196 protein-coding genes and 2 pseudogenes (2 of these 198 only partly in view) are annotated in these 230,686 nt (G+C 65.7%); 108 read left to right on the top strand and 90 right to left on the bottom strand.

The genetic code is table 11. The features are described 5' to 3' along the window. The 5 genes from radA to BLQ58_RS16530 all read left to right on the top strand — a co-directional run. Positions 1-998: the 3' portion of a DNA repair protein RadA gene (gene radA, locus BLQ58_RS16550; RefSeq protein WP_092600194.1), read on the top strand. 370 nt of this gene lie to the left of the window's left edge; 998 of the gene's 1,368 nt are visible here — the last part of the coding sequence; its start codon lies off the left edge, out of view; its stop codon occupies positions 996-998. Between the two features lie 4 nt (positions 999-1,002). Beyond that, on the top strand, positions 1,003-1,773 hold the full coding sequence (locus BLQ58_RS16545) for a GntR family transcriptional regulator (protein WP_092600191.1): 771 nt from the start codon (positions 1,003-1,005) through the stop codon (positions 1,771-1,773). 242 nt (positions 1,774-2,015) lie between these two features. Next, positions 2,016-3,584 (top strand): gamma-glutamyltransferase family protein, encoded by a 1,569-nt coding sequence (locus tag BLQ58_RS16540; RefSeq protein ID WP_092600282.1) that lies wholly within the window; start codon positions 2,016-2,018, stop codon positions 3,582-3,584. A 144-nt stretch (positions 3,585-3,728) separates the two neighbouring features. Continuing rightward, the gene (gene oxlT / locus BLQ58_RS16535; protein WP_092600188.1) at positions 3,729-5,015 is read left to right on the top strand and encodes an oxalate/formate MFS antiporter; all 1,287 of its coding nucleotides are present in this window, start codon (positions 3,729-3,731) and stop codon (positions 5,013-5,015) included. A 213-nt stretch (positions 5,016-5,228) separates the two neighbouring features. Then, a complete protein-coding gene (locus BLQ58_RS16530; RefSeq protein ID WP_092600185.1) occupies positions 5,229-5,714 on the top strand; it encodes a disulfide bond formation protein B in 486 nt (161 codons plus the stop codon). Positions 5,715-5,790: 76 nt separating this feature from the next. On the opposite strand, the gene BLQ58_RS16525 is transcribed toward BLQ58_RS16530, so the two are convergent. Further along, the gene (locus BLQ58_RS16525) at positions 5,791-7,713 is read right to left on the bottom strand and encodes an ATP-binding cassette domain-containing protein (protein WP_092600280.1); all 1,923 of its coding nucleotides are present in this window, start codon (positions 7,711-7,713) and stop codon (positions 5,791-5,793) included. A 310-nt stretch (positions 7,714-8,023) separates the two neighbouring features. Here BLQ58_RS16525 and BLQ58_RS16520 point away from each other — a divergent pair, with 310 nt between their 5' ends. The 8 genes from BLQ58_RS16520 to BLQ58_RS16485 all read left to right on the top strand — a co-directional run bounded on the left by BLQ58_RS16520 (position 8,024) and on the right by BLQ58_RS16485 (position 17,436). After that, complete coding sequence (locus BLQ58_RS16520; RefSeq protein ID WP_092600182.1) at positions 8,024-8,926, top strand: MurR/RpiR family transcriptional regulator; 903 nt, start codon at positions 8,024-8,026, stop codon at positions 8,924-8,926. Between the two features lie 26 nt (positions 8,927-8,952). Beyond that, the gene (locus tag BLQ58_RS16515; RefSeq protein WP_092600179.1) at positions 8,953-9,930 is read left to right on the top strand and encodes an isoaspartyl peptidase/L-asparaginase family protein; all 978 of its coding nucleotides are present in this window, start codon (positions 8,953-8,955) and stop codon (positions 9,928-9,930) included. Position 9,931: 1 nt separating this feature from the next. Further along, positions 9,932-11,824: a dipeptide ABC transporter ATP-binding protein gene (locus BLQ58_RS16510; protein WP_092600176.1), complete on the top strand. Its 1,893-nt coding sequence runs from the start codon at positions 9,932-9,934 to the stop codon at positions 11,822-11,824. A gap of 65 nt (positions 11,825-11,889) precedes the next feature. After that, on the top strand, positions 11,890-13,440 hold the full coding sequence (gsiB, locus tag BLQ58_RS16505; RefSeq protein ID WP_066733379.1) for a glutathione ABC transporter substrate-binding protein GsiB: 1,551 nt from the start codon (positions 11,890-11,892) through the stop codon (positions 13,438-13,440). Between the two features lie 302 nt (positions 13,441-13,742). Then, entirely contained in the window at positions 13,743-14,663 is a 921-nt protein-coding gene (gsiC, locus tag BLQ58_RS16500) for a glutathione ABC transporter permease GsiC (RefSeq protein WP_092600173.1), read from the top strand. A gap of 10 nt (positions 14,664-14,673) precedes the next feature. Next, complete coding sequence (gsiD, locus tag BLQ58_RS16495) at positions 14,674-15,576, top strand: glutathione ABC transporter permease GsiD (protein WP_092600170.1); 903 nt, start codon at positions 14,674-14,676, stop codon at positions 15,574-15,576. Positions 15,577-15,580: 4 nt separating this feature from the next. Then, positions 15,581-16,597, top strand: a complete 1,017-nt coding sequence (locus tag BLQ58_RS16490) for a DmpA family aminopeptidase (protein ID WP_175459933.1) — start codon at positions 15,581-15,583, stop codon at positions 16,595-16,597. An 11-nt stretch (positions 16,598-16,608) separates the two neighbouring features. After that, positions 16,609-17,436 (top strand): M55 family metallopeptidase, encoded by an 828-nt coding sequence (locus tag BLQ58_RS16485; protein WP_092600163.1) that lies wholly within the window; start codon positions 16,609-16,611, stop codon positions 17,434-17,436. 173 nt (positions 17,437-17,609) lie between these two features. Here the strand turns inward: BLQ58_RS16485 and tssE are convergent, their stop codons facing one another. From tssE to tssB, 8 genes are all read right to left on the bottom strand, one after another. Beyond that, on the bottom strand, positions 17,610-18,038 hold the full coding sequence (tssE, locus tag BLQ58_RS16480) for a type VI secretion system baseplate subunit TssE (RefSeq protein ID WP_092600160.1): 429 nt from the start codon (positions 18,036-18,038) through the stop codon (positions 17,610-17,612). Further along, complete coding sequence (gene tssH / locus BLQ58_RS16475; RefSeq protein WP_092600156.1) at positions 18,035-20,686, bottom strand: type VI secretion system ATPase TssH; 2,652 nt, start codon at positions 20,684-20,686, stop codon at positions 18,035-18,037. Before tssH ends, tssE begins: the two co-directional genes overlap by 4 nt. 76 nt (positions 20,687-20,762) lie before the next feature. Further along, positions 20,763-21,248, bottom strand: coding sequence for an Hcp family type VI secretion system effector (locus BLQ58_RS16470; RefSeq protein ID WP_092600153.1), 486 nt, complete (start codon positions 21,246-21,248; stop codon positions 20,763-20,765). 2 nt (positions 21,249-21,250) lie between these two features. Beyond that, positions 21,251-22,975: an OmpA family protein gene (locus BLQ58_RS16465; RefSeq protein ID WP_175459932.1), complete on the bottom strand. Its 1,725-nt coding sequence runs from the start codon at positions 22,973-22,975 to the stop codon at positions 21,251-21,253. 1 nt (position 22,976) lies between these two features. Then, complete coding sequence (locus tag BLQ58_RS16460) at positions 22,977-23,627, bottom strand: DotU family type IV/VI secretion system protein (RefSeq protein ID WP_092600150.1); 651 nt, start codon at positions 23,625-23,627, stop codon at positions 22,977-22,979. Continuing rightward, positions 23,624-24,970, bottom strand: a complete 1,347-nt coding sequence (gene tssK / locus BLQ58_RS16455; protein ID WP_092600147.1) for a type VI secretion system baseplate subunit TssK — start codon at positions 24,968-24,970, stop codon at positions 23,624-23,626. Before tssK ends, BLQ58_RS16460 begins: the two co-directional genes overlap by 4 nt. A gap of 134 nt (positions 24,971-25,104) precedes the next feature. Then, positions 25,105-26,652: a type VI secretion system contractile sheath large subunit gene (gene tssC, locus BLQ58_RS16450; RefSeq protein ID WP_217636020.1), complete on the bottom strand. Its 1,548-nt coding sequence runs from the start codon at positions 26,650-26,652 to the stop codon at positions 25,105-25,107. Between the two features lie 22 nt (positions 26,653-26,674). Beyond that, positions 26,675-27,181: a type VI secretion system contractile sheath small subunit gene (gene tssB / locus BLQ58_RS16445; protein WP_092600144.1), complete on the bottom strand. Its 507-nt coding sequence runs from the start codon at positions 27,179-27,181 to the stop codon at positions 26,675-26,677. Between the two features lie 299 nt (positions 27,182-27,480). On the opposite strand from tssB, the gene BLQ58_RS16440 reads away from it, so the two are divergent. The 9 genes and pseudogenes from BLQ58_RS16440 to BLQ58_RS16400 all read left to right on the top strand — a co-directional run bounded on the left by BLQ58_RS16440 (position 27,481) and on the right by BLQ58_RS16400 (position 41,720). Further along, entirely contained in the window at positions 27,481-29,805 is a 2,325-nt protein-coding gene (locus BLQ58_RS16440; RefSeq protein ID WP_254775989.1) for a type VI secretion system Vgr family protein, read from the top strand. A gap of 94 nt (positions 29,806-29,899) precedes the next feature. Then, positions 29,900-31,135, top strand: a complete 1,236-nt coding sequence (locus BLQ58_RS28835; protein WP_139186122.1) for an MFS transporter — start codon at positions 29,900-29,902, stop codon at positions 31,133-31,135. Next, on the top strand, positions 31,132-34,638 hold the full coding sequence (locus BLQ58_RS16430; RefSeq protein ID WP_175459931.1) for an ImcF-related family protein: 3,507 nt from the start codon (positions 31,132-31,134) through the stop codon (positions 34,636-34,638). Before BLQ58_RS28835 ends, BLQ58_RS16430 begins: the two co-directional genes overlap by 4 nt. A 17-nt stretch (positions 34,639-34,655) precedes the next feature. Further along, positions 34,656-36,235, top strand: a pseudogene (gene tssA / locus BLQ58_RS16425) (type VI secretion system protein TssA). A gap of 4 nt (positions 36,236-36,239) precedes the next feature. Continuing rightward, entirely contained in the window at positions 36,240-38,063 is a 1,824-nt protein-coding gene (tssF, locus tag BLQ58_RS16420) for a type VI secretion system baseplate subunit TssF (RefSeq protein ID WP_092600135.1), read from the top strand. Positions 38,064-38,131: 68 nt separating this feature from the next. After that, complete coding sequence (gene tssG / locus BLQ58_RS16415) at positions 38,132-39,121, top strand: type VI secretion system baseplate subunit TssG (protein ID WP_092600272.1); 990 nt, start codon at positions 38,132-38,134, stop codon at positions 39,119-39,121. A 76-nt stretch (positions 39,122-39,197) separates the two neighbouring features. Further along, positions 39,198-39,680 carry a type VI secretion system lipoprotein TssJ gene (gene tssJ, locus BLQ58_RS16410; RefSeq protein ID WP_302847649.1) on the top strand — a complete coding sequence of 161 codons (483 nt, stop codon included), beginning with the start codon at positions 39,198-39,200 and terminating at the stop codon, positions 39,678-39,680. Positions 39,681-39,734: 54 nt separating this feature from the next. Continuing rightward, entirely contained in the window at positions 39,735-40,481 is a 747-nt protein-coding gene (locus BLQ58_RS16405; protein WP_092600129.1) for a hypothetical protein, read from the top strand. Between the two features lie 138 nt (positions 40,482-40,619). After that, positions 40,620-41,720 (top strand): M14 family metallopeptidase, encoded by a 1,101-nt coding sequence (locus tag BLQ58_RS16400; protein ID WP_254775985.1) that lies wholly within the window; start codon positions 40,620-40,622, stop codon positions 41,718-41,720. 58 nt (positions 41,721-41,778) lie between these two features. On the opposite strand, the gene BLQ58_RS16395 is transcribed toward BLQ58_RS16400, so the two are convergent. From BLQ58_RS16395 to BLQ58_RS16335, 13 genes are all read right to left on the bottom strand, one after another. Continuing rightward, on the bottom strand, positions 41,779-42,681 hold the full coding sequence (locus BLQ58_RS16395; RefSeq protein WP_092600123.1) for a LysR substrate-binding domain-containing protein: 903 nt from the start codon (positions 42,679-42,681) through the stop codon (positions 41,779-41,781). Positions 42,682-42,928: 247 nt separating this feature from the next. Further along, on the bottom strand, positions 42,929-44,155 hold the full coding sequence (locus BLQ58_RS16390; RefSeq protein WP_092600270.1) for a metal-dependent hydrolase family protein: 1,227 nt from the start codon (positions 44,153-44,155) through the stop codon (positions 42,929-42,931). A 6-nt stretch (positions 44,156-44,161) separates the two neighbouring features. Next, a complete protein-coding gene (locus BLQ58_RS16385) occupies positions 44,162-45,466 on the bottom strand; it encodes an MFS transporter (RefSeq protein WP_092600120.1) in 1,305 nt (434 codons plus the stop codon). 148 nt (positions 45,467-45,614) lie between these two features. Next, on the bottom strand, positions 45,615-47,150 hold the full coding sequence (locus tag BLQ58_RS16380; RefSeq protein ID WP_092600117.1) for a mannitol dehydrogenase family protein: 1,536 nt from the start codon (positions 47,148-47,150) through the stop codon (positions 45,615-45,617). 54 nt (positions 47,151-47,204) lie between these two features. Next, positions 47,205-48,416, bottom strand: coding sequence for a D-mannonate dehydratase ManD (gene manD / locus BLQ58_RS16375; RefSeq protein ID WP_092600114.1), 1,212 nt, complete (start codon positions 48,414-48,416; stop codon positions 47,205-47,207). A gap of 25 nt (positions 48,417-48,441) precedes the next feature. After that, positions 48,442-49,980, bottom strand: coding sequence for a UxaA family hydrolase (locus tag BLQ58_RS16370; protein WP_092600111.1), 1,539 nt, complete (start codon positions 49,978-49,980; stop codon positions 48,442-48,444). Positions 49,981-49,998: 18 nt separating this feature from the next. Further along, on the bottom strand, positions 49,999-50,754 hold the full coding sequence (locus BLQ58_RS16365; protein WP_092600109.1) for an SDR family oxidoreductase: 756 nt from the start codon (positions 50,752-50,754) through the stop codon (positions 49,999-50,001). Positions 50,755-50,799: 45 nt separating this feature from the next. Beyond that, complete coding sequence (locus BLQ58_RS16360) at positions 50,800-51,903, bottom strand: mandelate racemase/muconate lactonizing enzyme family protein (RefSeq protein ID WP_092600106.1); 1,104 nt, start codon at positions 51,901-51,903, stop codon at positions 50,800-50,802. Continuing rightward, positions 51,900-53,303 carry a TRAP transporter large permease gene (locus tag BLQ58_RS16355; protein ID WP_092600103.1) on the bottom strand — a complete coding sequence of 468 codons (1,404 nt, stop codon included), beginning with the start codon at positions 53,301-53,303 and terminating at the stop codon, positions 51,900-51,902. Before BLQ58_RS16355 ends, BLQ58_RS16360 begins: the two co-directional genes overlap by 4 nt. An 11-nt stretch (positions 53,304-53,314) precedes the next feature. Next, entirely contained in the window at positions 53,315-53,932 is a 618-nt protein-coding gene (locus BLQ58_RS16350) for a TRAP transporter small permease (protein ID WP_175459936.1), read from the bottom strand. Between the two features lie 188 nt (positions 53,933-54,120). Next, on the bottom strand, positions 54,121-55,116 hold the full coding sequence (locus BLQ58_RS16345; RefSeq protein ID WP_217636023.1) for a sialic acid TRAP transporter substrate-binding protein SiaP: 996 nt from the start codon (positions 55,114-55,116) through the stop codon (positions 54,121-54,123). Positions 55,117-55,191: 75 nt separating this feature from the next. After that, the gene (locus BLQ58_RS16340; protein WP_092600097.1) at positions 55,192-56,217 is read right to left on the bottom strand and encodes an L-idonate 5-dehydrogenase; all 1,026 of its coding nucleotides are present in this window, start codon (positions 56,215-56,217) and stop codon (positions 55,192-55,194) included. Then, on the bottom strand, positions 56,217-56,954 hold the full coding sequence (locus tag BLQ58_RS16335; protein ID WP_092600094.1) for a FadR/GntR family transcriptional regulator: 738 nt from the start codon (positions 56,952-56,954) through the stop codon (positions 56,217-56,219). The genes BLQ58_RS16340 and BLQ58_RS16335 overlap by 1 nt, the downstream gene beginning before the upstream one ends. 389 nt (positions 56,955-57,343) lie before the next feature. On the opposite strand from BLQ58_RS16335, the gene BLQ58_RS29495 reads away from it, so the two are divergent. Then, positions 57,344-57,877 carry an RcnB family protein gene (locus tag BLQ58_RS29495; protein WP_254775984.1) on the top strand — a complete coding sequence of 178 codons (534 nt, stop codon included), beginning with the start codon at positions 57,344-57,346 and terminating at the stop codon, positions 57,875-57,877. Positions 57,878-58,094: 217 nt separating this feature from the next. On the opposite strand, the gene prmB is transcribed toward BLQ58_RS29495, so the two are convergent. From prmB to dapC, 6 genes are all read right to left on the bottom strand, one after another. Further along, positions 58,095-58,988 (bottom strand): 50S ribosomal protein L3 N(5)-glutamine methyltransferase, encoded by an 894-nt coding sequence (prmB, locus tag BLQ58_RS16325; RefSeq protein WP_092600091.1) that lies wholly within the window; start codon positions 58,986-58,988, stop codon positions 58,095-58,097. Positions 58,989-59,025: 37 nt separating this feature from the next. Next, complete coding sequence (dapE, locus tag BLQ58_RS16320) at positions 59,026-60,177, bottom strand: succinyl-diaminopimelate desuccinylase (RefSeq protein WP_092600088.1); 1,152 nt, start codon at positions 60,175-60,177, stop codon at positions 59,026-59,028. A gap of 39 nt (positions 60,178-60,216) precedes the next feature. Continuing rightward, complete coding sequence (locus tag BLQ58_RS16315; RefSeq protein ID WP_092600085.1) at positions 60,217-60,564, bottom strand: arsenate reductase; 348 nt, start codon at positions 60,562-60,564, stop codon at positions 60,217-60,219. A 22-nt stretch (positions 60,565-60,586) separates the two neighbouring features. Further along, positions 60,587-60,976, bottom strand: a complete 390-nt coding sequence (locus tag BLQ58_RS16310; RefSeq protein ID WP_092600082.1) for a hypothetical protein — start codon at positions 60,974-60,976, stop codon at positions 60,587-60,589. Positions 60,977-61,043: 67 nt separating this feature from the next. Beyond that, positions 61,044-61,868, bottom strand: coding sequence for a 2,3,4,5-tetrahydropyridine-2,6-dicarboxylate N-succinyltransferase (dapD, locus tag BLQ58_RS16305; RefSeq protein WP_092600079.1), 825 nt, complete (start codon positions 61,866-61,868; stop codon positions 61,044-61,046). Between the two features lie 107 nt (positions 61,869-61,975). Next, on the bottom strand, positions 61,976-63,175 hold the full coding sequence (gene dapC / locus BLQ58_RS16300) for a succinyldiaminopimelate transaminase (protein ID WP_092600076.1): 1,200 nt from the start codon (positions 63,173-63,175) through the stop codon (positions 61,976-61,978). 273 nt (positions 63,176-63,448) lie between these two features. On the opposite strand from dapC, the gene BLQ58_RS16295 reads away from it, so the two are divergent. Together BLQ58_RS16295 and BLQ58_RS16290 are read left to right on the top strand one after the other, a co-directional pair. Then, on the top strand, positions 63,449-64,051 hold the full coding sequence (locus BLQ58_RS16295; RefSeq protein WP_092600073.1) for a hypothetical protein: 603 nt from the start codon (positions 63,449-63,451) through the stop codon (positions 64,049-64,051). 10 nt (positions 64,052-64,061) lie between these two features. Then, positions 64,062-64,355: a hypothetical protein gene (locus BLQ58_RS16290; protein WP_092600070.1), complete on the top strand. Its 294-nt coding sequence runs from the start codon at positions 64,062-64,064 to the stop codon at positions 64,353-64,355. A gap of 78 nt (positions 64,356-64,433) precedes the next feature. Here BLQ58_RS16290 and BLQ58_RS16285 read toward each other — a convergent pair whose 3' ends face one another. After that, positions 64,434-65,273 (bottom strand): ferritin family protein, encoded by an 840-nt coding sequence (locus BLQ58_RS16285; RefSeq protein ID WP_092600261.1) that lies wholly within the window; start codon positions 65,271-65,273, stop codon positions 64,434-64,436. A gap of 459 nt (positions 65,274-65,732) precedes the next feature. On the opposite strand from BLQ58_RS16285, the gene smc reads away from it, so the two are divergent. Genes smc through def form a run of 4 tightly spaced genes read left to right on the top strand, consistent with a single transcriptional unit; the run spans position 65,733 to position 73,356 of the window. Next, complete coding sequence (gene smc, locus BLQ58_RS16280; RefSeq protein ID WP_092600067.1) at positions 65,733-69,248, top strand: chromosome segregation protein SMC; 3,516 nt, start codon at positions 65,733-65,735, stop codon at positions 69,246-69,248. Position 69,249: 1 nt separating this feature from the next. Further along, positions 69,250-70,656 (top strand): cell division protein ZipA C-terminal FtsZ-binding domain-containing protein, encoded by a 1,407-nt coding sequence (locus BLQ58_RS16275; RefSeq protein ID WP_092600064.1) that lies wholly within the window; start codon positions 69,250-69,252, stop codon positions 70,654-70,656. A gap of 13 nt (positions 70,657-70,669) precedes the next feature. Continuing rightward, on the top strand, positions 70,670-72,826 hold the full coding sequence (gene ligA / locus BLQ58_RS16270; RefSeq protein WP_092600060.1) for an NAD-dependent DNA ligase LigA: 2,157 nt from the start codon (positions 70,670-70,672) through the stop codon (positions 72,824-72,826). Further along, positions 72,823-73,356 carry a peptide deformylase gene (gene def, locus BLQ58_RS16265; protein WP_092600057.1) on the top strand — a complete coding sequence of 178 codons (534 nt, stop codon included), beginning with the start codon at positions 72,823-72,825 and terminating at the stop codon, positions 73,354-73,356. Before ligA ends, def begins: the two co-directional genes overlap by 4 nt. A gap of 36 nt (positions 73,357-73,392) precedes the next feature. On the opposite strand, the gene BLQ58_RS16260 is transcribed toward def, so the two are convergent. After that, on the bottom strand, positions 73,393-74,853 hold the full coding sequence (locus BLQ58_RS16260) for an MFS transporter (protein ID WP_092600054.1): 1,461 nt from the start codon (positions 74,851-74,853) through the stop codon (positions 73,393-73,395). A gap of 115 nt (positions 74,854-74,968) precedes the next feature. On the opposite strand from BLQ58_RS16260, the gene BLQ58_RS16255 reads away from it, so the two are divergent. Then, positions 74,969-75,895: a helix-turn-helix transcriptional regulator gene (locus tag BLQ58_RS16255; protein WP_092600051.1), complete on the top strand. Its 927-nt coding sequence runs from the start codon at positions 74,969-74,971 to the stop codon at positions 75,893-75,895. A 62-nt stretch (positions 75,896-75,957) separates the two neighbouring features. Here the strand turns inward: BLQ58_RS16255 and BLQ58_RS29740 are convergent, their stop codons facing one another. Next, a complete protein-coding gene (locus BLQ58_RS29740) occupies positions 75,958-76,701 on the bottom strand; it encodes a pseudouridine synthase (RefSeq protein ID WP_368086171.1) in 744 nt (247 codons plus the stop codon). Between BLQ58_RS29740 and BLQ58_RS29735 the strand changes: the two genes are divergently transcribed. Next, complete coding sequence (locus BLQ58_RS29735) at positions 76,598-78,043, top strand: hypothetical protein (RefSeq protein ID WP_368086170.1); 1,446 nt, start codon at positions 76,598-76,600, stop codon at positions 78,041-78,043. The two genes, BLQ58_RS29740 and BLQ58_RS29735, sit on opposite strands and share 104 nt — an antisense overlap. Here the strand turns inward: BLQ58_RS29735 and BLQ58_RS16245 are convergent. Then, positions 77,925-80,498 (bottom strand): [protein-PII] uridylyltransferase, encoded by a 2,574-nt coding sequence (locus BLQ58_RS16245; RefSeq protein ID WP_092600045.1) that lies wholly within the window; start codon positions 80,496-80,498, stop codon positions 77,925-77,927. The two genes, BLQ58_RS29735 and BLQ58_RS16245, sit on opposite strands and share 119 nt — an antisense overlap. Before the next feature lie 82 nt (positions 80,499-80,580). After that, positions 80,581-81,399: a type I methionyl aminopeptidase gene (gene map, locus BLQ58_RS16240; RefSeq protein ID WP_092600042.1), complete on the bottom strand. Its 819-nt coding sequence runs from the start codon at positions 81,397-81,399 to the stop codon at positions 80,581-80,583. A 338-nt stretch (positions 81,400-81,737) separates the two neighbouring features. Between map and rpsB the strand changes: the two genes are divergently transcribed. From rpsB to BLQ58_RS16160, 16 genes are all read left to right on the top strand, one after another. Continuing rightward, positions 81,738-82,481 (top strand): 30S ribosomal protein S2, encoded by a 744-nt coding sequence (rpsB, locus tag BLQ58_RS16235; RefSeq protein ID WP_092600039.1) that lies wholly within the window; start codon positions 81,738-81,740, stop codon positions 82,479-82,481. Between the two features lie 166 nt (positions 82,482-82,647). Next, on the top strand, positions 82,648-83,526 hold the full coding sequence (gene tsf, locus BLQ58_RS16230; RefSeq protein ID WP_092600036.1) for a translation elongation factor Ts: 879 nt from the start codon (positions 82,648-82,650) through the stop codon (positions 83,524-83,526). A gap of 304 nt (positions 83,527-83,830) precedes the next feature. Further along, positions 83,831-84,541, top strand: a complete 711-nt coding sequence (gene pyrH, locus BLQ58_RS16225) for a UMP kinase (RefSeq protein ID WP_066735314.1) — start codon at positions 83,831-83,833, stop codon at positions 84,539-84,541. Positions 84,542-84,649: 108 nt separating this feature from the next. Continuing rightward, positions 84,650-85,210: a ribosome recycling factor gene (gene frr / locus BLQ58_RS16220; protein WP_066735216.1), complete on the top strand. Its 561-nt coding sequence runs from the start codon at positions 84,650-84,652 to the stop codon at positions 85,208-85,210. A gap of 52 nt (positions 85,211-85,262) precedes the next feature. Further along, entirely contained in the window at positions 85,263-86,033 is a 771-nt protein-coding gene (locus BLQ58_RS16215; RefSeq protein WP_092600033.1) for an isoprenyl transferase, read from the top strand. A 39-nt stretch (positions 86,034-86,072) separates the two neighbouring features. Continuing rightward, positions 86,073-86,894 (top strand): phosphatidate cytidylyltransferase, encoded by an 822-nt coding sequence (locus tag BLQ58_RS16210; protein WP_092600030.1) that lies wholly within the window; start codon positions 86,073-86,075, stop codon positions 86,892-86,894. Between the two features lie 24 nt (positions 86,895-86,918). After that, the gene (ispC, locus tag BLQ58_RS16205) at positions 86,919-88,097 is read left to right on the top strand and encodes a 1-deoxy-D-xylulose-5-phosphate reductoisomerase (protein WP_092600027.1); all 1,179 of its coding nucleotides are present in this window, start codon (positions 86,919-86,921) and stop codon (positions 88,095-88,097) included. A 49-nt stretch (positions 88,098-88,146) separates the two neighbouring features. Next, the gene (rseP, locus tag BLQ58_RS16200; RefSeq protein ID WP_092600024.1) at positions 88,147-89,544 is read left to right on the top strand and encodes an RIP metalloprotease RseP; all 1,398 of its coding nucleotides are present in this window, start codon (positions 88,147-88,149) and stop codon (positions 89,542-89,544) included. 139 nt (positions 89,545-89,683) lie between these two features. After that, positions 89,684-92,014 carry an outer membrane protein assembly factor BamA gene (gene bamA, locus BLQ58_RS16195; protein ID WP_368086169.1) on the top strand — a complete coding sequence of 777 codons (2,331 nt, stop codon included), beginning with the start codon at positions 89,684-89,686 and terminating at the stop codon, positions 92,012-92,014. 20 nt (positions 92,015-92,034) lie between these two features. Then, positions 92,035-92,565, top strand: a complete 531-nt coding sequence (locus BLQ58_RS16190; protein ID WP_092600018.1) for an OmpH/Skp family outer membrane protein — start codon at positions 92,035-92,037, stop codon at positions 92,563-92,565. A 50-nt stretch (positions 92,566-92,615) separates the two neighbouring features. After that, positions 92,616-93,722 (top strand): UDP-3-O-(3-hydroxymyristoyl)glucosamine N-acyltransferase, encoded by a 1,107-nt coding sequence (lpxD, locus tag BLQ58_RS16185; protein WP_092600015.1) that lies wholly within the window; start codon positions 92,616-92,618, stop codon positions 93,720-93,722. Further along, positions 93,719-94,171, top strand: a complete 453-nt coding sequence (gene fabZ / locus BLQ58_RS16180) for a 3-hydroxyacyl-ACP dehydratase FabZ (RefSeq protein ID WP_061958372.1) — start codon at positions 93,719-93,721, stop codon at positions 94,169-94,171. The genes lpxD and fabZ overlap by 4 nt, the downstream gene beginning before the upstream one ends. 43 nt (positions 94,172-94,214) lie before the next feature. Beyond that, positions 94,215-95,018 (top strand): acyl-ACP--UDP-N-acetylglucosamine O-acyltransferase, encoded by an 804-nt coding sequence (gene lpxA / locus BLQ58_RS16175; protein ID WP_092600012.1) that lies wholly within the window; start codon positions 94,215-94,217, stop codon positions 95,016-95,018. A gap of 13 nt (positions 95,019-95,031) precedes the next feature. Beyond that, positions 95,032-96,240: a lipid-A-disaccharide synthase gene (gene lpxB, locus BLQ58_RS16170; RefSeq protein WP_092600009.1), complete on the top strand. Its 1,209-nt coding sequence runs from the start codon at positions 95,032-95,034 to the stop codon at positions 96,238-96,240. After that, a complete protein-coding gene (rnhB, locus tag BLQ58_RS16165; RefSeq protein WP_092600006.1) occupies positions 96,240-96,920 on the top strand; it encodes a ribonuclease HII in 681 nt (226 codons plus the stop codon). The genes lpxB and rnhB overlap by 1 nt, the downstream gene beginning before the upstream one ends. Positions 96,921-96,931: 11 nt before the next feature. Then, positions 96,932-97,714, top strand: coding sequence for a TrmH family RNA methyltransferase (locus BLQ58_RS16160; protein WP_092600004.1), 783 nt, complete (start codon positions 96,932-96,934; stop codon positions 97,712-97,714). Between the two features lie 10 nt (positions 97,715-97,724). On the opposite strand, the gene BLQ58_RS16155 is transcribed toward BLQ58_RS16160, so the two are convergent. Continuing rightward, complete coding sequence (locus BLQ58_RS16155) at positions 97,725-98,312, bottom strand: AAA family ATPase (RefSeq protein ID WP_139186121.1); 588 nt, start codon at positions 98,310-98,312, stop codon at positions 97,725-97,727. An 86-nt stretch (positions 98,313-98,398) separates the two neighbouring features. Next, positions 98,399-99,211 (bottom strand): posphoenolpyruvate synthetase regulatory kinase/phosphorylase PpsR, encoded by an 813-nt coding sequence (locus BLQ58_RS16150; protein ID WP_092600258.1) that lies wholly within the window; start codon positions 99,209-99,211, stop codon positions 98,399-98,401. A 378-nt stretch (positions 99,212-99,589) separates the two neighbouring features. Between BLQ58_RS16150 and ppsA the strand changes: the two genes are divergently transcribed. The 3 genes from ppsA (at position 99,590) to BLQ58_RS16135 (ending at position 103,569) form a co-directional block, all read left to right on the top strand. After that, on the top strand, positions 99,590-101,974 hold the full coding sequence (ppsA, locus tag BLQ58_RS16145) for a phosphoenolpyruvate synthase (protein ID WP_092599999.1): 2,385 nt from the start codon (positions 99,590-99,592) through the stop codon (positions 101,972-101,974). A gap of 179 nt (positions 101,975-102,153) precedes the next feature. Further along, on the top strand, positions 102,154-102,579 hold the full coding sequence (locus BLQ58_RS16140; protein ID WP_092599996.1) for an NfeD family protein: 426 nt from the start codon (positions 102,154-102,156) through the stop codon (positions 102,577-102,579). Between the two features lie 51 nt (positions 102,580-102,630). Then, a complete protein-coding gene (locus tag BLQ58_RS16135) occupies positions 102,631-103,569 on the top strand; it encodes an SPFH domain-containing protein (RefSeq protein ID WP_092599993.1) in 939 nt (312 codons plus the stop codon). A 50-nt stretch (positions 103,570-103,619) separates the two neighbouring features. Here BLQ58_RS16135 and smpB read toward each other — a convergent pair whose 3' ends face one another. Next, complete coding sequence (smpB, locus tag BLQ58_RS16130) at positions 103,620-104,069, bottom strand: SsrA-binding protein SmpB (protein WP_092599990.1); 450 nt, start codon at positions 104,067-104,069, stop codon at positions 103,620-103,622. Between the two features lie 185 nt (positions 104,070-104,254). Here smpB and BLQ58_RS16125 point away from each other — a divergent pair, with 185 nt between their 5' ends. Continuing rightward, the gene (locus BLQ58_RS16125) at positions 104,255-104,695 is read left to right on the top strand and encodes a type II toxin-antitoxin system RatA family toxin (protein ID WP_066735285.1); all 441 of its coding nucleotides are present in this window, start codon (positions 104,255-104,257) and stop codon (positions 104,693-104,695) included. After that, positions 104,679-105,038, top strand: coding sequence for an RnfH family protein (locus BLQ58_RS16120; RefSeq protein WP_092599987.1), 360 nt, complete (start codon positions 104,679-104,681; stop codon positions 105,036-105,038). Before BLQ58_RS16125 ends, BLQ58_RS16120 begins: the two co-directional genes overlap by 17 nt. A gap of 32 nt (positions 105,039-105,070) precedes the next feature. On the opposite strand, the gene BLQ58_RS16115 is transcribed toward BLQ58_RS16120, so the two are convergent. Together BLQ58_RS16115 and BLQ58_RS16110 are read right to left on the bottom strand one after the other, a co-directional pair. Beyond that, on the bottom strand, positions 105,071-105,613 hold the full coding sequence (locus BLQ58_RS16115) for a DUF4124 domain-containing protein (protein WP_092599984.1): 543 nt from the start codon (positions 105,611-105,613) through the stop codon (positions 105,071-105,073). Between the two features lie 91 nt (positions 105,614-105,704). Further along, a complete protein-coding gene (locus tag BLQ58_RS16110; RefSeq protein WP_092599981.1) occupies positions 105,705-106,670 on the bottom strand; it encodes a DMT family transporter in 966 nt (321 codons plus the stop codon). Positions 106,671-106,785: 115 nt separating this feature from the next. On the opposite strand from BLQ58_RS16110, the gene guaB reads away from it, so the two are divergent. The 3 genes from guaB (at position 106,786) to guaA (ending at position 110,603) form a co-directional block, all read left to right on the top strand. Beyond that, positions 106,786-108,249, top strand: a complete 1,464-nt coding sequence (gene guaB / locus BLQ58_RS16105) for an IMP dehydrogenase (RefSeq protein WP_092599978.1) — start codon at positions 106,786-106,788, stop codon at positions 108,247-108,249. Between the two features lie 94 nt (positions 108,250-108,343). Then, the gene (locus tag BLQ58_RS16100; RefSeq protein ID WP_092599975.1) at positions 108,344-109,009 is read left to right on the top strand and encodes a hypothetical protein; all 666 of its coding nucleotides are present in this window, start codon (positions 108,344-108,346) and stop codon (positions 109,007-109,009) included. Further along, complete coding sequence (guaA, locus tag BLQ58_RS16095; RefSeq protein WP_092599972.1) at positions 108,984-110,603, top strand: glutamine-hydrolyzing GMP synthase; 1,620 nt, start codon at positions 108,984-108,986, stop codon at positions 110,601-110,603. The genes BLQ58_RS16100 and guaA overlap by 26 nt, the downstream gene beginning before the upstream one ends. A 126-nt stretch (positions 110,604-110,729) precedes the next feature. Here guaA and BLQ58_RS16090 read toward each other — a convergent pair whose 3' ends face one another. The 3 genes from BLQ58_RS16090 to BLQ58_RS16080 all read right to left on the bottom strand — a co-directional run bounded on the left by BLQ58_RS16090 (position 110,730) and on the right by BLQ58_RS16080 (position 114,878). Beyond that, a complete protein-coding gene (locus BLQ58_RS16090) occupies positions 110,730-111,905 on the bottom strand; it encodes a GGDEF domain-containing protein (RefSeq protein ID WP_092599969.1) in 1,176 nt (391 codons plus the stop codon). A 131-nt stretch (positions 111,906-112,036) separates the two neighbouring features. Continuing rightward, a complete protein-coding gene (locus BLQ58_RS16085; protein WP_092599966.1) occupies positions 112,037-113,269 on the bottom strand; it encodes an amidohydrolase family protein in 1,233 nt (410 codons plus the stop codon). Between the two features lie 85 nt (positions 113,270-113,354). Next, positions 113,355-114,878 carry an MFS transporter gene (locus BLQ58_RS16080; RefSeq protein ID WP_092599963.1) on the bottom strand — a complete coding sequence of 508 codons (1,524 nt, stop codon included), beginning with the start codon at positions 114,876-114,878 and terminating at the stop codon, positions 113,355-113,357. Between the two features lie 210 nt (positions 114,879-115,088). On the opposite strand from BLQ58_RS16080, the gene BLQ58_RS16075 reads away from it, so the two are divergent. After that, positions 115,089-116,132, top strand: a complete 1,044-nt coding sequence (locus BLQ58_RS16075) for an endonuclease/exonuclease/phosphatase family protein (protein WP_092600255.1) — start codon at positions 115,089-115,091, stop codon at positions 116,130-116,132. A gap of 145 nt (positions 116,133-116,277) precedes the next feature. Beyond that, positions 116,278-116,787: a DUF1993 domain-containing protein gene (locus tag BLQ58_RS16070; RefSeq protein WP_092599960.1), complete on the top strand. Its 510-nt coding sequence runs from the start codon at positions 116,278-116,280 to the stop codon at positions 116,785-116,787. Between the two features lie 80 nt (positions 116,788-116,867). Here the strand turns inward: BLQ58_RS16070 and BLQ58_RS16065 are convergent, their stop codons facing one another. Continuing rightward, the gene (locus BLQ58_RS16065; RefSeq protein WP_092599957.1) at positions 116,868-118,076 is read right to left on the bottom strand and encodes an MFS transporter; all 1,209 of its coding nucleotides are present in this window, start codon (positions 118,074-118,076) and stop codon (positions 116,868-116,870) included. Between the two features lie 257 nt (positions 118,077-118,333). On the opposite strand from BLQ58_RS16065, the gene queE reads away from it, so the two are divergent. The 9 genes from queE (at position 118,334) to creD (ending at position 127,606) form a co-directional block, all read left to right on the top strand. After that, positions 118,334-118,969 carry a 7-carboxy-7-deazaguanine synthase gene (gene queE / locus BLQ58_RS16060; RefSeq protein WP_092599954.1) on the top strand — a complete coding sequence of 212 codons (636 nt, stop codon included), beginning with the start codon at positions 118,334-118,336 and terminating at the stop codon, positions 118,967-118,969. A 3-nt stretch (positions 118,970-118,972) separates the two neighbouring features. Beyond that, positions 118,973-119,449, top strand: coding sequence for a 6-pyruvoyl trahydropterin synthase family protein (locus BLQ58_RS16055; RefSeq protein WP_092599951.1), 477 nt, complete (start codon positions 118,973-118,975; stop codon positions 119,447-119,449). Positions 119,450-119,456: 7 nt separating this feature from the next. Next, the gene (gene tadA, locus BLQ58_RS16050) at positions 119,457-120,041 is read left to right on the top strand and encodes a tRNA adenosine(34) deaminase TadA (protein ID WP_254775982.1); all 585 of its coding nucleotides are present in this window, start codon (positions 119,457-119,459) and stop codon (positions 120,039-120,041) included. 45 nt (positions 120,042-120,086) lie between these two features. Further along, positions 120,087-121,007 carry a muramoyltetrapeptide carboxypeptidase gene (gene ldcA, locus BLQ58_RS16045; protein WP_092599948.1) on the top strand — a complete coding sequence of 307 codons (921 nt, stop codon included), beginning with the start codon at positions 120,087-120,089 and terminating at the stop codon, positions 121,005-121,007. Positions 121,008-121,203: 196 nt separating this feature from the next. Then, entirely contained in the window at positions 121,204-122,826 is a 1,623-nt protein-coding gene (locus BLQ58_RS16040; RefSeq protein ID WP_092599944.1) for an ABC-F family ATPase, read from the top strand. A gap of 276 nt (positions 122,827-123,102) precedes the next feature. Continuing rightward, positions 123,103-123,531, top strand: coding sequence for a hypothetical protein (locus BLQ58_RS16035; RefSeq protein ID WP_092599941.1), 429 nt, complete (start codon positions 123,103-123,105; stop codon positions 123,529-123,531). Between the two features lie 324 nt (positions 123,532-123,855). Beyond that, positions 123,856-124,596, top strand: coding sequence for a two-component system response regulator CreB (gene creB, locus BLQ58_RS16030; RefSeq protein ID WP_092599938.1), 741 nt, complete (start codon positions 123,856-123,858; stop codon positions 124,594-124,596). A 15-nt stretch (positions 124,597-124,611) separates the two neighbouring features. Next, the gene (gene creC / locus BLQ58_RS16025) at positions 124,612-126,051 is read left to right on the top strand and encodes a two-component system sensor histidine kinase CreC (RefSeq protein ID WP_092599934.1); all 1,440 of its coding nucleotides are present in this window, start codon (positions 124,612-124,614) and stop codon (positions 126,049-126,051) included. A gap of 184 nt (positions 126,052-126,235) precedes the next feature. Beyond that, entirely contained in the window at positions 126,236-127,606 is a 1,371-nt protein-coding gene (gene creD / locus BLQ58_RS16020; RefSeq protein ID WP_092599931.1) for a cell envelope integrity protein CreD, read from the top strand. A gap of 237 nt (positions 127,607-127,843) precedes the next feature. On the opposite strand, the gene BLQ58_RS16015 is transcribed toward creD, so the two are convergent. Then, positions 127,844-128,536, bottom strand: a complete 693-nt coding sequence (locus tag BLQ58_RS16015; RefSeq protein ID WP_092599928.1) for a hypothetical protein — start codon at positions 128,534-128,536, stop codon at positions 127,844-127,846. Positions 128,537-128,738: 202 nt separating this feature from the next. Between BLQ58_RS16015 and BLQ58_RS16010 the strand changes: the two genes are divergently transcribed. The 4 genes from BLQ58_RS16010 (at position 128,739) to BLQ58_RS15995 (ending at position 134,240) form a co-directional block, all read left to right on the top strand. After that, positions 128,739-130,169, top strand: a complete 1,431-nt coding sequence (locus BLQ58_RS16010) for an aldehyde dehydrogenase family protein (protein WP_092599925.1) — start codon at positions 128,739-128,741, stop codon at positions 130,167-130,169. Positions 130,170-130,271: 102 nt separating this feature from the next. Then, positions 130,272-132,737 carry a penicillin acylase family protein gene (locus BLQ58_RS16005; RefSeq protein WP_092599921.1) on the top strand — a complete coding sequence of 822 codons (2,466 nt, stop codon included), beginning with the start codon at positions 130,272-130,274 and terminating at the stop codon, positions 132,735-132,737. A 67-nt stretch (positions 132,738-132,804) separates the two neighbouring features. Beyond that, positions 132,805-133,524, top strand: a complete 720-nt coding sequence (locus BLQ58_RS16000; protein ID WP_092599918.1) for a glutamine amidotransferase — start codon at positions 132,805-132,807, stop codon at positions 133,522-133,524. Continuing rightward, positions 133,521-134,240 carry an MOSC domain-containing protein gene (locus BLQ58_RS15995; protein ID WP_254775981.1) on the top strand — a complete coding sequence of 240 codons (720 nt, stop codon included), beginning with the start codon at positions 133,521-133,523 and terminating at the stop codon, positions 134,238-134,240. Before BLQ58_RS16000 ends, BLQ58_RS15995 begins: the two co-directional genes overlap by 4 nt. 12 nt (positions 134,241-134,252) lie before the next feature. On the opposite strand, the gene BLQ58_RS15990 is transcribed toward BLQ58_RS15995, so the two are convergent. Beyond that, positions 134,253-134,507 (bottom strand): DUF1289 domain-containing protein, encoded by a 255-nt coding sequence (locus tag BLQ58_RS15990; protein ID WP_092599912.1) that lies wholly within the window; start codon positions 134,505-134,507, stop codon positions 134,253-134,255. A 173-nt stretch (positions 134,508-134,680) separates the two neighbouring features. Here BLQ58_RS15990 and BLQ58_RS15985 point away from each other — a divergent pair, with 173 nt between their 5' ends. Further along, a complete protein-coding gene (locus BLQ58_RS15985; RefSeq protein ID WP_092599909.1) occupies positions 134,681-135,115 on the top strand; it encodes a PaaI family thioesterase in 435 nt (144 codons plus the stop codon). A gap of 54 nt (positions 135,116-135,169) precedes the next feature. On the opposite strand, the gene BLQ58_RS15980 is transcribed toward BLQ58_RS15985, so the two are convergent. From BLQ58_RS15980 to prpB, 5 genes are all read right to left on the bottom strand, one after another. After that, positions 135,170-136,291 carry an asparaginase gene (locus tag BLQ58_RS15980; protein WP_092599906.1) on the bottom strand — a complete coding sequence of 374 codons (1,122 nt, stop codon included), beginning with the start codon at positions 136,289-136,291 and terminating at the stop codon, positions 135,170-135,172. Positions 136,292-136,578: 287 nt separating this feature from the next. Then, complete coding sequence (prpF, locus tag BLQ58_RS15975; RefSeq protein WP_092599903.1) at positions 136,579-137,772, bottom strand: 2-methylaconitate cis-trans isomerase PrpF; 1,194 nt, start codon at positions 137,770-137,772, stop codon at positions 136,579-136,581. A 21-nt stretch (positions 137,773-137,793) separates the two neighbouring features. Next, complete coding sequence (gene acnD, locus BLQ58_RS15970) at positions 137,794-140,391, bottom strand: Fe/S-dependent 2-methylisocitrate dehydratase AcnD (RefSeq protein WP_092599900.1); 2,598 nt, start codon at positions 140,389-140,391, stop codon at positions 137,794-137,796. Positions 140,392-140,472: 81 nt separating this feature from the next. Next, complete coding sequence (gene prpC, locus BLQ58_RS15965) at positions 140,473-141,630, bottom strand: bifunctional 2-methylcitrate synthase/citrate synthase (RefSeq protein ID WP_092599897.1); 1,158 nt, start codon at positions 141,628-141,630, stop codon at positions 140,473-140,475. Positions 141,631-141,744: 114 nt separating this feature from the next. Beyond that, a complete protein-coding gene (gene prpB / locus BLQ58_RS15960; RefSeq protein WP_092599894.1) occupies positions 141,745-142,653 on the bottom strand; it encodes a methylisocitrate lyase in 909 nt (302 codons plus the stop codon). 302 nt (positions 142,654-142,955) lie between these two features. Here prpB and prpR point away from each other — a divergent pair, with 302 nt between their 5' ends. Together prpR and BLQ58_RS15950 are read left to right on the top strand one after the other, a co-directional pair. Further along, entirely contained in the window at positions 142,956-144,974 is a 2,019-nt protein-coding gene (gene prpR, locus BLQ58_RS15955; RefSeq protein ID WP_092599891.1) for a propionate catabolism operon regulatory protein PrpR, read from the top strand. Between the two features lie 235 nt (positions 144,975-145,209). After that, positions 145,210-145,842: pseudogene (locus BLQ58_RS15950) on the top strand (Fic family protein); the annotation flags it as partial. A 17-nt stretch (positions 145,843-145,859) separates the two neighbouring features. On the opposite strand, the gene egtB reads toward BLQ58_RS15950, so the two are convergent. Both egtB and BLQ58_RS15940 read right to left on the bottom strand, forming a co-directional pair. Beyond that, positions 145,860-147,158: an ergothioneine biosynthesis protein EgtB gene (egtB, locus tag BLQ58_RS15945; protein ID WP_092599889.1), complete on the bottom strand. Its 1,299-nt coding sequence runs from the start codon at positions 147,156-147,158 to the stop codon at positions 145,860-145,862. A 285-nt stretch (positions 147,159-147,443) separates the two neighbouring features. Next, positions 147,444-148,064, bottom strand: coding sequence for an FMN-dependent NADH-azoreductase (locus BLQ58_RS15940; RefSeq protein WP_092599886.1), 621 nt, complete (start codon positions 148,062-148,064; stop codon positions 147,444-147,446). Positions 148,065-148,178: 114 nt separating this feature from the next. Between BLQ58_RS15940 and BLQ58_RS15935 the strand changes: the two genes are divergently transcribed. From BLQ58_RS15935 to BLQ58_RS15900, 8 genes are all read left to right on the top strand, one after another. Further along, positions 148,179-149,177 carry a LysR substrate-binding domain-containing protein gene (locus BLQ58_RS15935; RefSeq protein ID WP_092599883.1) on the top strand — a complete coding sequence of 333 codons (999 nt, stop codon included), beginning with the start codon at positions 148,179-148,181 and terminating at the stop codon, positions 149,175-149,177. A gap of 108 nt (positions 149,178-149,285) precedes the next feature. After that, complete coding sequence (locus tag BLQ58_RS15930; RefSeq protein WP_092599880.1) at positions 149,286-149,699, top strand: DoxX family protein; 414 nt, start codon at positions 149,286-149,288, stop codon at positions 149,697-149,699. Positions 149,700-149,737: 38 nt separating this feature from the next. After that, complete coding sequence (locus BLQ58_RS15925) at positions 149,738-150,340, top strand: DUF4136 domain-containing protein (RefSeq protein WP_092599877.1); 603 nt, start codon at positions 149,738-149,740, stop codon at positions 150,338-150,340. 98 nt (positions 150,341-150,438) lie between these two features. After that, positions 150,439-154,047 carry a DNA translocase FtsK gene (locus BLQ58_RS15920; protein ID WP_092599874.1) on the top strand — a complete coding sequence of 1,203 codons (3,609 nt, stop codon included), beginning with the start codon at positions 150,439-150,441 and terminating at the stop codon, positions 154,045-154,047. Between the two features lie 29 nt (positions 154,048-154,076). Continuing rightward, positions 154,077-154,424, top strand: coding sequence for a cupin domain-containing protein (locus tag BLQ58_RS15915; RefSeq protein ID WP_092599871.1), 348 nt, complete (start codon positions 154,077-154,079; stop codon positions 154,422-154,424). 109 nt (positions 154,425-154,533) lie between these two features. After that, complete coding sequence (locus BLQ58_RS15910) at positions 154,534-156,045, top strand: glycine betaine ABC transporter substrate-binding protein (RefSeq protein ID WP_092599868.1); 1,512 nt, start codon at positions 154,534-154,536, stop codon at positions 156,043-156,045. A 61-nt stretch (positions 156,046-156,106) separates the two neighbouring features. Beyond that, on the top strand, positions 156,107-157,363 hold the full coding sequence (locus BLQ58_RS15905) for a cytochrome c (protein WP_254775987.1): 1,257 nt from the start codon (positions 156,107-156,109) through the stop codon (positions 157,361-157,363). Between the two features lie 4 nt (positions 157,364-157,367). Then, positions 157,368-159,224, top strand: coding sequence for an NAD(P)-binding protein (locus BLQ58_RS15900; protein WP_092599862.1), 1,857 nt, complete (start codon positions 157,368-157,370; stop codon positions 159,222-159,224). Positions 159,225-159,334: 110 nt separating this feature from the next. On the opposite strand, the gene BLQ58_RS15895 is transcribed toward BLQ58_RS15900, so the two are convergent. Next, complete coding sequence (locus tag BLQ58_RS15895; RefSeq protein WP_092600252.1) at positions 159,335-159,775, bottom strand: MarR family winged helix-turn-helix transcriptional regulator; 441 nt, start codon at positions 159,773-159,775, stop codon at positions 159,335-159,337. Between the two features lie 445 nt (positions 159,776-160,220). Here BLQ58_RS15895 and BLQ58_RS15890 point away from each other — a divergent pair, with 445 nt between their 5' ends. Together BLQ58_RS15890 and BLQ58_RS15885 are read left to right on the top strand one after the other, a co-directional pair. After that, positions 160,221-161,057, top strand: coding sequence for a hypothetical protein (locus tag BLQ58_RS15890; RefSeq protein WP_254775980.1), 837 nt, complete (start codon positions 160,221-160,223; stop codon positions 161,055-161,057). Continuing rightward, complete coding sequence (locus BLQ58_RS15885) at positions 161,054-162,289, top strand: BamA/TamA family outer membrane protein (RefSeq protein WP_092599859.1); 1,236 nt, start codon at positions 161,054-161,056, stop codon at positions 162,287-162,289. The genes BLQ58_RS15890 and BLQ58_RS15885 overlap by 4 nt, the downstream gene beginning before the upstream one ends. A gap of 30 nt (positions 162,290-162,319) precedes the next feature. Here the strand turns inward: BLQ58_RS15885 and BLQ58_RS15880 are convergent, their stop codons facing one another. Further along, positions 162,320-162,862 (bottom strand): carboxymuconolactone decarboxylase family protein, encoded by a 543-nt coding sequence (locus tag BLQ58_RS15880; RefSeq protein ID WP_092599856.1) that lies wholly within the window; start codon positions 162,860-162,862, stop codon positions 162,320-162,322. 172 nt (positions 162,863-163,034) lie between these two features. Between BLQ58_RS15880 and BLQ58_RS15875 the strand changes: the two genes are divergently transcribed. The 7 genes from BLQ58_RS15875 (at position 163,035) to BLQ58_RS15845 (ending at position 169,865) form a co-directional block, all read left to right on the top strand. After that, on the top strand, positions 163,035-164,015 hold the full coding sequence (locus BLQ58_RS15875) for a cupin domain-containing protein (protein ID WP_092599853.1): 981 nt from the start codon (positions 163,035-163,037) through the stop codon (positions 164,013-164,015). Further along, positions 164,012-164,950 carry a LysR family transcriptional regulator gene (locus BLQ58_RS15870; RefSeq protein WP_092599850.1) on the top strand — a complete coding sequence of 313 codons (939 nt, stop codon included), beginning with the start codon at positions 164,012-164,014 and terminating at the stop codon, positions 164,948-164,950. The genes BLQ58_RS15875 and BLQ58_RS15870 overlap by 4 nt, the downstream gene beginning before the upstream one ends. Positions 164,951-165,176: 226 nt before the next feature. Beyond that, positions 165,177-165,542, top strand: a complete 366-nt coding sequence (locus BLQ58_RS15865; protein WP_254775979.1) for a CidA/LrgA family protein — start codon at positions 165,177-165,179, stop codon at positions 165,540-165,542. A gap of 4 nt (positions 165,543-165,546) precedes the next feature. After that, complete coding sequence (locus BLQ58_RS15860; protein ID WP_092599847.1) at positions 165,547-166,236, top strand: LrgB family protein; 690 nt, start codon at positions 165,547-165,549, stop codon at positions 166,234-166,236. Between the two features lie 138 nt (positions 166,237-166,374). Continuing rightward, on the top strand, positions 166,375-167,289 hold the full coding sequence (locus BLQ58_RS15855; protein WP_092599844.1) for a non-homologous end joining protein Ku: 915 nt from the start codon (positions 166,375-166,377) through the stop codon (positions 167,287-167,289). A 16-nt stretch (positions 167,290-167,305) separates the two neighbouring features. Next, positions 167,306-168,151, top strand: coding sequence for a tetratricopeptide repeat protein (locus tag BLQ58_RS15850; protein ID WP_092599841.1), 846 nt, complete (start codon positions 167,306-167,308; stop codon positions 168,149-168,151). Positions 168,152-168,263: 112 nt separating this feature from the next. Beyond that, positions 168,264-169,865 carry an EAL domain-containing protein gene (locus BLQ58_RS15845; protein ID WP_092599838.1) on the top strand — a complete coding sequence of 534 codons (1,602 nt, stop codon included), beginning with the start codon at positions 168,264-168,266 and terminating at the stop codon, positions 169,863-169,865. Positions 169,866-169,965: 100 nt separating this feature from the next. On the opposite strand, the gene BLQ58_RS15840 is transcribed toward BLQ58_RS15845, so the two are convergent. Continuing rightward, positions 169,966-171,261: an Nramp family divalent metal transporter gene (locus tag BLQ58_RS15840; protein WP_092599835.1), complete on the bottom strand. Its 1,296-nt coding sequence runs from the start codon at positions 171,259-171,261 to the stop codon at positions 169,966-169,968. Between the two features lie 248 nt (positions 171,262-171,509). On the opposite strand from BLQ58_RS15840, the gene BLQ58_RS15835 reads away from it, so the two are divergent. Continuing rightward, entirely contained in the window at positions 171,510-171,860 is a 351-nt protein-coding gene (locus BLQ58_RS15835) for a toxin (protein WP_092599832.1), read from the top strand. Continuing rightward, complete coding sequence (locus tag BLQ58_RS15830) at positions 171,850-172,164, top strand: helix-turn-helix domain-containing protein (protein WP_092599829.1); 315 nt, start codon at positions 171,850-171,852, stop codon at positions 172,162-172,164. The genes BLQ58_RS15835 and BLQ58_RS15830 overlap by 11 nt, the downstream gene beginning before the upstream one ends. A 35-nt stretch (positions 172,165-172,199) precedes the next feature. On the opposite strand, the gene BLQ58_RS15825 is transcribed toward BLQ58_RS15830, so the two are convergent. Further along, positions 172,200-172,445: an FmdB family zinc ribbon protein gene (locus BLQ58_RS15825; protein WP_092599826.1), complete on the bottom strand. Its 246-nt coding sequence runs from the start codon at positions 172,443-172,445 to the stop codon at positions 172,200-172,202. 220 nt (positions 172,446-172,665) lie between these two features. Here BLQ58_RS15825 and BLQ58_RS15820 point away from each other — a divergent pair, with 220 nt between their 5' ends. After that, positions 172,666-173,109: a MarR family winged helix-turn-helix transcriptional regulator gene (locus tag BLQ58_RS15820; protein ID WP_092599823.1), complete on the top strand. Its 444-nt coding sequence runs from the start codon at positions 172,666-172,668 to the stop codon at positions 173,107-173,109. 12 nt (positions 173,110-173,121) lie between these two features. Here BLQ58_RS15820 and BLQ58_RS15815 read toward each other — a convergent pair whose 3' ends face one another. Together BLQ58_RS15815 and BLQ58_RS15810 are read right to left on the bottom strand one after the other, a co-directional pair. Further along, the gene (locus BLQ58_RS15815) at positions 173,122-174,498 is read right to left on the bottom strand and encodes a sensor histidine kinase (protein WP_092599820.1); all 1,377 of its coding nucleotides are present in this window, start codon (positions 174,496-174,498) and stop codon (positions 173,122-173,124) included. After that, positions 174,495-175,196 carry a response regulator gene (locus tag BLQ58_RS15810; protein ID WP_092599816.1) on the bottom strand — a complete coding sequence of 234 codons (702 nt, stop codon included), beginning with the start codon at positions 175,194-175,196 and terminating at the stop codon, positions 174,495-174,497. The genes BLQ58_RS15815 and BLQ58_RS15810 overlap by 4 nt, the downstream gene beginning before the upstream one ends. A 202-nt stretch (positions 175,197-175,398) precedes the next feature. Between BLQ58_RS15810 and BLQ58_RS15805 the strand changes: the two genes are divergently transcribed. The 6 genes from BLQ58_RS15805 (at position 175,399) to BLQ58_RS15780 (ending at position 180,881) form a co-directional block, all read left to right on the top strand. Then, complete coding sequence (locus tag BLQ58_RS15805; protein ID WP_092599813.1) at positions 175,399-176,463, top strand: porin; 1,065 nt, start codon at positions 175,399-175,401, stop codon at positions 176,461-176,463. Positions 176,464-176,668: 205 nt separating this feature from the next. Continuing rightward, on the top strand, positions 176,669-177,715 hold the full coding sequence (locus BLQ58_RS15800) for a porin (protein ID WP_092599810.1): 1,047 nt from the start codon (positions 176,669-176,671) through the stop codon (positions 177,713-177,715). Between the two features lie 257 nt (positions 177,716-177,972). Next, positions 177,973-178,800: a methyltransferase domain-containing protein gene (locus BLQ58_RS15795; RefSeq protein ID WP_092599807.1), complete on the top strand. Its 828-nt coding sequence runs from the start codon at positions 177,973-177,975 to the stop codon at positions 178,798-178,800. Beyond that, positions 178,800-179,177, top strand: coding sequence for an OsmC family protein (locus BLQ58_RS15790; RefSeq protein ID WP_092599804.1), 378 nt, complete (start codon positions 178,800-178,802; stop codon positions 179,175-179,177). The genes BLQ58_RS15795 and BLQ58_RS15790 overlap by 1 nt, the downstream gene beginning before the upstream one ends. Before the next feature lie 39 nt (positions 179,178-179,216). Then, entirely contained in the window at positions 179,217-180,407 is a 1,191-nt protein-coding gene (locus tag BLQ58_RS15785) for an NAD(P)/FAD-dependent oxidoreductase (protein WP_092599801.1), read from the top strand. A gap of 45 nt (positions 180,408-180,452) precedes the next feature. Beyond that, the gene (locus tag BLQ58_RS15780; RefSeq protein ID WP_092599798.1) at positions 180,453-180,881 is read left to right on the top strand and encodes a DUF1641 domain-containing protein; all 429 of its coding nucleotides are present in this window, start codon (positions 180,453-180,455) and stop codon (positions 180,879-180,881) included. Between the two features lie 103 nt (positions 180,882-180,984). On the opposite strand, the gene BLQ58_RS15775 is transcribed toward BLQ58_RS15780, so the two are convergent. Both BLQ58_RS15775 and BLQ58_RS15770 read right to left on the bottom strand, forming a co-directional pair. Further along, positions 180,985-182,289, bottom strand: coding sequence for a PQQ-dependent sugar dehydrogenase (locus BLQ58_RS15775; protein WP_092600243.1), 1,305 nt, complete (start codon positions 182,287-182,289; stop codon positions 180,985-180,987). Positions 182,290-182,472: 183 nt separating this feature from the next. Further along, positions 182,473-182,958, bottom strand: coding sequence for a GFA family protein (locus BLQ58_RS15770; RefSeq protein WP_092599795.1), 486 nt, complete (start codon positions 182,956-182,958; stop codon positions 182,473-182,475). A 256-nt stretch (positions 182,959-183,214) separates the two neighbouring features. Between BLQ58_RS15770 and BLQ58_RS15765 the strand changes: the two genes are divergently transcribed. Next, complete coding sequence (locus BLQ58_RS15765) at positions 183,215-183,562, top strand: hypothetical protein (protein WP_092599792.1); 348 nt, start codon at positions 183,215-183,217, stop codon at positions 183,560-183,562. Between the two features lie 100 nt (positions 183,563-183,662). Here BLQ58_RS15765 and BLQ58_RS15760 read toward each other — a convergent pair whose 3' ends face one another. Genes BLQ58_RS15760 through BLQ58_RS15740 form a run of 5 tightly spaced genes read right to left on the bottom strand, consistent with a single transcriptional unit; the run spans position 183,663 to position 188,433 of the window. Then, positions 183,663-184,601 carry a LysR family transcriptional regulator gene (locus BLQ58_RS15760; protein ID WP_092600240.1) on the bottom strand — a complete coding sequence of 313 codons (939 nt, stop codon included), beginning with the start codon at positions 184,599-184,601 and terminating at the stop codon, positions 183,663-183,665. 8 nt (positions 184,602-184,609) lie between these two features. Further along, positions 184,610-185,509 (bottom strand): 2-hydroxy-3-oxopropionate reductase, encoded by a 900-nt coding sequence (locus BLQ58_RS15755; RefSeq protein ID WP_092599789.1) that lies wholly within the window; start codon positions 185,507-185,509, stop codon positions 184,610-184,612. 24 nt (positions 185,510-185,533) lie between these two features. Next, positions 185,534-186,325, bottom strand: coding sequence for a 2-dehydro-3-deoxyglucarate aldolase (gene garL / locus BLQ58_RS15750; protein WP_092599786.1), 792 nt, complete (start codon positions 186,323-186,325; stop codon positions 185,534-185,536). Positions 186,326-186,340: 15 nt separating this feature from the next. Further along, positions 186,341-187,435, bottom strand: coding sequence for a malate/lactate/ureidoglycolate dehydrogenase (locus BLQ58_RS15745; RefSeq protein ID WP_092599783.1), 1,095 nt, complete (start codon positions 187,433-187,435; stop codon positions 186,341-186,343). Between the two features lie 2 nt (positions 187,436-187,437). Beyond that, on the bottom strand, positions 187,438-188,433 hold the full coding sequence (locus BLQ58_RS15740) for a Bug family tripartite tricarboxylate transporter substrate binding protein (RefSeq protein WP_092599780.1): 996 nt from the start codon (positions 188,431-188,433) through the stop codon (positions 187,438-187,440). Between the two features lie 308 nt (positions 188,434-188,741). Between BLQ58_RS15740 and BLQ58_RS15735 the strand changes: the two genes are divergently transcribed. Beyond that, entirely contained in the window at positions 188,742-190,418 is a 1,677-nt protein-coding gene (locus BLQ58_RS15735) for a thiamine pyrophosphate-binding protein (protein ID WP_092599777.1), read from the top strand. 100 nt (positions 190,419-190,518) lie between these two features. Here the strand turns inward: BLQ58_RS15735 and BLQ58_RS15730 are convergent, their stop codons facing one another. Beyond that, positions 190,519-190,845 carry a CppA family protein gene (locus tag BLQ58_RS15730; protein WP_092599774.1) on the bottom strand — a complete coding sequence of 109 codons (327 nt, stop codon included), beginning with the start codon at positions 190,843-190,845 and terminating at the stop codon, positions 190,519-190,521. A 185-nt stretch (positions 190,846-191,030) separates the two neighbouring features. Between BLQ58_RS15730 and BLQ58_RS15725 the strand changes: the two genes are divergently transcribed. The 3 genes from BLQ58_RS15725 to BLQ58_RS15715 all read left to right on the top strand — a co-directional run bounded on the left by BLQ58_RS15725 (position 191,031) and on the right by BLQ58_RS15715 (position 194,371). Continuing rightward, positions 191,031-191,921 carry an RNA polymerase sigma-70 factor gene (locus tag BLQ58_RS15725; RefSeq protein WP_092599771.1) on the top strand — a complete coding sequence of 297 codons (891 nt, stop codon included), beginning with the start codon at positions 191,031-191,033 and terminating at the stop codon, positions 191,919-191,921. 43 nt (positions 191,922-191,964) lie between these two features. Beyond that, positions 191,965-192,933 (top strand): LysR substrate-binding domain-containing protein, encoded by a 969-nt coding sequence (locus BLQ58_RS15720; RefSeq protein ID WP_092599767.1) that lies wholly within the window; start codon positions 191,965-191,967, stop codon positions 192,931-192,933. A 73-nt stretch (positions 192,934-193,006) separates the two neighbouring features. Further along, positions 193,007-194,371 carry a 2-oxoadipate dioxygenase/decarboxylase HglS gene (locus BLQ58_RS15715; RefSeq protein ID WP_092599764.1) on the top strand — a complete coding sequence of 455 codons (1,365 nt, stop codon included), beginning with the start codon at positions 193,007-193,009 and terminating at the stop codon, positions 194,369-194,371. 189 nt (positions 194,372-194,560) lie between these two features. Here BLQ58_RS15715 and BLQ58_RS15710 read toward each other — a convergent pair whose 3' ends face one another. Then, entirely contained in the window at positions 194,561-195,667 is a 1,107-nt protein-coding gene (locus BLQ58_RS15710; protein WP_092599761.1) for a porin, read from the bottom strand. 237 nt (positions 195,668-195,904) lie between these two features. Between BLQ58_RS15710 and BLQ58_RS28825 the strand changes: the two genes are divergently transcribed. Next, a complete protein-coding gene (locus BLQ58_RS28825) occupies positions 195,905-196,108 on the top strand; it encodes a PAAR domain-containing protein (protein WP_139186120.1) in 204 nt (67 codons plus the stop codon). Between the two features lie 102 nt (positions 196,109-196,210). Here BLQ58_RS28825 and BLQ58_RS15705 read toward each other — a convergent pair whose 3' ends face one another. The 6 genes from BLQ58_RS15705 to BLQ58_RS15680 all read right to left on the bottom strand — a co-directional run bounded on the left by BLQ58_RS15705 (position 196,211) and on the right by BLQ58_RS15680 (position 203,097). Then, complete coding sequence (locus BLQ58_RS15705; protein WP_092599759.1) at positions 196,211-198,289, bottom strand: acetate--CoA ligase family protein; 2,079 nt, start codon at positions 198,287-198,289, stop codon at positions 196,211-196,213. A 31-nt stretch (positions 198,290-198,320) separates the two neighbouring features. Further along, entirely contained in the window at positions 198,321-198,689 is a 369-nt protein-coding gene (locus BLQ58_RS15700; protein WP_092599757.1) for a Zn-ribbon domain-containing OB-fold protein, read from the bottom strand. Further along, positions 198,686-199,843, bottom strand: a complete 1,158-nt coding sequence (locus BLQ58_RS15695; RefSeq protein ID WP_254775978.1) for a thiolase family protein — start codon at positions 199,841-199,843, stop codon at positions 198,686-198,688. Before BLQ58_RS15695 ends, BLQ58_RS15700 begins: the two co-directional genes overlap by 4 nt. Before the next feature lie 8 nt (positions 199,844-199,851). Then, positions 199,852-201,075 carry an ABC transporter substrate-binding protein gene (locus BLQ58_RS15690; RefSeq protein WP_092599751.1) on the bottom strand — a complete coding sequence of 408 codons (1,224 nt, stop codon included), beginning with the start codon at positions 201,073-201,075 and terminating at the stop codon, positions 199,852-199,854. A 174-nt stretch (positions 201,076-201,249) separates the two neighbouring features. After that, entirely contained in the window at positions 201,250-202,308 is a 1,059-nt protein-coding gene (locus tag BLQ58_RS15685; RefSeq protein WP_092599748.1) for a cyclase family protein, read from the bottom strand. Between the two features lie 3 nt (positions 202,309-202,311). Then, positions 202,312-203,097: an IclR family transcriptional regulator gene (locus BLQ58_RS15680; protein ID WP_092599745.1), complete on the bottom strand. Its 786-nt coding sequence runs from the start codon at positions 203,095-203,097 to the stop codon at positions 202,312-202,314. Positions 203,098-203,399: 302 nt separating this feature from the next. On the opposite strand from BLQ58_RS15680, the gene BLQ58_RS15675 reads away from it, so the two are divergent. Next, entirely contained in the window at positions 203,400-203,930 is a 531-nt protein-coding gene (locus BLQ58_RS15675) for a riboflavin biosynthesis protein RibA (RefSeq protein ID WP_092599742.1), read from the top strand. A 48-nt stretch (positions 203,931-203,978) separates the two neighbouring features. Here BLQ58_RS15675 and BLQ58_RS15670 read toward each other — a convergent pair whose 3' ends face one another. The 9 genes from BLQ58_RS15670 to BLQ58_RS15635 all read right to left on the bottom strand — a co-directional run bounded on the left by BLQ58_RS15670 (position 203,979) and on the right by BLQ58_RS15635 (position 217,547). Continuing rightward, complete coding sequence (locus BLQ58_RS15670) at positions 203,979-205,238, bottom strand: AI-2E family transporter (protein WP_092599739.1); 1,260 nt, start codon at positions 205,236-205,238, stop codon at positions 203,979-203,981. 261 nt (positions 205,239-205,499) lie between these two features. Next, positions 205,500-205,652, bottom strand: coding sequence for a hypothetical protein (locus BLQ58_RS29180; RefSeq protein ID WP_175459929.1), 153 nt, complete (start codon positions 205,650-205,652; stop codon positions 205,500-205,502). 215 nt (positions 205,653-205,867) lie between these two features. Further along, positions 205,868-206,305 carry a hypothetical protein gene (locus tag BLQ58_RS15665; RefSeq protein WP_092599736.1) on the bottom strand — a complete coding sequence of 146 codons (438 nt, stop codon included), beginning with the start codon at positions 206,303-206,305 and terminating at the stop codon, positions 205,868-205,870. A gap of 241 nt (positions 206,306-206,546) precedes the next feature. After that, positions 206,547-208,184 (bottom strand): MBL fold metallo-hydrolase, encoded by a 1,638-nt coding sequence (locus tag BLQ58_RS15660; protein WP_092599729.1) that lies wholly within the window; start codon positions 208,182-208,184, stop codon positions 206,547-206,549. 177 nt (positions 208,185-208,361) lie between these two features. Continuing rightward, positions 208,362-210,731 carry a DNA polymerase II gene (locus BLQ58_RS15655; protein WP_092599726.1) on the bottom strand — a complete coding sequence of 790 codons (2,370 nt, stop codon included), beginning with the start codon at positions 210,729-210,731 and terminating at the stop codon, positions 208,362-208,364. Positions 210,732-210,913: 182 nt separating this feature from the next. Next, positions 210,914-212,782: an efflux transporter outer membrane subunit gene (locus BLQ58_RS15650; RefSeq protein WP_254775977.1), complete on the bottom strand. Its 1,869-nt coding sequence runs from the start codon at positions 212,780-212,782 to the stop codon at positions 210,914-210,916. Between the two features lie 22 nt (positions 212,783-212,804). After that, positions 212,805-214,793, bottom strand: coding sequence for a glycosyltransferase (locus BLQ58_RS15645; protein WP_092599721.1), 1,989 nt, complete (start codon positions 214,791-214,793; stop codon positions 212,805-212,807). Positions 214,794-214,795: 2 nt separating this feature from the next. Then, positions 214,796-216,019 carry a hypothetical protein gene (locus BLQ58_RS15640; RefSeq protein ID WP_254775986.1) on the bottom strand — a complete coding sequence of 408 codons (1,224 nt, stop codon included), beginning with the start codon at positions 216,017-216,019 and terminating at the stop codon, positions 214,796-214,798. 187 nt (positions 216,020-216,206) lie between these two features. Next, positions 216,207-217,547, bottom strand: a complete 1,341-nt coding sequence (locus BLQ58_RS15635) for an HlyD family secretion protein (RefSeq protein WP_092599718.1) — start codon at positions 217,545-217,547, stop codon at positions 216,207-216,209. A 1,148-nt stretch (positions 217,548-218,695) separates the two neighbouring features. Here BLQ58_RS15635 and BLQ58_RS15630 point away from each other — a divergent pair. Both BLQ58_RS15630 and BLQ58_RS28820 read left to right on the top strand, forming a co-directional pair. After that, positions 218,696-219,928 carry an MFS transporter gene (locus BLQ58_RS15630; RefSeq protein ID WP_092599715.1) on the top strand — a complete coding sequence of 411 codons (1,233 nt, stop codon included), beginning with the start codon at positions 218,696-218,698 and terminating at the stop codon, positions 219,926-219,928. A gap of 196 nt (positions 219,929-220,124) precedes the next feature. Next, a complete protein-coding gene (locus BLQ58_RS28820) occupies positions 220,125-220,433 on the top strand; it encodes a hypothetical protein (RefSeq protein ID WP_139186119.1) in 309 nt (102 codons plus the stop codon). Here the strand turns inward: BLQ58_RS28820 and BLQ58_RS15625 are convergent. The 9 genes from BLQ58_RS15625 to BLQ58_RS15585 all read right to left on the bottom strand — a co-directional run. Continuing rightward, the gene (locus tag BLQ58_RS15625) at positions 220,397-221,275 is read right to left on the bottom strand and encodes a carbohydrate ABC transporter permease (RefSeq protein ID WP_092599712.1); all 879 of its coding nucleotides are present in this window, start codon (positions 221,273-221,275) and stop codon (positions 220,397-220,399) included. The genes BLQ58_RS28820 and BLQ58_RS15625 overlap by 37 nt on opposite strands. Further along, positions 221,272-222,171 carry a carbohydrate ABC transporter permease gene (locus tag BLQ58_RS15620; protein WP_092599709.1) on the bottom strand — a complete coding sequence of 300 codons (900 nt, stop codon included), beginning with the start codon at positions 222,169-222,171 and terminating at the stop codon, positions 221,272-221,274. The genes BLQ58_RS15625 and BLQ58_RS15620 overlap by 4 nt, the downstream gene beginning before the upstream one ends. Positions 222,172-222,239: 68 nt before the next feature. Further along, entirely contained in the window at positions 222,240-223,562 is a 1,323-nt protein-coding gene (locus tag BLQ58_RS15615; RefSeq protein ID WP_092599706.1) for an ABC transporter substrate-binding protein, read from the bottom strand. A gap of 34 nt (positions 223,563-223,596) precedes the next feature. Continuing rightward, positions 223,597-224,697, bottom strand: a complete 1,101-nt coding sequence (locus BLQ58_RS15610) for an ABC transporter ATP-binding protein (RefSeq protein ID WP_092599703.1) — start codon at positions 224,695-224,697, stop codon at positions 223,597-223,599. A 64-nt stretch (positions 224,698-224,761) separates the two neighbouring features. Next, complete coding sequence (locus BLQ58_RS15605) at positions 224,762-226,498, bottom strand: IlvD/Edd family dehydratase (protein ID WP_254775976.1); 1,737 nt, start codon at positions 226,496-226,498, stop codon at positions 224,762-224,764. Between the two features lie 220 nt (positions 226,499-226,718). Further along, on the bottom strand, positions 226,719-228,026 hold the full coding sequence (locus tag BLQ58_RS15600) for a DUF445 domain-containing protein (protein ID WP_254775975.1): 1,308 nt from the start codon (positions 228,024-228,026) through the stop codon (positions 226,719-226,721). Between the two features lie 7 nt (positions 228,027-228,033). After that, on the bottom strand, positions 228,034-228,876 hold the full coding sequence (gene phaZ, locus BLQ58_RS15595) for a poly(3-hydroxyalkanoate) depolymerase (protein ID WP_092600234.1): 843 nt from the start codon (positions 228,874-228,876) through the stop codon (positions 228,034-228,036). 62 nt (positions 228,877-228,938) lie between these two features. Next, the gene (phaP, locus tag BLQ58_RS15590; RefSeq protein WP_092599697.1) at positions 228,939-229,388 is read right to left on the bottom strand and encodes a TIGR01841 family phasin; all 450 of its coding nucleotides are present in this window, start codon (positions 229,386-229,388) and stop codon (positions 228,939-228,941) included. A 60-nt stretch (positions 229,389-229,448) separates the two neighbouring features. Further along, positions 229,449-230,686 carry the 3' portion of an alpha/beta fold hydrolase gene (locus BLQ58_RS15585; protein WP_092599694.1) on the bottom strand. Its footprint extends 484 nt past the window's final position, so only the last 1,238 of its 1,722 coding nucleotides appear in the window; the start codon falls outside the window, past its right edge; its stop codon occupies positions 229,449-229,451.

Genomic DNA, 230,686 nt, shown 5'->3' with positions numbered 1-230,686 from the left:
GCGAAGAATCGGGCGCCCAGATCGCGCTGCGCGCGCAGCGGCTGGGGGTGGAAGCCGCCACGGTGGGCCTGCTGCCCGAGATCCAGCTCGAAAAGATCCAGGCCGCGCTGGAGGCCGACAAGCCCGAAGTGGCCGTGATCGACTCGATTCAGACGCTGTATTCCGAGGCGCTGACCTCGGCGCCCGGGTCGGTGGCCCAGGTGCGCGAGTGCGCGGCGCAGCTGACGCGCATCGCCAAGAGCAGCGACATCACGATCATCCTGGTGGGCCACGTCACCAAGGAAGGCAGCCTGGCCGGGCCGCGCGTGCTGGAACACATTGTCGATACGGTGCTGTATTTCGAGGGCGATACCCATTCGTCGCACCGGCTGATCCGCGCCTTCAAGAACCGCTTCGGCGCGGTCAATGAACTTGGCGTTTTTGCGATGACCGAGCGCGGCCTGCGCGGCATCAGCAATCCATCGGCGCTGTTCCTGTCGCAGCATGAGGAGCAGGTGGCCGGGTCGTGCGTGCTGGTGACGCAGGAGGGCACGCGCCCGCTGCTGGTGGAAGTGCAGGCGCTGGTCGATACGGCCAACGTGCCCAACCCGCGCCGGCTGGCGGTGGGCCTGGAACAGAACCGGCTGGCGATGCTGCTGGCTGTGCTGCACCGGCACGCTGGCATCGCGTGCTTCGACCAGGACGTGTTCCTGAATGCGGTTGGCGGGGTCAAGATCACCGAGCCGGCCGCCGATCTGGCGGTTTTGCTATCGATTCATTCGTCGATGCGCAACAAGCCGCTGCCGCGCGGGCTGGTGGTGTTTGGCGAAGTGGGGTTGGCCGGCGAGATCCGCCCGAGCCCACGCGGGCAGGAACGGCTCAAGGAAGCCGCCAAGCTCGGCTTCACGATGGCCGTGATTCCCAAGGCCAACGCGCCGAAGCAGCCCATCGACGGGCTGGAAGTCATTGCGGTGGACCGCCTGGAGCAGGCGATCGACCGCGTGCGGCACCTGGACTGACGCGATGACCGATGCTGCCGTGGATACCGAAGACGCAGCGTCGCGGTCCGCGGTGCGTGGCAAGCGGTCGCAGGCCGCCTACCAGGCACTGCGCGACGACATTTTCGCGTTCCGGCTGCTGCCGGGCGACCGCTTTACCGAAAACGACGTGGCCGAGCGGCTGGGCATCTCGCGCACGCCCGTGCGCGAGGCGCTGCAGCGGCTGCAGGGCGATGGCCTGGTGCGCGGCTACTACCGCAACGGCTGGGAAGTGGTGCCGCTGGACCTGGGCCGCTTCGAGGCGCTGTATGAACTGCGCACGCTGCTGGAAACCCATGCCGTGACGCGCCTGTGCCAGCCGTCGCACGCGACGCGCCGGGCCGCGCTGATCGCCATGCTCGATGCCATCTGGCGCGTGCCTCAAGCGCGGCGCCTGGCCGACGGCAACGCCGTGGCGCAGCTTGACGAGGCATTTCACCTGGCCATCGTCGATGCGGCGGGCAACCCCGAAGCGGCGGCCGTGCATCAGCAGGTGACCGACCGCATCCGCATCATCCGCCGGCTCGACTTCGCATTCGGCGAGCGCATCTCGCTGACCTACGACGAACACGGCGCGATCCTGGCCGCGCTGGCCGATGCCGATGCCGGTCGCGCGGTGGCGCTGCTGTCGACGCATATCGAGGATGGCCGTGCGGAAGTCAGCCGCCTGACCATGGCGCGACTCGAGGAAGCCCGCACCAGCTTCGTGCCGTCGACCGAATCCGGTGCACCGGCGCGCCGCCGCCGGTTCGGCTGATCGCAACGGTTTCTTCACCGGTGACTTCGCACGCGGCATCCCGCCGCGACGCTTTATCTCCCGCTATCCCCCACGCCACGCGGCATAGGCCGCTTCACGCCCGTCCCGCGCCCGTCCCCCCTCGCCAGTAGGGCTGCCCATGGCACGCCTATTGCAACCGTTCCACGCAGGAAATTTATGTATACATAAATCGCGGAACTGTCGTGACCTTTCATCTCAATCCGATCCGGGGCAGCCGGGGCATGGCCGTGGCGCCGCACGCGCTGGCATCGCAGAGCGCACTGGCCGTACTGCGCGACGGCGGCAATGCCGTCGAGGCGATGGTTGCGGCGGCGGCCACCATCGCCGTGGTCTATCCGCATATGAACAGTATTGGCGGCGACAGCTTCTGGCTGATCGCCCGCCCGGGCGAGGCGCCGCTGGCGCTCGATGCCTGCGGCGCGGCGGCGGGGGCGGCGACCATCGCGCGCTATCGCGAGGCGGCCTTTGCCGCCATTCCCACGCGCGGCGGCATGGCGGCAAATACGGTGGCCGGCACGGTGTCGGGCTGGCAGGCGGCGCTGGACTGGCAGCGCGACGCGCTGGGCGGACGGCTGCCACTGGCGCGGCTGCTGGCCGATGCGATCGACCATGCGCGCGACGGCGTGCCGGTGACCGACAGCCAGTCGGCCTGCGTCGCGGCCAAGGCTGGTGAACTGCTGGATGTGCCCGGGTTTGCGCAGACCTTCCTCGTGGACGGTGCCGCGCCCGCGCCCGGCAGCCGTTTTCGCCATCCGCGCCTGGCCGCCACGCTCGCACAACTGGCGCGCGCGGGGCTCGGCGATTTCTACCATGGCGACCTGGCCCGGATGCTGGCGCATGAACTGCAGCAGGCGGGCAGCCCGCTGACGGCAGCCGACCTGCACGCCCATCGCGCCACCTGGAAGGCGCCGCTGGCGCTGGCCCATTCGCAAGGCACGGTCTACAACATGCCGCCGCCTACGCAGGGGCTGGTATCGCTGCTGATCCTGGGCCAGCTCGACCGGATTCTCACGCCCGACATGGACCCGCTTGGCGCGGCGTTCGTGCATGCGTGCGTGGAATCGACCAAACAGGCATTCCACGTGCGCGACCGGCATATCACCGATCCCGCCTATATGGAGGTCGATCCGCGCGACCTGCTGGCGCCGCCCTGGCTGGACGCGGCCGCCGCGCGCATCCGGGCCGATGGCGTGCTGCCTTGGGGGCAGGGCATGGGGCCGGCCGATACGGTGTGGATGGGCGTGATCGATGGCAATGGCGTGGCCGTCAGCTTTATCCAGAGCATCTATCACGAGTTCGGCAGCGGCATCGTGCTGCCGCAGTCCGGTGTGAACTGGCAGAACCGCGGATGCAGCTTTGCGCTGGACCCCGCCGCGCGCAATCCGCTGATGCCGGGCCGCAAGCCGTTCCACACGCTGAACCCGGCGATGGCCCGCCTGAACGATGGCCGCACGCTGGTCTACGGAAACATGGGCGGCGACGGCCAGCCGCAATCGCAGGCGGCCGTGTTCTCGCGGATCGTCCATTTCGGCATGAACCCGCAGTCGGCCATCGACGCGCCGCGCTGGCTGCTGGGGCGGACCTGGGGCCAGACCAGCGACACGCTGAAGCTTGAAGCGCGCTTTCCGTCCACGGTGCAGCACGCGTTGCGCACGCTGGGCCACGACGTGGAGGTGCTGCGCCCCTCTGACGAAGCGATGGGCCATGCCGGCGCCATCGTGCTGCAGCCGAATGGCCTGTACCAGGTTGGCAGCGACCCGCGCAGCGATGGCGCGGTGGCCGCGTGGTGAACGCATGGTGAGCGCATGGTGAACGCGTGGTTAACGCGCGGCGGCCGAGTGACGAGCCGGGCGCCGCCCCGCAATGGATTCCAACAAGGCGTGGCGCCGCATGGCCACGCGTCTCTCTCGAAGTCTGTCTGAAGGAGTGGTTCGATGCGTACCGTTGCTGATAACGCGGCCCTGGGTGTGCCGCACGCCGTGCCGCTGGCGCGCACGCGCTGGCTGCAGCTGCTGCTGGGGCTCGTGTGCATGATGGCGATTTCCAGTCCGCAGTATGTCTGGACGCTGTTCACCAAGCCGCTGTCGGCCAAGCTGGGCGTGCCGCTGTCGGAGCTGCAGGTCACGTTCTCGCTGTTGATCGTGCTGCAAACGTTTTTCTCGCCGTTCCAGGGCGCGATGATCGAACGGTTCGGGCCGCGCCGCCTGATCGCGCTGGGCACGGTGCTGTCGGGCCTGTCGTGGGTGCTGGCCGCGTCGGCGCAGAGCGTGAGCATGCTGTATCTGACCTACGGCGTGGTGGGCGGGCTCGGCACGGGCATCGTCTACGTGGGCGTGGTGGGTCAGATGGTGCGCTGGTTCCCTGACCGGCGCGGCTTTGCGGTGGGCATGGTCGCGGCTGGCTATGGCATGGGCGCCATCCTGACCACCTTCCCGATTGCCGCCGCGCTGGCGGGCAAGGGGCTGGAATCGACGCTCTGGCAGTTCGGCCTGATCTTCGCGGTGATTGGCTTCCTGGCGTCGCAGGGGCTGCGCGCGCCGGCCGCCGGCGAGCAACTGGCGGTGCGGCCGGCCTACACGCCGTCGAACGTGGCCGACGTGCCGACCCGCAAGATGCTCAAGACGCCGCTGTTCTGGCTGCTGTTCGCGATGATGACGATGATGTCGACCTCGGGCCTGATGGTCACATCGCAGATGGCAGCGTTCGCCAAGGATTTCGGGGTGTCAAACGCCGTGGTGTTCGGCATGGCCGCGCTGCCGCTGGCGCTGACCATCGACCGCCTGACCAACGGGCTGACGCGACCGATGTTCGGTTGGATCTCGGATCGCTGGGGTCGTGAAAATACGATGTGCTTCGCCTTTGCGCTGGAAGCGGTGGCCATGACGCTGTGGCTGCTGACGCGCGAGAACGCAGTGCTGTTCGTGCTGCTGTCCGGCGTGGTGTTTCTGGGCTGGGGCGAGATCTTCTCGCTGTTCCCCTCGACGCTGACCGACACGTTCGGGACGAAATTCGCCACGACCAACTACGGCTGGCTCTATATCTCGCAAGGGATTGGCTCGATCTTCGGCGGCCCGCTGGCAGCGCTGATGCACGAGCGCATGGGTAGCTGGATGCCGGTCTTCGGCGTGGCCATCACGCTCGACATCGTCACGGCGGTGCTGGCCATTGCCGTGCTGAAGCCCTGGCGCAAGCGATACCTGGGCGCGCCGGCGGCAGGCTGACGGATCGGGCGCGGGCGGGCAAGTTGACCGGCCGGGCGCGGGTGAGGGCGGGTGAGGGCGGCTGAGGGCGGCTGAGGGCGGCTTAGGGCGGGTGAGGGCGGGTGCGTCAATCCGCCACACTGCAGGTTGTGGCGGATTGCGCGGGCACCCCGGTGCCGCAACGGAAAATGGGTAATAATTCGCGTCGAAGCCATTCCTGCCCTCGACACACCCATGCAAGCCAATTCTCGCGCCTATTTCCTGCTGATCGCCGTGGTCTCGTTCGCGTTGCTCGGTGCCGCGCTGTACATGCAGTACGTGGAGGGCTATCAGCCGTGCCCGCTCTGCATCATGCAGCGATTTGCGTTCGTGGGCATCGGCCTGTTCTCGCTGCTGGCCGCGATCGCGCAGAACACGCGCACGCTGTGGCAGGGGCTGGGCATGCTGTCCGGCGTGGCCGGTATCGCGGTGGCCGGTTACCACGTGTCGCTGCTGCTGAACCCCAAGGCATCGTGCGGCATCGATCCGCTGGAAAACTGGGTCAACGCGCTGCCCACGGCCAAGCTGCTGCCGCAGGTGTTCTATTCGGACGGCCTGTGCACGGCACCGCTGCCGCCGCTGTTCGGCCTGTCGATTCCGGCCTGGTCGCTGATCTGGCTCGTGATTCTCACGCTGACGCTGGCGGTGGGGCTGATCCGCCGCGAGAAGAACTACCGCTGACCCTCGTTTCCTCCCCGGTTTTTTCTTCCCTCGCCCGCACGCGGGAGAGGGGAGCACATCCAGGGCGCGACAGGTATTACGCGATCTGCTCGATCTGCTCCTGCAGTTCCAGCCAGCGTTCCTCCAACTGATCCAGCTCGCCAGTGACCTCGGCCTGGCGCTTGAGCATCTCCATCAGCTTCGCCTTGTTGGCGTCTTCGTAGCTTGAAGATTCGGCCATGAAGGCGTCGATCACGGTCTTGTCGGCCTGCAGCACCGACATCCGCTTCTCCACCTTTTCCAGTTCCTTGGCCAGCGGCTTGCGCAGCACCGACAGCCGCTGCCGTTCGTCGGCCTCGGCGCGGCGCTGATCGCGTCGATTGACCGCCGGCGTGGCCTCGGCGGCGTGCGCGGCCGTGGCGGCATTGCGCTTGGCGGCGGCCTGTTGCAGCAGCCAGTCGCGATAGTCGTCCAGGTCGCCGTCGAATGGCTTGATGGTGCCGTCGGCCACCAGCATGAACTGGTCGGACGTGGCGCGCAGCAGGTGCCGGTCGTGCGAGACCAGGATCAGCGTGCCCTCGAACTGGGCCAGCGCCATGGTCAGCGCCTCGCGCGTGTCCAGGTCCAGGTGGTTGGTCGGTTCGTCGAGCAGCAGCAGGTTGGGCTTTTGCCAGACGATCAGCGACAGGGCCAGCCGGGCCTTCTCGCCGCCCGAGAACGGCTCGATTGGCGAAGTGGCCATGTCGCCGCGGAAATTGAAGCTGCCCAGGAAGTCGCGCAGTTCCTGCTCGCGCACGTCGGGGGCCAGCCGCGCCAGGTGCTGCAGCGGCGAATCGTGGTCGCGCAGGGTTTCCAGCTGATGCTGGGCGAAATAGCCGATGACCAGGCCCTTGCCGAGCCGCACCGTGCCGTTGAGCGCGGGCTGCGTGCCGGCCAGCGTCTTGACCAGCGTCGACTTGCCCTGGCCATTGGCGCCCAGCAGGCCGATGCGCTGGCCGTTCTGGATCGACAGCATCAACTTGTGCAGGATGGTCACGGGCGGGTCGGCTTCGGCGTAGCCGCAGTCGACGTGGTCGAGCACCATCATCGGGTTGGGCGCCGAATCGGGCTCGCGGAATTCGAATGCGAAGCCGGCTGCGACGTGTACCGGGGCCAGCCGTTCCATCTTCTCCAGTGCCTTGACTCGGCTCTGTGCCTGGCGCGCCTTAGTGGCCTTGGCCTTGAAGCGCGTGATGAACGATTCCAGGTGCGCGATTTCCTTTTGCTGGCGCGTGTAGGCGGCCTGCTGCTGGGCCATCTGCTGCAGCCGCATTGTCTCGAACAGCGTGTAGTTGCCGCCGTACCGCTTGAGCTGCTGGTTCTCGATATGCACTGTGACGGTGCAGATCGCATCGAGAAATTCGCGGTCGTGCGAAATCATCACCAGTGTGCCCGGGTAGCGGGCCAGCCAGTCTTCGAGCCAGACGATGGCGTCCAGATCCAGGTGGTTGGTCGGTTCGTCGAGCAGCAGCAGGTCGGACGGACACATCAGCGCCTGCGCCAGGTTCAGGCGCATGCGCCAGCCGCCCGAAAACGATGCGACCGGCTGCGTCACCTGCGGCAGCGTGAAACCCAGGCCAAGCAACAGCGCCTCGGCGCGCGCGGCGGCGGTATAGCCATCGGCATCGGCATAGGCGCCGTGGGCCTCGGCTTCGGCCGAGCCGTCGCCGCTGGCCTGCGCGGCGGCGATGCGCGATTCGATCTCGCGCAGCCGCGTGTCGCCATCGATCACGTAATCCACGGCCGTACGATCCACTGCCGGTGTCTCTTGCGCCACATATGCGATACGCCATTGGGTGGGCACGGTCACATCGCCGCCATCGGCGTGCAGTTCGCCGCGCAGCATCGCGAACAGGGTGGACTTGCCGCTGCCGTTGGCGCCGACAAGGCCCACGCGCTCTCCGGGGTTGAGCGTCACGCTGGTGTGGTCGAACAGCACCTTGGTGCCGCGCTGGAGGACAAGCTGGTCGATTCGTATCACGTGAAAGGGTTCGAGCTGGGTGGTGCAGGGCAGCCGATCGTTCGGCAGGCCGGCATTGTAGCGCGCCGGGGGCCATTGGCCCGTCACCGCCGGCGGTCGGCCGCCGGCTTTCAGTCGGCTTGCATGTCCGCTTCCATGTATTGAGGGATTTCCCGTATTCCGCCACTTAGGTCATTGCGGGCACGCCATTTGCGTGTAAATTTATTTACATTGCTTGCTGCACTGCGAAAGTGCCTTTTCATTGCCGGAGCGTCGCCAGTGCTGTTGGCGATGCTTCAAGGCGGTGCCAACCCATACCCGACGTCCTGACATGTCCAGCGGCCAGACGATTTCCGAACGCATCGCACGCGCCTTGCCCACGCTGACGCCCGCGCACCAGCGCATGGCGAACTACGTGCTGGACAACCTGTTTCGCGCGGCCACGATGCGGATCGACGAATTCGCCGCGGCCGTGGAGGTGTCGGTAGCCACCGCCAACCGTTTCGCCAAGGCGCTGGGCTTCGAGGGCTATCCGCAGTTTCGCGCCGAACTGGTGCGCGGATTCGAGGCCACGCTCGCGCCGGTGGAACGGCTGCGCGACGAACTGGCGCGTCCGAGCACCGTGGCCGACGTGTTTGCCGCCTCGCTGGAGGATGGTGCCCGCAACCTGGAATCCACGCGCCGCAACCTCGATCCGGAGTCGATCGAGCGGGCCGTCGATGCCATCCTGCAAGCCGAGCGCGTCTACGTGATGGGCTTTGGCGCCAGCGGTTACCTGGCCGGCCTGATGCAGCACGGACTGGAAATGCACTGCCGGATGGTGACATCGGTGTCGACGGTGGGCGGGGCGTCGCACGCGGCGCGGCAGCTGTTCAAGCTGACGCCGAAGGACCTGGTGGTCTGCATCGCCTTTCCGCGTTATGTGACCGATTCGATGAAGCTGGCGCAGCGGGTGAAGGCGCATGGCGGCCGGCTGCTGGCGCTGACCGATGGCCCGACCTCGCCGCTGGCGCCGCTGGCCGATATTTCGCTCTACGCCAACGCCGGCAACCGCCTGTCGGCCAATTCGGAAGCCACGGTGCTGGCGCTGATCGAGGCGCTGTGCGGGGCGGTGTCCTACCGGTCGGTGCGCGCGGTGAAGGCGGCGGCCGAGATGACCGAATTCCTGCTGCCGTGGCTGTACGGCGCGCACGGTGCGCGCGACGACCGCGGCGCGCAGAAATCCTCAGACTGAAGTCAAGAAGGGAAGTAGAAGGACCTATGCCTCAAGCTGTTATCGCCATCCACGGCGGCGCCGGCACGATCACCCGTGCGGCCATGGACGCCAACCGCGAACGCGAATACACCACCGCGCTGGAACAGGTGCTGCTGGCCGGCCAGCGCGTGCTTGCCGAAGGCGGCAGCGCGCTGGACGCCGTGACCGAAGCCGTGCGCCTGCTCGAAGAATGCCCGCTGTTCAACGCCGGCAAGGGCGCCGTGCTGACGCACGCCGGTACTTACGAGCTCGATGCATCGGTCATGGATGGCGCCACGCTGAACGCCGGCGCCGTGGCCTGCGTCAAGCGCCTGCGCAATCCGGTGCTGGCCGCGCGCGCCGTGCTGGAAAAGAGCGAGCATGTGCTGTTTGCCGGCGAAGGGGCCGAGGCTTTTGCCGAAGCGCAAGGACTGGAGCTGGTGGCGCCGGAATACTACTTCACGCAGGCCCGCTACGATCAGTGGCAGCGCGCCCAGGGCACCACCGGCATGGCGCTGCTGGATCACGATGCCGCCGCGCTGGCCGCCAGGGCCGCGCAGGAAGGCAAGGGCGATCCGCTCGATGCGGACAAGAAGTTCGGCACGGTCGGCGCCGTGGCCTGCGATGCCAACGGCAACCTGGCCGCGGCAACGTCTACCGGCGGCGTGACCAACAAGCAGGTAGGCCGCGTGGGCGATACGCCGGTGCTGGGCGCCGGCTGCTATGCGGATGACGTGGCGGCCGTATCGGCCACCGGCACCGGCGAGATGTTCATCCGCACGGCGGCTGCGTTCGACGTGTCGGCGCAGATGCGCTACGCGGGTTTGTCGCTGGAGGAGTCGGCGCGCCGCGTGGTCATGGAGAAGCTGCCGGCCATCCATGGCCGCGGCGGCCTGATCGCGGTCGATCGCGCGGGCAACGTGACGCTGCCGTTCAACACCGAAGGCATGTATCGCGGCCTGGCCCGCGTCGGCGAACCGGTCAACGTCTGGATTTACGGCTGATATGCAGAATACTGTTTCCAAGCACGGCATCGTGCTGCCGCCCGAACGCGCGGTGGTGGTGGACAACCTGACGGTGCGCTTTTCCACGTCGGAACGCACGGTCGAGGCGGTGCGCAACCTGTCCTTCCACGTCGATCGCGGCGAAACGCTGGCCGTGGTGGGCGAATCGGGCTCGGGCAAGTCGGTGACGTCTCTGGCGCTGATGCGTCTGGTGGAGCACGGTGGCGGCAAGATCGCCAACGGCAGCATGCTGCTGCGCCGCCGTTCGGGCGAGGTGCTGGATCTGGTCAACTCCACGGAATCAAGGCTGCGCAGCGTGCGCGGCGCCGATGTGGCGATGATCTTCCAGGAGCCGATGACGTCGCTGAATCCGGTGTTCCCGGTGGGCGAGCAGATTGCCGAATCGATCCGCCTGCACCAGGGCCGTGGCAAGGCCGCGGCGCGCGCCGAGGCGCTGCGCATGCTGGAACTGGTTCGCATTCCCGAGGCACGCCGCGTGCTGGACCGCTTTCCGCACCAGCTGTCGGGCGGCATGCGCCAGCGCGTGATGATCGCCATGGCGCTGTCGTGCAAGCCGGCGCTGCTGATTGCCGACGAGCCGACCACGGCGCTGGACGTGACGATCCAGGCCGAAATCCTGCAACTGATCCGCAACCTGCAGGCCGAAATGGACATGGGCGTGGTCTTTATCACCCACGACATGGGCGTGGTGGCCGAGGTGGCCGACCGCGTGCTCGTGATGTATCGCGGCGAAAAGGTGGAAGAGGGTACGTCCGACGACGTGTTCCATGCGCCGGCCCATCCGTACACGCGCGCGCTGCTGTCGGCCGTGCCCAAGCTGGGCGCGATGTCGGGCACGGACCTGCCGGCCCGCTTTCCGCTGGTGCAGGTGAGCGACGGCGCCGCTCCGGTCAGGGAAGTGCCGCAGGATACGGTGCCGGCCGGCGCCGAGCCGATCCTGCGCGTGCGCGACCTGGTCACGCGGTTCGACGTGCCGGGCGGCCTGTTCGGCAAGGTCACGCGCCGCGTGCATGCGGTGGAGCAGGTCAGCTTTGACCTCTATCCCGGCGAAACGCTGGCGCTGGTGGGCGAATCGGGCTGCGGCAAGTCCACCACGGGCCGGTCGCTGCTGCGGCTGGTCGATGCCCAGAGCGGCACGATCGAATTCGCGGGCCAGAACATCAGCAGGATGCAGGGTCCGGCCCTGCAGGCGCTGCGCCGCAATATCCAGTTCATCTTCCAGGACCCGTTTGCGTCGCTGGACCCGCGCGTGCCGGTGGGCTACTCGATCATGGAGCCGCTGCTGGTGCACAAGGTGGCCAGCGGCAAGGAAGCCGAGGCGCGCGTGGCGTGGTTGCTGGAAAAGGTGGGCCTGACGGCGGCGCACGCTTCGCGTTATCCGCACGAGTTCTCGGGCGGCCAGCGGCAGCGTATCTGCATCGCGCGCGCACTGGCGCTGAACCCCAAGGTGGTGGTGGCCGACGAGTCGGTGTCTGCGCTCGACGTGTCGATTCAGGCACAGATCGTCAACCTGATGCTGGATCTGCAGCGCGAACTGGGCGTGGCCTTCCTGTTTATTTCGCACGACATGGCTGTGGTGGAACGCGTGAGCCACCGCGTGGCGGTGATGTACCTGGGCCAGATCGTCGAGATCGGCCCGCGCCGCGCCATCTTCGAGAACCCGCAGCATCCTTATACGAAGAAGCTGATGTCCGCGGTGCCAATTGCGGACCCCGCGCGACGCCATCTGAAGCGCGAACCGTTGAACGACGAGATTCCGAGCCCGATCCGCATGGTCGGCGACGAACCCGTGGTGCAGCCGCTGGTGGCCGTGGCCGGCAGCGGCGCGCATGGCCACTTCGTGGCACGGCACGCCATTGGCGGCGCCTATTGACCGATTCCGTAGTACCGAAGTCGCTGTATCCCCTGTATTCCTGCTTTCCCGATAGAGGAGAAGAGATGTCCAAGGTTTCTTTCCGGCTGATGGCCGGTGCTGCCGCAGTCGGCGCCATGGGTATGCTGGCCGCCGCCCCGGCCTTTGCCGCCAAGGATGCGGTGATGGCCGTGTATTCGACGTTCACCACGCTCGACCCGTACGACGCCAACGACACGCTGTCGCAGGCCGCCACCAAATCGTTCTACCAGGGCCTGTTCGGCTTCGACAAGGACCTGAAGCTGGTCAACGTGCTGGCCGAAAGCTATGACGTCAGCAAGGACGGCCTGGTCTACACGTTCAAGCTGAAGAAGAACATCAAGTTCCACGACGGCACCACGTTCGATGCCACGGCCGTCAAGGCCAACCTGGATCGCGTGACCGATCCGGCCAACAAGCTCAAGCGCTACACGCTGTTCAACCGCGTGGCCAAGACCGAGGTGGTTGACCCGTACACCGCGCGCGTGACGCTCAAGGAGCCGTTCTCGCCGTTCATCAACGTGCTGGCCCACCCGTCGGCCGTGATGATCAGCCCGACCGCGCTGAAGAAGTACGGCAAGGAAATTGCCTTCCACCCGGTGGGCACCGGCCCGTTCGAGTTCGTGGAGTGGAAGCAGACCGACTACCTGAAGGGCAAGAAGTTTGCCGGCTACTGGAAGACGGGCTATCCGAAGATCGACACGATCACGTGGAAGCCCGTGGTGGACAACAACACGCGTTCGGCCGTGATGCAGACGGGCGAGGCTGACTTCGCGTTCAGCATTCCGTTCGAGCAGGCCGCCGTGCTCAAGGCCAGCCCGAAGGTGGACCTGATCGATTCGCCGTCGATCATCCAGCGTTATCTGTCGCTGAACACGACGGTGAAGCCGTTCAACGACCCGAAGGTGCGCCAGGCCATCAACTACGCCATCAACAAGGAAGCACTGGCCAAGGTGGCCTTCGCCGGCCACGCCGTGCCGGCCGATGGCGTGGTGCCGCATGGCGTGGACTACGCCGAGAAGCTGGGCCCGTGGCCGTACAACCCGGCCAAGGCACGCGAACTGCTGAAGGAGGCTGGCTACCCGAACGGTTTCGAGACCACGCTGTGGTCGGCCTATAACCACACCACCGCGCAGAAGGTGATCCAGTTCGTGCAGCAGCAGCTGCAGCAGGTGGGCATCAAGGCCCAGGTGCTGGCCCTGGAAGCCGGCCAGCGCGTGGAGCGCGTGGAATCGGTGCAGAAGCCCGAAGAAGCCGGGGTGCGCATGTACTACGTGGGCTGGTCGTCGTCGACCGGTGAGTCGGACTGGGCGCTGCGTCCGCTGCTGGCGTCGGAATCGATGCCGCCGAAGCTGCTGAACACGGCGTACTACAAGAACGATCAGGTGGATGCCGACATCGCCGGCGCACTGCGTACGACCGATCGTGCCGAGAAGGCCAAGCTGTACAAGGATGCCCAGCAACGCATCTGGAACGACGCGCCGTGGGCCTTCCTGGTCACCGAGAAGATCCTGTACGCCCGCGCCAAGCGCCTGACCGGCGCCTACGTGATGCCTGACGGCTCGTTCAACTTCGACGAGATCGACATCAAGCAGTAAGCGTTGCGCAGACTGGCTGTTTTTCGCCCCTCTCCCGCTTGGGCGGGAGGGGGGGCGGGGGAAAGGGGAGGGCGGTTCAAATTGCGGCATGTCGGCAAGCAGAGCCTCCAGGCCCTCTTCCCCAACCCCTCTGCCGCGTGCGGACGAGGGGAGCTGGTGCAGTAGAAGTGGTAGCAGTCGCGGTAAGCAGTGCATAACAAGCTGTTTATAAATGCGGTAAGCCGAGAGGCCGCCTGCCCGTGTATGCGGGGTGAAAGGGCGGGCGGCCATCGGTCTCAAATTTCTGGTTTTCTGGTGTCAGGATGCTGAATTACTTCCTCAAACGATTTCTGGGCGTCATACCGACGATGCTGCTGGTGGCAGTGCTGGTATTCCTGTTCGTCCACCTGCTGCCCGGCGATCCGGCGCGGCTGGCCGCAGGCCCGGAAGCCGATCAGGCCACTGTCGAACTGGTCCGCAAGGACCTGGGGCTGGACCGCCCGATGCACGAGCAGTTCGTGCGCTTCTTCACGAATGCCCTGCAGGGAGAGTTCGGTACATCGCTGCGCTCCAAGCGCCCGGTTTCGCAGGAAATCGGTGAGCGCTTCCTGCCGACGCTGTACCTGACCGTCACGTCGATGGTCTGGGCGGTGATTTTCGGCATGGCCATCGGCATCAGTTCGGCCGTATGGCGCAACAAGTGGCCCGACCGCCTGGGCATGACGCTGGCCGTATCGGGTATTTCGTTCCCGGCGTTTGCGCTGGGCATGCTGCTGATGGAAATCTTCTCGGTGCAGCTGGGCTGGCTGCCGTCGATCGGCGCCGACAGCTGGAAGCACTACATCCTGCCGTCGCTGACGCTGGGCGCCGCCGTGGCCGCCGTGATGGCGCGGTTCACGCGCGCGTCGTTCATCGAGGTGCTGCAGGAAGACTTCGTGCGCACCGCGCGCGCCAAGGGCGTGCGGGAGACCGTGGTGGTCATCAAGCACGCGCTGCGTAACGCCATGATTCCGGTGGTGACGATGATGGGCCTGCAGTTCGGCTTCCTGCTGGGCGGCTCGATCCTGGTGGAGATGGTGTTCAACTGGCCGGGCCTGGGCCGTCTGCTGGTGGATGCCGTGGAAATGCGCGACTACCCCGTGATCCAGGCAGAAGTGCTGCTGTTCTCGCTGGAATTCATCCTGATCAATCTGGTGGTGGACCTGCTGTACACCGTGATCAACCCCACCATTCGCTACAAGTAAGGAGGCTGACATGACCGAGCTTTCCACGTCTGCCACCGCCACGCCGGCTTCGGCCACCGAATCCGTCCGTACGCCCTGGACCGAGTTCTGGCGCAAATTCCGCAAGCAGCATCTGGCGCTGGTCGCCGGCGTCTTTGTGCTGCTGCTGGTGGTGGTCGCCATCCTGGCGCCCCACATCGTGCCGTACGACCCCGAGAACTACTTCGACTACGACGCGCTGAACGCGGGGCCGTCGGCTGCCCACTGGATGGGGGTCGATTCGCTGGGACGCGACATCTTCAGCCGGATCCTGGCCGGCACGCGCATTTCGCTGGCCGCCGGCGTGTTCTCGGTGGTGATCGGCGCCATCATCGGCACGCTGCTGGGCCTGCTGGCCGGCTATTACGAAGGCTGGTGGGACCGCATCGTCACGCGCATCTGCGACGTGCTGTTCGCCTTCCCCGGCATCCTGCTGGCCATCGCCATCGTGGCCATCCTGGGCAACGGCATGGTCAACGTGATCATGGCCGTGGCCGTGTTCAGCGTGCCGGCATTTGCCCGCCTGGTGCGCGGCAACACGCTGATGCTCAAGCGCCTGACCTATGTGGAGGCGGCGCGCAGTATCGGGGCGTCCGACTGGACCATCCTGATGCGCCATATCCTGCCGGGTACCGTGTCGTCGATCGTGGTCTATTTTTCGATGCGGATCGGTACGTCTATCATCACGGCCGCGGGCCTGTCGTTCATCGGCCTCGGCGCACAGCCGCCCACGCCGGAATGGGGCGCGATGCTGAGCCAGGCGCGCGCCGACATGGTAACCGCGCCGCACGTGGCCATCTTCCCGAGCCTGGCGATCTTCCTGACCGTGCTGGCTTTCAACCTGCTTGGCGACGGCCTGCGCGATGCGCTGGACCCGAAGATCGACCGTCGCTGATTCCATGGCCAACGCTCCCATCGTCGGCAGCCTGCCGGCCGGCCCGCGCAATGCCATTACCGATGTGGCCGGCGTCTCGGTCGGCCACTGCACGTTGGCCGACGGCGCCTGCCAGACCGGCGCGACCGTGATCCGCCCGCACGCGGGGAATGTCTACACCGACAAGGTGCCCGCTGCCGCCACCGTCTTCAATGGCTTCGGCAAGAGCATCGGACTGGTACAGGTGGACGAACTCGGCGTGCTGGAGACGCCCATCGCGTTGACCAACACGTTCTCGGTTGGCACTTTGGCGCAGGCGCAGATCCGGCAAGCGATTGCGTCAAATCCGGAGATCGGGCGCAAGTGGCCCACCGTCAATCCGCTGGTATTCGAGTGCAATGACGGCTATCTGAACGACATCCAGGCGATGGCCGTGCAGGGCCAGCACTACGACGCGGCGCTGGCCGCGGCGGGCGCGGACGTCGCACAAGGCGCTGTCGGCGCCGGGCGCGGCATGTCGTCGTTCGGTGCGAAGGGCGGCATCGGCACGGCATCGCGCGTGGCTGGCGGCTATACGGTCGGAGCGCTGGTACTGTCGAACTTCGGCACTCCCGAATCGCTGATCCTGGCCGGCCGCGCGCTGGGCGCCGAACTCAACGCCCGCCTGAAGCCGCTGGCGGAACCGGAGAAGGGCTCGATCATCATGATCGTGGCGACAGACGCCCCGCTGGACGCGCGCCAGCTGCGCCGCCTGTCGATGCGCGCCGGCACGGGTCTGGCGCGGACGGGTTCGATCTACGGCCATGGCTCGGGCGATATCGCACTGGCCTTCTCGACGGCCTATACGGTGCCGCACCTGGCCGATGCGCCGATGCCGGCCGTGACGATGATCCACGAATCGAAACTGGACCCGCTGTTCCGCGCCGCGGCCGACAGCGTTGAACAGGCCATCGTCCACGCGCTGTGGCACGCCGAATCCGTTCAAGGCCGTAACGGCCACATCCGCCGCGCGCTGCGTGAGCTGCTGCAAGACCTGCTGTAAAGCCCGAACTCATGAAGATCCTGATTTCCGCTGATATCGAAGGCGTGGCCGGTGTTTTCCACGCCGAACAGACGCGTGCCGGCAATGGCGAATACGAGCGCGCCCGCGCCTGGATGACCGCCGAAGCCAATGCCGCCGTGCAGGGCGCGTTCGCCGGCGGCGCCACCGAAGTCCTGGTCAACGATTCGCACGGCGGCTTCCGGAATCTGCTGCCCGATCAGATCGACCCGCGCGCGCAACTGGTGCTGGGCAAGCCGCGCTACCTGAGCATGATGGCCGGCGTCGAGCAGGACTGCGACGGCGTGTTCATGATCGGCTACCACGGCCGCGCCCAGAGCCGTGGCGTACTGGCCCACACGATCAATAGCGGCGCGTTCGCGCGCGTCTGGTTCAACGGGCTGGAACTCGGCGAGGCGGGCATCTACGCCGCATTGGCCGGCGAATTCGACGTCCCCGTGCTGATGGCCAGCGGCGACGACGTCTTCATCGCCGAAACCCAACCGCTGATGCCCTGGGTGCGCTACGTGCAGACCAAGACGGCCGGCGGGCAGGGCAGCGGCACGACGCTGTCCCCCGCCGCCGCCCGCGAAGCTATCGCCCAGGCCTCCGAAGCCGTCACCCGCCAGGCCATTGGCCACCCCGAAGCCCGCTGCTTCGAACTATCCGGCCCGGTGACATGCCGCCTGCAGACCCAGACCGCCGCGCACGCGGACCTCTTCTGCCAATGGCCCACTTTCGAACGCGTGGACGGCGTAACACTCTCGTTCACGGCACCGACGGTACAGGCGGCAGTGCGGATGCTGAATTGCTGTTCGGCGATGGCGTTTATGTTGAAGTAGACGGTAATTGAGGAGATTCGGACATCGAACCCGGTGTCGCGGGTTGCCTACGGATCTGCGAATCCATAGTACGGTCCAATGCCGACTAAGAGTTCGTCATCGATATCGGCCGGCGTGTCAATCGGGCTCTTTTTTTTCCATGGCCATGCGCAGGAGCCGCCGTCCACGGCCCTTCAATCCGGGGAAGCCTTTAGAAGCGTGAGTCGAGTTTTACCATCAGGCATGAAATGCGTCCCATAGCGCACCAACCCCGTCTTCTGCAGTTGGCACGTCATCACAAAACTCAGCAACATGCCGGATTCGGGTACTTCGAGGGCAATGTCGATGGACTTCAGCCGTGGCTCATAGCGCAGCAGCGTTGTCTCGATCTCCCGCTTGAGAATGTGTGCCGAGGCGGGCAGGTGGCGGTAGATCAGCGATAGATCGCCCAGACCGTAGTCCGGCAGGTGGGCCAGGCAGCCGCGCCGGCTATTGAGAATGCGCTGGATGTTGTCCTGTACCGACAGAAAAGTCTGGGTGGCCGGATCAAGTTCCTCAATGGCGACGCCATTCGCGAAGAAGCCGGTGATGGCCTCGAAGAGGCCAGGTCCGCCGTGGGTCATGCGGGGGTGCCAGTCGTGGAAGGGGCGGTTTCTGATGTGTCGAAGGCGATGCCAATGCCATCTTCCTCGGAAAACGACAGTCGAACCGCTCGCACACTCTGGCACGTATCCCCGTGCATCAACAACTCGCGCGCGAGGACGGGCAGAATCTGCTGATCCAGCAGGCTGTCGATGTTGCGCGCCCCCGAATCGGGCAGCAGGCACGCCCGCACCAGTTCCTTTGCCACCCCTTCGTCGCAGTGCAGCGGCACGCCAAACCGCTGCTCGACGCGCCGCGCTACCTTGTCGAGCTTCATTCGAACAATCGATGCCATGGCTTCTGCGGAAAGCGGCCGAAATACGATGGTCTGAAATCGCGCCAGCAACGCTGGCTGGAAATGCCGGACCAGCACCGGACGTAGAAGTGCCAACAGCGCGGCGCCGTCGGGCTCGCTGCCCGTTTCGCTGCAGGTTTGCGTGGCGGCGAGGATATCGTCGCTGCCCAGGTTCGAGGTCATGATGATGACGGTGTTGCGGAAGTCGATTTCCCGACCCTCGCCGTCGCGCATGCATCCGCGATCAAAGACCTGATAGAACAGGGTCAACACATCTCGGTGGGCCTTTTCGACTTCGTCGAGCAGGATCACGCTATAGGGCCGCTGACGGACGGCCTCCGTCAGCACGCCGCCTTCACCGTAGCCAACATAGCCGGGCGGCGACCCTTTCAATTGCGAAACGGTGTGGGCCTCCTGATATTCAGACAGGTTGATGGTGATCAACGATCGCTCGCCGGCGAACATCAGGTCGGCCAGGGCCCGCGCGGTCTCGGTCTTGCCGACGCCGGAAGGCCCGACCAGCAGGAATACGCCAAGGGGCGACGTTTCCGAGCGCAGGCCCGCCTTGGCGGCTCGCAGGCTCTTGCCCAGCGCGGCGAGCGCCTCGTGCTGGCCGACCACGATGGCGCCCAGGCGGGCTTCGATATCGAGCAAGGTTGCCCCTTCTCCGGATAGCAAGGTATCCATCGGCACTCCAGTCCAGTCGGCGATGACCTGGGCGATGGCGTGTTCGTCGACTTCAGCGTGAATCAAGGGCTTGTTTTTGTCCTGTACGAGCGTAGCGCGCGCCGCCTGCATGGCCGACGTCAGCTGGCTGCGTGCCGACGTACCGCGGGCGACGCGCCACTGCTCGCGGAGGGTCGTCAAGGCATCCGCTGCAAGCCGTTGCCCGGTGTAGGCGTCGTCGAGCTTCGCCTTCAGGCTGTCCAGTTCTGCCAGGCGGGCGTCGATCGATGCCAGCCGCGCCACGTCTCGGCTGCCAGTCATGGCGTGATCGTCGTGCAGCGCGGCAAGTTCGACCTCAAGAGACGACCGTTCGGCGCCGCACGCCAGAAGTGCGGCTGGCGTGGATTGCTGGCTCATGCGTACCCGAGCCGCGGCCGTATCGATCAGGTCGACAGCCTTGTCCGGCAGTTGCCGCCCGCTTAGATAACGGCGCGACAGCCGAACCGCCGCGCCTACGGCGGCGTCGGTGATATGTACGCCGTGGTGGCGCGCATATCGGTCCTTGAGACCGCGCAGCATCACGCAGGCATTGTCGTCATCGGGCTCGTCGACCTTGACCATCTGGAAGCGCCGCTCCAGTGCCGCATCGCGTTCGAAGTACTGCTTGTACTCGGACCACGTGGTGGCGGCGATGGTCCGGAGTTCGCCGCGCGCCAGGGCGGGCTTGAGAAGATTGGCGGCATCGGCGGCACCGGCGTTGTTGCCCGCACCGATTAGCGTGTGCGCCTCATCGATAAACAGCAGGATCGGTGTGGCGGACTGCTGCACGGCGTCGATGACACTCCTGAGCCGCTGTTCGAACTCGCCTTTGACGCCTGCGCCGGCCTGCAACAGGCCCAGATCCAGGGCAAGCACGGCGACATCGCGGATCGCGGCGGGCACATCGCCGTTGGCGATCCTGAGCGCCAGACCTTCGACAAGGGCTGTCTTGCCGACACCTGGTTCGCCCACCAGAATCGGATTGTTCTTACGGCGGCGCGCCAGGATTTCAATCATCAGGCGGATTTCCGCATCGCGGCCGAACACAGGGTCGATTTGCCCGTCACGCGCTTTGCGGGTCAGGTCCATGGTGAAGCGGGCCAGCGCTTCTTGCTGCCCAGGATGGTCCACGGCCGACGCGCCCTGCGTGACATCCTCGGTGCTGGCGGCGGACGCGGGCGGCTTGGGCAGGCAGTTGTCGATATGCGCGATCGGGGCGGTCAGCAAGGGCCAGGCGTCGGGCGCGCGCAACAGGCTGGGATGCTCCGAAAGGGCGGACAGGAGATGAATTGTCCCGAGCAATGACGATCCGTCCAGCGATGCCCGAAGCCAGGCTGCTTCCATCCATCGACCAAGACGCGCTGACACGCCAGGCTTGCCACGGAGGTCGCACGGCAGGCGTTCTATATAGTCCAGCAGACCGTTTCGGATGGCGTCTACATTGACATCGTGGCGACGCAGCACCCTCGGCAGATCGTTGTCGCCGGGTTCGAGCAGTGCGATCAGCCAGTGTTCGACTTCGATATTGCGATGTGATCGTGTTTCACACAGGCAGGCGGCTTCTGTCAGCGCCTGGGCGCTGGGTTCGTCAAGGCGGCGCAAGAACGGTGAGTAGTCGCGGGAGGTCATGTCGCGTATCGTGGTGTGTCAGGTCGAGGCGGAAAATGGCCGGTGCGCGGCACCGGCCAACCGTCACGCGCAGGCGTCAGGCACGTTCATTCCAGCTGTCGGCGTGGATGATGTTGCCGTCCTTGTACGACCAGGTGATCTTCTCGTAGCGCAGTTCGATCTCCTCGAGGTGGTTGTGCTTTTCGAATGCGGGGTTTTTGATGTCGAGCATCTTCGGCGTGACGCCGACCACCTTCACGCTTTCGAGCGTCGTGTTGAAGTACTCCTTTTCCTTGCCGGCGTCGTCGATGCGGTACCACTTGATTTCGATCGACTTCAGCGTCTGCCCACTCGTGACGGCCTTGTAAAGATAGGGCGTGGCCGCGTCGGTCTCCTTGGTGAACTGAATGGGGCGGTGGACGCGCGTGCCGGTCAGCTTTCCCGTATTCGAGTCGGTCGGGATATGGACGCCATGCTCGAAGGCGACGATTTCGACGCTGCCTTCCCGGCCAGATACCGTCACGGAGCCTTTGATGTCGGCGCCGCCGTCGTCCTTGATCCACATATATGCGGGAATTGCCATTGCTACTCCTTTTGTTGGAATGAACAGGCCGGAAGGCCAGGGATTGCAGAACTGCCGCGCGCTATTTCGCGACAGTCTGTGACAAGTGTGATTTCTACGCGACGGTTCGCCGCCCGTCCGGCGGCGGAGTCGTTGGAAGCCTTGGGCCGGCTATCACCGTAGCCTTGGATGGCAAAGTGGGTCACGGGCAGTCCCGCGGCATCGGACAGCCAGTCACGAACCGATGCCGCCCGGGCTTCCGATAGCCGCAGGTTCGATCCGGCGTTGCCGATGGAATCTGTGTGGCCCGCGACGAGCACGCGTTTGTCGGGATGTGCCTGGATTATTGCCACTGCCGCGACCAGCGCGCGATTGGCACCAGGACTCAACGTGGCGGAGCCGCTTTGAAACAGCGACAGGCTATCGAGTTCGATTGTTGATGGCGCCGCCGCCGGCGGACTGTAGGCGGCAATCAACGCGTGGATCGGCGACAGCAAAGGCGTACCACGGTAAAAGCCGAACCCGAGTCGGGGTGGCACGCCATGGACCTGGTAGCCTTCAAGTACGTCGCGGTGGCGCTTGAGCGTCTGCAAGGCGTCGACCCGGGTGGCGTCATGTTTCGGGTCCAACTGGCGATATCGGGACATGTCCTCGGTCACGCGCGCCACCAGCGCCCGATTCTGCCAAGCCGAAGCGGCTGCGGCCGCGCAGAAGGCAAGCATCAGCCAAACAAAGGCGTGCGCCACGGCGCGAGGCAGGACAGGTTGAGGCCGCTGGATCGGGATGCCGGCCAGCAGCGGCGCCGGCAGAGGGTAGGCCGCCTGTGGCGCGGTGCGAGCGGTGGATACCAGTCCGGTCCGTTGTGAAGTGAATTTGCCGAAATGCGAGGCCACTCCCTGGGATCCCGATACCGCCGTAACGCCGAAAGCCGTCATCCTCAATGGACTGAAGTGCGAGCCGGAATCGGCGCCTTCGCGCACGACTGGCAACATCACGTCGGCGGCCCATTGGGCGACGGCGCCGAGGCGCGCGGCGCGATGCATGCGCTGCTCGCGGTCCAACGCCGTCGCGACCTGGGCGTATGCCGTCAGCCCCGTGGACAGGATTTCGCACAGCGTGTCGCCGTCCTCAATGTCACGCCCCGACACCCCAAACCATGGACACTCGTCGGGTGGTCCGCCGGCTTCCGCTGCATAGATGGCAAGGCAGACCGGCAACGGGTAGCCTAGCGCGCGTCCGGCCTCGGCAATGACGGCATGCCAGCGTCGCAGATAGCCGGACAACTCCGGGTAGTCGGGATGATGGTCGGCGGCCACCAGGCATGCGACGGCATCCGGCCCTTGGCCGTCACGCCAATGCCGGAGCGCGACAGCCGACTCGGCCAGGCCGGTTGCATTTTCGACGCGCACCCAGACGGCATTGCCGGTGATCCGGATCGGATCGTCTCCGAAGGTCGACGCCAATGCGGAGTCGCCTAGCGTCAGAACCAGCGGAACAGTGCGACGGATATGGCTGGGCAAGCCATCAAGGGATGCCGCGATGGATTGCAATGTGTCCCGTGATGGTGCCTCTCGGGTGCGCAGATGGCGGGACCACCAGCACATAGCCACCGCGGCCAGGACTGCGGCGAGACCGAGAAACACGTTCCAGGTATCAGACCATGGAGACCAGAACGCCAGCCATGCCAGCGCAAGCAGCATCACCCAACTGGCAACAGCGCGATAGGGATAGCCTTTCACAATCGGCATCTCAAGCAGACAGCCTGGCGATGGAGGAATCCAGCCAGCGATCCAGCGCGATGTAGATCAGTCCTGCCGCCGCCAGTGCAACGGCTACCCAGGCGAGTGGCGGCATGTTCCATCGGCGGTGTTCCTTGCCCGCAGTGATGACTATGGGGCCGACATGCTTTCGCCATCCCGCTCGCTCCAACTGCGCATCGATCGCGCCGATCAGCTGCTCACGGGACGGGCTGTCGTCCAGGGCGAATCGCCCGCGGAAGCCAAGCCCCATGACCGTATAGAAAACCAGCAGCAAGGGTACGACGGGTTGCGGCTCCGCAAGTCTCTGTTCGATGCGCGCGATCAAGGCGTCGCCTGCGTCGTAGCTCTGGAACTCACGGACTTGAAGTGGTTCACGCTCCCAAGCCTCACGCGCCGCGTCCGAAAGATGACGCAGGGCGATCTCGTCGAACAGCGCGCACAGCGCGTAGGCGGCATCCGCAATGACTGGCGACGGCTGTCCCGCTGCCTCGAACTCTGCCTTCAGGTCGGCAATGTGGCCCAGACAGGTGGCACGAAACGATTCGAACGTGTCCGCGGGTCTTGCGCCCTGCGCGAGTTCGGTCACCGTCAGCGCGGTATCGCGCAAGGCCAATGGAAGAACAGTGGGCAATGTTGTCATGCCGGCAGCACCGCAAAAAGCTCAAGGGAGACATCCGGCAACGAGGCCGGGACGTAGAACTGGCATGCACGCGCGTCGAGCATCCGGGAGAAGGCAGGGTGCGAACTGTCCAGCGCAAAGTACTGGTTCTCGATTCGCACGGGGATGGCAGGCGGCAGTCTTGCCGACGGCTGCAACGGGATGCCCTGGAGGGCGGAATTGATAATCTGTTCGACTTCGTCAGGCGCACCGGCCTTGCATAGGCGGGGCATCTGCTCGAGCAGCGTATGGGCAGGGACGTTTGCTTGTACGGAAAGAAAGTAATCGGCACCCTCAACAAGACGCTGGTCGTGGAGGCGGCCGATCCAGATCGTCGGACGCGCTCGTTCCAGAGCAATCGGCACTACACGCGTCGGAATGACCGAGTCAAGCAACCGTCGAATCAACACTTCCAGCGTAGCGAATGCCGCTTCAGGCGCGCGGTGATTGTAGGCGGGTATGGCGGCAAGCGTTTCTGTCGTAGAGAAGGTCAGCAGCGAACCGGCCAGCCTGGCCAGTACACGATAGAGATGCTCCGGGTGCTGCTGTGGGGCCGCGGAAAGGCGCGCCAGTTCTGGCCAACTGCCATTGACACTGTGCAAAAGCCAGAACAACGCCACGTCCGCCACGGCGAAGTCGGCAATCTGGTCCGAGCGTTCCCGTCGACGTACGGCCAGGCTCGCACTCTTTGCCGCGAGAATCTCCGATAGCCGGTGAATACGATCCGTCAGTTGCTTGCTGGCGGACAGGAACAGACACGGCGGCACAAAGGTGTGATCGACCTCGAAATGCCCTCGCGTCGTACGGACCAGACGTGCGACCGGGCAGGTAACGAAATCCGTAGCCAGCTCGAAATCAAAGAGCAGGGAAAGCGCGTGCCTCTCGATGCTGACCTCTTCCTGGCCGTCGCCGAGCAGGTCTGGAAGGGCTCGGTACTCTCGCAGGAAACGACGCGGGCGCGTGGGGGCGGCGCCTTCCTCGACGCAGTTACTGCCTTGCGCATCAAACAAAGGCAGGCCGATTGTGACGACTACGCTATCGGCGCTGTCAGGCACCACACCGAGGTCGCGCGGCAAAGGCAGGAGATCTGCCGTATCGGTATCCAGAAGCGTGCCATCGGGCATCCGCACCGTCAGCGTGTTAAGACTGAGCCGGTCGATGCCCAGGGCCTGGTCGTCGAGCTCGACACGGATAACGCCCCAGGGTTCAGGACTGGAAATTCGTGCAACCTGTTCGTCAACATGACGCTCCCACAAGGTCTGTTGTTGAAAATGTTGGGGAGTCATGAAAATCCCCTGCGTCCACAACGGTCTGCAAATCTTCATGTCGATCGGTAATTGCCATGGGCCCACCTGGCCGGGCGCCGCCCAACCAGGAATCGCTGTCGTGCGAGGCAACGAGAACCGCGGCACGACAGCTTCGATGCTTTGCGGGGCGTGGTGCCCCCCGCTTCAACGGTTCAGTTCTTTGCCTTCGGCATTTGGGAGACCAATGACAGATTGATGTCCATCCCTTCAATCTGGAAATGCGGCACGATGAAGAGCTTGACGCGGAAGAATCCCGGGTTGTCCTCGATATCCTCGACGACAACCTTGGCCTCGCGCAGCGGATGCGATGCCTGGAGCTCGTCGCCCGGATCGGTCATTTCCGTCACCAGGGTCTTGATCCATGTATTGAGTTCAAGCTCCAGAACGCGGCGGTCCTTTGTCGTGCCGATGTTCTCGCGCTGGATCAGCTTCAAATAATGAGCGATGCGCGAAAGCAGGAAGATGTACGGCAAACGCGCGTTGACCCGGCTGTTTGCCGTCGCTTCACGCGTCTCGTAGAGCGCCGGCTTCTGCGCGGAGTGCGCGGAGAAAAAGCACGCGAAATCATGATTCTTGTAATAGGAAAGCGGGATAAAGCCGAGATTGGCGAACTCGAATTCGCGTGTTTCCGGAATCAGCACCTCGGTCGGAATCTTGGCCTGGTTGCCGGTGCCCAGGTCATAGAGATGGATTGGCAGGTTTTCCACGAGACCACCGGCCTGGGGTCCGCGGATTTGCACACACCAGCCATTTCGGACAAAGCTGCGCACCATATTTGCGGCAAAGGCGAACGACGCGTTGGCCCAAAGGTAGCGGCGATGGTCTGGGCCTTTGACGGCTTCGGTATAGTTGAACGCGCGCACGGGCACGGTTTCCGGTCCATATGGCAGGCGTGCCAGAAAGCGCGGTAACGTCAGGCCGATATAGCGAGCGTCGTCCGAGTCGCGAAAGCTCTTCCATTTCAGGTACTCGGCCCGATCGAAGTAGTTGCCGATATCCCGGATGCTGGCAACTTCCTCCATCGAATCCTTACCGAAGAACTGCGGAGACACCGTGCCGATGAATGGCATGTGCGCGGCCGCAGAAACCTTCGCGATATTGCGGAGCAGTGCGATATCCTGCGCGCCGCGATCGAACGCATAGTTCGAGATGATCGATCCTATCGGCTCGCCGCCGGGGGTGTCGTACTCGCGAATATAGGTATGCAGGTAAAGGCCGCTCTGGATAACTTCTGGCGTATCTTCAAAGTCTTGCCGTAGCGCATCCTTCGAAACATCAAGTACCTCGATCTTGACGTTCTTGCGGAAATCGGTGCGATCGACCAGAAACTTCAGGCCGCGCCACGCCGACTCGATTTCCTGAAACGCCTCGTGGTGCATGATCGCATCAAGCTGGCGGCTGATTTGCGCATCGAGCTTGGCAATATGGAAGTCGAGCAGGCTCTTGTCGAGCCGATCCACTTGCTGGGCCGATTCCTGAATCATTTTCAGGAAAACGCTCATGGCTTGCGTGACGCGTTCGTCAAGCGAGGAGTCCGAAAGGGCGTCGGCGCATTCGAATGATTCCACCGGACGTGTACTTGTTACAGGCGTCAGATTGATCTTCTCGCACAGGGATTCGTAGACGCTCCTGGTCGCGCCATCGAGCACGGCTGGCGCTTGGGGCTGGCCTTGCGTGGCCCCGATTTGTTGCTTCGACATGAAATATCTCCTCGAGGACCGTTCAGCGGGTGGCGGGTTTGTCCTGCGTAATTCCCTGCAGGTCGGCTCTTAGCCGTTCGGAAAGGGCAGGGTCCTTGAGAATTTTTTCCAGTTCCCGGCGGAACGTTGCGTTGTCGAGCAAATTGGATTTCAGGTCGCGCAGCAGGTTGCGCGCCGCCATCAGCGCGCGTAGTTCCGGCACGCGGCTCGCGACGGCTTCGGGCTTGAAATCGTCCATCGAGCGGAAATCGATATCGACGTCAAGTTCCGACCCGTCGTCTGATAGGGTGTTTTCGACTGCTATGCGCGCCTTGGGATTGAAATCGGCGAGCACAGCATCGAAGTTGTTTTTGTTGATGGAGACCTTTTCGCGTTCGGCGAGCGGTCGGATGTCTCGTCCGTTTCCGTAGTCGCCCAGGACCAACAGTTTTAGCGGCAACTCGACCTTCTTCTGCGCCCCGCCGGTGTGCAGGTCGAGCTTGATGTTGACCCGCGCCTTCGGCACTTCGTTCTGGAAGCTTTCAGCCATTGTCTGATTTCCTGTTGCACTGCAATCGATTGATGTTCGTTTGGCCGGGATGGAGCCCCCATCCGGTGCGCGAACCCGTGGCGTTTTAGCACTGCGCTATCGGTGTCGTACATCGCAGAGTTGCGAAAAATGAGAGGCGGAGGAAGGCGATTTGCAGTGCGTCAGAAAAGACGATCTCAGTGGTTTCTCCAATCATCAATTCCCGGTAGCGTGCGGCATCTTGCGTGCGGCGCTGCGACGCGAACGATCATGCGGCGACCACGCTGCAACGGGAGTGGAGGACCATGGCGGATGAATGGATGCAGGTCGGGCAAGCGGCGATGGGGCTGGTCGGAAGGCTGATGCGAGATCAGTCCTACCGCCTCGAAGTCCCCGCCGCCCCCACCGCGATCGCACTGTCGGTGGTGTCTTTCAAGGCCGTCGAGACACTCGGCAAGCCTTACCGGGTGACCGTCCAGCTGACCCATCCGCTGGAGCTGGACCGCGCCGACTACCTGAATCGTCCGGCGACCTTCGTCATCGACCCCGGCGATGGCAGCGAGCCGCGCCGCTTTGCGGGATGGATTCCGGTGTTCTCGAAGACTCGCCAGACGCGCGACTTCCATGGCTACGAGATGGTCGTGGAACCGCTGGTGACGCGCCTGCGGTTGACACCGCGCAGCCGCGTCTATCAGCACAAGACCGCGCCGCAGATCATCGAGGCAATCCTGCGCAGCCACGAACTCGAAGGCCATCAGTTCGCTTTTCGGCTACGGCGCGAGTATCCCGAGCACAAGTTCCGCCTGCAGTACCAGATGTCCGACTGGGATTACGTGCGCCTGCTGATGGAGCAGGAAGGCATGTATTGCTACTTCGCGCCGGGGAAATTTGGCGAAATTGTGGTGTTCGGTGACGACATCGACCATTACATCTATCAGCCCGAACTGCGGGTGCCCTATCGCGAGACGGCAGGGCTGGAGTCAGGCACTGAAGCCGTCTTTTCGATTCGTACCAATACGAAGACCGTCGCCAGATCGGTCCTGGCATCGGACTACAACCCGGCCCACGCCTACGAGCGGCTCATGGCCGACGCCAACATTGCATACAAGGATCGGACGACTTATGGCGAGCCATACATTCATGGCACGCATCATCTGGATATGGCCGGCGCGAAGTGGGAGGCGTTGCTGCGCCACGAGGCGGCCATCGCCGGGCAGGTCGTCTATCAGGGCGAAAGCAACGTGCTGGCGTTGCGCCCGGCGCGCATCCTTCGCATGGATACGACGCTGCCGGATGCGCCGAACGGCCAGGTCATCACCGAAGTCATCCACACGGGCGCCCGCGATCAGGCTTATCGGAATACCTATCAGGCGATTCCTTCGGACCGGCGCTTCCGTCTGCCGGTCGACGAAGCCAAATGGCCGCGCATCGCCGGCACGCTGAGCGGTCGCGTCACCACGCCGGGCCAATACAAATATGCCTACCTGACGCAGGACGGGCACTACACCGTCCGCTTCGATCTCGACTTCGATGCATGGCCGAATGGCCAGGAAAGCGTACCGCTGCGGCTGGCCAAGCCGTTCGCCGGCGCGGTGCAGACCGGCTTTCACTTCCCGCTGCTGGAAGGCACCGAGGTCGCCATCGCCTTTCACGACGGCAACCCCAATCGCCCCTATATCGCCCACGCGCTGCACAACAGCCACAATCCCGATCTGATCATCGGCCGGGACGGCTGGCAATCGCGCAACGTGATCCGGACGCAGCGCAACAACAAGCTGCGCTTCGAGGACTGGGAGGGGCACGAGGGGATCAAGCTGTCGACGGAGTACGGATGGCGGACGCAGCTGAATCTTGGACATTTGGTCGACCGAGAAAGACAGAAGCGAGGATCCGGCTTCGAACTAAGGACGTCCGAGTTCGGTGCGCTCCGTGGTGGAAAGGGTCTATACCTGACCGCTGCAGACCAGCCAAACGCGGAAGGCAAGCAACTCGACATGGACGATGTGGCGGAAACCTTCAAGCAGGCTACGGAGATCCTGCAATCGCTTTCGAAATCTGCAAGCGCTGCGAAGGCGTGGGCGGCTGAAGTTGACAGGCAGCGTGCGCTTGTCGAAAAACGGCTGCTGGGCCTGCAGAAGGCCTGTCTGGTTGCGACTGCTCCATATGGAGTGGGCCTAGCTACCGGTAGCGATCTGCAAATTGCTGCGCGTAAACACGTTTTCTTGACAGCAGGTTGCGGTTTCGATGTGGGTGTCCTAAAGCGGATATCTGTCGCCGCAGGCGAAGCGATATCTCTATTTGCTGCAAAGCTTGGTATTCGAATTTTTGCATCGAAAGGAAAGGTGGAAATACAAGCCCAAGGCGATGGCTTGGATCTGATGGCGTTGAAGGATATTGCTATCACTTCGTCTGAGGGAAAGCTGACCCTTGTCGCGTCGCAGGGCATCCGGCTATCGGATGGCGCTGGTGCGTACATGGAGGTTCGCAATGGCAGAGTCCTCTTGGCCAGTCCCGCTGGAGCGGTTGAAGTAAAAGGACAGTTGCGTATCGAAGGGCCGGCAGGGAGCGCCGTTTCGTTCCCGAGTTGGTCAAGCACTCAGCCGGAAGGCGTCAAGCACAACGGGCGGTTCGGATTTTCGGAATAGGAACGGATGCCACGCGAGCTTTTGGTCCTCGGCCTTTCTTCCCATGCGTGTCGTCTGAACATTAATGAGAGTTTTTGAGGCTGTTGGTGAGTTGATGTCTATTGATTTCGATAGGGTACAGCCACGCGTCGTTGTTCCAAAGTCACCCCGAATACGTGCTTGGCGGTGGGGAGCCCTGTTTGTCATATTTGCCGCTGCGGGTATTGGTGTTGCAGGGCTTCTTTGGTGGCAAGCTGAGTACGAACAGTGGATGCTATGGGTAGGGGGCTTCGGTTACTCGGTGGCATGCTGGCTGTTTGCCCTGGCCCTGCGTCTCGGTCTAGGGCATCTTGACTGCAGCCAAGCTGTTGCGGAAAACGAAGTGCGAGACGAAATTGAGGAGGATTGCCATGATCGAGCCAGCAGACCTCTCATGGCGATCAGTTATGCCCAGCGCACCGCCACGGCGGAGATGGCGCGCGTCGTTAGCATCGATCTCGGTGCCGATTCACATGATCATGCACCCTGTTCAGAACTTACGGATCGAGCCGTTCCTGCGCCACGCGCACTGAGGATACCAAATCGTCCGTTCTACCCTAGCAATGTACTGGGTGAACACGTACGCCATCGGGAAATCTGCTCTTGGCTCTTTGCAGATCTGGTCGGTGAAATCGTATGTGGTCTGTGCGCATTGCCTCCGGGATGCGTACTGGATGTTCGGCTTCGGGTCACTGCACGTGTTGATCCTGACGAGACTTGCCAAGAGCTGGAGGCGCTATTGTCGTCAAAAGCCCGTGGCTTGATAGTGCGTGTGACACCCGGGGCAGGCAGTCTTGACATATCGGAGCTGGAGCAATGGCACGACAGCATGGTAATGAATGAAGCGAAACTTGTTGTTGTGATTCAACTTCGAGACGCTATCAGCGACGGCATGGAATTTGGGCATTCAGAAGGCGCCGCAGCGATGCTGGTTCGCCGCATAGGCGCATCGGGCCCATCAGCGGACCTTACATCAGCCTTGCACATTCATCGACCAGGACGTGGAACGGTGGATTCGATTCCTCGGACGGTTGAGCTGGCCTCGAAGTGGGGACGCACTGCCGTGGATCAAATCGAGACGATATGGATGCAAGGAATTTCGACAGAAGCATACCATCAGCTGAATAGGATGCTTGGCGGCAGCGTATGGAAGAGGGATCTCGACGAGATGCTTGGGGATTGCGGTGATGCAAGTCCCTGGCTTGCCGTCATTCATGCATTGGAAAACGCTGCGCGCCTGGCGCTACCGCAACTTATCGTTGTTCAGCATGGGAACAGCATTATATCCCTCGTTTGCAGGAATCAAAAATGAAGGAGAGACCGCATGTAAATTCGGCGATGCTATACCTCGGCATTGCACTATTCATTCTGTATATCGTTGTAGCGTTCACCACTTGGGTGGCCTTGATTCGTTATGAAAAAACATCTGAACAAGTAGCGATCATCGAGCTATGCCTATTTATTGGTTTCTTGATCGGACTGATTTTCTTGAAATATTTGCAGGCGGTCGTCCTTCTGATCGCCAGATTGAAGTCATCGGTGTTCTCGTCCCGGCTAGAAGATCGGACGTCGTCTAAAATGGAAGTAGGCGAAGCGTCGGGGCCGACACCGTGGACGGACCTTCGATCCGTGCAACGGGCCTTGCGCGGGAGGCACGGAAGAGGTTGGCGACGTCGCGTGCCGTGGTTACTCGTGTGTGGCGATGGCAGGACCATCAACACAATTGCGCGGGGACTTGATGCAGTCGGCATTGTCGATGCAAAAGATTCGGTTCTAGTCCATGCAACGCCAATCGGTGTTGACGCGAACCTGTGGTGGAAAGAGCTCGTAAGGGCGCGCCCGCGTCGACCGATCGATGCGCTGGTATATGTGGTCGCCGAGGACGACTGTCTCGCGAACGAAAGTGATGTGCTACGCAAGTTGGCTGCGATGGAGGAAGAGTTTCGTTGGAGCCTCCCGGTTGTTCTGCTATGTCCGGCTGTAGGGCCGGGTCAGTCAGCGCGACACGAGTTTGCTGGCGTCTTCATTTCGGGGGGCGTGCACGAAAGTACCGAGGAGGCTGGCCATCTGGTGGCCGGTGCGCTGGATTCGCTGGAACGTCGGCAGGCGCTCGACGCCATCTATGCGCGGAACATCACCGACCGAGCAGGCGTTGTCAAGCTTTCCGCTGTCGTTGGCTCGATGTGCGGCAGATTTGTGCGCTTTTCGAGAACATGGCAAGCGTCCGACTGGATGAAGGGGCGTTTGAGCGGTGCGGTGTTCGCCCTAGCAGGGCAGCCTGGGTCTAGTCATGCAGAACCCGATAACGGCTGGAAGTGTTCGTCTTCATTGTCACAGGTTTGGCACGAAATTGGTGCGCAGTCAAGGGCGTTTTGTGTCCGCCCAATAGGTGCACGTCGAGCAGGCGCTTTTATTGCGATCGCCATCGCATGTATTTGTGCCTGGACGTCGGTGATGATGGTCTCAGGCATGCAAAGCTCCAGAAGTGTAAGTACGGCCTTAGGTGCGATTCAAGGCATTCATCGCTCCACAAGTCCTGAAGACAAGCTCAGTTCTCTGGTTTCGCTCCAACACCAAATCGATGTTTATAAGCAGCGCATATCGAACCACTCGAGTTGGTGGGCGCGCGCCACCCTCAACCGCGACGCCGAAATCCTCGCCGCGTTGCGGAAACCCTACGGTCACGCCGCCCGCCAGCTTCTGATCACCCCTGTGCAGCACGACCTCGAAGCCTCTCTCGCAGACCTTTCCCAACTTCGAACGACACAACTTGACGACCAGACTACTCGGTGGGCGATGGCCGGTCGCGACACGCTCAAGGCGTACCTGATGCTGGCGAATCCCGCTCGCGTCGAGCCCGATTTCCTTGCGGCGCAGATGGCGGCACACTGGACAACCGGTGCGCGGCTGACGCCGGGTGAAAGGATGGACATGGCCGAGCGCCTGGCCAACTTCTATGCGCGGCACCTGAAAACGAATGAAGCCTGGAAGATTGACGCGCGAGGGGATCTGATCGCAGGCGCCCGCAGGACCTTGCTGGCCGTCATCGGGCAGACCAATGCACAGGACACGCTCTACCGGGGCATCCTGGACGGTGTTGGCAGCAAGTACCCGGACCTGACCTTGGCGCAGCTTGCCGGCGGCACCGATACGCGCGGTCTGTTGCGATCCTCGGCGGTGGTGCCGGGCGTCTTTACGCGACAGGCGTATGAAGGTTATGTCGCGGACGCGATCGATGCTGCCGCCAAGCGGCGGGATATTGCCGCGGACTGGGTGTTGTCCGACGATGGGGCAGACGGTCAGGCTGGCTTTGGCATGACGGAGGGGAGTGACTCCGCCGATTCGATGCGTGTCGCGCTGACTGCGCAATACTTCGCCGACTATGCCGAGCACTGGCAGGCCTTCATGAACGCGTTGCAATGGGAGCCGGCCCCAACGTTGCCGGCATCGATTGACCAACTCAAGCAGATGGCGGATGTGCGTCAGTCGCCCGTTGTTGCGTTGATGAAGTCGCTTGCGTACCAGGGCGGGGCCGGGCTGCAGAAAGCTTCGTTGGCCGAGGCGCTGGTCGACAAGACGAAGTCCATCCTTGGCGGCAAGGGTGAAGGGGCGAGCGCCGCGAGAGCGAACGGGCCGCTTGATGCAGCGTTTGGGCCGGTGTTGCGACTTGCCGGTCAGCCGGGGCCGGGTGGGCCGGTTGGCACTGGCGATCTGAGCCTGCAGCGATACTTCGATCGCGCGACGGCGCTTCGCCTGCGTTTGCAGCAGATCACGCAAAGCGGCGATGGCGACGGCCAGGCGCGGCAGCTGGCGCAGGCGCTGTTTCAGGGCAGGGGGTCGGAACTGGCTGACACGCAGGCCTATGCCCAGTTGATGGCCGCCAGCCTTGGCGCCGAATGGGCCGGCATGGGCGAGGCGCTGTTCGTACGGCCGGTTGTGCAGGCCGCGCAGGCTGTCCTGCGGCCGGCTCAGGCCAGTTTGAACGAGGCATGGCTGAAACACATCGCGATGGCGTGGGGGAGGGCGTTTGCAGGGCGCTATCCATTTGCGTCGACCGCCAATGACGCTTCGCTGCCTGAACTGGCGCGCTTCCTGCGGCCGCGGGACGGGCTGATCCATGCCTTCCTGGGCAGTCAGCTTGCCGGCGTGCTGGAACTGCAGGGCGACCAATGGGTGCCCGTTGCGGCAGGTGCGGAAGGGCTGGATTTCGATCCGAATTTTCTCAAGGGTATCAATGCCTTGCAGCGGATTGGTGCCCGAATGCTGGTGCAAGGCGAACCGCAGTTCCAGTTCGCGCTAAAGCCGATCCCGACGCCGGGCCTGACTGACACGCTGATGACCGTGGACGGTCAGACGCTTCACTATTTCAACCAGCGCGAAGGCTGGCATGCCACACGGTGGCCGGCCGACAATCTCCAGGCACCGGGCACGCGCCTGCAGTGGCAGACGGAGACAGCCGGGACGAACAAGCACTATGAATTCGACGGGCGCTGGGGATGGATCCGGATGCTCGAGCGCGCCGATGTCGAACCCATCGACAGCGCAACGTTCCAGCTGACATGGCAGGGTGCGCCAGATACGGGCATCGCGGACAAGCAGGCAGTTGCTGCCGACCCGGATAGTCTGACCGCGCGCGAAAGCCATACGCCGGTGTCGGCCGCGATGGCGTATCCCATCCGCTACCAGATGCGGACCGAGGCGGGTCATGGGCCTCTTGAATTGCTGGCCTTGCGAGGCTTTGTGCTGCCGTCGCGGATCTTTGCCGATTCCGGCCGGCATTCGCTGGCGCAGGCCAGTGCGACGGCATCCCACTGACAAATTCGACTCGCCGCATGTTCAATCAACTACTCAAGGCGCTGTTTGGCGCCGACACGCCCTTGGCGCCCGTACCGTCCACGCAGGTGCAATGGGCGCCATGGCTGCAGGACATTCGCCCGGAGATGCCGGTAGGCGACGATCCAGGCTATGAGGACGAATTCCTTGCCATCAAGGACGAGGTGGCCAAGCTGTCTGGCGTCAACGACGCCCTGATCGTGGAAGTGTCCGAGCGGCTGCTGAAAACTATGCCAAGGATGTACGGCTGGCGGTCTACTACCTGTACGGTCGCATGCGTCGAGATGGCGCGGAGGGGGTCGCGGCAGGATTCGAGTTGTTGTCGGCGCTGATCGATCGCTTTGGCAACCAGCTGCTGCCCGCCCGTGCGGAATCCCGCAAGGCGGCGCTGGAATGGCTGGCCGGCGCCACGTTTGCCGACCGGCTGGACCGTGTACACGGACTGGCCGGAGACACCCTGGCGCGTACGCTTTCGGCGCTGGCGTTGATCCAGGCGCGGACCGCGCAATGGTCCGATGCCGGCCGTCCGGCGCTGGAAGGTCTGTGCCGCCGTTTCGAGAGTCGGATTGAGAACCCGTTACCGGAGACGAGCGACGACCGTGCGGTCATGCCGGTCGAGGCACCCGAGTCGCTGACATACGGCGCGGTGGCATCGGCACGGGAACTGTTGGACCGTGCCCGCCAGATGGCGCGGTTCCTGCGCGAGCAGCCTGATGGATACCTGGCCGCTTATCGGCTGATACGGTGTGTGCGCTGGGATGTCCTGGTCGAGGTGCCGCCTCACGATGCCAGTGGTCGCACCCGACTGGCAGCGCCGCGCGCGGAGTTGCGCGCGCATCTGAAGCGGCTGTCGCTGCAAAAGCAATGGCCGGAATTGCTGGAGCGTGTGGAACAGGCCTTCGCGGAAGGCGCAAACCATTGCTGGCTGGATCTGCAATGCTACGCGTTTGTTGCCCAGGAGCAGGCCGGCGCGCCATACGCGGCTGTTCGAGACCTGCTGGCCACGGACTGTGCGTTGTTGCTGGAGCGCCTGCCGGGGCTGGACCAACTGTCTTTCTCCGACGGCACGCCGTTCGCGGACGATGCCACGCTGGAATGGATCGGTCGCCATGCCACGGTACGTGACCTGGAGCGCGGAGGCCCGATCGCCCCCGCGGTGATGTCCGAGGCGAGGACCGACTGGACGGAAATGGAGGCGCAGGCCATCGACATGGCTGCGGAGCGGGGCATCGAAGCGGCCTTGTCGTGGTTGCAGGGCTTGCCGGCGCGCGGCGGCGAGCGTGAGCGCTTTGTCCGGCAACTGGTCATGGCAAGGGTTGCCGAACGGGCCGACCGCGCGGATATCGCCGCGCACCTGCTAACCGTACTGGACCAGGACGCGCAGCGGTTCCAGTTGTCGGCCTGGGAGCCAGCGCTGGCATTCGACGTCAAGCAACAGCGGCTACGGCTGCTGAAGTCCCGCATGCTGCGCAAGGACGCGAACAAGCCCGTGCTGGCGCATCGCATCGATGTGCTGCTGGGCGAGTTGACCGCCATCGATCCGGCACGGACCCTGACCCTGGCACGACCACTACGATGAAACGATGAGCCATTCCGCCCAAGACAATGACATCCTGCGCTACTACGAAGCGGAGATGCGCTATCTGCGTGACGCGGGCAAGGAGTTCGCGCAGGCGTTTCCGGACCGCGCCCGCATGCTCAACATCGATCGCGTCGGGGAGCGCGATCCTCATGTCGAGCGCCTGTTCGAGGGGTTTGCGTTCCTGATGGGGCGCCTGCGGCAAAAGCTCGACGACGAATTGCCCGAGATGACGGAGGGTCTGGTCAGCATGCTGTGGCCGCATTATCTGCGGATGATCCCGTCGCTTTCGATTCTGGAACTGGCGCCGGAGCCGGCCGGGCTGCAACGGCACGAAGTGCTGCCTGCCGGCCTGGAGGTACTGTCCGACCCGATTGCCGTCGAGGGCGGCGGCCGCGACGGCGGGGGCCAGGTCGAGTGCACCTACCGGACGACGCAGGCCGTCGATCTGTATCCGCTGCGGCTGACTGATGCGGATATCCAAACGCGCGAGGATGGACGCTCGGTCGTCCGGTTGCGGCTGGCGTTTCAGGGGCCGGCCACCCGCGAGCCATTCGAAGTGCCCCGTCTGCGGATATACCTGCATGCCGACCGGCCACTGGCGTTGACGATGCGGGCCGCGCTGACGGCGCCGCCGGTAGCGGTCCAGGTGCGCGTCCCCGGCGTCCCTGCGGACCTGCCGGGTGCCGCGCAGCCCATGGCGGGGCTGCGCATCGAACCGGCGGGATTCGGTGCGGGCGAACGGCTCTGGCCCAAGCCGGACAATGCGTTCGGCGGCTACCAGTTGCTGCTGGAGTACTTCACGTTTCCGGAGAAGTTCATGTTCGTGGAACTGATCGGCCTGGACATGAAGGCGATCCCGCCCAGCGCCGACCACTTCGATGTGGAGGTCGTTCTGGAAAGGGCGTTACCTGCCGACCTGCGGGTATCGGCAGACAACTTCCGGCTGTACTGCACGCCGGTTATCAACCTGTTCGAACTGGAGGCGGACCCCGTTTCCGTGACGCACCGGGAATCCGAATATCGTGTGCGGGCCACCGAACGGCACGGCTGGCATGTCGAAGTCTATTCGGTGGACACCGTGCGGGGCTTCGAGGCGGCGACTGGCGAGCGATTCGAGTATGCGCCGTTCGCAGCGTTCCGTCATCGCGGCGGCATGTTGCGCCACGAGATGCCGGAACGGTACTTCCACACCCGCGTGCGACGCGGGCCATCGGGCCGCTTCGATACGTGGCTCGTGCTGGGCGGTCATGCGTGGGAGCAGCACGACAGCCTGCCCGAGGAGACGCTGTCGCTGTCGGTGACGGGCACCAATGGCATGTTGCCGCGCAAGGCGCTTGGGCAGGCCGGCATCCGGCGCATGCGCAGCGGCTTCGCGCACGTAAGCGCCGTCCGGAACCTGACCGCCCCCACCTTGCCAGTCTATCCGCCGACGCGCGACAGGTTCCACTGGCGCGTGCTGTCGCATCTGGCGCCGAACTACCTGTCGCTGCTCGATGCCGAGATGCTGCGCGGGTCGCTGGCGCTCTATGACTGGACGGATGGCGAAATGAACCGGCGCCGGATCGGCGCGATCACCGCGGTGCATCACCGGCCGCTGCGCAAGCTGGTCAAGGGCGGATTGCTGCGTGGCGTCGAAATCGCCGTCACAGTTGACCGGACCCGCTTTGCAGGCGATGGCGATCTGGCGCTGTTTGGCGACATGCTGAATGCGTTCCTGTCGCTCTATGCCACGCTAAACCTGTATACGCGCCTGGTCATCGTCGCCCAGCCGGATGGTGCACGCCTGGTTTGGCCAGATGGCAAGGCCGAAGGAGCGCCATTTTGAGGCAAGTCGAATACCGCGCGAAGGCGGGTGGAAAGCTGCTGGCCGCGTTGCTGGCCAATGCGCCCCGGATGAATTTTCTACGCTTTTGCGAGCTGATCGACCTGGCGGCTCCCGATCATCCGCCTTTGGGCTCCACGAACCGGCTTGCCGACGACCCGGTGCGGTTCCGGTCTGCGGCACAGCTTGGCTTTCCTGGGCGCGAGATGGCGGCGGTCGAGCAGGATGCCGGCGGCCTGGGTGACGTACCCACCGTGCGAACGACATTTATCGGGCTATATGGCGTGGATGCGTTCATGCCCTCGTATTTCGTCGATGAGATCGCGCAGCGTCGGGATGGAGCCGAGCCGCTGGCCGCGTTTCTGGACCTGTTCCATCACCGGATGGTCACGCAGTTCTACCGTGTGGCAAGCAAGTATCGGTATCCGGTTGGCTTCCGGCGCGAGGGGCGCGACAAGATTTCGCAGTGTCTGTTGAGCCTGGTGGGCCTGGGCATCGGCGAACCGGAGGTGCGACGAATCGTAGAAACGCCAAAGCTGCTGTCGATGCTGGGCCTCGCCAGCCAGCGGACCCGCACGGCCGAGGGGCTGGCCGGCGTATTGCGGCACGCCGTGCCGGACGCCTCTATCACGGTGGAGGAGTTTCACCCGGTGTGGGTCCGCCTCGATGACCAGCGCGACCAGGCCATGCAGGGCGTCCAGCCGTTGGGCGACCACTGCGTGCTGGGGCGTGGCTTCGTGGATCGGACCAATACCGTCCGCGTCGTGCTGGTGCCGTTGACCAGCGAGGCGGTGCTCGGGCTGCTGCCGGGCCGTTCGATGCATCGCGCCGTGCTGGCGCTGCTGGGCTTCTATCTTGGATATGAGGTCCAGGCGTGCCTGGAGATGCACGTGCGGCCCGCCCTGATGCCCGCGCCCCGGCTCAATGCCGGGGATGCGAGGCTGGGCTACTCGCTGCAGATCCAGCCCGTCGAAGACGCGCAGCGGTTCGCTACGGCTGCACGCGGACTGACTCGCGTGCAGCTTGGAACGTGGACGGGCCACCGAACGCCGCGCCACTGAATGCGCCCCGCGCAAGCAGTTTCTTAACGTATGGGATAGGAGGCAGGGCACGATGCGATGTCTGAAGCGCAGTGCAATGGTCGCGCTGGCCAGCGCCGGGCTGGTGGGATGCGGAGTGGGGCAGGCGGTCAAGGACGGTACCGTCGACGCCGCGAAATGGGCGTTTACGAGCCAGGTGAAGACCATGAACATCGACTTCGCCGGCCGGTCATCCTTGAATCCCGATGCCGCCGGCAAGTCGCTGTCGACGGTCGTGCGGTTCTATCAGCTCAAGGACGCGCAGCGGTTCGAGCAATCGAGCTACGAGCAATTGCAGGCCAATGACGTGGAATGGCTGAAGCCGGATGTGCTGGCCACGGGCGATGTCGTGCTGCGGCCGGGCGCCGCCGCCAGCATCAGCGAGCCGATGAAGGACGGCAGCGAATACGTTGGCGTGGTGGCGTTCTTCCGGGACCCCGGCGGCGATGCGGTGTGGAAACTCGTCATCCCGAGAAAACAATGGAAGAAAAGCGATCCGGTCAGGATCGAGGTGCGTGGCAATACGCTCGAAATGACTTAGCAGCCGCCGAAACAGTGGGACAATGGCGGCCGATTTCCCCACCTGCACTGTCTCATGACCCCACCTCTGCCCGGGAGCTGGATTCCCGTTCGCAAGGATTTTGTCGATCCGTCCGCCACCCGCTGCCACGCGCGCAGTGCCCTGGGTGGCCGGCACCATGGCTTTCCGGAAGGCCATGCCTGGATCCTGCGCGGCCCCGATGGCCATGAATACCCGTTTGGTCTGGAGTGCGCGCGCGCCGCGCTGGCCGTGCCCGGCATGCTCGACCAGGTGCCCGACTACACCGAACGCGACGCCGTCAAGCGCGTGGACGCCGGGTTTGCCGATCTGCCGCACCGCAAGCCTACGGCTGCCGAACTGGAACTGCAGCGCCGCAATTTCGCCACGCGGTATGTGGTGCTACGGATGGAAAAGGTGGCCGGCGTGCCGCGCGTGCAGCCGACCGTGCGGTTTCCCGCGCTGGAAGACCTGTACCAGCAGATCCTGGTCGGCCGGCCGCTGTCGCATGCCCAGGTACAGCGCGTGCTGGCGATCGAGCGCAGCGCCGCCACGCCGCCCAAGCTCAAGGCGCTGAACCTGCTCGATGTCTACACCGCGCACACCAAGCTGGAATGGCTGACGGCCAGCGCCAATCGCGAGGACCGCATACGTTTTCTGCGCAGCCTGCATGACTGGCTGGCCAGACATCTGGTGCTGTCGGCCGCGCAGATCGAGGCGGCCGGCATCGTCATGCATCCGCATGCGTTCCGTTCCGCCTGGCCGAAGGAAGGCGAACCCGGCGGGCCCGGCGAACTGTTCTGAAGCGGCCCCGAAGTCGTTCCGAGCCGTCGTCATACCGCAGCGATGCCGTTCCGGATCCAGCGTGCAAGACACTGGCATCGGACGGCCGATTGGCGTTACATTGGGCGTACCTTCACCCGGCCCAGGCCAACTCCCGCCATGCCTGCCAGTCCGATGTCGCCCGTTGCGCGCCAGTTCGCGCGCAGCTATGCCGAAGCCCGCCAGAAGTTCATCGATGCCGCGCGTGGATGCGGCGCCACGCTGACCGAGTTTCCCCATCCGACCGAAGTCGGCCGTGACGGCGAGACGTTGGCCATGGACGTCGCCTGGCTCGGCGCATCCGACGCGACCCGCGTGCTGATGGTGACATCGGGCACGCACGGCGCCGAAGGCTTCTGCGGATCGGGTGCCCAGGTGGCCATGCTGCACGATACCGACCTGCATGCCGATTGCCGCCGTGCCGGCTGGGCGCTGATGTTCGTGCATGCGGTGAACCCCTACGGGTTCTCGCACCTGCGCCGCGTCAACGAGGACAACGTCGACCTGAATCGCAATTTCATGGATTTCGACCGGCCGCTGCCGCTGAACCCGGCCTATGCCGAAGTGGCGCCGCTGCTACTGCCGGCACAATGGCCGCCGTCCTGCGACGAGCACACCGCGCTGATGAAGACGGTAGCCGAAAAGGGGATGGGTTGGTATCAGGCTGCCGTCAGCGCGGGCCAGTACCAGGACGCCGCCGGCATGTTCTTCGGCGGTCAGAAGGCCACGTGGAGCAACTACACGCTGCGGCGCATCCTGGCCCGGTTTGGCACGGGCCGCACGGTGCTGCGCTGGATCGACGTGCATACGGGACTGGGCCCCTGGGGCTATGGCGAACCGATCTACATGGGGCCGGACGCGCCGGAGCCATTGGCCAGGACGCGGGCCATCTGGGGCCGCAGCGTCACATCGATCTACGACGGGTCCTCGACCTCGGCCAACCTGACGGGCCTGGCATGGCAGGCGGTGCCCCAGACCCTGCCGTCCATCGACTATGCCGGCATTGCGCTCGAATTCGGCACGCTGCCGCTGGCCGAAGTGCTGGACGCGCTGCGCGGCGATCACTGGCTGCACGTGCATCCGGAGGCTGACGAGAACCAGCGCGCCCTGATCAAGCAGACGGTGTGGAACGCGTTCTACGGCGATACCGACGACTGGCGCGAGAGCGTGGTGGCACAGGTGACCGACGCCGTGCGCAAGGCTCTCGTTTCCGCCCCGTAGCCACCACCGCCGGGCGCGGCGTGCGTCCGTCCCCGGAAATGCCGATGCTCGACCTGACCTAGGCGTCGGCGTCGCTTTCGTCGATCAGCCATTGACGGAACGCACGCGCCGCGGCCGGTTCGGCGCGGTCGCGCGGCCAGACCACGTAGTACCCGCCGCCCAGCGACGCACTGGCGTCGCAGGCGCGCACCAGCAGGCCCGCCGCCAGGCATCGGTCGATCATATGGCGCCAAGCCAGCACGATGCCCTGGCCTTCGATGGCCATCTGCACCAGCACAGGGTAGGTATTGGCCACCAGCTCGCGCTCGAAGCGGGTTTCGCGCAAGCCATTGCGCGCGAACCAGGCCGGCCACGACATCCAGATGCGCTGGGCATCCTCCAGCACCAGCAGCGATTCCCTCGGCAGATCCGACACCTTCAGCGGCCGGCCGCCCAGGTACGACGGCGCGCAGACCGGAAAGACTTCCTCGTCATAGAGCCGCTGCGCCGCAATGCCGCTGGGCGCGCCTTCGCGCAGGTAATACAGGCCGACATCGAAATCGGTGCCTGACAGCGACGCCAGGCTGTCGTTGACCACCAGCCGCACATGAAAGTCCGGATGGCGCGCCCGGAAGGCGGCCAGGCGCGGCGTGAGCCAGAGCACGGCCACGCCGGACGAGCAGGCCACGGTCAACTCGACCTGGCCCTTGCGCTTCATCACGTCCTCGGTGGCTTCGGCGCAGCGCACCAGCAGCCGCTGCACCTGCTCGGCGTACTGCTGGCCACTGACGGTCAGCCGCAACGCGCGCGGCTCGCGCACGAACAGCTTCTTGCCGAGGAATCGCTCAAGCTGGGCCACCTGGCGGCTGATCGCGCTTTGCGTGAGATGGAGTTCGGCCGCGGCCTTGGTGAAACTGCCATGTCGCATCGCGGATTCGAACGCAACCAGGCAGGGCAATGGGGGAAGGGGGGTGATGCGCATCGGGGGCTTGTCATGGGCAGGTGACGATGCCAATGATAGTCGCAAGCCTTGTGCCAGAGGGGTGTGAGGACGGGGGCGTCTCGAGACGCGGTGGGCTTCGACTGGAACTGCCGTGCCCTCTCTCCCGGACCCTCTCCCGCACGCGGGAGAGGGTAGCAAACCGTTTGGGCCATCGATGCCTGCGGGTTGTCTCCCCTCTCCCATGGATGGCAGGGGGGCGGAGGAGAGAGGCAGGCCTGTCGTGGCCTCAAGCGTTGTGGATCTTGCCCGCCTGCATCACCAGTTCGATGCGCGACGCCGGGCCGGCCAGTACCTCGATGTCCTGCAGCGGGTCGCCATCGACCACCAGCACATCGGCCAGCGCGCCGGCCCGGATCGCGCCAAGCTCGCCGTCGCGCTGCAGGATCTCGGCGGCGATCGACGTGGCCGAGCGCACCGCCTCGGCATTGCCCAGCAACTCGGCACGGATGCGGAATTCCTCGGACTGGTACTGGTGCATCTCGCCCAGCAGGTCGGAGCCGAAGCCCATCGGCACGCCGGCTTCGGCGTAGATGGCCAGCGAATCGCGGCCGGCCTGGCGCACGGTCTCGATCTTGGCCACGGAGTCGGCGGGCAGGCCCAGGCGCGCGCCGTCGCGGGCCAGCGCGTCGTAGGTGATCAGCGTCGGCACCACATAGGCGCCGTGCTCGCGCATCACGCGGGCGGCCGCCGCATCCACGAGGTTGCCGTGCTCGATGGTGCGCACGCCGCAGCGAATCGCGCGGGTGATTGCCCGGCCCGTGTAGGCGTGGGCCATCACGTAGGTCTGCGCGGCCTCGGCCTCGGCGACGATGGCGCGGATCTCGTCCTCGCTGTACTGGGTGTTGCCGATGGGGTCGGTCGGCGACGCCACGCCGCCCGACGCCATGATCTTGATCTGCGTGGCGCCTTTCTGGATTTCCTCGCGCACGGCCAGCCGCACCGCGTCCACGCCGTCGGCCACGCGGGCGATGGCGCCGGCGCGGAACGCGCAGGAGCACGGCTCCAGCGTGTCCGAGCGCGGGCGGAAGTCGCCATGGCCGCCGGTCTGCGACAGCGCCTTGCCCGACGGGAAGATGCGCGGGCCGGGGATCAGGCCCGTGGCCACGGCCTGCGACAGGCCCCAGTCGGCGCCGCCGGCATCGCGCACGGTGGTGAAGCCGCGTTCCAGCATGCCGCGCATGATCGGCATCGCGCGGAACGCCACCAGCACGTTCGGCTGCACCGCGTTCAGGCCCAGGTTGGCCAGCGACGCCAGCACGTGCACGTGCAGGTCGATCAGGCCCGGCATCACGGTCTTGCCGGTGACGTCGATCACGCGGGCCTGGGGCGCGTGGATCTGTGTGGCGCTGACGTCGACGATGCGCTCGCCGTCGATCAGCACATCATGGCGCGGCAGCAGCACGCCGCGAACGGGGTCGAGGACGTTGCCGCCCTGAAGCAGAATCTGGGTCATCTTCAATTACTTCGATTGCAGGTAGGCCGGCTCGCGCACCAGGCGCGTGCCGCAGAAGCTGATGGCCGCCGCGATCATCACGTAGATGGCCGGGGCCATGGTGCTGCCCGTGCTGGCGATCAGCCACGTGATGAAGAACGAGGCGAAGCCGCCGAAGATCGTCACGGCCAGGTTGTAGGCCACCGACAGCCCGGTGGACAGCACCTTGGCCGGGAACAGTTCGGCAAACGCGGCCAGGATCGGGCCCGTGTAGGCGGCGATCAGCACGCCGAAGACGATCTGGAACACCAGCAGCGAACCCAGTCCCGGCGCGTGGTTGATGTAGGCGAACATCGGCCAGGCCAGCACAAAGATCAGCGCGGCGGCGCCCGACAGCAGGCCGCGGCGGCCCAGCCGGTCGGCCATCATGCCGACGATGGGCGCGAACACCATGATCGCCATGCCACCGGCCATGCCGGCGATAAAGCCGGTTGATTGCGGCACCTTGAGCACCTTGACGGCGTAGGTCGGCATGTAGAACAGCAGCACGTAGGTGCACACCGTCCACAGGATCACCATCGAGAAGCTGGCGGCGGTCTGGCGCGGATAGTCGCGCAGCACTTCCTTCAGCGGCGAGTCGGTCTTGTCGGTGGTTGCCTGGAAGGTGGGCGTCTCTTCAAGGTTGTGACGAATGTAGAAGCCGACCGGGCCGATGATCATGCCGATCAGGAACGGCAGGCGCCAGCCCCAGCTGTTGAGCGCCTCGGGGCTCAGCGAGGCGGTGACGAAGGTGCCCACGGCGGCACCCAGCAGCACCGCCACGCCGATGCTGGCCTGGATCCAGCTCGAATAGTAGGCACGCTGGCGCTCGGGCGCGTACTCGGTCAGGAAGGCGGTGGCACCGCCCATTTCGCCGCCGGCCGAGAAACCCTGCATCAGGCGCGCGATGACGATCAGCAGCGGGGCGAACACGCCGATCTGGTCGTAGGTCGGCGCGATGCCGATCAGCGTGGTGCCGGCGGCCATCAGCAGGATGGTCAGCGACAGCGCCGCCTTGCGGCCCACACGGTCGGCGTAGACACCCAGGATGATGCCTCCTACGGGCCGCATGAAGAAGCCCACGCCGAACGTGGCCACGGCCAGCAGCAGCGACGACAGGTCGTTCCCGGTGGGGAAGAACAGTTTGGCGATGATCACGGCGAAGAAGCTGTACACCGTGAAGTCGAACCATTCGAGGCCGTTGCCGATCACCGTGGCGATGATGGCGCGGCGGCGTTGACTGGCCCCGATCTGGGGCACGGTCTCCGCGAAGGCGGGGGCGCTGGCTTGCATGTCTCTCTCTCGCTGTTTGGCAGAACGCTGGGAAGCCCTTTTATGACGGGCTCTGGCCGATGGTAGGTGCGTCGCGGCAAGAGAGAGAAACGATATCTGCGCATGCAGGCATGACGCCAGCGCATGGGTGGCCTGCGCTGGCGTCGGGCTAGGCGGTGCCGTTGACGCGCGTCAGCGCCCCCGTCACGCCGTGCGCGCACAGCAGTTCCAGCTGCGTGGCCACGCTGTCGACAAACACCGCCGACTGCGCCAGGTCGCCAAACACGGGCACGAAGCCGGCGATGGTCCGCACGCGCGTCTGCTCGCGTGTGCGGGCATCGAACAGTTTTTCGGTCTGGCGCGCGGCGTCGGCCATCACGGCGGCCAGCGGCTGCGCCAGCGGGTCTTCGATCGGGAAGGCGTTGCCGGCTTCGTCGTAGCCGCGCAGGAAGTGCAGCCATGCGGCCACGCCCAGCGCCAGGCGCGGAAACGGCTGTCCGGCGGCAATCCGGTCGCGGATCGGCGCCAGCAGCCGCTGCGGGATCTTCTGCGACCCGTCCATGGCGATCTGGCGCGTGCGATGTCCCAGCTTCGGGTTGGTGAAGCGCGGCAGCAGGCTTGCGCGATAGGCGTCCACGTCGAGCCCCGGCAGCGGCGGCAGCGTGGGCTGGGTTTCGCGTTCCATGGTGTCCGAAATGAACGCATGCACGGCGGGCTGGGCGATCACGCGGTCGGTGGTGGCCCAGCCGGCCAGCACGCCCATGTACGCCATCATCGACTGGCTCCCGTTGACCAGCCGGTGCTTGAGCACCTCGAACGGCCGGGCCTCGGCCACGAACTGCGCGCCGCCGGCTTCCCATCTGGGGCGGCCCGCCGCGAAGCGGTCCTCGATCACCCACTGGAAGAACGGCTCGCCCACCACGGGCCACGCGTCGTACAGGCCCAGCGCCGACGACACGTGCGCCACGTCGTCGATGGTGGTCTTGGGCACGATGCGGTCCACCATCGTGTTGGGGAACGTGCAGCGCGCCGCCACCCAGTCGTGCAGCGCCGGGTCGATCTCGGCGCAGAACGCCAGCAGCACGCGGCGCAGCGTATCGCCATTGCTGGCCAGGTTGTCACACGACAGCAGCGTGACCGGCCCCAGGCCGCGCTGCATGCGCCGCTGCAGGCCCAGCGCCAGATAGCCGATGGCGGTCACGGGGTGCGATACGGCGGACAGATCCTCGACGATGTCGCGGTCGGCGCGGTTCAGCTCGCCCGTGGCCGGATCGTGGCAGTACCCCTTCTCGGTGACGGTCAGGCTGACGATGCGGGTGTCGCGATGGGCGATGCGGTCCAGCACGATCTCGGGATCTTCCTCGGCCACCAGGACGCCCAGGACGGCACCAATGACCTGCAGCGTCTCGGCGGTGGCGCTGCGCAGGGCCAGCGTGTACAGGCCTTCCTGCGGCTTGAGCGCGTCGCGCGTGTCGGGCCGGCGCAGCGACACGCCGATGATGCCCCAGTGCAGGCCGTCTTCGCCCATGTCCTCGATGGCCGCTTCGGTGATCTCGGCCTGGTGGCCGCGATGGAAGGCGCCGATCCCCAGGTGAACGATGCCCGCCCGCAGGGCGTCGCGCGCATAGCCGGGACGCCGCACGTCGGGCGGCAGCACGCCGAGCCGGGCAGGATGCAGACGCGGCAGCTGTTCGATATCGCTCATCGTGGTCTCCTTGTCAGGCCTTGCGGTCAACATCCTCAATTGCCACCTGCCACGCTACCAGTGCCACAGTGTGCCGTCGTGCGCCAGCCGGTTCACCGGCAGGTAGGCGCGCTGGTACGGGTACTTCGCGGCCAGCGTCTCGTCGATGTCCACGCCGTGGCCCGGCGCGTCGCCGGGATACATCATGCCGTCCTGAAATGTGTACGCGTGCGGGAACACGGCGTCGGTCTCCTCGGTATGGCGCATGTATTCCTGGATGCCGAAGTTGGGCACCCAGATATCGAAATGCAGCGCCGCCCCCATGCAGGCGGGCGACAGGTCCGTCGCGCCATGGCAGCCCGTGCGCACCTGATGCAGCGCGGCGAAGTCGGCAATACGGCGCAAATGGGTAATGCCGCCCGCATGCACGACCGTGGCTCGAATATAGTCGATCAGCTGTTCCTCCAGCAGGGCCTTGCAGTCCCAGATGCTGTTGAAAATCTCGCCCACCGCCAGCGGCGTGACCGTGTGCTGCCGGATCAGGCGGAACGCGCGCTGGTCTTCGGCGGGCGTGGCGTCTTCCATCCAGAACAGCCGGAACGGCTCCAGCGACTTGCCCAGCCGGCCCGCTTCGATCGGCGTCAGCCGGTGGTGCACGTCGTGCAGCAGGTGGATGTCCGGGCCCACCGCTTCGCGCACCTTGTCGAACAGCTTCGGCGTGTGGTCCAGGTAGCGTTCGGTGCTCCAGTCGTGTTCGGAGGGCAGGTTGGCGTCGGCAGGCTCGTAGAACAGCCGGTCGCGCGACACGCCATACACCTTGTTCAGCCCCGGCACGCCGGATTGCGCGCGAATCGCCTTGTAGCCCATTTCCTTGTAGCGCAGCACCTCTTCCACGGTGTGGCCGATGTCGCTGCCGTTGGCGTGGCCATAGACCATCACCCCGGTACGGCTCTTGCCGCCCAGCAGCTGGTACAGCGGCAGGTTGGCGGCCTTGGCCTTGATGTCCCATAGGGCCGTGTCCACGGCGGCAATCGCACTCATCGTCACCGGGCCGCGCCGCCAGTAGGCGCCACGGTACAGGTATTGCCAGATGTCCTCGATCTGGTGCGCGTCGCGCCCGATCAGGCACGGGACGACGTGGTCTTCCAGGTAGCTGACCACGGCCAGTTCGCGCCCGTTCAGCGTGGCGTCGCCGATGCCGGTCAGCCCCTGGTCGGTTTCGATCTTGAGCGTGACGAAGTTGCGTCCCGGGCAGCAGACGATAACGCGTGCGTTGGTGATCTTCATGCGGGTCTCCGGCAATGCAGGGGGGTTACATCACGGCGCCAAGCGCCCAGGGCACGAATTCGTTCTGGCCGTAGCCATGCTGCTCGCTCCGGGTGCGGCGGCCAGAGGCGGTTTCCAGCATCAGCCGGAAGATGGCCGCGCCCTTGTCGGCGATGGTCGATTCGCCGTCCAGGATGTCGCCGCAGTTGATGTCGATGTCCTCGGACTGGCGCTGCCACAGCGCGTTGTTGGTCGACAGCTTCAGGGACGGCGACGGCGCGCAGCCATAGGCCGAGCCCCGGCCCGTGGTGAAGCAGATCAGGTTGGCGCCGCCCGCCACCTGGCCCGTGGCCGACACAGGGTCGTAGCCCGGGGTGTCCATGAAGACCAGCCCGTGCGCGCGCACCGGTTCGGCAAATTCGTAGACCTCCACCAGATTGGTGGTGCCGCTCTTGGCCACGGCACCCAGCGATTTTTCGAGGATGGTGGTCAGCCCGCCGGCCTTGTTGCCAGCGGACGGGTTGTTGTCCATGCTGCCCGCGTTGCGCGCGGTGTAGGCTTCCCACCAGCGGATGCGGGCGATCAGCCGGTCGGCCACCGCGGCGGAGACGGCCCGGCGGGTCAGCAGGTGCTCCGCACCGTAGATCTCGGGCGTTTCCGACAGGATGGCCGTGCCCCCCTGCGCCACGAGCAGGTCCACGGCGGCGCCCAGCGCCGGATTGGCGGTGATGCCCGAGTAGCCGTCGGAGCCGCCGCACTGCAGCCCCACCACCAGGTGGCTGGCCGGCACCGGCTGGCGCGTGACGCGGTTGGCGTCTTCGAGCAGCGCCTGCACCACGCCCACGCCGCGCGCCACGGTCTTGGCCGTGCCGCCGGTGTCCTGGATGTTGAAGCTGTGAAAGCGCGGCCCGTCGGCCAGCGCCGCCAGGCCCGGCTCGGCCAGTAGCGCGTCGATCTGGTTGGTCTCGCAGCCCAGGCCCACCACCAGCACCGCCGCGAAGTTCGGATGCCGGGCGTAGCCGGCCAGGGTGCGGCGCAGCACGCGCAGGTTTTCGCCGCCGCTGTCGGTGGCGCAGCCCGCGCCGTGCGTCAGCGCCACCACGCCATCCACGTTGGGATAGGGCGCCAGCGCCTCGGGGTGGATCTCGCGCCGGAAATGGTCGGCAATGGCTCGCGCCACGGTGGCCGAGCAGTTCACCGAGGTCAGGATGCCGATGTAGTTGCGCGTGGCGATGCGGCCATCGGCCCGCACGATGCCATCGAACGTGGCCGGGGCGGTGGCCTTCGCCGTGTCGTGGACGTCGCTGCCGGCCGCGTAGTCGCGTGCGAAGTCACCCATGGCCAGGTTGTGGGTGTGTACGTGCTGACCCGGCGCGATGGCCTGCCGGGCGAAACCGATGATCTGGTTGTAGCGCCGCACCGGCGCGCCTTCGGCAATGGCGCGTACGGCCACCTTGTGGCCCGGCGGCACCAGGCTGGCCACGGTGACGCCTTCCTGGGGCAGTACCGTGCCGGGCAGCAGCTGGCGGCAGGCAATGACGATATCGTCGGCGGGATGGATACGGATGACAGCCGGTGCGGACATGCGTGCCCCTCCAGTGGATCAGTTGGACCAGCCGCCGTCGATAACCTGGGCGGTGCCGGTAGTGAAGCCCGATTCGTCCGACGCCAGATACACGGCCAGCGCGGCGATCTCGGCAGCCGTGCCGATGCGGCCCATCGGCTGGCGGGCGATGAATTCGGCTTCCACCTGCGCCAGCGTGCGGCCGCTGGCGGTGGCCTGGTTGCCGATGCGCTGGCGTAGCGACGGCGATTCCACCGTGCCGGGACAGATCGCATTGCAGCGAATGCCGCGCGTGATGTAGTCGGCGGCCACGGCCTTGGTCATGCCGATCACGGCGGCCTTGGAGGCGCCATAGACGAAGCGGTTCGGCGCCCCCTTGATGCTGCCGGCCACCGAGGCCATGTTGATGATCGACCCGCCGCCCGCGTCGAGCATGGCCGGCAGGAACGCGCGCATCATCCGATACATGGCGCGGACGTTCAGGTTCATCGAAAAATCGAAGGCGGCCTCGTCGCAGTCGAGGATGGTGCCATGGTGGACAAAGCCCGCGCCATTGAACAGCACGTGGATGCGGCCGATCTCGCGTGCGGCGGCGTCCACGGCCGCGCCATCGGTGACGTCGAGCCGCAGCGTCCGGCAGCCGGGCAGGGCAGACAGCGCCTCCAGGCCTTCGGGACGGATGTCGGCGGCGATGACCCGGGCGCCTTCGCGCAGGAACGCTTCGGCCGTGGCCCGGCCGATACCCTGGCCGGCGGCCGTTACCAGCGCGATCTTGCCGGTGAGTCGTTGCGACATGGATGGCTCCTTATCGATTCAAGCGGGTTTGTTTTGTCAGCCTGGTCAGGAAACGGTCGCGCGCGCCGTGGCGCGGCGGTCGATGGCGGCCCAGTCCCAGTCGATGCCAAGCCCCGGCGACGCCGGCGGCACGGCGTGGCCATCGGCAAACGCCACGCGGCTGTGCGTGATGGCATCGAGCTGCGGGATGTACTCGACCCACGGGGCATTCGGTACCGCCGCGCAGAGCGACACGTGCAGCTCCATCAGGAAGTGCGGGCAGATCGGGACGTTGCAGGCCTCGGCCAGGTGCGCCACCTTCAGCCACGGCGTGATGCCGCCCACGCGCGCCACATCGGCCTGCACGATCGAACAGGCGCCCTGGCGCAGGTAGTCGGCAAACTGGCCGGCGGAGTAGAGCGATTCGCCCACGGCAATCGGCAGCGGGGTGGCGGCGGCAAGCCGGACGTGGCCGGACAGGTCGTCGGCGGGCAGGGGTTCCTCGAACCACGACAGGCCCAGGCCTTCATAGTGGGACGCGCGCCGGATGGCCTCGGCCGACGTGAAGCACTGGTTGGCATCGATCATCAGCGCGAAATGGCTGCCCACCGCTTCGTGCACGGCGTGGAGCCGGTCGATATCCTCGGCCAGATGCGGCTTGCCGACCTTGACCTTGGCCCCGTGGAAGCCGGCCTGTTTTGCCGCGACCGTGGCCTGGACCAGTTCCGTGCGCGACAGGTGCAGCCAGCCGCCTTCGGTGGAGTACATCGGTACGCGCTGCTGCGCGCCGCCGGCGGCGAGCCACAGCGGCTGGCCGTCGCGGCGGCAGCGCCAGTCCCACAGGGCCGTGTCGATCGCCGCCAGCGCCAGGCTGGTGATGGCGCCCACCGACGTGGCGTGGGTGCCGAACATCAGGTCGCGCCAGATCTGCTCGATACGGGCCGGGTCGCGGCCGATCAGTTGCGGCGCCAGGTGGTCGCGCAGCAGCGCCATGACCGACGAGCCGCCTGTGCCGATCGTATAGCTGTAGCCCGTGCCCTCGCCGCCGTCGCTGCAGCGGATGCGGACCATCGGCGTTTCCTGGGTGACGAACGACTGGATCGCATCGGAGCGCGCAACGGGGGGTGGCAGATCGACCTGCAGCAGTTCAACGTGCGTGATCGTCGTCATTTGCTGCCTACCAGGTTGGGCAGCCACAGCGTGATCGCGGGCACGTAGGTGATGGCGATCAGCGTCAGGAACAGCGGGATCAGCCACGGCAGGATGGCCACCGTGGTGCGCTCCACCGACAGCCTGGCCACGCGCGCCAGCACGAACAGCACCATGCCCAGCGGCGGGTGCAGCAGCCCGATCATCAGGTTCAGCGTCATGATCAGGCCGAAGTGGATCGGGTCGATGCCGAGCTTGAGCACGATGGGCAACAGGATCGGCACCAGGATCGTGATGGCCGCCGTGGTGTCGATGAAGCAGCCGACGATCAGGATCAGCACGTTGGCCAGCAGCAGGAACACCCACTTGTTGTGCGTGAAGCCCAGGATGGCATCGGTCAGCGCCTGCGCGGCCTGGCTCGTGGTCAGCAGCCAGGCGAAGATCGACGCGGCCGTGACGATGAACAGCACCGACGCGGTGGTCTCCACCGTGTCGAGCGTGGCCTTTGCAAGCGCCCGCAGCGTCATCGACCGGTAGCGCACCAGGCCCAGGAACAGGGCCCAGATCACGGCGGCCACGGCGGCCTCGGTAGGGGTGAACCAGCCAAGCGTCATGCCGCCGATCAGGATCACGGGCGCCATCAGTGCCATCACGGCCGAGAAGTCGAAGTACCAGTCCAGCGCCAGCAGCACTACCAGGGCGATCATCGCCGCCATGTTGGTCGACATGCCGGCCGACACGGCCAGCCAGATCGCCATCGGGAAAGCCAGCACCACGATGATCTCCACGGTGGCCGAGCCGAGCAGCTTCCACGAGAACGCCGTGTCGCCGCCCCAGCCGCGCCGGTGCGCGATCCACGCCACGGTGGCCATCATGAACAGCGTCAGCACCAGCCCCGGCACGATGCCGGCCAGGAACAGCGAGCCGATCGACACGTTGGCCATCATCCCGTAGATCACGAACGGCAGCGACGGCGGGATGATCGGGCCCAGCGTGGCCGATGCCGCCGTCACGCCCACGGCGAACTCGGTCTCGTAGCCGTGGTCCTTCATCGCCTTGATCTCGATGGTGCCCAGGCCGGCCGCGTCGGCAATGGCCGTGCCGCTCATGCCCGAGAAGATCACCGAGCCGATGATGTTGACGTGGCCCAGGCCGCCCCGCATCCAGCCCACCAGCGCCACCGCGAAGTTGTAGATGCGTCCGGTGATGCCGGCCACGTTCATCAGGTTGCCGGCCAGGATGAAGAACGGCACGGCCAGCAGCGGAAAGCTCTCCACGCCGGCAATCATGCGCTGGGCCAGGATCACGTCGGGCACGGTGCCGCTGGCCCAGATATAGAACAGCGAGGCCAGCGCCATCGAAACGGCCACCGGCATGCCCACCAGCATCAGCAGCAGGAACGAAGCAATCAGGATCCACATGCCCGGGCTCCTTAGTCGTCAAACGATTCGAAGGCTTCCGGGCGTTCCAGAATCGAATAGCCGTTTCGCCAGTTTTGCCAGGTCACCTGGATCGAGCGTCCCAGCATCAGCACGAAGCCGAGCAGCGCCCCCCAGTACACATAGTTCTTGTTCCATTCGATGGTGGTCATCGGCTCGTCCCCCACGATGCCGATGTACTTCCAGACCAGCCACGCGGCGTAGCCCAGGAACGCCGTGCGCAGCACGTCGACCAGCGTGGACAGCACGCGCGCCGGGCCATGCGGCAGGTAGCGATAGATCAGGTCCACCTGGATATGGCGGCTCTTGCGCACGCACATCGACGCGCCGATGAAGACCACGCCGATCAGGCAGTAGGTGGCCAGTTCCTCGGTCCAGGCCAGCGAATCGTTCATCACGTAGCGCGTGAAGAACTGCATGAAGACCAGCAGCGTCATGACCCAGAACAGGCCCAGGGTGAACCAGTCCTCGGCGGCGTAGCCGGAAAGGTCCACCGGCTGCGCATCGGCGGCCTCGAAGGTGTGGACGATCTCCTCGACCGAAGTCATGTGCGGGGCGCCTTCGGCGGGCGGGGTGTCCGTGGGCCGGTCGGGCAAGGCCTGGGAACGCATTTCCATTGGATGTCTCCGTTCCTGTGGTGGGTTTTCTGCCCCCTCCCGCTGGCGGGAGAGGGGCGGGGGAGAGGGCGTTGACGATCTGCTTGCCGGCAAATCGGGGATTTGAACCGCCGGGCCCTATCCCCCAGTCCCTCTCCCACGTTGTGGGAGAGGGGAGGCAACCGGCAGGCAAGCAAAGTTCGTTACTTCACCGCCTGGATCTTTTCCCAGTCCGCCTTGCGATAGCCCTGCGACTCGATGCTGACGTTCTTCAGCACGGCGTCGCGATACTCGGGAATGCTGACCTCCGTCACCGTGATGCCCTTCTGCTTGAACACGGCCACGAGTTCCTTCTCGCGCGCCACCACGTCGGCCGTTGCCTTGGTGGCGGCTTCCTGCGCCACGTCGAGGAACATCTTGCGCTCGGGCTCGGACAGCTTCTTCCAGAGCGCGCCCGAGACAATCGTGTTCAGGTGATCGACGATATGGCCAGTCAGCACGATGTACTTCTGCACCTCGTAGAACTTTTTCGCCTCGATGGTGGTCAGCGGGTTTTCCTGGGCTTCCACGGTACCGTTCTGCAGCGCCAGGTAGACCTCGGCGAACGCAATCGGCGACGTGTTCACGCCGCAGGCCCGTGGCATGGCCAGGTAGGCGGGCACGTCAGGCACGCGCATCTTGAGACCCTTCATCTCGGCGCAGTGCGAGAACGGCTTGTTCGAGGTGGACTGGCGCGTGCCGTAGTACGTGGTGGCCACGATATGGTTGCCGGTCTTCTGCTCGTAGCCCGCCGTCAGTTCCTTGTAGATGTCGCTCTTCGTGTAGGCCAGCAGGTGGTCGGGGCCCCGGAAGATGTACGGGTAGTACGTCACGCCGATGCGCGGGAACGACTTGGCCGCGAAGCTGGAGCCCGAGATGATGATGTCCACCGTGCCCATCGCCAGGCCCTGGTTGATATCGTTTTCCTTGCCCAGTTGTGACGCCGGGAACACGTCGATCTGGTACTTGCCGTTGCTGCGCTTCCTGATCTCGTCTGCGGCCCAGACCGACCACTTGTGGAACGGCTCCGAGGTTTCATAGACGTGCGCCCACTTGAGCTTGATCGGGGCGGCCTGCTGGGCCAGGGCCGGGGTGGTCAGGGTGGCGGCGAACAGCAGGGCCGCACCAAGCATGGACGAGAACTGCCGGCGACGTAGCATCATGGGTGTCTCCTTTTTCGGTGAAAGATCCGCCGGTCTTATTGGGGTGACCAGTCGGCATGCGAGGGCAAAACCTCACCCGGTCAACTGCACCTTGGTACTGCGTGATTTGTCGGCTGCCAGCTGGAAGGCCTCGACGGCCTGTGCCAGCGGCAACTGCGCGGACAGCAGCGGCCGCACGTCGAGCCGCCGGCTGGTCAGGTACTGCACCGCCCAGTCGAACTCCCGGCCAAAGCGGAACGCGCCCACGTAGTCGATTTCGCGCGCCATGATGCTGTTGGCGGGGAAGTGCAGCCCTTCGGCTGGCAGGGTGCCGACCTGCACGATGCGGCCGCCCCGGCGCGTGGCCGTCAGGCACGTGCCCAGCGCGGCGGCGCTGCCGGCGGCCTCCAGGCTCACGTCGGCAATGTCCTGCAGTTCGCTGGCGGGCACCTGCGGGGTCAGGATGGTGCGGTCGGCGCCCACCGTCGCAGCCACGTCGAGCGGTCGCTGGGCGATGTCGCACACGATGATTTGCGCCGCGCCGGCCAGCCGCGCGGCCATCACCGTCAGGCTCCCGATGGTGCCGCCGCCGGTGACCAGCACGGTCTTGCCGAGCAGTTCACCCGCCCGGTTCACGCCGTGCAGCGCCACCGACAGCGGTTCGGCAAAGGCCAGTTCGCCCAGCGAGATATCGGCTTCCACCGGCGTCAACTGCCGCTCATGCATCAGGAAGTGCTGCCGGAACATGCCCTGCACGTGCGGAAACACGCTTGCGCTGCCCAGGAAGCGCATGTTGCGGCACAGGTTGTCGCGGCCGGCGCGGCAGTAGTCGCACTGGCCGCACGCGTGCGACGGATTGATCGCCACCTTCATGCCCGGCGCCACGTGGGTGACGGCGCTGCCCACCGCCTCGACGATGCCGGACGCTTCGTGTCCTGGCGTCAGCGGTTCCCTGATGACGAAGGCGCCGACCTTGCCGTGGAAGAAGTAGTGCAGGTCCGACCCGCAGATGCCGGCCGCGCCCAGGCGCACCCGCACATCGTGCGCGCCGGGGACGGCCGGTTCCACCTCGGTAAAGCGCAGGTCTTCGCTGGCGTGGATATGGCAGGTCAGGGACATCACGACTCCTCGCTGTGGACTTTCACGTCTTTGCCATGGCCCGGCCACGCCGCGTAGAAGCGGTGATGGGACAGCTCCAGGTGGTCGCACATCGCGGCCCGCGCCGCATCGGGCGAGCCGGAATCGATGGCGTTCACGACGGCACGGTGTTCGGCAATGGCAGCGGTCCAGCTTTCGGCGTTCTCGAAATGGTTGCCAAACTGCGCGAACAGCGGGTTATGGCGCTCGTCGAACAGTTCGGCCACCAGACGCAGCAGCACGGCGTTTTCCGATACCTCGGCAATGCGCAGATGAAACATGCGGTCGCCGCGCACGGGGATATTGCCGCCGCCGGCTTCCTCTTCCATCAGCGCGATCGATTCGGCCAGCGCCTCCAGCAGTGCCGGCGTGCAGTGGCGCGCGGCCCCGGCAGCCATTTCGCCCTCGATCACCTGCCGGGCGCGGATCACGTCCAGCGGCGTCGCGGCGACGATGCCGCCCGCGTGCGAGGCCGGTGGCGTGGCATCGGCGGCGCAGGCGTAGATGCCCGATCCCATGCGGACCTCGACCAGGCCTTCCACCTCCAGCGCAATCAGGGCCTCACGGACCGACGGACGCGACACACCCAGTTGCACCGCCAGGTCGCGCTCGGGCGGCAGCCGGGCGCCGACGGGGAACTCCCCGCTTTCGATCAACCGGCGCAGCTGGTCGGCAATCTGGCGGTACAGGCGACGCGGTTCGATCTGCTGAAGCGGCATGGGGTATCCCGGGCAGGCAGCGGACAAATGGTCAAGCGGTCTGACCAATTTCTAGGAGACTTTGCGCGGGGCTTCAAGAAAATGTTATGGCGCGCCGCAGCAGGGAATCGGCCAAGGAAAGCAGCGGCGTCGAGGACCGGGCGCCAGGGAAGATATGACACGGCTGCATGCCAAAACTACCGCCATCGATGCCCATCTTCGCGGTTTTTTCAGTTTGGACGTTCCCTGGGTGGGGGGCGCAAGTTACTGAATTCATTGCGGAAAAACGGCTCGGGAGACGCCCGGTCGACATCGGGCCCTCATGCGGGCCCTGCATTTGCTACTAAGCTTTCTTGGGACTGCCCTGGTTCTGGGACAGTCTGACGTGTTCCGTCTGTGAGGAGATCACGATGCAAACGAAGACGTTAATTCCCGCTGTCCTGGTCGCCGCCGGCCTGCTGGCCGTGCCGCTCGCCCAGGCCCAGCAACAACAACCGATGCCCGGCCAGACGCAGCCGTCGGGTCCGACCCCCATGCCATCCCCTGGTCAGGCAGGCGCGATGCCTCCCAACGCGACGCCGATGCCGCCGGCCACCAGCGGCAAGCAGCCACATGGCACGTCGCAAAAGGGACAGAGCGCCGGCTCGCAAGGCAACATGTCTCAGGGCGGTATGTCGTCCTCGGGCAGCATGTCGCAAGGCTCGATGTCGTCCGGCCAGCCTGGCTCCACGCCGATGGGCGCACAGTCGCCTTACTCGCCCAAGAAGTGGAACAAGGGCGAAAAGCTGCCGGCCGAATTCCGCGACCGGCAGTACGTGATCGACAAGTACAAGGACTACAACCTGCCGGCCCCCAAGAAGGGCTATCACTGGGTGGGCGTCGGCGCCGACTACTACCAGGTGTCGTCGAACGGCACGATCTATTCGGTCGGGCCGGGAGGCTGATCGGGGTAGGAGTTTTCCTAAGAAAAACGCCGCGGTTGTGCGGCGTTTTTTCGTTTAGTCGCCCGTACGGCGTCGTCAGCCTGAGCAAAAACGACGGCCCGGAGGGCATGTTCGATGGCGTCTGCGCACCAGATTTGCGCCGCGCGAACGCTTCTTGTATTTCAGCCGGAATCCCCGCACCAGATCTTGGTGATCGCCGGGGGCGATCTGCTGGCACTCAATCGGGCAACGCGTCGTACGTCACCAGAAATACCTGGTCATCGCCCGCGCTCACCGACAGCCAGACGATGTCGAGATCGGGGAAGGCCGCTTCCACGTTGTCGTGTTCGTTGCCGATTTCCACCACCAGCACCCCGCCCGGATTCAGGCGCTTCTTGGCGCCAGCGATGATCCGGCGCACCACGTCCATGCCATCGTCGCCGCCGGCCAGTGCCAGGCGCGGCTCGGCCAGATACTCGGCCGGCAGTTCGCGCATCGACTGCTCGTTGACGTAGGGCGGATTGGTCAGGATCACGTCGTACGTCGCCCCCGAAGGCAGCGGCGCGTACAGGTCGCCCTCGAACAGCGCGATGCGGGCTTCCATCTTGTAGTCCGCCACGTTGCGGCGGGCCACGGCCAGTGCGTCGGACGAAATGTCCACGGCGTCGATGCGCGCATTGGGCCAGACATGCGCGGCGATGATCGGCAGGCAGCCGGAGCCGGTGCAAAGCTCCAGCACCGGGCCGATCTGCCCGATGTCGCCGAGCCATGGCTCCAGGCCGTCCTGTAGCAATTCGCCGATAAAGCTGCGCGGCACGATCACGCGCGAATCCACGTAGAACCGCAGGCCGTGCATGAACGCCTCATGCGTGATGTACGCGGCCGGCACGCGTTCCGTGACGCGGCGGTCGATCACCTTGAGCACGGCGTCGACTTCCTCGGGCAGCAGGCGCGCGTCGAGGAACGGATCGAGCGTGTCCAGCGGCAGGTTCAGCGTGTGCAGCACCAGGTAGGCCGCTTCGTCATAGGCGTTCGCGCTGCCATGGCCGAACGACAGCCGGGCGGCGGTAAATCGGGAAACGGCCAGGCGCAGCAGGTCGCGGACGGTCTTCAGGGGGGATGGGGTAGCCATGGCGGTCGGTCGCTCCAATGGTAAGTCGATCAGCCGATCAGGCGATCAGGCGTTCCAGCACGCCGCGGTAAACGTTCTTGAGCGGCTCGATGAAGCGCACTTCCACGTGTTCGTCGATCTTGTGGATGCTGGCGTTCGGCGGGCCGAATTCAATGACCTGGGGGCAGATCTTGGCGATGAAGCGGCCATCGGACGTGCCGCCCGTGGTCGACAGCTCGGTGGTCACCCCGCACTCGGCGGCGATGGCGGCCGCCAGCGCGTCGGAAAGATCGCCGCGCGGCGTCAGGAACGGCTCGCCGCCCAGTGTCCAGTCCAGCGTGTATTCCAGGCCGTGCTGGTCCAGGATCGCATGCACCCGCTGCTTCAGGCCGTCCGGCGTACTGGCCGTCGAGAAGCGGAAATTGAAGTCGATGGTCACGTGGCCCGGAATCACGTTGGTGGCGCCGGTGCCCGCATGGATATTCGACATCTGCCACGTGGTGGGCGGGAAGTATTCGTTGCCCTGGTCCCACGTCTCGGCCACCAGCGCGGTCAGCGCCGGCGCGGCCAGGTGAATCGGGTTGCGCGCCAGGTGCGGGTAGGCGATGTGGCCCTGCACGCCCTTGACCGTGAGCTTGCCCGACAGCGACCCGCGGCGGCCGTTCTTGACCATGTCGCCCAGCGTATCGACCGAGGTCGGCTCGCCCACCACGCAGTAGTCCAGCCGTTCGCCGCGTGCCTTCAGGGCTTCCACCACCTTCACGGTGCCGTCGTGCGCGGGGCCTTCCTCGTCGCTGGTGATCAGGAACGCGATGGAACCGGCGTGGTCGGGGTGCCGGGCGACGAATTCCTCGCAGGCCACCACGAAGCCGGCAATCGACGTCTTCATGTCGGCTGCGCCACGGCCGTAGAGCTTGCCGTCGCGCTGGGTCGGTTCGAACGGGTCGGACGACCACTGGTCGAGCGGGCCGGTGGGCACCACGTCGGTGTGGCCGGCGAAAGCCAGCAGCTTGCCCGCCGTGCCCTGCGTGCCGCGCCTGACCGCCCACAGGTTGGTCACGCGGAACGTGTCAGGGCCGCTGACGATGTTCTCGCAGGTAAAGCCAAGCGCGGTCAGGCGCGCTTCCAGCACGGACTGGCAGCCTTCGTCGGCAGGGGTGACCGAGCGGCGGCGCATCAGGTCTTCGGTCAGGGCAAGGGTCGGATTCATGGTGCAGGGGGTGCGACGAATGGTGCGAGATTCGGGTCTTCAGAACAGCGAGGCGTACGTGTCGGCGGAAAACCCCACGCTGACCTTGCCATCGCGATCCAGTACCGGGCGCTTGATCAGCGACGGGCTGGTCTGCATCAGGGCCACGGCGCCGGCTTCGTTGTCCGCCTTGGCCTTGTCGGCGTCGGACAGCGCGCGGTACGTCGTGCCTTTCTTGTTCAGCAGCGTGGCCAGCGGCACGTGCTTGAGCCAGGCGCGCAACATCTTCTCGTCGACGCCTTGCTTCTTGAAATCGTGGAACGTGTAATCGACACCGTTCGATTCCAGCCAGGTGCGGGCCTTCTTGACGGTGTCGCAGTTGGGAATGCCGTAGAGCAGGACGGTCATGATGCGCGGAATCGGGATGAAATCAACGGAACAGCAGGTTGATCGCGATGATCAGCCCGCCCAGGCCAAATGCCACGCCAGCCATGGCCACGGCCGTCATCAGGCGCAGCCGGCGGTCCAGCCGCGCGGCCTCGCGGCGCAGCGCCTCGATCGTGATCGCGTGCTGCTCGGCCAGCAGCTTGACGGCTTCGGCCTGCTGCACGGCAGCGGCCTCCAGTTCCGCGATGCGTGCCGCCGGATCGCGCGGCGGCTCGGCGTCTGGCTGTGTGCCTTCGCCGCCGTCCTTGCGCTTGCCCTTCTTGAGCTTCTCGATGGTCTTGTTGGCCTGTTCGAGGATGGTGGGCAGCAGGGATAGCACGGTACTGACGGTGGCGGGGTCGAGGGCCATGAGTCGCTTGGCAGAGGATGGCATCGGCTGGGCTGTGATCCGCCGCCGGGACGGGCCCGGCGGCTGGGTGCGGCTTGGAAGATCCGTGGGATCAGTCGCGCAGCAGGTCGTTCAGGCTGGTCTTGGCGCGGGTTTGCGCGTCCACCTTCTTCACGATCACGGCGCAGTACAGGCTGTACTTGCCATCCTTGGACGGCAGGTTGCCCGCCACCACCACCGAACCGGCCGGCACGCGGCCGTAGTGGATCTCGCCCGTTTCGCGGTCGTAGATCTTGGTCGACTGGCCCAGGTACACGCCCATCGAGATCACGGAATTTTCTTCGACGATCACGCCTTCCACGACTTCCGAACGGGCGCCGATGAAGCAGTTGTCCTCGATGATGACCGGGTTGGCCTGCAGCGGCTCCAGCACGCCGCCGATGCCTACGCCACCCGACAGGTGAACGTTCTTGCCGATCTGGGCGCACGAACCGACGGTGGCCCAGGTGTCGACCATCGTGCCTTCATCGACGTAGGCGCCGATGTTCACGTACGACGGCATCAGCACGGCATTCTTGGCGATGAACGAGCCACGGCGGGCCACGGCCGGCGGCACCACGCGGAAACCGGCCTTGGCGAAGTCGTCCTGGCTCCAGTTGGCGAACTTGGTCGGCACCTTGTCGTAGAACTGGGCAAAGCCGCCGGCGCTCATCGGCGCGTTGTCTTCCAGGCGGAACGACAGCAGCACGGCCTTCTTGACCCACTGGTTGACGATCCAGTCCTTGCCTTGCTTCTCGGCCACGCGCAGCGCGCCGGAATCCAGTTGCGAGATCACGTTGGCCACGGCTTCGCGGATATCGTTCGGCGCGGACTTCGGCGACAGGCTGGTGCGGTCTTCCCAGGCCTGGTCGATCAGGGCTTGCAGAGCTTGCGTCATGATGGTGTTCTCAGTGGTGATTTGTGTGAGAGGCGGCGCCGGTGGCAGGGCCCCGGCGCCAGGGCATTCGATCGGTGAAGCAGGGTGAAGCGTTGGCGCCAGGTCTGTCAGCCCAGCGACTTGCAGAATTCGACAATCCGGCGCGCGCCTTCCAGGCACTCGTCGGGCGTGGCCACCAGCGCCATGCGCACGCGGTTCTTGCCGGGGTTGGCATCGTGCGCATCGCGCGCCAGGTAGCTGCCCGGCAGCACGGCCACGTTCTGCTCGGCCAGCAGCCGGACGGCGAATTCGGTGTCGTTCAGGCCCGTGCGCGATACATCGGCCCACAGGTAGAACGCGGCGTCGGGCAGCGCCACGTCCAGCACCTGGGCCAGCAGCGGCGTGACTTCGGCAAACTTGCGCACATAGGCGGCGCGGTTGTCGCGCACATGCGCCTCGTCGCCCCATGCGGCCACGCTGGCGGCCTGGACGGCCGGGTTCAGCGCGGCACCGTGGTAGGTCCGGTACAGCAGGAACTTCTTCAGGATCGCGGCGTCGCCGGCCACGAAGCCCGAGCGCAGGCCCGGCACGTTCGATCGCTTGGACAGGCTAGAGAACATCACCAGGCGCTCGAAACCGCGACCCAGCTTGTGGGCGGCCTCCAGCGCGCCCAGCGGCGGCGTGGCTTCGTCGAAATAGATCTCGGAATAGCACTCGTCCGAAGCAATCACGAACCCGTAGCGGTCCGACAGTTCGAACAGCTGCTTCCAGTCATCCAGCGACAGCACGGCGCCCGTGGGATTGCCCGGGGAGCATACGTAAAGCAGCTGCACCTTCGGCCAGACATCGGCATCGATCTGGTCGAAGGCCGGGGCGAAATTGCGCGCCGGATCGCTGTTGGCGAACACCGGGCGGGCACCGGCCAGCAGGGCTGCGCCTTCATAGATCTGATAGAACGGATTCGGGCACAGCACCAGCGGATCGGGCTGGCTGGCATCGATCACGGTTTGCGCGAATGCAAACAGCGCCTCGCGCGACCCGCTGACCGGCAGCACCTCGGTGGCGGCATCGACTTTCGGCAGGTGGTAGCGGTGCTCCAGCCAGCCGGCAATGGTCTGGCGCAGCGCATCGGTGCCGGCCGTGGCCGGGTAAACGGCCAACCCGGACAGCGATGCAGTCATCGCGTCCTTGATGAACTGCGGTGTCGGATGCTTGGGCTCCCCAATGCCGAAACTGATGGCCGGCTTGTCGGCCGGTTTCACATCGGCCACCAGCACGCGCAGTTTCTCGAAAGGGTAGGTCTGGAGCAGGTCGAGGCGCGGATTCACGGTGGCAGGGCGGCGGGGCGGTTGAAACGCAGAAGTATATCGCGCCGGGCACATGACCGGAAAGCGCGGGCGGGTCGCGGGCGCCCGGCCAAGCGCCCGGGCGCGGCCGTGCTTCCTTGTCTGGGCTTCCCCTTGTCTGGCGTCCCCTTGTCCGGGGTTCCATCACGCAGGTCAATCGCCCTCATGTTTCCGTGCTGTTTCAGACACGTCTCATTTCAATGTCGCTTCAGGCCGGCCAGACTGGGCACTTCACCAATACCTGGGCAATGCGGAATGGCTCCATGGAAGCATGACTGGAGGCTGCAGGACCACGCGATACGGATTTTCTGCGCGGTCTCGTGCAGCCTGTTGATTATCGTCGCCTATTCGGGATACGAACGTGTCCTGGCATTGCGGCGCAATTTCGATATTTTCTCGTATGCGGGCACGGTGGCGACGCTGGTTGGCCTGATTATCGCCGTCTGCGAAGTACTAAATGGACTCAGGGTTTCGAAGTCGATTCAGCATGAGGCCCGTTCTGTGTTGACGCATGCAAACCGCGTTGATGCTGCGGCAGGCATCGGCCACTGTGTGTCGGCGCTGAACGAAGTCATTTCATACGTCAACCAGAATGATTATCGGTTTGCGTGGCGCTGTTTCGTTTTTTTCAGGAAGACATACGTCAGAATATTTCCGAAGGCGTCTGGCGACGGGAATCCTGATGGGCTGAACGTACTGGGGCAAATCGAGGAGGTATTTGCCTATGCGTTGAACCGGGGCGTGCCTGGCTACCTGTCGCGGGTGCAAAAAACGGAACTGGTCAAGAAACTGCTGCAGGTGAAGCAGGAAATCGAGGCGAGTCATCCCGCAGGAGGGAAAATCGATGTTGCCCTGTAGTGTTTCAAATATGCTGATTCGTTTGCGCGAGAAAACCGAAAGCGGCGATATGGCGTGGGAATTCGATGAAATGGAATCGGCTGTGCAGGCGGAGTTGCCGAAATTCGAGATTCAATTGCGATACAACTACAGTCTTACCGAGCACGTGCCGGAATTCAGGATCGTATTTACCAGAAAGCTGACAGGCAAGGATTATCATTTCTGGACCGACGAGCGATGTGGGGATTATCAGGTTGTGCGTCGCCTATATGATTGTGCTTTGGCGTCGGAGCTTGCAGCCGATCTCGATCTGGATCTGGATTGACGGCAGGCCGGAGGCGTTTCCCGCCGGCCTGAACCGACAAATCCAGCTGGCACCCGGGGCGTCGGGCGAAGCCCGGCGTCAATACAGCATTACCCGCGACACCATCGCGACGATGGGCCGACGTACCAGGTCTTCCAGGCGCGCATGCAGGTGCAGGGGGCGCAGCAGCATCTTGATGGTCATCTCGATCGGCAGGTGGCGCCTGACCACGGCGCTGCAGCGCGAATTGAGCGCGCGGACCTCGCGATCCGGCACGTCTTCGCGGTTTTGCTCGATACGCAGCACGTTGCGCAGGGCGATTTCGGCGTCCTCGTTCTTGATCTCCAGGAGCCGGCGCGCCAGGGCGGCCAGCACCCTGGCACGGCCAAGCCGCTCCCGGTTGCTCAAGTCATTGAAATACCGGAAGAAATGCTTGTAGTGACGCACTTCGTCATTGGCGATGCGGCGCGTCAGGCTCCGCAGCACGGGCTCGTCGCTGGCTTGTTCCAGCGCTCGGTAATAGGTGGCTGTGCCGGTTTCGACCACGCAGCGCGCGGCCATTTCCAGTGCCGGGGTACGCTCGAAATTGTCGACGGAACAGGTCTTGCTGTACTCGTCGAAGAACCGCCGGTAGCCGCGTTCCCAGTCGAATTCGGGCCAGACGTGCTCGACGTAGCGGCGCAGCGCCAGGCCGTGCTGCAGTTCCTCCGATTCCCAGTGCTGCGACAGCCATTCGGCCGCGTCGGGCACGTCGGCGTAGTACTGCGCCAGGTTGCCGGCGTAGGTGTCAGACCCGCTCTCGATGAACGAGGCGCCGGTCAGCAAATAGAAGAGCGTGCGATCGTCGCGGACTTTTGCGACGTCGATGGCGTCATAGTCGATCTCGGCGATGGACCACGGAAGGTCGCCCGGCGTCTCGGCCGGTGGGGTTGGGGTCATGCTCAGTCCTCCAAAACTGCTGCGATGCAGGCAATCAAGCTTCAGACTGGCCGCGCGCGCCATGAGGACAGCGGCAGGCATGGCGGAGCGGCGGGCGCGGCGCATGGGGGTGGGGCCCCGGGATCACGCCGGCATCTCCAGAGACTAGCACTAACCCTGAGAAGTTTCTGGCGGCTTTGCCAGCTTGACGTTTGCATGAAACAACGAGGCGGGCTAGAAAGTGCATGCAGCATCGCCCGCAAGTATCGGAAATAAAAAGATTTTCACGTGGGACAGCGACCGCTTCGTGGCGCGTGCAACGGTGGCGAAAACGGCCGGTCAATGGATTGGCGATGGTATGATGAGCGCCAATCTATCGGGCACCGGGGGCAGTTTGCGGCGCAGGCGTCACGCCTTGCCGTGTGCTCCGGCGTGGACCCGGCGTTTCCAATTTCGTATCGCCCAAACCACACGACAACCGTGCGACTGTCCTCGATCAAGCTGGCGGGCTTCAAGTCCTTCGTCGATCCCACCAATTTTCAAGTGCCGGGCCAACTGGTCGGCATCGTAGGTCCCAACGGCTGCGGTAAATCCAACATCATCGATGCCGTGCGCTGGGTGCTTGGCGAATCACGTGCGTCGGAACTGCGTGGCGAATCCATGCAGGACGTGATCTTCAACGGCTCCACCGCGCGCAAGCAGGCGGGCCGGGCCAGCGTGGAGCTGGTGTTCGACAATGCCGAGGGCCGTGCCGCCGGGCAGTGGAGCCAGTACGCCGAAGTGGCGGTCAAGCGGGTGCTGACCCGCGACGGCACGTCTTCGTACTACATCAACAACCAGCCGGTGCGCCGCAAGGACATCCAGGACATCTTCCTGGGCACCGGCCTGGGGCCGCGTGCCTACGCCATCATCGGGCAGGGCATGATCTCGCGCATCATCGAGGCCAAGCCCGACGACATGCGGATCTTCCTGGAAGAAGCCGCGGGCGTGTCCAAGTACAAGGAGCGCCGCCGCGAGACCGAAAACCGGCTGGGCGACACGCGCGAGAACCTGACCCGCGTGGAAGACATCCTGCGCGAACTGGGCAACAACCTCGACAAGCTGGAAGGCCAGGCCGAGGTGGCGCAACGCTTCCGGCAACTGCAGTCCGAAGGCGAGGAAAAGCAGCACCTGCTGTGGCTGCTGCGCAAGCGCGAAGCCCAGGCAGAGCAGGAACGCCATGCCCGCGCCATCGAACAGGCGCAGATCGACCTGGAAGCCCAGACCGCGCAATTGCGCCATGTCGAGGCCGAACTCGAAACCATGCGCGCGGCGCACTATGCCGCATCCGATGGCATGCACGCCGCGCAGGGCGCCCTGTACGAGGCCAATGCCGAAGTCAGCAAGCTCGAAGCCGAAATCCGCTACGTGGTGGAATCGCGCAACCGGCTGCAGGCGCAGATCGCCGCGCTGACCGCCCAGCGCGAGCAGTGGCAGGGCAAGGCCGACCAGGCCAACGACGACATTGCGCAGGCCGAGGAAGACCTGGCGCTGGCCGAGGCCCGCACGATCGAGTGCCAGGACGCCGTGGCCCAGAAGACGGACGAGCTGCCCACCCTGGAAGCCCAGTGGCGCGACGCGCAGCAGAAGCTCAACGACCAGCGCAGCGGCATCATGCAGGCCGAGCAGGCACTGAAGCTCGAAGCCGCGCACCAGCGCAACGCCAACCAGATGCTGCAGCAGCTGGAACAGCGCAAGGAACGCCTGAAGGGCGAGGAGCAAGGGCTCGACCGTCCGGACGAAGTGCGGCTTGAAGAGCTGCGCATGGACCTGGCCGAGCAGGAGGCGACGCTAGAGGAAGCCCAGGCGTCGCTGATGGATGCCGAGGAATCGGTGCCGCGCCTGGACGCCGAGCGCCGCGCGGCGCAGGAGCGCGTGCAGAGCGAGACGGCCGCCATCGCTTCGCTGGACGCCCGCCTGGCGGCGCTGCGCCAGCTGCAGGAAAGCGTGCAGACCGATGGCAAGGTCCAGCCCTGGCTGGAACGCCATGGCCTGGCCGAGCTGCCGCGCCTGTGGAAGAAGGTCCATATCGAGCCGGGCTGGGAAAACGCGCTCGAATCGGTGCTGCGCGAAAAGCTCGCGGCACTCGAAGTGTCGAATCTGGACTGGGTCAAGGGTTTCCTGTCCGATGCCCCGCCGTCCAAGCTTGCGTTCTACACGCCGCCGCCCGCCGCGCGTCCGGTGGAAGCCCCGGCCGGGCTGCGTCCGCTGATGTCCCTGGTGCAGATCACCGAGCCCGGCATCCGCGCGGTGATGCAGGACTGGCTGGCCGACATCTACACGGCCGCCGACATGTCGCAGGCCCTCTCGGCACGCGGCACGCTGCCGGAAGGCGCCCAGTTCGTGGTGGCCGAAGGCCATCTGGTGGGCCGCAACGCGATCCAGATCTACGCGGCCGATTCCGAGCAGGCCGGCATGCTGGCCCGCGAGCAGGAGATCGAAAACCTGCAGAAGCAGTCGCGCGCGCAGATGCTTTTGTCCGACGAGGCGAGGGCCAACGCCATGCGCGCCGAAACCGCGTACACGCATGCCAGCACGACGCTGATCGAGGCGCGTGCGCGCGCCGAGCAGGCCACGCGCCGCGTGCATGCGCTGCAGATGGACGTGCTGAAGCTGTCGCAGGCGATGGAGCGGTTTTCGGCACGTAGCAACCAGATCCGCGAGGAACTGGGCGAAATCGATGCGCAGATCGACGAGCAACGCGCCATCCGTGCCGAATCCGAAGCCAGCTTCGAGCAGCACGACACGACGTTGGCCGAACTGCAGGCGTCGTACGAAGACCAGCAGATGGCCTTCGATGCCCTGGATACCCAGCTGACCCACGCGCGCCAGCAGTTGCGCGACATGGAGCGCGCCGCCCAGGAAGCGGTGTTTGCCGAGCGGAACCTGGCCGGCCGCATCGACGAACTGCGCCGCAATATCCAGATGGCAGCCGACCAGCGCGAGCGCGTGGCGGAATCACTGGAAAACGCCCGCGCCGAGCTGGAGACGATCAACGAGCAGACCGCGAATACCGGCCTGCAGGAAGCCCTGGAAGTGCGCGCCGAGAAGGAGCAGAAGCTGTCCGCCGCCCGGATCGAGCTCGATGCCCTGTCGGCGCAGTTGCGACAGTTCGACGAACAGCGTCTGGCAGCCGAACGCAGCCTGCAGCCGCTGCGCGACCGCATCACCGAATGCCAGCTCAAGGAACAGGCCGCGCGCCTGAACCAGGAGCAGTTCACCGAGCAGCTGGCCACGGCCGAGGTCGACGAGGCTGCGCTGGCCGAGAAGCTGACCGGCGACCTCAAGCCGTCGTACCTGCAGGGCGAAGTGACGCGCCTGAACAATGCGATCAACGCGCTGGGCCCGGTCAACATGGCCGCGCTGGACGAACTGGCCGCCGCCCGCGAGCGCAAGACGTTCCTCGATGCGCAGTCGGCCGACCTGACCGACGCCATCAACACGCTCGAAGACGCCATCAACAAGATCGACCAGGAAACGCGGGCCCTGCTGCAAGGCACGTTCGACCAGGTCAACCACCACTTCGGCGAGCTGTTCCCCGCGCTGTTCGGCGGTGGCCAGGCCAGGCTGATCATGACCGGCGAGGAAATCCTGGACGCCGGCGTGCAGGTGATGGCGCAGCCACCCGGCAAGAAGAACTCGACGATTCACCTGCTGTCCGGTGGCGAAAAGGCGCTGACGGCGATTGCGCTGGTGTTCGCGATGTTCCAGCTGAACCCGGCCCCGTTCTGCCTGCTGGACGAGGTGGACGCGCCGCTGGACGACGCCAACACCGAGCGTTACGCCAACATGGTCGCGCGTATGTCCGACAAGACACAGTTCGTATTTATTTCCCACAACAAGATTGCGATGGAGATGGCCCACCAACTGATTGGCGTGACGATGCAGGAGCAGGGTGTCTCGCGGATCGTGGCAGTGGACATGGATGCAGCCGTATCGATGGCGGAGGCCGCTTAAGATGGAACTGCAGAACGCACTGATCATCGCGGGTGTTGTATTGCTGCTGTTGCTGGTGGCCTATAACCGCTGGCAGATCCACAAGGCCCGCCGCGTGCGGCCGCTGATGCCCGAGGACGACCTGCCGCCGATGCGCGAGCCGGTGGTGGGCAAGACCACGCAGCCCGAAACGCAGGCCAAGCTGAAGGAAGCGCCGCCCGAGCACGTGAGCCGGCGGGAGCCGACGCTGGGCGAGGCGGGCAAGGGCCTCAAGCATGACGCGCCGGCCGACGTCGCCGTGGCCACCGCCGCCGCCCATGCCGCCGCCAGTTCGGCCGATGCCGACGACATCGTGGCCGACGAGATTGCCGTGGCAGCCGCCCCGGCTGCCGGGCATGCCGACGCTAACGCCGAAGCGCACGCCGACACGCAGGCCGACACGCACGCCGACACGCACGCGCAAGCCCATGCCGGGGCACATGCCGATGCACTTTCGGCCGCCGAGCGGGAAGCCGGCAGCCGGGTTGCCGAGGAAGCCGTCGCAAAGGCCGCCCCGGCGACCCCCGCGACAGAATCCGTCCCGGACGGCCAGCCCGCCGCCGCCGTCATCGATCCGCTGATCGACTGCATCGTGCCGATGCACCTGGAGCGCAAGGCGTCCGGTGATCGCATCCTGCCGCTGACGGGCCGTCTGCGCCGCGCCGGCACGAAGCAGGTGCATATCGAAGGGCTGCGCGTCGAAGCCAACGCCTGGGAGCCGGTCACCGCCGGTCACCAGTACGAGGACCTGCAGGTGGCCGTGCAACTGGCCAACCGCAGCGGCCCGCTCAATGCACTGGAATTCTCCGAATTCGTCAACGCCGTGGAAGCACTGGCCGAGGCGCTGGATGCATCGGCCGACCTGCCCGACATGACCGAAACGGTGGCCAACGCACGGGAACTGGACGGCTTTGCGGCCGGTGCCGACGTGCAGCTGGGCGTCAACGTGATTTCCGACGGCGCGCCCTGGTCGGCTGCCTATGTGCAGACCGTGGCGACGCAGGACGGCCTGGTGCTGTCGCGCGACGGCACGCGGTTCATCCGCTACGAACCGGGCGCCGACGGGGTGCAGAAGCCACTGTTCACGCTGCAGTTCGGCGACACGAACTTCCTGCGCGACGACCTGACGCTGAACGCGGGTCGCCAGATCACGCTGCTGCTCGACGTGCCGCAGGCAGCGCAGGCGATCAAGCCGTTCAAGACGGTTTGCGAGTACGGCTACAGCCTGGCGCAGCGGATGGGCGCCCAGCTGGTGGACGACAATATGCGTCCGCTGACCGAAGCGTCGTTCGTGGCGATCTTCAACCAGCTCGAAAAGCTCTACGAAAAGCTGGAAGCGCGCGGCATGCCGGCCGGATCGCCGGTGGCCCAGCGGCTGTTCAGCGTATAACGACGGAGCCCCCATGACCGCCAAGCATCCAGGCGCGCGGGCTCCGGCCCCCGCGTCCGCCGGCCCGTTGCCGGCCCATGCGTCCCCCGCCGAGCGCGTGCAGTGGCTGCGCGCCGAACTGGAGCGCCACAGCTACCAGTATTACGTGCTCGATGCGCCGACCATTCCCGACGCGGAATATGACTCGCTGTTCAGCGAATTGCAGGCGCTGGAAACCGAACATCCCGACCTGCTGACCGACGACTCGCCGACCCAACGCGTGGGCGGGGCGCCGCTGGCTGCGTTCGATACGGTGCGCCACCGCGTGCCGATGCTGTCGCTGAACAATGGCTTCGAGGACGAGGACGTGGTCAGTTTCGACCGCCGCTGCGCACAGGGGCTGGGCAAGACCGCCGTGGCGGCGCCGGCCGATGACCTGTTCGGTGCAGCCGAAGCGGCCGAAAGCGCTGTCGAATACTCGTGCGAACTGAAGTTCGACGGCCTGGCCATGTCGCTGCGCTACGAGGACGGCAAGCTCGTGCAGGCCGCCACGCGCGGCGATGGCGAGACCGGCGAGGATGTGACCGCCAATGTGCGCACGATCAAGGCCATTCCGCTGAAGCTCCGCGGCAAGGCTCCGGCGGTGCTGGAAGTGCGCGGCGAGGTGTTCATGTATCGCGCCGATTTCGACCGCCTCAACGCGCGCCAGGCCGAGGCCGGCGAAAAGACGTTCGTCAATCCGCGCAATGCCGCGGCGGGCAGCCTGCGCCAGCTGGATCCGCGGATCACGGCCAGGCGTCCGCTGTCGTTTTTTGCCTATGGCATGGGCGAGTTGCAGGGCGCCGACCGTCCGGCCACGCACAGCGTGATGCTGGACGGGTTTGCCGCGCTGGGTTTGCCGGTCTGCGACGAACGCCGCGTGGTCAAGGGCGCGCAGGGGCTGCTGTCGTTCTATCGCGATATCGGCGAGCGCCGCGACCAGCTGCCGTACGACATCGATGGCGTGGTCTACAAGATCAATGCCATCCCCGAGCAGGAGCAACTGGGCTTTGTCTCGCGTGCCCCACGCTTTGCGCTGGCGCACAAGTTTCCCGCCCAGGAGATGACCACCACGGTCGAGGACATCGAAGTCCAGGTGGGCCGTACCGGCGCCATCACCCCCGTGGCGCGGCTGGCGCCGGTGTTCGTCGGCGGTGTGACCGTCACCAACGCCACGCTGCATAATGAGGATGAGATCCGCCGCAAGGATGTGCATATTGGCGATACGGTGATTGTTCGCCGTGCCGGCGACGTGATTCCCGAGGTGGTGGCCGTGGTGCTGGAGCGCCGGCCTGACAATGCGCGCGCCTTCGTGATGCCGACCGTGTGCCCGGTATGCGGGTCGCACGTGGAAAAGCTTGAGGGCGAGGCCATCGCCCGCTGCACGGGCGGCCTGATCTGCGCGGCGCAACGCAAGCAGGCGCTGATCCACTTCGCCCAACGGCGCGCGATGGATGTGGATGGCCTGGGCGACAAGATCGTCGAACAGCTGGTGGATATGGGGATCGTCCGCACGCCGGCCGATCTCTACAAGCTTGGCGTGGCCAAGCTGGCTGCGCTGGACCGCATGGCCGACAAGTCGGCCACGAACCTTGTGGAGGCCATCGACAAGTCGCGCGAGACCACGCTGAACCGGTTCATCTTTGCGCTGGGCATCCGCCACGTGGGCGAGGCCACGGCCAAGGACCTGGCCAAGCACTTCGGCAAGCTCGACAACCTGCTGGCCGCCGACGAGGCCGCGCTGCTCGAAGTCAACGACGTGGGCCCGGTGGTGGCGCAATCGATTGCCAATTTCCTGGCCGAGCCGCACAACGTCGAGGTGATCGAGCAGTTGCGTGCGGCAGGCGTACACTGGGCCGAATCGGAACCCACGGCACGGGCGCCGCTGCCGCTGGCCGGCAAGACCATCGTGCTGACCGGCACGCTGCCGACGCTGTCGCGCGAGGACGCCAAGGAAATGCTCGAAGCCGCCGGCGCGAAGGTGGCTGGCTCGGTATCGAAGAAGACCGATTACGTGGTGGCTGGCGCCGAAGCCGGCAGCAAGCTGGAAAAGGCGCAGGCGCTTGGTGTGCCGGTGCTGGACGAGGACGGCATGCTCAAGCTGCTGGCCGACGCCGGGGCCGAAGCCCCCGACAACGGAGAACCGCAATGATCCGCGAGATTCTGAAGATGGGCGATGCGCGGCTGCTGCAGAAGGCGCGGCCGGTGACGGATTTCAATACGCCGGAACTGCGGCTGCTGGTCGACGACATGTTCGACACGATGGAGCACGCCAACGGTGCCGGCCTGGCCGCGCCGCAGATCGGCGTGGATCTGCAGGTGGTGATCTTCGGCTTCGATCGCAACCCGCGCTATCCCGATGCGCCGACGGTGCCCAAGACCGTGCTGATCAATCCGGTGCTGGAGCCGCTGTCCGACGAGATGGAAGACGGTTGGGAGGGTTGCCTGTCGGTGCCGGGGCTGCGTGGCGTGGTGCCGCGCCACACCCGCCTGAAATACTCGGGCTTCGACATGCTCGGCAACCCGATCGAACGCGTGGCCGATGGCTTCCACGCGCGCGTGGTGCAGCACGAGTGCGATCACCTGATCGGCATGCTGTACCCGATGCGGGTCAAGGACTTCACGCGCTTCGGCTTCACGGAAGTCCTGTTTCCCGAACTGCCGCCCAACTACGACGACTGAGCGGGCGACGCGCCGGGCCGGCCTGGCGCGGGCCCGTCAGGCGGCGCCAGTGGCCAGCACCGGCTGGCCGTGGCGGGCGTGATAGATCGCTGCGGCCGCCACGAGTATCGTCATCAGGATCAGCTCGGCCGCCAGGCTCGTGAGCGTGGCATCGAGGTAGCTGCCGCCGTGGTGGATGCGCTGGGCGAATACCGTGCCCAGCAGTGCCGAGCCGAGGCCCAGCGACGCTTGCTGGACCGTGGCCAGTGCCGCGCTGCCTGCGCCGGCGTGATCGGGCGGAATATCGGCCAGCCCGATGCGATAGAAGCAGCCCACCACCAGCGCGTTGCCAATGCCGATCAGCATGGTCGGCGCGGCCAGCGTAAGCAGGTCGGGATGCGGCCAGACATGGCGCAGCGTCCAGGCCAGTGCCGCCATGCCTGCCATCTGGATCAGGCAGCCGATCAGCAGCACGCGCGTCCGGCCCCAGAGACCCACCACACGCGGACTCAGCAGCGAGGCCACCGAGAATGCCACGCCCAGCGGAATGAACGCATTGCCGGCCATCGTCGGCGTCATGCCGCCACCGCCCTGCAGGGCCAGCGCCAGCACGAACATGAAGCCGCTCCAGCACGCGTAGAACAGGATCGCCACCACGAAGCCGAAGCGCACGCTCGGTAGCCGCACCAGCGACGGTGGCAGCAGCGGATGCACGCCGCGCCGTTCCTGGCGCTTTTCAGCCTGCCACAGCCACAGCGTCAGCGGGCCCGCCGCCGCCAGCGTGGCCAGCACGGGCCAGGACCAGTGGAACATCGGCCCCATCGCCACGGGCAGCAGGACGGCCAGGATCACCATCGCCAGCAGCGCCGTGCCGGGGACATCGACGCCGGCCGGATTGTCCCGCCGCGTTTCCGGAATCACGCGCGGCGACAGCCACAGGATGGCCGCGCAGACGGGCAGGTTGATCAGGAACGCATTGCGCCAGCCCAGGCCGCCGATATCGGCATCCACCAGGAAGCCGCCCAGCACCTGTCCGATGATGAAGGCCACGCCTCCCACTGAAGCGAACAGCGCCAGCGCGCGGGAGTGCGCGTGCCCGCGCAGGCCCACGTGGATGGTGGCCAGGATCTGCGGCACCAGCAACGCGGCGGCCGCGCCTTGCAGCAAGCGGGCGCCCAGCAGCACCAGCATCGATCCGGCCACACCGCACAGCAATGAGGCGACGCCGAACAGCAGCACGCCGGCGTTGAATACGCGGCGGCGGCCGAAGTTGTCGCCCAGCCGGCCGCCCATGGCCAGGCACACGGCGAATGCCACGCCATAGATGGCCACCATCAGCTCCAGCTCGGCCGGCGAGGCGCCCAGCGAATGTTCAATGGGGTGCAGCGCCACATTGACGATGGAGAAATCGATCTGCGGCAGCAACTGGCCGGCCAGCAGCACGTACAGGCCGGTACGACCCAGTGACGGCGTGGAATCCGGTGTGGAAGTCTGGATGGAGGGTGCGGGGGCTTTCATGGAATGCGAACCTCGACAAGGCGTGAGGCTGGGAGTATGGTCATGCATTCAGACTGGTACAAGAGTCCAGTTAGACTGGTATAAAGAGTGTCAGGCTACGCAGGAGTGATACATCATGAACGCCCGTCAGGAACCGAGTGCGCTGTCGAACCCCGGAACCGGCCTGCCAACGGACAACGAACCGCTTGAGTTCGCTGCCCATTCCGGCACGGGCAGGGAGGCCGAACTGGGCGCCTTCCTGCGCGCCCGCCGGGAGAACCTCGATCCGGCGCGGATCGGCCTGTCCCGCGCCGGCCGACGCCGCACGCCGGGCCTGCGGCGCGAGGAAGTGGCCGCGATGGCCGATATCGGCATCACCTGGTACACCAAGCTGGAGCAGGGCAGGCCGATCCGCGTGTCGCCGAAGGTGCTCAATGCGGTGGCCGCCGCGCTGCAATGCTCGCCGACCGAGACCGAGCACCTGTTTACGCTGGCCGGCCTGCAACGGCCCGCGGCCCTGGCCGGCACGTCGGTGTGCGAAACGGTGTCGGTGACCACGCAGCGGATGCTTGACCAGCTCGACCCGATTCCGGCGCTGGTGCAGAACGCCCGCTTCGACATCGTGGCGCATAACGACGCTTATTGCCGGCTGCTCGGGATGAATGTCCCGAGCCTGCCCCCGGAAGACCGCAACTGCATCTATCTGGCACTGACGCACCCGGGCTGGCGCAAGGCCGTGCCCGACTGGGAAGGCATGGTCTGCAACATGGTGGCGATGTATCGGGCGGCGATGGCCGAGCACGTGGACGATCCGCTGTGGGAAGCGCAACTGGCGCGCTATATGGCCGTGTCCGAGAAATTCCAGCAGCTCTGGCAGCGATACCAGGTGCGCGGCATCCAGAACCACGTCAAGCGGTTCACCCATCCGGAAACCGGGGATTTCCAGCTGACCCAGACCAATTTCTGGACCGCGCCGCGCAATGGCGCGCGGCTGCTGGTGTATGTGCCGGCCGATGAGCAGGCCGAGGCGGCGCTAAGGAAGCTGCCGGCGGTGCATGTGTGAGGGATTCTTCCCCCTCTCCCAGCTGTGCATGTGGGAGAGGGGGCTCACCTCAACAAAACAAATCAGAACTTCTCGAACTGCCCCAGGAAGCGCCACTGGCCCGGCGGGAGATCGCCCAGCGCGATACGGCCCATGCGCACGCGCTTGAGGCCCACTACCTTCAGCCCCACCTGTTCGCACATCCGGCGGATCTGACGCTTGCGGCCTTCGCGCAGCACGAAACGCAGCTGCTCTTCGTTCTGCCAGCTCACCTTGGCGGGCTTGAGCGCCACGCCGTCCAGCGACAGGCCAAAGCGCAGGCGCTCCAGCTGGTCTTCGGGGAAGACGGCGCTGATGTTGCGGTCGACCACACCCTGCGGCGATTCCCACTCCACGCGCACCAGGTATTCCTTTTCGACGGTTGAGTCGTCGCCGATCAGCGCACGCGCGACGCGGCCGTCCTGCGTCAGCACCAGCAGGCCGGTGGAGTCGATGTCGAGGCGGCCCGCCGGCGCCAGGTTCTTGCGCTGCCACGGCGCGAAACGCTTGCGCGTGGGGTCTTGCTCCCACTGGTTTTCGGCCGTGAACAGCACGGCGGCGGGCTCATAGCCGTCTTCGGCCTGGCCGGAGACATAGCCGACCGGCTTGTTCAGCAGCACCGTCACGCGCTCGCCTTGCTCCGAGCGCGCCTCCTGGCGGATTTCGATCTCGGCGTCGGGGCGGATGCGGGTGCCGAGTTCGGTCACGGGCTCGCCATCGACCAGCACCCAGCCCAGCGGGATCCATTCGTCGGCTTCACGACGCGAGCACAGGCCCAGTTCGGACATGCGCTTGGACAGACGGACCAGGCCGTCTTCACGCGGCTCGGCGGGGGCCTGCGGCGCCGGGCGTTCTGCTCGTTCGAACCGTTCACCGCGGTCGCCGCGTTCGGCGCGCACCGGTCTGGCGCGGTCCGACGTGTCGCTGAAACGGCGTGCCGGTGCATCGCCACGGCGCGGCGCCCCATCATCGCGGCGCGGACGATCCGTACGCTCGTCGTCGCCAAAGCGGCGCGGACGTTGGCCACCTTCGCCTTCGAAACGACGCGGACGATCCGAGCCCTGGCCTTCGAAACGACGCGGACGGTCCGAGCCCTGGCCTTCGAAACGACGCGGGCGATCCGAGCCTTCGCCTTCAAAGCGACGCGGGCGGTCGGAGCTTTCGCCTTCAAAGCGACGGGGACGATCCGAGCCCTGGCCTTCAAAGCGACGCGGACGGTCCGAGCCTTCGCCTTCGAAACGACGCGGACGGTCCGAGCCTTGGCCTTCGAAGCGACGCGGGCGATCGTTGCCCTGGCCTTCGAAACGACGCGGACGATCCGAGCCTTCGCCTTCAAAGCGACGCGGGCGATCGTTGCCCTGGCCTTCGAAACGACGCGGACGATCCGAGCCTTCGCCTTCGAAGCGACGCGGACGGTCCGAGCCTTCGCCTTCGAAACGACGCGGACGATCCGAGCCCTGGCCTTCGAAGCGACGCGGACGGTCCGAGCCTTCGCCTTCGAAACGACGCGGACGATCCGAACCCTGGCCTTCGAAGCGACGCGGACGGTCCGATCCTTCGCCTTCGAAACGACGCGGACGATCCGAGCCCTGGCCTTCAAAGCGACGCGGGCGGTCCGAGCCTTGGCCTTCAAAGCGACGCGGACGATCCGAGCCTTCGCCTTCGAAACGACGCGGACGGTCCGAGCCCTGGCCTTCGAAGCGACGCGGGCGATCGGTGCCCTGGCCCTCGAAGCGGCGCGGGCGCTCGGTACGCTCGCCCTCGAACCGTCGCGGCGCGCCTTCGGCCGGCGCCGGCTTGCGCTTGTCTTTCTCGGCCGCGCGATCCTTGGCCTGCTTGATGCCGGTGACGACATCCTGCACGCGCTTGCGGTTCAGGTCCGACACGCGCACCGGGCGGCTCGCCTTGCGCGGTGCGCCCGTCGTGGAGGTCTTGATGCCCAGCGTCTTGCGGCCGGGGTTGTTGCTGTCTGTCATATCTTTCCAAGCGCCCGCGCGCCAGCCATTGGGGATCAGATGGCCAGCGCGTCGAGCAAATCCTGTTCCACTTGAATCTGCAATCGGTTGTCGGCGGCCAGCGGCGAGCCGTCGACCAGGAACACGTCTTCCACGCGTTCGCCGAGCGTGTTGATGCGCGCCGAATGCACGGACACGCGATATTTGGCCAGTACGCGGGCCAGCGCGTAGAGCAGGCCGGTGCGGTCGTTGGCCGACACCGACAGCAGGTAATACTGGCCGCGTTCGTCGGGACGCAAGTCCACGCGCGGCTTGATCGGGAAGCTGCGCGACTGGCGCGACAGCCGGCCCTGCGTCGGCTCGGGCAGCGGGCACTCCAGCCGCACGCGCTCGGTCAGTTCATGCTCCACCAGCGTGAGGATGTCGCGGTAGTCGCCGTCCAGCCCGGGGTCGGTGATCTGGAAGGTGTCCAGCGCGTAGCCGTCGCGCGTGGTCTCGATCTTGGCGTCCTGGATCGAGAATGCCTTGCGCTCGAAATAGCCGCAGATGCGCGCAAACAGGTCAGGCTGGTCCTTCACGTAGACCACCACCTGCAGCCCTTCGCCTGCGAGCGACACGCGCGCCTTGACCACCGGGTCGACGCTGTTCACCTTGTTGAACAGGTGTCGCGTCACCCAGGCGATGTCGCGCGCATCGTGCCGCATGAAGAACGACATGTCCAGCCGGCTCCACAGCGGCTTGGCCAGTTCGGGGTCGAACGCCTTCAGGCGCAGCTGCGCGATGGTATCGTCGCGCTTCTGCGCCCAGAGCGAATGCTGGTCGATCTTGGCACCGCCCAGCACGCGCAGCGTGATGCGGTACAGGTCTTCCAGCAGCTTGCCCTTCCAGGCATTCCACACCTTGGGGCTGGTACCGCGGATATCGGCGACGGTCAGCAGGTAGAGCGCCGTCAGGTATCGCTCGTTGCCCACGACCTGGGCGAACGCCTTCACCACGTCGGGATCGGTCAGGTCCTGCTTCTGTGCGACATGGCTCATGGTCAGGTGGTTCTCCACCAGCCAGGCGATCAGGTCGGCGTCCTCGCGCGCAATGCCGTGCTGCTTGCAGAAGCGGCGTGCATCGACGGTGCCGAGCTTCGAGTGGTCGCCTCCGCGACCCTTGGCGATATCGTGGAACAGTGCCGCCACCCACAGCACCCACGGCCGTTCGAAGCCGGCCATCAGTTGGCTGCAGAACGGGAATTCGTGCGTGTGCTCGACAATCGCGAAGCGGCGCATGTTGCGCACCACCATCAGGATGTGCTGGTCCACGGTGTACACGTGGAACAGGTCGTGCTGCATCTGGCCGACGATGCGGCGGAAATTGATCAGGTAGCGGCCCAGCACACTGGTCTGGTTCATCAGCCGCAGCGCATGCGTAATGCCCTGCGGTTCCTGCACGATGGCCAGGAACAGCTTGCGGTTGACCGGGTCGTTGCGCCAGCTGGCATCCATCACCGTGCGCGCGTTGTAAAGCCCGCGCAGCGTGCGCGGCGACAGGCCCTTCACGCCCGGCGTCCGCTCGTACAGCAGGAACGTTTCCAGGATGGCGTGCGGGTTCTGCTCGTAGAGGTCGTCGCTGGTGATCTCCAGCATGCCCTGGCGCTCCACGAAACTGTCGTTGATCACGCGCGTGACCTTGGACTCGCTCGGAAACAGCATCGCCTCGATGTTCAGCAGCAGCACGCTGTTCAGCTGCGTGACCGCCTTTGCCGCCCAGTAATAGCGCCGCATCAGCTGTTCGCTGGCGCGCTTGTGCGTGGTCTGGCGATAGCCGAACGACTCGGCCAGCGCGGTCTGCAGGTCGAAGACCAGCACGTCCTGGCGGCGGCCCGCCAGCAGGTGCAGGCGCGCACGGATGGTGCGCAGCAAACGTTCATTGCGGGCCAGTTCCTGCGATTCGCGCTCCGTCAGCAGGCCGCGTTCGAACAGTTCTTTCCAGCTGTCGCCGAGGTTCGCCGCCTTGGTCATCCACAGGATGACCTGCAGGTCGCGCAGGCCGCCGGGGCTTTCCTTGCAGTTGGGCTCCAGCGCGTAGGGCGTGTCCTGGTACTTGGCATGGCGCTGGCGCAATTCCAGCAGCTTGGCCTGGAAGAAGTCGGCCGCGTCCATGTCGGCCTGGTAGCGAGCCTGCAGTGAATCCAGCAGCGTCTTGCTGCCGGTCAGCAGGCGCGCTTCCAGCAGCGACGTGCGGATGGTGATGTCGGCGGCCGACTCGCGGATGCAATCGTCCACGGTACGCACAGACGAGCCGATTTCCAGCCCGAGGTCCCAGCACAGGCCGATGAAGCGTTCGAGTTTGGCGGCCGTATCGCTGTCGGGCTCGGCTGGCAGCAGCAGCAGCACATCGACATCGGAGTACGGGAACAGCTCGCCGCGGCCATATCCGCCCACGGCAGCCAGCGCGGCGGAGGCCGGCAGTTCCAGCGCGGTCCAGGCTTCGACCAGCGCGACGTCGACGGCGCGACGCAGCTTCGTCACCAGGGGCGTGACCTGATTGTTGACGTCGAACTCGGCAAACAGCGCCTGCTTGTCGGCCTTGAGCCTGTCGCGAATGCGCTGGCAGAGCAGCAGTTCCGGCGTGGTGTCCATGGGCGGTGGTTCGAGGGTGGGCGTGGGCACGGCTGGAAGAAGAAAGGGCGCCTTGGTGGGCGCCCTGGCGTTCGGTGCGGGATCAGGCCGCCACGGTGTCGGTGATGAACGCGGGCGGTACGGGCGAACCTTCCGACAGCGTCAGCACTTCGTAGCCGGTGTCCGTCACCAGCACCGTGTGCTCCCACTGGGCCGACAGGCTGCGGTCGCGCGTCTTGACCGTCCAGTGATCGGGCATCGTGCGGATATCGCGCTTGCCGGCGTTGATCATCGGCTCGACCGTGAAGATCATGCCCGACTTGATTTCCATGCCGGTGTTCGGGCGGCCGTAATGCAGGATCTGCGGGTCTGAGTGGAACACCTTGCCGATGCCGTGGCCGCAGTATTCGCGCACCACGGTGTAGCCCGCGGCTTCGGCGTGGGTCTGGATGGCGTGGCCGATATCGCCCAGACGTGCGCCATTGCGCACTTGCTGAATACCCTTCCACATGCACTCGTAGGTAATTTGCGCGAGGCGCTTGGCCAGGATCGATGCCTCGCCCACCACGAACATGCGGCTGGTATCGCCGTAGTAGCCTTCCTTGGTGATGACGGTGATGTCCAGGTTGACCACGTCGCCGCCCTTGAGCACGCGGTCGCCGGGGATGCCATGGCAGATCACGTCATTGACCGACGTGCAGATCGCGCCGGGGAAGGGCGGGTAGCCCGGCGGCGCATAGTTCAGCGGGGCCGGCACGGTGCCTTGCACGTCACGCATATACGCGTGGCACAGGCGATCTAGTTCGCCGGTCGTGACGCCGACCTTGACGAACGGAGTGATGTAGTCGAGGACTTCGGAGGCAAGGCGGCAAGCCACGCGCATTTGGGCGATGTCTTCGGCGGTATTGATATGGATGCTCATGCTGCTTCGCCTGAAATGTGATGGCCCAGCCGCAGCTGCGCCTTTACTGTTCGCAAAGCGGGATTATCTCACCTTCGTGACGAGAAAGCAGGGAAATACGGGGAAGTGGCTCGGGCGCAGGCCGACGGGCCGTTCACGTGCCCTGGCGAAGGGGGCTTGAGGGGAAGGGTACTTTGTTGCTACAATCGCGGGCTGACTTGCTGATGGTCCGGAAACGGGCTGCCGCAGGTCGGAGATTATCGCAGTTTTTTGTAAATCGCTGGTCCGCTCATCCGGGGTGTTCCTTTTCAGGAATGTCGGGGCGGACTTCAGAACCCAACCCTTTTGGAGTTATTCACATGTCCGTGACCATGCGCGAAATGCTGGAAGCCGGTTGCCACTTTGGCCACCAGACCCGCTTCTGGAACCCGAAGATGGCCCCCTTCATCTTCGGTCATCGCAACAAGATCCACATCATCAACCTCGAAAAGACCCTGCCGATGTTCCAGGACGCGCTGAAGTACGTGCGTCAGCTGGCAGCAAACCGCGGCACCGTGCTTTTCGTGGGTACCAAGCGTCAATCGCGCGAGATCCTGGCTGAGGAAGCCGGCCGCGCTGGCATGCCCTACGTCGACGCCCGCTGGCTCGGCGGCATGATGACGAACTTCAAGACCGTCAAGATCTCGATCAAGCGCCTGAAGGACATGGAAGCCGCCAAGGAAGCTGGCGCGCTGGAAACCATGAGCAAGAAGGAAGCCCTGATGTTCGAGCGCGAGATGGAAAAGCTGGAAAAGTCCATCGGCGGCATCAAGGACATGGGCGGCGTTCCTGACGCCATCTTCGTGGTGGACGTCGGCTACCACAAGATTGCCGTGACGGAAGCCAACAAGCTGGGCATCCCCGTGATCGGCGTGGTCGACACGAACCACTCGCCGGAAGGCATCGACTACGTGATCCCGGGTAACGACGACTCGAGCAAGGCTGTTGCCCTGTACGTGCGCGGCGTGGCCGACGCCATCCTGGAAGGCCGCGCGAACGCGGTGCAGGAAGTGGTGGAAGCCGTGCGTGGCGACGACGAATTCGTCGAAGTCCAGGAAGGCTGATTGCCCGCTGGCGCCTGAGGCCGGGATACACCGGCCACCGGCGCCTGTCTGACGGCAACCAAGAAAGGGGGCACATCTGGCGCCCCCTTTTTGCAAACAGATTCAGTTGTCATCCGCCGTGGATATGATTCGCCGCGGATGAAGCCAACCAATCAAGGAGTGACAAATGGCGGCAATTACCGCAAGCATGGTTGCAGAACTGCGCGCGAAGACCGACGCGCCGATGATGGAATGCAAGAAGGCCCTGACGGAGGCCGACGGCGACCTGGACAAGGCTGAAGAACTGCTGCGCGTCAAGCTGGGTAACAAGGCCAGCAAGGCCGCTTCGCGCGTGACCGCCGAAGGCATCGTGGCCACGTACATCGACGGCACCACGGGCTCGCTGGTCGAACTGAACTGCGAAACCGACTTCGTGTCGAAGAACGACGACTTCCTGGGCTTCGCCGCCAAGGTTGCCGAACTGATCGCCAAGCAGGCTCCGGCCGACGTGGCAGCCCTGTCGGCCCTGGAAATGGACGGTTCGACGGTTGATGCCGTGCGTTCGGCCCTGATCGGCAAGATCGGCGAGAACATGACGATCCGCCGCTTCGTGCGCTACGCCAACGGTGGCAAGCTGGCTTCGTACCTGCACGGCACCCGTATCGGCGTGATGGTGGAGTTCGACGGCGACGAAACCGCCGCCAAGGACGTTGCCATGCACGTGGCCGCCATGAAGCCGGTGTCGCTGTCGTCGGAACAGGTGCCGGCCGAGCTGATCGCCAAGGAGCGCAGCATTGCCGAGCAGAAGGCTGCCGAGTCGGGCAAGCCGGCCGAAATCGCCGCCAAGATGGTGGAAGGTTCGGTCCAGAAGTACCTGAAGGAAGTGTCGCTGCTGAACCAGCCGTTCGTGAAGAACGACAAGCAAACCGTCGAGCAGATGCTGAAGGCCGCGAACACCAACGTGAAGGGCTTCACCCTGTACGTGGTGGGCGAAGGCATCGAGAAGAAGCAGGACGACTTCGCTGCTGAAGTGGCCGCCCAGGTGGCCGCCGCCCAGAAGGGCTGATGTCCGGGTGGCCGGGCGGGTTTCCCTGACGGGATGCCCGGTCTGCCACCGTATAATGCCGAGGGGCGCCGCAAGGTGCCCCTCTGCACAAGTACGGTTGCCATGTGCGCCGTGCCAGTCAGTTTTCGCAGTCACCTGCAACAAGCGCGCCTTTAGCGGCGTGATGCCAGCAGATGACGGCGAAAACCGGCTTTCCAGCTGTCTAGCAGTCCAAATTCATGCGCGGCCGGTGCGCAGTTGCGTCGTGCCGCCCGCGCCCATCCATCCGTTCAAACGAGCGACTAGAACCTGCCCGAGGGTGAACATGCCAGCCTACAAGCGCGTCCTTCTGAAACTGTCCGGTGAAGCCCTGATGGGCGACGATGCCTTCGGCATCAACCGGGCCACTATCGAAGGCATGGTCAATGACATTGCCGAAATCGTGAAACTGGGCGTCCAGGTGGCGGTCGTCATCGGCGGCGGCAACATTTTCCGCGGCGTTGCCGGCGGTGCGGCCGGCATGGACCGTGCCACGGCCGACTACATGGGCATGCTGGCCACGATGATGAACGCCCTGGCGCTGCAGGACGCCATGCGCCACGCCAATATCGAAGGCCGTGTGCAATCGGCGCTGCGCATGGACCAGGTGGTGGAGCCGTATATCCGCCCGCGCGCCATCCGCCAGCTGGAGGAGGGCAAGGTCGTGATCTTTGCCGCCGGCACCGGCAACCCGTTCTTCACCACCGATACGGCCGCTGCGCTGCGCGGTTCGGAAATCGGCGCGGAGATCGTGCTCAAGGCCACCAAGGTGGACGGCGTCTATACGGCCGACCCCAAGAAGGACCCGAGCGCCACCCGCTACACGACGATCACGTTCGACGAAGCCATTTCGCGCAACCTGCAGGTCATGGACGCCACTGCGTTCGCGCTGTGCCGCGACCAGAAACTGCCGATCAAGGTGTTCTCGATCGTCAAGCCGGGCGCCCTCAAGCGTGTGATCCTGGGCGAGGACGAAGGTACGCTAGTGCACGTTTAAGCAGTCAGGACCGCATCAAAATGCTGATTCGGTCCGGCCTGAGAGTAGAATGTTCCATTTTCGATCCCGTCTGGCGGGATCCTGTCTGGCTGTTTTCCGGAGGTAATCATGACCGTCGCCGACACTAAGAAGAGCGCCGAGCAGAAAATGCAGAAGTCGATCGAAGCCTTCAGGGCCGATCTGGCGAAAATTCGTACTGGCCGTGCGCACACTGGCCTGCTCGACCACGTTCAGGTGGATTACTACGGCTCGCCGGTGCCGATCAGCCAGGTGGCCAACGTTGGCCTGGGCGACGCCCGCACGATTACCGTGCAACCGTGGGAAAAGAAGATGGTGCAGGCCGTGGAAAAGGCAATCCGCGACGCCGACCTGGGCCTGAACCCCGCCACGATGGGCGACGTGATCCGCGTGCCGATGCCTCCGCTGACCGAAGAGCGCCGCAAGGAGCTGATCAAGGTGGTGAAGAGCGAGGCCGAAGGCGCCAAGGTGGCCGTGCGCAACCTGCGCCGCGACGCCAACGAGCAGTTCAAGAAGCTCGTCAAGGACAAGACCATTTCGGAAGACGACGAGCGCCGCGGCACGGACGACGTCCAGAAGCTGACGGACAAGTATGTGGGCGAGATCGACAAGCTCGTCGCCGAGAAAGAGAAGGAGATCTTGACGGTGTAAGGCCGTCCCGGCGGTCCGACCGCCGGGGTAGTCCCAGCCTGTCCGCGAATCCATGCAGCATATCAGTTCGACGCTCGGCGTTCCCGATACCACCTATGTGCCACGACACGTTGCCATCATCATGGATGGCAACGGCCGCTGGGCGACAAAGCGTCACCTGCCGCGCGTGGCCGGCCACGCGCGGGGTCTGGATACCGTGCGCGATATCGTGCAGGCCTGTGCCGCACGGGGCGTGCAGTACCTGACCCTGTTCGCCTTCAGCTCCGAGAACTGGCGCCGGCCCGCGGACGAAGTGTCGTTCCTGATGCGCCTGTTCATGACCGCCTTGCGCCGCGAGGTGGTTCGGATGCACGCGAACAACATCCGCCTGCGCGTGGTGGGCGACCTGGCGCGCTTCAGCCCGCGTATCCAGCAGATGATCAAGGGCGCCGAGGCGCGTACGGCTGGCAACACGGGTCTGACCGTGACCATTGCCGCCAACTACGGCGGCCGCTGGGATCTGCTGCAGGCCATGCGCAAGATGCTGATGCGCTCGCCAATGCTGGATAGCGACTCGATCGACGAGGCGCTGCTGGCCCCGCACCTGGCGATGGCCTATGCGCCGGAGCCGGACCTGTTCATCCGTACCGGCGGCGAGCAGCGCATCAGCAATTTCCTGCTCTGGCAACTCGCCTATACCGAGCTGTACTTCACCGATACGTTCTGGCCCGATTTTGACGCCGCGGAACTCGACAAGGCCTTTGGGTCGTACCGCCAGCGAGAGCGCCGATTCGGCCGGACCAGTGCCCAGGTCGTGGCGCCGGGCCTGTCAGGAACGGCCTGAGGCCGGTCGTACCTTCATACCAACGGGAATCGCAGCCGCATGCTTCTGACCCGCGTTATCACCGCCGTATGCCTGTTGCTGTTGATCCTGCCGATCCTGTTCCTGGCGCCTCCTACGGCGCTGGCGGTGCTGGTGGCAGTCATCGTGCTGCTGGGCGGCTGGGAGTTCGGCCGCCTGATCGGGCTGCCGCGCCCGTGGCCTTATGTCTATGCCGTGGCATGCCTGGTGGCGTTGCTGGGCTGGCATCTCGCGCCGTCCGGTTTCGCCATCGACTGGCTGCTCGAGGCTTCGCTCGTGGCCTGGGGCGTGGCGCTAGTGTTGCTGGCGCGCGGCGTGCGGAAGGCAACCCCCGGATTCACCGTACTGGGCGTCGTGCTCGGACTGATCATGCTGCCGGCGTTCGGCCATGCGGTCATGGCGCTGCGCGTGGCCGGGGTGGGTGTGCTGCTGACCGCCGCCGTGCTGGTCTGGGCCGCCGACATCGGTGCCTATTTCGTCGGCAAGGCCATCGGCAAGCGCAAGCTGGCACCGGCCATCAGCCCGGGCAAGTCCTGGGAAGGCGCGATTGGCGGCTGGCTGCTGGCGATGATCGTCGCGCTTGGGCTGGCGGTCAGCCATGCCTTCGCGCCCACCTGGTATTCGCTGATCGCCGACAAGGTGGGTCTGGGTGTGCTGGCCATGCTGACCACGCTGCTGGTCGCGGCCAGCGTGATCGGTGATCTGTTCGAGTCGCTGCTCAAGCGGCAGGTAGGCATCAAGGACAGCAGCCGGCTGCTGCCAGGCCACGGCGGTATTCTCGACCGCATCGACGCGCTGATCCCGGTATTTCCGCTGGCGGCGCTGCTGCTGTCCTGGGTCTGATCACAATTGAATTCGTCTGGTTATATGCAACGCATTACGATTCTGGGCGCCACGGGTTCCATCGGCGAGAGCACGTTGGACGTGGTGCGCCGTCATCCCGACCGCTATACGGTGCACGCGCTCAGCGCCCATCGCCAGGTGGACAAGCTGGCCGCTGCCTGCGCCGAGTTCCGTCCGGCGCGGGCGGTAGTGGGTTCGGCCGAGGCGGCGCGCGAGCTGGAAGGCAAGCTGCGCGCGGCTGGCTTGGCGACCGAAGTCAGCTACGGCCCGGAATCGCTCGAATCGATCGCCGCGGATGCGCAGACCGATGCCGTGATGGCCGCCATCGTCGGCGCGGCGGGCCTGCGCTCGTCGCTGGCGGCGGCGCGCGCAGGCAAGCGCGTACTGCTGGCCAACAAGGAATCGCTGGTGATGTCGGGCAGCATCTTCATGGATGCGGTGCAGCATCACGGCGCCACGCTGCTGCCGATCGACAGCGAACACAATGCCATCTTCCAGTGCCTGCCGACCAGCGACCCGCGCTATGGCGCGGGGGTGTCGAAGGTGCTGCTGACGGCATCGGGCGGCCCGTTCCGCACCCGCGATCCGTCGACGCTGCACGACATTACGCCGGACCAGGCCTGTGCGCACCCCAAGTGGGTGATGGGTCGCAAGATTTCGGTGGATTCGGCCACCATGATGAACAAGGGGCTCGAGGTCATCGAAGCCCACTGGCTGTTTGGCGCACCGGCCGACAGAATCGAGGTGCTGATTCACCCGCAGAGCATTGTCCATTCGATGGTGGCCTATGCCGACGGTTCGGTACTGGCGCAGCTTGGCAACCCCGACATGCGTACGCCGATTGCCTACGGCATGGCCTATCCGGAACGGATCGACTCGGGGGTGACGCCGCTGGACCTCACCGTGGCCGGCGGTCTCCACTTCGAGACGCCGGACCTGGGACGCTTTCCGTGCCTGGGGCTGGCTTTTGACGCACTGCGCGCCGGTGGTGTGGCGCCGGCCGTGCTCAATGCCGCAAACGAGATGGCCGTGGAGGCGTTCCTGGCCGGCGGCATCCGGTTCACGGACATCGCGCGGGTCGTGGCCGGTGTGCTGGAGCAGCCCGCCGAAGGTGAAGCCGGCTCGCTCGACGGTGTACTGGCCGCCGATGCCGCGGCACGCAAGGCCGCCCTGGCGCTGCTGAAACAACTGGCCGGCCGCTGATCGTCATCACGATCGCTGCGAGGCCCGGATCTGGAAAGAGGTGATTGCCATGCAAACCGTTATCGCGTTCGTTGTCGCCCTCTGTATCCTGATCTTCGTTCACGAGATGGGGCATTACCTGGCTGCGCGCGCGTGCGGGGTCAAGGTGTTGCGGTTCTCGATCGGTTTTGGCCGTCCGCTGGCCCGCTGGGTCAGCAAGGGGCGTGACCGCACCGAATGGACGCTGGCCGCCATCCCGCTGGGTGGCTACGTCAAGATGCTGGACGAGCGGGAGCGCGACCCGGACGCGGATCCGGCCATTGATGCGGCTGACCTGCCCCGCGCATTCAATCGTCAGCCGGTGGGCAAGCGTCTTGTCATCGTGGCGGCTGGCCCGCTGGCGAACTTCGCGCTGGCCATCGGCCTCTATCTGGTGCTGTTTGCCGGGGGCATGCGCGAACCTGCCCCCGTGCTCGCCGCGCCGGCAGCCAGTACGGCGGCGGCGCAGGCGGGCGTCCGGGACGGAGACCGTGTGCTGTCGCTGAGCGCGAATGGGCAGACCGAACCTGTCCGATCCTGGAACGATTTGCGCATGGCCGTGTTTGCCCAGGGTTTTGGCGAGACGCGTGCCGTCATGCACGTCCGTGGTGCCGATGGCGCCGAGCGGGATGTCGCACTGGGCAGGCTGCCCGATACCGGCGAAAACCCCGATCAGGATCCCCTTGCAACGCTGGGTCTGGCGCTGAAGGGCGGCCCGGTCACCATTACCGAGATCGTCGCCGATTCGGCGGCACAACGGGCGGGTCTGCGCGCCGGCGACAAGGTGGTGGCATGGCAGGGCCAGCCGCTGACCCAGGCCGGCGAACTGATTCGCGGGGTGCGGGCGCGTCCGGGCCAGGACGTCACGCTGGCGGTCGAGCGCGCCGGCCAGCGCATCGACGTGACCGTAAAGCTTGATGCCGCACCGGGCGGCAAGGCTGGCGCGGGGGGCGAGCCGGCGCCGCTGGTCGGCAAGCTGGGCGCCGCGCTGAACCAGGCCGTGCAGACCGAAATCGTGCGCTACCCGTTTACCCAGGCCCTGGCCCGTGCAGCCGATCAGGTCTGGAGCACCAGCACGCTGTCGTTGAAGCTGCTTGGCAAGATGCTCGTGGGCCAGGCATCGCTGCAGAACCTGAGCGGTCCGCTGACCGTGGCCGACTATGCCGGGCGGGCCGCCAACATGGGCTGGCAGCCGTTCGTGAGCTTCCTCGCGCTGGTCAGCGTCAGCCTCGGTGTACTGAATTTGTTACCTATTCCGGTGCTGGATGGGGGGCATTTGCTGTATTATTGCGTGGAATTTTTGACTGGCAGGCCTGTACCAGACCACTGGCAAGCGATGCTGCAGAAGGTCGGCATCGCATGCATCTTGCTCCTGACCTCACTCGCTTTGTTCAATGACGTCAGCCGACTGTTTCTTGCGCGCGGCTAGTTTCGCGCAGCCAGAAACGCCAGTCGGACGGGGGCGGTCGTATCCCGGGGGGATTTTCTCCGTCGGGAAGGATCAGTCGTGCCGGTATTGTCAGGCGTAGCCGCAATCGGTGCTGGAGCCAACACCCTGCATGAAATCGATGAGGAAGAGGGGATCGACTTTGATCAGAAATAAGCGCATCTCGCTGGGCTTGCTGACGAGTGCCATTATTGCGGCCTGGAGCCCGGCGGGCTGGGCCGCAGATCCGTTTGTGGTCAAGGATATTCGCGTTGAAGGCCTGCAGCGCGTGGAACCGGGTACCGTGTTCGGTTACCTGCCCGTGCGCGTCGGCGAAACCTTCACCGATGACAAGGGCGCCGACGCCATCCGCGCGCTCTACAATACCGGGTTTTTCAAGGACGTGCAGATCCGCGCCGAAGACGGCGTGCTGGTGGTGCAGGTCGAGGAACGCCCGGCGATTTCCCAGCTTGAATTCGTCGGCATCAAGGAATTCGACAAGGACACGCTGCGCCGGTCCCTGCGGGCCGTGGGCGTGGCCGAAGCGCGTTACTACGACAAGGCGCTGATCGACAAGGCCGAGCAGGAGCTGAAGCGCCAGTACGTGGCCCGCGGCTACTACGCCGCCGAAGTCCAGACCACCGTGACGCCGGTGGACCGCAACCGCGTGTCCGTGGTGTTCAACGTGGAAGAAGGGCCGGTCGCGAAGATTCGCCAGATCAATATCGTCGGCAACAAGGCCTTCAAGGAAAGCACGCTGCGCGACGAAATGCAGCTGTCCACGCCGAACTGGCTGTCGTGGTACACCAAGAACGATCTGTATTCGAAGCAGAAGCTCACCGCCGACCTGGAAGCGTTGCGCTCGTTCTACCTGAATCGTGGCTATCTGGAATTCCAGATCGAGTCGACGCAGGTATCGATCACGCCTGACAAGAAAGATATCTACCTGACGCTGAATATCGCCGAAGGCGAGCAGTTCAAGGTGTCGGATATTCACCTGGCCGGCGAACTGCTGGGCAAGCAGGAAGAAATGCAGAAACTGCTGCAGCTGAAGAAGGGCGATATTTTCTCGTCCGAAAAGCTGACGGCCAGCACCAAGGCCATCACCGATCTGCTCGGTACGTACGGCTATGCATTCACCACGATCAACCCGCAACCGCAGATCGACAAGGAAAAGCGCGAAGTGGCGCTGACCCTGATGGTCGACCCGGGTCGCCGCGTCTATGTGCGTCGCGTGAACGTGGTGGGCAACAGCAAGACGCGCGACGAAGTGGTGCGCCGCGAAATGCGCCAGATGGAAAGCTCGTGGTTCGATAGCGAGAAACTCCAGCAGTCGCAGGCCCGTATCAACCGTACCGGCTATTTCACGGATACGAACATCACGACCGAGGACGTGCCTGGCGCTCCCGACCAGGTGGATGTGAACGTAAATGTGACGGAAAAGCCGACTGGCCAGATCAGCCTGGGTCTGGGCTTCTCGTCGACCGACAAGCTTGTGCTGCAGGCCGGCCTGCGCCAGGACAACGTGTTCGGCTCAGGTACCAGCCTGGGCCTGGACGTGAACACGGCCAAGTCGTTCCGTACGATCGCGCTGACGCAGTACGATCCGTACTTCACGGTGGACGGCATCAGCCGCTCGACCGATATCTACTACCGTACGTCCCGCCCGCTGTACTACACGGGTGACCAGGACTACAAGATCGTGTCGGCCGGCGGCGGCTTCAAGTTCGGCGTGCCGTTCTCCGAGAACGACACGGTGTTCTTCGGCATTGGCTACGAGCGTACCCAGGTCTATACCTCGGTCAACACGCCTAGCCAGTACACGGCCTGGCTGCAGAAGATCGGCAAGGCCAGTGGCGACCCGATCAACAACTTCCCGTTCACGGTCGGCTGGGCACGTGACCGCCGGGATAGTGCGCTGATCCCGACCAAGGGCCCGTACACCCAGGCCAACCTGGAAATCGGTGTGCCGGGCGGCGATACGCAGTACTATCGCGCCAGCTTCCAGCAGCAGTACTTCTATCCGATTTCGAAGGCCTTCACGCTGGCCTTCAACGGTGAGGTGGCCTACGGCCACGGCTACGGCAATACGCCGTTCCCGGTGTTCAAGTACTTCTATGCCGGTGGTATCGGTTCGGTCCGCGGCTACCAGACCAGCACGCTGGGTCCGAAGGACCAGAACGGCAATCCGGTGGGCGGTGCCTCGAAGATGATCGGTAACGTGGAATTCGTGTTCCCGCTGCCGGGTTCGGGCGTCGACCGGACGCTGCGTCTGTTCACGTTCTTCGACTTCGGTAACGTCTATCAGGAAGGCGCGCCGATCACGGTCAGCGACCTGAAGTACTCGACCGGTTTCGGTATGTCGTGGCTCTCGCCGATCGGCCCGCTGAAGGTCAGCATGGGCTTCCCGCTGAAGAAGGACGAGAACGACAAGGTTCAGCGGTTCCAGTTCCAGATTGGTACCGCGTTCTGATCCCCAAAAGGATTTGTTTGATGAAACTCCACACTCCACTGATCAAATCCCTGAGCGCGGCCGCGCTGGCCGCTGCGGCCCTTTGCGCGGCGGCCCCGGCGATGGCTCAGGAGGCGCGCATTGCCGCGGTGAACTCGGAGCGTATCCTGCGCGACTCGCAGCCGGCCAAGGCCGCGCAGGTCAAGCTCGAACAGGAATTCTCCAAGCGCGACCGCGAACTGCAGGACATGGCCCAGAAGATCAAGGCCATGGCTGACAAGCTCGACAAGGACACCGCCGTGCTGGCCGACGCCGACCGCCAGCGCCGTCAGCGCGAAGTGGCCGACCTCGATCGTGAATTCCAGCGCAAGCAGCGCGAATTCCGCGAAGACCTGAACCAGCGTCGTAACGAAGAACTGGCCCAGGTGCTGGAGCGCGCCAACCGCGTGATCCGTCAGCTGGCCGAGCAGCGCAAGTACGACCTGATCGTGCAGGAAGCGGTCTACGTCAATCCGCGCATCGACATCACGGACGACGTGATGAAGGCGCTGAACGCCAGCTCCGGCAAGTAAGCGGCGGGCGCTCGCGCCCCGCTTTGCGATTTTTTCAAGGAAGTACCGCCATGCAGACACCCACACTGGGTCAGCTCGCCACCGAGAACGGCGCGCAGGTTGTGGGTGATCCCGACCTGGCCGTTGGCGGTCTGGCGCCGCTTGACCAGGCCGGCCCCGGCGATCTGTCGTTTCTCTCCAATCCTCTCTACCTGGCGCAGGCGCTGGCTTCGAAGGCCGGTGCCGTGATCGTGTCGCCGGCAGATCTGGAGCGCATTCGCGCGGATGGACAGGCGGACGGCCGCAACTGGTTGGTGGCACGCAATCCGTACGTCTGCTTTGCGCGGGTGGCCCAGCGTTTCGATCGCGTCGCCAATGCCGATCCGCGTATCGGCATCGACCCGCGCGCGACGGTAGCGCCCGACGCGGTCGTGCCGGCGTCGTGCTTTATCGGTCCGAACGTGGTGATCGAGGCCGGAGCGCGGCTGGGTGAGCGGGTCCGCGTCCTGGCAAATGCCTTTATCGGCGCAGGCGCGCAGATCGGCGAAGATACGCTCATCTACGCCAATGTTTCTGTCTATCATCGTTGCGTGGTGGGCGCGCGCAACATCCTGCACAGCGGCGCCGTGATCGGTGCCGATGGATTTGGCTTTGCACCCGATATCGGGCCGGGCGGGGTCGAGTACGTCAAGATTCCCCAGGTGGGGCGGGCGGTGCTGGGCAACGATGTGGAGATTGGCGCCAATACCTGCGTGGACCGCGGTGCGATGGCCGATACCGTCATCGAGGACGGCTGCAAGATCGACAACCAGGTGCAGATCGCCCATAACGTCCATGTGGGCGCGCATACCGTGATCGCCGGCACGGCCGCGGTTTCGGGCAGTACGAAGATCGGCAGGTTCTGCGTGATTGGCGGTGCGGCCAATTTTTCCGGCCATTTGAATATCGCCGACCGGACCACAGTGTCCGGCGGCACCTCGATTACCAAATCGATTACAAAACCCGGTGGGCATTTCACCAGCGTGTTCCCGTTCACATCGCATGGCGAGTGGGAACGCAACGCGGCCATCGTGCGCGGCCTGTCGAAGCTGCGCGAACGTGTGGTGCAACTGGAGCGCCGGCTGCGCGGCACGTCCGCCGGGGTTAATAGCAAACAAGACGAAGAGAAATCATCATGACAGCCTCCGATATCGACATCCGCAAGATCCTGAAGCTGCTGCCGCATCGGTATCCGATCCTGCTGGTCGACCGCGTGCTCGAGTTTGAACCGCAGAAGCGGATCAAGACCCTGAAGAACGTGACGATCAACGAGCCGTACTTCATGGGCCACTTTCCGGAACAACCCGTGATGCCGGGTGTCATGATTCTGGAGGCGCTGGCGCAATCGGCCGGCCTGCTGACCTTTGGCGCCGACATGGAGCGCAAGGAAGGCGCGCTGTACTACTTTGTCGGCATCGATGGCGCCCGCTTCAAGCGCGTGGTGTATCCCGGCGACCAGTTGCACCTGAACGTGACCGTGGAACGCTACATTCGCGGCATCTGGAAGTTCAAGGCCAGCGCCACCGTGGATGGCGAGGTTGCCTGCGAAGCCGAGCTGATGTGCACGGTCAAGCAGGCCGAGGCCTGATCTTCCCGTTACCGAGCAGAACTGACAGCACAGGACAGTACGTATGACGCAAATCCATCCCACCGCACTGGTCGACCCGAAGGCTGAACTCGCTGCCGATGTGGAAGTCGGCCCGTTCTCGATCGTCGGTCCGAATGTGCGGATTGGCAGCGGCACGCGGATCGGCTCGCATACCACGGTCGAGGGACATACCACGATCGGCGAGGGGAACCGCATCGGGCCTTATGCCTCGGTGGGCGGAGTGCCGCAGGACATGAAGTATGCCAACGAGCCCACCCGGCTCGAGATTGGCGATCGCAACACGATTCGCGAATTCACCACGATCCACACGGGCACCGTGCAGGATCGCGGCCTGACCTGCATCGGCAGCGATAACTGGATCATGGCGTACGTGCATATCGCGCACGACTGCAGCGTGGGTAACCACACGGTGTTCTCCAGCAATGCGCAGATTGCCGGCCACGTGGAAGTGGGCGACTGGGCGATTCTGGGCGGCATGAGCGGCGTGCATCAGTACGTGCGTATTGGCGCGCATGCCATGCTGGGCGGTGCTTCGGCGCTGGTTCAGGACGTGCCGCCGTTCGTAATTGCCGCGAGCGACAAAAGCGGCAACAAGGCGACGCCGCATGGTATCAACGTCGAGGGTCTGCGTCGTCGCGGCTTCGACGCGGCGCAGATCGCGGCGCTGCGTCAGGCTTACAAGCTGCTGTACAAGTCGGACCTCAGCTTCGACGACGCCCGCAACGAGATTTCGGCCATGCTGGGCCAGTCGGATGCCACGACGGCAGCGCCGCTAAAGGCCTTCGTCGAGTTCCTCGCCGCGACCCAGCGCGGCATCGTGCGCTAGACGTCAGCCGGACATGGTCGAGGCAGCCATGCAGGCCGTGCTTCCCGCTGACGCGGAAGCTCATGTAAACAAGCGTGGCACGATTGCCATGGTCGCTGGCGAGGCATCCGGCGATCTGCTGGCTTCGCTGTTGCTGGAAGGATTGCACGCACGGCTGGGCGAGTCGGTTGACTATGCCGGGATCGGTGGCCGCCGCATGATGGCGCAGGGCTTCGTCTCGCATTGGCCGATGGAAACGCTTTCCGTCAACGGCTATGTCGAAGTTCTGGGGTCGCTTCGCGAGATTCTGGCCACGCGGCGGGCTATTCGCGACCAGCTGCTGGCGCAACCACCACTGTGCTTTATTGGTGTCGATGCTCCGGATTTCAACTTCGGGCTCGAGGTTCCGCTCCGGCGCGCCGGCATACCCGTCGTTCATTTTGTCAGTCCGTCGATCTGGGCCTGGCGGGGTGGTCGCATTCGTACCATCGCGCGTGCGGTAGACCATATCCTCTGTCTGTTTCCGTTCGAGCCCGAGATCTACGCCAAGGCAGGTATCCCGGCGACATACGTCGGCCATCCCCTTGCCGATGTGATTCCGATGGTTCCCGATGTGGCTGGCGCCCGTGCCAAGCTGGGCCTCCCGGAAAACAAGCGCATCGTGGCGGTGCTGCCGGGGAGCCGGCAATCCGAAGTACGCAACCTCGGTGCCACTTTCTTCGAGGCCATGGCGCGGATGCACCGCATGGACGCGAATCTGGCCTTCGTGTTGCCCGCCGCGTCGCCGGCGCTGCATCCAATTGTGGAAGGCTTGCACGCGCAGCATCCCGAGATCGACCTGACGATTGTCGATGGTCAGTCACATTTGGCAATGGAGTCGGCCGATGTGATCCTGCTGGCAAGCGGCACCGCCACGCTGGAGGCTGCGCTGTACAAAAAGCCGATGGTGATCTCGTACAAGGTGCCCTGGCTGACCGCGCAAATCATGAAACGGCAGGGGTATCTGCCGTACGTTGGACTGCCTAATATTCTGTCGGGGCGCTTCGTAGTGCCTGAGCTGTTGCAGGACGACGCCACGCCGGAGGCCCTGGCGCGCGAAACGCTGCTGCAGCTCAATGACGAAGGCAATATTGCATTCCTGCGCGAACATTTCACGACCATGCATGAAACGCTGAAGCGCGATACGGCAAGGCTTGCGGCCGGTGTCGTGGCAGATCTGCTCCACAGTCGGGGAGCTGTGTGATGCCGCGCGTCAAGGCCGTCAATGTCGGTCAGATGGGGCTCGAGCTGACGCAGACGGTCGCCGTGGTCCAGCGTCTTTGTGGCGTGGACGAAGCAGGCCGTGGCCCGCTGGCAGGCCCGGTGTATGCGGCGGCGGTCGTGCTGAACCCGGACCGCCAGATCCGCGGGCTCGCCGATTCGAAGATCCTGACTGCGGAGAAGCGAGAGGTCTTGTTCGACAGGATTTGCGAGCGGGCGTTGGGCTGGCACATCGCCTTTGCAACGGTCGAGGAAATCGATTCGATCAATATCCTCCATGCCTCGATGCTGGCCATGCAGCGCGCCGTTCAAGGGCTTGCCGCCAATGGCGTGATTCCCGATCTGGTCCAGGTGGACGGCAATCGTTGCCCGCAGGTGGCTTTTCCCGTCGAAGCGATTGTCAAGGGCGACGCCAAGGTGCGTGCCATTTCGGCTGCGTCGATCCTGGCAAAGGTGGCGCGTGACCGCAACCTCCGGGAATTGCACGTGCAGTATCCCGATTACGGCTTCGACTCGCATTTTGGCTATCCGACGCCTCAACACTTTGCTGCGCTGGATCGGCATGGTCCCACACCGCATCATCGGCGGTCGTTCGCGCCGGTCCGCCTGGCGCTGGAACGCGTCAACGCTACGAGCCAGGCCCAGGAAGCGCCGCCTTTCTAAGACAACACCCCTTGAAGCACGTCACTTCGCGCGATAACGCGCTGTTCAAGCACCTGAAGGCCCTGATCGGGTCTACCCACCAACGTCGCAAGGCCGGGCAATCGGTGCTGGACGGGGTGCATCTGGCGCACGCCTACGTTGCCGCACTGGGTCAGCCGGTCTCCTGCGTCGTAGGTGAACGTCATATTGACCATGCCGAAGTGCGGCCGCTGCTCGATCAGGTCGAGCCAGAGCGCGTCGTCGTGCTGGCCGACGCACTGTTCAGCCAGATCAGCAATGTGGCGAATGGCATCGACCTGCTGTTCGTGATCGAAACGCCGGCGGGTCATCTGCCAGCGCAGATTGCGACAGACTGCATCATCCTTGATGGCGTCCAGGATGCAGGCAACGTCGGCTCGATTCTGCGCAGTGCCGCGGCTGCGGGTATTCCTCACGCTTTCCTGACCACCGGCTGTGCATTCGCCTGGTCGGTCAAGACGTTGCGTGCCGGTATGGGCGCGAATTTTCATCTCAATATCGTTGAGCATTGCACGCTCGACATGCTCGCGTCCCGGCTGGCCGTGCCGCTGCTTGCGACGTCCTCACATGCCGACGCCACCGTGTTCGATACCGACCTGCGTCAGCCAGTGGGTTGGGTCGTCGGCAACGAGGGCGCGGGCGTGAGCGAGGAGTGGATGGCCCGCGTATCGCGCAAGGTCGGCATTCCGCAACCCGGTGGCCTGGAATCGCTGAACGTTGCCGCAGCTACTGCCATCTGCCTGTTTGAAGCGGTTCGCCAGCGGCGGGCCTGGTGAGCGGGCGCCGTCACCGAGGCCCGTTGCCCAGTTCCTGGCGGGATGCGGAGGCTCCTGAAGTTTCCTTCTGTTCGATCAGGAGGTGCAGGACGTCCGCGATCTGACCAATCTTCCCGTCGATCTGGTCGAACTTGCGATCGATGTGGTCGAACTTCCTGTTGATCTGGTCGAACTTCCTGTCGAGCCCAACTTCGAGGTTGTTGAAGCGTTCGTCCATCTTGTCGAAGCGTTCGTCCATTTTTTCCAGCCGCTGGTCGACCTTGGCGAAGCCCTCGTCAACCTTCACTTCAACCCTGTCGATCCGGCGGTCGATGCCATCGAATCGCTTGTCTGTCGCCTGGAACTGGCGGTCCATCACGCCGAGCCGCTCATCCACCAAATCGAAGCGGTAATAGATGTTCTCAGTGGTCTTGTCGGATTGGCGCCCGGAATACTCGAGGATGGCGAAGATGCCTCCGAGGGCGACGAAGACTGCAGTGAAGATGGTGGCGCCCATGCGCCAATCGTGGCGCGGCGGGCAGCGTTGCTGGCGCGCGCGGGCGGGATCGGCCCCGTCGGGGAGGCTGGAAAGCTGATCAGCTGACATGGTGATGGACATGGTTCATGAAAGAAAACGTTCGATGACGTCATCTTTCACCTCCAGCCATCACCCGACAAGAAGACGATTCTCAAAAATCGCGCGCTTCAATAGTTATCGCGATCGACCTTGATTTCCTGCAGGATCGTCGTCGCGATTTCCTCGATCGACTTGTGGGTCGACGACAGCCACTTGATCCCTTCGCGGCGCATCATCGCCTCGGCCTCGTTAACCTCGTAGCGACAGTTCTCCACCGCCGCGTACTTGCTGCCGGGCCGGCGCTCGTTGCGGATCTCGGTCAGGCGCTGAGGGTCGATCGACAGCCCGAAGATCTTGGACTTGAATGCGTAGAGCGCCGAAGGCAGACGTCCACGCTCGAAATCGTCGGGGATCAGCGGATAGTTCGCCGCCTTGAGGCCGTACTGCATGGCCAGATACAGACTGGTTGGCGTCTTGCCGCTGCGCGACACGCCAACGAGGATCACATCGGCGTCCTCGAGGTTTTTGTGTGACTGACCGTCATCATGTGCCAGCGAGAAGTTGATGGCCTCGATCCGGTTCTTGTACGCCTCGGTATCGGCGTTCTGGTGAAACCGGCCGATCGCATGCGTGGACTTCAGTCCCAGTTCTTTTTCGAGCGGTTCGATGAACGTCTGGAACATGTCCAGGATCATGCCCTTGGCGCGGCGCATCGCCTTGTTCGACTCGGCGTTGACCAGCGTGGTGAAGACGATGGGCGGGACGCCCTCGTTATAGAACGCCTCATTGATCTTGCTGACGGCCACATGCGCCTTCTCGGGCGTGTCCACGAACGGCATGCGCACCTTGCGGAAGCGCATCTCGAACTGGGCCAGAATCGAGTGGCTGAACGTCTCGGCGGTGATGCCTGTGCCATCCGACACAATGAAAACCGTACGCACGGCAGGGCGATCCACAGGTTCCGTCGCAGCCGCAGGCTGGGCGCCGGGCGCGGAAGAAGAAGGCTGGGAAGTCAGGGCTGGCGCAGGTTGCGACGCGTCAGGCGCTTCGGGCAAGGACATGTCTGGACAATTATTTTGGAACAGCCGCTGAGCGAAAGTGCGGTGCGGCACGGTAGAATAGCGGCGATCTTTTGGCTAAGCAATTCCGCCAATCCCGGCCAGGCAACGATTTGGGGCTGGATTGTCGACAATGTGCATTGCAACATCGGAAGCGTCCGATGTCACACGGAATTGCTCAGCCAAGCGATCCGCCGGGGCCAGAACTCCAACAACATACCGGTCGGTGCAAAAGATTTCTTACTTTGTTTTGAGGCTTTTATGACCAACCAGGTAGATAACGGCGCCTACGTGCTGCCGTTCGAAGAACTGCGCATGCAGGACGTGGAGACCGTCGGCGGCAAGAATTCGTCGCTGGGCGAGATGATCTCGCAACTGGCCGGTGCCGGTGTGCGCGTTCCCGGCGGTTTTGCCACCACCGCGCTGGCATTCCGCGACTTCCTCGAACACAACAACCTGACGGCCCGCATTTCGGAACGCCTGAAGACGCTTGACGTCGACGACGTGAAGGCTCTGGCCGAAGCCGGTGCCGAGATCCGCAACTGGGTGGCCTCGGCGCCGTTCCAGCCGCGTCTCGAGGCGGAGATCCGCGAGCACTATGCACGCGTGTCGGCGCGCGAAGGCGCCGAGGCATCGTTTGCCGTGCGCTCGTCGGCCACCGCCGAAGACCTGCCCGACGCTTCGTTCGCAGGCCAGCAGGAGTCGTACCTCAACGTCAGCGGCATCGACGACGTGCTCGACAAGATCAAGCACGTGTTCGCGTCGCTGTACAACGACCGCGCCATTTCCTACCGCGTGCACAAGGGCTTTGCCCACGACGTGGTGGCCTTGTCGGCCGGCGTCCAGCGCATGGTTCGTTCGGACCTGGCTGCTTCGGGCGTGATGTTCACGATCGATACCGAGTCGGGCTTCCCGGACGTGGTGTTTATCACGTCGAGCTACGGCCTGGGCGAAACGGTGGTGCAGGGCGCCGTGAACCCGGACGAGTTCTACGTCTTCAAGCCGACGCTGCAGGCTGGCAAGTACCCCATCATCCGCCGTTCGATCGGCTCGAAGCTGATCAAGATGGAATTCACGAAGCCGGGCGAAGCCGGCCGCGTGAAGACCGTGGACGTGCCGCCAGAGCTGCGTAACCGTTATTCGATCAGCGATGACGATGTGAACGAGCTGGCCCGCTACGCGATGATCATCGAGAAGCATTATGGCCGCCCGATGGACATCGAATGGGGCAAGGACGGCAAGGACGGCAAGATCTATATCCTCCAGGCGCGTCCGGAGACCGTGAAGAGCCAGTCGGCTGGCAAGGCCGAACAGCGGTTCAAGCTGAAGGGCACGTCTGCGGTGCTGACCAGCGGCCGTGCAATCGGCCAGAAGATCGGCACGGGTCCGGTCCGCGTGATCAACGATCCGTCCGAGATGGAACGTGTGCAGCCTGGCGACGTGCTGGTGGCCGACATGACCGACCCGAACTGGGAGCCGGTGATGAAGCGTGCCGCGGCCATCGTCACGAACCGTGGCGGCCGTACCTGCCACGCCGCGATCATCGCGCGTGAACTGGGTGTGCCGGCCGTGGTTGGTTGCGGCGATGCCACCGACGTGCTGAAGGATGGGACGCTGGTGACGGTGTCGTGTGCCGAGGGCGACGAAGGCCGTATCTACGACGGTCTGCTCGAAACCGAGGTCACCGAGGTCATGCGCGGCGAAATGCCGGAGATCGAGACCAAGATCATGATGAACGTCGGCAATCCGCAGCTCGCGTTCGATTTTGCGCAGATCCCGAACCACGGTGTTGGCCTGGCTCGCCTGGAATTCATCATCAACAACAACATCGGCGTTCACCCGAAGGCAATTCTCGACTATCCGCAGGTCGATGCCGACCTGAAGAAGGCCGTGGAATCGGTCGCCCGTGGCCACGCCAGCCCGCGTGCGTTCTACGTCGACAAGCTGGCCGAAGGCATGGCCACGATCGGTGCCGCGTTCTATCCGAAGCCTGTGATCGTGCGCCTGTCGGACTTCAAGTCGAACGAGTACAAGAAGCTGATCGGTGGTTCGCGCTACGAGCCGGACGAGGAAAACCCGATGCTGGGCTTCCGTGGCGCTTCGCGCTACATCGCCGATGACTTCGCCGAAGCGTTCGAGATGGAATGCAAGGCCATGAAGCGAGTGCGCGACGAGATGGGCCTGACCAACGTCGAGATCATGGTGCCGTTCGTGCGGACGCTGGGCCAGGCCGAGCGCGTGATCGAACTGCTGGCCAAGCACGGCCTGAAGCGCGGCGAAAATGGTCTGCGCATCATCATGATGTGCGAGGTGCCGTCGAACGCGATTCTTGCCGAAGAGTTCCTGCAGTTCTTCGACGGATTCTCGATTGGCTCGAACGACCTGACACAGCTGACGCTGGGCCTGGACCGCGATTCGGGCATGGAACTGCTGGCCAAGGACTTCGACGAGCGCGATCCGGCCGTGCGTTTCATGCTGCAGCGCGCCATTTCCACGGCGCTGCGCCTGGACAAGTACGTCGGTATTTGCGGGCAGGGCCCGTCTGACCATCCGGATTTTGCAGCCTGGCTGGCCAAGGAAGGCATCAAGTCGATCTCGCTGAATCCTGATTCGGTCGTGGAAACCTGGCAACAACTGGCTTCTTAAGGCATTTCGCGTCACAATATCGACGTACCCGAACGAGCGGCGTCCGGCCTGATGGGCCGGCGCGCCGTGTGGCACCGGCCCTGCGGTCAGGTGTTCCAACTGCCCCCGCAGACGCCGCAGGCGTTTGGCGGGGGTTTTGTTTTTTCGGGCCGGAGTTTGGCTGGCTGGAAAGGAACGGGATGACGTCGTACTACTTTTGGTTTGCCGCGTCCGTGGTGCTGCTGATCGCTGAAATGGCCACCGGCACGTTTTATCTGTTGATGGTCGCCTGCGGCGTGACCGCCGGCGGCATTGCCGCGCTGCTCGGTGCCGACGTGCCCGTGCAGACGGTTACCGCGGCGCTGGTCGCCATCGTGGCCATCGTGGCGATGCGGCGCACACGCTTCGGCAGGCTGCGGCGTAGCGATGCCGCGACCAACCCCGACGTGAACCTCGATATCGGACAGGAAGTCGAAGTGTCCGCCTGGGATGCCTTCCGTCGCGCCCGCGTGCCATATCGCGGCGCCGACTGGACCGTGGAACTGGCTCCCGGGACCGATCCCTCCCCGGGGCGCTACAGAATTATCGAAGTTCGCGGTGCCACGCTGATCGTGTCGCCGCGCTAGCCTGGCGCTTGCCTCTGCCTTGCAGTTTTTTCTCTTTGACGGGAGTCGTACATGCTTGCTTATCAGCTCGGTCTGTTTCCGCTGATTCTGCTCATTGCCGCCATCGTTCTGATTGCGAAGTCCATCAAGATCGTGCCGCAGCAGCACGCCTGGGTGCTGGAGCGGCTGGGGCGCTACCACGCGACGCTCACGCCGGGCCTGTCCATTGTCGTGCCGTTTATCGACCGCGTGGCCTACAAGCACATCCTCAAGGAAATCCCGCTCGACGTGCCGAGCCAGGTTTGTATCACCAAGGACAACACGCAGTTGCAGGTCGATGGCGTGCTGTACTTCCAGGTGACGGACCCGATGAAGGCGTCGTACGGATCGAGCAATTTCGTGGTGGCTATCACGCAGTTGTCGCAGACCACGCTGCGGTCGGTCATCGGCAAGCTCGAACTGGACAAGACCTTCGAGGAGCGCGAGTTCATCAATCACAGCGTGGTCAACGCCCTCGACGAGGCGGCCGCCAATTGGGGGGTGAAGGTGCTGCGCTACGAGATCAAGGACCTGACGCCGCCGAAGGAAATCCTGCATGCGATGCAGGCCCAGATCACGGCGGAGCGCGAGAAGCGGGCGCTGATCGCGGCATCCGAGGGCAAGCGCCAGGAGCAGATCAACCTGGCCTCGGGCGCGCGTGAAGCAGCCATCCAGAAGTCCGAAGGTGAAAGGCAGGCGGCCATCAACAAGGCGCAGGGTGAGGCCGCAGCGATTCTGGCTGTGGCGGAAGCCAATGCGCAGGCAATCGAGAAAATCGGCCACGCCATTCGCGGAGAAGGCGGTGCGGAGGCGGTCAACCTGAAGGTGGCCGAGGAATATGTGGCTGCCTTCGGCAACCTGGCCAAGCAGGGCAATACGCTGATCGTGCCGGGCAATCTCGGCGAGATGAGTTCGATGATTGCGTCGGCACTGCAGATTGTGAAGGGGCAGAAAGTCGAGAAGGTGCTCTGACGCCTGCCGCTATCGCTGGAAACGAAAACGGAGGCCGAGGCCTCCGTTCTTTATTCCTTCTCGCTTTTCATCAGACGAGCCTTCTCGCGCTGCCAGTCGCGGTTCTTTTCGGTCTCCCGCTTGTCGAACTGCTTCTTGCCCTTGCCCAGGCCGATTTCGCACTTGATGCGGCCGCGCGTGTAGTGCAGGTTCAGCGGCACCAGCGTATAGCCGCGCTGCTCCACCTTGCCGATCAGCTTCCTGATCTCGTCGGCCTTGAGCAGCAGCTTCCGAGTCCGTACCGGATCGGGAGTGACGTGGGTGGAGGCACTTTGCAACGGGCTGATGTGGGCGCCAATCAGGAACATCTCGGCGTTGCGCACCACAACATAACCTTCCTTGATCTGCACGCGGTTCGCCCGGATCGCCTTGACTTCCCAGCCTTCCAGCACGATCCCGGCTTCATAGCGTTCTTCGATGAAGTAGTCGAAAAAGGCCTTCTTGTTGTCAGCGATCGTCATGCGGGAGGTGGTTTCCTAAATTTGACCGGCGCGGCCTGGCAGGGCGGCGGCGGTGAGGGTGCGCAGCAACATGACTGCGGCCGAGCGCGCCAGGGCGTGCCGTGTTCGCGGCTGTCGGCTAAAATCCTGATTTTAGCAAACCGCTCCGGCCCGGCCCAGTCCCGAGGTGCCCGCAATCCGCATACATGGCAGACGTCCATAAATCCGTCCTGCTCGGCTTTTCGGCCGAACAGATGTACGACCTGGTCACGCGCGTGGAGGACTATCCCAAGTTCCTGCCATGGTGCGGCGGCGTGGAGGTCTTCGAGCAAACCGACACGCTGCTCGATGCCAAGATCCATATTCATTTCAGCGGCATCAAGCAGTATTTCCACACGCGCAATACCCAGGAGCGTCCAACTCGTATCGATATGACGTTCGCGGACGGTCCTTTCAAGACCTTCAACGGATCCTGGCGGTTCACGCCGCTGCGTGCCGATGCCTGCAAGATCGAATTCCACCTCCATTACGAATTTTCGAGCGTCATTCTCGAAAAAATCATCGGTCCGGCGTTCAGCGTGATCGCCAATACGTTTGTGGATGCCTTTGTCAAACGGGCCGAGGTGGTCTATGCCAAGCAAGGCTGAAGCATCGGCCACCGTGCGTGTTTCGGTCTGCTATGCCCGTCCGGACGCGGTATTCCTGAAGGAAGTTGTCGTCCCGGAAGGCACCACCATCGTTGGCGCGATTCAATCCAGCGGGCTGATCGAGGCGCACCGGGAAGTGGATCCCACGACGATGCGCGTGGGGATCTACGGCAAGCTGAAAACGCTGGATACCGTGGTGCGACAAGGCGATCGGGTGGAGATCTACCGGGCCCTGACGGCGGATCCGAAGACCGCCCGGCGCAAACGCGTGCAGAAAACCCGGGCATCCGGGATGCGCGAGGGCCAGAAATGGCTGCGCGGCGGGGGCGGGCAGGGCGCTTGAGCCCTGGCCCCTGCCTTCAAGGCATCAGCCTGTCAGCTGCTGCACTGCTGATTGATCGAATCGTTGGTGCGCGCCAGTTCGGCCGTGCGTTCGTCGTCATTGAGGCGCACGGGGGCGCCATCGGCACCTGACCGGGACACCCGCACGCCGGCGCTCAGGCCGGTGGCGTAGTTCCGCAGCTGCTGGCACCGTTCGTCGCGCGCCAACTGGGCGCGTTCCTTGGTGGCAGCTTCCAGATCCGCCTTGATCCGGGCGTCGCGACGCTCACGGAAGGCTTCGTCGGCATCGAGCGGCTTGTCGGCCTTGCCCTTGGCGATGACCGGCTGCATGCGCGGGCTACCTGACGGCGCTGGCTTTCCATCTGCCTGGGCGGTTTCCGTTTCCAGCGGGCGATAGGCACCGGCTGCGCGGCCCGGCGCGGCCAGGATGGCCCGTTCGGGCACCGATGGCGGCGGCGGAACATCGCTGTAGACCGTGCGGCCATTGGCGTCCTTCCATTGCCACTGGGACAGGGCGGTGCCGGGAATGGCCAGGCTTGCGGCAATCAGCAGGTACAGCGCGGACGATCGTTTCATGGCGAAATCGTGAGCGGGTCGAGCGGTTATGTGAGCATCAGTCGCCAGTGGGGTTGACTTTTGTGTGACCCACGCAGCATTGGCCGCTAGTCTACTGAGACTTGTCCGTCGCATGCAAGCGGACGGACCAGGCTACGCCGGCCATCAGCAACACAATTGCGGCGATTTCCAGCGGCCGCGGCCAGCGGTGATCGAACACGAACCCGTATGCCAGCGCGAACAGCGTCTCGAAGACGATCATCTGACCAGACAGCGTGAGCGGCAACCGGCGGCTGGAGACGTTCCAGAGATTGTTGCCAATAAGCGACGCTCCCAGCGCCACGGCCGCATTGACGGTCCAGAACCACTGCCAGTCCCGGGCGCTGCCGGGAGCCGTCAGCGTGTCGCCGAACGCGAGCCACCCGGCGATCGCCAGGATCAGCGACACCAGTCCGGTGGACAGCCCGTAGAGCGCCGACCACTCGTTGCCGCTGAAGTGCGGGTGCCGCTGCAAGTAGCGCGCGTTGTCCACGGCGTAGAGCGTCCAGCAGACCAGCGCCCCGGACGCACACAGCACACCGGCAATTTTCTGCCACACGGGGCGGATCGTTGCGTCCGCCACGGCCGCGCCGTGCGCGCCGCCACCGCCGCCGGCAAACAGGTCGACGTTGATGCAGGCGATGCCGGCCGCCACCACTAGCAGTGGCAGCGTCAGGCGGCGCAGCGGCACGGCGCCATGATCGCGCCGGCCCATCAGCGTGACCGAGATCGGCAGGATGCCGATGATCAGCGACGTGGGCCCCACGCCGGCCAGCTGCACGCCGAACGCCAGCAGTACGTAGTAAAGCAGGTTGCCCGTAAAGGCCTGCCGCAACAGGGCCACGCAGTCCGCGCGTGTGAGCTTGCGGGCGATGCGGCGCATCAGCGGCAGGGCGGCGACCAGGGCCACCAGGCCGTACGCCAGGTAGCGGCCGATTGCCAGTTCCCAGGGGGAAAATGCCGGCAGCAGCTTGGGCGCGATGAATACCATTCCCCAGAACGCGCCCGCCAGCAGCCCGCAAAGTACGCCGATTCCCATGGTCTCCCGATGCCTTGCTTGAAAAAGGTGGCCGAGAATAGCAAACGGCTTGCAACAACGCATCAGCAAATCCTGCATTCCTGTATAATCTGCTTTTGCGCCTAGAGGATTCGCTATGCGTCTTGTCCAGAAAGCACTCACATTCGATGACGTGCTGCTCGTCCCGGCCTATTCGGCCGTCCTGCCCCGGGATGTTTCCCTCCGCACCCGACTGACCCGTTCGATCGAACTTAATATTCCGCTGCTGTCCGCCGCCATGGATACGGTGACGGAAGCGCGCCTGGCCATTGCCATGGCGCAGGCCGGCGGTATCGGTATCGTTCACAAGAACCTGAAGCCCGCCGACCAGGCCCGTGAAGTGGCGCGCGTGAAGCGCTACGAATCGGGTGTGCTGCGTGATCCGATCACCATTTCGCCGGACATGAAGGTTCGCGATGTGATTGCGCTGTCGCAACAGCACGGCATTTCGGGTTTCCCGGTGCTCGAGGGCAAGACCGTCGTCGGCATCATCACAAACCGCGACCTGCGTTTCGAAGAAGAACTGGACGCCCCTGTGCGTGCCAAGATGACCCCGCGCGAGAAGCTCGTGACGGTGGCCGAAGGCGCGCCGCTGGAAGAAGCCAAGCGCCTGATGAACCGCCACCGCCTTGAGCGCGTGCTGGTGGTGAACGCGGCGTTCGAGCTGCGCGGCTTGATCACGGTAAAGGACATCCAGAAGGCCGTGGACAATCCGCTGGCCAGCAAGGATGCACACGGCCAGCTGCGCGTAGGCGCCGCGGTGGGCGTGGGCCCGGACAACGATGAACGCGTGGAGCTGCTGGTCAAGGCCGGCGTCGACGTGATCGTTGTCGATACCGCGCACGGCCACAGCCAGGGCGTGCTGGACCGCGTGCGCTGGGTCAAGCAGAACTTCCCGCAGGTGCAGGTGGTGGGTGGCAATATCGCCACCGGCGCTGCTGCGCTGGCGCTGGTCGAGCATGGCGCCGATGGCGTCAAGGTCGGTATCGGCCCGGGTTCGATCTGCACGACGCGTATCGTGGCCGGCGTGGGTGTGCCGCAGATCACGGCCGTGTCGAACGTGGCCGAGGCGCTCAAGGGCACGGGCGTGCCGCTGATCGCCGATGGCGGCGTGCGCTATTCGGGCGACGTGGCCAAGGCCCTGGCGGCCGGTGCCCACACCGTGATGATGGGCGGCATGTTCTCCGGTACCGAGGAAGCCCCGGGCGAGGTGTTCCTGTTCCAGGGCCGCTCGTTCAAGAGCTACCGTGGCATGGGTTCGGTCGGTGCGATGAAGGACGGCGCGGCTGACCGCTACTTCCAGGAAGACAACACCGCCAACGTCGACAAGCTGGTGCCGGAAGGTATCGAAGGCCGCGTGGCGTACAAGGGGCCGGTGCAGGCAATCATCCACCAGCTGACGGGCGGTATCCGCGCGTCGATGGGTTACTGCGGCGCCAGCTCGATTCCGCAGTGGCACGAATCGGCCGAGTTCGTGCAGATCACGGCGGCGGGCATGCGCGAATCGCATGTCCACGACGTGCAGATCACCAAGGAAGCGCCGAACTACCATATCGATTGATGTCGATCTGGCCTGCCCTGACGGGCACCACGGCCGCGCCGGTTCTGTCGAGGTTGACGGGGCCTGCGCGGCCGCGCCGCAATAAGGAGCGACCATGAAGGTATTGCTGCGAGCCGTGCTGTTTTTCGATGCGCTGCTCGACTTGCTGCTTGGCCTGCTGCTGCTGATGTCGCCGTTCACCACGCTGTACGCCGCGCTGCAACTGCCGGTGCCGGAGCCGGCCCTGTTCGGGCAGCTGCTGGGCGTGGCCACGCTCGGCATGTCATGGCTGCTGTTCACGGCCACATTCAATGGACATATGACGGTGCCCGTGGCGCGCGTCGCCGGGTTGATCAACCTGGCCAGCGCGATACTGGTGGCCGCCTGGACGCTGTTCCTGGACATGCCCGTCCAGCCGGCCGGCAAGGTCTGGCTGCTGACGATGGCGGCCATGCTGCTGTTCTTCGCCATCGTGCAGATCCCTTCGGCCAAGAAGGTGCGGCTGCGCGAACGCGCGCTGGCCGACCAGGCCAAGGCCGACCGTGACGCGCGTGCCGCCGGCGTTCCATATCCGACCGACGTCACTGACGTGACCGATGTCGCCGACAGCGGCGTTGGCCGCCCGGCGCGCCCGGCGACGTCCCCCGCATCCCCCGAATACCGGCGCGAGCCGGTCATCACGCCACCGCCCGGCTATGGTCCGGGCACCGAAGTCATGACCGAACCCGATCCGGACGCACTGCCCACTGCCAATCATGCACGACAAAATCCTCATTCTTGATTTCGGTTCGCAAGTCACGCAGCTGATCGCCCGCCGCGTTCGCGAAGCGCACGTCTACTGCGAAATCCATCCGAACGACGTGACCGATGAATTCGTCCGCGAGTTCGCGCCGAAGGGCGTGATCCTGTCGGGCAGCCACGCCAGCACGTACGAAGACCACCAGCTGCGCGCACCGCAGGCCGTGTGGGATCTTGGCGTGCCGGTGCTGGGCATCTGCTACGGCATGCAGACCATGGCCGTGCAGCTGGGCGGCAAGGTCGAATGGAGCGATTCGCGCGAGTTTGGCTACGCGGAAGTCCGCGCCCATGGCCACACGAACCTGCTCAAGGACATCGAGGATTTCAGCACGCCGGAAGGCCACGGCATGCTGAAGGTCTGGATGAGCCACGGCGACAAGGTGACCGCGCTGCCCGATGGCTTCAAGCTGATGGCATCGACGCCGAGCTGCCCGATCGCCGGCATGGCCGACGAGGCACGCGGCTACTACGCCGTGCAGTTCCACCCGGAAGTCACGCATACGTCGAAGGGTCGCGAGATGCTCGAGCGTTTCGTGCTGCAGATCTGCGGCGCGAAGCCGGATTGGGTGATGGGCGACCACATTGCCGAGGCCGTGGCCAAGATCCGCGAGCAGGTGGGCGACGAAGAGGTCATCCTGGGCCTGTCCGGCGGCGTCGATTCGTCGGTGGCTGCTGCGCTGATCCATCGCGCCATCGGCGATCAGCTGACCTGCGTGTTCGTCGATCACGGCCTGCTGCGCCTGGACGAAGGCAAGATGGTGATGGACATGTTCGCTGGCCGCCTGCACGCGAAGGTGATCCACGTGGATGCCTCGGAGCAGTTCCTGGGACACCTGGCCGGCGTGACCGATCCCGAGCAGAAGCGCAAGATCATCGGCCGCGAGTTCGTGGAGGTTTTCCAGGCCGAAGCGAAGAAGCTGAGCAATGCCAAGTGGCTGGCGCAGGGCACGATCTACCCGGACGTGGTGGAATCGGGCGGCACCAAGACCAAGAAGGCGACCACGATCAAGAGCCACCACAACGTTGGAGGCCTGCCCGAGACGCTGGGCCTGAAGCTGCTGGAACCGCTGCGCGACCTGTTCAAGGACGAAGTGCGCGAACTGGGCGTGGCGCTGGGCCTGCCGTCGGAGATGGTCTACCGTCACCCGTTCCCGGGCCCGGGCCTGGGCGTGCGTATCCTGGGCGAGGTGAAGCGCGATTACGCCGATCTGCTGCGCCGCGCCGACGCGATCTTCATCGAGGAACTGCGCAAGACCATCGCCACGGAGCAGGATGCCGCCGCCGGCCTGTGCGAACCGCACCAGGTGGGCAAGAGCTGGTACGACCTGACCAGCCAGGCATTCGCAGTGTTCCTGCCGGTGAAGTCCGTTGGCGTGATGGGCGATGGCCGCACGTACGACTACGTGGTGGCGCTGCGCGCCGTGCAGACCACGGACTTCATGACCGCGCACTGGGCGCACCTGCCGTACGCGCTGCTGGGCCGCTGCTCGAACCGCATCATCAACGAGGTGCGCGGGCTGAATCGCGTGGTGTACGACGTTTCGGGCAAGCCGCCTGCGACGATCGAGTGGGAATAATCCCCGGCGCTTAGGCGATCCGGCGCCTTGCAGGGCTGGATGCGCCGGCTCCGATCTCGGATCGGGCGGATGCCAGCCGGTATCCGCCTGCCGGACCCCCGCCTCACATGGCCTCCCACGGCCGCCTCACACCGCCGCCGAACGCTCCTCGGTTTGCGCGATTTCCAGACGATTCCCACCCAGCGCCTTCGCCCGGTACAACGCCTGGTCAGCAGCGACAAGTGCATCACTGAGCACTGGCGTTTCCTGCTCGAAGTGCGCCAGCCCGATGCTGACTGTCGCCGGGATGCCCACGCCGCCGATACGGGCGGCGATATTCTCGGCAAACTGCGCCGCCACGGTTTCGCCAAGCGTGCCAGCGCGCTGCGCGTCGGCGCCATATAGCAATGCCGCGAATTCCTCGCCCCCGATGCGGGCGAAAAGGATATGCGGGCCCATCACGCCCCGGGCGATTTCCGCGAACGATTTCAGCACCTCGTCGCCGGCCTGGTGGCCGTAGCGGTCGTTGATGGCCTTGAACTGATCGAGGTCGAAAGCCAGCACGGCTACCGGCCGGCGGAGGTCTGCTGCCGCCAGAATGCGTTGGCCCTGTTCAAAAAACCACCGGCGGTTGCCCAGGCGGGTCAGGTAGTCGGTCTGGGATTCCATCAGCAACTGGGTGTGGCTGTCTTCGCGGATCAGCTTCAGGATCGTCATCGGCAGGATCACCGAATACAGGACACCCTCGTACATGGTGATCTTGCTGGCGATGCCCTGCATGGCAGGCCCGTACGCAGACACGAGCCAGGGCAGCACAAAGGCGCGCCCGGCGTAGAGCAGGGCGTGGATGCACGCCACAGCCACGACGATGTGACGCGCGAAGAACGGTTTCAACGCATCACAACGCCGCATTTCCCGTGCGGTCATGGCGCTGATAAGGGCAATGGGGAAGGCGCTGACGTAGTTCCAAATGGCGTCTACCCATCGTGCGCCGCCAACTGCCCAAACGACGGCCATGCCGATCAGCACCACGCCGATGGTGAGGCGGTAGCGTCGGTCACTGAGCGCAGCAACGCCGTTGAGGATCAGCAGGTAGCCGCACAGCATTACCAGATTGGCGAGTGCCGATCCGAGCATACCGGGCGCCGCGCGCCGGAAGAGTACCGTCACGCAGCCCACGGCAAGCGTCGCAAATCCCGCCGACAGAATGCGCAAGGCCTTGCCGTGCCGGGGATTGGCCACGTGTTCCCAGAACATCATGCCCGCACTGGCGAGCAGCGTTCCAATTGCCAGAAGGTAAAGGGTAAGGAGATCGACGTACATCCAGATGTCAAGACAATGCGCCGGTGCTGCGCGCCGGCTGTCGAATTCTACGTTGGAATTACGGCATGCCGTGGATGCTTCCGAAGATCTCCGGTTGGTGTTTCGACGATTTTTCAGGCTGGGGGCGGGCCTCAACCCGGCAGGTCGAGATCGCCAAATCGGTAAATGCGTCCGCCGCGCATGACAAAGTCCACCTGGGCGGTGGCCGCGATGTCGGCCAGCGGGTCGCCTGGCATCGCCACGATGTCGGCCTGGCGTCCGACTTCAAGTACGCCGATGTCCGTGCGCTGCAGCAGGGCGGCGGCCACGCTGGTGCCCGCACGCAGCGCCCGGGCCGGTGACAGGCCGGCCGCCACCATGGCCTGGAATTCGAGAATGCCGCGTGAGAACGGAAACATGCCGCAGTCGGTGCCCAGCGCGATGTGGGCGCGGCTGTTGGCCATGCGGAGCTGGGCCCGCTCGATCTCGGGCAGATCGCGCGTGAACTTCCAGACGGCCTGCGGCGGCAAGGTGTTGGCCGCCAGCATGTCCTTGTCTTCCAGCGTCATCTGCATGGTCGGCACCAGGAAGGCGCCCGATGCCTCGGCCAGCGCAATGCCTTCGTCGTCGATGAGATAGCAATGTTCCAGGCTGCGTGCGCCGGCGCGCAGGGCCTGCTTGCAGCCTTCAGCTGCGCCCGTGTGCACGGAAACCGGCAGGCCCAGCTGATGGGCGGCGGCTGCTGCGGCCTCCATCTCTTCGTCGAACCACGTCACGCGCGCCGGGTCGTCGCCAAAGCTCATGTAGCCGCCGGTGTTCATGGTCTTGATCCAGTCGGCGCCGTGCGCGGCCTGGCAACGCACCTGCTTGCGGATCTCGGCGGGAGAGTCGGCCGTTTTCGACAGCCCCAGATGGCAGCGGCACGGCAGCGCGCCCTGCATGTCGCCATGGCCGCCAGATCCGCTGATCATGTGCGGCGCCACGAACAGGCGGGGGCCAGTCAGACGGCCCGCGTTAATGGCGTTGCGCAGCTCCAGCCCCGGCCAGTCATCGTCGAACGTGCCAAGGTCGCGCAGGGTGGTGAAGCCATGGCGCATGTACTGGCGGGCAAGGCTCAGGCCAGCCAGCGCCTTGCCGGCGCTGGACTGCAGGATCTGCTGCTTCAGGTTCATCCCGTCCAGGAACAGGTGAACGTGCGTGTCGATAAAGCCCGGCGCAATCGTGCGATGGGACAGGTCGATCACCCGGGCATTGCGCGGCCGTGCGACGGACGGGCCGATGGCGGCAATCGCGTCATGTTCGATGAGGATTTCGGTGGGCCCCTGCAGGGCGTCGCCGAGACCGTCGAACAGGTTGCCGCAAATGAGAACGATGGATGCAGACATGGAACAGGCCTCCTGGATGAGGACATCAATACGGAAGACATAAAAGGTGCAGTCGCAAGCGTCACCGTGCGCAGATACCGGCCCATTAGCGGGCAGGCAGGCCGGGTTTGGCGCGCGGGATGGTCGCCATGATCGAAATGGCCGCCACGACGACCATGCAGAGGTTGAATGCCAACGCCAGGATGGCCGCCGTACGCACGGCCACCTGGTCCTGGGCGCCCTGGAAGTGGATCAGGCCGTCGAGCATCTGCCCACCTTCGGCATGGGTGCGCACGGCGGTGAAGATCGCGGCCGAGATGGCCACGCCGAATGCGCCGCCCAGCGACGACGCCATCTTGTAGATGCCGGCCCCGGAGCCCGCCTGGTCCGGCGGCAGGGCGGACAGCGCGGCGTCGGTGGATGGAGTGGCATAGAAAGCCAGGCCGATGCCCTGCAGCGCAAAGCCGATGGTGGCGACGATCTTGTAGTCGGCCAGCGTCAGTTGCGTCATCCCCAGGCAGACCACCGACGCGGCGGTCAGCGCGCAGCCCCACAACATCGGCTTGCGGGCGCCAAATCGCTGCAACAGCTTTTCGCCGACGCGGATAAACGCAATGATCGTGATGGCGAAGCCGATGGTCAGCACGCCGGCCTGCTGGGCGCTCATGTTGCCGCCCAGTTGCGCCAGCTGCATGACCACGATCAGCGTGCCGGCCACGCCGTTGAGCATGAAGTTGGAGATCGTCGCGCCGGTATAGGTGCTGCTTCGGAACAGGCGGAAGTCGATAAACGGATCTGCGGCGCGGGCCTCGTGACGCAGGAACACGAAGCCGAAGATCACCACGACCGCCGCCAGCAACAGCGTGTTGACGCTGGTCCAGCCGAACCGGGCTCCCTGGGTGACCACCACCTGCAGCGCGATCATCGCCACCATGAACGTGAAGATGCCCTTGCGGTCGATCTTCGCGTCTTGCCGGTCCTCCGCCCGGCTTTCCGGCGTGCCCCGGATCATCAACAGGCCGGCCACGGCCGCCGCGATCGACAGGAAGAAGATCGCCCGCCAGCCGAACTGGGCCGTGATCGTGCCGCCGAAGATCGCGCACACGCCCGAACCGCCCCACGATCCGATCGACCAGATGCTGATGGCGCGCTGGCGTGCCTTGCCGGGCCAGTACGTCTTGATCAGCGCCAGGCTCGACGGCATGATGCACGCCGCCGACAGGCCCTGCAGCGCGCGGCCCGCCAGCAGGCAGGGCATGGCCAGCGGGCCGGCCGGTGCGATCGCCACCAGCAGCGAGCCCGCGATGCTCAGGCAAAAGCCGAGCTGCAGGATGCGGTAGCGCCCCACGCGGTCTGCGATGCCGCCCATGAAGACGATGAAAATGCCGGAGAACAACGCGGTGATGGCCACGGCGATGTTCATCGTGGTGGGCGACAGGCCCAGCGTGGCGCCCATGTCCGGCGCAATGTTCAGCGTGGTCTGCGCGAACAGCCAGAACGTCAGTACGCCCAGCACGATGCCGAACAGCACCCGGTCGTTCCCGGCGAAGTTCGGCGGCTGCGCGCGCTTGGATGCTGGCGAAAGGCCAGCTTCAGGATTCCCTGCGGTGGTACCAGTGGCGTGATTCATGGCGTCTGTCCCTTGATGGTCGTTGTGTTGTCAACGATGCGAGCCATCGTATTTGCGGGGGCAACGGAGGGCGTTGACGCGGATCATGGGCGGCGGCGCGGCATCGTAGTCCGTTGGAATTGGCGTCATCCAGCCGCGCGCTTGATGCAGGCCAACGCAGGCGCCAAGCACGGGCCTGACGATGGCCGGCTTTCAATGTGGTGCCATCCCATGACCCACTACGACTTCCTTGCCGACATCGCCGATACGCATGCGCGTGCCCGCACCATCGAAGGCCTCACGCGCTTGCGCCAGGCGCTGGCCAACCAGATCCCCGCGCGCACGGCTACCGATACGCTGCTGCTGGCCACGTGGAATATCCGCGAGTTCGACAGCGGCAAGTACGGCTATCGTTCGGAAGAGTCCTACCTCTATATCGCCGAGGTGCTGAGCCGCTTCGACCTGATCGCCATCCAGGAAGTCAGGGACGGCCTGTACCCGTTGCAGCGGCTGCAGCGCATGCTGGGGCCGTGGTGGGGCTATCTGGTGACCGATGTCACGCTGGGCACGTCCGGCAATGCCGAGCGCATGGCCTATCTGTACGACCGCCGCAAGGTACGCTTTACCGGGCTGGCTGCGGAACTGGTGCTGCCCAGGGCGGGCAGGGCGGGGCCGGCCCCGGTGCAACTGGCGCGCTCGCCATACCTGGCCGGCTTCCAGGCCGGGTGGGCGTACCTGACGCTGGCCACGGTCCATATCTACTACGGCACCGGCAAGCCCGATGACGCGCGGCGGCTGGCGGAGATCACCGCCTTCAGCCAGACCGTTGCCAAGGCGGCCGGCAAGCTGTCGGCCGCGCCGCAGCCGGCGCCCGGCGTGAAGGCCGACCCGGGCAACCTGATCCTGCTCGGCGACTTCAATATCTTCAACCGGCGCGACGTGACGATGGAGGCGATCACCCGGGCTGGGTTCGTCGTGCCCGAGCCGCTGCAGTCCGTGCCCGGTTCGAACGTGGACAAGAACCGGCACTACGACCAGATTGCCTATTTCCGGCGGCTGTCGCGCATGGCACCGACCGGCCGCGCCGGCGTGTTCGACGTGTACGAGCACGTCTATCGCCTGGCCGACGCCGATGCCTACGCGTCCGAACGCCGGACCCGGCCGGGGCGAAGCTTCAAGGACTGGCGCACCTATCGGATCAGCGATCACCTGCCGATGTGGATCGAATTCGGCATCGACGATGCGGATGCATGGCTGGCCGGGCTCGGCGGCTAGCCAGCAGATCCGGCGGTTCCGGTCTATGCTCTCGCCTGCGACACCGGCAGGCGCCAGCCCGCAGTACACCGGGCGCCACGCGCCGCCGGACCACGCACATGCACGCCGATCCAGAACATCCCACGACCCATCCAAGGAGCCCCCCATGGCCCTCTCGATGTACGACGTATCGATCCCGGTGTTTATCCGGGCCCTGACGAACCTGTCCGCCATCCTCGAAAAAGGCGCGGCCCACGCGCGGGCGCAGGGCATGGACGCCGCCGAATTGCTTCAGACGCGTCTGATTGCCGACATGGACGCGCTGCCCGCGCAGGTGCAACGGGCCAGCGACTCGGCAAAGGGCTGCGCGGCACGGCTGGCAGGAATCGACATCCCGTCGTATCCGGACAACGAGACCACATTCCCCGAACTGCAGGAGCGTATCGCCAAGACGGTGGGCTTCCTGAAGTCGATCCGCCCCGAGCAGCTTGAAGGCAGCGAAACGCGCGTGGTGGAGCTGAAGTTGCGCAACGGCCCGGCAACGTTCGATGGCAAGAGCTACACGCTCGGTTTTGCGCTGCCGAATTTCTACTTCCATGTGACCACGGCCTACGACCTCCTGCGTCACAAGGGCGTGCAGATCGGCAAAACGGATTTCCTGGGCGCGCCGCGCTAAACGGCAATGCCATGAAAAAAACGGGCCCGCGAGGCCCGTTTTGCTTTGGATGCGGATGCTGTCGCATCGCGACGGCCGAGTCAGTGCTGCAGGGCCCCGGCAGGCATGCCGCCGGCGCGCACGTCGATGCCTGCGGCGCGGTCGAGCCGGCCGCTCAGCTCGGTCAGGGCCCAGGCCACCAGCACCACCAGCGCGCCGATCCACGGCGTATGCATCAGGCCGAAATGCTCGACGACCAGCCCGCCCGCCCATGCCGCACCGGCAATGCCCAGGTTGAAGGCGGCGATATTGAGTCCCGACGCCACATCCACGGCCTGCGGCGTGTGGTGTTCCGCCTGCTTGACCACGTAGACCTGCAATCCGGGTACGTTGCCGAAGGCGACCCCGCCCCAGACCAGTACCGTGACCAGTACCAGCCACCGATGCGGCGCGGTGAAGGTCAGTACGAACAGCACGGCGGCCAATAGCAGAAATACGATGCGGAGCGCCGCAATCGGACCATGACGGTCGGCCAGGCGGCCCCCCCAGATATTGCCGATGGCGACGGAGACGCCGTACACCAGCATCACCAGCCCCACGGCGCCGGCACTGAAGCCCGACACATCCTGCAGGATCGACGCCAGGAACGTGAACGGGATAAACGATCCGCCATAGCCGATGGCCGTCTTGGCATAGACCAGCAACAGGCGCGGCTCGGCCAGAACCCGTGCCTGTTGCAGCAGCGACGCCGGCGCGGCATGGCGGATCGTCGACGGTACGAACAGCAGGCTGCCGACGAACGCGATCACGCCAAGCGCGGAAACCGCCAGGAAGGTCTCGCGCCATCCGAAGTGCTGCCCGATGAACGTACCGAGCGGCACGCCGGTGACCAGCGCGACAGTCAGGCCCGTAAACATGATGGCAATGGCGCTGGCGGCCTTTTCGCGCGGTACCAGGCTGGTGGCGATGGTCGATCCGATCGAAAAGAACACGCCGTGCGCCAGGCCGGTCAGCACCCGCGCGGCCACCAGCGATCCGTAGCTCGGCGCCTGCCAGGCCAGCAGGTTGCCGGCGGTGAACAGCGCCATCAGCGACAGCAGCAGCGCCTTGCGCGGCAGGCGGCCGGTCAGCGCGGTCAGCACCGGGGCGCCCACGGCCACGCCCAGCGCATAGAGGCTGACCAGGAGGCCCGCCGACGGCACGCTGATGTGCAGGTCGGCGGCGATGGTCGGAATCAGTCCGACGATCACGAATTCGGTGGTTCCGATGGCAAAGGCACTGATGGTCAGCGCCAGAAGGGCAATGGGCATGGCAAGCTCCGGTATTCAAGGTTGGAGCGCAGTGTGCCAGCGCCTTTCTTGCCGAAAAAGCCGCCGATCGACAGAAGATATTTGATCTGAAATCAAGAAAAGGTTGCGGGTGCCCGCAAGGCAGGCGCTAATGCGGCCGATTGCGATGGACTTAGCAGAAACCCTAGGTTCTTGATACAATTGCCGGTTGCTCGCGCCTCGGCTATTGCCTAATTTTTGAGCAGGAACTCCCCACGCACCACAACCGTCGCATACGCATGACATACGCCGTCAAGGAAATCTTCTATACGCTGCAGGGCGAGGGCGCCAACGCCGGCCGTGCGGCGGTGTTCTGCCGATTCTCGGGTTGCAACCTGTGGACCGGCCGCGAGGAAGATCGCGCCCGCGCCGTGTGCCAGTTCTGCGATACCGATTTCGTGGGCACGGACGGCACGCGTGGCGGCAAGTACAAGACGGCCGATGAGCTGGCGGCCGTGGTGGCATCGGAATGGCCGCAGGGCGCCGGCGGCACGCCGCTGGTGGTCTGCACGGGCGGCGAGCCGCTGCTGCAACTCGACGCGCCACTGATCGACGCGCTGCACGCGCAGGGCTTCGAGATCGCCATCGAGACCAATGGCACGATCGAAGTGCCCGCGGGCATCGACTGGGTTTGCGTGAGCCCCAAGATGGGTTCGGAACTGGTCGTGAAGAAGGGCGACGAGCTGAAGGTGGTGATGCCGCAGGCGGGTCAGGACTTCGCGGCATACGAGCAACTGGATTTCCGCTATTTCCTGGTGCAGGCCATGGATGGCCCGCTGGCCCGGCAGAATACGGCCGCCGCGGTCGACTTCTGCCAGCGTCATCCACGCTGGCGCCTGTCGCTGCAGACCCACAAGCTGCTGGGCATTCGCTGACACATGAGCAAACAAGTTTCCATCACACGCCGGCTCGAATTCGATGCCGGCCACCGCATCCCGAGCCACGGCGGCCAGTGCCGCAACATCCACGGCCATCGCTATCGGCTGGACCTGACGCTGTCGGGCGAGGTGCTGCGCCAGGAAGGCGCGTCCGACGACGGCATGATCCTGGATTTCGGCGATATCAAGACGCTGGCCAACGAGCACCTGGTGTCGAAGTGGGATCATGCGTTCCTGATCTATCGCGGTGACACCGCGCTGCTGAACTTCCTGCAGTCGATGGACAACCACAAGACCGTGGTCATCGACAGCATCCCGACCGTCGAGAACCTGGCGCAGGAAGCGTTCGACATCCTGGCGCCCGTGTTCAAGGACTGCTTCGGCCACCATCTGCAGCTGACGAAGCTGGTGCTGTTCGAAACGCCGAACTGCTGGGCCGAAGTCAGCGCGCCGTTCGCGCTGCCGGCGCAGGACTGATCGGTCCATGTCCGGCGCGCCCCAGTTCCAGGACGAAGCCGCGCGCGACCGTTTCTACATGACGGCCGCGCTGGAAGAGGCGCGCCTGGCCGAGGCGGCCGGCGAGGTGCCGGTGGGCGCCGTGGTGGTGTGGAACGACCAGATCATCGCGCGCGGCCATAACCTGCCGATCCGTTCGGTCGATCCGTCCGCCCATGCCGAAATGCAGGCGCTGCGCGCGGCGGCCAAGGTGCTGGGCAACTACCGCATGCCCGAGTGCGAACTGTACGTGACGCTGGAGCCATGCGCGATGTGCAGCGGCGCCATCCTCCATGCGCGGCTCAAGCACGTGGTGTTTGGCGCCACCGATCCGAAGACCGGCGCCGCCGGCAGTGTCGTGGACCTGTTCGCGCAGGCCACGCTGAACCACCAGACCACGCTGGCGCGCGGCGTCATGGCCGATGAATGTGGCCAGATGCTGCGCGATTTCTTTGGCGCGCGGCGCCGGGCGCAGAAGGCAGCCCAGCAGGCGGCTCGTGCCGCCGGGGAGCAACCGCTGGTCGAAGGGCAGGCGGCGCCACCCTTGCCGCCCTCGCCAGCAGCAGCCGATTAGGTGAGAATTCCTGCTTCCGAGCGTCGTACCCTCAACATCCGAAGCATGCGCCAACCCATCGAAGTCCGACTGATCGCCTCATCCGGCTACCCGCACGACGTCGCCATTGCCGCGCGCGGCTGCGCGTGGCTCAAGCACCACGGGTACCACGTCAAGAATCCCGATATCCTCGCGCGGCGTTACCTGCGCTTTGGGGGTACCGATGCCGAACGGCTGGCCGACCTGCACGCCATCGGCACCGGCGCGCCCGGAGAACTGACACTGGCGGTCCGCGGCGGTTACGGCCTGGCGCGGCTGCTCGGCAAGATCGATTTTGCGCGCATTGCCGAGCAGGCCCGCGCCAGCGGCACGCCCATCGTCGGCCATAGTGATTTCACGGCCTTCCAGTTGGCCTACCTGGCCGCCACCGGTGGCGTCACCTTTGCCGGCCCGATGCTGCTGGCCGATTTTGGCGAGGAGCACGTCAATCCGTTCATGTGGCAACACTTCGAGGCCATCCTGCGCGATCCGGCATGCAAGATCGAGGTGGCCGCGCCGCAGGTGGTGACGGCAGCTACGGCGGAGGGCACGCTGTGGGGCGGCAACCTGGCGATGCTGTGCAGCCTGCTGGGCACGCCCTACATGCCAAAGGTGCCGGGCGGCATCCTGTTCCTCGAGGACATCAACGAGCCGCCGTACCGCGTGGAGCGCATGCTGCTGCAGCTGCTGCAGGCTGGCACGCTGGCGGGGCAGCAGGCCATCGTGCTGGGCGATTTCTCGAACTACCGCACCACCGATTACGACAACGGCTACAACATGGATGCCGTATTCGACTATCTGCGCGAACAACTCGATATCCCCGTGCTGACCGGGCTGCCATTCGGCCACTGCCCGCGCAAGCTGACGCTGCCGGTGGGCGCCCAGGCACGGCTGGAAGCCCGTGGCGACGGCTTCAGCCTGGCACTGACGGGATACCCGACGCTGTAACAACGGTCAGGCCACGGCCGTTCGATATCGCGCCCGTGGCCAATGGCTGACGAATGCCCCCCGTAAGTGGTAAAATCACGGGTTATCTCCTCATTTTCGCTGCGCCGGGCACGCCGATCGGGTGCGTGCCGCCAGAATCCGGCTGCCAGCAGGTGGTGCCCGCAGGGCACTCCCACATTCCAGACAAGGTTCAGACGTGCTTTCTACCGCAAACATCACCATGCAGTTCGGCCCCAAGCCGTTGTTCGAGAACATCTCGGTCAAGTTCGGCGAGGGCAACCGCTACGGCCTGATTGGCGCGAACGGTTGCGGCAAGTCCACCTTCATGAAGATCCTGGGCGGCGACCTTGAGCCGTCGGCGGGCACCGTCATGCTGGAACCGGGCATCCGCCTGGGCAAGCTGCGCCAGGACCAGTTCGCGTATGAAGACAACCGCGTGCTCGACGTGGTGATGATGGGCCACGTGGAAATGTGGGCCGCCGCCAGCGAGCGCGACGCGATCTACGCCGACCCCGAGGCCACCGACGAAGACTACATGCGCGCCGCCGAACTGGAAGCCAAGTACGCCGAGTACGACGGCTACACGGCCGAGGCGCGCGCCGGCGAACTGCTGCTGGGTGTGGGTATCCCGACCGACCAGCACCAGGGCCCGATGAGCGACATCGCCCCGGGCTGGAAGCTGCGCGTGCTGCTGGCCCAGGCGCTGTTCTCGAACCCCGATGTCCTGCTGCTGGACGAACCGACCAACAACCTGGACATCAACACGATCCGCTGGCTGGAAGACGTGCTCAACGAGCGCAACTCCACCATGATCATCATTTCGCACGATCGCCACTTCCTGAACTCGGTGTGCACGCACATGGCCGACATGGACTACGGCACGCTGAAGGTCTACCCGGGCAACTACGACGACTACATGCAGGCGTCGATGCAGGCGCGCGAGCGCCAGGTGGCCGCCAATGCGCGCGCCAAGGAACGCATCACCGAGCTGCAGGATTTCGTGCGCCGCTTCTCGGCCAACAAGTCGAAGGCCCGCCAGGCCACGTCGCGCGCGAAGCAGATCGAAAAGATCAAGGTCGAGGACATCAAGCCGTCGTCGCGCCAGAACCCGTTCGTGCGCTTCGAGTTCGAGAAGAAGCTGCACAACCTGGCCGTGGAAGTCGAGGACATCACCAAGACGTACGACCGCAAGATCATCAACAACCTGTCGATGGCCGTCCAGGCCGGCGAGCGGGTGGCCATCATCGGCGAGAACGGCGCGGGCAAGACCACGCTGCTGCGCAGCCTGCTGAACAACGTCGTGGAAACCGGCGTGCAGCGCGGCGTGGAAGTGGATCGTGGCACGGTCAAGTGGGCCGAGAACGCCAACGTGGGCTACATGCCGCAGGACACGTACGAGGAATTCCCGAACGACGTGACCGTGATGGACTGGATGAGCCAGTGGACCCAGGCCGGCGACGACGACCAGTCGCTGCGCGGCACGCTGGGCCGCCTGCTGTTCTCGGCCGACGACATCAAGAAGAACGTCAAGGTGCTGTCCGGTGGCGAGAAGGGCCGCATGATCTGGGGCAAGCTGATGCTGGGCCGCCACAACGTGCTGGCCATGGACGAGCCGACCAACCACATGGACATGGAGTCGATCGAGTCGCTGCAGATCGCGCTGGACAAGTTCACGGGCACGCTGATCTTCGTGTCACACGACCGCGAACTGATCAACGGCCTGGCCACGCGTGTGATCGAGGTGCGCTCCGACGGTACGATCACCGACTACCTGGGTACGTACGACGAGTACCTGCAGTCGCAAGGCATCGAGGCGTAATTTCGGGCGGCATCGCCGCATCGCCATTTCGCCAGAAAAGCCGGCCCGCCATCAGGCGCGCCGGCTTTTTTCATGGCTTGGGCGACAGTCGAAAGGCGGGAAGCCAGATTTCATGCCGTGTCGAGCCAGCAGGAATTTTCTCTCGTTACGTCTTGCTGGTTAGCTGGCGGGCACTGTATATTTATACAGTTGTCGTCGCATCCCGGAAACGCCGCTTCCTGCAGGCAACGCCGTGCGACGCCCGCGCTTTCTATCCCTTCACCTCGAAAGGCAATCATGTTCGTGGATCGCACCGAAATCATCAACGCCGCCAAGGCCCTGCGCGCCAGTCAGGAAGAATCCCGGTACAGCAAGCTTGTCGCGCTCGCGAACAAGCAGCTCAAGGCCATGCAAACGGCGATCCAGAAGGGCAAGGAAGAATTCGAGACCACACTGGTGCTCGACATCAACGAAGAGAATCCGCAGGCCGCGCTGGAACCGCGCGCCCACCGGCTGGCCGACGACCTCCGGGCGCAGGGCTACACCGCGACGGTGACCACGTTTGCCGAAGTCAGCACCGACCGCCAGAACTGGACACCGAATATCACGATCGTCATCGGTCTGGGCGACATGGTTTGCGACGGTGACAGCGCGATGGCGAATAGCCCGGTGGCCGAAGCGCCCGAAATCGCGCTGGCTGGCGAAGCAGCTTGTGAAATGGCCTGACAAAAATGCACGCGGCGAGCTTGGCCGGCCACGTTCGCCCGATGCCGACCGGCCGGTGACCGCTTGGTGGTCGCTTTGGTAACCGCTTTGGTGACCCATAACGGTGCTGGCGACCGCTTCACTCCCGCCTCACCGTCCCTTCACGGTCCGCCACGACACTGGCTGCTCCATTTTCCTCCGGAGGAGCCAGTCATGCACCGCCGCCAGATCGACATCCCTGCTTTTCTCTGCCGGCTCCGCCAGTTGCTGGGCGTGCCAGCGAGATCGACAACTGCCCAGCGCGATGGCGGATAATACACACCGCCCCTCCTGCCGCGCCCGCCCATGAAACGACCGTCAATCCTGGTGGTGGAAGACGAATCCGCCATCGCCGATACCATCCTGTACGCGCTGCGGACGGACGGCATGCTGGCCGAGCATTGCACGCTCGGCGGCGACGCGCTGGCCCGATTGCGCGCGGCTCGGCCCGATCTTGTCGTGCTCGACATTGGCCTACCGGACATCAACGGCTTCGAGGTCTGCCGCACGCTGCGGACGTTTTCCGATGTGCCTGTGATCTTCCTGACCGCGCGCCATGAGGAAATCGACCGCATCGTGGGGCTGGAGATTGGCGCCGATGACTATGTGGTCAAGCCGTTCTCGCCCCGGGAACTGGCGGCCAGGGTGCGCGTGATCCTGCGTCGCGCCCGGCCTCCGGCCGAGCCGGCAGCCGCGGTGGCGACCATGCCGGTGGCAGGCACGGCAGGGCGGTCCAGCGGCTTCCGGCACGATGCGGAAGGCGCGCGGGTGTCCTACCGGGGCCAGTGGCTGGATCTCACGCGATACGAATACCGACTGCTGGCCCTGCTGGTGCAGCATCCGGGGCGCATCTATGCGCGTTCCCAACTGATGGATCTGGTCTGGCACGACGCGCTCGACACGGTCGATCGCACCGTCGATACCCATATCAAGACCCTGCGCGCCAAGCTGCGCGACGTGGACCCGGCAGGCGATCCGATCCGCACCCATCGCGGGATGGGCTATTCGCTCGAAGCGGCGTACGTGCTCCAGGCTCCCGACGTCTGAATTGCCCCCCCGTCCATGCACATCGGCCTGCGGATATTCTTCGGCTTCTTCCTGGTGGTTGGCCTGGCGGCGTTCCTGACGCTGCGGGTGTTCGTCCAGGAGGTCAAGCCCGGGGTGCGCCAGGCGATGGAGGATACGCTGGTCGATACCGCCCATGTGCTGGCCGTGCTGGCCGCCGACGACCTGAAAACCGGCCAGATGGCCGATGGGGCGTTCGCCCGCCGGCTGTCGCAGTTGCGCCAGCAGCCGGTGGATGCCAGCGTGTGGGGCATGCACAAGGACGCGGTGGGCTACCGCATCTACATCACCGACGACCGCGGCATCGTGCGCTTCGACACGGCGGGCCAGGCGGTGGGCGCCGACTATTCGCGCTGGAACGACGTCTACCTGACCCTGCAGGGCAAGTACGGCGCGCGCAGTACCCGCTCGGATCCTGCCGATGAAAGCAGCTCGGTGATGTATGTGGCGGCACCCATCCGCGACGGCACGCGCATTATCGGCGTGCTGACCGTGGCCAAGCCAAACCAGGCGGTGGCGCCGTTTATCGCGCGTAGCCAGGGCGTGATCCTGACCTATGGCCTGCTGCTGATTGGCGGCGCGGCCGCGATTGGCGTGCTGTGTACGCTCTGGCTGGTGTTCGGGCTGCGCAAGCTGCAACGCTATGCCCGCGCGGTGGCCGCCGGCGAGCGTGCCGAGATGCCGCTACGGGGCGCCAGCGAGCTTGCCGACCTGGGGCGCGCCGTGGAGACCATGCGCCTGCGGCTCGAAGACAAGCAGTATGTGGAGCACTACATCCACACGCTGACGCACGAAATGAAAAGTCCGCTGGCGGCCATCGGCGGCGCGGCCGAGCTGTTGCAGGAGGACATGCCGGCCGCCGACCGTCAACGATTTGTCAGCAATATCCGAGGCCAGGCTCAGCGGCTGGACCTGCTGATCCGCAAGCTGCTGACGCTGGCCGAAGTGGAGCAGCGCCAGCACCTGGAAAAGCCCGAGGCGGTGATGCTGGGGCCGGAAATCGGACAGATCGTGCAGTCGCTGGAGCCAAAGGCACGGCAACGGGCCGTGCAACTGCGATGGCATCTGCCCGACGCCGTGCCGGCGGTCGCTGGCGATGTGTTCCTGCTGCGCCAGGCCATCGTCAACCTGCTGGAAAACGCGCTCGATTTCGCGCCGGCGGGTTCCACCATCGACGTATCGCTGTTGAGCGCGACAGAGCCCGGGCAGATCGTGCTCAGGATCGACGATCGCGGGCCGGGCATTCCTGACTATGCCATGCCACGGCTGTTCGAACGCTTCTATTCGCTGCCGCGTCCCGATGGCCGCGAGCGCGGCACCGGTCTGGGCCTGTGCCTGGTGCGGGAGGTAGCCCTCCTGCACCGGGGAACGGTTGCCGTGACCAATCGCGAGGGCGGCGGGGCGCGCGCCGAACTGGCGCTTCCGGTGGCGGCCTGAGTCTGCCGGCCGCAGCGCGGTGCTCGCGGTTGATTCCGCCCGATTCCGCCCGATTCGGCCCGATGCCGCCCGATGCCGGACGGCTTCACGCGCTTCGGCCCACTTCACGCCGGCCACCCGCCGACCCCATCGTGGGTTCATATGCGCTGGCTAGTCTTGCGGCATCTCCACTCGCAAGACTCCCATGAACAAGGCCCTGTTTTACCGAATCGCGATCATTGCCGGCGTCATCCTGCTGTTGTGGATCGCGCTGCAGATGGTGCTTGGCATCGTGCGCGAACGCAGCCAGTACCGCGACGCCGCCGAGCAAAGCATCTGGCAGAGCTATGCCGGCCCCCAGACCCTGACGGGCCCCATCATCGTCGTGCCCTACAAGGAGGTGGTAGCCGTGGCGGTGGCCGGCAACGCGCCGCAGCAGAATCGTGAGGAAAGCCGGCGGCTGCTGGTGTTTCCGAAGACGCTGCAGGTGCGTGCCGACGTGACGCCGGGGGAGCGATATCGCGGCATTCACAAGACCATCGTCCATGAGACGGCCACGCAATGGCAGGGCACGATCGCATTGCCGGACCTGACGTCGGACGAAGACCTGCCGAAGTCCGTCGGCCATGTCCGCTTCGAGATGGGCCGGCCCTATGTGGTGCTGGGGGTGGGCGACATGCGCGGCCTGATGTCGCAGCCTGTCCTGCAACTCGACGGCAAGCCCGTACGGCTGCAGCAGGGCGCGCGGCTTGAAAGCCTGCCGCAGGGCCTGCACGCGCGGATCGACGTGGGCGGCGCCGCTGGCAAGCCGCTCGATGCCCGCACCGTGCCATTCAGCCTGACGCTGGCCGTGCTGGGTGCGCGGTCAATGTCGCTGGTGCCCGTGGCCGACCACAACCAGTTCACGATGCGCTCAGCGTGGCCGCATCCGAGCTTCGACGGCAATTTCCTGCCTCGCCAGCGTACGGTGACCGACGACGGCTTCACCGCCGAATGGTCCGTCACGGCCTTCAACACCAATGTGCGCGACCAGCTGGCCGGCAATGCGGGGGCGGGTAGCCGGATGTCGCTGGAGGCTACCTCGGTCACGCTGATGGAGCCCGTGAACATCTACGTCAAGGCCGAGCGGGCCGTGAAATACGGGCTGCTGTTCGTGCTGCTGACCTTTGCCGGCCTGTACCTGTTCGAACTGGTCAAGACGCTACGCATCCACCCGATCCAGTACCTGCTGGCCGGGCTGGCCCTGGCAATGTTCTTCCTGCTGCTGGTCAGCCTGTCGGAGCACGCGCCGTTCCTGGCGGCCTATCTCGCGGCCAGCGCAGCCTGCATCGGACTGCTCGGCTTTTATCTCACCTTCGTGCTGCGCAGCTGGCAACGCGGCGCGGGCTTCGCGGGGCTGCTGACCGCGCTGTACGGGGCGCTGTATGGGCTGCTGGTGTCGGAGGACAACGCGCTGGTGCTTGGCTCGCTGCTGCTGTTCGTGATACTGGCCGGCATCATGGCGATCACGCGCAAGGTGGATTGGTACTCGGTGGGCAGCCCGGCCCCGGCATCGAGCCCGGAGGGCGGCGCGTAGCCGGGGCACTTCCGCGCCTTGTTTGGCAAGGAAGGGTCGGTCAGTACGTCGCCAGCCAGCCGGGCATACGTGGCAAGCATGAAACGTGTGCCGACCGGCGCGGCGGAATAGGCACGCGGTTCCAGTTCCTGGGCTATCGCGCAATGGGCAAGGGCGCCAAGGCCAGGCAGCAGGCACCGAACCCATCGCGCGTGTGCCGCCGGTTTGCCCGGTGCCCGCATGTTCCGTGTCCTGGGCCTAGCGCGCCGGCGCCACTCCCATTTCCGCCAGCAGGTCGTCGAGCTGGTCGATGATCGCGTGCGCGGTGATCTCGCCCTTGGACTTTTGCAGCGCCGTGCCCAGCGTGTCGCGCAGCGCCGCCAGTTCCACCACGGTGGACGCCTTTTCCACCTTTACCTGCAGCACGTAGCCGCGCAGTCCCAGGTGGTTGCCGATCACGTCGGTATAGAAGTGGTAAAGCCGCTTGTAGCCGTCGGCACCGGCCGGGGTGCCGGCGGCCACGGGCGACATGGCTGGCGCGATGGTGGTGTCGGCCAGCACGTCGCGCTCTTCCACACGGTCGTCGATACCCTTGCCGCCCGCCGAATTGAAGCCCGAATAGGCAGCGAACAGATTGGTGTCGGCGGGTTTGCGGACGCCGGCCTGCCTGCCGGGCCGCGCGGCAGATGCTCCCGACGCCCCCGACGCTCCCGACGAGGGCGGGGCCTGTCGGGCCGGGTCCGGCAATGGCGCGATCAGCCCCAGCGCCAGCAGGGTGTCGAATGCCTCCTCGGCCACCCCCATGCCGCCAACTTGCGCCAACAGCGCCGATTTGGCGCGTTCTCCGTTCACGATCAGCAACAACGCACGCAGTTTATGGTCCAGCTTGCGTGCGCGGGTACGGATTTCCTCCTGACCAGCCTCCGTCTTCTGATAGATCGGGTCGACCATGTCTCGCTCCTTTTGTTATGGATCGGCCGCCCGCGGCGAGAGCCCTCGGATCGCGTGCCTGCACGGCCGATTATCGCCATCTTGTTGTCCGGACCAGTCCGCGTGGATAAAAATTCGAATCCGCAAACCGGCCTACAATGTGGTGCTCCATAAAAGTAACAAAAATTTGCAATTGCCGATCCACCTGATGAGGGCTGTGGCCATGCAACAACGAGACAAACTGTTTATCAACGGCAAGTGGGTGGCACCCCACGGCACCGGCAGCATTGAAGTGATCCATTCCGCCACCGAGGCGGTGATGGGCAAGATCCCCGAGGGACACGCCCGTGACGCCGAGGACGCCATCGCGGCCGCTCGCGCCGCATTCGAGGGCTGGTCCGCCACGCCGCCGGCCGAGCGCGCGCGCTATATCCGCAAGATTGCCGAAGGTCTGAAGGACCGCGCCGAAGAACTGGCCCAGATGATCGCGGGCGAAGTGGGCATGCCGATCAAGCTGGCGCGGGCCATCCAGGTGGGCGGCCCGGTTTACAACTGGGGCCAGGCGGCCACGCTGCTGGAGGGCTTTGCCTTCGAGGAGCAGGTGGGCAATTCGCTGGTGGTGCGCGAGCCCGTGGGTGTGGTCGCGGCCATCACCCCGTGGAACTACCCATTGAACCAGATCACCCTGAAGGTGGCGCCGGCGCTGGCGGCGGGCTGCACGGTGGTGCTCAAGCCGTCGGAAGTGGCGCCGCTCAATGCTTTCGTGCTGGCCGAGGTGATCGACGCGGCCGGGCTGCCGCCGGGCGTGTTCAACCTGGTGACCGGCTACGGGCCGGTGGTGGGCGAGGTGCTGGCCAGCCATCCGGATGTGGACATGGTGTCGTTTACCGGTTCGACCCGGGCCGGCAAGCGGGTGTCGGAACTGGCGGCGCACACGGTCAAGCGCGTGGCGCTGGAACTGGGCGGCAAGTCGGCGTCGGTGATCCTGGACGACGCGGACCTGCCGCAGGCCGTCAAGGGCACCATCAGCGCCTGCTTCCTGAACTCGGGCCAGACCTGCTCGGCGCATACCCGCATGCTGGTGCCGCGCAGCCGCTATGACGAGGTCAAGGCCATCGCCGCGAAGGTGGTGGAAGGCTTTGCCGTGGGCGACCCGCTGGCCGATACCACGCGCCTTGGGCCGCTGATTTCCGCGGTGCAGAAGGAACGCGTGACCGGCTATATCCGTCGCGGGCTGGAAGAGGGCGCCGAACTGGTGGCTGGGGGCCCCGAGACCCCGGCCGGCTTCGAGCGCGGTTTCTTCGTCAAGCCAACCGTCCTGGGCAATGTCGATCCGAAGGCGACCGTCGCCCAGGAAGAGATTTTCGGGCCGGTGCTGTCGGTGATTTGCTATGACACCGAGGAGGATGCGATCCGCATCGCCAATGACAGCATCTATGGGCTGGGCGGCGGTGTCTGGTCCGGCGACGAAGCGCGGGCGATCAAGGTGGCGCGCCGCATCCGTACCGGCCAGGTGGATATCAACGGCGGCCCGTTCAACATGAACGCCCCGTTCGGAGGCTTCAAGCAGTCGGGCAACGGCCGCGAAGGCGGCAAGTTCGGGCTGGAGGAATTCCTCGAATACAAATCGCTGCAACTGAAGAAGCCCGCCTGACGGGGCTTCGACAGACGCAACTGCAATGCCCGGCGAGTCCGGGCATTCTTGTCTGCGCGGAAATCTGCGATGCTTGCGTCTTTCCACGGGGAGAAACGTCGAATGCGCTGGTTCAAACGGGTGGGCTGGATACTGTCGGGCGTGCTGCTGATCGGGCTGACGGGCGCCATCGGCGGCTATATCTGGTATCGCCAGGCTTCGCAGCCCGATACCGCCGGCACGATGCGCCTGCCCGCACTGCGCGACCGCGTGGTGGTGGTGCGCGACCGCAACGCCGTGCCCCATATCCAGGCCGCCAATGCGCTGGATGCCTACTACGCGCTGGGCTACGTCCATGCCCAGGACCGGCTCTGGCAGATGCAGATGAACAAGCGCATCGTGGCCGGCCGGCTGGCCGAGATCCTGGGCCCGAGCGCGCTCGATACCGACCGCTTCCTGCGCACCATGGGCGTGCGCCGCAACGCCGAGGCCGTGCTGGCCCAGACCCCGCCGGAAACCCGCGCGGTGCTGCAGGCCTATGCCGATGGCGTCAATGCCTATATCGATACCCGGAAGGCAGCCCTGCCGCCCGAATTCCTGATCCTGGGGACGAAGCCGGAGCACTGGGAGCCGGCCGACACGCTGGGCTGGCAGACCATGATGGCCTGGGACCTGGGCGGCAACTGGCGCCAGGAGGTGCTGCGCATGGGCTTGGCCCAGCAACTGCCCACGTCTCGTATCGCCGAGATCCTGGCTCCGTATCCCGGTGACAAGCCGCTGCGGACGATGGACTACGCCAGCTTCTACCGCAAGCTGGCGCCCGTTGCCACGGCCATGGCGCAGCTGTCCGAGCGCGCGCCGGCCGGCTATGTCGATGGCATGGGATCGAACAACTGGGTGGTGTCGGGCGCGCACACGCGCAGCGGCAAGCCGTTGCTGGCCAATGATCCGCACCTGGGGCTGCAGGCGCCCGGGCTCTGGTACTTCGCGCACCTGCAGGCCCCGGGGCTGGACCTGACCGGCGCCACGCTGCCTGGCGCGCCGCTGGTGGTGCTGGGCCATAACAGGCGCATCGCGTGGGGGTTCACCAATACCGCGCCCGATGTGCAGGACCTGTATATCGAGCGGATCGACCCGGCGAACCCGAATCGCTACCAGACGCCCGACGGCTGGGCCGAGTTCGAGACGCGCCAGGAAGTCATCCGGATCAAGGGGCAGCCCGACCTGACGCTCAATGTCCGGACAACGCGACATGGCCCGGTGATGTCGGACGTGGCCGAGCCCATCAGCGCGGCGGCCAAGCCGCTGGGCGCGCAGTATGTGGTGTCGTTCCAGTGGACGGCGCTCCGGCCGGACGACCGGACCTTCCAGGCCAGCCTGAAGATGGGCATGGCCTCGGACTGGAAGAGCTTTGTCGGCGCGCTGCGCGAGTTCCATTCGCCGCAGCAGAACATCGTGTACGCCGACGTGGACGGCAATATCGGCTTTATCGCGCCGGGACTGGTGCCGATCCGCCGGGCCGACAACGACCTGATGGGGCTGGCGCCCGCGCCGGGCTGGGACGCGCGCTACGACTGGCAAGGCTTCATTCCGTTCGACCAGCTGCCGCGGCGCTTCAATCCGCCGTCGGGCACGATCGTGACGGCCAACCAGAAGATCGTCGACAACGACTATCCGTTCTACATCACCAGCGAATGGAGCGTGCCGTACCGCGCCCAGCGCATCCAGACACTGCTGGATGCCGAGCCGCACCATACGCCGGAGACCTTCGGCACGATCCAGAAGGACGTGGTGTCGCTGGCCGTGCGCGATGCCTTGCCGCTGCTGCTGGCCGCACCCGTGGCCAGCGATACTGCCCGGCCGGAACGCGAACGGCGGCTGTTCGATGCGTTGCGCAAGTGGGATGGCACGATGGCCGCCGATCGTGCCGAGCCGCTGGTGGTGACGGCCTGGCTGCGCGAACTGTCGCGCCTGCTGTTCGAGGACAAGGTCGGCGATCCGATGTTCACCAGCCTCTGGGACCAGCGCAACGTACAGTTGCCGATGCTCAATGCCATGCGCGATCCGAAGGGGCTCGGCGCATTCTGGTGCGACAACGCGCGTACCACGGCGCGCGAGTCGTGCGCGGTCACCATCGGCCTGGCCTGGCAACGCGCCATTGCCGACCTGGATCAGCGTTATGGCGATGACCCGGACAAATGGCGCTGGGGCAAGGCCCATGCGGCGCGGTCGGAGCACAAACCGTTCGGCAAGGTGCCGTACCTGGCCAACCTGTTCAATATCCGCGTCCGGACCGGCGGCGACACCTATACCGTGGACGTGGGCCGGCACAGCCTGCGCGACGAAGCGGCGCCGTTCGAGAATACCCATGCGGCCAGCCTGCGCGCGATCTACGACCTTGCTGACTTGTCTGATTCGCGTTTCATGTCGTCAACCGGGCAATCGGGCAATGCGCTGTCGCCGCACTATCGCGACTGGACCGATAAATGGGCGGCAGTGCAGTACATCACGATTGGCGGGCACCGGCGCAACCCCGGTGGTGACAGCTTCGACACACTTGTGTTGCAGCCTGTGAAAGACAAGCCATGATGCAGTGCGGTATCGTACGGGGCTGCATTCGAATCCGAGCCACCTTTTCCAGCAGGAGTGTCAGTCGATGAGCGAACCCAGGCGCCAGTTGCGTACCGATGTCATCCAGCACGTTGCCTTCGAGCATGCGGGTGTGATTGCAGATGTGGCGCGCGACCGAGGCCATGACATCCGCGTCTACCAGGCTGGCGTGGACGACCTGACCCTGGTGCAGACCGATCCGGCCGATCTTCTGGTGGTGCTGGGCGGTCCCATCGGCGTTTACGAGACCGAGGCCTATCCGTGGCTGGAGGCCGAGATCGGCGTGATCCGGCAGCGCCTGGCAGACGAACTGCCGATCATTGGCGCCTGCCTGGGCGCGCAGCTGATTGCCGCCGCCTCGGGCGCACGCGTGTATCCGGGCACGCGCGAAATTGGCTGGGGACAGATCCAGCCGACCGACGCCGGGCGCCGTTCGCCGCTGGCGGTGCTGGCCAACGCCGACTGGGAAGTCCTGCATTGGCACGGCGATACCTTCGATCTGCCGGAAGGCGCCGAATTGCTGGCATCCACGGCAGCCACGCCGAACCAGGCCTATGCGATCGGCAAGCACGTGCTGGCGCTGCAGTTCCATCCCGAGGTGAAGGCCGGCGATATCGAGACCTGGCTGATCGGCCATACCGTCGAGCTGGCCAAGGCCGGCATCGATCCGCGCACGATCCGCCGCCGTACGGCCGAGATCGGTGCCACGGTGGCCAGTGCTGGCGAACTGATGTTTGCGCGATGGATGGAGGAAGCGGGGCTGTGAGCAGGGGCCGTACCGACAATATCGACGTCCGGATCGATGCGCTGCTGGCGGGCCGGGTGCGGCCTTTCGGGCCCAAGGGCGTGCCGAGCGGCATCGACAAGACGGGAGTCGACGGGCCGGTGCGTGTGACCACCGTCGGGCTCGACATCGACGAACAGGGCGATCCGAAACACCACGGCGGGCCCGAGAAGGCGATCCACCACTATCCGCGCGACCACTACGCTGGCTGGCGGGGCGAACTGGCCGGGCATGGCGGCAATGTCGACGTACTGGAACGCGCCGGCGCGTTTGGCGAAAATCTGAGCACAACGGGTTTGACGGAGGCCGATGTCTGCGTCGGCGACCGCTTCCGGCTGGGCACGGCACTGGTGGAGGTGTCCCAGGCCCGCCAGCCGTGCTGGAAGCTCAATCATCGCTTCGGGTTTGCGGGCATGTCGCGCGCCGTGCAGGGTAGCGGCCGCACCGGCTGGTATTACCGCGTGATCGAGGAGGGCGGGCTGGCCGCTGGCGATCGCCTGGTGCTGGTGGCGCGGCCCTATCCGGACTGGAGCCTGCAGCGGCTGCTGCACGTGCTCTACGTCGATCGGCTCAATATCGCGGCGCTGGCCGAGATGGCGGAACTGCCAGTCCTGGCAGAAAGCTGGCGGAAGCTGGCCCGCCAGCGCGTGGCGAACCACGCGGTCGAGGATATGGAAAGGCGCCTGGCCGGAGGCTGAGGCGCCGGGGCGTTATTCCTGGCGGAATCGCCACGCCGTGGCTTCGCGCGTGATGCGCTCCCAGATCGTCTGCTTTTCTTCCTCGCTATAGAACACCCAGTTGCTGACTTCGGCGGCGGTGCGGCCGCAGCCCTGGCATACCTCATCGAACAGTGTCGAGCAGATGCCGATACAGGGGCTGTCCGGGCGGTCGCTCAGGCGCGTCTGGGCCTCGTCCTGGGCGGAAGTGTCGGGCGAAGTGAGCGAATCGGGGGTATTGGCGGACATGAAGCGGGCGCTGCGAAAAGAGGCCGTCTAGCGGCTGGCCGCACATTATAAACGCCCGGCCCCGGCGCTTTCGGCACTTGGGGATTACCCCTGAGGTCATTGTGGACCCCTTGACGGCCATCTACCCTTGACGGGTCATGATTCCAGTCCAGTTGATGCCAGGGAGGCCGTACATGTCCAGCCAGTCCGTCGATCCTCGCAATGCCGCCATGCTCGCATCGGTGCTGGGCGGATCGCCCGTGGCGCGCGCGCTCGGGATTCGCTTCGATGTGGTGACGCCCGATCATGTGGAGCTGCTGCTGCCATTCAGCATGAGCAACATCACCGTGGGCGACATGGTCCACGGCGGCGTCATCGCCACGCTGATCGATGTGGCCGGCGCGGCCGCGGCATTCACTGCGGTGGATCTGGAGGTAGTGAAGGGCGGAGCGACCGGATCGCTGTCGATCCAGTATCTGGTACCGGCAAAGTCGGCCACGCTGCGTGCCGTGGCCGACGTGGTACGCCGGGGCAAGCGCCAGGTGGTCACCGAGGTGTCGGTCTTTGCCGAGAACGAGGCGGAGGCCGTGCTCGCCGCCAAGGCGCTGATGAGCACGGCGCTGCTGTAGGCAGTCAAGCGGCCCCGGGGGCGCCGGGGCCTTGCAGGTCAACCCTTCCAGCGATCAGTACTTCCAGAAGATCTGCTGCAGGGCCTTCGGGTCGTTGGTCTTGGTCAGTGCCAGCGCCATCAGGATGCGCGCCTTCTGCGGCAGCTGGTCGTCGGTGACGATCCAGTTGTACTTGTCGTCCGGCTGCTCGGCGTTGCGCACGACGATGCCGCTGCCGGTGCGCGAGGCCCGCACCACCTGCACGCCCTTGGCTTGCGCGGCCTTGAGCGGCTCCACCATGTAGTCGCCCACGCTGCCGTTGCCGGTGGCGGCGTAGACGATGGCCTTGGCGCCGTTCTTCACGGCCGCGTCGATGCTGGCCGGATTCACGTTGCCGTAGGCGTAGACCACGGCCACTTCAGGCAGCTTGTCGATCTTGTCGATGTCGAACTCGGTCTGCAGCGTGTGCGGACGGGCCAGCGTGCGGTAGTACAGCGTGCGGCCTTCCACCACGTAGCCCAGCGGGCCGAACGGCGAGCGGAACGTCTCGGTCTTGAACGTGTTGGTCTTGGTCACGTCGCGGCCGGTGTGGATCTCGTCATTGAGCACCACCAGTGCGCCCTTGCCCTTCGAGGCCGGGCTCGAAGCCACCAGCACGGCATCGTAGAGGTTCAGCGCGCCGTCGGCGCCCAGCGCCGTGCCCGGACGCATCGAGCCAACCACCACCACGGGCTTGTCGCTCTTGAGCGTGAGGTTCAGGAAGTAGGCCGTTTCCTCGATCGTGTCGGTGCCGTGCGTGATGACGATGCCGTCCACGTCAGGCTGCTTGAGCAGTTCCGACACGCGCTTGCCCAGCTTCAGCAGGCGCTCGTTGTTGAAGCTCTCGGAGCCGATCTGGAAGATCTGCTCGCCCTTGACGTTGGCGACCTTCGAGATTTCGGGCACCGAGGCAATGATCTTGTCCACGGGCACCACGGCGGACTGGTACGCCGCGGTGTTGGTGGCCGATGCACCCGCGCCGGCGATGGTGCCGCCAGTGCCGATGATGACGATGTTGGCCTTGCGCGCTTCGGCCGTGGTGCCGGCGGGCGCGGCGGCGCTGGCCGAAGGGGCCAGTTGGGCGTGCGCGGTGCCGGTCAGCAGCGCGGCGGACAGCAGCAGGGTGGCAAGGGTGGTGAGCTTGGCAGGTCGTTGCATGATTCTCCTCTGGTCGGCGCGGTGCGTGATTCTTGTGGAAACCGCATGGGCCGCTTTTGATTGGTTCGTTGAACCGCCGCAAGCCGCAATGGTTCGCGAACGGAGCGAGAACTATAACCATGCCACGACGTTGCGTCGACAACTTCAACAGAATCCTTGCAACCCGGAAACGTATGCTGGATAAGACAAAGCGGCATTCTTCGGTCAGGAAGAATGCCGCCCGGTGACGACAATTTCAGAGGAGTCCTAGCGCTACGCCAGACCCATCGCATGGCAGAAGGGTTCGGCTAGAACGCGTCTCCCGGCACGCGCACCCAGCCTTCCATCAGCACGCGTGCGCTGCGGCTCATGATGGCCTTCCGCACCGTCCACTGGCCATCGACCAGCGCGGCCTGCGCGCCCACGCGCAGCGTGCCCGACGGATGGCCAAAGCGCACGGCCTCGCGTTCTCCGCCGCCGGCCGCCAGGTTCACCAGCGTGCCCGGCACGGCAGCCGCCGTGCCGATCGCCACGGCCGCGGTGCCCATCATCGCGTGGTGCAGCTTGCCCATCGACAGCGCGCGCACCAGCAGGTCCACGCCACTGGCCTCCACCGTCTTGCCGCTCGACGCGGTATAGGTGGCCGGCCGGGCCACGAACGCCACCTTGGGCGTGTGCTGGCGCTTCTTCGCCTCGTCGATATCCTGGATCAGGCCCATGCGCCTGGCGCCGTAGGCCCGGATCGTCTCGAACATCGCCAGCGCCTTCGGGTCGCCGTTGATGGCGTCCTGCAACTCCGTGCCGGTGTAGCCAATGGCTTCCGCCTCGACGAAGATCGTCGGGATGCCGGCATTGATCATCGTGGCGCGGAGCGTGCCCACGCCGGGCACTTCCAGGTCGTCGATCAGGTTGCCGGTGGGAAACATCGCGCCGCCGCCGTCGTCGCCTTCCTCGGCGGCCGGGTCCATGAATTCAAGCTGGACTTCGGCGGCCGGGAAGGTCACGCCATCCAGCTCGAAATCGCCGGTTTCCTGCACCGCGCCGTTGGTGATCGGCACGTGCGCGATGATTGTCTTGCCGATATTGGCCTGCCAGATCTTCACGGTCACGGTTCCATTTTCAGGAATCCGCGATGCCTCGATAAATCCGTTGCTGACCGCGAACGGCCCCACGGCCGCCGACAGGTTGCCGCAGTTGCCGCTCCAGTCCACGAACGGCTGGTCGATCGACACCTGGCCGAACAGGTAGTCCACGTCGTGGTCAGGACGCGAGCTTTTCGCGATGATCACCGTCTTGCTGGTGCTCGACGTGGCGGCGCCCATGCCATCGATCTGCTTGCCGTACGGATCGGGGCTGCCGATCACGCGCATCAGCAGGCGGTCGCGTGCTTCGCCGGGCTTTTGTGCCGATTCGGGCAGGTCCTGCAGCCGGAAAAACACACCCTTGCTGGTGCCGCCACGCAGATACGTGGCGGGAATCTTGATTTGAGGTACGTAAGCCATCGTAGTTTTCCTAATCACCGATCAGGCTGCTGCGCGCGACGATTCCAGGAAATCCTGGGCAAATCGCTGCAGCACGCCGCCGGCCTCATAGATCGACACTTCCTCGTCGCTGTCCAGGCGGCACAGCACCGGCACTTCCACCTTTTCACCGTTCTTGCGATGGATCACCAGCGTCAGCTTGGCGCGCGGGCGGCGTGCGCCAACCACGTCGAACGTCTCGGTGCCGTCGATCCCCAGCGTCAGGCGGTTGGTGCCGGGCAGGAATTCCACCGGCAGCACGCCCATGCCGATCAGGTTGGTGCGGTGAATGCGCTCGAAGCCTTCGGCCACGATGGCTTCCACGCCGGCCAGCCGCACACCCTTGGCAGCCCAGTCGCGCGACGAGCCCTGGCCATAGTCGGCCCCGGCCACCACGATCAGCGGCTGCTTGCGATCCATATAGGTCTCGATGGCCTCCCACATGCGCACGACCTTGCCCTCGGGCTCGATGCGGGCCAGCGAACCTTTCTTGACCGCGCCATCGACCACGGCCATCTCGTTGATCAGCGTCGGGTTGGCGAACGTGGCGCGCTGGGCGGTCAGGTGGTCGCCGCGGTGCGTGGCGTACGAGTTGAAGTCTTCTTCCGGCAGGCCCATCTTCGCCAGGTACTCGCCGGCCGCGCTGTTGCGCAGGATGGCGTTGGACGGCGACAGGTGGTCGGTGGTGATGTTGTCGCCCAGCACCGCCAGCGCGCGCATGCCGCGCAGCGTGCGCTCGCCGGCCAGCGCGCCTTCCCAGTACGGCGGGCGGCGGATGTACGTGCTTTGCGGGCGCCAGTCGTACAGCGGATCGATCGACGTGTCGTTCTCGGCGTGCAGCGCGAACATCGGCTCGTAGACCTTGCGGAACTGCTCGGGCTTCACGCTCTGCCTGACGATCGCGTCGATTTCCTCGTCGCTCGGCCAGATATCCTTCAGGTAGACCGGCTTGCCGCTCGCGTCGGTGCCCAGGGCATCCCGCTCGATATCGAAGCGGATCGTGCCGGCGATGGCGTAGGCGACCACCAGCGGGGGCGACGCCAGGAACGCCTGCTTGGCGTACGGGTGGATACGGCCGTCGAAGTTGCGGTTGCCCGACAGCACGGCCGTGGCGTACAGGTCGCGGTCGATGATCTCCTGCTGGATCTTCGGATCGAGCGCGCCCGACATGCCGTTGCACGTCGTGCAGGCGAACGCCACGATGCCGAAGCCGAGCTTCTCCAGGTCGGGCAGCAGGTTGGCTTCTTCCAGGTACAGCTCCACCGCCTTCGATCCCGGCGCCAGCGACGACTTGACCCACGGCTTGCGCGTCAGGCCGTGCGCGTTGGCGTTGCGCGCCAGCAGCGCGGCGGCAATCACGTTGCGCGGGTTGCTGGTGTTGGTGCAGCTCGTGATGGCGGCGATGATGACCGCGCCGTCGGGCATCTGGCCCGGCGTTTCCTCCCACTTGCCGGCAATGCCACGCGCGGCCAGGTCGGACGTGGGCAGGCGCTTGTGCGGGTTCGACGGACCGGCCATGTTGCGGACCACGGTGGACAGGTCGAAATGCAGAACCCGCTCGTATTCGGCCGTCTTCAGCGCATCGGCCCACAGGCCGGTGGCCTTGGCGTACGTTTCCACCAGCTGTACCTGGGCTTCGTCGCGGCCGGTCAGGCGCAGGTATTCGGTGGTCTGCCCGTCGATGAAGAACATCGCGGCCGTGGCGCCGTATTCGGGCGCCATGTTCGAGATCGTGGCGCGGTCGCCCAGCGTCAGGCTCGACGCACCTTCGCCACGGAATTCCAGATACGCGCCGACAACCTTTTCCTTGCGCAGGAATTCGGTCAGGGCCAGCACGATGTCGGTGGCGGTGATGCCGGGCTGGCGGCGGCCGGTCAGCTCCACGCCGACGATGTCGGGCAGGCGCATCCATGACGCACGGCCCAGCATCACGTTTTCGGCCTCCAGGCCGCCCACGCCGATGGCGATCACGCCCAGTGCGTCGACGTGCGGCGTGTGGCTGTCGGTGCCTACGCAGGTATCGGGGTAGGCCACGCCGTGGTCGGCATGGATCACGGGCGACATCTTTTCCAGATTGATCTGGTGCATGATGCCGTTGCCCGGCGGGATCACGTCGACGTTGCGGAACGCCTTCTTGGTCCAGTTGATGAAATCGAAACGGTCTTCGTTGCGGCGATCCTCGATGGCGCGGTTCTTGGTAAACGCGTCGGGATCAAAGCCGCCACATTCCACGGCCAGCGAGTGGTCGACGATCAGCTGCACCGGCACCACCGGGTTGACCTTGGCCGGGTCGCCGCCCTGGTCGGCGATGGCGTCGCGCAGGCCGGCCAGGTCTACCAGCGCGGTCTGGCCCAGGATGTCGTGGCAAACCACGCGGGCCGGGAACCACGGGAAATCGAGGTCACGCTTGCGTTCGATGAGCTGCCTGAGCGAATCGGTCAGCGTGGCAGGGTCACAGCGGCGCACCAGGTTTTCGGCCAGCACGCGCGACGTGTACGGCAGTTTGTCCCAGGCGCCCGGGGAGATGTCATTGACGGCGGCGCGGGCGTCGAAATAATCGAGGCGGGTCCCGGGCAGCGGCTTGCGGTAGGCAGTGTTCATGGCGACGTGAGGACTGTGCGTGCCTGCCACCGCGCGGCGGATAGCCGGGCCGGGTGGCGGCACTGTTGTTGTTGCAATGGATCAGGCGCGCTTTTCGATCGGCACGAATTTCAGGTCTTCCGGGCCGGTGTAGTTGGCCGTCGGACGGATGATCTTGTTGTCGATCCGTTGCTCGATCACGTGCGCGGCCCAGCCCGACGTACGGGCGATCACGAACAGCGGGGTGAACATCGCGGTGGGCACCCCCATCATGTGGTAGCTCACGGCGCTGAACCAGTCCAGGTTCGGGAACATTTTCTTGGCGTCGGCCATGACCGTTTCCAGCCGCTCGGCGATGTTGAACATCTTCATCGAGCCGGCGTCCTTCGACAGCTTGCGTGCCACTTCCTTGATCACCACGTTGCGCGGGTCGGAGATCGTGTACACCGGGTGACCGAATCCGATCACCACTTCCTTGTTTTCCACGCGGCGGCGGATGTCGGCCTCGGCGTCGTCCGGGGTGTCGTAGCGTTTCTGGATCTCGAACGCCACTTCGTTGGCCCCGCCGTGCTTCGGGCCGCGCAGCGCGCCGATGCCGCCGCAGATGGCCGAATACATGTCGGAGCCGGTGCCGGCCACCACGCGGCAGGCAAACGTCGACGCGTTGAACTCGTGCTCCGCGTAAAGGATCAGCGACGTCTGCATCGCGCGTTCCCACAGCTTGCTGGGGGCCTCGCCGTGCAGCAGGTGGAGGAAATGCGCGGCAATCGATTCGTCGTCGGTTTCCACCTCGATGCGACGGCCGTTGTGGCTGTAGTGATACCAGTACAGCAGCATCGACCCCAGGCTGGCCATCAGGCGGTCGGCGATGTCGCGCGCGCCCGGCGTGTTGTGATCGTCCTTCTCGGGCAGCACCGTGCCCAGCACCGACACGCCCGTGCGCATCACGTCCATCGGGTGGGCGCTGGCCGGCACCCATTCCAGGGCGGCCTTCACGTTGGCGGGCAGGCCGCGCAGGGCCTTCAGCTTGGTCTTGTAGGCGACCAGTTCGGCCTTGTTGGGCAGCTTGCCGTGCACCAGCAGGTGGGCGATTTCCTCGAATTCGCACGTATCGGCGATATCGAGGATGTCGTAGCCGCGATAGTGGAGATCGTTCCCGCTACGGCCAACGGTGCACAGGGCGGTGTTGCCGGCGGCAACGCCCGACAGGGCAACGGATTTCTTGGGCTTCGGCGTGGCCAGCGGTTGAGCTTCGGACATCTGGGTCTCCTTGTTTCGATTTCGAGTGTTTGGGGTGCGTGCGGTCATGGTGGGTGTCCTATTGCAGCGCAACAGACCGCATCGCAAAGAATAGCGCGTACGTGTGCGGGGTCGTTACCGGGCCTTGCCTTGGGCGAACAGTGCGTCGAGCTTCTGCTCGTAGGCATGGTAGTCGATCCGCTCGTAGAGTTCGGCACGCGTTTGCATGGTGTCGACGACGTTTTTCTGGGTGCCGTCGCGGCGGATGGCCGCAAAGACGTTCTCGGCAGCCTTGTTGGCGGCGCGGAACGCCGACAGCGGGTACAGCGCCATGGCCACGCCCACGCCGCGCAGGTCGTCGAGCGTGAAATACGGGGTGGCGCCGAACTCGGTCAGGTTGGCCAGCACGGGCACCTTCACGGCGTCCACGAACCTGGCGTACATCGCCAGGTCGGTCATGGCTTCCGGGAAGATGGCGTCGGCGCCGGCTTCGGCGCAGGCCACGGCGCGCTCGATGGCGGCGTCCAGGCCTTCGACGGCCAGCGCGTCGGTGCGGGCCATGATGACGAAGTTCTCATCGGTACGGGCATCCACGGCGGCCTTGATGCGGTCCACCATTTCGTCCTTGCCGACGATCTCCTTGTTCGGGCGATGGCCGCAGCGCTTGGCGCCGACCTGGTCTTCGATATGCATGGCGGCGGCGCCAAACTTGATCAGCGATCGCGTGGTGCGCGCCACGTTGAAGGCCGACGAGCCGAAGCCGGTATCCACGTCCACCAGCAGTGGCGTGTCGCAGACATCGGTGATGCGGCGGATATCGGTCAGCACATCGTCGAGATTCGAGATGCCCAGATCCGGCAGGCCCAGCGAGCCCGCGGCCACGCCACCGCCCGACAGGTAGATCGCGCGATACCCGGCGCGCTTGGCCAGCAGCGCATGGTTGGCGTTGATCGTGCCCGGGATCTGCAGCGGGGTCTCGTCGATCAGGGCCTGGCGGAAGCGGGCACCCGCGGAGCGGGCAAGTTCGTTGGCGGAAAAAGTCATGGCGTGAAATCTCTGGTTGGTTCGATCCTGCATCGGGGGCAGGGCGGCAATCTAGCGCAAGGGGTGTGCCAGCGGGCCAAAACACGGGGCCGGCGTCGCCCGTGCGTCATTCCGATAGGCAGAAACCCTTATGCGTCAGTGGGTTAGGTGATGCCGGCGCCCAGTCGTCGCGCCGATGAAGGGCTGCCGGCGTCACAATTAGCCCCAAGCGAATTGCAGTCATGCAATGTTTGCATTTCAAAGTTGAAATGCCTTGGGCATGCGCGCACAATCGGCAAATCGATCCATCGAGTTCTGCCGCCATGTCGTCGCTGCCTGCTCCAATCCCGCTGAACCCCGCTTCCCCGGCCGTCCCCGGTGCCCGGCCGCGCATCTGGGCGATGGGGATCAGCCGCCTGTCGCGCGCCTTCGCCGACCTGATTCCTGCGTACGCCGCCCGCGCGGAATTCCGCATCGTCGGGCGGGCGTTCGAGTCGGCGGCCAGCGCGATCAACCGCGAGGCGCGCGAGAACCGCGTCGACGTGGTGGTGGCCGGAGGCTCCAATGGCGCCTACCTGCGCCAGCACGTGGATGTTCCCGTGGTGCTGGTCAAGGTCACCGGCTTCGACGTCATGAGCGCGCTGGCCACGGCGCGACGCATTTCGCCCAAGGTGGCCCTGGTCACCCATGCGTCCACGTACGCCGAAGTGGACGACTTCGTGGGCACCTTCGGGCTCGATATTCCCCGCTATACCTATTTGACCGAAGACGACGCCACGGCTCGCGTGCGCGCGCTGAAGGAAGAAGGCATCCGCGTGGTGGTGGGGCCCGGCATGGTGACCGACCTGGCCGACAAGTACGGGCTGATGGGCGTGTTCCTGTATTCGGGTAACGCCGTGCGGCTGGCGCTGGAAGATGCGATCGAGGCCGCGCGGCTGCGCCGTATCGAATCCACGCGGCGCGATTACGTCAATGCCATCCTGGCGCACCTGAACGAAGGGGTGGCGGCCGTGGACGCCGAAGGGCGCGTGCAGGCGTTCAATCCGGCGATGGAGCGATTCCTGGGCACACCGGCCGGCGCGGCCGTGGGGCGCAAGCTGTCCACGCTGGCGCCTGGCCTGTCGCTGGATGGCGTGATGCAGAGCGGCGCGCGCGAGCTGGAGGCCATCCATCGGCTGGGCGACCGGATGGTGGTGGTCAACCGAATTCCGATCGTCGGCGAGTCCGGCGCTTCGGGGGCGGTGCTGACGATCCAGGACGCCAATGCGATCCATCGCGCCGACCGCAACCTGCGCTCGCGCACGCGGGCCCGGGCGGCGGGCGTGCGCTACAGCCTCGACGACCTGGCCGGCGATTCCCCGGCCATGAGCGACCTGCGGGCGCTGGCGCGGCGCTACGCGGTGGTCGATTCGACCGTGCTGGTCAGCGGGGAAAGCGGCACCGGCAAGGAGGTGCTGGCGCAGGGCATGCACGACGCCAGCCCGCGCCGTGCGTTCCCGTTCGTTGCCGTCAACTGCGCGGCGTTTCCGGAGGCGCTGCTCGAATCCGAACTGTTCGGCTACGAGGAAGGGGCGTTCACGGGCGCCCGGCGCGGCGGCAAGGCCGGCCTGTTCGAATCGGCCCACAACGGCACGCTGTTCCTGGACGAAGTGGGCGACATGCCGCCGGCCCTGCAAACGCGGCTGCTGCGCGTGCTGCAGGAAAAGCAGGTGCTGCCGATTGGCGGCCTGGAGGCCGTGCCGGTCAACGTCCGCGTGATCGCCGCCACCCACCGCGACCTGGCCGCGCTGGTGCGCGAAGGGACGTTCCGCCAGGACCTGTACTACCGGCTCAATATCCTCCGGATCGAAATGCCGCCGCTGCGCGAACGCGCGGCCGACCTGCCGGCGCTGGCCACGCTGCTGTACCGGCGTGCCCAGGAACGACTGGGCATCGACACGCCGCAGCCGCTGCCCGACGTAGTGCGGAGCCGGCTGGCCCGCTATATCTGGCCGGGCAACATCCGCGAACTCGAAAACGTGACGGAACGCATCGCCGTGCTGGTCGCCGGGACGGACCTGACCCCGGCCGCGCTGCAGCGCGAACTGCAGGCGGCCGTCCCGGAACTGTTTTCCGGACACGACATGGCTGTCCTGCAGCCGCCGCCCACGGACATCCCCGAGCCGGGCGGAGCAGGGCCGGCGGGTGTCGCCGGGACGCAGTCTCTGGCTGGCGTCGCCAAGGCAAGCCAGGCCGAACACATCCGCCGCGTGCTGGCCGAATGCGGCGGCAACCGCGCCGCCGCCTGCGCCCAGCTGGGCATCAGCGCCACCACGCTTTGGCGGAGGCTGCGGGAAGGGTGAAGGGAATCCGGTGTGCTTGGCTCTTATAAACGCAATTAACGGCCATGATGGATCGCAATACTCGAAGGCCGTTTCTGCCCTGTGCGTTCATATTCAGGGGGAGCATTCAGGGGGGCGGACTTAGAGGCGACAGATCATGGATGTTCGGCGGACAAAGTGCAGCGATTAAAGCACTTGCGGGGATTGCGGCGCCTAATCACCGCATATTTTGCGGCGATTAGCTTGTCCTTGCGGAGAATCGCCACCTCTGGCGGCGGAGACCGGGCGATTCCTGGATTGGGTCAATGGCCCGCCTGTCGAGCCGCCGCTGGTCCGGGCCGGGCTGGCCCATCTGTGGTTTGTGACGCTGCACCCGTTCGACGATGGCAATGGGCGTATCGCGCGCGCCATTGGCGACTTGATGCTGGCCCGTGCCGATGGCAGTTCGCAGCGGTTCTACAGCCTGTCGGCGCAGATCCGGCGTGAGCGCAATGCGTACTACGACATCCTGGAGCGGACGCAGAAGGATTCGATGGATGTCACGCCGTGGCTCGCCTGGTTCTTCGACACGTTGCTGCGTGCCGTGCAGCAGGCGCACGCCACGCTCGGCGAAGTATTGGCCAAGGCACAATTCTGGCGTCATTGGGGCATGCAGGCGCTCCACGCCCGGCAGGTCAAGGTGCTGAACCGGCTGCTGGACGGCTTCGAGGGCAAGCTCACCAGCAGCAAGTGGGCGGCCATTGCCAAATGCTCCGCCGATACGGCGTTGCGCGACATCAACGATCTGGTGGCGCGCGGGGCGCTACGCAAGGCGGTTGGCGGCGGACGCAGCACGAGCTACGTGTTGAACGACGCGCCGCCGGACGCCCATGGCCGCGCAGGCCATTGAGTGAGTGGCGTCAGCCCTCAAACATCGTCCGCCAGCCGCACCCCCGTGAACTGCCAACGCTGGTGCGGGTAGAAGAAGTTGCGGTACGTGGCGCGGATATGCGATTCCGGCGTGACGCACGAACCGCCGCGCAGCACCATCTGGCTGCTCATGAACTTGCCGTTGTATTCGCCCACCGCGCCGGCACTTGGCCGGAAGCCGGGGTAGGGCAGGAAGGCGCTGGCCGTCCATTCCCAGACATCGCCGAACATCTGCCGCAGCACGCCCGACGTGTTCTGCCGGTCCGGCAGCGGCCGCAGTGAACGGCCTTCGATGAAATTGCCGGTCGCCGGCAGGTTGCGGGCCGCGTGCTCCCATTCGGCTTCAGTGGGCAGGCGGCGTTCGGCCCAGCGCGCGAAGGCATCGGCCTCGAAGAAGCTCACGTGCGTGACCGGGCTTTCCGGGTCGACGGGCTGCATGCCGCGCAGCGTCATGTGCCACCAGGTGCCTTCGCGGTCTTCCCAGTACAGCGGCGCCTCGATGCGATTGTCGCAGACCCAGCGCCAGCCATCGGACAACCACAGTCCGGCGGTCTGGTAGCCGCCGTCCTCGATGAACTCGAACCACTGGCGGTTGCTCACGGGGTGCGAGCACAGCGCATAAGGCTGCAGCAGCACCTGATGACGCGGGGTTTCACAGTCGAACGCAAAGTCGTCGTCGCCGTGGCCGACCGTTACGATGCCGCCGGGCAGCGAGATCCAGTCGGGCGCGGGTCGCGGGTCGGCCACCACCGGCACCGCCATGGCGGGCGCGTACGCCGGGCGCAGCGGATTCTGCGCGAACAAATGGAGGATGTCGGTGAGCAGCAGTTCCTGGTGCTGCTGCTCGTGATGCAGGCCCAGCGTGATCAGCGCGGCTTCGTCATCGGTCTGGGCGGACATCAGCAACGAGAACATGCTGTCGTCCACGGCCTCGCGGTAGGCCAGCACCTCGTCCAGCGACGGTCGGGACAGCAGCCCGCGCCGTGGCCGGGGATGGCGGGCGCCGACCGCTTCGTAATAGGAATTGAACAGGTAACGATACTGTGGGTCCACCGGCTCGTAGTCGGGAATGCGCGCACCGAGCACGAACTCCTCGAAGAACCACGTCGTATGGGCCAGATGCCATTTGGCGGGACTGGCGTCGTCCATCGACTGCACGGTGGCGTCGGCATCGGACAGGTCTGCCACCAGCGCCTCGGTGGCGGCGCGCACGTGGCGATACTGGCTCAGCAGGGCGGGTTCGTGCGGCGGATGACTGGCGGTGGCAGGCAGCAGGGCTGAGGCGGCGGCGGTCATGCAGGCTCCCGGATGACGGCGGATGCAGGATTGGCTGGCAGGTTGTCCAGACAGTCGAACCATCATAGACCCATCCGCGCCGGGGGGCGAGCCGGGTGACTTCCGCGATCCATGTAGGTCCATGCCTACAGCTGCCCGCACGCGGCCGCACGAAAAAAAAGACAGGTACCCCCAATGGGGATACCTGTCTCAGGCAGCAACCGGCGCCAAGGGGATCGGCGCCGGTACTTCACGGAGGCGGGGTTACGGCTCCAGTCGAAAACCAGCTGGAAACAATCAGGCGGCTCAGGCGGCAGCCCGCAGTGCGTCGTTCAGGGCGGCGATTTCGGTCTTGGCCGTGGTCAGGCCGGCCTCGCGGGCTTCCGGACCCATGGCCAGACCGTGGGCGCGGACGAACGAGATATCGGTAATGCCCAGGAAGCGCAGCACCACGTCGACGGTCACTTCATGCAGATCCAGCGCCGCGCCGTCCTGGCGCACGCCGCCGCGCGACGACACCACGATGGCCTTCTTGCCCTTGGCCAGGCCTTCCGGACCATTCTCGGTGTAGCGGAACGTGCGGCCGGCTTGCGCGATGCGGTCGATCCAGGCCTTGAGCTGGCTCGGGATGCCGAAGTTGTATTGCGGGGCGCCAATCACGAGCACGTCGGCGGCCAGGAATTCGGCCAGATATGCCTCGGTGATGTCCAGTTCGGCCTGCTGGGCGGCGTTCAGGCCGTCCTTCGGACCGCCCAGCACGGGCAGCAGGTGGTTGCCGAGGTGGGCCGGCGCTTCGCGGTCCAGGTCGCGCACGGTGACCTTGGCGCTGGGGTTCTGGGCCACGAGGTCGGCCACGATGCTGGCGGTCAGGTTGCGCGAGACGGAGTTGTCGCCCAGTACGCTCGAATCGATCTGCAGGATGTTCATTGTCTGGCTCCACTAAGTTCGGTTGGGATGGCTGAAAGATATAGGCTGGCCATTGATGCCGGTAGTGAGGCAAAATGCAAATGATTGTTCTATGGATGCAACGGAGCGCCGACCATGCAGGATCTCAACGATTTGTCGCTGTTCGCCCAGGTTGTGCAGCACGGCAGCTTTTCCGCCGCCAGCCGGGCCACGGGCGTGCCCAAATCGCGCCTGTCCCGCCGAATCGCGCAGCTGGAGCGCGATCTGGGTGTGCAGCTTCTGCGCCGGACCACGCGTCAGGTGCGCGTGACGCCGCTTGGCGAGTCGTACTACGCCCATTGCCGCGACATGCTCCAGGCCGCCGAAGCCGCGCGTGAAGTGATCGACCGGTCGCGCGAGCAGCCGGGCGGCCATCTGCGGATTAGTTGTCCCGTTGCGATCGTCCAGATCCTGCTGGCGCCCAATATCGGCCATTTCATGCGCGCCAACCCTGGCGTCCAGCTGGAGATCGATGCCACGAACCGCCGGGTCGACGTGATCGGCGAGGGCTATGACCTGGCCCTGCGCGTGCGCAATGTGCTGGACGATTCCAGCCTGGCCGTGCGCACCTTTGGCAGGAGCGATATGAAGCTGGTGGCCAGCCCGGCGCTGCTGGACAGCATTGGCCGCCCGCGCACGCCGCAGGCGCTGGAGGGCATGCCCGGGGTTGCCCAGAAACCGCACGAAGGGCGCCACGTCTGGACGTTGTTCGACAAGGCGGGCGAGCCCGTCAATATTGGCTACGATCCGCGCCTGGTGTCCGACGAGTTCGCGATCCTGCGCGAGGCGGCCATCGCCGGCGTGGGCGTGGCCATGCTGCCGCGCATGTACTGCCGCGACGATGTCGAGCGCGGCGACCTCGAAGTGGTGCTGCCCCAGTGGGATCTGCCCATGGGCGTGTTGCACGCGGTGTTTCCGTCCCGGCACGGCGTTACGCCGGCACTGCGCCGCTTCCTCGATTTCCTGGCCGAGGTGCTGCCGGAACACGCGCGCAAGGTGGGCATGATGACGACGACCGGCGTGCCCATGCATGCTGCGCCGCCCACCGCGCCGCCGCCCGCGCGGTCCGGCGCCCAACAGGCGGACGCGGACTGAGTCAGGTCGCCGCCCCGGTGGCGCTGCGCCTTTACCTTCACGCTGGCACGATCTAAGGTAGTTGTGCAGGTCACATGCACCTGCATCAAACCGCAAGGAGCCATCGCGATGAGTCGTACGCAAGGAACGCAAGACCTGGGCAAGGCCATTCTCCGCATCGTGCTGGGCGCGCTGATCCTGTTGCACGGCATTTCGAAGCTGATGTCCGGCCCCGGCTTTGTCACGCAGGTGGTGACGCAGGCCGGCCTGCCCGCTGCGCTGGCCTACGGCGTCTACATCGGCGAGATCATTGCGCCCATCCTGCTGATCATCGGACTCTGGTCGCGCCTGGCCGGCCTGATCGTGGCCGTCAACATGCTGTTCGCGTTTGCGCTTGTCCATGCCAAGCAGCTTGGCGAGATGGCGCCCACCGGGGGCTGGGCGCTCGAACTGCAGGCGATGTACCTGGCGGCGGCGCTGGCGGTGGCCCTGCTCGGGGCGGGAAGGTTCAGCGTGGGCGGTATCGACGGCAAGTGGAACTAGCCAGCAGGACCTGATAACCCGGAAAGAGGGAGACTGCCATGTCAGCGCTGACGATTTCTCGCGTACCGGCCGCCCTCGGCGCGGTACTGGCCGCCGCGCTGGCAGGCTGCGCCACCGGCCCCGACATCCGTACCGACTACAACCACAGCACCGACTTTTCCCAATACCGCACCTTTGCCTTCCTGCCGCGCCTGGGCACGGACCGGCAGGGCTACGAAAGCCTGACGACGCAGTATCTGAAAGACGCGGTGCACAAGGAGATGACGGCGCGCGGCTACGAATACGCGCCGCGCCAGCCCGACCTGCTGGTCAACTTCAACATGCAGTTCCAGCAGAAGATCGTCAGCAGCCCGGCGCCGATGCCACCGCCCGGCTACATGGGCTATTACGCCTACCGGGGCGGACTCTACGCGCCGTGGCCCGGCTACGGCTTCTATAGCGATACCTACACCTATACCGAGGGCACGCTGAACATCGACCTGGTCGATGCCAGAAGGAATCAGCTGGTATGGGAGGGCGTGGCCCAGGGCGATGCCAGCCAGCCGGAGCGCCAGACCAGCCAGCTGATGATCGAGCAGGTGGTGGGGCAGATCTTCGCAAAGTACCCGTTCCGGGCGGGCATCGGGGCGCCGAGTCAATAAGGCGTGGCAAAGTCGTAAGTTTTTCCGCGCCGGGCCGGTCCCGCACAGCCAGACCCGCTACAATCGCTGCCCGTGGTTTTGAACGTGTCATATCAAAAATGGGTCTGGGCTGGTTCGGATTGTCGACCTTCTGGCTGTTGCCGCTTGTCTGGCGAACGGTGGGGCGTGCCCTCGCCGGCGATCGCCGCCTGTTCGGCCGTGGCTCGCTGCGTATATGGATGGGTACGGTCCTGGTGCTGGGTGCCAGTGCCACGCTGGAGGCGTTGACGGGCGGCGAGGGCGAAGGCGCCACCGCCGGCGGTGCCGTCGGGCATGCGCTGGCCGGCACGGTGGCCGGCATGCTGGGCTGGACTGGCGCGCTGCTGATGATGCTGGCCGTGCTGGGCCTGGCCGCACCGATGGTGTTCGGCGAAACCTGGCGTAGCCTGTTCCTGCTGCGCCGCCCGCGCGTGGATGCCGACGAGGCACCGGCTGCGGCGCCCGCTCGCAACGAATCGCGCATCGATACGCGCGTGGATTCGCGCTCCGATTTCCGCACTGATTTCCGCTCAGAGTTCCGCTCAGAGTTCCGCAACGATGCGCGCAACGAGGCGGCGCCCGCGCAGGCCGTGCCGCGCGAATCGGGCGATCGCTGGGAAACGACGTCGATGCCGGGGCAGGGGCGGCCGGCGCCGCGTCACAAGGGTATCGAGGCCGTATCCGCGCGCCGCCAGCCGGCCTGGCAACCGCCGCCGCGCACCCGCCAGTCGCCCCCGCAGCCGGGCGAGATCTGGCTGCATCAGGCCGGCGCCCCGGGCGCCGTGAAGTCCGAGCCGGTGGCCGCACCGGCCCGCGCCGCATCCCGGTCCGAAATGGCCGCGCCGCCGTCGCCGCAGGCCACGCCGCAGCCGAAGCGCCAGCCGCAGCCGCAACCTCACACCCGGCCTGAAGCCAGGCCCGCCGCACCGCAGGCCACCGTGGTCAGCAGCCCGTTCCGCAATCCGCAACTTGGCCTGCGTTCGGCCATCACGACGTTGCCTGAGGCCACCGCAAAGCCCGCCGCCGTGGCGGCAAACGCCGTTGTGGCCGTGGCGGCACTGGCTGAATCGGACGTGGCCATCGCCGAAGCGCCGCCTGTGCCCGAAACGCAGGCGGGCACGCCGGCGGACGCGCAAGCCGATACCCATGCCGTCTCGCGTGCCGCCGAGATCGCGGCCGATATCGCGATGATCGCGGCTGCCACCGACGCGGCGCAGGATGTCGCACCGGCGCAGGACGACGAGCCAGTCACGCTGGCGTCCATTCGCGATGAAGCGATGACGCTACTGGCCGAGCTGCGTGCGTTGGCCGGCAAGCCGATCGAAGCGCCCGCCGTCGAAGTGCCGGCGGAAGCCGAGCCGCTGGAAGCGGCGGCAGACCCGGCGCCGATTCCGGAGGCTGTCGATCCGCTGGCGACCGTGGCGCCTGTCGCGCTCGATCCGACGGTGGAACCCGAAGTGGATGCCGCTGCAGGGATGGTTATCGAAAAACCTTCCGCCGAGCCGTTCGCCTCGGAGCCGGTCGAGCTCGTCAAACCGGTCGAGACAGTCGGGGCCGCTGAGACGGCTGAGACGGCTGAGACGGCTGAGACAGCTGAGACCGTCCGGACCGCTGAGACCGCTGAGACCGCTGAGACCGGCCGGACCGCCGAGCCCATCGGGGCCGTCGAGACAGTCGAGCCCGTCGAGCCCGTCGAGACCGTCGAGACCGTCGAGACCGCCGAGCCCATCGAGCCCGTGGAGCCCGTCGATCCCGTCGAGCCCGCCGAGCCGCAATCCCAGGCGCCGGCAGCCCCGGTGCAATCGGCATCGGAAGCCATCGACGCCGCCGTTGCCGCGTCGATCTCGGAGGCCGAGGCTGAGGCTGAGGCCGGCATCGAACCGGCAACGGAAGCCGAAGCCGCCGCGGATGCGGCGGGCGATGCGGCAGCCGACCCGCCAGTCGCCATCGTCACGGCAGCACCCATCGAAGCTACGGATGCGCTGCAGCGGCCAGGTACCGTGCCGCCGGAGGAAGAGCCCGCCCCGGTGGAGGATGCGAATGCCTTCGTCCAGCCCACGCCAAAGCCGCGCATCGTGTTGCCGGCCGTGGTGGGTAACACGGTGGCGCTCACCCCGGCTGAGCCTGCGACCACCCAGACGTCATTCACGGTGGCGCCCGCGCCACTTCCGGTGCCGGCAGCCCCCCGCGTGGCGGTTGACTACCGCCTGCCCGGCGCCGACCTGCTGGAACCCGCGGCCGAAACCGGCGAAAGCGCGGAACAGATTTCCGAGGAACGCCTGCAGCAGACCGGCGAACTGATCGCGCAACGGCTGGCCGAGTTCAAGGTGCCGGTGTCGGTGGTGGGCGCCAGCGCCGGTCCGGTCATCACGCGTTTCGAGGTCGATCCGGCCGTCGGCGTGCGCGGCGCGCAGGTGGTGGGGCTGATGAAGGACCTGGCGCGCGCGCTGGGCGTGACGTCGATCCGCGTGGTCGAAACCATTCCGGGCAAGACCTGCATGGGGCTGGAACTGCCCAATGCGAAGCGCCAGATGATCCGCCTGTCCGAGATCGTCAGCGGCGCCGCATTCGACGCCCATGCGTCGAAGCTGGTGCTGGCGATGGGCAAGGACATCACGGGCAACCCCGTGGTGACGGACCTGGCCCGCGCGCCGCACCTGCTGGTGGCCGGCACGACGGGTTCGGGCAAGTCGGTGGCGGTGAACGCCATGATCCTGTCGATGCTCTACAAGGCCACGCCGGAAGACGTGCGCCTGATCATGATCGACCCGAAGATGCTGGAATTGTCGGTCTACGAGGGCATCCCGCACCTGCTGGCGCCCGTGGTGACCGACATGAAGCAGGCCGCGCACGCGCTGAACTGGTGCGTGGGCGAGATGGAAAAACGCTACCGGCTGATGTCGGCGCTGGGCGTGCGCAACCTGGCCGGCTACAACCAGAAGATCCGCGCGGCCGAAGCGGCTGGGCAGAAGGTGCCGAATCCGTTCTCGCTGACCCCGGACGCGCCGGAGCCGCTGTCGACGCTGCCGCTGATCGTGGTGGTGATCGATGAACTGGCCGACCTGATGATGGTGGCGGGCAAGAAGATCGAGGAACTGATCGCCCGGCTGGCGCAGAAGGCGCGCGCGGCGGGCATCCACCTGATCCTGGCCACGCAGCGGCCGTCGGTGGACGTGATCACGGGCCTGATCAAGGCCAATATCCCGACCCGCGTGGCGTTCCAGGTTTCGTCGAAGATCGACTCGCGGACCATCCTGGACCAGATGGGCGCCGAAAGCCTGCTGGGGCAGGGCGACATGCTGTTCCTGCCGCCGGGCACCGGCTATCCGCAGCGCGTGCATGGCGCCTTCGTGGCCGACGAGGAAGTGCACCGCGTGGTGGAGCACTGGAAGCAGTTCGGCGAGCCGGACTATGACGAAGCCATCCTGGCGGGCGACGTGCCCGAAGGCGCGGCCGATCTGTTCGGCGAAGGCGGCGGCGATGGCGAGGCCGACCCGCTCTACGACGAGGCCGCGCAATTCGTGCTGACGTCGCGCCGGGCGTCGATCTCGGCCGTGCAGCGGCAACTGCGCATCGGCTACAACCGCGCGGCGCGCCTGATCGAACAGATGGAAGCGGCCGGACTGGTGTCCCCGATGGGCCGCAACGGCACGCGCGAGGTCATCGCGCCCGGCGGCCCGGGCGACTGATCGGCACGCACCCGGAAAAGGCCATCGCCATGCGCGCCATCCAGGGCAACCTGCTGCACGACATCCCGGTCCATGCCGACGGCGAGGTCTTTACGGACCTGCTGTCGTGGCAGGCAACGGGCCGCGTCCGGATCGAGCGCATCGTCTCGAACGGCCAGGCCAGTCCGCCGGACTTCTGGTATGACAGCGCCGACGACGAGTGGGTGCTGGTGATCAGCGGCAGCGCCAATGTGGAAGTCGACGATGGCTCCCGCCACACGCTCGGCGCCGGCGACTGGCTGCAGCTGCCCGCCCATTGCCGCCATCGGGTGGCCTGGACCGACGCGGCGCAGCCCACGGTCTGGCTGGCTGTCCATGTGAGTCCGGAAGCAAAGTAACCGCCCGGGGCTGCCTGCGGGAAAGGGCGCACGCCGGGATTGCTTGTATGGCTCTCGTATGGCTTTATGATGTCGGGACAACTCACCCGGAGACTCCGGCTTGCCCCCCATGCCCCGGCTGCTCGTCGTCTGGTTCTCGCTTGCCTGTCTGTTCGGCCCGGCCACCGTCCACGCTGCCCAGCCTGACACCCTGCGCATTGGCTCCAAGCGGTTCACCGAGTCGTACATCCTTGGCGAAATCCTGGCGCAGGCCGCGACGCCCCATGTCGGCACGCGGCACCTGCAAGGCCTTGGCAACACGGCCATCGTGTTCGAGGCGCTCAAGGCCGGCAATATCGATGCCTATCCCGACTACACCGGCACGCTGGCCAGCGAAGTCCTGAAGCTGCCCGGCCGCGCCACGCTGGAGCAGATCAACGCCGCGCTGGCGCCGATGGGGCTGGGCGCCGCGATTCCGCTGGGATTCGAGAATACCTACGCCATCGCGGTTGCCGATGCCCGTGCGGGCAGCCTGCATACGCTGACCGATCTGGCGCGCCAGCCGAACATGCGGCTGGGTCTGTCGCACGAATTCCTGGGGCGGGCCGACGGCTGGCCGGCGTTGGTACGGGCCTACGGCCTGCCGCAGAAGCCGGTTGGCATCGACCATGGCATTGCATACGAGGCCCTGCGCAATGGGCAGATCGACGGCACCGACATCTACTCGACCGACGCCAAGATCCATAGATTCCACCTGCGCGTACTGGAAGACAACCTGCACGTATTTCCCGGCTACGAGGCCGTGATCGTGTACCGGCTGGACGTGCCGCAGCGATTTCCGGCCGCCTGGCAGGCGTTGCGGCAGTTGGCCGGGCGTATCACCGTGACCGACATGATCGACATGAACGCAGCGGCGGAGATCGGCGCGGAATCGTTCGTGGCCATTGCCCGGAAGTTTCTTTCGGGCCGGCCAGTCGCTGCGGCCGGTGGCGGCGAAGGCAGCGCCGGTGGCCAACGCCTGCTCTCGGTGCTGGTCAGTGCCGACACCTGGCGTCTGACGCTGCGCCACCTGGCGCTGGTGGGCGGCGCGGTGGGCGCGGCCGCGCTGGCGGGATTGCCGCTGGGCATCGTGGCGGCGCGTCGGCGCCGGCTTGGGCAGGTGCTGCTGGCGCTGGTGGGCATGCTGCAGACGGTACCGTCGCTGGCGCTGCTGGCCATGCTGATCCCGTTGCTGGGGCAAATCGGCGTCTGGCCGGCGATGATCGCGCTGTTCCTCTACGCGCTGCTGCCGATCGTGCGCAACGCATGCACCGGCCTGCAGGAAATTTCCCACGGCATGCGCGATGCGGCGCGGGCGCTTGGGTTCCGGCCGATGCAGGTGCTGCGCTACGTGGAAATCCCGTTGGCCATGCCGGTGGTGCTGGCAGGGGTGAAGACCGCCGCCATCATCAGCGTCGGCACGGCCACCATCGCCGCCTTCGTGGGAGCTGGCGGCTACGGCGAGCGCATCGTCACCGGCCTTGCGCTCAATGATTCGACGCTGCTGCTGGCGGGCGCCATCCCGGCCGCGCTGCTGGCGCTGCTGGTGCAGGGCGCGTTCGGCGGCGTGGAATGGTGGACGCGCCGCCGGCGTGTGTCGTGAGGCCAACCTGTCCGTGATACCCATGCGTGGATTCAAGATATTCCGATACTGGTGGCTGGCGATGGCCCTGATGCCGATGGCCGGCAGCGCGCTGGGCGCTGGGCCAGCCGCCGCCGATCAGGTCGCACGCGGGCGTTATCTGGCCCGCATCGCCAACTGCGTGGCCTGCCACACGGCCGAAGGCGGCGCACCCATGGCGGGCGGCCTGCCGTTGCAGACCGGCGTCGGCACGGTGTACTCGACCAATATCACGCCCGACGCCGAAACCGGGCTCGGGCGCTATTCGCTCGACGATTTCGATCGCGCGGTGCGTCACGGCAGGGCGCGCGACGGCAAGCGGCTGTACCCGGCCATGCCCTATACGTCGTACGCGAAAATGACGCGCGACGACGTGGCAGCGCTCTACGCCTGGATGCGCAGCGAGGTGAAGCCGGTGCGACAGGCCAATCGCGAGACAACGCTGCAATGGCCATACAGCATGCGCTGGCTGCTGGTGCCCTGGAACTGGCTGAACCTGCGCGACGATCCGGTGCGGGCCGACGCGAAGCAGGGCCAGGCCTGGCAGCGCGGCGCCTACATCGTGCAGGCCGTGGCCCACTGCGGCGCGTGCCACACGCCGCGCGGCATGCTGTATGGCGAGAAGGGCATCGACGAACGGAGCCGCCACTTCCTGTCGGGTGCGACCGTCGAGGGGTGGTCGGCCACCAATCTCACCGGCGATGTCTTGACCGGGCTTGGGGCGTGGTCGAAAGCGGATCTGGTGGAGTACCTGCACACGGGCCGCAACGCCCACGCCACGTCGTTCGGGCCCATGTCCACGGTGATTGCCACGTCCACGCAGTACATGAGCCCCACTGATCTCGATGCCGTGGCCACGTACCTGAAATCCATCGCCGGCGCACGGGGCGAGACACAGCCATTCCGCTACGACGCGACGGCACAGCAGCAGCTCGATCAAGGCCGCTTCGACACGCCTGGCGCGCGCCAGTACGCCACCTTCTGCATGCCTTGCCACCAGAGCACCGGCAAGGGCTTTGCGCGGGTGTTTCCGCCGCTGGCCGGCAATCCGACCGTGGTTGATCCGAATCCGGCATCGCTGGTCAACCTGCTGCTCGATGGCGCGGTGACGGCACGCGTGGATACGGCGCCCACCGACTATCACATGCCCGGCTATGGCTGGACCCTCGAGGACCAGGAGCTGGCCAATCTCTTGACCTTCATCCGGGGCAGCTGGGGCAATCGCGCCGCGCCGGTGACCCAGGAAGCCGTGGCCGATCGACGCCGTGCGATGGGCGTGCGCGCCCCCGAGACTCCATGACGCCATGACGATCACCCGCAGAGACTTTCTGAACGGCACCGCCCTGACCGTGGCGGCGGGCCTGGCCCCGGCACAGCTGCTGGCGGCCCCCGGTGCGGTCACGGGCACCTATCCGCCCGCGTTGACGGGCCTGCGCGGCAACCATGCCGGCACCTACACGCTGGCGCACAGCCTGGCGCGCGAAGGGGCCACGTATCCCGGCGTGCTGGCCCGGGAAGCCTACGACCTGGTGGTGGTGGGCGGCGGCATCAGCGGCCTGGCGGCGGCGTGGTTCTATCAGCGCCGGTTCGGCGCCCGGCGGCGCATCCTGATTCTGGACAATCACGACGATTTCGGTGGCCATGCCAAGCGCAACGAGTTCACGGTGCGTGGCCGCACGCTGGTCACGTACGGCGGCAGCGCCGAGATGCCGCCGTCAGCCAACGACAACGCCGCCGTGCGCGCGCTGCTGGCGGGGCTGGGGCTGGCGCCCACCGCGCAGGCGCGGGCCTTGCCCGGCGAAGACTACGAACGCCGCGGCCTCGGCCGCGCCGTGTTCTTCGATGCCGGGCATTTTGGCCGCGACCAGTGGCTGGCCGGCGATCCGTATGCCGGCATTGTCGATGCACGCTTGCGCGGCGCCTCGGTATCGACCGACGCCACAGACAAGCTGCGCGGATTTCTGGAGAAAGCGCCATTGCCAGCAGCGGATCGCGAGGCGCTGCTGAGGCTGGCGCAGGGTGCCACCGATTATCTGGCGGGGATGCCGGCCGAGACCCGGCGCGCGTATCTGCCATCCACGCGCTACGCCACGTTCTTGCGCGACAAGGCCGGGCTGGGACTGGGCGCGTTGCGTTTCCTGCGCAGCCGCAGCCAGGATGCCTATGCGCTGGATGCCGACGGGATCTCCGTGGCGCAGGCCATCGCCATCGGCTTGCCGGCGGGCGCTGGCATGCCCGACCCGGGCGTGGATGCGCGGCTGGGCAAGTCGCCGGCCTCGCGCCAATGGTTTGCAGATGGCAATGCCACGCTCGCCCGGGCGCTGGTGGCGCAACTGGTGCCCGACGTGCTGCCGGCCGGCAGCATGGCGGCAGGCGTTGCCGGCACCAGCCGCATCGACTACGGCAGGCTCGATCAGGACGGCAGCGCCGTGCGCATCCGGCTCAACAGCACGGCGATCGCGGTCGAGCCCGATGTGCGCATCACGCGCGTGACCTACGGCTGGCAGGGCAATCTGCAACGCGTCGAGGCGCAGCACGTGATCGTGGCCGGCTACGGCATGATGGTCCCGTTCATCGTGCCGACACTGCCGGCGCCGGCCAAGGCTGCGCTGCGCTCGGACGTCAAGGCGCCGCTTGTCTATGCGAAGGTGGCACTCGACAACTGGCGCGCCTTCGACGCCTTGAAGGCGTGGCGCATCCATGCGCCCACCATGGCCTATTCCGATCTCTGGCTGGAGCCCGCCGCTGGCGGGCGGGACGATCCTGTCGTGCTGCACATGCTCTATGTGCCGACCGTGCCCGACAGCGGCATGCAGGCGCGCGAACGCTTCCGCGCGGGGCGGGCGTTCCTGCTGGGCACGCCCTTCGATGTGCTGGAGCGGGATATCCGCGCGCAGCTGGATCGCATGCTGGCGGCGGGCGGCTTTCAATCGGCCCGAGATATTCGCGCCATCACCGTCAACCGCTGGGCGCATGGCTACAGCTATATGCCTTCCACGCTGGCGCCTGACGACGCAGGCCTGCAAGGCGCGCTGGATCAGGCGGGTCTGGGCGTCGGCAACGTCCGTATTGCCGGGGCCGATGTGGCCGGAAGTCCTTCGGTCACCGCAGCCATCGACCAGGCGCAGCGCGCGGTGTCGTCGTTGCGGGCAGACAGTTGAGAAAGCGTGTCAGCGGGTAACTCGCGGCAGGATGGTACCGGGTTGGCGATGCCCGGCCCGACTCAGGCTGGTCGCGGTATTTCTCCGCACGTGCCGCGCATAACCCGGATTCAACCACCATTCACGAATTTGTACAGGAGCCGGCGAAACTCCTCGAATTCCTCAACAGTAAATCCCTGCAATCGCTGATTCAATACTTCCGGTGCAATAGTCGGGATTTCGGAGGCAATACTGCGGCCTTTCGGTGTCAGGGTCAAATTAACCACGCGGCGGTCGTCAATGCTGCGGCTGCGTTCGAGCAGGCCCTTTTCCTCGAGCTTGTCGAGCATGCGCGTCATCAGGCCGCTATCGATGCCCAGGAGCTTGCTGATCTCGAACGGGGTGCTCGCCATCCCCCGGGTGAGTGAAAGCAGAATACCCATTTGTTGGCCGTTGATGTCCAGCGGGCGCAGCGCCGAGTCCATTTCCATCAGAAGGCTGTTGCGGGCCTTGTTCAGGTGGAAGCCAATGCTTTGCGTCAGCTGGAAATTGTCAGGTGTGTAGTGCTTCACGACGGTTTCCTTTTGCGTTGCACTGATCGAAAGTTGATCGGTCAGCAACCGATCCACGCCCCGAGCGAATGCTGTGTTGCGGGCATTCGTCGGACCGTAGTCTGGCAAAACCGCTGAGGAATGGGAATTCAATTTTATTGTGTCTTGAATTAGATGAAATGAAATGCGTGAAACTGTGTCGGCAAGATTTTCCGCGGTGCAATTGAAGGCAATTGGATAATCCCCCGTACGGGTTATTGAATGACTCGACATTATGTCAATGTGTGACGCCGGTAATGCTTTCGCCTGCAATATCACGGCGCCACTGAGCGAAACCGCTTAAGGCGGATTGCGAGAAAGTTCATCACGGCGCGGCGTCCATCCGGCGGGGCACTCCGGTACATTGCCCGGCAGGGGCTTGATATGCCACACAGGCCCATGTCGATCTTGTTCTGGAGTTCACCTGATGCGAGTGCCAGCTGGACGAAAATCCGCACGTAAATCGCTACGACCGTTCGTAGGCCAGGTTGCCGTCAGTCTCTGTATCGCCACGGGCGCCTTTCCGGGTGGGGCGAGCGCGCAATCGAGCGCCGAACTGGCCAACAAGAGCAACAACCCGCTGAACCTGGCGCCGTCATTCAATATCCAGAATTTCTATTCGCCCCGGCTGTATGGCAGCAATGCCCATACCAACGATCTGCTGTTGCGCCCGACCATCCCGGTGGCGCCGGGCAGCCTGATCGGCGTGCCCCAGATATTTCGGGGCACGGTGCCCATCAGTACCCGCCCCAAGGCCGACGGCTCGTACGAAACCGGCCTCGGCGACATCAACCTGTTCGATATCTTCCTGTTGCGCAGCGAAGGCATGCAGATCGGCGCAGGGCCGTTGCTGACGATGCCGACCGCCACCGACCCCAGCCTTGGCACGGGCAAGTGGCAGGCCGGCGTGGCGGCCGTGGTGGTGGACCCCTCGCCGGCGCGGCTGCTGGGCATGCTGGTGCAGTGGCAGCATTCGTTCGCCGGGCAAAGCAGCCGGCCCGACGTGCAGTCGCTGACGGCCCAGCCGTTCATGATCTTCAACCTGCCGCACGGGTGGTACGTGCGATCCACGGGGACGTGGACGTTCGATCTGCAGCATGGCACCTACTACGTGCCGATTGGCCTGGGTGCGGGCAAGGCGTGGAAAGAAGGCCACACCATCTTCAACGCGTTTATCGAGCCGCAGTATTCCGTGCTGCACGAGGGCAGCGGCGTTCCGCAATGGACGATATTCGCCGGCCTCAACATGACCTTCGGCAAATGAAGCGTACCTGGGCAGTATTCGCGGTGATGGCCTCGACGTGGTTGGCCAGCGCGCCGGCCCCGGTGCGCGCCGAGCCCGATCTGCCGGACGGTGCGGCCGCGGCGTTGCCCGTCCCCTCGGCCGTGCCGTCCGGGGCACCGTCGGCGGCGGACAATGCGCCAGCGCCCAAGCCCAAGCTGTCGCTGTTCGACCCGGAAGACGGGATGTTCGACATGAGCGACTTCCTGCTTCACCACAAGGGCGCGCTGCCGGTGCCGACGATCATCACCGAGCCGGCGGTGGGCTATGGCTTCGGGCTCGCGCTGGCATTCTTCTCGGAGTCGATGGCCGATGCCGCGGCGGAGGCCAGGGCGTCGGGCCAGGGGCCGGCGCCGCCCAACATCACGGCCGTTGGCGGGGCATACACCGAAAACGGTACCTGGGCAGCCGGTGCGGCGCACTTCCACACCTGGAACGGCGACCGCATCCGCTATCTGGGCGCAATCGGCAAGGTCAACGCCAACCTTGATTACTTCGGCGTGCAGAACCAGCCGCGCGCCTATTCGCTGGACGGATTCATGCTGGTGCAGCAAGTGCTGTTCCGTGTGGCCGATTCCCATTGGTACATCGGTCCACGCTATGTCTATGCCGATACCACGGCGACCTTCAAGTTTGGCGCTTTGGCCAATGAACTGGGACCGATCGACAAGAGCCAGCGCATCGGCAAGGGCGGCCTGGTCATCGACTACGATTCGCGCGACAACATCTTCTTTCCGAACAAGGGCAGCTACGCGGAATTCGAGGCCCAGTTCGCGCGTGGCGGCCTGGGCAGCACGCAAGACTTCAACATGTTCAACGCGCGCGGCTTTACCTGGCTGCCGCTGGCGCGCACGTGGATCCTGGGGCTGCGGGCCGATACCAGATTCTCGTCGGGCGACGTGCCGTTCTACGCGCAGCCATATGTGGACCTGCGCGGCGTTCAGAAGGGCCGCTACCAGGACCGCAACGCGCTGGTGGCCGAGGCCGAGCTGCGCTGGGACGTGACGCCGCGCTGGTCGGTGCTGGCGTTTTCCGGCATGGGCAAGGCCTACGGCCGCTGGAACGACTTTTCCGACGCCTCCACCGTTGTCAGCGTCGGCGGCGGCTTCCGCTACATGATCGCCCGCAAGCTGGGCCTGTCGATGGGCATCGACGTGGCCCACAGCAAGAACCAGAACGCGTTCTACCTTCAGGTGGGCAGCGCCTGGCACTAGGCGCTGCCGCTCCGTCCGCGCGTGACCGCCTCAGACCACGCCCGGGAAGTCCAGCGTGGTGTCGTTGACGCGATTGAGCATGTTGGTGAACAGGATCGCGCTGATCGCCTGGATGGCTTCCACGATCTGCGTATCGCTGTAGCCGGCGGCACGCACCGCCTCGACGGTGGCGGCCGGCACGGTGCCACGGGTGCCCACCAGTTCCACGGCGAAACGTGTCAACGCATCGATCTTCGCATCTTCCGGGAAAGTCCCCCGGCGCAACTGCTGCGTCTGTTCCACGCTGAAACCTGCCATCCTGGTCGCGGTCAGCGTATGGGCGGCCAGACAGTAATCGCAACCGCTATGCTCGCTGACGGACAGGTTGATCGCCTCCAGTTCCTTGGCGGACAGGCTGCCTTGCTTCAGCACGGCGTTGGTCTGCAGCGCCTGCGCCAGCACGGCCGGGGCGTTGCTGCCGATGGTGGCGTAGGCGTTCGGCACCTTGCCGACGGCCTTGCGGATGGCGCCGAACAGTTCGGCTGTCTGGCCCGTGGCGTCCTGGGCGGCGATGGTGTGCAGGCGGGTGGTCATGGTGCGACTCCTTGAGATCGGGTTGGATATCAGCTTGGGTATCAGGGCCAGGGCGCCGCATCCGGCTGGTTGCAGCACTGCCTTGGTATCAATGGTAGGTGCGACGGCGATCCGGATGGATTAGAATCCACTCAACTTTTTGCTTGATCGTCTCACCTCCCCGAACGTCACCATGGACAGCCTGAGTGAACTGGTGCGCCTGCTGGCGCCATCCGGTACCGTCGACCTGCATTGCCGGGTGGCGGGTGCCTGGTCCGCCCACAACGCGCAGGCCGCGCCGGGGCACGTGCCGTACCACGCCATCCTCGACGGCCACGCCGATGTATCGATGGGCAGCGAGCCGCTGCGCGTGGGGGCAGGCGATGTGCTGCTGTTCCCGCACGGGGCGGCGCATACGTTGTCGGGCGTGCACGGCGGCACGACACGCCAGGGGGCGGCTTCCGGGCCGGAATCGCGCCATTTCAACGGCGTGGTGACCGAGGTGACCGTGCCGGGGGCGGCCGAGCCGCTGGACATCCTCTGTGGAACTTTCGTGCTTGGCAGTTCGGCGGGCGTGCTGCTGCGCGCGCTGCCCGAGATGCTGTGTGTCAGGACCGGCGCCAACGGTGACGCCGGACTGCGCTGGCTGCGTGGCCTGATCGGCATGATGCATGTGGAAGCGGACGCGCCGGGGCCCGGCAGCGCGGCGATCATCGCCGATCTGTCAACGGCACTGTTCACGGTGCTGCTGCGCACGCTGATCGCGCAGGGGGCGGTGTCGCATGGCGTGATGGCGCTGATGGCCGATGCGCGGCTGGCGCGGGCGGTGGACGCCGTGGTACGCCATCCCGAACGGCCGTGGACTGTCGACAGCCTCGCGGAAGTCTGCAACGTGTCGCGGGCCACCCTGGCCCGGCGCTTTGCCCAGCTTGGCATCACGCCACTGGAACTGGTGACCACGCTGCGCATGGAACGGGCCGCCCGGCTGCTGCGGCGGGACGGACTGTCGGCGGCGGCGGTGGCCGAACAGTGCGGCTACGCCTCGCAGGCCGCCTTCGGCCGGGTGTTCGCCCAGCATTTCGGTCTGGGACCGGGCGCGTATCGCCGCCAGCATCGCGAGCTTCGCAACGTACGCAGCAGCGCGACGCCCCATTCGACGGGGGCGGCGGCATGAGTACGGGCGGCACCACAAGAACGCCGAGCCGCGCCGGCGCCGGCGACAACTGGGACGACTATCGATACTTCCTGGCTGTGGCGCGCGGCGGCACGCTGTCGGCTGCGGCCGCGCAACTTGGCACCGAGCACACCACGGTCGCCCGCCACGTCCAGGCACTGGAACGGGTACTGAACACGCGCCTGTTCCACAAGAGCCATGTCGGTTACGCGCTGACGGCTGCCGGCGAACGGCTGCTGGCCACGGCCGAGGCCATCGAGAGCGCGCTGCTGGCGTCGAAGGCAGCAGCGGCGGGCGAGCAGGATATCGCGGGCGTCGTGCGGGTGGGCGCACCGGACGGCTTCGGCAGCATGTTTCTGGCGCCGCGCATCCATACGCTGACGGCCCAGCATCCGCGGCTGGAAGTGGAGATCTTTGCCGCGGCGCGCCTGTTCAGCCTGACCCGGCGCGAAGCCGATATCGCCATCGGCCTGTCGGGGGCCGATCATCTGCGCGTGGCGTCGCGCCGCCTGACCGACTATCGGATGTACGTTTACGGCGCGAAGTCGTACCTGAAGCGCGCCGCGAAGATCCACACGAAGCAGGACCTGCTGGCGCATCCGTTTATCGGCTATGTGGAAGAACACCTGTTTTCGCCGGAACTGAACTTCGCCAGCGCGACGGGCGTGGACTACCACCCCCGCGTGCGCAGCACGAATCTCCTGACCCAGGTACAGGCCACGTTGGCGGGACAGTGCCTGTGCATCATTCCAGCCTACGTGGCGGCGGCGTTTCCGCAGCTGGTGCCGGTGCTGCCCGATCAGGTGGAAGTGACCCGCACCTTCCACATGCATGTGCACGAAGACCACTGGAAAGCCGCACACGTGCGCGCGGTGGCCAACTTCATCGCCGAACAGGTCGATGCCAGCGTCTCGCTGTTCATGACCGGCGAGTGAGCCTGTCCGGGCGTCGCGTTGTGCATTTCTGCACAATCGATGCGGATTTAGGGGCTGTCGTTGTGCGGAAAGCCCGCGAATAATGGTGGCGTTTTCATCATCGATGTTTCCATCCGTGCCTGCCGCCCCTGCTGCCGCCTCCAACCATGCTGTCCCCGCCGCCGTTGGTGATGCGCCTTCTCCTTCTGCATCCCGCTCCCGCCGCCTGCTGCGCACCGCCGCGCAGGTGGCTGGCTTGCTGGCGATCTGGTTCGCCGCCGACTGGCTGACGCGCACGCTGGGCTGGTCGATGTCTCCCGGCGTGGTAGGGCTCCTGGCCGTGCTGGGCCTGCTGCTGTCGGGCAAGGCCGACGTGGGCTGGGTCAAGGACGGCGCCGACTGGCTGCTGGGCGAGCTGGTCTTGTTCTTCATCCCGTGCGTGGTCGCCGTGGTCAACTATCTGCCGCTGTTCCGTTCGGAAGGCGTGCAGCTGACCATCGCCGTCGCGGTGGGCACGATCCTGGTGATGGCCGCCACGGCGCTGGCGGTGCATGCGGGATGCCGCCTCGAACGGAAGATCCGGCGGCTGCACGGCCAATCGGACGAGGCCTGATGCCATGGTGTCGTTCCTTTGTCTGGCCTGGACCATCGCGCTCTATTTCGCCATCAAACCGCTGTATCGCCGCAACCCGCGGATCTGGTACTCGCCCGCCATCGTCGTGCCGTTGCTGTCCATCGCCGTGCTGCTGATGGCCGACATTCCATACGCCGCCTACGTGGCCGACACGCGCTGGATGGTCTGGCTGCTCGGGCCCGCCACGATTGCCTTCGCCGTGCCGATCTACGAACACCGAGCCATCGTGCGGCGCCACTGGCTGGCGCTGGCGCTGGGGGTGGTGGCCGGGATGCTCGTGGCGATGGTCAGCGCACGTCTGCTGGCCGAAGCGTTCCACTTCAGCAACGAGGTATCGCGCAGCCTGATGGCCCGCTCGGTGTCCACGCCGTTCGCGGTATCCGTGGTGTCGCATACGGGTGGATCGGCCGATCTGGTGTCGCTGTTCACCGTCATGACGGGGCTGGTGGGCATGCTCGTGGGCGACGCCGTGCTGGCCCTGCTGAGGCTGCGCTCGCCGGTGGCCCAGGGCGCATCGCTGGGGGCGGCCGCGCACGGCTTCGGGACCGCGCGGGCGCGCCAGCGTCACACCGAGGAGGGCGTGGTGGCCAGCCTGACCATGGTGCTGGCCGGGGTGCTGATGGTGATTGCCGGCCCGGCGCTGACGGGGTGGATCACGGCCGTGGTCGGCTGACCATCGCCCCGCGGCGACACACCGCCACGTAGGACGCGTCTGACACCGCACATCGCCCGCGCTCACTGGCAGGCCCCGTGCCTCGCGGACTAGACTGGCTGGACGATGACCTGTTCCTTCTTGCGGGAGGATGTCGCCATGGCCGCACGTTCCATCGCTTCGCTATCGATCAGCTTCGGGCTGGTTTCCATCCCGGTGAAGGTCTATTCGGCCACCGAAAGCAAGTCGGCCATCAGCTTCAACCTGCTGCACAAGGGCTGCGGGTCGCGGCTGCGCCAGCAGTACATCTGCCTGAAGGAAGACGTGGTGGTGGACCGCGCCGACATGGTCAAGGGCTACGAATTCGAGAAGGACCGTTATGTGACCTTCACGCCCGACGAGCTGAAGGCGCTGGAGGATGCCGCCGAGCAGACCATCGACATCGTGTCGTTCATGCCGGTGGGCGCCATCGACCCGATCTACTACGACAAGGCCTATTACCTGGGCCCGGACAAGCGCGGCGGCAAGCCCTACAACCTGCTGGCCGAGGCCATGCGGGAAACCGGCACCTGCGCGCTGGCCAAGTGGGCCTGGAAGGGCAAGCAATACATGGTGCAGATCCGCGTGGGCGAAGACGGCCTGATCCTGCAGCAACTGCTCTATGCCGACGAGGTACGCGACATGTCCGACCTGCACGTGGAGCGCATAGACGTGGCGCCTGCCGAACTCAAGCTGGCCCAGCAGTTGATCGAGCAGAACGCGGTGGACGGCTACGACGCCAGCGCCTATGTGGACGAGGAAAAACAGCGCATCCTGGAGCAGATCGACAAGAAGATCGCCGGCAAGAAGATCACGGTGGCCGCCGAGACGCCTGCGCCGGCCGGTGGCGAGGTGATCGACCTGATGGAGGCGCTGCGCAAGAGCATCGGCAGCAACAAGCGCCAGCCGGCGGCCAAGACGGCCGGCAAGGCCGCCGCCGTCAAGGCGGTGGCCCCCGAAGCCCCGGCGCGCAAGACCGCCCGCCGGGCCACCGCAGCCCCGGCCGAAGCGCCGAAGCGCGCGGCGCGCAAGTAGGGCGCCTGGGGCGGCAATGCAAGCCTATTCAATGCGCGACGTGCAGGGGCTGCTGGGCATCTCGCGCAGCGTCATCACGGCGCTGATGACGGCCGGCGTGATTTCGCCCAGACGCGGCGCGCGGCAGGAATACCGGTTCACGTTCCAGGATGTGGTGCTGCTGCGTACCGCGCAATCGCTGCGCGAGGCGGGCGTGCCCACGCGCCATGTCACGCGGTCGCTGCGGCACCTGCAGGGGCTGGGCGAGGAAGGCCGGCCGCCCACCGGCCTGCGCGTGACCGCAGTGGGGGGCGATGTGGCCGTGCAGGACCGCCGCGGGCGCTGGCACGTGGACTCGGGCCAGTTCGTGCTGGACCTGGACGATGCCGATCACCGGCGGTCTGGTGCCGAAGTCGTCGAAATGCGACGTCGTGCCACGCGGCAGGCCCCGCCATCCGCGCCGGATCAGATCGGTCCGTCGGACTGGTTCGAACGTGGCGTTTCACTCGAGCACGTGGCGCCGCGTGATGCCGAAGCCGCGTACCGCCATGCGCTGGCCCAGGCCCCCGACTATCTCGATGCGTGGCTCAACCTTGGCTGTCTGCTGTGCGACCAGGACCGGTTCGACGACGCTGCCGCCGAGTACCGCAAGGCGCTAAGTTATCTGCCTTATCAACCGTTAATCCATTTCAATCTCGGCGTCGCACTCGAGGATGCCGGTGCGAAGCGTGAGGCACTGGAAAGCTATCACGCCTGCATCGAACTGGCTCCCGACTTTGCCGACGCGCATTACAACGCCGCGCGGCTGCACGAGGCGCTCGGCGACCCGCATCGGGCCATCCGGCATTACAACCAGTATCGCAAGCTGGAGCCGGTGGTATAGCCGGCACCATGCCGTGGTCACATCCTCCGTGTAGGCGCGCCGCCGACAGCATTCACACGCCCATCCGCTCCACAATCGGCGGGATCGGGCACACGACGACAACGAGGGGACTTTGGCTTTGAATGTCTGGCAGGAGCGATTTGGCGGCTGGCATGTGTCGCCGCTGACACTGCTGGGGTGGCTTGGTACGTGCCTGTGCTTTGTCGCGGTGGCAGTCTGGCTTGGCCGGCAGCATGCCGATCATCTTGTTACGCGGCGCGAGGCCAGCATCGGCGCCCAGATCGTGGCAGCCCTGGAGCGTGTGGCGGAGACCGTCGAGACGCAGGCCCGCCAGCACGTGGCGCCGCTGGCCGGCAAACCGTGCGCACAAGCCAGCCGTGCGCTGGCCACCTCACACAGCTTTATTCCTTATATCCGTACCGCCGCCATGGTCGATCGGGGCATCATCTATTGCTCGGGCACGCGCGGCCCGGTCAATGTGCCGCTGACCTACTACTTTGCCGATCCCCAGCCGGGCGTGTCGCACCGGCTGATGCTCGTGCAGGGCACGCCGTTCCGTAAGTACGCGCCAGCGCTGGCGATGTTCCTGCCGGAGCGGGGCCAGCCCGACCGGGGCAGCTTCCTGCTGATCGAGGGGCGCTATGTCACTGACGCGCTGTCGCAGGGGCTGGGCTTTGGCGCATCGGAAATCGTACTGACCGTGGGCCAGGCGTCGATCTATCAAGATGGGACATATCTGCCCGCCCCGGTCGGGACGGCGGGCGGCGTGGCTACGCTGTCCAGGGCATGGCCGATCCAGGTCAAGGTGGTGGCGTCCTTGGAATATGTCACCGCAATGCACCGCAAGTTTGACCTGCTGTATGGCGCCATCGGGTTGCTGGCCGGGCTGCTTGTGGTGGTGCTGTTCCTGCTCGTGGCCGCGCCGCGCCGCCTGTTGCTGCAGGCGGTGCGGCAGGCACTGAAGCGGAGCGAGTTTCATCTGGTGTACCAGCCTATCGTCGAGGTGCAATCGCGGCAGTGGATTGGCGCCGAGGCGCTGTTGCGCTGGCAGCATCCGCGCTGGGGCAGCATTCCGCCGGGGTCGTATATCGAAACGGTGGAGTCGACACCGCTGATCGACGACATCATGCACTTCGTGCTGCGCCGGGTGGTGGAGGACATCAACCGTTACGGCCCGTCCGCGCCGCTGCACGTGGCGGTCAACGCGGCGCCGCTCAGCCTGCGGCGGCGCACGTTCCTGGGCGACCTGGCTGCCTTGCAGCGGGCCATGCCGGACGGGTCGGGTCTGGTGCTGGAAATCACCGAGCGCCACCTGCTGGCGGACAGCGGCGCCACCCGCGAGGCGTTCGACCGGCTGCACCAGGCCGGCATCAGACTGGCCGTGGACGACTTTGGCACCCGCAACAGCAACCTCGACCTGATCAAGAGCTTTCCGTTCGACTACCTGAAGATCGACCGCCAGTTCACGCAGGACGTGGACGCCAATGCGCAGGCGCTGCTGCGCAGCATCGTCAACATGGCGCATCACTTTCATCTGGTGGTGATTGCCGAGGGCATCGAGACAGAGGCCCAGCACGCACTGATCGTCGAGGCCGGGGTGGATTGGGCGCAGGGATACCTGTACCAGCGGCCCGCCGCGCCGGCCAGCATCCTGGCGCGGCGCGGAATCTGGGTCAAGGAGCGGGACGACGTGGGCGAACCGGAAACGGTCTAGGAAGCGGTCTAGGAAGCGGTCTAGGAAACGGTCTGGGAAACGGCCTGGGAAACGGTCTGGGAAACGGCCTGGGAAACAGTGGGAACCGTCAGATCCGCGCCTACCCCAGCGCCGTCTGCCACAGCAGCGCCACGTTGAGCAGGATGATGATCACGGCCGAGGCACCCGCCAGCGCCAGCGGCACGCCGCGCACGCGCCAGGCCCCCATCAGGTGGCGATCGGCGCCAAACAGGATCAGCGGTATGACGGCAAGCGGCAGCGTCAGGCTGAGCACGACCTGGCTGGCAACCAGCAGGCTGGCGGAGCCGTGTTCGCCGAACACCCAGACGGCCGCCAGCGCCGGCACGATGGCCACGGCACGGGTCAGCAGCGCACGGCGCATGCGCGACATGCGCAGGTCCAGGAACCCTTCCATGACGGCCTGGCCCGCCAGCGTGCCCGTCAGCGTCGAATTGAGGCCGCATGCCAGCAGTGCCACGGCGAACAGCAGGCTGGCCAGATCGGAATGCAGCAACGGTGCCAGCAGCCGGTGCGCGTCGGCGAGGTCTTCCACATCGGTCAGCCCGTTGGCGTGGAACACCGAGGCCGCCAGGATCAGCAGCGCCGCGTTGATCAGGAAGGCAAAGCCCAGCGAGCCGAAGGTATCCAGGCTCATGCCGCGCAGGATTTCGGCAAAGGACCGGCGCCGCGCCACGCGACTGCCCGGCGGCGGCGTGAAGCGGCGCACCAGCGAGGAATGCAGATAGAGGTTGTGCGGCATCACCGTGGCACCGACGATGCCGGCCGCCAGCCACAGCATGCCCGCATCGCGCACCAGATCGGCGGACGGTGCCATGCCACCCAGCACGGCGGCCCACTCGGGCTGGGCCATCGCCAGTTGGGCCACGAAGCAAAGGGCCACCAGCAGGATCAGCCCGGCGACCATGGCTTCCATGGTGCGCTGGCCATAGCGTTGTACGGCCAGCATGACCAGCGTCACAACGGCGGCAATCAGCACGCCGACCCAGAGCTTGACGTGGAACAGCAATTGAAGCGCCACCGCGCTGCCGACCACCTCTGCCACATCGCAGGCAATGATCGCGATCTCGCTGGCCACCCACAGGCCAATGGTCACCCGGCGCGGAAATCGCTCACGGCACAGCTGGGCCAGGTCGCGGCCCGTCACTACGCCCACCCGGGCGGCAATCCACTGCAGCAGCATCGCCACCAGGCTCGACAACGCAATCACGATCAGCAGGCTGTAGCCGTATTTGGCGCCGCCCGCGATGGCCGTGGCCCAGTTGCCAGGGTCCATGTAGCCCACGGCCACGAGCGCGCCGGCGCCCAGGAAAGCAAGGCGCGACCGCCGCGGCGGCGCGGCGGGCAAGGTGGCGGTGTCGATAGGTGGGGGCGGCATGGTGTCCTGGGGCGATCACGTGGGGCCAAGTGAACCCCATGCTGCATTCTAGGACGTTGTTGAGAATTGTTCCCAATTGGCTTTGCCTAATTGGCGGATTGCTTTCGCCTTCGCCCGGTGGACACAAGGTTTAACGTTTTCGGCACAACCGGACACGTTTTGTGATGCGCCGGGCGCCTACAGTTTGGGCCTCGGTGTTGACATTCGCCGGTTCCCTCTTTCATAACCATACGTAGATAACGTACACTATGTACGCAACCTTTGTTGAGCTTCCTCCATTTGAGAGATGCCGGGCCGCTTACCTGGACGATGACGCATTCCGCCGGCTGCAGGCGCTACTGCTGACCCATCCCCATGCAGGCGACGTCATCCCCGGGACGGGAGGCTTGCGCAAGGTGCGCTTTGTCGACGGGTGGCGACAGAAAGGGAAGCGCGGTGGTTTGCGAGTGATCTACTACTACTGGCTCGGCGGAGCCCAGTTCTGGCTTTTTACGGTCTACAACAAGGACACCGCAGACGATATGACGCAGCGACAGCGACAACAGCTTGCCGCGATGCTTGAAATGGAACGGAATGTCAGGAGCAGATATGACGCGTGACATCTTTGCCGAACTGATGGAGGGATTCGATGCCCTCGCTGCCGAACGGCAGGGCAAGGCTACGTTGCGTTCGCACAAGGTGCGAATCGAGGCGTTGCAGGCGATAGCCGCAGAAGAACTGGTCGAGCTTCGCGAACGGTTGAATATGTCGCGCCCGGTGTTTGCGATGTACCTCAGGATCAACCCCCGCACCCTGGAGAACTGGGAGCAGGGGCGCGCCAAACCGAACGCTCAGGCGACGCTGCTTATCCGGCTTGTGCAGAAGTACCCGGAAACAATCCAGCGATTGGCATCGCTTCGCTAGGCGTCACACCTTTGCTCGCTCGAATCGAAGCGGCCTCAGCGGCTCCAGCCGCCGCCACTGGCTCGTCCCGCCAGCTTGACGGGACCGCAGCAGGCGCACGATGCGCCGTGGCCGGGGCCGGCGCCTTCCGTGCTGCCGCCGGCAAGGCCTGGGGCGGCCACCAGGGCGCGCGTGGCCGCTTCGCCGCAGTCGGGACAGACGGCGGGGTCGTCGCGGCGGGCCATCGGCCGAATTTCAGAAAAGTCGCCGCAGATAGGGCATCGATAGTCGTAGGTCGGCATTGCCGCTCCAGGGACGGGACAGTTTCAAGGCTGGCCAGGGCCAGCCAGTGTCGGATTCGCGACCAGCTTAGCGCAATCCACGGCGGCGCGTGCAAGGTTGCCGCCGTCGGCAGCGGCACGCATACCAGACAGCCCAAAGCCTTTGATCACGCCCGGCCGAGTGTGCGATTCAGGGTTTTCGACACCAAACCGAACCGTGCGACTCCCTATAATCCCGCGCATGGAAAAGAATCTTGAAAAGCGCTTCGGCTTTCTGGTGTCGGACGTGGGACGCTTGTCCGGCAAGCGGTTCGATGACCTGTCGCGCTCCACGCTGGACCTCACGCGTGCCCAGTTTCGGGCGTTGGCCTACCTGTCGTATCACGGCGAAATGAACCAGGCGGCCCTGGCCGACCTGATGGAAGTGGCGCCGATTTCGGCCGGGCGGTTGCTTGATCGCATGGAAGAGGGCGGCTGGATCGCCCGCCGTCCCAACCCTGAAGACCGTCGCGAGCGCATGGTGCGCATGACCGAAAAAGCCGATCAGGCGCTGGACGCGGCGCAGCATGTGGGCGACGTGGTGACCGCCCAGGCCCTCGACGGCTTTACCGAAGCCGAGGCGGAGCAATTCGTTGAATTCCTGCGACGCGCCCGGGCCAATCTGTCGCGGCCCCAGCAGGGGTGACGCGCACCCCACTTACCCCGGAAAATCCACCACCACCGTCAACCCGCCGCCCTGTGTGTCAGCCAGTGCGACGGTAGCGCCATGCAGCCGCGCGATCTCGCGCACGATGGACAGGCCCAGGCCACTGCCTTCGCGGCTGGCACTGGCCTCGCCGCGGTAAAAACGTTTGAACACCGATTCGCGCTCGAACGGCGCCACGCCGGGGCCGTTGTCCTCCACCAGCAGGCTGCGCCCGGCCACGCGCACCGTGACCATGGCACCTGGGCCCGCGTAACGCACCGCGTTGTCGATCAGGTTGCCGATGAGTTCCTGCAGCAGTTCCGGTTGTCCGCTGACACTTGCGTGGGGCTGTGCATCGCCATCGAAGCCGAGGTCCACCCCTTGCTGGCGGGCCGTGGGCGCCCAGTCCAGCGCCACCTGTTTCGCCAGCCGGTCCAGGCGTAGCGGGCGCAGCGTCGGGGCGTAGCCGCTATCCGTTTCGAGCCGCGACAGCGATAGTAATTGCGCCACTTCCTTTGCCGCCTGCCGGACCGATCCATTGAGCCTTGCCACGTGTCCGCGCACGCCGGCCAGGTCTGTTTCGCGCAGTGCCAGTTCCGACTCGGCCTGGATGACCGCCAGCGGTGTCTTGAGCTGGTGGGCGGCATCGGCAAAGAAACGCTTGCGCCCCTGGACCATGCGGTGCAGCCGCGCCACGTACTGGTTCACGGCGGTGACGAGCGGCCGGATTTCCACGGGCAGCGTGGTGTCGCCGATTGGGGCGAGGTCATCGGGCCCGCGCGCGGCCACGGTGTCCGACAGGCGCTGAAGCGGCCGCAGCCCGCGCCGTACGCCGAACCAGACGATGACCAGCGCCAGGCTCACCAGCATCAACTCCTGCAGCAGTGAGCCGATCAGGATTTCGTGGGCCAGCTGCTCGCGCGGCTCTGTGGATTCGGCCACCAGCACCCACACCATCTGCGTACGCGCGGAGCGCACGTCGTGCAGCGGCAGCGCCATGGCGGCCATGCGGACGGGTGTGCCACGGAAGTCGGCGTCGTAGAACTGCGTCCGATAGAGCGAGCGCACCGACCCGGTCGGCATCGGCAAATCGTCGTAGCCGGTGATCGTAGTGCCGTGCTCGTCACGGATCTTGTAGTAAACGCGCGAACCCGCCTCGGCATCGAAGACCTCCAGCGCCAGATAGGGCACCTCCACCTCCACGCGGCCGTCGCGCAGCTTGATGCCTTCGCGCATGGCCTTCAGCGATGCCGCCAGGGTGCGGTCGAACGCCTGGTGGGCCGCGGACATGGCTCGCCGGTCGGTCAGCCACGCGTCGAGCGCCAGCAATACCAGCAGGGGCAGCAGCAGCCAGAGCGTCAATTGCAGCCGCAGGCTGCCGGTCTTCATGCGCGCGGGCCCGCGCTGGCGGCCGCCGCGGTGTCCTGCGCTTCGAGCAGATAGCCCAGGCCGCGCAGCGTGACGATGCTGACGCCGGAGCCTTCGAGCTTCTTGCGCAGCCGGTACACGTAGATCTCGATGGCGTCGGCGTTGACCGATTCATCGATGCCGAAAATCTTCTCGGACAGGGCGGCCTTGTTGACCGCCCGGCCGTCGCGCAATAGCAGAATCTCCAGCACGGCCCGTTCGCGGCCCGTCAGTGGCAGCAGTTCGCCGTTGAGCGTGAAGGCGCGGCTCACGCTGTCGTAGTGCAGCGGACCGCAGGCCAGTTCGGTACGGTCATGGCCATGGCTGCGCCGGATCAGCGCGCGGGCGCGGGCTTCGAGTTCGGTCAGTGCGAAGGGCTTGGCCAGGTAATCGTCGGCGCCCAGGTTGAGGCCGCGCACGCGGTCTTCCACTGATCCGTGGGCGGTCAGGATCAGCACCGGCAGCGGATTGCGGCGCGCGCGCAGGCGCCGCAGCACTTCCAGGCCGTCCAGGCGCGGCATGCCGATGTCGAGGATGGCCAGCGCGTAGTCTTGCGTGGTCAACAGGTGATCGGCGCTGGCCCCGTCATGCATGCAGTCGACCGTGAAGCCGCTCTGGCTCAGCGATTCCGTCAGGGAGGCGGCCAGTTTCAGGTTGTCTTCGGCAAGCAGGATACGCATGGGGCTACGGCAAACAGGGTCTACAGGGGAATCGCGCTGGAGTGATACCCGTTACCGGCGCCGGCGCCTAGATGGGGAAAGTCCCAATCGTGGTGCATCCCCCACGGAAAAAATCGCAAGCGTATCGAAAGCGAACTGAAAGTGAGGCCCCCATACCATCCGCTCCGTTCACTACACACCAGAACAACAAAGGAGACTGAGGATGAAACGGAAGGCAGTGGCCCTGGCCGCGTTGGGTTGCGTGGTATCGGGCGGCGCGGCGGCGCAATCGAGTGTGACGCTGTATGGCCTGGTGGATTCGGGCATCGAGTACGTGAACCATGCCAGCGCCAACGGCAATTCCCTGGTGAAAATGACCTCGGGCGGCAAGAACACGTCGCGCTGGGGCCTGCGTGGCACCGAAGACCTGGGTGGCGGACTGAAGGCCATCTTCACGCTGGAATCGGGCATCGCCATCGATACCGGCAAGCTCGACACCGACAATACGCTGTTCGACCGTCGCGCCTGGGTGGGCCTGCAGGACAAGAACCTCGGCAGCATCCGCCTGGGCCGTGACTTCACCACGACCTACGACTTCATGCTGCCGTTCGACCCGATGGGGTACGCGCCGAACTATTCGTGGGCCACGTCTTCGACGGCCACGGGCGGCCGCAAGGACGGCATGTTCTCGCGTTCGACCAACATCGTGCGCTACGACGGCCAGTTCGGGCCGTTCAAGGTGGGCGGCACGATGGCGTTCGGCGAAGTGCCGGGCAGTTACAAGAGTTCGTCGAAATACGATCTGGGTCTGGGCTACAACGCCGGCAACTTTGCCGCGGCCGTGACCTGGGATCGCCAGATGGGCGCGGGCGCCAGCACCACGCCGGCCGACTCCACCGACTACATCCAGGGCATCCACGCCGGCGCCAGCTACGACTTCGGCCCGCTGTCGGTGTACGCCGGTTATCGCAATTACCGCAAGACGTTCACCACGACGGCCGCCAAGCAGCTGAGCGACATGTACTGGGTGGGCGCCGCCTACGACTTCACGCCCGCCTTCACGCTGTACGGCGCGGTCTACAAGCAGAACATCAAGGGCGACACCGATGGGGATCCGATCATGATCTCGATGCGCGCCCAATACAATCTTTCCAAACGCACCTCAGCGTACCTGTCCGCAGCGTATGCCAAGGCGCGCAACGGTCAGAACGTGAGTGTCTCGCGCGATTTCGTTGGCTATGCCAACAATCAGGTCGGTGTGACGGCGGGCCTGCAGCACCGCTTCTGATCGTTGTTTCCAGGCTGCCGTGGTGGGCGGCCTTCCGGCGGTGCGAGGGGCTCGCGCCGCCGGTTTTTCATTTCTGGCCACTGCTTTGCAGCCTTGCGCTGACGCCCGCCTGCCGTGGATCAAAAGGGCTCGCGAAAGCACGGCCTGGCGCCGGCACCGGACCTCACGCCGCACGTCCAAACAGGAACGTGCAAGGAGGTCTGACATGAAACGCAAGGCAGTGGTACTGGCCGCAAGCGGCCTGGTCTCGACAGCAGCAGAAGCGCAGTCCGGCATCACGCTCTATGGGCTGCTTGACGTGGGCGTCGAGTACATCAGCAACGCCGGTCCCGATGGCAGATCGACGGTGGGGCTGGTATCGGGCGGCAAGAACATTTCCCGCTGGGGCCTGCGCGGCGCCGAGCCGCTCGGCGGCGGAATGACCGCCATCTTCAGGCTGGAATCGGGTATCCAGGCCGATACCGGAACGTTCTACGGCGACCGCGGGCTGTTCAACCGGCGCGCATGGGTGGGCCTGCAGCACGAAACGCTGGGCAGTATCCGGATGGGCGCGGACTATTCCACCACGTTCGACTACATGGCGCCGTTCGAGCCCATGGACTACGCGCAAAACTATTCCTGGGCCATGGCCTCGACAGGCTCCGGAGACCGGCAGGACAGCATGTTCGTGCGATCGTCGAACGTGGTGCGCTATGACGGCCAGTTCGGGCCCGTGAAGGTCGGCGGAACGCTGGGGTTCGGCGAAGACCCCGGCAGCTTCAAATCTTCGTTGAAATACGATCTTGCGATTGGCTACGCGGCGGGCGGTTTTTCGGCGGTGGTCACATGGGACCGCGTCCACGGGGCTGCGGGCGACCCCACCGACTATGCCCAGGGCATCCATGCCGGTGCCAGATACGACGTTGGCGCGCTGAAGCTCTTTGCCGGCTATCGCAATTACCGAAAGACCTTCACCACGACGGCTCCCAATCAGCTGAGCGACATGTACTGGCTGGGCGCCGCGTACGACTTCACGCCGGCCTTCGCGCTGTACGGCGCGGTCTACAAGCAGAACATCAAGGGCGACACCAACGCCGATCCGATCATGGTCTCGCTGCGCGCCCAGTACAGCTTTTCCAAACGCACGCTGGCATACGTGTCCGCGGCCTATGCGAAGGCGCGCAATGGCCAGCCTGTGAGTGTCTCGCGTGATTTCGCTGGCTATGCGGACAACCAGGTCGGCGTGCTGGCGGGCCTGCAGCACCGCTTCTGATCATTGTTCCGGGCTGAGGGCCAGGCTTTCCGGCGGTGCGACGGAATCGCACCGCCGGTTTTCATTTTGGCGGCCGTTGTGCGGTCGTTGTGCGGCCGTTCCCGCGCAGATGTCACCCGTTCGCGTGAGAAGCGCGGACTTGTCATTTAAACCGTGCCAGTACTGACATAAAGATTCTTCAGTAGCGTCGCGACATCGAATGCATATGCTAATGAGCATTCCCGATGCCCCCGGCATCGCGCCATGGAGAGCCAACCATGCGATTGATGTCGATGAACGTGAGCGAGGGCCGGCCGGATGCGCGCTGGGATCCCACGCTGTATCTGCAGTTTTCCGATTTGCGGCTGCGGCCCGCGGTGGAGCTTCTGCAGCGGGTGCCGCTCGATGCGCCGCACACGGTATACGACATCGGTTGCGGCCCGGGGCATGTCACCCGGGCCTTGCAGGAAAAATGGCCACACGCCAGCGTGTGCGGCGTAGACAGTTCCCCCGAAATGCTGGCTGCCGCAGCCGGCGAGAGTGGCGCCATCCGCTGGGAGCAGGCTGACATTCAGCACTGGACGCCGCAGGCGCACGCGGACCTGATCTTCGCCAGCGCGGTGCTTCACTTCCTGGGCGATCACGAAACGCTGCTGCCAAGGTTGCTGGGCTTTCTGCGGCCCGGCGGCTGCCTGGCGCTGCATATGCCCGACTGGTGCGAGACCCCCTGGTACGGTCTGATGCGCGAGGTGCTGGCCACCGCCGGCCCGGGCGGCAGTGTGCTGGGCACGCCGATGTTGCGGGGAGAACTGGCGCGCAACCACGTGCAGCCCGCGGCGTTCTACTACCAGCTGCTGGTGGATCGCACCGCGCATCTGGACATCTGGAAGACAGACTACCTGCAGGTGGTGGAAGGCGACGACCCCGTCTACGACTGGATCAAGGCGTCGGGCCTGCGCGCGGTGACCGATCATCTCGACGACAGCGAGCGCGGCCGCTTTCTGGCGCAATACGTGCCAAGGCTGCGCAAGCTCTATCCAAATGGCCCCGACGGCCGCACGCTGTTTCCGTTTCGACGGCTGTTCGTGGTGGCGCAGGTCCACTGATGGCGCCGCTGCAGGTTTCCGCGTCGCGCCAGGGCCCGTCGTACGCCGTGACGATCCGCAGCGGGCATCACGTGGTGCTTGCCGATGCGGCCGCCGACGGCCTGCGCGGCGGAACCGCCATGCGGCCGCACGAACTGCTGGCGGGCGCCGTGGCAGCCTGCGTCTGCATCACCATCGACATGGCCCACCGCGACGCGCAACTGCCGCCGTACCGCGTGGATGTCCGCCTGGACCGCCAGGGCGACATCACCGCCTTCGAGATCGACGTATTTTTCCTGGCCGCCATATCGGCCGACCTGCACGCGCGCGTGCTGAAGACGGCGCGTGAGTGCCCGGTCTGCCAGACACTTTCCCGCCCCGTGCGGATTCGCGTCTGAGCGGCATGTTCTCTCGATGATCCTGACCAGGTGGAGACGATGACACAACGCATACTGATCGTAGGGGGCGGCGTGGGGGGCACGATGCTGGCCAACCAGTTGGCCGGCAAGCTGTTCCGGGAGATCGTCGACGGCGACGTCGCCGTGACCGTGCTGTCCGATACGGACGATCACTTCTACAAGCCGGCGTTCATGTATGTGGCGTTCGGCGCGTTCTTCCGCGAGGAACTGGTACGGCGCGAGCGGTCGCTGCTGCGGCCGGAGATCGATTTCGTGGTGGATGCGGCCGAGCAGTTCCATCTGGGCCGCCAGGAGGTGCAGGCCCGCAGCGGCAGGCGCTACGGCTACGACTATCTGGTGATCGCCACCGGGTGCGTGCCGGCCCCGGAGCGCATCGAGGGGCTGGGCGAGGCGGGCGACCATTTCTACCAGTACGCGCCGGCCCGTCAGCTGGCCGAAAAGCTCGCGCGCATCCAGCGGGGGCGAATCTTCGTCACGGTTTCGTTCCCGAAGACGCACAACGTGCCACATCAATGTGGCATCGCGCCGCTGGAAACCACGTTGATGCTGGACGACTACCTGCGCCGGCGCGGGGTGCGCGAGCGGGTGGAGATCGTCTACACCTACCCGACCGTCTCGCAGTTGCTGCGCAATTGCCTGTTCCTGCAGAAGCCCACCTGCGATGTCGTGCCGGCCCTGTTCGAGCAGCGCGGCATCCGCTTTCAGCGCGGCTTTACCCTGGCGCGCGTGGACCCCGGCAGGCGGGTGGCGTATTCGGAAGAGGGCGCCGAGCAGCCGTTTGACATCCTGATGGCCACGCCGCCCATCCGCGCCGTCGATGTGGTGCGCCAGAGCGGCCTGTCCGAAGCCGCCGACGACGAGGGCTGGCTGCCCACCGACCATGAGACCTTGCAGGTGCGCGGGCATGAGCGGGTTTACGTGATCGGCGATACCGTGGATCTGCCGGTCAGCAAGGCCGGCGGCTCATGCCACAACCAGGCGCCGGTGATCGCCGACAACATCGCGGCGTCGATACGCCTGGGACGTCCCGTCGCGGCCTACGACGGCAAGGTTCAGGCCGTTGCCCAGCTTGGGCTATCGGCGGGCATGCCGCTCTGGTACGACTACCATCGGGACGTGCAACCGATGCCGCCCACCAGGCTGGGCGGCCTGCTGCGCCAGGGCTTCAATCGCGGCGCCTACTGGGCGGTTGCGCGGGGCATGCTCTGACCGCCGCTCCTGCCATCACCCGATGTGATCCACTGTGGAGTCCCCATGGCATCCATTCCCGAGGCTTCCGAGCCGGGCCTTGCCCCGCACGTTGCCCACCATCTGGCCGACAGCCAGCCGGTTGACCCGGCGCCGGCGGCCTGGGCAGAACTGTCTCCAAGGCTGGCCCCGCTGCTGCTCGGCGCGCGGCTCGACAACCTGGTCGACATACTGGCGCTGATGGCCGATCTTGTCGATTTTCTCGATCCGGCGATGATCGAGAAAGTCAGCAGCGTGTTCGAGGAAGGCGTGGCGGCCCATGGCGCGTTAAGCGGCGCGCTGCGGCTGGCCGCTGCGCAGACCCGGCGAGACACCGAGCCGCCAGGTACACGGGCCCTGTGGGCGCTGGCGCGCGATGCCGATACGCGGCGCGGTCTGGCGTTATTGCTACGGACGCTGCAGATCGTCGGACGCGCGCAGCGCCCGGTGGCATGACGGCGCAGGCGCCAGACGGGACAGCATGTCCGGGGGCGACTTCGCGCTATTGCTTCGCGCTATCACTTCGCGCGCCATTACTTCGCGCTATTGCTTCGCGCTATCACTTCGCTGCGCTCACCCGCCAGACCACATTGCCCACGTCGTCGGCCACCAGCAGCCCGCCGGTCTTGTCGATCACGACGCCTACCGGGCGCCCCTGCGCCTTGCCGTCCTGATCCAGGAAGCCGGTCAGCACGTCGATTGGGGCGCCACGCGGCTTGCCCTGGTCGAACGGCACGAAGATGACCTTGTAGCCCGAACGCGGCTTGCGGTTCCATGAGCCGTGCTGGCTCACGAACATGCCGTCGCGGAACTGCGGCAGCAGGCTGTTGCCTGCGGCGCCGGTCATGCCCAGCGACGCCGTGTGGGCGCCCACCGCGTAGTCGGGCACGATGGCCTTGGCCACCATGTCGGGGGCGGGCGGCTTCACGCGGTCGTCCACGTGCTGGCCGTAATAGCTGTACGGCCATCCGTAGAAGCCGCCGTCGCGCACGGAGGTAATGTAGTCGGGTACCAGGTCGCTACCGATTTCGTCGCGCTCATTGACGGACGTCCAGAGCGCCTTGGTGGTGGGCTCCCAGACCATGCCATTGGGATTGCGCAAGCCGCTGGCGAAAATACGATGCTGGCCGGTCTGTCGATCGACTTCCCAGATGGCGGCGCGGCCCGCTTCCTTGTCGATGCCGTTCTCGCCCGCGTTGCTGTTCGATCCCACCGTGACATACAGCTTGCTGCCATCGGGGCTGGCGATGATGTTCTTGGTCCAGTGGTGGTTGATCGAGCCAGCAGGCAGGTCCACCAGTTTCTGGCCCGGCGCCGTGATGCTGGTCTGGCCCGGCGTGTACGGGAAGCGCAGCACGGCATCGGTATCGGCGACGTAGAAATCGTTGCCCACGAGCACCATGCCGAACGGCGAGTGCAGGTTTTGAAGAAATACCGATCTCTGGTCGGCCACGCCGTCGCCATTGGTGTCGCGCAGCAGCGTGATGCGGTTGGCGCTGGGTGTGCCGGCACCGGCGCGCTCCTGCGTCTTCTTCATGATCCAGCCCCGGATGCCCTTGTGGTCGTCAGGCTTGGGCGGCGCGTTGGTTTCGGCTACCAGCACATCGCCGTTCGGCAGCACGTACAGCCAGCGCGGATGGTCCAGCTTGCCGGCATAGGCGGCCACCCGCATGCCGTCGGCCGGTACGGGCATTTTCCCGTCTTTCCAGCCTTCGGCCGGGGCGATATGGATGGTCGGAAGCACCGTCTTGTGCGGCGCCGGCAGTTGCGGGTTCGGACCGATGCCCGCCGTATCGGGTAACCTGGCCGATTCGCCGCAGCCGACCAGCAGCGTGACCGCCACGATCGCAAACAGCGATGCCATCGGATAAATCAGATATTGGCGATAGTCGCGCATGGCGGGCTCCCAGATGCCTTGTCTCATTCGAGCATAGGAGCGCACTTGCGCGATGTATGTCAGCGCCGGTGCAAGACCCTGTCAGGAGCCGTCCGACCCGCTGGCGCGCGCTCAGGGCAGGGCCGCCCGGCCTCTGCGCTGGTCTGCGGACTACTTCAGCAGATCATGCCGCACATGCCATTCGCGCAACGATTCGTGTGGCCAGGTGCCCACGTGGCGATGGCCCCTGCCGCGCGGCACGTCTACCCACGGCGCGACGTAATCGAGGCCGGCCTCGACGACATCGGGCGGCTTCGGCAGCGGCGTGTCGATGGCGCCGGCATACGGGTGGACCAGGTCTGGCCAGCGCGGGTCCCACATCCACAGCGGGCTGCCGCACAGCCTGCAGAAGTGGCGGTATCCCTTGGAACGCACCGGCCGCTTGCCGGGCTCGCGGATCACGGCGTGGAAATGGGCCACGTGCTGCTGGCCGGACACGCGCAGCGTATGGGCATCGCCGCCCAGATTGATGCCATAGCCACCGCTGCCACCGGTCTTGCGGCAGATCGAGCAATGGCAGTGCAGGTAGGGGTAGGGCGAATCGGACTCAAGGCTGAACTGCACCGCGCCGCACTGGCACGAACCGTCGAGATGCATGGCAACTCCCTTGGAATCGATGGTCGATGCGGTTCAGTGTGGGCGACGTGCCCGCGTCATTCAAGCGCCAGAAATCGCAAAATTTGACACAAACTGTGGTGTTGTCGGGCGTTGTCTGTCAGTGCGCGCGAGGTTTTGTAAGGAGATGTGTGAATGCGGCACACCGGGCACCATGTGACTTCTAAACTGGGCACGCGGTGGGAAACAACGCACCCGTTGTTTTCCGTTTTCGATAACAACCACTGAGAGGTCTCATATGTCCAAGCAACGAACCATTCGCACCACGTCCCTGATTGGCGCCCTGGCAGCCGGCATGATCTCTGTCACCGCCTTCGCACAGACCACGCAGGCGCCGGCCGCCCCGGCCGACATCACGACTGCCGCCCCGCCGGTCACGACCCAGGTCCAGCCACCGAAGGACCCGCTCGTGGAACGCCGGGAGGCCCGCAAGGCCGCCAATGACCAGTACAAGGCCGAGAAGAAGGCGGCCAAGGGCGAGTACAAGCAGGATGTGAACGCGGCCAAGTCCGAGCGCAAGGACGCCAAGAAGGCTGCCGACGAGACGGCCAAGGCTGAACTGCAGAGCGGTACGACGAAGCAGTAATTCGGCTATCTGGGCATAACAACGCCACCATGCGTTGTTATGCGCTCCCCTCTTCCATGCAGGAGCGGGAGAGGGGAGCAAAGCCATCGGGCATCAGCGATCAAACCAGCCGCGCCCCCGGCCACGCGCCCGACATCACGATATTGCGCACCGACTGCCGCACCGTCTGCATGATGTCCCACAGCTCCGGCACCACCGGCCGATTGCGCGGCGTGGTCATCGCCACCTGACGCGTCACCACCGGGTCGATCAGTCGCGCCGAATGCAGCCGGCCCTGGGCCACGCGATCCGCCACGGCCGCGAACGGCAGCAGCGTCGCGCCGCAGCCGTCTTCCACCAGCCGCATTGCCACCGTGTTCGAGGCATCGCACTCCATCGCCATGTTCAGCGAGGTGCCGACGCGCGCCGCCAGCGATTCGGCCAGCACGCGCAGGCCGTGCGACGTGCTGGGCAGGATCAGCGGTACCTCGCCCAGGCGTCGCGCCTGGAACGCCGGGCCCAGGTGGCTCCATGACGAGGGCGTGACCAGCGTCAGGTCTTCTTCCAGCAGTACGTCCACCTTGAGCGCACCCTGCTGCTCGGGCAGGTAGAGCAGGGCCACATCGATTTCGCCGGCTGCCAGCCAGGCCAGCACCGGGTTGGCCAGCCCTTCCACAAAGCGGATCTTCGTCGCCGGAAAGCGTGCCTTGAGCGCCGTGCCGATGGCCGCGAACGCGGTATTGGCGATGGTTGGCTGTGCCGCGATGACCAGTTGCGCCGGGCCTTGCGCGGTAGACGCCCGCACCGCCGCGCGCGCCTCGGTCAGCGTGGCGGCCACCTGTCGCGCGTAACCCAGCAGCGTGGTACCGGCCTCGGTCAGCACCACGCCCCGGCCGCTGCGGTGAAACAGCCGGGTGTCGAGCGCAGCTTCCAGCCGCGCGATCTGGCGGCTGACCGTAGACTGGTCGGCGCCCAGTTCCAGCGCGGCGCGCGAAATGCTCTGCGTGTTGGCCACGCAGACAAAGCACGCCAGATCGTCGGAATTCAGCGCCGCCGACATGGCTGTCATCAGGCCGATCCGGGCGTGTCGCCGATGGCGAACGACGACAGGTGCTCGATGGCCTTGACCAGCCCCGAGTGATCCCAGCCCGCGCCGCCCTGGGCCACGCACACATTGAACAACTGCTGTGTCGATGCCGTGTTTGGCATGCCCAGGCCCAGCTGCTTCGCCGTGGACAGCGCCAGGTTCAGATCTTTCTGATGCAGTTCGATGCGGAAACCCGGATTGAACGTGCGCTTGATCATTCGTTCGCCGTGAACTTCAAGAATCTTCGAGCTGGCAAAGCCGCCCATCAGTGCCTGGCGCACGCGCGCGGGATCGGCCCCGGCCTTGGCAGCCAGCACCAGCGCCTCGCTGACGGCCTCGATGGTCAGCGCCACGATCACCTGGTTGGCCACCTTGGCTACCTGGCCGTCACCGACATTGCCCACCAGCGTGATGTTCTTGCCCATCAATTGCAGCAGCGGCAGCACCTTGTCGAAGACATCCTGCTTGCCGCCGGCCATGATCGACAGCGTGGCGGCCTTGGCGCCAACTTCGCCGCCCGACACGGGCGCATCCACATAGTCGCACCCGAGCTGTTCGATTTTCGCGGCGAACTCGCGCGTGTCGATCGGCGAGATCGAGCTCATGTCCACCACGATCTTGCCCTGGGTCAGCCCGGCGGCCACGCCGTTGTCACCAAACAGCACGCGCGCCACATCGGGCGTATCGGGCAGCATCAGGAAGATGATGTCGGCCTGTCTGGCCACCTCCGTGGCGCTGGCGCACTGCTGCATGCCGCGGTCCAGCAGTTCCTGCGGCACGCCGCTGCGCGTGTGCGCGTAGACGGTATGGCCGCCGGCCTGCAGGTGTTCCGCCATGGGCTTGCCCATGACGCCCAATCCGATAAATCCGAGCTTGCTCATGATTCCTTCCTGTTGAAAATGGCTTCAGGACGCAAAGCGGTCGCGCAGCGCACGGGCCGCATCGCGCAGCAATACGTGGTCGATGCCGACCGCCACGAAGTGCGCGCCCATATCGAGGTAGCGCCGGGCATCGGCTTCGACCGGGGTCAGCGTGCCGATGGCCTTGCCGGCGTGGTTGGCGGCATCGTAGATCTGTTTCACCGCCGCCTGCACATCGGGGTGGTTCGGATTGCCCAGATGCCCGTAGGCCGCGGCCAGGTCGTTCGGGCCGATGAAAATGCCGTCCACACCGGGTTCCGCACAGATCTCGGCGGCCGCTTCCACGCCCTTGCGGCTTTCGATCTGCACCAGCACGCAGATGTTGTCGTTGATGGTCTTGAAGAAGTCCGGCAGCGTGCCATAGCGGTTCTGCCGTTGGGCACCGGACACGCCGCGAATGCCATCGGGCGGATACCGCGTGGCGCGCACCGCGCGGCGGGCTTCCTCGGCCGATTCCACGAACGGAATCAGGAAGTTGTAGAAGCCGATGTCGAGCAGGCGCTTGAGCATCACCGGGTCGTTCCACGGCGGACGCACCACGGGGGCGCTGACGCTGTCCTTGAGCGCCATCAACTGGGGCGCGAAAGTCAGCACGTCGTTGGGCGAATGCTCGCCATCGAGCAGCAGCCAGTCAAAGCCGGCCAGGCCGACGATCTCGCTGGTCACGGGCTGACCCAGCGAACTCCACAGGCCGATCAGGCGCTTGCGCGCCAGCACGTCGGCACGGAACTTGTTGGGCAGCGGGTGGATCTGGGGAAGGTGAGGGGTGTTGGACATCGTCAATTTCCTGGGTCAGTCGGCGGCCAGCGCGGAAAGCGGGCCCGGCGATTTGCCACGGGCCTGCAGCACGCGGGCGGCGGCATCGTCAAGCTGGGCCAGCGTGCTGCTGTCCACGGGGATGTATTCGGCCCGGGCGCGGCGCCAGGCGCGTTCGGGGTCGCCCGGCAGGCGGATGGCGTCGTTGCCGGGTTGCAGGCGCGACGCCTTCATCCATTCGACAAACGACTCCACCTCGTGGCCGAACGTGGTGGTGCTGCCCAGCCGTGCCGGATCGAAGATGATCGCCAGCATGTTGTTCCACACCGCGTGCTCGTGCGTGAGCGTTTCGGGGCGGATCGTATGCCCGCCGGTCACGGCCGCGCCCAGCAGTTCGCACATCACGGCCAGCACGTAGCCTTTGTGCTCGCCGAACGTGCGCAGCGCGCCCTGCGGCGTGCCGGGGTGCGGGAACATCACGGCGGGGTCGTCGGTGGGGTGTCCCTGCGGGTCCATCAGGCAGCCCGGCGGTACCGGCACGCCCTTGTTGTTGGCCACGCGCACCTTGCCCAGCGCGATGGCGCTGGTGGCGAAGTCCAGCACCAGCGGCGGCTGTCCGGCCACCGGCACGCCAATCGTGAACGGATTGGTGCCGAAGCGCGGATCGTAGCCGCCATGCGGCGCGACGATCGGCTTGGATAGCACATTGACGAAATGGATCGAGATCATGCCGGCCGCGGTGGCCTGTTCGGCCCAGTGTCCTACCCGGCCCAGATGGTGCGACCGGCGCAGGCCCAGCACGCACACGCCATGTTCCTTCGCGCGTTCGATACCCAGGCCCATGGCCTGTTCGGTCACGGCCTGTCCCATGCCACGGTTGCCGTCCAGGCTCAGGATGCCGCCCGATTCATGCACCACGCTGACCTGCTGGTTCAGCTGGAGCTGGTCGGCCTGCCACGACATCACGTACTTGGGAATCATGCCCACGCCATGCGAATCGTGGCCGGACAGGTTGGCGCCCACCAGATGATCGGCGGTCAGGCTGGCCTCGCGGGCGTCGGAGCCCGCCGCCAGCCAGAGGTCCACCACCCATTGGTGCAGGCCGGCAGTCGGGATACGGTGATCACTCATGCTTACTCCAGGTGAATATTGGCGACCTTGATCAGGTTTGCCCATTTTGCGACTTCGCTCTTCTGGAAATTGCCCAGTTCGGTGGGCCCGGCGCCCGACGGCTCCACGCCCATCGACGCCAGCTTGGCACGCACTTCGGGCTGGCGGATGATCTTGCCGATCTCGGTCGACAGCTTGTCGACGATGGGCCTGGGCGTGCCGGCCGGCGCGAAGATGGCCTGCCACGACACGATCTCGTAGCCGTTCAGGCCCGACTCCGCCATGGTCGGCACGTCGGGCAGCTCGGCCGCGCGCCTGGCGCCGGTGGTGGCCAGTGCGCGGAACTTGCCCGACTGGATCATCGGCATGGCGGCCACGCTGTTCTCGAACACCAGGTCCACCTGGTTGCCAAGCAGTGCCTGCACCGCCTGGCTGCTGCCTTTGTAAGGCACGTGGGTCATGCGAAGCCCGGCCATGTTGGCGAACAGTTCGGCAGCGAGGTGCTGCGACGTACCATTGCCCGACGAGCCGAAATTGACCGTGCCCGGCTTGGCCCTGGCGGCGGCGATCACGTCCTGCACGCTCTTCCACGGGCTGCTGGCATTGACCACCAGCACGTTCGGCAACGTGCCGATCAGTGCAATGGGCTGGAAGTTCTTGACGGGGTCATACGGCATCTTCGGGTACAGGCTCACGTTGATGGCGTGCGAGCTGATCGTGCCGCCCAGCAGCGTGTACCCGTCCGCCGGGGCCTTGGCCACGTAGTCGGAGCCGATATTGCCACCCGCGCCGGCGCGGTTTTCCACCACCACCGATTGCCCCAGCACCTGCGACAGCCGCTGGCCGATCAGGCGGCCCAGCAGGTCGGTGGTGCCCCCGGCGGCAAACGGCACCACGTAGGTGATGGGCTTGGTCGGGTAGTGATCGGCACCCTGGGCGCCGGCCTGCGTGGCGACAGCCATGCATCCGGTACAAAGCACGGCCAGTATCGGCCGCATCAGGCGATGGGGAAAATTCATATCATGTCTCCTGTAGCGCGAACGTTCGTGTGCGGCAGTCCCGTGGCGGGCTCCCGTTCTGCCTGACGGTTTCCGCAACGGAAACGTGCGCCGGGCGGGGCGTCTTGTGCTGCGCCTCGACCGCAAATCTACACGGCAGGGGACGGTCGCGACTTGCAGAATTCGCATAACAGAAATGCACGATAGGCCGCGCAGCCGCGCGCGTCAAACGGAACAATTGCAGACATTGCGAGCCTCACGCCGATCTTCCCGCCGATCTTCCAGTCGATCTACGCCGCTTTACGCCGATAACGCGACCCACATCCGACATGACCTCCAATGTTCCCCATACGGCCCGCACCGGCGGCCGCGTACTCGTAGACCAACTGCGCATCCACGGCACCGAACGGATCTTCTGCGTGCCGGGCGAGAGCTTTCTTGACGTGCTGGACGCGCTGCACGACCAACCGGCCATCGACCTGGTGGTCTGCAAGCACGAAGGCGCCGCCGCCAACATGGCCGAGGCGGACGGCAAGCTGACGGGCCGTCCCGGTATCTGCTTCGTGACGCGCGGCCCCGGCGCCACGCATGGCAGCATCGGCGTGCATATCGCCCAGCAGGACTCCACGCCGATGATCCTGTTCGTCGGCCAGATCGCCCGCGAGCAAAAGGGGCGCGAGGCATTTCAGGAGGTGGACTACGCGGCCGTGTTCGGGTCGATGTGCAAGTGGGCGGCCGAGATCGACGATCCCGCGCGCATTCCGGAGATGGTGGCGCGCGCGTTCCAGGTGGCCACGTCGGGCCGCCCCGGCCCGGTGGTGCTGGCGCTGCCCGAGGATGTGCTCGATGGTCAGGTGGAAGTGGCCGACGCCGCGCCGTACCGCGCCGTGGCCGCCGCGCCGCGCCCCGAGGATGCCCAGGCGCTGGCAGCCGCGCTCACCGCGGCCCGGCGTCCGCTGGTGATCGCCGGCGGCGCTAACTGGACCGACCAGACCGTGCGCGACTTCGCCACGTTCGTCAAAGCCTGGGACCTGCCCGTGGCCTGCGCCTTCCGCCGTCAGGACGTGATCGACAACCGCGACCCGCTTTACGTGGGCCACCTGAGCCTGGGCGTCAGCCCCAAGCTGGCCGAACGCGTGAAGGCGGCCGACCTGATCTTGGCCTTCGGCACGCGGCTTGGCGATATTGCTACCGATAGCTATTCGCTGCTGGAAGTCCCGCAGCCCAGGCAGAAGCTCGTGCACATCCATGCCGACAGCTTCGAACTGGGCCGCGTCTACCAGGCCGCGCTGCCGATCCATGCCGGCGTCGAGCCGGGCGCCGCGATGCTGGCATCGCTGGCCGCGCCGGCTTCGGTGGCCTGGAAGGACTGGACCGCCGGCGCGCGCGCCGACCACGAGGCGTTTGTCACGCCGCCGAAGCCTCACGCCGAACTGACCGGCGTGGACATGGGCGCCGCCATGGCGCACCTGAACCGGGTGCTGCCCGAGGACGCCATGCTGTCCAACGGCGCCGGGAACTACACGGTCTGGCTGCACCGCTTCTATGCCTACAAGCGCCCCCGTACCGAACTGGCCCCGACGTGCGGCGCGATGGGCTACGGCCTGCCGGCTGCCATCGCCGCCAAGCTGCGCTTTCCGGACAAAACCGTGGTGTGCTTTGCCGGCGATGGCTGTTATCTGATGTATCCGCAGGAAATCGCCACGGCCGCCGCCCACGGCGTGAACCTGATCGTGATCGTGGTGAACAACCGCATGTACGGCACGATCCGGATGCACCAGGAGCGCCGCTATCCGGGCCGCCAGAGCGGCACGCGCATCGTCAATCCCGATTTTGTGGAAATGGCCAGGGCTTGCGGCGCCTGGGCCGAGCGCGTGGAGCGGACCGAAGACTTCGCCGCTGCCTTCGAACGGGCGCAGCAGGCCGGCAAGCCGGCCGTGCTGGAACTGGTGACCGATCCGCTGCAGATCACGCCGGCGATGCGCGTGACCGACCTGCCGCAATGAGCAAGGCGCGAAACAGTCAGTAGAAGTGATCTACAGGCTGTTTACCCGATTATTGGATTTCAATAATTCGGACTAAAACTCGGCGGCGTCCGAACGCGGTCTAGAAGAGGGAACCCTGGGGCCGCGCGTCATGCCCGGTCGCTTCGCGCTGTGCGTGCTGGGCAGCCGGCTTGGCCAGGATCTGGCGGATCTGCGCCAGATACCGTTCACCCACCGCACGGTGCGTCTTGCGCGCCTCATCGGCAAAGCTGCGGCGCGACGGCGGCCGGATGTTCAGCAGGCGGCAAATCGTTGAGAGATAAGGCTTTTTTCCGTCCGCGGCGGTGCGGCGCGCGGCCGACACCAAGGCTGCGTCGCCAATGCGTCCGCGCAGCCAGACCAGTACCTGGCGGTCGTATTCGTTCTGCACACGGATCAGGTGTTCCATTTCAGGGCTCCGAAGGTTCCGACGCTGTTCAATCCATCTCAAGACATCTGGTACTGTCTATTCATACAGTACACTGTAAATATATACAGTAGTTCGGAAATTTCAAGGGCGCAGTCAGACACAACGCGAGACGGCGACAGGGCGCCAATGCCACAATGGCAGCCCACCGCAAGGACCCTTGTGCCATGGCCGCGCCTGCACCCGATCCCATCCAGACCTTCGACCAGCTTCGCCCACGCCTTCAGGCCATCGCGTACCGGATGCTTGGTGCCGTGGCTGAGGCCGAGGATGTCGTGCAGGACGCCTGGCTGCGCTGGCACGGCACCGATCGCAACGCCATCGACAACCCCGAGGCCTGGCTGGTATCGGTGACCACGCGGCTGGCCATCGATCATCTGCGCGCGGCCAAGCTGCAGCGCGAGCACTACGCCGGCATCTGGCTGCCTGAGCCGCTGATGTCCGAAGGTACCGATACCCCCGAAGCCCTCTACGAGCGTGCCGACGACGTGTCGGTGGCGTTCCTGTTCCTGCTGGAACGCCTGACGCCCGAAGCGCGTGCGGCCTTTCTGCTGCGGGAAGTGTTCGATGCCGACTACGCCCAGGTGGCAGAGGTCATCGGCAAGAGCGAGGCGGCCTGCCGCCAGCTGGTGAGCCGCGCGAAGACCCAGTTGCGCGACGGCCGGCCACACCAGCCCGTACGCAAGGATGTGCACCTGAATCTGGTGCGGCGCTTCGCCCAGGCGCTGGAGGAGGGCACGTTTGACGCGATCCGGGGCCTGCTGGCCGACGAGGCCACGCTGATTGGCGACGGAGGCGGCAAGGTGCCGAGCTTTCCGAAGCCGCTGGTCGGCGGCGGCAAGATCGCGCAGGTGTTCTTCGCGGCGCAGCGGCGCGGCCAGACCGTGCATGTGCAGATGGTGGTGCTCAACGGCCAGTGGGCGCTGCTGCGCTTTGTCGATGGCCAGCTCGAATCGGCCCAAAGCATCGAGACCGATGGCGAGCGTATTGTCGGCATCCACGCGCAACGCAACCCCGACAAGCTGAAGCGCATCCTGGCCGCCATCGCGCGCCCCTGATTTCCGAATCCGCCTTGTTTTCCCGTTCACCAGCCCCTGAACCATGCGCCTGCCCAGCCTGATCGCACTCCAGATGCTTGAGTGCGCTGCCCGCCTTGGCAGCTTCACGCGCGCCGCCGCGGAACTGAACGTCACCGAAAGCGCGATTTCCCGGCAGATCCAGGCCATGGAGGAACGGCTCGGCGTGCGCTTCTTCGAACGGGTGCGCCAGCGCGTGGTGCTGACGCCCGACGGCGACCGCTATGTGCGCGAAATCCGCGCCGAACTGAAGGCCATCGAGCGCGCCACCAAGGACCTGGCGTCGCGCGCTGGCGGCATGGAGGTGCTGGAACTCGCCGTGGTGCCCACGTTCGCCACCCAATGGCTGATTCCGCGCCTGGCCGGCTTCCGGGCCGAGCATCCACGCATCGTCGTCAATATCCATGCGCGGCCCGAGCCGTTCCACTTTGCCGATTCGCTGTTCGATGCGGCCATCTATTTCGGCAACGACGCCTGGGACGGGCATCCGTCGGCCCGGCTGCTCGAAGAGGGTCCGTCGATCCCGGTGTGCAGCCCGCAACTGCTGCAGGGCGCGCCACTGCACAAGCGCGAAGACCTGCTGAATCTTCCGCTGTTGCATCTGGCCAGCCGCCCCGATGCCTGGCCCGACTGGTTCGGCGGCGACGACGAGGCGATTCGGCGCCGCGCCCGCCTGGGGCCCCGCTACGATCTGTTCACGATGGTCACCGGCGCCGCGATCTGCGGGCTTGGCATCGCCGTTTTGCCAGAAATGATGGTACGCGCAGAGATCGAAAGCGGCCGGCTGACGGCGCTGCCGTTCGCCGGGGCGCCGGAGTCCGGTCGGCACGGCGCCTATTTCCTGACCTATCGCCAGGCCAAACCCGGCGACGGCACGGATCGCGACAAGGCTGCGCTGTTTTCCGGCTGGCTGCTGCGCCAATGCGAGGGCATCAAAACTCAGGCGCTGGCGGGGCATCAAGTTAATGCGAAAATCGCATCAAGTCGCCCATAAATATCGCTTGCGGCCGTCCAGCCGCCCGACCACACTGGGCGGCTCTTTTTCGTCACACTGTCGTCCCCAGAACATGTCTGCCGCTTTCACGTCCCCCAGCCAGATCCGCGCCCGGTTCTCGCGCGCCATGTCCGATATGTACCGTGCCGAGGTGCCGCAGTACGGCACGCTGATGGCGCTGGTATCCGATGTCAACGCCGAAGTGCTGGCCAGCGTCGGTGCCGCTGCCGCCGGTGCGGCGGGCCAGGAATCGCGCATCGAGGTGGAGCGCCACGGCGCCATCCGCGTGGGTACGCCTGCCGAACTCGCCACGATCCGCCGCCTGTTCGCCGTGATGGGCATGTTCCCGGTGGGCTATTACGATCTGTCCGTGGCCGGCGTGCCGGTGCACTCTACGGCGTTCCGGCCGAAGGACACCGCCGGCCTGGCCGAGAACCCGTTCCGCGTGTTCACGTCGCTGCTGCGCCTGGACCTGATCCAGGACGCCGCGCTGCGCGACGCCGCCGCAGCGGTGCTGGCCACGCGGTCGATCTTCACGCCGGGCTGCCTGGCGCTGATCGAGCGCGCCGAGCAGCAGGGCGGCCTGGCTGACGAGGACGCTGCCCGCTTTGTGGCCGAGGCGCTGGAGACATTCCGCTGGCACGGCAAGTCCACCGTCGAAGCCGACCTGTACTGGAAGCTGCGCAAGACGCATCCGCTGATCGCCGACATCGTGTGCTTCCCCGGCCCGCACATCAATCACCTGACGCCGCGCACGCTGGACATCGATATGGTTCAGGCGCAGATGCCGGCACGCGGCATCAGCCCCAAGGCCGTGGTGGAAGGCCCGCCCACGCGCCGCTGCCCGATCCTGCTGCGCCAGACCAGTTTCCTGGCGCTGAGCGAGCCGGTCACCTTCCGCGATGGCGGCGAGGCCGGCACCCATACGGCCCGCTTTGGCGAGATCGAGCAACGCGGCGTGGCGCTGACGCCCAAGGGCCGCAAGCTCTACGACGAACTGCTGAACGAGGTGCGCAAGGTCATCACGCCGGCTGGGGACGGTTCGAACGCCGATGCCTATCGCAAGACGCTTGGCGATATTTTCGAGGCGTTCCCGGACGACCATAAGGCGCTGCGCCAGCAGGGCCTGGCGTACTACCGCTACGCGGCGGGCAATGCGGCGGCCGACGGCGGCGATGTGGAAGCGCTGATTGCCGCCGGCGCGCTGGTGGCCGAGCCGATCACCTACGAAGACTTCCTGCCGGTCAGCGCCGCCGGCATCTTCCAGTCGAACCTGGGCGACGAGAACCGCGACGACCTGCAGGCATCGCCCAACCGCGCGGCCTTCGAGCAGGCGCTGGGTGCGACGGTCAGCGATGAACTGGCGCTGTACGCCGCGGAGCAACAGGCGTCGCTGGACGCGGCGCTGAAGTCGCTGGGGTTGGCCGCAAGCGTTTAAGGCACGCCTGGCTGGCTCCTTCCTTCGGCGCAAACCACACGGCCCGCCGCCACATAAGAAAGGGGCCCGCCAGGCAATCACCTGTGCGGGCCCATGGAAGGACGAAGGGAAAGTCTTCGCCGTGGAGTCTGGACGCTGTCTGGACGCTTTACGCAATCCGATGACGCTCAACCGTCGATCAGACGTGGATCAGAAGCGGTGGCGCACGCCAATGATGGCGCCGAACTGGCTTTGGCCGGCACGCACCTGCTCGCTGGTAGCGGTCAGCGTGGTGGCGCTGCCGTTCAGCGACGGCCCAAAGCCGGACAGGCTCATCGACGAACCGTTACGGTTCTGCGCGTAGGTGGTAATCGCGTAGAGGTCGGTGCGCTTGGACAGCGCATAGGTACCCGACAGCACGAAGCTGTACGGATCGCCGTTGCTGTTGCGCACGTCGGTGTAGTAGGCGGCGCCCGTGACGGCGATGGCCGGGGTCACCTGATACGTGGCGCCCACCCAGTACAGGTTGGTGCGCAGCGAGCTGCTGGCGAAGTCACCGTAGTACCAGCGATAGCCGGCAAACGCGCGGCCACGGCCAAAGTTGTAGCTGGCGCCGAGGGTGGCGCGGCGCTCGCGGTTGTCGTCCGTGGCGACGGTGCTGCCGCGCACTTCGTCATAGACCACGCGGGCCGACACCGGGCCGGCATCGTAGCCGCCCGCCACCGACCAGTTGCGGCCGGCCTTGTAATCGCCCGGCACTTCGCCGCCGGCGCTGCTGTCGTAGCCGGTGCTGTAGAACAGGCCGTAGTAGAGCGCGCCGGTCTGGCCCGTGAACTTCAGCGAGTTGTCGGCACGGCCCGACATCCACTTGTCGTGCATCAGCACCGAGTAGCGCGTGGCGATGGCCATCGGGTCATAAGCCAGCGAGAAGTCGTAGAGCACCGTCTGGTGACGACCCAGCGACAGCGTGCCGTACTGGTTCTGCAGACCCACAAACGCCTGACGGCCGAACAGGCGGCCACCCTGGTTCAGGCTGCCAGTGTCGAGGTCAAAGCCGCTTTCCAGCGTAAAGACCGCCTTCAGGCCACCACCGAGGTCTTCGGCGCCACGCAGACCCCAACGCGACGTCGACAGGTTTCCGGCCGACATCCGCACCAGATTGTTGCTGCCACCAGTGGCGGTGTTCGGGGCGTGGGTCAGGAACTCCACGCCGGCATCCACCACGCCATACAGCGTGATGCTCGATTGGGCCTGCGCCGCGGCGGGCAGGGCAGGCAGGACGGCCATGGCGGCCAGGCAGGCGAGACGGGTCTTCATGCTTCGTTATCCTTGTAGTGAGACGCGCGCACGCGCGCCTCCGTAAGGGCTCAGGCGCGATGCGGCGCCTGAAATGTAACGATTGGCGACAAAGCAAAGAAGATCGAATCGACTGACAGTTTGTCTTGAGATGTGAACAATCAGGGCGGCGGTCCATGCTGTGCCCGGTTTCAGCATTCGGCGATTGCGTGTCCAGCGGGCCCATCAAGAATGGGCGCCATTCTTGATGGAGACGACATGGCTGATATCAGGTATGCACTGCGGGACGGCGACGCCACGACAACGGGCGGCGTCCTGATAGCAGGCAAGGGCTTCTTCTTCACGCATCACGGCAAGACCGTCGCCTTGGAAGGCGAACCTTATCCATTGCCGGTATCGTCGCCAAGGACCCGCGGTTTTTCGACCTTCCCGTCTCGCCAAAAGAAATGCTCAAAATGCTGAGCCGATCCTCACGCCTCGTGGAGAAACGACACGATAGAAAAGGATGGTCCGGTGGCCGTCCAGCAATTGGTAAGGGAGTTTGGATAGCGCCGCCTTTTGCGGCTACGCCACCTCCATCAACCCATCCACCACCAGCGCCCCCTCTGCCCCCAGCATGACCGGATTCAGATCCACCGAGCGGATCTGGCCGCGTGCCTGATGCACGAGGTTGCCGACCCTGGCGGCCACGTCGCACAGGGCGGCGACATCGACCGGGGACTCGCCGCGTACGCCGTCGAGCAGCGGGGCCATGCGCAGGCCGCGTACCGCGCGTTCGATGGCGGCCGGGCTGGCGGGGGCCAGCAGTACCGCCGTGTCGCGCACCACTTCCACGTACTTGCCGCCGTCGCCCACCAGCAGCACCGCGCCGAAGACCGGGTCCCAGTGGGCGCCGACCATGCATTCGCGCTGGCCGCGCGACATGCGCGCGACGATGACGCCTTCGCATGGGGCATGCATGGCGTCGAGTGTCCGCGTTTGCTTGGTGAATGCGTCGACAATTGCATCGTGGCTGTTGCAGTTCAGCGCCACCAGGCCGTGTTCGCTCTTGTGCGGCACGGCCGGGGAACTGGCCTTGATCGCTACCGGGGCGCCAATGCGTTGCCAAGCCGCCAGCGCTTCGTCGGCGCTCTGGCACAGGTAGTGTTCCACCACAGGCACGCCGGCTTCGGCCAGCCGGGCCAGACTGGCGGCCTCGCTGAGCGTGCGGGAAGGCGTGGCAACGGCGGACGGAACGATCGGCGGCATGGCGGGCTCGCCGGCCACGTCGCGTAGCAGTTGCTGGTGCGCGGTCAGCTGATGGAAGGCGGCCAGCGCGTCGGCCGCGTGGACGAACGTTGGCACGTTGGCCGCGCGGAATTCGCTGACCACCGCGTCCTGCCAGGCGGCCACGGCAATCGCCTTGCCAGCCTGGTCGGCAAACTGGGCGGCATCGCGGGCAAAGCGTGGCACGTCGTAGCCCATGCCGGCCACCGGAATATCGAGCAGGACCAGATCCGCCGAGGGGTCGGCGCCGACCACGGGCAGTACGTCGCCGAACAGGCCGCTGTTCGTCAGCAGCGCGGCGGTCACGTCCACCGGATTGGCCGTGGCCGCGAAGCCGGGTAGCCGTTCGGCCAGCGCGGATTGTGTGGCGGCCGACAGTGGCGCCATCGGGATGCCGAGGGCATCGGCGGTATCGGTGGCCATCACGCAGCTGGCGCCCGAGTTGCTGACGACGACCAGCCGGCGGCCGGCCGGTTGCCAGCCGCGCAGGTAGAGCGGGGCGCAGCGCGCCAGCGCGTGGGCGTCTTCGACGCGCCAGATGCCGTGGCGGGCCAGAAAGGCATCGACCGCGCGATCTTCGTTGGCCATGGCGCCCGTGTGCGATGCGGCGGCGCGGGCGCCGGCCTGCGAACGGCCCGATTTGACGGCCACCACGGGGACGCCGCGCGCGCGGGCCACGGCAGCGGCTTCGGCCAGCACATCCGGGTCGGTCAGCGTTTCCAGATACAGCAGCAGCAGGCGCACATCGGGGTCCTGCGCCACGGCCAGCGCCAGTTCGCTGACGGTGACGTCGGCCTGGTTGCCGGTGGCATGCACATGCCGCACACCGATCCCCTGGTTGCGCAGCAGGCCATAGACCAGCGCCGCCGTGCCGCCGCTCTGGCTGACCACCGCCACCGGCCCATCCTGCGGCGGGATCTCGATAAACATCGTCGAAAAACTGGCGATAGTGCCATTGCCAAAGTTGGCCAGCCCCTGGCTGTTTGGGCCGACGATGCGCAGGCCGCCTTCCCGCGCGATGCGCACCATCTCGTCCTGCTGGCGCTTGCCAGCCTCGCCCGCCTCGCCGAATCCGGACGCGATCACGATGGCCGCGCCCACGCCCAGCCGCGCGCAGTCGGCCACGGCTTGCACCGCTGCGTCACCGGCAACCACGATCACCGCCAGTTCGGGCGCCTCGGGCAGCGCATCGAGCGATGGGTACGCGCGCAGCCCCTGCAGCGTTTCGCGCTGCGGGTTGACCGGATAGATGGTCCCGGCGTAGCCCATGGTCTGCATGTAATGGATCGGCCGGCCGCCAATCTTGTGGATGTTGTCGGAAGCGCCAACGATGGCGACGGAACGGGGCGAGAGCAGGGCGGAGAGGGTGGAGGACATTGTTTTTGCGGTCTGTTGGCGTCTGTTCAGATCAAATCCGGGAAAAGCGCAGCAGCGGCTGCCCGTCGAGGTGGAACACCCCCGCGCGCACCCGGTCGCCGATGGCGATGCCGGGGTCGGCGTGGCCCATCACGCGCGGACCTTCATCGAGGGTAGCCAGCACCAGCGTGTAAGGCACCAGCGCCTGGAAGGCTTCGGTGGGGGCGCGGAACACCTCGGTCACCGCGTAGATGGTGGCCTGGCCGTGGGCATCGCGCCAGGCCAGTTGCCGGCTGCCACAGGTGCGGCAGGCATGGCGCTGCAGTGGCTGCCAGGCGCCGCAGGTCTCGCAGGCCTGATAACGCACCACGCCGGCGGCCAGGCCTTCGGTGTAGGGCGGGACGGGTTGCGGTTCGCTCATGCGGTCTCCAGGATCAGGCTGACATGCGACGACAGCACCCCGCCATCGGCATGAAACAACGCGCGCTTGCGCTGACGGGCCAACTGCCGGGCGCCTGCCCGGCCGGCCAGCTGACGCGCCGCCTCGGCAAGGTGCATCAGTCCGCCCGCCACGCCCGAATGGCCAAAAGCGAGCAGCCCGCCATGCGTGTTGAGCGGCAGCGCGCCATCGACATCGAAATCGCCGGCACGCAGCCGGGCGACGCCCTGGCCGCGCGGCGCGATGCCGATTTCCTCCAGCAGCATGACTAGCGTGATCGTGAACGAGTCGTAGATCGCCAGATAGTCGATATCGGCCAGCCCGCAGCCGGCTTCCGCAAATGCGCGCCCGGCGGCATCGGACGCACCGCTGCGCATCACGTCGTCCAGCGCGCCCAGGTGCTGGTGCCGATGCGCCTGGCCGGCTCCCACGATGCGAACTGGCGTGCCGGTGCCGGGGTCGGCCGATACCACCAGCGCCACGGCGCCGTCCGAGATCGGGCAGCAGTCCGACAGCCGCAGCGGCGACGCGATCGGCCGAGCCTGGCGGGCGGCCTCCAGCGTCAGCGGATCGCGCAGGTGTGCGTCGGGGTGCCCGGCGGCATGGCGCCGCATCAGCACCGCGAAATCCGACAGCGCATCGGCATCCAGGCCCACCTCGTGCAGGTAGCGCGAAGCCAGCAGCGCGTAGTAGGCCGGCACCGACGCGCCGTTCGGCACTTCGATTTCCGGCTCGCCCACCTGGGCCAGCGTCTGTACCGACTGATCGCGGCTCTGGCCGCTGAGGCGATTCTCGCCGGCCACCACCAGCACGTTGCGGCAACGGCCAGCGCGCACCAGATCATGTGCCAGCATCGCCATCAGCCCGCCCGTGGCGCCGCCGCCGGCCATGCCATGGGCATAGGCAGGCTGCAGCGATGCGAATTCGCAGAAGCGGTCGGCCAGCATCAGGTGCGGCAGCGTGGTGGCGTAGCCGCACAGCACGCCGTCCACCTCGCCACGCGCGAGCCCGGCGGCATCCAGCGCGGCGTCTGCAGCCTGCGCCATCAGCGTCAGCGGCGTGCTGCCGGGCAGGCGTCCGAAGCGGGTGTTGCCCACCCCGCGCACGTAGCTCGATGTCGTCGATGCGGCGGTCACGGCAGGGGTCATTTCTTGAGCAGCGGGCACTGCGACCTGGCCACCGGCATGAAGGCCTGGTCGCCGGGCACCGTGGCCAGCAGCTTGTAGTAGTCCCACGGGTACTTCGATTCCTCGGGCTTCTTGACCTCGAACAGGTACATGTCGTGGATCATGCGGCCGTCCTCACGGATGCGGCCGTTCCTGGCGAAAAAGTCGTTGATCGGCAGCGCCTTCATCTGCTTCATCACGGCGGCAGTCTCGTCGGTGCCGGCCGCCTGCACGGCCTTCAGATAGTGCGTGACCGACGAATAGACGCCTGCCTGGCTCATGTTCGGCATCTTCCTGACCTTGTCGAAGTACTTGCGCGACCAGGCGCGCGTGGCGTCGTTCATGTCCCAGTAGAACGCCTCGGTCAGCACCAGCCCCTGGGCCGTCTTCAGGCCGATGGCGTGGATATCGTTGATATAGAGCAGCAGGCCGGCCATTTTCTGGGTGCCGTTCTTCGTCAGCCCGAATTCCGACGCGGCCTTGATGGCATTGACAGTGTCGCCGCCCGCGTTGGCCAGGCCCACCACCTGCGCCTTGCTGGCCTGGGCCTGCAGCAGGTACGAGGCAAAGTCGCTGGTGTTGATCGGATGCCGGGCCGCGCCCAGTACCTGGCCGCCGGCCTCTTGCACCACCGTCGTGGCCGATTGCTGCAGCGTATGGCCGAATGCGTAGTCGGCCGTCAGGAAGAACCACGTCTTGCCGCCGCGCTGCACCATCGCGCGGGCCGTGGTGTTGGCCAGCGCGTAAGTGTCATAGGCGTAGTGGACCGATACCGGCGTGCAGAGATCGTTGGTGATGCGCTCGGTACCGGGGCCCGAGAACACCACGATCCTGTTCTTCTGCCTGGCCACGTCCAGCACGGCCAGCGCCGGGGCCGAGGCGGCCACGTCCAGGATGGCATCGACCTTGTCCTGGTCGAACCATTCGCGCGCCTTGTTGGCGGCGATGTCGGCCTTGTTCTGGTGATCTACCACCACCAGTTCCACTTTCTTGCCCAGCACCTTGCCGCCATAGTCGTCGATGGCCATCTGGGCCGCCGTGGCGCTGCCCCGGCCCGTGACGTCGGCATAGAGTCCGCTCATGTCGAGCAGCAGGCCGATCTTTACGACATCGTCGGAAATGCCTGACTTGGGCTGGGCGTGGGCCGCCAGGGATGCGGCGCTCAGCGCGGCAGCGGCGATCAGTTTCCAGGTGGTCTTCATGGTCTCCTCCATCTTGTTATGTCATCTGTTTTCTTCCCTCTCCCGCGTGCGGGAAAGGGCGAGGGAGAGGGCGGGCGCCTCAATTCGTGACAGGTCGCGGCCTGAAACCCAACGCCCTCTCCCCCAACCCCTCTCTCACAATGTGGGAGAGGGGAGCCTAATATCCGCCCCGTGCTATACGGTTGCAATCGGCGTGGTCGGCGACCCCACCGCGCCGGGCAGCCGAAGCGGCGGCGCGGTCAGCATGAAGCGCGTGCGCTTGTTGGCCCGCAGCCAGTCGGCCAGTTCGCGCAGGTACCAGAGTTCGCCCAGCGGCAGCCCCAGCTTGAACAGGCAGTGGTGGTGCAGGGGCAGCAGCGGATGGGTCTTGGTGTCGTCGGGTGGGGGCAATGCCGGGAAGCGCTCGACGGCGTAGTTGTCGGCGATCAGGGCAGCGATGCCGGCGTCGGTAATCCAGTTCAGCAGCCGGTTGTCGCGGCCGTTCAGGGCCGAGCAGCTGTGGTGCAGCACATCCTCGTCGGGATTGCGCTGCATCGAAAGCACCACCTCGGCAAAGCCGGTGCGCAACAGCAGCATGTCGCCGCGCTCCACTTCCACGCGGTGGGCTTCCATGGCGCGCATCAGGTCGTCATAGCCGACATTGCGGAAATCGGTGCCGAAGACATCGGCCAGGTCTACCAGCACGCCCCGGCCCTGCATGCCCTTGACAGCGAAGTTCTCGATACCCAGCGCGTCGGCATGGCTGTCGTGGCCGTGGCCGCAGTCGTGCGCCGCGAAGTGGTCATCCTCGGCATAGTCCACCGGACCCACGATATCGGCGTTGGCGCGGTAGCCGTTGTAGTAGACGCGCTCGGGCCGGCCGTCGCCGTCGGCATCGAACAGCGCGCCCACGTGCGCCAGCGAATCCCATTGCGTCGAATACTGCAGGCAAAGCAGCACCTGGTCGTCGCTGATCACGTCGGTGGCGGCCGGGTTGACCTTGGCCAGCGGAAAGTTCAGGTACGGGATGTCGTCGCGGAAGGTGGGCCGCAGTTGCGGCGGATGCCGGCGGGGGTTCAGCTTGTTGCCGCCGGGATAGTCCAGCGGCATCGACAGGCAGAAGCTGATGCCGGCCTGGATCTCGCGGGCGCCCTTGACCACCTGCTCCGGGCCGATCAGGTTGACGCGACCCAGCTGATCGTCGGGCCCGAAATCGCCCCAGTTTGAGCCTTCTGGACGTTGCTTCCAGCGCATGCTTCATGCCTCCTTCGGTTGGTTCTGTGGTTGGCGGGTGGGGTGGCGCCAGTTGGCGGCGATGGCGTCTGCCTCCCGGCGCAGCGCGCGGGCCAGCGCGGCCTCGCGTTCGGTAATGCGTTCGTTGAGGGCGGCAATGCTGATGGCGCCCAGCGGATAGCCGTCGGGGCCGGGCAGGGCGACGCCGATGCCACCCATGCGTTCCACCACCACATCGAGCAGCACGGCATAGCCGCGCGCGCGCGTGGTTTCCACGTGGCGGCGCAACATGTCGGCATCGATCCGGGGATAGCGTTTCAGCGACGGCGCGATGCATTCGAGTACCGCGTCGATCTCGTCGTCGGGCAGGGCAGCGAGCAGCGCCAGGCTGCCAGCCCCCACGCCGAGCGGGCGGCGGCTGCCGATATCGAGATAGTTGGCGCGGATCGGAAATGTGCCCAGGCGCAGTTCCAGGCACACGGATTCCCAGCCGCCAGGCACCGACAGAATCGCCGAATCTTCAAATGTATTGGCCAGGCGGATCAGGGCGGGGCGCACCAGCGGGCGCAGGTCGAGCCGGCGCTGCGAGGCCGCCTGCAGGGTCAGCCATTCGCGCCCCGGCGAAAACGCCTTGGTGGCCGGGTCGCGCTCGACCATGCCTTCGGCCATCAGCGTGTCGAGCAGCCGCAGGGCCGACGCCTTGTCGACCTGCGCGGCGGCGGCCAGGTCGGTCAGGCGTGCATTGCGGGTATCCGACAGCGCGCGCAGCAGCCGGCAGGCCTTCTGCAGCGATGTGCTCTGGACGGTCACGTATGCGTCTCCTCCGGGTCGGGTTTTGTGTGATGAAACCTCGGTGCGCGCGACAGCCGTTGATTTATAGGCGACAGGCGGGGGCTCGTCATTCTGCGATGCATCAAAGTTTTGCTGGCCGAAACTCGGAGGTCGGCCGGTTTCGGCGTCGTCCTACAGACCTGTGCGGCCGCAAGCCGACGCGGCGAAAGCGGCTCGAACGCTACGATTGAACGAAGAACGAAGAAGAAATACGAGAAATCTGGAAGGGAGGGCCCTCCATGCACCGTCCGGCAGATGCGTCCGGCACAAAGGAGCCCGACATGACAGGCAATCTGATTTCAGGCGAGGCGGCCAATACCCGTATTGCCGCGCTCTACGACACCGAGGCCGACGCCACGCAGGCGGTCGACCTGGTCTGCAACACCGCCGGTCTGAGCGCGGGGCAGGTCAAGCTGGTCCACCCACACGAAGCGCATTTTGGCCGCAAGCTCGAGCCCGACGAAAATGGGATTGCGCGCACGGCCGTCCGGTCGCACCTGACGCTGGGCGCGTGCGGGCTGATTCTGGGGCTGCTGGTGGTGGCCGTGCTGTATCTGCAGCACGTCGCGTGGGTCACCCAGAATCCGTGGCCGACGGCGCTGGCGGGTGCGTTTATCGGCGCCATGCTGGGCATGATGGGCGGCGGCCTGATCACGGCACGGCCCGATCACCAGGCGGTGATCACCCCGGTGCGCGAGGCGGTCAAGCACGGTCGCTGGGCGGTGCTAGTGAACCCCGAGTCGCCGCAGCAATGCGACGATGCCATGCGCACACTGCGCGGCACCCATGCCGAAGTGATGCGGTCGGCATGACGGTAGCGGCCAGGCTGGCCGCCCCCGGTACGCTTACGCCCGGGTCGCTTATTCGCCAAGAAATTCGGCCATGACCTCGAGCCCCTCGACGTGATCGGCCACCACCTTGGCGATGACCGCCAGCGGTATCGCCAGCAGCACGCCCCACGTGCCCCAGAGCCACGTGAACAGCAGTAGCGACACAAAGACGGCGACGGGATTCATACGCGCCAGGCGGCCTGTCATCCACGTGGTCATGCCATTGCCGATCAACGTGGCGATCACCATCGAACCGCCCGCCGCGGCGCCGGCCACGGCAAGTGTGCCGGATTGCATGAAGCCGGCCACGCCCAGGCACACGGCCACCACCAGCGAACCAAAGTAGGGCACGAGGTGCAGCACGGCGGCCACCAGGGCCCAGGTGCCGGCATTGTCGATCGACAGATACTTCAGCAGCAGATAAATGCAGAAGCCCAGCGAGGCGTTGGTGACCAGCAGCATGATCATGTACCGCTGCACCTGCCGGTTGATCTCGTCCAGCATATGCACGTTGATCTTCTTCTGGCTCAACGTCTTGCCGGCCATCTTGATGAACTTGCGCTTGAACATGTCGCCCGCCAGCAGCAGGAACCACGTCAGGAACAGCACCACCACCGACTGCGCCATCAGCGCGAAGGCGCTGACCCAGCCGGCCCACACCATGTTGCTGAAATTGTCGGCAGTGCGCTCGACCACTACCGGGGCGCCCCGGGGGGCGGGAAGCTGCCCGGTGCCGCTAAGGATGGTGGCGGCGCGCCGCACCTTCTGCACCACGGAGTCGTCGCCGCTCATCAGTGCCCCCACGGAACGCGACAGCTTGCTGGCAATCTCCGGCAGGCGGTCGACGATCGACGACACCTGCCCCTGCAGCAGGTAGGCGCCGCTCAACGCCAGCGCCAGCAGGCTCAGCAACACCAGCGTGGCGCCAATGGCGCGATGAATGTGACGGCGCTGGAGCAATTCCACGATGGGATCGAGCAGATAGGCAAGGATGATGGCCAGCACCACCGGCACGATGAACGCGGTGGCCACATGCAATGCATACAGCGAGGCCAGCGTAGCCAGCACGACCAGCGCCGAACTGGCGCGCCCAAGGGATTGCGTCCAGGCCGGCGGCGTGTAATCGGGACTGGTGATCGGCGCGGCGGCGGCAACCGGTATCGGGCCCGTCAGGCCCGCGTCCGGAACGGCGCTGTCCGTATCGCCGGGGTGATCGGCGTCAGGTGTCAGCGCGCTGGCCTCTGGCGGCCGCGCGGACCGCAGGGCGGGAGAAGGCGGAACGGTCGACATGGCAGCACGGTGAGGAAGGTCGTTATTGTCCGAGCATAGCGTCGCGCGGCATGGCGGGGTGTCGGCGCGCGGCGGGTCGCGGTGTAGGACGGATACACGTAACGGTTGCAGCACCGGCGCGGAGGCGGCGAGGCCGGTAGCGCGGCCCATAAACAAAACGCCGGTCTTGTGGACCGGCGTTTCGCGTGAAGCAATGATTCGATGGGATTGCCTGGGGGATTGCCCGGGGGATTGCTTGGGTGTGCTTGCGTCTGTTTGTGCTTAGCGCGGCGAATCGTCGTGGGGGCCGGCGGAGGTATCCAGGAACTGTGGCTGCTTGAGCAGCGGGTCGTTCTTGATCATCCAGCGGACACCGAAAGCCAGAGCAACGATGCAGGCCAGCATATACGCAACGATCGCAGTGAGAGTCAGCATGTTTCTTCACAGGAGTAGGTTGCGACCGCAGTTGCCACGTCAGTGATCCGGAACGATGCAGGACAGCGCGTGGCGGGCCGGATGGGAACGGATTGTATGTGACCGCAGACGTGATGCCGGCCCCATTTCGCCTGAAATTTTCTGTATGCCGATCTAAGCGCGACTAATATCGGCAGGTTGTGCTATGTCCGGACGTCCGACCCCCCCATGACGTGTCAGAAATAGCATCCCATGCTGTACTGCTCGGTGCGCAGAGCCTGGGCGGCGTGGCGATAGCGGTCCGCGTGGCTCCAGTATTCGGTGTGCTGCATCGCGCGTTCGGCGGCGCGCGCCTGGTATTCCAGTGTCCGGCACTGGTTCCAGAACGCGTTCTGGCTGCGCCAGTCGGCTTCGTCCTGGCGCGCGTCCCAGTTCTGGATCTGCTCGGACATGCGGGCGCGGTTCTGCAGGTAGGCCTGTTCGTCCTGGCGGATCTTGGGCGTCTTGGTCACGGTGGTCACGTTGCCGCGCATCGAGCCCGTGACATTCTGATAGCCGGCCGGGCATGACCCGTTCGTGTAGAGCGTGTCACGCGGGCTTTCGCATTTGGTCACGGCCTGCGCCGCACCCGAGGCGGCCAGGGACAGCAGGAAGGCGCATAGGAGTCTGGACATGGCGCGGCTCGCGGCGGGTTTCGATCCGATCACTGTAGGCAGGGCGCGGCGGCCCCGCCAAGGCCGTCAAGGTATCCAGATATTTCACAAGCTTTCGATTGCCTGACGGAGCCTGCTGCGCTGAGCGTGAACTCGTCTTACGACACCTGCCGGCGGCACTGCCCGCCGGGCGCCCGGCGCAGCCGGATCAGGCAGGTATGAGGTCGCGCACCGGGCCCGACGCCGAGTGGCGCCTCCAGTCCTACAGCAGCTTCCAGACGCCGTCGGCCTCGCTGGCGATCCCATCGGCCTCCAGCTTGCGCAGGTGGGCCATCAGGGATCGCAATGCAATCGGATGCTTGGTGACAGGAACGTCGTCGTAGACGCTGGCCACCAGCGTGCCGGCATCGGCCGCCGCCAGCGCCCGCAGCGCATTCATCACCTTGGCTTCGCGCTGCATGCGGTGGCGGACCAGCAGCCGGATCGCGTCATGCGGGCGCGGCATCAGGAAGCCGTGGCCCGGTGCGATCCATTCGATATCCTCCTCCAGCAGCGCCTGCAGCGATGCCAGGTAGGCCCGCATGTCGCCATCGGGCGGATTGATGACCACCGTGGACCCCTGCATCACGTGGTCGCCCGTGAACAGCGTCTTTTCCTCTTCCAGCAGGAAGCACAGGTGGTTCGACGCATGCCCCGGCGTGTGGATCACACGCAGCGTGGTCTGCGGACCCAGCGCAATGCGGTCGCCGTGCGTTGGCTGGTGATCGGGCCGGAAGGTCTGGTCCTGGCGATCCACCACGTCGGTGGTGCGGCCCCAGACCGGCGCTGCGGTGGCCTCGCGCAGGCGCACCGCCCCCGGCGAGTGGTCCAGGTGGGTATGCGTGACCAGGATCCATTTCACCGGGCCCGGCGCGGCAGCCATCACGGCGTCGAAGTGCGCGGCATCGTCGGGACCGGGGTCGATCACGGCCCACTGGTTGTCCGCGCCGGCCACGAAATAGGTGTTGGTGCCGGGCCCGGTCATCACGTTGCCGTTGTTGGCCGTCACGCGCCAGACGCGTTCCGACAGCTTGACGGCGAGGCCCGGTTCCAGCGTGTAGCGTCCATGGCCTGCGCCATCCGGGTCGATACGGGCGATCTCGGCGTAGCTGGGCTCCTCCGGCATCACGGGGCGCTGCCCCTTCGGGCCGTGGGCCAGACGCGGCATCACCAGCGCGATATTGCGCTGCTGCCGCGCGTAGTCGAAACACGCCTGCGCCGTCTGGAAATGCGCAATGGACTGCAGGATCTTGCGCGTGGCATTGACCAGCGTGAGGTTGTTGGCCGGATCCACCACGTCGGCAGGCCGCATCCAGCGGTGCTCCACGGCCTCCACGCCATCGTGGATCGCGGTCTGCCCGGCGGGCAGCACGGCCATGAAGAAACGCGTATCGAACCGCTTGGGCAGGCCCGGCGGCGTCAGCCAGTAGGCGCAGTACGCCAGCTGGTCGACCGCCAGCCGCAGGCCCAGCATCTCGCACACATGGGCCAGACCCTTGCCGCCGTAGCTGGCGGCCTCGCGCAACTGCTGGTGGACGCCGGGGCCCAGGTCGTCAAGCCGCACGATTTGCCCGCTGGCGTCGTAGGCAAACAGCAGATTGGCTTCCTCGAACGCCTCGCGCACCGCGCACAGGTAGTAGTCCAGCCCGTTGGCCGGCACCTGCAGCCGCGCGCTGGCCGCCGCGTCGTCCAGGCCGGCGCACAACGGATGCAACGTGGCGTCCTGGGCATCGAGCACGCCACCCGGAAATACGAAGGCGCCGGCGCTGCGGTCGTCGTCGCGCTGCGGCCGGCGCATCATCAGGATTTCCATGCCGTGGGGCCCGTCACGCAGCACGAGCATGCTGGCGGCAAAGCGCATGGCCTTGGCGCGGAGGGCGTCGGCGGGATGGGCGGAGGGTGTCTGGGTGGGGGAGGTCGAGGCGGCGGACATAATGCGGCGGGCGAAGTCTCTTCGGATTCTCTTATCGGCAGATTCGGCCCATTCTAGCGGGTCGGGCTCGTGTCGCGACGCAGCAATTACCCTGCCGGCGCGCAACTACTGGGGGAACAGCGCCATCTGGCCGGTCAGCAACGTCTCGAAATCGTCGTCCAGGAACGGCAGGATGGCGTCGGCAATCGGCTGCAGCTGGCGCGTGACGTAGTGGTCATAGTCGATCGGGGCCGCGCGCGTTTCCAGCGGCTCGGGCCCGGCCATCGTCATCAGGTAGCTGATCCAGCCGCCGTTCTGGTACTGCTTCGGTCGCCCATGGCGCTCGTTGTAGTCGTCCGCGATGCGCGCGGCGCGGACGTGCGGCGGTACGTTGCGCTGGTATTCGTCGAGCTGCCGGCGCAGGCGCTTGCGGTAAACCAGCTGGTCGTCGAGTTCGCCAGCCAGCGTGCGCCGTACCGTATCGCGCACGTAGTCCTGGTACGGCTCGCGGTTGAAGATTTTCTCGTACAGCGTCTGCTGGAACTGCTGGGCCAGCGGCGACCAGTCGGTGCGTACCGTTTCCAGGCCCTTGTACACCATCTCGGCCCGGCCGTCGGCGCGCACCACCTGGCCCGCGTACCGCTTCTTGCTGCCCTGGTCCGTGCCGCGGATGGTCGGCATCAGAAACCGCCGGAAGTGCGTTTCAAATTGCAGTTCCAGCGCGCTTTCCAGGCCGTAGGTCTGCCAGAGGTGGTCGCGCCACCAGTCGTTGATGTATGCCACCAGGCTGCGGCCGATCTGCGCCGCGTCGTCTTCGTCGCGGGCGCGGCGCAGCCAGACGAACGTGGAATCGGTGTCGCCGTAGATCACCTCGTAGCCGCGCGCCTCAACCAGCTCCCGGGTCTGGCGCATGATCTCGTGCCCGCGCATCGTGATCGACGACGCCAGCCGCGGGTCGAAGAAGCGGCAGCCGCTGGACCCGAGCACGCCGTAGAACGCGTTCATGATGATCTTCAGCGCCTGCGACAGCGGCTTGTTCCTGTCGCGCTTGGCTGCCTCGCGGCCCTGCCACACGCGGGCGACGATGGCCGGCAGGCAGTGTTTCGTGCGCGAGAACCGCGCGCCGCGGAAGCCCGGTACGGAATCGGCATCATCGGGATGCGCCAGGCCTTCGACCAGCCCGATCGGGTCGATCAGGAACGTGCGGATGATCGACGGATACAGGCTCTTGTAGTCGAGCACCAGCACCGATTCGTATAGCCCCGGCCGGGAATCCATCACAAAGCCGCCGGGGCTGGCTTCGGGCGCCTTGTCGCCCAGGTTCGGCGCGACATAGCCCTGGCGGTGCATCAGCGGCATGTACAGGTGCGTGAACGCCGCCACCGATCCGCCGCTGCGGTCGGCGGGCAGGCCCGTCACCGTGGCGCGCTCCAGCAGGAAGTGCAGCAGTTCGGTGGCCTCGAAGATCCGCGTCACCAGTTCGCAGTCGCGCAGGTTGTAGCGCGCCAGCGCCGGCTTGTCGTCGGCGAACATCCGGTCGATCTCGTCCATGCGGTCGTACGGATTGTCGATGGCCTTGCCTTCGCCCAGCAGCGTGCGCGCCACCGCTTCGAGGCTGAACGACGGAAAGCTCCACGTGGCCGAGCGCAGCGCCTCGATGCCGTCGATCACCAGCCGGCCGGCCGCGCCCGCAAAGTAGTGCTGCTGCCGGTTGTGCTCGCGCCATTCCATCTCGGCGCCGCCGCGGCCCAGCCGCAGCGGGATCTGGTACTGCTTCGCATGCTCGCGCAGCACACGCAGGTCGAACTGCACCAGGTTCCAGCCGATGATGGCGTCGGGATCGTGCCGGGCCAGCCAGTCGTTGAGCCGTTCGATCAGCTGCTGGCGCGTGGCGCAGTATTCGAGCGCAAAGCCGATATCCGCTGGCGCGTTCTGCGTGGCGGGCCCCAGCATATACACCTGCCGCTGGCCGCAACCTTCCAGGGCGATCGAATACAGGTCGCCGAACGCGTTGGTCTCGATGTCGAGCGAGACCAGGCGCAGCGTGGGCCGATAGTCGGCGGCTGGCTTCATCTGCGCGTTGCGCAGCACACCATCGGCACCGGCATCGCCGTCGAACCAGACCGGCGCGGTGATGAATCGCTCCATCAGGTAGCGTTCGGGCGGGCGGACATCGGCTTCGTAGACGTCCACGCCGGCGTCGCGCAGCGACCGCTCCAGCTGCATCAACTGCCGGTGCTGCGGGCAGTAGAGCCCCAGCACCGGGCGGCGCTGGAAGTCCTGCAGGGCCAGCGGGCGCAGGGCCACATCGCGCTCGCCCTGCAGCAGGGCTTCGGCGACGGCACGCTGTTCTTCGGGGATAAAGGCCGTGGAGGGCTGCCAGGGCAGGCGCAGCCGGCGCGGGCCATCGTCCGTGGCGAGCCAGAACTCGACCTCGGTGCCGGCCGGAGTGTCGCGCCAGTGTCGGGTCAGGATAAAACCCTGCTGAAGAGCCACGCTGCAAAACCTTGGGGATTGTTTCTGGCGTGGATTCTAGCGGAGTCGGGCCCGGGGGGGCGGGCGACTCCGCGGGCCGGCGGACCGGCGGAGGTGTCAACGATGTCCTCGCACACCTCACACCTATATGTCCGGCCTGCCCACCCATTCATGGGTGAGGCGGGAACAACCAGCCTGCCTTGTTACGACCCCGAACCTGCCAACGCTGCTGCAGGCCCCGGTGAGCCGGGTTTCGCGGTGACGTCCGGCGCCGATCTCAGATCCGCGGGGATCGCCGGATCTGGCGTCTTGCGTTGCTGCTGCGGTGGCGGCTGAGGGGCTGGCGCGGCCTGCGCGACAGGCACTGGCGCTGCCTGGGGCGCACGGGTCACTGCAACCGGTGCGGGCGGAGCCGGAGCCGGAGTCGGCGCCGGCGCAGCGGCCTGCGGCATCCGGGCTGGCTGGGGCGGCGCCACCAGCGTACTGGCCGTCGACGGGGCAACAGCCGCAGGCGCAGCGGGTGCGGCGGGTGCGGCGGGGGAAGCGGCAGGCGCGGCCGCCTGTGGCGCTACGGCCCGCGCTGGCGCCGGTTGGCCTGCCACGGGCGGCTGGGTGTTGACGGTCTGTTGCGACCATCCGCCGCCCAGCGCCTTGTAAAGCTGCGCCCGGCTGGTCAGCCGCGCGAGCTGGATCGTCACGAGCTTCTTTTGCGCCTCGTATTGCTGACGCTGGGCGTCGAAGACCGGGAAATAGTCGTCCACGCCGTTCTTGAAGCGCATCTCGGCCAGCCGCCGCGTCTCGGCCACTTCCTTCTCCAGCGACTGTTGCGCGGCGGTCTGCCGGTCGTACGTGCCACGGGCGGCCAGGCCGTCGGCCACCTCGCGGAATGCGCCCTGGATGGTGCGCTCGTACTGCGCCACGTTGATGTCCTTGCGGACCTTCGACGCGTCCAGGTTGGCCTGGTTGGCGCCGGCATTGAAGATCGGCAGCGTGATCTGCGGCGCAACCGCCCACGCCGCGCCTCCCGTGAAGAGCCCCGCCAGCGTGGTGCTGGCCAGGCCGACTCCCGCGGTCAGCGAAATCCGTGGGAAGAACGCCGCCCGCGCGGCCCCGATATTGGCATTGGCGGCCTTCAGCCGGTGCTCGGCAGCCATGATGTCCGGCCGCTGTTCCAGCAACTGCGACGGCAGGCCGGCTGGCAGTTCCGCCACGAAGGAGTTGTCGCCGAACGGCTGCGGCGGCGGCAGGTCGGCCGGGATCGGACCGCCGATCAGCAGCGACAGCGCGTTTTCGTCCTGCGCCACCTGACGCGTGAACTGTTCCACGTCCACGCGTGCCGTTTCCACCTGGGTCTGGGTGCGGTGCTGGTCTATCGCGGCCATGCCGCCGGCCGCCTTGCTCTTGCGGACCATCTCCGAGGCGTCTTCCTGGATCTTGAGCGTGTCTTGCGACAGCTTCAGCAGCTGCTGGTCGGCCTGCCAGGTCAGGTAGGCATTGGCGATTTCGCCAACCAGGCTGATCTGCGTGCTGCGCCGCACTTCCTCGATGGACAGGTACTGCTCCAGGGCTTCGTGCTTGAGGCTGCGGATGCGGCCGAACACGTCAAGCTCGAATGAGGAGAAGCCCACGCCGGCGCCCCAGGCGTTGATCACCGGATCCTGGCCCGGTGCGCGCAGGTCGCCGGTCAGGCGCGTGCTGCTGAAGCCCAGGTTGGCATCGACGGCCGGAAACTGCGCCGCGCGCCGGATGCGGTAGTACGCGCGGGCCTCGTCGATTGACAGCGTGGCCACGCGCAGGTCGCGGTTGTTGGCCAGCCCCAGTTCGATCAGCCGGCGCAGCCGCGCATCGGTGAAGAAATCCTGCCAGCCAAGGGTGGCGGCCGGCACCTGCGACTGCGGCGCGCCATTGGCGCCTTGCGTGGTCCGGTAGGCCGGGCCGTCGGGGAAGGCGTTGGGCACGGGCGAATCCGGGCGTTCGTACTTCGGTTCGAGCGTGCAGGCGGCCAGTGCCAGGGGCAGCAGGATGCCGGCGCTCCAGCGCAGAGACGGCAGGCGTGCGGGGGAAAGGCGCATTGTTATCGTCTTCATATGTGAATCAACCTGTGAACGCGCGGCGCAGCAGTTGCACGATGGCCGTGCCAGGCAGGCCGCGATGCGCGATGTTGTGAGGGGGCTCGCTGAACAGCAGCCGGATCAGCCGGTGCCGCGCCGCCATGTCGGGAACCAGCGAGATGCCGATCAGCTGGCCGTCGGTGCGTGCCACGCGGCACGGCACCCAGCCCAGCGGCGCAAGCCAGAAGGCCCCCACGGCGCCGGGTTCCACCCGTGTGCCGCTATGCGATTCGAGTGCCACGCCGTTGCATGACAGGTCGCGCGTGACGCCATCGACCTCGCGGGAAATGCCGTCGGCGCCGTAGAACTGCAGGCGTCCAGCCATACGGAACGGAAAGCGCTCCTCCTTGCGCGGGCGCGGCAGTTCGAAGCAGACCAGCAGCGACGCCAGGTAAAGCACCATCGACACGAGGGTCCAGGCGACGTTGAACACGGTGCCGGGCGCATTGCCGTCGGCGGCCACGGCGCGCGCCAGGCCCATTGCCGACAGGAAGAACAGGCTGCCGTAGAGCAGGGCGAACTTGCCGTGCACCGTCAGCTTCGAACGGTCCAGCCCCTTGTTCGTCACCTTGAACGGGCGCCCGAACGGCTTGAACATGGCACTGGCCAGCGTGGCCGTGACCGCCATCGCCGCCACGATCTGCGTGACCTCGGTGAAGATCGGCATCGCGCGCGACCCGGTGATCCAGATGCTGTACGCCCAGTACAGCAGCAGCGCCGGCACGCCGTAGGCCAGGAACTGCATCGGGTCGCCATAGAGCGTCGGCACGTTGAAGAACCAGTAGAGCAGCGGCCCGAGCAGCAGCATGATCGTGAACGGACGGCTGAGCCAGTGCAGCAGGCCGTGCACATAGTGCAGACGCTGGCGCAGCGTGAAGCCACGGCCGCGCATGGGCCCATCGGCGGTCAGGGCCACCTGGATCGTGCCCAGCCCCCAGCGGCTGCGCTGGCTGATGTACTCCGGCAGGCCTTCGGCGGACAGGCCCACGCTGAGCCGCTCGTTGAGCCAGCGCGTGACATAGCCGAACGGCATCAGCTTGTAGGTCAGGTGGATGTCCTCGGTGACCGTGCCCGTGGGAAATCCTCCGATATGGCCCAGCGCCTCGCGCCGCACCACGAACGACGTGCCGATGCAGAACGCGGTGTCCCAGGCGTCCTTGGCCGGCTGCATCACGTCGAAGAACGCGCGCTGCTCGTCCACCCAGCATTCGGTGGAGCGCAGGTTGTACTGGATCGGGTCGGCGTTGTAATAGAACTGGGGCGTCTGTACCACGCCCACGCGCGGGTCGTCGAACAGGCCGATGATGCGCAGCAGGATGTTGCGATTGGGCGCGAAGTCGGCGTCGAGCACCATGATGTAGGGCGCGCCGCCGTCGCCCTGGGCGCTGTGGTACAGCCCGTTGTTCAGGTTGCCGGCCTTGGCGTGGGTGTTGTCGGGCCGGGTCACGTAGTTCACGCCCACCTTGCGGCAGAAATCCCGGAGCCAGTCGCGACGGGTATCGTCAAGCACCCACACGCGGAAGTTCGGGTAGTCGATGGCCTTGGCCGCGACGATGGTCTTTTCCAGGACGTCCAGGCCTTCGTTGTAGGTGGCGATGAAGATGTCCACCCCCGGCGCATCGCGGTTGCCGCGCAGGCGCCGCTCCCCCGCATCGGCGGCGGCCGAATGGTCGGTAGTGCGCGTGAGCGTGACGATCGAGATCAGCGTGTAGAGGATCGTCAGCGTCTCGAAGCCCAGGAATACATGGGCCCAGATGCTCGGGAATTCCATGCGCCATTCCGGCAGCGTCTCGGTGACGCGCCAGATGTAATACACGACCAGCAGGACCGCCGCCGCCAGGCCAAAAAGCCAACGGTCCGAAGCGCGTTGCCGGTTGCCGCGCAGACACAGCACGGCCACCAGCAGCGCGCCCGCATTGATCTGCACGAGCATGCTGCTATCGAGGAAACTTGCAAAACTCGCGGCGAGCATCGTTACTCCTTGGGTGGATTGTCGGGCGGCGCCCCGGCCTGGCTGGCCGTGGCGCCGCCCGCGCCCCGGCAGCCGCCTGGCTGGAACGGATTCCAGCCGGTGGCGGCAAGCACGGCCCAGGCCGTGGCGCCCAGGTGGGGCAGGTGAAAGTAATAGAAGTCGTCGGTCTTCGAATCGGGACCGATCTGCAGCCCCGTGCGCACGCGCTGCTCGGGCGTGGCGAACAGGTAGCCGGACGGCGCGCGCTGCGACACCAGCAGCGGCCAGAGCGGCGCGGCCTCGCTGTCGCGGCCCGTGGCGCGCAGCACCAGCGCGGCCTGCCCGGTGCCTTCGGTCCAGATGCCGTCAGGGTTGGCGTTGAAGCCGTAGCCGCCCTTGACGCCGTGTCTGGCACGCGCCCAGCCCAGCGCCCGCTGCCAGTTGCCGGCGGCATCGGGAATGGCGATCAGCGGCCAGAGCGACGCGTCGAGCGCCGAGGGGCCGCCGTTGAGCGAGCGGCCATCGTCGCGCGTGCCAATCGCAAAGCGGCCTTCGCCGGGCTGCCACATCGTCTCGACGAACCTGCGCGAGCGATCGGCGCCGGTTTTCCAGCGCGGGTCGCTGTCATAGCGAGACAGCCAGCGGAACACCGCGTAGGTATCGACGTTATGCTCGGTGGACTTCCAGCCCTGACGCTGCGGCGACGGTTCGTGGCCAAAGTACCCGCCGATAAAGGCGGCGGGCGCGTCGGCGTTGTACGTCTCCTTGTCGACCCAGCCCATCATCGTTTTGGCGGTGTCCAGGTAGCGCGGCGAGCGCGTGGCGTCGTAGGCCGCCAGCAGCAACAGCGCGGCCCAGGCCACGTTGCCGGTGGCGGTGCCCACCTGGTAGCGGTCTTCGAACCACTTGTTGGCCTTGGCGTCCCACCAGCCCGGCATCGGCACGGGGCCGTCGGCGGGCATCGCGCCAGCACGATAGGCGTTGCGGATGCGGCCATCGTGATAATGACGATCGCGCGTGACGCCGGCCACGACCCCATCGGCAATACGGCGCGCGGCATCCTTCTGGCCGCATGCGATCAGCGCGATGCCAGCCAGCGCGTTGTCATAGACAAAGGCCGACTCCTTGAGCGGGCCGGGCAGCGGTTCGCCACCCGGCGCGGGTTCGTAGCTGGCCAGCATGACCGGCCCGTTGCCCGGGATGGCGGCCACGCGTTGCGTCAGCGTCTGGCAACCTGCGTCGCGCATCTGGTCGCGGGCGGCATCGGCCGAGGCTGGCGCCGCGGACAGCGCCAGTGGCGTCGTGAGCACGGTTGTCATCAGTGCTTCGATCAGCCGCTTGCGGGCGGCCCGGCATGGCATTCCTGCGGTAGTACGCTGCACGGTAGTCTCCTTCCTGCGGGCGTTGGGCGAATGACTGTGCGATCGGCTCCGATCAGATCAGCCGGCGAAACCACGGGCGGTCAAGGCTGACCTTGGCCCAGTGGCCGAGTGCGCAGCGGTCCGTCTTGCCCGCGCCGGGCAGGTCAGGCAGCGGCTTGTTCAGCTTCGCAATCAGGTACAGCTCGTTTTTCTCGATGGGCGGGAAGGGCACGAAATAGCGTGCCTGGTCGCCATCCGGCGCACGCGGCAGGATTTCGGCCACCTTGCCGGACAGCGGCGTGGCGACGCCATCGACCATCACCGTGACCGGGGCGCCCGGCAGCAGGTCCTTGCTCAGACTGCGCGGGAACACGGCCACCACGCTGGGTGTGGTGCAGTTGGTGGCGCGCATCAGCGTGGCGCCGGCCGCCACATGCGTGCCCGGCGGCGCCAGCACGTCTTCGACGACGCCGCCGGCGTAGGCCTTGATGTCGAGGTTCGACACGCGGTCCAGGCGCTGCTGCTCGGTGTTGACCAGCTTGTCGACTTCGGCGCCGTATTCCTGCAGTTGCTTGATCTCGGCCTGCAGCTGGGCGTTTTCGGCCTTCAGCTCGTCGGACCGCTGCGAGAGCGCGCCCGCGGCCCCGTCGGTATTCGAGGCATAGACGCGGTTGCGCGTGGCAGCACTGGCGCTTCGTGCACCGTTGAGTTCCGCCTCGATGGCATCCTTCTGGCCCCCTAGCACGGCAAGCTGGTTGCGCGATGCCTCGGTGAACGCCTGGCTGACGGCGCCTGCCTGCTGCATGGCTTCGTTGCGCGTGACGACATTGACCTGCGCTTCCATCTGCTGCTGGGCTGCGGCCAGGCGGGCCTCGATGCCCCGGATGCGCGCATCGTTCTGCTGCTGCGCCACCGATACATAGCGTTTGACGTCGCCATTGGTGGCGGCCAGGCGGGCCTGGTTGACTTCCAGCTTCGATCTGGCCGCTTCCAGCCGTTTGTCGTTATCGAGCTTCTTGCCGGTCAACTCCATCAGCAACGCGCGGTCCATGTTCGGATTCTGCAGCGTCATCAGCGACTGGCCGGCGGTGAAGGTGGTGCCCACCGGCACCAGCTGCTTTGTGACCACGCCTTCGACGGGGGTGGTGATCAGGCTGACGGGGCTGTTGACGATCGCGCGTTCCGACGAGCGCACGAAGACATACGGGAACATCACGGAGAGGATGATCCATAAGATGAAGCCCACCATGCCATAGCTGGCCAGGCGCGGAATGGCCTGCCATACCGGCCGCAGGCTCAGGGGGCTGCCTTGCTTGGCGACCGCGTCGCGCGGCGGGGGCTGTTGCGGCCGCTGCGGCGGCGAAGGTGGTAGCCGCGTTGGCACGGTCGGCTTTTGGTCGGAATTGTTGTCCATGCGAGCTCCCGGGGTAAAAAGGTGGCCACCCACGATCGCCAACGTCGATCGCGGTTGTTAAATTCGCAGACAAGCACTATCCCGCCGCCCGAGCGCATGCCCGTTCGGTTGGTGTGGTGCTGTACGTCCCCCAACAATTTTTTATGCGCCGTTTGCCCCGGGCCGTTGCTACGCCGCCGGGACAGGCGAGTGGACCGTGTGTGCCGATCCATTGAACTGTCGACATACGCCCAGGACGGGCCATATGCAGACAGACACTACGAGACGCGACGCGCCATGGAAGCCCACAGCACAACATCGCTGCATTGATGCGATGCAACGCTGGAGCGATTCAAAGTTAGTCAGTTTGGACTTTGCTTGCTGTAAGAATGTGTAAGGGCTGTATATCGGACCACTTACATCTGGCGATCACAGAACAACGAAATCGCCTAAATGTAGTAAGCCGCTGATTCAGACGCCGCGCCCCTTAACGCGAAATTAAGTCAACGGCGCAGGGCGCAGGTAGATCTTTCAAGCATTGGGCCTGCGCGGAAGATTTTGCTCGGCGAGAAGTACAAAGCCGCCTGCGCAGGCGCATCGCTGCGGTGCAACGAAGCAGGGCTGTACGACTGTGTATCAGAGTGTGACGGCCGCAGATCGAGCAAAAGCCGAGCGAAGCTTCATCCCATTTCAATCTGCTGCGCGCGCCGACAAGATTGCGTCACGGCGTGATGCAGCCATGCCCCGACGGGGGCCAGGGCGAAGACGCATGGCGGCAGATGCGGTGCGCGGCTCGCGCCTGGGCGCCATTTTTTGCTGACCGGTTTGAGAACGATGAGAACTCATTGCGATAAGAAAACTTATCGCAATGCTGCCGTTAAGCCTCCGAAAAATGCGGCGCTAACTCACCGATGGTTCGGAGCCGGGAAGGGCATGGCGCCGTGAGGCAGCAGGTGGATTCGCTGCGGCGCGCCCCCTCACGGTAGTGTCGACGCCCTGCTTCGCAGACAAAGTGACCCATGCGTGCTATCGCCTCCACCGGCGGCGGTCCCACTTCTGCAGGGCAGTGCCCTCTCAGTATTCCCGAGCATACAAATCCCTTGACGATTCAACGAAAATGGCTGGGCGGTTGCGCCTTCGGCATGCCGCCCCATAACAAGAGCCCCCGCATGTCTCGCCTATCCTCGCTGCGCCCCGTCATGCCGATCCTGATCGGCGCCTCCGTCATGCTGTCGTTGGCCATGGGCTTGCGGCAGAGCCTGGGCATCTTCGTGCCGCCGCTGACGCGCGATATCGGGATTTCCGTGGGCGATTTCACGATTGCCGTGGCGGTGCAGAACCTAACGTGGGGGCTGCTGCAGCCGTTTGCCGGCGCGCTGGCGGTCCGGAGCGGATTCCGGCCGCTGATGGTGGGCGGCTCGCTGCTGTACCTCGTCGGGCTGGTGCTGCTGGCCACGGCACACGGCATGTGGGCGGTGGTGCTGGGTGGCGGGCTGCTGATCGGCATGGCCATGGCCAGTACCGGCACGGCGATGGCCATGGCCGCGGCGTCGAGCGCGGTCAGCGCGCAGGTGCGCAGCCTCGTGCTGGGCTGCGTCTCGGCGTCCGGCTCGCTCGGGGCGATGATCGCGGCGCCGCTGGGCCAGAGCATTGCAGGCGAATGGGGCTGGCGCATGGGCCTGGTGTCGTTCGTGATCCTGGCGATGATCATGCTGCCGGCTGCGTGGTTCGGTGGCCGGGTGGACCAGGTGCGGCAGGTCCCCACCCGCGCGCAGGCAGAGCAGAGCGGCCGGCAGGCGCTGATGACCGCGTTGCGGCATCCGCCGTTCGTGGTCATGGCGCTGGCTTATACCGTGTGCGGCATGCAGCTGGTGTTCCTCACCACGCATCTGCCGGCCTATCTCGATATCTGCGGCATGGATCCGATGCTGTCGGCCAAGGCGCTGGGCCTGATTGGCGGATTCAATGTGCTGGGCAGCCTGTTTTTCGGATGGGCCGGCGGTCGGGTCAACAAGTTGCTGCTGCTCGGCGGCATCTATATTTGCCGGTCGATGGGATTCATCTGGTTTTTCCATGCTTCGCCGACCCCGGAAACCACAATGGTATTTTCGGCCGTCATGGGCTTTCTGTGGCTCGGGGTATCACCGCTGGTGCAGGGCTGGATTGCCCAGACATTCGGGCTGCGCTGGCAGGCCATGATTGCCGGCGTGGCGTTTTTCAGTCACCAGATCGGCAGCTTTATCGGGGCGTTTGGCGGCGGCTGGCTATATGACCTGATGCACGACTATGCGCTTGCCTGGAAGGTCGGCGCCACGCTCGGCCTTACCGTCGGGCTGGTCCAGATTGCGTTCGCCTTCCTGGGAAAGACGCAAACGCCGCCCCTGGTGCCCCAGGCGGAATAGGGCCTTGTCCGGACATATCACATCATGATGGTTGGTTAGGAAAATGTCCGAAATGTGCGGATTACGTGCAGTGCCTCGCGATTCATCGACGGGCATAATCGGCCGTTAATACGAAATCGCTTCGAAACCCGCAGCGATTTCACGTGCGGGCAACGGCTTCCCGCACGTTGCCCGCATCTTTCTGACCGCATGATTCATGGCACTGTCCCCACAACAAAAGCGCCTCGTCCAGTTGCTGAGCGAGGGCTATACGCTGCGTATCGTCCGATCCCTGATTAATCACGCGCCGGTTCACGCGGAACTGTTTTGTCCCGGAAACTCCTGCGTCGAAACGGTGCAATGGTGGCGGATCGACAAGATGCTGAGGGCGCGCTGCGTCAGGCTCGATACCGGCAATGTGGCCAACGCCACGCAGATCGTGGCACCCGGGCCCGCCGCGCTGGACCGGTCCGAGCCCGGCGGTATCGGTTACTCCTTGACCGCCCCGGTCATGCCGGACACGTAATACTCCACGAAGAACGAATAGACCACGGCCACTGGCAGGGAGCCGAGCAGGGCGCCTGCCATCAGTGCGCCCCAGTGGTAGACGTCGCCTTCCACCAGTTCGGTCACGATACCCACGGGCACGGTTTTTACCTCGGACGACGAGATAAACGTCAGCGCGTAAATAAACTCATTCCACGACAGCGTGAACGCGAAAATCCCTGCCGAAATCAGCCCCGGTACGGCCAGCGGCAAGATAATCTTGACCAGGATTTCCCAGCGGGTGGCGCCGTCGATCAACGCGCATTCCTCCAGCTCGTAGGGAATCGACCGGAAATACCCCATCAGCAGCCAGGTGCAAAACGGGATCAGGAAGGTCGGGTAGGTCAGGATCAGGGCCCAGCGCGTATCGAACAAACCGAGCTGGAAAACGATCGACGCCAGCGGGATAAACAGAATCGACGGCGGAATCAGGTAGGCCAGGAAAATCGCCAGCCCCACCTGCTTGGCGCCCTGGAACCGCAGCCGCTCGATGGCGTAGGCCGCCAGCACGCTCGCCGCCAGCGACGCGAACGTGGATACCGTCGAGACGATGACGGTATTGAGCAGCCACGCCGGGTAGGGTGTGTTGAATAGTAGTTTCTTGAAATGGGCCAGCGTCGGTGCCATCACGAAGAACGGGTTGGCGCTTTGCATCAGCAATTCGCCATCGGGCTTGAACGCCGTGATGCCCATCCAGTAGAACGGGAACAGCAAGACGAACAGGAACACCCCGATCGGGATATACAGCGTCACCCAGCGGCGCGGCACCGATTGCAGATATTCCATGCCTTGCGATTCGTTTTCCACCGCCTTCGCTTTCATTTGTCGCCCCCCTGTTGCCATGCGCGCCGTTGCAGGCCGAAGTACGAGAACAGGATGGCGGCCAGCAGGAAGGGCACCATCATCGTGGCCAGCGCCGCGCCTTCGCCCAGCGATCCGCCCGGAATGGCGCGCTGGAACGACAGGGTAGCCATCAGGTGCGTGGCGTTGAGCGGACCGCCGCGCGTCAGCACGTAGATCAGCTGGAAATCGGTAAAGGTGAACAGCACCGAGAACGTCATCACCACGGCGATGATCGGCGTCAGCAGCGGCAGGGTCACGTAGCGGAACTGCTGCCAGGGCGTGACGCCGTCGATGGATGCCGCCTCGTACAGCGTGGGCGAGATGGTCTGCAGCCCGGCCAGCAGCGAGATGGCCACGAACGGGATGCCGCGCCAGACATTGGCCGCGATGGTCGAAAACCGCGCCAGCCACGGGTCGCCCAGGAAGTCGATATAGCGGTCGATCAGCCCCAGCTTGACCAGCGTCCAGCTGATAACCGAAAACTGCGCATCGTAGATCCACCAGAACGCCAGCGCCGACAACGCCGTGGGAACAATCCAGGGCAACAGCACCACCGCCCGGAAGAACGACTTGAACGGCAGGTTGCGGTTCAGCAGCAGCGCCAGCCACAACCCCAGCGCGAACTTCAGCACGCTGGCGATCAGGGTGTAGAAGATGGTGTTGAAGAGCGCCAGCTGCGTGACCGAATCGCTGGCCAGGTAGCTGAAGTTGTCCAGCCCGATCCACGCGCCGGGCCGTCCGATCTTGGTGTCGGTGAAGCCCAGCCAGACGCCCAGGCCGAGCGGGTAGGTCAGGAAGACCAGCAGCAGCAGCGCCGTGGGCAGCATGAACAGCAGCCCCAGCGCATGGCGGTTGTCGGACAGCCGGGACAGCATCGAGCGGGGAGCCGGCTGGGCAGGGGGCCGCTGCGAGGCAGGCGGCGTCGCAGCGGTATTCTGCATCGTCAGGCCTTGTAGTAACGTTCGGCGCGCTGTGCCGCGCGGGCCGCGGCTTCCTTGGGCGTCTTCGCCCCGCTGGCGGCCTCGGCCACCATGTCGAGCACGATGTAGTCGGCCATGGCCGCCGCGGATGCCGTGCCCAGCGGGCCCGCGTGGCCGTTATCGACCATCAGCGATGCCGCGTCGCGGTACACGGTGTGCTTCGGGTCGGCCGTCCAGATCGGGTTCGCCTCGTATTCCTTGAGCGGCTGGCTCACATAGCCGATGGCGGCCTCCATCCACGGGTTGTACTGCTCGGGCTCCATCATGAACTGCAGGAAGGCCTTGGCCGCGTTCGGATACTTGCAGTACTTGAAGATCATCATCTGCGTGATCTGCATCAGCTCGGTCGGCTTGCCGCTCTTGCCGATGGGGAAGTGCGCGTGCTGGATGTCCTTCGCCATCTCCTGCAGCTTGGGCTCCTTCGAGTTCTTGGCCGCGTAGTAGACCGAAATGCCGTTGGCCGTCAGGCTGACCTGCCCATCCAGGAACGCCTTGTTGTTCGACGGATCCTGCCAGGACAGCGTGCCCGGGACGAAGGTGGGGTAGAGCTGTTTGGCGTATTCCAGCGCGGCCCAGGTCTCGGGCGAATTCACCACTACCTTGCCCTTGGTATCGACCAGCATGCCGCCGTGCGACCACAGCAGCCAGTGCGCCCAGTTGTTGCCGTCGCCCACGGCTTTGCCCAGCGCGAAGCCGGGCGGCGTGCCCTTGGCCTTCAGCGCCTGGCACAGCTTCAGGAAGCCCGCCGTGTCCTTGGGGATGCTGTCGAAGCCGGCGGCCTTGACGTGGCTTTCGCGGTAGACCAGCGCATTGCCCACCACGCCCAGCGGCACCGCGATCCATTTGCCGTTGTGCATGCCGTATTTCTTGCAGACGTCGTACCAGCCGCCATGCTTGTTGCCCAGGTAGGTAGCCACGTCGGTCACATCGACGAGCTTGTCGGGGTACTGCTGCGGATCGTCGAACCAGCCCAGCACGATGTCCGGCCCCGTCCCCACGCTGGCCGCCACGGCCGCCTTGGGCCGCACGTCTTCCCAGCCCTCGTTGTCGATGCGTACTTCCACCCCGGTCAGCTCGCTGAACTTCTTCGCGTTGGCGTTCCACAGGTCTTCATCGCCCTGCACGAAACGCTTCCAGCGCAGCACCCGCAGCTTGGCGCCGGCCTCCGGCTTGTACTGCAGCTGGGTGGCCGCGTAGGCATGGGTGGTGCCCAGTGCCGTGGTGGCAGCCACGGCCGCCGTCGATACCAGGAAATCGCGTCTTGTGAAGTTTCCGGAATGGCTCATTGCTGTGTCTCCTCCATGGTCATGCCAAGGGTGGTTATTGCCGTGCGGCCTGGCGGGGCAGCGCCTGGCCCGATTCGGCGTCGAACAGGTGCGTGTGGTGATGGTCGGGCACCAGGTGCAGCGCCTGGCCAGCAGCAAAGTCGTGGCGTTCGCGGAACACCGAAATGAAATCGGTTTTACCGAAACGCGAGTACACCTCGGTATTGGCGCCGGTCGGCTCCACCACCGAGACCGTGGTCGGAAAGCCCTGGCCCGGCGCGCCGTAGGCCAGGTGTTCGGGCCGCACGCCGTAGATCACGCGCTGGCCGTCGGCGCCGGCGCCGTCCTGCAGGCGCGCGGGGGCGGGCAGCAGCGTGCCGTCCGGAAATTCCACCCGCGCCGCGCCGTTCTGGCGGCGCAGCACGCCCGGCACGAAGTTCATTGCCGGCGATCCGATGAAGCCGGCCACGAACAGGTTGTCGGGATGGTCGTAGAGCGCCAGCGGGCGCCCGCGCTGCTCCACGCGGCCATCGCGCATCACCACGATCTGGTCGGCCATGGTCATGGCCTCGATCTGGTCGTGCGTGACGTAGACCGATGTGGTGCGCAGCCGCTGGTGCAGTTCCTTGATCTCGGCGCGCATCTGCACGCGCAGCTTGGCATCGAGGTTGGACAGCGGCTCATCGAACAGGAACACCTGCGGATCGCGCACGATGGCGCGCCCCATGGCCACGCGCTGCCGCTGGCCGCCGGACAGCTGGCGCGGGTAGCGGTCCAGCAGCTGGCCAAGGCCCAGGATGCCCGACGCCTTGTCCACCTTGTCCTTGATGGTCTGCCTGGCCACGCCCGCCAGCTTCAGCGAGAACGCCATGTTGTCGTAGACCGACATGTGCGGGTAGAGCGCGTAATTCTGGAACACCATGGCGATGTCGCGCTCCTTGGGCGGCAGACGGTTCACCACGCGGTCCCCGATGGCAATCTCGCCGCCGGAGATTTCCTCCAGGCCGGCCAGCATGCGCAGCAGCGTGGACTTGCCGCAGCCGGACGGCCCCACCAGCACCGTGAATTCGCCATCGGGGATGTCGATGCTGACGCCCCGTATGACCTGCGTCCCGCCGAAGGACTTCTGCACATCGCGGATCTGAACCGATGCCATGCGTTGCGTCTCCTTGTCCGGCGCCGCGCCGCCCTCTCGGGGCAGCCGCGCCCGGGGTGGTGCGTCAGTGGTTGTCTTTCGGCACGGCCGCGCCGCTCTTGCCGACCAGGAAGTCCATGTCGGCGCCCAGATTGGCTTGTTGCACGTGCTCGAAGTACAGCCGTGTCCAGCCGCGCTCCATCGGCGGCGCGGGCGGCTGCCAGGCCGCGCGCCGTCTTGCCAGTTCCTCGTCCGATACATGCAGGTGCAGCTTGCGGGCTTCCACGTCCAGTTCCACCATGTCGCCGTTCTGCACCAGCGCCAGCGGACCGCCGGCGGCCGCCTCGGGCGTGACGTGGAGCACCACGGTGCCATAGGCGGTGCCGCTCATGCGGGCGTCCGAGATCCGCACCATGTCGGTAATGCCGCGGCGCAATACCTTGGGCGGCAGCGGCATGTTGCCGGCCTCGGCCATGCCCGGATATCCGCGCGGGCCGCAGTTCTTCAGCACCAGCACGCAGTGTTCGTCGACGTCCAGCGATTCGTCGTCGAGCCGGCGGTGCATGTCCTCGCTGTCCTCGAACACCACCGCGCGGCCCGTGTGCTTGAGCAATGCCGGCGTGGCCGCCGACGGCTTGATGACCGCGCCGTCCGGGCTCAGGTTGCCGCGCAGCACCGCAATGCCGGCGTGAGGCTTGAACGGGGCATCGAAGGCGTGGATGACCTCGCGGTTCCAGTTCGGCGCGTCCTTGCAGTTGTCCCAGAGCGTGTTGCCGTTGACGGTCAGCGCGTCGCGGTTCAGCACCGGGCCCAGTTCCCGGATCACGGCCGGCAGGCCGCCGGCGTAGTAGAAGTCTTCCATCAGATGCCGGCCGGATGGCTGCAGGTCGACCAGGCAGGGCAGGGCGTGGCCCAGCGCGTCCCAGTCGTCCAGGTTCAGCTTCACGCCGATGCGCCCGGCAATGGCCAGCAGATGGATCACCGCGTTGGTGGACCCGCCAATGGCGGCGTTGACCTTGATGGCATTCTCGAAGGCCTGGCGCGTCAGTACCTTCGACATGACCAGGTTGTCCTTGACCATCTGCACGATGCGCCGGCCCGAGGCGCGCGCCAGGATGTTGCGGCGCCCGTCCACGGCCGGAATCGCCGCGTTGCCCGGCAGGGCCATGCCCAGCGATTCGACCATGCAGGCCATCGTGGATGCCGTGCCCATCGTCATGCAGTGGCCGTGAGACCGGTGCATGCAGCCTTCGGCCTCGAAGAAATCCTCCTGCGACATGTGCCCCGCGCGCACTTCCTCTGACATCTTCCAGACGTCGGTGCCCGAACCAAGTTCCTGGCCGCGAAACTTGCCGCTGAGCATCGGGCCGCCCGAAATGCCGATGGTGGGCAGGTCGACCGACGCCGCGCCCATCATCAGCGCCGGGGTGGTCTTGTCGCAGCCCATCAGCAGCACCACGCCGTCAATGGGATTGCCGCGGATCGACTCCTCCACGTCCATGCTGGCCAGGTTGCGGAACAGCATGGCGGTAGGGCGCAGCATGGTTTCCCCCAGCGACATCACGGGGAATTCGAGCGGAAAGCCGCCGGCTTCCCACACCCCCGTCTTGACCTGGTCGGCCAGCGTCCGGAAATGCGAGTTGCAGGGCGTGAGTTCGGAATAGGTATTGCAGATGCCGATGACCGGCCGGCCATCGAACTGGTCATGGGGAATGCCGCGGTTCTTCAGCCAGGACCGATAGATGAAACCATCGCGATCCAGTCGTCCGAACCATGCCTGGCTGCGCCTTTTGGGCGGCCCCGGTGGATTGTCGTCGTTCACTCGGGTCTCCTGCGTTCTGCTTCTTGTAGGGGGTGCAGATCCGGATGCCGCGACCCAATCCCGCGCCGCACGCATGCCGAGTTGAACCGAGTCTAGGTCAGGGTATCGGACAGGTAAAGTGGTATTACCAATATGCGGTATGGGGCTTTCCCGTATGCCGGCAGCCCCGCCCGTCATGACGCGCCGCAACAGCCCCAGCGTGCCGGCGGCCCGGCATGGATCAGCCGGAGACCAGCAACATGGCCGCGTGCAGCAGTACGCCAACCATGCCGCCGACGAAGGTGCCATTGATGCGGATGTACTGCAGGTCGCTGCCGATTTCGGACTCGATCTTGCGGCTGATCTCGGCGGCGTCCCAACCCTTGACCACCTCCGTGATGAGCATCGGCACCAGATGCCGGTAACGGCTCACGGTAAGCTGAACGCAGTGCAGCCACCAGGCGTTCAACCTGGCCTGCAACGCCGCGTCCTCGCGCACGCTGGCCCCGAGCGAGACCAGCAGATCGGCCAGCATGGCGCGCGCCAGCGAATCCTGGCGCACGGCGTCGGCGATGATCCAGTCGCGCAGCCGTTGCCAAAACGCGCGGTAGCTGTTCTCGCGCTCCAGGTGGCGCAGGAAATCGCGCATCCATAGCCGGCCGATGCGCCGGTAGCGGTTCGACGTGCGCAGCCTGTCGATCATCGCCTGCACGGCTTCATCGAATTGCTGGCGCAGCGGATGGTCCGGCTCGGTCCGCACCTCATGCAGCAGCGCGATCACGCCTTCCATGAACTTGTTGACGATGTAGGCATCGAGCCGCACCGGCGTGTAGCGCGACGCCTCGCTGAACTTGGCCTGCAGCAGCCCGGCGTTGTCGGCGAGCCACGCCTCCAGCGCCGTCAGCGCACGCGCCAGCAGCGGCTGGTGCCGCTGGGTGTCGGTCAGGATCTGCAGCAGGTGGCCGGCGATGCCCGAGACATCGAGCGTACGCAGGCCGGGCAGTGCGCCACGCTGGATCAGGCGGGCCACCTCGTCATCGTCGAACACGCGCAGCAACGCGGGCAGCGCGTCCACGGCCTGATCGGCCAGCGCGCGGCTATTGCCGGGCGTCGCCAGCCAGGTGGCCGCTGCCTGCGCGGTGTTGTGCGAGCGCAGCCGGCCGACGATGACTTCGGGCGCCAGGAAATTGCGCTCCACGAAGATGCCCAGGCTTTCGGCAATGCGTTGCTGGTTGCGCGGAATCACCGCCGTATGGGGTACGGGCAGGCCGAACGGATGGCGGAACAGGGCCACCACGGCGTACCAGTCGGCCACGGCGCCCACCGTGCCGGCTTCGGCAAAGGCACGTACCCAGGCCAGCCACGGATAGTGGGGCTGGCCCAGCACGCTGGCCACCAGCAGCGCGAGCATCGCCACCAGGATGCCGGTGGCGATCGTGCGCATGCGGCGCAGGTCGCGGTCGCCGCGTGCGGCACCCTGGCCCGCGTCGGCAGGCGGGGCGCCGGACGTCTCCGACCTTGTGGAAGGAATTCCGGCGCGGTCGCTCATGCGCGGCTCACTGCAGGTCCTGCCGCAGGAACCCGCGGATCACGGGCGCCACCTCCGCCGCCCGCGACACCAGGAACAGATGACCATCGTCGATCACATGCAGCTTCGCCTGGCGGATGCGCGCAGCCAGTATCTTCGCGTTGGCCAGCGGCACGATCGGGTCGTCGTTGCCATGCATGACCAGCGTCGGCTGCCGCAGGCCGCCCAGCCACGGCAGGCTGCTCCAGCCCCAGGCCGCCAGCAGCTGGTAGACATAGCCGCGTCCGCGCGGCGGCTCGATATGGCGGCTGTGCTCGCGCAACAGCCCGAGGTCATGGCGATAGGCACCGCCGTACAGATCGCCGCCGATCTTTTCCAGATAGGCGGGATCGGTATAGCGGCGCGGCCCGATCATCCTGGCCAGCACCGACGGCCTGGCCGGCACCATGATCACGCCGGGCGATGTCGCGGCAAGGATCAGCCGCCGGCAACGCCGGGGATAAAGGTGCGCGAACTCCTGGGCAAGCGCGCCGCCCCAGGACACGCCCAGCACGTCCACCTGTCCCGTATAGCCCAGGTGGGTCAGCAGCCTGTCGGCCAGCAGGCTCAGGGTGGAAAAGCGATACGGCATGACCGGCGTGGGCGAACCGCCTACGCCGGGAATGTCGAAGATCACGACTTCCACGTCGCCAAGCGCCGCAATCAGCGGCTCGACCAGCTCCAGATTGGCGCCGATGCCGTTGAACAGCAGCAGGGGCGGGCTGCCGCGGGTGCCACGGCGGATGCCGACGCGCAGCGTCCTACCGTCCACGTCGATGGTGCGAATGTCCAGTTTGCCGCCGGTTTCGGCCTGGCACGCTGCCTGATTCATCTGGTTGTCCTTGTCGCAGGCGCCCCGCAAGGCGCCCGCCGGCGTTTCACGATGATCCGCGATCACTGCGCGGGCTTGAACAGCGCCTTCAGTTCCTCCACATTCTCGGCGATCCGCTTGCTGGCTGCCGACACGCTGTCGGCCTGCGTCTTCTGGGCGATGTCGGCCAGGTCGCGCAGGTTGGCCAGCGACTTCTGCAGTGCCCCCTGCGTCAGTTCCACCGCGCCCGTGGCGCCGGCGCCGTTGCCTGCTGCGCCCGGCTGCAGCAGGCGGTCCTGCAGGGCGGACAGCGTGCCGCGCACCACTTCCGCCTGCTTCTGGCTGAACGCTTGCACGCCGTCGAGCAGTGCGAGGTTGATGGTGGCCAGCGCGGCCAGGTCCTTGCGACGCGCTTCGGCAATGGCGCTCACGTCGAGGCCGGGCAGGCGCAGGCGCTGCAGCATGCCGTTGTACGCGGAGAACAGGGCGGCGGCGGGGTTGGCCGGCGAGGACTTCGATGCAGTAGTTTCCATGGTTTTGATGCTATTGGTGCGGTTGAGAAAAGAAACGCCCGGATACGACGGTCGGAACGATCACGCGCCGGTGACGTAGGTGCCCGGTGCGTCGCACAGGGCGGGGTGGCTGGCGCTGCCCACGTGGGCCGGTGCATCGCGCCGGTCGCCGGATCGCTCGGCCAGCCACGTGCGCCAGTTGTCCCACCACGAATCGGGCTGCGCGGTGGCGCCGCCCAGCCAGGCCTCCGGATCTTCGGGCAGGGCCGCATCCGCATTGACGAAGAACCTGGCCTTCGGGTTGCCCGGCGGATTGATCAGGCTCTGGATGTGGCCGCTGGAACTCAGTACGAAGCGCGTGTTGCCGCCGAACATCCGCGCAGTGTTGTAGACGCCCTTCCACGGGGTGATGTGATCGGTGATGCCGCCCACCACGTACGTGTCGCACGCCACCTTGGACAGATCCACCGGCGTGCCCAGCACGGTCAGCGCGCCGGGCCGGGCAAACACGTTGCCGGCGAAGATGTCGAGCAGCTGGCCGTGGAACTTGCCCGGCAGCCGCGTGGTGTCGTTGTTCCAGTACAGGATGTCGAACACCGGCGGCGCATTGCCCAGCAGGTAATTGTTGATCCAGTAGTTCCACACCAGGTCGTTCGGCCGCATCCACGCGAACACGCGGCCCATCTCGTTGCCTTCCAGCACGCCCTTCATGATGCTGTTCTGCTTGGCCGCGGAGATGCTCTCGGGCGTGGCGAACAGGCCGATCTGCGACTCCTCGCTGCTGTCCAGCACGGCCACCATCAGCGTGGCCGCATTGACCAGGCGCTCGCCGCGCGCTTCCAGATGGCCCATCAGCGCCGACATGGTCATGGCCCCGGAACAGGCGCCGTGCAGGTTCACGTCGTCGCTGCCGGTGATCTCGCGCACCGCATGGATGGCTTCGATCAGCGCCGACACGTAGGTGTCCATGTCCCAGTCGCGATGCTCGATGGTCGGGTTGCGCCAGCTCACGGCAAACACCTGGAATTCGCTCTGCAGCAGGTAGTCGACGATGCTCTTGCCCTTCGACAGGTCGAACACGTAGTACTTGTTGATCTGCGGCGGCACGATCAGCTGCGGGCGCCCGTGCACCGTCGCCGTCGCCGGCTTGTACTGAATCAGTTCCAGCACCTCGTTGCGGAACACCACGGCACCGGGCGAGGTCGCCAGGTTCTTGCCCACCTGGAAGGCCGACGTATCGACCTGCGACGGCATACCCTGGTTGCGCACGGCGTCCACGATGGCGTTCTTGATGCCGGACACCAGGCTGGTGCCGCCCG

The organism is Ralstonia sp. 25mfcol4.1, assembly GCF_900104095.1.
Taxonomy (GTDB): domain Bacteria; phylum Pseudomonadota; class Gammaproteobacteria; order Burkholderiales; family Burkholderiaceae; genus Cupriavidus.
This window is presented reverse-complemented; position numbering and strand designations above follow the sequence as displayed.

Coding starts and splice junctions, on each gene's coding strand:
- BLQ58_RS16545 (WP_092600191.1), top strand. CDS start 1,003: ATGACCGATGCTGCCGTGGATACCGAAGACGCAGCGTCGCGGTCCGCG.
- BLQ58_RS16540 (WP_092600282.1), top strand. CDS start 2,016: ATGGCCGTGGCGCCGCACGCGCTGGCATCGCAGAGCGCACTGGCCGTA.
- oxlT (WP_092600188.1), top strand. CDS start 3,729: ATGCGTACCGTTGCTGATAACGCGGCCCTGGGTGTGCCGCACGCCGTG.
- BLQ58_RS16530 (WP_092600185.1), top strand. CDS start 5,229: ATGCAAGCCAATTCTCGCGCCTATTTCCTGCTGATCGCCGTGGTCTCG.
- BLQ58_RS16520 (WP_092600182.1), top strand. CDS start 8,024: ATGTCCAGCGGCCAGACGATTTCCGAACGCATCGCACGCGCCTTGCCC.
- BLQ58_RS16515 (WP_092600179.1), top strand. CDS start 8,953: ATGCCTCAAGCTGTTATCGCCATCCACGGCGGCGCCGGCACGATCACC.
- BLQ58_RS16510 (WP_092600176.1), top strand. CDS start 9,932: ATGCAGAATACTGTTTCCAAGCACGGCATCGTGCTGCCGCCCGAACGC.
- gsiB (WP_066733379.1), top strand. CDS start 11,890: ATGTCCAAGGTTTCTTTCCGGCTGATGGCCGGTGCTGCCGCAGTCGGC.
- gsiC (WP_092600173.1), top strand. CDS start 13,743: ATGCTGAATTACTTCCTCAAACGATTTCTGGGCGTCATACCGACGATG.
- gsiD (WP_092600170.1), top strand. CDS start 14,674: ATGACCGAGCTTTCCACGTCTGCCACCGCCACGCCGGCTTCGGCCACC.
- BLQ58_RS16490 (WP_175459933.1), top strand. CDS start 15,581: ATGGCCAACGCTCCCATCGTCGGCAGCCTGCCGGCCGGCCCGCGCAAT.
- BLQ58_RS16485 (WP_092600163.1), top strand. CDS start 16,609: ATGAAGATCCTGATTTCCGCTGATATCGAAGGCGTGGCCGGTGTTTTC.
- tssE (WP_092600160.1), bottom strand. CDS start 18,038: ATGACCCACGGCGGACCTGGCCTCTTCGAGGCCATCACCGGCTTCTTC.
- tssH (WP_092600156.1), bottom strand. CDS start 20,686: ATGACCTCCCGCGACTACTCACCGTTCTTGCGCCGCCTTGACGAACCC.
- BLQ58_RS16470 (WP_092600153.1), bottom strand. CDS start 21,248: ATGGCAATTCCCGCATATATGTGGATCAAGGACGACGGCGGCGCCGAC.
- BLQ58_RS16465 (WP_175459932.1), bottom strand. CDS start 22,975: ATGCCGATTGTGAAAGGCTATCCCTATCGCGCTGTTGCCAGTTGGGTG.
- BLQ58_RS16460 (WP_092600150.1), bottom strand. CDS start 23,627: ATGACAACATTGCCCACTGTTCTTCCATTGGCCTTGCGCGATACCGCG.
- tssK (WP_092600147.1), bottom strand. CDS start 24,970: ATGAAGATTTGCAGACCGTTGTGGACGCAGGGGATTTTCATGACTCCC.
- tssC (WP_217636020.1), bottom strand. CDS start 26,652: ATGTCGAAGCAACAAATCGGGGCCACGCAAGGCCAGCCCCAAGCGCCA.
- tssB (WP_092600144.1), bottom strand. CDS start 27,181: ATGGCTGAAAGCTTCCAGAACGAAGTGCCGAAGGCGCGGGTCAACATC.
- BLQ58_RS16440 (WP_254775989.1), top strand. CDS start 27,481: ATGCAGGTCGGGCAAGCGGCGATGGGGCTGGTCGGAAGGCTGATGCGA.
- BLQ58_RS28835 (WP_139186122.1), top strand. CDS start 29,900: ATGTCTATTGATTTCGATAGGGTACAGCCACGCGTCGTTGTTCCAAAG.
- BLQ58_RS16430 (WP_175459931.1), top strand. CDS start 31,132: ATGAAGGAGAGACCGCATGTAAATTCGGCGATGCTATACCTCGGCATT.
- tssF (WP_092600135.1), top strand. CDS start 36,240: ATGAGCCATTCCGCCCAAGACAATGACATCCTGCGCTACTACGAAGCG.
- tssG (WP_092600272.1), top strand. CDS start 38,132: ATGAATTTTCTACGCTTTTGCGAGCTGATCGACCTGGCGGCTCCCGAT.
- tssJ (WP_302847649.1), top strand. CDS start 39,198: ATGGTCGCGCTGGCCAGCGCCGGGCTGGTGGGATGCGGAGTGGGGCAG.
- BLQ58_RS16405 (WP_092600129.1), top strand. CDS start 39,735: ATGACCCCACCTCTGCCCGGGAGCTGGATTCCCGTTCGCAAGGATTTT.
- BLQ58_RS16400 (WP_254775985.1), top strand. CDS start 40,620: ATGCCTGCCAGTCCGATGTCGCCCGTTGCGCGCCAGTTCGCGCGCAGC.
- BLQ58_RS16395 (WP_092600123.1), bottom strand. CDS start 42,681: ATGCGCATCACCCCCCTTCCCCCATTGCCCTGCCTGGTTGCGTTCGAA.
- BLQ58_RS16390 (WP_092600270.1), bottom strand. CDS start 44,155: ATGACCCAGATTCTGCTTCAGGGCGGCAACGTCCTCGACCCCGTTCGC.
- BLQ58_RS16385 (WP_092600120.1), bottom strand. CDS start 45,466: ATGCAAGCCAGCGCCCCCGCCTTCGCGGAGACCGTGCCCCAGATCGGG.
- BLQ58_RS16380 (WP_092600117.1), bottom strand. CDS start 47,150: ATGAGCGATATCGAACAGCTGCCGCGTCTGCATCCTGCCCGGCTCGGC.
- manD (WP_092600114.1), bottom strand. CDS start 48,416: ATGAAGATCACCAACGCACGCGTTATCGTCTGCTGCCCGGGACGCAAC.
- BLQ58_RS16370 (WP_092600111.1), bottom strand. CDS start 49,980: ATGTCCGCACCGGCTGTCATCCGTATCCATCCCGCCGACGATATCGTC.
- BLQ58_RS16365 (WP_092600109.1), bottom strand. CDS start 50,754: ATGTCGCAACGACTCACCGGCAAGATCGCGCTGGTAACGGCCGCCGGC.
- BLQ58_RS16360 (WP_092600106.1), bottom strand. CDS start 51,903: ATGACGACGATCACGCACGTTGAACTGCTGCAGGTCGATCTGCCACCC.
- BLQ58_RS16355 (WP_092600103.1), bottom strand. CDS start 53,303: ATGTGGATCCTGATTGCTTCGTTCCTGCTGCTGATGCTGGTGGGCATG.
- BLQ58_RS16350 (WP_175459936.1), bottom strand. CDS start 53,932: ATGCGTTCCCAGGCCTTGCCCGACCGGCCCACGGACACCCCGCCCGCC.
- BLQ58_RS16345 (WP_217636023.1), bottom strand. CDS start 55,116: ATGCTACGTCGCCGGCAGTTCTCGTCCATGCTTGGTGCGGCCCTGCTG.
- BLQ58_RS16340 (WP_092600097.1), bottom strand. CDS start 56,217: ATGTCCCTGACCTGCCATATCCACGCCAGCGAAGACCTGCGCTTTACC.
- BLQ58_RS16335 (WP_092600094.1), bottom strand. CDS start 56,954: ATGCCGCTTCAGCAGATCGAACCGCGTCGCCTGTACCGCCAGATTGCC.
- BLQ58_RS29495 (WP_254775984.1), top strand. CDS start 57,344: ATGCAAACGAAGACGTTAATTCCCGCTGTCCTGGTCGCCGCCGGCCTG.
- prmB (WP_092600091.1), bottom strand. CDS start 58,988: ATGGCTACCCCATCCCCCCTGAAGACCGTCCGCGACCTGCTGCGCCTG.
- dapE (WP_092600088.1), bottom strand. CDS start 60,177: ATGAATCCGACCCTTGCCCTGACCGAAGACCTGATGCGCCGCCGCTCG.
- BLQ58_RS16315 (WP_092600085.1), bottom strand. CDS start 60,564: ATGACCGTCCTGCTCTACGGCATTCCCAACTGCGACACCGTCAAGAAG.
- BLQ58_RS16310 (WP_092600082.1), bottom strand. CDS start 60,976: ATGCCATCCTCTGCCAAGCGACTCATGGCCCTCGACCCCGCCACCGTC.
- dapD (WP_092600079.1), bottom strand. CDS start 61,868: ATGACGCAAGCTCTGCAAGCCCTGATCGACCAGGCCTGGGAAGACCGC.
- BLQ58_RS16295 (WP_092600073.1), top strand. CDS start 63,449: ATGGCTCCATGGAAGCATGACTGGAGGCTGCAGGACCACGCGATACGG.
- BLQ58_RS16290 (WP_092600070.1), top strand. CDS start 64,062: ATGCTGATTCGTTTGCGCGAGAAAACCGAAAGCGGCGATATGGCGTGG.
- BLQ58_RS16285 (WP_092600261.1), bottom strand. CDS start 65,273: ATGACCCCAACCCCACCGGCCGAGACGCCGGGCGACCTTCCGTGGTCC.
- BLQ58_RS16275 (WP_092600064.1), top strand. CDS start 69,250: ATGGAACTGCAGAACGCACTGATCATCGCGGGTGTTGTATTGCTGCTG.
- ligA (WP_092600060.1), top strand. CDS start 70,670: ATGACCGCCAAGCATCCAGGCGCGCGGGCTCCGGCCCCCGCGTCCGCC.
- def (WP_092600057.1), top strand. CDS start 72,823: ATGATCCGCGAGATTCTGAAGATGGGCGATGCGCGGCTGCTGCAGAAG.
- BLQ58_RS16260 (WP_092600054.1), bottom strand. CDS start 74,853: ATGAAAGCCCCCGCACCCTCCATCCAGACTTCCACACCGGATTCCACG.
- BLQ58_RS16255 (WP_092600051.1), top strand. CDS start 74,969: ATGAACGCCCGTCAGGAACCGAGTGCGCTGTCGAACCCCGGAACCGGC.
- BLQ58_RS29735 (WP_368086170.1), top strand. CDS start 76,598: ATGCGGGTGCCGAGTTCGGTCACGGGCTCGCCATCGACCAGCACCCAG.
- BLQ58_RS29740 (WP_368086171.1), bottom strand. CDS start 76,701: ATGTCCGAACTGGGCCTGTGCTCGCGTCGTGAAGCCGACGAATGGATC.
- BLQ58_RS16245 (WP_092600045.1), bottom strand. CDS start 80,498: ATGGACACCACGCCGGAACTGCTGCTCTGCCAGCGCATTCGCGACAGG.
- map (WP_092600042.1), bottom strand. CDS start 81,399: ATGAGCATCCATATCAATACCGCCGAAGACATCGCCCAAATGCGCGTG.
- rpsB (WP_092600039.1), top strand. CDS start 81,738: ATGTCCGTGACCATGCGCGAAATGCTGGAAGCCGGTTGCCACTTTGGC.
- tsf (WP_092600036.1), top strand. CDS start 82,648: ATGGCGGCAATTACCGCAAGCATGGTTGCAGAACTGCGCGCGAAGACC.
- pyrH (WP_066735314.1), top strand. CDS start 83,831: ATGCCAGCCTACAAGCGCGTCCTTCTGAAACTGTCCGGTGAAGCCCTG.
- frr (WP_066735216.1), top strand. CDS start 84,650: ATGACCGTCGCCGACACTAAGAAGAGCGCCGAGCAGAAAATGCAGAAG.
- BLQ58_RS16215 (WP_092600033.1), top strand. CDS start 85,263: ATGCAGCATATCAGTTCGACGCTCGGCGTTCCCGATACCACCTATGTG.
- BLQ58_RS16210 (WP_092600030.1), top strand. CDS start 86,073: ATGCTTCTGACCCGCGTTATCACCGCCGTATGCCTGTTGCTGTTGATC.
- ispC (WP_092600027.1), top strand. CDS start 86,919: ATGCAACGCATTACGATTCTGGGCGCCACGGGTTCCATCGGCGAGAGC.
- rseP (WP_092600024.1), top strand. CDS start 88,147: ATGCAAACCGTTATCGCGTTCGTTGTCGCCCTCTGTATCCTGATCTTC.
- bamA (WP_368086169.1), top strand. CDS start 89,684: ATGAGGAAGAGGGGATCGACTTTGATCAGAAATAAGCGCATCTCGCTG.
- BLQ58_RS16190 (WP_092600018.1), top strand. CDS start 92,035: ATGAAACTCCACACTCCACTGATCAAATCCCTGAGCGCGGCCGCGCTG.
- lpxD (WP_092600015.1), top strand. CDS start 92,616: ATGCAGACACCCACACTGGGTCAGCTCGCCACCGAGAACGGCGCGCAG.
- fabZ (WP_061958372.1), top strand. CDS start 93,719: ATGACAGCCTCCGATATCGACATCCGCAAGATCCTGAAGCTGCTGCCG.
- lpxA (WP_092600012.1), top strand. CDS start 94,215: ATGACGCAAATCCATCCCACCGCACTGGTCGACCCGAAGGCTGAACTC.
- lpxB (WP_092600009.1), top strand. CDS start 95,032: ATGGTCGAGGCAGCCATGCAGGCCGTGCTTCCCGCTGACGCGGAAGCT.
- rnhB (WP_092600006.1), top strand. CDS start 96,240: ATGCCGCGCGTCAAGGCCGTCAATGTCGGTCAGATGGGGCTCGAGCTG.
- BLQ58_RS16155 (WP_139186121.1), bottom strand. CDS start 98,312: ATGTCCATCACCATGTCAGCTGATCAGCTTTCCAGCCTCCCCGACGGG.
- ppsA (WP_092599999.1), top strand. CDS start 99,590: ATGACCAACCAGGTAGATAACGGCGCCTACGTGCTGCCGTTCGAAGAA.
- BLQ58_RS16140 (WP_092599996.1), top strand. CDS start 102,154: ATGACGTCGTACTACTTTTGGTTTGCCGCGTCCGTGGTGCTGCTGATC.
- BLQ58_RS16135 (WP_092599993.1), top strand. CDS start 102,631: ATGCTTGCTTATCAGCTCGGTCTGTTTCCGCTGATTCTGCTCATTGCC.
- smpB (WP_092599990.1), bottom strand. CDS start 104,069: ATGACGATCGCTGACAACAAGAAGGCCTTTTTCGACTACTTCATCGAA.
- BLQ58_RS16125 (WP_066735285.1), top strand. CDS start 104,255: ATGGCAGACGTCCATAAATCCGTCCTGCTCGGCTTTTCGGCCGAACAG.
- BLQ58_RS16120 (WP_092599987.1), top strand. CDS start 104,679: ATGCCAAGCAAGGCTGAAGCATCGGCCACCGTGCGTGTTTCGGTCTGC.
- BLQ58_RS16115 (WP_092599984.1), bottom strand. CDS start 105,613: ATGAAACGATCGTCCGCGCTGTACCTGCTGATTGCCGCAAGCCTGGCC.
- BLQ58_RS16110 (WP_092599981.1), bottom strand. CDS start 106,670: ATGGGAATCGGCGTACTTTGCGGGCTGCTGGCGGGCGCGTTCTGGGGA.
- guaB (WP_092599978.1), top strand. CDS start 106,786: ATGCGTCTTGTCCAGAAAGCACTCACATTCGATGACGTGCTGCTCGTC.
- BLQ58_RS16100 (WP_092599975.1), top strand. CDS start 108,344: ATGAAGGTATTGCTGCGAGCCGTGCTGTTTTTCGATGCGCTGCTCGAC.
- guaA (WP_092599972.1), top strand. CDS start 108,984: ATGCACGACAAAATCCTCATTCTTGATTTCGGTTCGCAAGTCACGCAG.
- BLQ58_RS16090 (WP_092599969.1), bottom strand. CDS start 111,905: ATGTACGTCGATCTCCTTACCCTTTACCTTCTGGCAATTGGAACGCTG.
- BLQ58_RS16085 (WP_092599966.1), bottom strand. CDS start 113,269: ATGTCTGCATCCATCGTTCTCATTTGCGGCAACCTGTTCGACGGTCTC.
- BLQ58_RS16080 (WP_092599963.1), bottom strand. CDS start 114,878: ATGAATCACGCCACTGGTACCACCGCAGGGAATCCTGAAGCTGGCCTT.
- BLQ58_RS16075 (WP_092600255.1), top strand. CDS start 115,089: ATGACCCACTACGACTTCCTTGCCGACATCGCCGATACGCATGCGCGT.
- BLQ58_RS16070 (WP_092599960.1), top strand. CDS start 116,278: ATGGCCCTCTCGATGTACGACGTATCGATCCCGGTGTTTATCCGGGCC.
- BLQ58_RS16065 (WP_092599957.1), bottom strand. CDS start 118,076: ATGCCCATTGCCCTTCTGGCGCTGACCATCAGTGCCTTTGCCATCGGA.
- queE (WP_092599954.1), top strand. CDS start 118,334: ATGACATACGCCGTCAAGGAAATCTTCTATACGCTGCAGGGCGAGGGC.
- BLQ58_RS16055 (WP_092599951.1), top strand. CDS start 118,973: ATGAGCAAACAAGTTTCCATCACACGCCGGCTCGAATTCGATGCCGGC.
- tadA (WP_254775982.1), top strand. CDS start 119,457: ATGTCCGGCGCGCCCCAGTTCCAGGACGAAGCCGCGCGCGACCGTTTC.
- ldcA (WP_092599948.1), top strand. CDS start 120,087: ATGCGCCAACCCATCGAAGTCCGACTGATCGCCTCATCCGGCTACCCG.
- BLQ58_RS16035 (WP_092599941.1), top strand. CDS start 123,103: ATGTTCGTGGATCGCACCGAAATCATCAACGCCGCCAAGGCCCTGCGC.
- creB (WP_092599938.1), top strand. CDS start 123,856: ATGAAACGACCGTCAATCCTGGTGGTGGAAGACGAATCCGCCATCGCC.
- creC (WP_092599934.1), top strand. CDS start 124,612: ATGCACATCGGCCTGCGGATATTCTTCGGCTTCTTCCTGGTGGTTGGC.
- creD (WP_092599931.1), top strand. CDS start 126,236: ATGAACAAGGCCCTGTTTTACCGAATCGCGATCATTGCCGGCGTCATC.
- BLQ58_RS16015 (WP_092599928.1), bottom strand. CDS start 128,536: ATGGTCGACCCGATCTATCAGAAGACGGAGGCTGGTCAGGAGGAAATC.
- BLQ58_RS16010 (WP_092599925.1), top strand. CDS start 128,739: ATGCAACAACGAGACAAACTGTTTATCAACGGCAAGTGGGTGGCACCC.
- BLQ58_RS16005 (WP_092599921.1), top strand. CDS start 130,272: ATGCGCTGGTTCAAACGGGTGGGCTGGATACTGTCGGGCGTGCTGCTG.
- BLQ58_RS16000 (WP_092599918.1), top strand. CDS start 132,805: ATGAGCGAACCCAGGCGCCAGTTGCGTACCGATGTCATCCAGCACGTT.
- BLQ58_RS15990 (WP_092599912.1), bottom strand. CDS start 134,507: ATGTCCGCCAATACCCCCGATTCGCTCACTTCGCCCGACACTTCCGCC.
- BLQ58_RS15985 (WP_092599909.1), top strand. CDS start 134,681: ATGTCCAGCCAGTCCGTCGATCCTCGCAATGCCGCCATGCTCGCATCG.
- BLQ58_RS15980 (WP_092599906.1), bottom strand. CDS start 136,291: ATGCAACGACCTGCCAAGCTCACCACCCTTGCCACCCTGCTGCTGTCC.
- prpF (WP_092599903.1), bottom strand. CDS start 137,772: ATGGCTTACGTACCTCAAATCAAGATTCCCGCCACGTATCTGCGTGGC.
- acnD (WP_092599900.1), bottom strand. CDS start 140,391: ATGAACACTGCCTACCGCAAGCCGCTGCCCGGGACCCGCCTCGATTAT.
- prpC (WP_092599897.1), bottom strand. CDS start 141,630: ATGTCCGAAGCTCAACCGCTGGCCACGCCGAAGCCCAAGAAATCCGTT.
- prpB (WP_092599894.1), bottom strand. CDS start 142,653: ATGACTTTTTCCGCCAACGAACTTGCCCGCTCCGCGGGTGCCCGCTTC.
- prpR (WP_092599891.1), top strand. CDS start 142,956: ATGTCGTCGCTGCCTGCTCCAATCCCGCTGAACCCCGCTTCCCCGGCC.
- egtB (WP_092599889.1), bottom strand. CDS start 147,158: ATGACCGCCGCCGCCTCAGCCCTGCTGCCTGCCACCGCCAGTCATCCG.
- BLQ58_RS15940 (WP_092599886.1), bottom strand. CDS start 148,064: ATGAACATCCTGCAGATCGATTCGAGCGTACTGGGCGACAACTCCGTC.
- BLQ58_RS15935 (WP_092599883.1), top strand. CDS start 148,179: ATGCAGGATCTCAACGATTTGTCGCTGTTCGCCCAGGTTGTGCAGCAC.
- BLQ58_RS15930 (WP_092599880.1), top strand. CDS start 149,286: ATGAGTCGTACGCAAGGAACGCAAGACCTGGGCAAGGCCATTCTCCGC.
- BLQ58_RS15925 (WP_092599877.1), top strand. CDS start 149,738: ATGTCAGCGCTGACGATTTCTCGCGTACCGGCCGCCCTCGGCGCGGTA.
- BLQ58_RS15920 (WP_092599874.1), top strand. CDS start 150,439: ATGGGTCTGGGCTGGTTCGGATTGTCGACCTTCTGGCTGTTGCCGCTT.
- BLQ58_RS15915 (WP_092599871.1), top strand. CDS start 154,077: ATGCGCGCCATCCAGGGCAACCTGCTGCACGACATCCCGGTCCATGCC.
- BLQ58_RS15910 (WP_092599868.1), top strand. CDS start 154,534: ATGCCCCGGCTGCTCGTCGTCTGGTTCTCGCTTGCCTGTCTGTTCGGC.
- BLQ58_RS15905 (WP_254775987.1), top strand. CDS start 156,107: ATGGCCCTGATGCCGATGGCCGGCAGCGCGCTGGGCGCTGGGCCAGCC.
- BLQ58_RS15900 (WP_092599862.1), top strand. CDS start 157,368: ATGACGATCACCCGCAGAGACTTTCTGAACGGCACCGCCCTGACCGTG.
- BLQ58_RS15890 (WP_254775980.1), top strand. CDS start 160,221: ATGCGAGTGCCAGCTGGACGAAAATCCGCACGTAAATCGCTACGACCG.
- BLQ58_RS15885 (WP_092599859.1), top strand. CDS start 161,054: ATGAAGCGTACCTGGGCAGTATTCGCGGTGATGGCCTCGACGTGGTTG.
- BLQ58_RS15880 (WP_092599856.1), bottom strand. CDS start 162,862: ATGACCACCCGCCTGCACACCATCGCCGCCCAGGACGCCACGGGCCAG.
- BLQ58_RS15875 (WP_092599853.1), top strand. CDS start 163,035: ATGGACAGCCTGAGTGAACTGGTGCGCCTGCTGGCGCCATCCGGTACC.
- BLQ58_RS15870 (WP_092599850.1), top strand. CDS start 164,012: ATGAGTACGGGCGGCACCACAAGAACGCCGAGCCGCGCCGGCGCCGGC.
- BLQ58_RS15860 (WP_092599847.1), top strand. CDS start 165,547: ATGGTGTCGTTCCTTTGTCTGGCCTGGACCATCGCGCTCTATTTCGCC.
- BLQ58_RS15855 (WP_092599844.1), top strand. CDS start 166,375: ATGGCCGCACGTTCCATCGCTTCGCTATCGATCAGCTTCGGGCTGGTT.
- BLQ58_RS15850 (WP_092599841.1), top strand. CDS start 167,306: ATGCAAGCCTATTCAATGCGCGACGTGCAGGGGCTGCTGGGCATCTCG.
- BLQ58_RS15840 (WP_092599835.1), bottom strand. CDS start 171,261: ATGCCGCCCCCACCTATCGACACCGCCACCTTGCCCGCCGCGCCGCCG.
- BLQ58_RS15835 (WP_092599832.1), top strand. CDS start 171,510: ATGTACGCAACCTTTGTTGAGCTTCCTCCATTTGAGAGATGCCGGGCC.
- BLQ58_RS15830 (WP_092599829.1), top strand. CDS start 171,850: ATGACGCGTGACATCTTTGCCGAACTGATGGAGGGATTCGATGCCCTC.
- BLQ58_RS15825 (WP_092599826.1), bottom strand. CDS start 172,445: ATGCCGACCTACGACTATCGATGCCCTATCTGCGGCGACTTTTCTGAA.
- BLQ58_RS15820 (WP_092599823.1), top strand. CDS start 172,666: ATGGAAAAGAATCTTGAAAAGCGCTTCGGCTTTCTGGTGTCGGACGTG.
- BLQ58_RS15815 (WP_092599820.1), bottom strand. CDS start 174,498: ATGAAGACCGGCAGCCTGCGGCTGCAATTGACGCTCTGGCTGCTGCTG.
- BLQ58_RS15810 (WP_092599816.1), bottom strand. CDS start 175,196: ATGCGTATCCTGCTTGCCGAAGACAACCTGAAACTGGCCGCCTCCCTG.
- BLQ58_RS15805 (WP_092599813.1), top strand. CDS start 175,399: ATGAAACGGAAGGCAGTGGCCCTGGCCGCGTTGGGTTGCGTGGTATCG.
- BLQ58_RS15800 (WP_092599810.1), top strand. CDS start 176,669: ATGAAACGCAAGGCAGTGGTACTGGCCGCAAGCGGCCTGGTCTCGACA.
- BLQ58_RS15795 (WP_092599807.1), top strand. CDS start 177,973: ATGCGATTGATGTCGATGAACGTGAGCGAGGGCCGGCCGGATGCGCGC.
- BLQ58_RS15790 (WP_092599804.1), top strand. CDS start 178,800: ATGGCGCCGCTGCAGGTTTCCGCGTCGCGCCAGGGCCCGTCGTACGCC.
- BLQ58_RS15785 (WP_092599801.1), top strand. CDS start 179,217: ATGACACAACGCATACTGATCGTAGGGGGCGGCGTGGGGGGCACGATG.
- BLQ58_RS15780 (WP_092599798.1), top strand. CDS start 180,453: ATGGCATCCATTCCCGAGGCTTCCGAGCCGGGCCTTGCCCCGCACGTT.
- BLQ58_RS15775 (WP_092600243.1), bottom strand. CDS start 182,289: ATGGCATCGCTGTTTGCGATCGTGGCGGTCACGCTGCTGGTCGGCTGC.
- BLQ58_RS15770 (WP_092599795.1), bottom strand. CDS start 182,958: ATGCATCTCGACGGTTCGTGCCAGTGCGGCGCGGTGCAGTTCAGCCTT.
- BLQ58_RS15765 (WP_092599792.1), top strand. CDS start 183,215: ATGTCCAAGCAACGAACCATTCGCACCACGTCCCTGATTGGCGCCCTG.
- BLQ58_RS15760 (WP_092600240.1), bottom strand. CDS start 184,601: ATGTCGGCGGCGCTGAATTCCGACGATCTGGCGTGCTTTGTCTGCGTG.
- BLQ58_RS15755 (WP_092599789.1), bottom strand. CDS start 185,509: ATGAGCAAGCTCGGATTTATCGGATTGGGCGTCATGGGCAAGCCCATG.
- garL (WP_092599786.1), bottom strand. CDS start 186,325: ATGTCCAACACCCCTCACCTTCCCCAGATCCACCCGCTGCCCAACAAG.
- BLQ58_RS15745 (WP_092599783.1), bottom strand. CDS start 187,435: ATGAGTGATCACCGTATCCCGACTGCCGGCCTGCACCAATGGGTGGTG.
- BLQ58_RS15740 (WP_092599780.1), bottom strand. CDS start 188,433: ATGAATTTTCCCCATCGCCTGATGCGGCCGATACTGGCCGTGCTTTGT.
- BLQ58_RS15735 (WP_092599777.1), top strand. CDS start 188,742: ATGACCTCCAATGTTCCCCATACGGCCCGCACCGGCGGCCGCGTACTC.
- BLQ58_RS15730 (WP_092599774.1), bottom strand. CDS start 190,845: ATGGAACACCTGATCCGTGTGCAGAACGAATACGACCGCCAGGTACTG.
- BLQ58_RS15725 (WP_092599771.1), top strand. CDS start 191,031: ATGGCCGCGCCTGCACCCGATCCCATCCAGACCTTCGACCAGCTTCGC.
- BLQ58_RS15720 (WP_092599767.1), top strand. CDS start 191,965: ATGCGCCTGCCCAGCCTGATCGCACTCCAGATGCTTGAGTGCGCTGCC.
- BLQ58_RS15715 (WP_092599764.1), top strand. CDS start 193,007: ATGTCTGCCGCTTTCACGTCCCCCAGCCAGATCCGCGCCCGGTTCTCG.
- BLQ58_RS15710 (WP_092599761.1), bottom strand. CDS start 195,667: ATGAAGACCCGTCTCGCCTGCCTGGCCGCCATGGCCGTCCTGCCTGCC.
- BLQ58_RS28825 (WP_139186120.1), top strand. CDS start 195,905: ATGGCTGATATCAGGTATGCACTGCGGGACGGCGACGCCACGACAACG.
- BLQ58_RS15705 (WP_092599759.1), bottom strand. CDS start 198,289: ATGTCCTCCACCCTCTCCGCCCTGCTCTCGCCCCGTTCCGTCGCCATC.
- BLQ58_RS15700 (WP_092599757.1), bottom strand. CDS start 198,689: ATGAGCGAACCGCAACCCGTCCCGCCCTACACCGAAGGCCTGGCCGCC.
- BLQ58_RS15690 (WP_092599751.1), bottom strand. CDS start 201,075: ATGAAGACCACCTGGAAACTGATCGCCGCTGCCGCGCTGAGCGCCGCA.
- BLQ58_RS15685 (WP_092599748.1), bottom strand. CDS start 202,308: ATGCGCTGGAAGCAACGTCCAGAAGGCTCAAACTGGGGCGATTTCGGG.
- BLQ58_RS15675 (WP_092599742.1), top strand. CDS start 203,400: ATGACAGGCAATCTGATTTCAGGCGAGGCGGCCAATACCCGTATTGCC.
- BLQ58_RS15670 (WP_092599739.1), bottom strand. CDS start 205,238: ATGTCGACCGTTCCGCCTTCTCCCGCCCTGCGGTCCGCGCGGCCGCCA.
- BLQ58_RS29180 (WP_175459929.1), bottom strand. CDS start 205,652: ATGCTGACTCTCACTGCGATCGTTGCGTATATGCTGGCCTGCATCGTT.
- BLQ58_RS15665 (WP_092599736.1), bottom strand. CDS start 206,305: ATGTCCAGACTCCTATGCGCCTTCCTGCTGTCCCTGGCCGCCTCGGGT.
- BLQ58_RS15660 (WP_092599729.1), bottom strand. CDS start 208,184: ATGCGCTTTGCCGCCAGCATGCTCGTGCTGCGTGACGGGCCCCACGGC.
- BLQ58_RS15650 (WP_254775977.1), bottom strand. CDS start 212,782: ATGCGCCTTTCCCCCGCACGCCTGCCGTCTCTGCGCTGGAGCGCCGGC.
- BLQ58_RS15645 (WP_092599721.1), bottom strand. CDS start 214,793: ATGCTCGCCGCGAGTTTTGCAAGTTTCCTCGATAGCAGCATGCTCGTG.
- BLQ58_RS15640 (WP_254775986.1), bottom strand. CDS start 216,019: ATGCGCGACGCAGGTTGCCAGACGCTGACGCAACGCGTGGCCGCCATC.
- BLQ58_RS15635 (WP_092599718.1), bottom strand. CDS start 217,547: ATGGACAACAATTCCGACCAAAAGCCGACCGTGCCAACGCGGCTACCA.
- BLQ58_RS15630 (WP_092599715.1), top strand. CDS start 218,696: ATGTCTCGCCTATCCTCGCTGCGCCCCGTCATGCCGATCCTGATCGGC.
- BLQ58_RS28820 (WP_139186119.1), top strand. CDS start 220,125: ATGGCACTGTCCCCACAACAAAAGCGCCTCGTCCAGTTGCTGAGCGAG.
- BLQ58_RS15625 (WP_092599712.1), bottom strand. CDS start 221,275: ATGAAAGCGAAGGCGGTGGAAAACGAATCGCAAGGCATGGAATATCTG.
- BLQ58_RS15620 (WP_092599709.1), bottom strand. CDS start 222,171: ATGCTGTCCCGGCTGTCCGACAACCGCCATGCGCTGGGGCTGCTGTTC.
- BLQ58_RS15615 (WP_092599706.1), bottom strand. CDS start 223,562: ATGAGCCATTCCGGAAACTTCACAAGACGCGATTTCCTGGTATCGACG.
- BLQ58_RS15610 (WP_092599703.1), bottom strand. CDS start 224,697: ATGGCATCGGTTCAGATCCGCGATGTGCAGAAGTCCTTCGGCGGGACG.
- BLQ58_RS15600 (WP_254775975.1), bottom strand. CDS start 228,026: ATGAGCGACCGCGCCGGAATTCCTTCCACAAGGTCGGAGACGTCCGGC.
- phaZ (WP_092600234.1), bottom strand. CDS start 228,876: ATGAATCAGGCAGCGTGCCAGGCCGAAACCGGCGGCAAACTGGACATT.
- phaP (WP_092599697.1), bottom strand. CDS start 229,388: ATGGAAACTACTGCATCGAAGTCCTCGCCGGCCAACCCCGCCGCCGCC.